The sequence below is a fragment of the Microbacterium allomyrinae genome, assembly GCF_020682705.1.
Classification (GTDB): Bacteria; Actinomycetota; Actinomycetes; order Actinomycetales; family Microbacteriaceae; genus Microbacterium; species Microbacterium allomyrinae.
The window spans coordinates 1-227,303 of the sequence record NZ_JAGTTN010000001.1; the positions used below are offsets into that span (position 1 = coordinate 1).

Consider the following 227,303-nt stretch of genomic DNA (forward strand, 5'->3'; position numbering starts at 1 on the left):
CCGAAGCTAGCCACGAGGTTTTTTGGCATTTGACAAGTGCACGCTGTTGAGTTCTCAAGGATCGGACGCACCCACCAACCCAGCCTCTCAGCCAGACCCGCAGGGCAACTTCACTATCTTATCCATCTCGCCCCGTCTGTCAAATCAGCGCGCCAGCACCCGAAGGCAACCCAGCAACGATCGACGACCGCGGTTCCGAGAGGAAGACTCCCAGTCTAGACCCGAAGGTCAGCCACCTCAATGAGGTGATAAGAAAAGGGAGGTTGTTCTCCGCTTGAGGGGGGTAAGGCTCTCAGCCTCTCCGACTCCCTGTGGGGCGAACAAGTAATAAGTTACGCGGGAACCACCATCCCGTCCAATCCACACCACACCCCGGGCGTGTCGCACCCACTCCAGACCACTCGCCACGCTCGAGAACCCCAGGTCACGGCAGATTCGCGTGTCGCGGCATCCGCTGATCCGGCGTCACCCGGGCCGAAGAGACACCACGCCCCGCGAGACGACGTCGCAGCGCTAGCGTTGACGGCATGACCGAAGAACGATGGGTGTGGGGCGTCGGCCTCGCGACACTGGCAGATGACGGAACCGTGCTGGACAGCTGGTTCCCCTCCCCCGCTCACGGGCGCATCCCGCTGGGGTTCGATCCCCAGGTGGCGGCCGATGAGCTCGACCACCTCGCTGTCGCCGACCCGCGTCGCGCCGTCACCGTCGAAATCGTCGCGACCGAGGTCGATCTCGACGCTCCGCCCGCGTCTACCCCGGACGCGTACCTGCGCCTGCACGCCCTTTCGCACCGCATCGTCGCACCCAACGAGCTGAACCTCGATGGGATCTTCGGCCACCTGCCGAATGTCGCGTGGACGAGCGCCGGCCCGATGCATCCGGATGCTGTCACCCGGCTGCGCCCGTTCCTCGCGCGTGAAGGCATCCAGGTGCAGGGGCTGGACAAGTTCCCCCGCCTGCTGGACTACGTCACGCCGCCGGGAGTTCGGATCGCGGATGCCTCGCGCGTGCGCCTCGGGGCGTACCTCTCCCCCGGAACGACCGTCATGCACGAGGGCTTCGTGAACTTCAACGCCGGAACTCTCGGGCAGAGCATGGTCGAGGGTCGCGTCTCACAGGGCGTCGTCGTCGGCGACGGCAGCGACATCGGCGGCGGCGCATCGATCATGGGCACCCTCTCCGGCGGGGGCACGCACAAGGTGTCGGTCGGAGCACGGACGCTTCTGGGCGCGAACGCCGGGATCGGCATCTCGCTCGGAGACGACTGCGTCGTCGAAGCGGGACTCTACGTCACCGCGGGCACGAAGATCGTCCTCGCCGACGAGGCTCCGCTCGCCGACGGGCGCCGCCCGGTCGTCAAGGGCGGCGAGCTGTCGGGCCGCGACGGACTCCTGTTGCGGCGCAACTCGCTGACGGGCGCCGTCGAGGCGGTCCGCCGCGCCGGCGTCGGCGTCACGCTCAACGACGCACTGCACGCCTGAGGAAAATGCGAACGGCCCGGATCGATGATCGATCCGGGCCGTTTCCACGTCCTTGGCCTAGGACGCCGATCGCCGGAGGCGTCGCGCGGCGAGGTCTGGGCTCGCGCGTCAAACGCCGGGATACTGGCGTTCGGGTGAGCCGACGTACAGCTGCTGGGGGCGGCCGATCTTGGTCTGCGGGTCGCTCCCCGCCTCGCGCCACTGCGCGAGCCAGCCGGGAAGGCGGCCGATCGCGAACAGCACCGTGAACATGCGCGTGGGGAAACCCATCGCTTTGTAGATCACGCCCGTGTAGAAGTCGACGTTCGGGTAGAGGCGACGGTCCTGGAAGTATGCGTCGTTAAGCGCGATCTCTTCGAGTTCCTTGGCGAGATCGAGCAGCGGATCGCTGACGCCGAGCGCGGTGAGCACCTCGTCGGCGGACTCTTTTACGAGCTTGGCGCGCGGGTCGTAGTTCTTGTAGACCCGATGCCCGAAGCCCATGAGCTTCACGCCGTCTTCTTTGTTCTTGACGCGCTCGACGAAGCGCTGAACGCTCTCGCCCGAGTCGCGGATGCGCGCCAGCATGTCGAGCACGGCCTCGTTGGCGCCCCCGTGCAGCGGTCCGTAGAGGGCGTTGATGCCCGCCGAGATCGACGAGAACTGGTTCGCCCCCGTCGATCCGACCAGCCGCACGGTCGACGTCGAGGCGTTCTGCTCATGATCCTCGTGCAGGATCAGCAGGCGCTCGAGCGCACGGGACATCACGGGGTTGACCTCGTAGACCTCGGACAGCACCCCGAAGTTGAGCTTCAGGAAGTTGTCGACGAAGCCGAGCGAGTTGTCGGGGTACAGGAACGCCTGACCGATGCTCTTCTTGTGCGCGTAGGCGGCGATCACGGGGAGCTTCGCGAGCATCCGGATCGTGTTCAGCTCGACGTGCTCGGGATTGTTCGGGTCTGACTGGTGCTCGTAATAGGTCGACAGCGCCGAGACGGCCGATGAGAGAACCGACATTGGGTGCGCCGTGTGAGGGAGCGCGGAGAAGAAGCGCTTGAGATCCTCGTGCAGCAGCGTGTGCCTGCGGATCTTGTCGTCGAACTCGGCGAGCTCATCGGCACTCGGCAGCTCGCCGTAGATGAGCAGCCACGCGACCTCGAGGTAGGTGCTGTTCGTCGCCAGCTGCTCGATCGGGTACCCGCGATAGCGCAGAATGCCCTGATCCCCATCGATGTAGGTGACCGCGGACTTGGTCGCGGCCGTATTGACGAAACCGTAGTCGAGCGCCGTGTGACCTGTCTGCCGCGTGAAACTCGAGATGTCCACGCTCGGCGATCCGTCGGTGCCCCGCAACAGCGGGAACTCGGCGGTCCTGTCACCGATCGTGAGGGTGGCCTTCTCCTGCTGGGTGCCCGCGTCGCTCACGGCGCCTCCTCGCGATTTCTGGTCGTGCCGGGGGTGTCGTCCCGCTCTGGCGATGCCGTGAAGGCGCCGATTCGAACGAGGAGCGGGGACGGATGATGCCGTACCGCCGCGTCCTACAGCCTAGTGTGCGGCCACGCCTACTGCTGACACGGCCAAAGGGATGCCGCATCCGATGGAGGAATCCTCACGAGGCGAGCGTGTTACTCGCGCGCAGTCGAGCCGCCGCCGCAGCGATGCGTTCATCCGTCGCCGTGAGCGACAGCCGCACGTGCTGCGGGAAGTGCGTGCCGTAGAAGTGGCCGGGGCCGGCGAGGATCCCGAGATCGGCGAGTCTGCCGATGCTCTCCCACGCGTCACGCCCCTCTGTCGCCCACAGGTAGAGCCCGGCCTCGCTCCTCTCGATGCGGAATCCGGCGGCCTCGACCGCAGGCTTCAGCACCTCGCGGCGCCGGTGGTAGAGCTCTCTCTGCCTGGCGACATGGGCGTCGTCGCCGAGAGCGGCGACCATCGCCGACTGCACAGGAAGCGGAAGCATGAGGCCCAGATGCTTGCGCGCGGTGAGAAGCCGGGCGACCAGTGCAGGATCGCCGGCGAGGAATGCCGCACGGTAGCCCGCGAGGTTCGACTGCTTGCTCAGCGAGTACACCGACAGGATGCCGCGCAGGTCACCCGCGGTGATGCGGGGATCCAGCGCCGAAGGCACGGGATCAGCGTCCCACGGGGCGTCCCATCCGAGCTCGGCGTAGCACTCGTCCGAGGCGAGAACCGCACCCAGCTGCCGCGCCCGCGCGAGCGCCGTGCCCAGCGCGTCGATGTCGAGGACTCGGCCATCGGGATTGCCCGGCGAGTTCACCCAGACGAGCTTCGTTCCTTCGGGCCAGTCGGCGGGGTCGTCGGCGGCGACAGGGGTGGCGCCGACCAGCCGCGCCCCCACCTCGTAGGTCGGGTACGCCGCGCGAGGATGGACGACGATGTCGCCGGGACCGAGTCCGAGCAGCAGGGGAAGAAGCGCGACCAGTTCTTTCGAACCGACGGTGGGCAGCACGTGGTCGGGGGTCAGTCCAGGGACGCCGCGACGACGGTCGTACCACTCGGCGATAGCCGCCCGCAGCGCCGGGGTTCCCACCGTCTGCGGGTAGGCATGCGCGTCTGTCGCTGCGCGCAGCGCATCGGCGACGACGGACGGGGTGGGATCGACCGGCGAGCCGATCGACAGATCTACCAGACCGTCTGCATGGGCTCGAGCTCTCGCGGCATAGGGCGCGACCGCGTCCCAGGGATAGTCGGCGAGGTCAGCGACCCCCACGTCAGTGTTCCTGGGGCGGGAGTTCGGCGATGATCGGGTGATCCTTGTGGATCACGCCGACCTTTGCGGCACCGCCGGGCGAGCCCACATCGTCGAAGAACTCGACGTTGGCCTTGTAGTAGTCCTGCCACTCGTCGGGCAGGTCGTCCTCGTAGTAGATCGCCTCGACCGGGCACACCGGCTCGCATGCCCCGCAGTCGACGCACTCGTCGGGGTGGATGTACAACGAGCGGTCGCCCTCGTAGATGCAGTCCACGGGGCACTCGTCGATGCAGGCGCGGTCCTTCACGTCCACACAGGGAAGGGCGATCACATACGTCACGAGCCCAGTCTAGTTGCGCGCCGGAACGGGCGTCGCCCGGAGGACGCTCAGGCGGCCGGACGCAGGCGCTCGGGCCAGGCGACCGCCACGGCGACCAGGATCGGCACCGCGAACGTCCAAACGACCGCGAGTCCGGTCTGGGGGACGATGACCGACCCGCCGGGTCCGCTGCCCGAGAAGACCAGTGTCGTCAGCATCAGGCCGAGACCGGTGGCGAGTGTCGCCCAGCGGTCGGAGGTGAGCAGCCGAACGGCCATCAGCAGCGCCGCGCACCCGACGACCGCGAGGACGAGGCCGAGCGGGAACCATCCGATCGAGTACGCGTGGGCGATGGTCGCCGCAAGACCATAGACCAGCCCCACGAGCAGCGCGATGAGCCAGGTGCCGATGCGGGCGGGAACGGAGGAGCGCACCCCTCGACTCTACTCGCGGCCACTCGCCGCTGCCCCGGCGCGGGGACCCGTGCCTCGCGTCCCTCGCGTGTCCGCTTGTCGAGCGTCAGTACGCCCAGCCCCACAACCGCAGCAGCGCCGCCACGAGAGCCGCGGCCACGACCACCACGAGGAAGGGCGCACGCAGCAGCAGCAGGCCCGCCGCGACGAGGACAGCCGGCACCCGCGCGTCGACGACGACCGCCTGCCCCGCGCCGAGCGTCTGAACGGCGACGAGGGCTGCCAGCAGCGCCACCGTCAGCAGGTCGGCGATCCGCATAGGCCGCGGGGCCTCGACCCACTTCGGCGGGATCAGATACCCCACCGTCTTCAGCGCCACGCAGATGATGGACGCCACGAGCACCGCCGTCCACATGGTCACGGCATCCCCTCCCGTTCCGGGACGTCGTCGGGCTCCCCCGGCTCGCCCACTCCCTGAGCGGGGCGGCCGGCGCCGAACCAGTTGAACCAACCCACGACCACGGCCACCACGGCGGCGATGATCACCGGGAGACCCGGCATGAGCACCGGAGTCAGGATGGTCGCCACGACCGCCGCGGCGACGCCCACGACGATCGGCTGGCGCGCACGCAGTCGCGGCCACAGCAGCGCGAGGAATGCGGCCGCCGCGGCGGCATCGAGACCGTACGCGCGCGGGTCGCCGAGCACGTCGCCCAGAAGGGCTCCCGCGAGTGTCGACAGATTCCAGCCCACATAGATGCCGATGCCCGTCACCCAGAATCCGAGAGTGCGCGCGTGGCGCGTCCGCTGGGCGAGCGATACCGCGGTCGATTCGTCGATCGTGAACTGGGCCGCGGCGGCCCTGCGCCAGAATCCCGCGCCGATCACGGGCGACATGCGCATGCCGTAGGCGACGTTGCGTACCCCGAGCAGCCCTGCCGAGGCGATCGCCGACCCCGCGGCCGCCAGCCCGCCTGCGCCCACGACCCCGACGAACGCGAACTGCGAGCCGCCGGTGAACATGAGGAGGCTCATCACGCAGGTCTGCCAGACGTCGAGACCGGATGCCACGGCGAGTGCCCCGAAAGAGATGCCGTAGGCGCTGGTCGCGAGCGCCACGCCCAGCCCCTCGCGCGTCGCCCTGCGACCCTCGCCCGCCGCATGCGCGTCATCGAAGTGCGGATCCAGGCTCACCTGCTCGATGCTACCGAGCGACTACGCTGCGGGCCGCCGTCCGATACGCCATGGGTGGCCCGATCCCTGCCATCTGGGCGTTGCGGGCGCGGGAACTCCTCCCGCCGTCGAGAGCGGGTGGGAGATGAAACACGGATGCCGCGACCCGCGCCAGGAAAGGCGCCGGGTCACGGCATCCGATCGTCTTCGTTACGCGTTGGCGTCCTGGCGCTTCAGCCGCGCGGTCGCGCGAGCGCGCTCGGTGGCGTCGAGGTTCACCTTGCGGATGCGAACGACCTCGGGAGTGACCTCGACGCATTCGTCGTCGCGGGCGAACTCGAGGCTCTCTTCGAGCGAGAGCTGACGCGGGGGCGTCATCGACTCGAAGGTGTCGGAGCTCGCCGCACGCATGTTGGTGAGCTTCTTCTCCTTGGTGATGTTCACGTCCATGTCGTCGGCGCGCGAGTTCTCGCCGATGACCATGCCCTCGTAGACCTCCTGAGTCGGCTGGACGAAGAACGACATGCGCTCCTGGAGGGCGATGATCGCGAAGGGGGTGACCACACCGGTGCGGTCGGCGACGATCGAGCCGTTCTGACGAGTCACGATGTGACCGGCCCAGGGCTCGTAGCCGTGGGAGATCGCATTCGCGATACCGGTGCCGCGGGTGGTGGTGAGGAACTCGGTGCGGAATCCGATGAGGCCGCGCGACGGAACGACGAACTCCATGCGCACCCAGCCGGTGCCGTGGTTGCTCATGTTGTCCATGCGTCCCTTGCGGGCGGCGAGCAGCTGCGTGATCGCGCCGAGGTATTCCTCGGGGGCATCGATCGTGAGGTGCTCGAACGGCTCGTACGTCTTGCCGTCGACCTTCTTCGTGACCACCTGCGGCTTGCCGACGGTGAGCTCGAAGCCCTCGCGACGCATGTTCTCGACGAGGATGGCCAGAGCAAGCTCGCCGCGGCCCTGCACCTCCCACGCGTCGGGACGCCCGATGTCGACCACGTTGAGCGAGACGTTGCCGATCAGCTCGCGGTCGAGGCGGTCCTTGACCATGCGCGCGGTGAGCTTGTGCCCCTTGACCTTGCCGACCAGCGGGCTCGTGTTGGTGCCGATGGTCATCGAGATCGCCGGGTCGTCGACCTTGATCGCCTTCAACGGGCGCACGTCGTTGGGGTCGGCGATGGTCTCGCCGATCGTGATGTCCTCGAAGCCCGCGATGGCGACGATGTCGCCGGGGCCGGCGCTCTCCGCGGGGTAGCGGTCGAGAGCGCGGGTCTTGAGCAGCTCGGTGACACGCGCGTTGCTGGTGGTGCCATCGGCACGCACCCACGCCACGGTCTGGCCCTTCTTGAGCGTGCCGTTGAAGATGCGCAGCAGCGCGAGACGGCCGAGGAACGGGCTGGAGTCGAGGTTCGTGACCCACGCCTGCAGCGGAGCCTCGTCGTCGTACGCCGGCGCGGGCACGTGCTTGAGGATCGCGTCGAACAGCGGCTCGAGATCGTCGTTGTCGGGCAGCGAACCGTTCTCGGGGCGGTTGGCGGACGCGGCGCCGGCGCGGCCGGACGCATAGACCACGGGCACATCGAGCAGCGCGTCGACGTCGAGATCGGGCACATCGTCGACGAGATCGGACGCGAGTCCGAGCAGAAGGTCGTGCGCTTCTTCTTCGACCTCAGCGATACGCGCGTCGGGGCGATCGGTCTTGTTGACCAGCAGGATGACCGGAAGCTTCGCCTCGAGCGCCTTGCGCAGCACGAAGCGGGTCTGCGGCAGCGGACCCTCGCTGGCATCGACGAGAAGCACGACACCGTCGACCATCGACAGGCCGCGCTCGACCTCGCCGCCGAAGTCGGCGTGGCCGGGGGTGTCGATGACGTTGATCGTCACGGGAACATCGCTGTGCACACCGCTGTAGGTGATCGCGGTGTTCTTGGCGAGGATCGTGATGCCCTTCTCGCGCTCGAGATCGTTCGAGTCCATGGCTCGTTCTTCCATGTGCTCGTGCGAGCCGAAAGAGCCGGTCTGACGGAGCATGGCATCCACGAGGGTGGTCTTGCCATGGTCGACGTGGGCGACGATCGCGACGTTGCGCAGGTCGGAGCGGAAGGCGTGCGCCATGGAAATGTCCTTGCGAAAGAGGGAGGGAGCCGGGATGCCGGCCGCCCCAGTCTACCGGGAGACCCTGAGCATCCTCCCTCATGCACGTGTGCCGCCCGGGAGAACCCGGACGGCACACGGTTGCGGAGGGTGCGGATCAGCTCTCGGCGCGGGCTCCGGTGCTCTGCAGCAGGGCCGCGCGGGCCTCGCGGCGGACCTTCTGCTCTTCCGGATTGGGCACCGGGACCGCGGCGATCAGGCGCTGCGTGTACGGGTCCTTCGCACCGCGCAGGATCTGGTCGCGGGTGCCGGTCTCCACGAGCTTTCCGTGGTGCATCACCGCGATGCGATGGGCGAGGATGTCGACCACCGCGAGGTCGTGGCTGATGAACAGGCACGCGAACTGCAGCTGCTGCTGAAGCTCCTGCAGCAGGTCGAGGAAGCGTGCCTGCACCGACACGTCGAGCGCGGACGTCGGCTCGTCGGCGACGAGGAGCTCGGGCGCGAGCGCGAGCGCTCGCGCGATTCCGACGCGCTGGCGCTGACCGCCCGACAGCTCGTGCGGGAAGCGGTTGCGGTACGACGACGGCAGCTCCACCTGGCGGAGCAGCTCCTCGACCCGCTTGTCGAGGTTCTTGCCCTTGGCGATCCCGGCGAGCAGGATCGGCTCGCCGATCGACTGGCCGATGGGCATGCGCGGGTTGAGCGACGACGCCGGATCCTGGAACACGATGCCGGTCCTGCGGCGAATCGCGAACAGCTCTTTCTGGGTGGCGTTGGAGATGTCGGTGCCGACAGCGGTCAGCTTGCCCTCGGCGATCGGAAGCAGGCCGATGGCCGAACGACCGAGGGTCGTCTTGCCCGATCCCGACTCGCCCACGAGACCGACGATCTCGCCGGGGTAGATGGCGAGATCGATATGCTCGGCCGCCCGGAACGCCGGGATCCGCCCGCGCTTGGGGTACTCGATCGAGACGTCCTCGAAGCTGAGAACCGGTGTGCGCGTCTCGATGATCTCGTCCGCCGCCTCGGTCGCGCGCTCGCGGATCGCAGACACCGCAGGAACGGTCGAGGTCTCGGTGACGACCTCGGCCGCGACGTCCTCCGCCGTCTCGAGCACGCCCAGACCGAGGTGCGGCACGGACGCGAGCAGCTGCTGCGTATACGGATGCTTCGGGTCGTGGAAGATCGTCTCCACCGACCCGGATTCGACCACGATGCCGTTCTTCATCACCATGATGCGATCGGCCAGGTCTGCGACCACGCCCATGTCGTGAGTGATGAGGATGATCGCCGAATCGAGGCGTTTGTGGAGGTTGCGCAGCAGATCGAGGACTTCGGCCTGCACCGTGACGTCGAGTGCCGTCGTGGGTTCGTCGGCGATGAGCAGCAACGGGTCGCACGAGATCGACTGGGCGATCATCGCGCGCTGACGCTGGCCGCCCGAGAGCTGGTGCGGGTACTTGAGGAAGGACTGCTCAGGGGTCGGCATCTCGACCATCGTGAGCAGCTCGATCGCACGCGCCTTGGCCTGGCTCGGCGAAAGCGATCGATCGTGCGAGCGCAGCGACTCCATGATCTGGAAGCCGATGGTGTACACCGGGTTGAGCGCCGTCATCGGTTCCTGGAAGATCACCGCGATCTCATTGCCTCGCAGCGAACGCAGCGTCGCGTCGTCGGCACCACGCAACTCGCGGCCGAGGAGCTTGATCGATCCGGTGACGCGCGCGTTCTCCGGCAGGAGCCCCAGCAGCGCCATCGAGCTCGTGCTCTTGCCCGAGCCCGACTCGCCCACGATCGCGAGGACCTCGCCGCGGCGGACCTCGTAATTCATGTCGATCGCCGCGGGGTAGAACTCCCCGTCGACCCAGAACTCGACTCCGAGGGTGTCGACCTCGAGGATCATCTCCGGAAGGGATTCATGCGCCGCCGAGATCTCGGCGGCGATGCCCGTCGTGTCAGTCATTTCGTGGTGTCCCATCTGCGAAGCTTGAAGTCATGTCGTTCCAGGAGGTCCTCTACCGGCCGGCCTTCGGCCGCACCCTCGCTGTCGTGACCGTCGTGGTGTGCGCGCTCGGCGTGGTCGCCCTCATCTGGTCGGACCCGCTCTCGGCGCTGCGCTACGTCTGGCCGATCCTGCTCGCCGCGGTGGTGGTGTGGGCACTCTTCTGGCGTCCGAGCCTGCGTGTGCAGGAACACGGCATCACCGTCGAGAACGTCCTGCGCACCCACTTCGTGCCCTGGCCGTCGATCGTCTCGATCGACACCCGCTACTCGCTCACGCTGCACACGGCGCAGGGCCGCGTGTCGGCGTGGGCGGCGCCGGCGCCCAGCAGGCACCGCATCCTGGGCCTCGCTCCCAAAGATTTCGACGGCATCGGCGAAACGGCCCGAGGCAGTTCCGGGGAGCTCCGCCCCGCCGATGCCATCAGCACTCCCACCGGCAATCTGGCCCAGCTCATCCGAGGCCGCTGGGAGCAGCTGCGCGATGCCGGAGCATTCGCGAGCGGAGTGGATCCAGAGGCGGCGACCGTGACGTGGCACTGGGCCACGATCGCTGCGATCGTGGTGCTCGCCGCGGCGACGGCGATCGGCCTGCTGGTCTAGCAGCACGATCATCGCTCCGGATCGAGAGGCTTGTGCTGCACGTCGCCGGGCTCTTCGGGACGCGGGTCGTTGAAGTTCACGACATCGCCCGTGTAGGCCGTCTGCATTCCCACCGTCACACTCGGTGCGTCGGTGGACGGCGTCGTGTCGATGACCGGAGCCATCGGCCCCTTCGCACGCCCGGCGCGAGCCATCGCCCGCTCGCTCGGCATCTTCTTCTGACGCGGGTCGAAAGCGTCGCGCAGTCCATCGCCGATGAAGTTCACGCACAGCGCGATCGCGATGATGAAGATGCCGGGCCACCAGAAGATCCACGGCCGCGTCGAGAAGGCGGCCTGGTTCTCCGAGATGATCTTCCCGAGCGACGTATCGGGTGACTGCACGCCGAATCCGAGGAAGCTCAGCGACGACTCCAGCAGGATCGCTCCGGCCATCAGCAGCGTCGCGTTCACGACGATGACGCCGACCGAGTTCGGAAGGATGTGCCGGAAGATGATGCGGCGATCACGCGCTCCCGAAACGCGAGCAGCATCGACGAACTCCCGCTCGCGGAGCGTGAGGAACTCGCCGCGCACGAGCCGCGCCATCGTCGTCCACGCGAAGAGGCCGATCACGACGCCCAGCACGGCTGCGCCGAGGCTGCCGAACGTATTGCCGAGAACCGAGCCGATCACGATGAGCGGGATCGTGATGATGATGTCGGTGAAGCGCATCAGCACCGAGTCGGTGACCTTGCCGTAGAAGCCCGCGACGGCGCCGATCACGACACCGAAGATCGTGGCCACCACGCCCGCGATCACCATGACCATGATCGACTGCTGCGCTCCGCGCATCACGACCGCGAAGATGTCGCGGCCGACCTCGTCCTGACCGAACGGGTGGTCGCCGAACTGCAGCGGCCACAGACTCATCGTCGGCACGCCGTTGTTGACCTTCGGGGGAATCTCGTCCCACGAGTACTGCCACCAGCCGGGGATCCGCAACCCCCACAGGTTCACACCCACCGAGGTGAACGCGAGGATGACGATGAAGGCCAGCACGATGATCGAGATGAGCGCGGCCCGGTGGCGGAAGAACCGGCGACGGACGATCTGGCCCTGGCTGAGCCCCTCGGTCTCTTTCTGCTCGATCGAGACCTCGGCCTTCGCCTCGGTCTCGCGGGCGTCGGATTCGTTGACAGTTGAGGCGTTCATGTCAGCCCACCTTGATTCTCGGGTCGAGGGCCGCGTAGACGAGGTCCGCGATGAGGTTGAACAGGACCGCCAGTGTTCCGGTCACGACGAAGAACGCCATCACCGGGTTGGGGTCGTGGGCGTCCAGCGCTGTGACGAACAGTCGCCCCATGCCTGTCCAGCCGAAGACGGTCTCGGTCACGACGGCGCCGCCGATGATGGCGCCCACGTCGAACGCGATGATCGTGGTGATCGGGATGAGTGCGTTTCGGAACGCGTGTCGCACGATGACCGTTCGCTGGGTGAGGCCCTTTGCACGAGCGGTGCGGATGTAGTCCTGGTTCATCACCTCGAGCAGGCTCGCACGCGAATAACGCGTGTAGCTGGCGAACGAGATCAGGATGATCGCGATGGTCGGCAGGAGCAGGTGCGTGTAGAGGTCGATGCCCTGGACCCAGAAGTTGCCGCCGAGGCCGGGTGTCGAGGCGCCCACCGTCGCGATGGGACGACCTCGGACGCGACTGGAGTTCGAGTAGACCTCCCAGTAGGACATGTACTTGTCCAGAGCGATGAGCGCCGCGACGAGGAAGCCGACGATGGCCGTCGTGCGCACGACGGGGCCACGATCCGGCGAGCCCATGAACCAGCCGATGGCGCCGCTCACCACCACGGCGATCGCCGCGAGCAGGAGGAAGAACCACAGCGTCATCCCGTTGAGGATGTTGTTGATCATCGGGAAGTACAGTGCGATGCCGATCACGGCGACGATGAGCGCCGCGTAGAGCGCCTTTCGGTTGCGGAGCCCCGTCGAGATGGCGGTGACCCCGACGGCGATGCCGAGCGCCAGGAACGAGTACACCACGATGCCGATACTCGGATCGGCGAACCACTGGGTGACGGACAGGTAGGTGAACACCGCGCCCGTGGCGACGGCCGAGACCGCGAAGACGGTGAGTCTGCGGCGCCACTTTCCGCCGAGCAGAGACATCCAGATCAGCCCCGTGACGACCGCTATCCCGAGGATGACGGGCACGGATATCGTCGGATTCGCCAGCCAGTTGTTCATCTGGATCGCGCCGTACTGCTTCAGCAGCACGGCGACCCAGAAGATCGGAAGCGAGAAGAAGAGGAACGACAGCAGCGTGACGCCGTAGTCGAAGCCGGTGTACTGACGCAGCGCCGAGATGATGCCGACGCTGATGCCGAGGACGATGGCGACGACCGTGGCGGTGGTGACCAGCGTCAGCGTCGACGCGATCGCGTTGCCCAGCAGAGCGTTGACCTGCTGATTCTGGATGCTGATGCCGAAGTCGCCGCGGAACAGAGCGCCGAGCCACAGGAAGTAGCGCAGCGGCGGGGGGACGTCGAGGTTGAGAAGCTTTGTGCGAGCTTCGATGAGCTCGGCTTTGTTCGGTGCATTGCTCTGCCGCAGGTCTTCGAGGGGGTCTCCCGAGAAGGACACGAGCAGATACATCAGGAACGTCGCGGCGAAGAGCACGAAGATCGACGCGATCAACCGCCGGATGATGAATGAAGCCATGTTGTGGCCGCCTGCCAATCGATGAATCAGCGCAGGAGCCGAGGCCGGCGACACGCCGGGCCCCGTGCTCCGCCGCTGAGAGGAGTCTAACGCGGTGGGGTGCAGGTCCCCTCGGGGACCTGCACCCCACCTCGGTCACTCACCGAGCGCGAGCTCGGCGCGAGCCGTTTCGGCGATTTACTCCTCCGAGTCGCCGGTGACCTCCCAGTCCCAGGCGTTCCAGAACACCGTGGGAGCGAGGATCGAGGACTCGACGTTCGTCACGCGGTCGCTGATCGCGGTGACCTCGGGGAACTGGAAGATGGTGACTCCGTAGAAGTCCGACCAGAGCGCCGTGTCCATCTCGACCTGGAGGTCGATCTTCGCCTGCTCGTCGAACTCGACGTTCAGCTGCGCGATGATGTCATCGACCTCTGCGTTCGAGTAGAAGTTCAGGTTGTTGATGCCACCGGTCTCGAACGTCGGGAGCGAGTTCGTCACCCCGAGGCTCGTGGACTGCCAGCCGAACAGCGATGCGTCGTACGCACCGGGCGTGCCGAGCAGGCCGCCCCACTCCTCCGAGCCGCAGTCCGTGACGTTGAAGCCGGCCTGGGCGGCCGAAGCCTGGATCAGGGCGAACTCGTTGACACGACGCGGGTTGTTGGACGCGTACAGGATGCAGACCGAGGTGTCGGTGATACCCGACTCGGCGAGCAGGGCCTTGGCGCCCTCGATGTCGACGTCGGCGTATGCGTCCGAGCCGTTCGCGGCGACGGACTCGTCATAGCCCTCGGCACCGGGCACGAAGATCTGCGAGTTACGCACGATGGCGCTGTCGCCGATGATCGGCTTGATGAGGGTGTCGACGATCTCCTGGCGCGGGATGACCTTCATGAACGCCTCACGAGCCTGCGCGTTCGAGAAGATGTTCTCCGGGTTCTTGCCCTGGTCGAACTGCAGGTCGACGTGCTCGTAGGTGCCACCGAGGCTGGTGTCGACCGTGATGCCCTCGATGCCCTCGAGCGCCGTGGTGATGTCGGCGGTCGCCTGCGGCTGGATGATGTCGACCTCCCCGTTCTCCAGCGCCTGAACCGCGGCGAGCGGGTCGGGGATGAAGCGGATCGTGATCTCTTCGATGTTCGCCGAGTTGTCCCCCGTGTACTCCGGGTTCGCGGTGAGCGTGACGTACTGGTCGGCGACGTAGTCGCTGATCATGTACGGCCCGCTGGCGACGACCAGGTCGGCGTCCTCGGGCATCTCGGTGAAGTTGAAGCCACCGTTCCAGAACGCCGAGATCGGCGCGAGGTCGGCCGCGTCGTTGCCCTCGATCGCGTCGAGGACGGCCTGCTTGGCCTCGTCGTTGTCTTCGATGCCGAGCGCCTTCTTGCCGACGATGTGCGCGGGGAGCATCTCGCCCATGGTGGCGAAGGTGAGCTCCCAGTCCACGAACGGCTGGTCGTACGTGATGGTGACCGAGCGGTTGTCGTCGCTGATCTCCGGCTGCTCGGTCACGAGACCGAGGCCCGAGGTCGGGGTGGCACCGGAGTCGAAGTAGACGACATCGGTGGGGAACGCTTCGGTGAACTCGCCCGTGTCGGGGTCGGTGAAGTCGGCCGGGTCGAAGTCCGGGGTGTCGAGCGCACGGGACTCTGCAGCCCAGTAGAGCAGGAGGTCGGCTGCGTCCACAGCGGTGCCGTCGGACCACTTCTTGTCTTCGGCGACGGTGTACTTGACGGTCAGCGGGTCTTCGCTGACGAGCTCGTACGAGCCGAACGAGGTGTTCTGGACGAGCTCGGGAGTGTTGTTGTAGTAGTTGAAGCCGTCGAGCACCAAGTAGTTGATGTTGTTGTTCGCGGTCGCGTTGCCGAACGACGTGTTGCCGTTCATCGAATAGAACGCCTGGTTCCACGCTGCGGTGATCGACGAGCCTTCGACGAGACCGGAGTCATCGCCGCTGTCATCGCCGCCACCGGCAGCGCAGCCTGAGATCGCCAGGGCGCCGACTGCGGTGAGTGCCACCGCGGCCGAGATGCGCTTCATTCTCACTGTTCCTCCTGTGCAGGGTTTATGCGCACACGTCAGCCATGGCCGAACGTGGCGCGGATGGGAAAACCCTAAGCATCGGTGGTGAGATGGTCAAAACGATCGGCCAAAACGTTACAGAGCCTTAACTCAATCGAAGCGAAGTGTGACAATCTGACAAGATGACCTCGCTCAACCGGCTCGAGGACCGGAGGGTTCCCACGACCCCCTCACCGCTCGGTCGCTACGAGCGCCAGCGCTTGACGTGGGAGATCTGCCTCGTCCTCGCGGTGTCGGTGGGGCAATCTGCGCTCTACTCGTCGCTCTCACTCGTGCGCCGACTCCTCGCGCCGATTCCGCTCGGCGCGCAGCAGACGCAGGTCAACCCCTCCCAAGACGCGCAGGCGCTCTGGGATATCGTTTACCAACTGCTGTCCGTCTTCTTCGCCCTGGCTGTCGTGGCGCTCGTGATCTATCTGCTGTGGGAGCCCGGGAACAGCGCCCTACGGCGGATCGGACTCGACTTCTCGCGCTTCGGCGGAGACCTGGGTCGCGGCATCCTGCTCGCGGCGATGATCGGGATTCCCGGGCTCGCGCTCTATGCCGCAGGTCGCGCGCTGGGCATCACGGTCGCCGTCGTCGCGTCGCCCCTGGACGCGGCATGGTGGACGATCCCGCTGCTCGTGCTGTCCGCCCTCCGCGCCGGCCTCACCGAGGAGGTCATCTTCATCGCCTACCTGTTCGATCGGCTTCGCCGGCTCGGCTGGAACTGGTGGGCGATCATCCTGTCGACGGCGGCCCTGCGCGGCGCCTATCACGCGTACCAGGGCATCGGCGCGATCGTCGGCAACTTCGCAATGGGCGTCGTGTTCGGCTGGTGCTATAAGCGGTGGGGGCGCGTGATGCCGCTCGTGATCGCGCACACTCTGCTCGACATCGTCGCGTTCGTCGGATACCCGGTCGCCGCGGCGCTGTGGCCGGGGGTCTTCGCCCCGCCCACGACCCCGACGCCGAGTCCGACGCCCACCCCCTGAGCCTGTCGGCGCACGCGAGCCCGGCGACTACTTCGCTGCTTCATCCGCCGGCATCAGCCTCCCCACCATTCGCGAGAATCACTCCAGCGCGCCAGAATCGCCGCCATCCTCGCGCGCTGCGGCGATTCTCGACGGGGAGAGGGGGTCCAGTGACGAGCGCGCTGCGGGGCTCCTCCCGAGGGGGAGCGTCGCGGTGCGATGTCCACAGAACGTGCGAACGCGCGGGAGACCGAGCGGGCGGGCGGCGACGATGTGCGGATGCCTCAACCTCTCGCCCTGCGCGGCTCGCCTCTCGAGTTGATCGTGACCGACGAGCGCGCGCCGATCGCGCGGCCGCGCGAGATTCCCGGACTCGTCCGCGTGCGCCACGGTGTCTACGCGGTGCGTTCCGCGTGGCACGACCTCAAGCCGTGGGATCGCTACCTCGCTCGCGTGCACGCTCTCGCGCTCCGACGACCGGGGACGACGTTCTGCCTGGAGTCGGCCGCAGCGCTTCACGGCGCTCCGATCTTCGGGGAGCCGCGCCATCTGCATGTCTTCGACACGAGATGGCCGACATCCCATCGTCAGAGTGACGTGGTGCTCCATACGAGCGTGGACCCGCGCGCGACGATCAGGATCGGCGACATCACGCTGACCGACGCGGTCTCGACCGCCGTGGATCTGGTGCGCGCGATTCCGCCCGCGTTCGCCCTCGCCGTCGCGGATGCCTTCATCTCGCCGAGGCAGCTCGGGCTCACAGAGGTGCCGGAGCTCCGCGCTCTCGCGCGCGGTCAGCGCAACCCTCGCAACAGACGCCGCCTGGAGTGGGCGTGGAAGAACGCGGACGCACGCTCGGAGTCGACAGGCGAGTCGGTAAGCCGCGCCGTGATCGACTGGCTGGGCTACGACCGCCCGGAGCTGCAAACAAGGTTCCGATGGGAGGGCGCGGACGATCGGGTCGACTTCTTCTGGCCCTCGTCCGAGATCGTCGGCGAATCCGACGGCTTCGGAAAGTACGGCGCTGCCGATCCCGAAGAGGTGGCGTGGCGCCTGCTCGCGGAGAAGCGGCGGGAAGACCGAATCCGCCGACATGTCCGTGGATTCGCCCGGTGGGAGTGGGCCGATGTGATGCGCGTGCACGCGCTGGACGAGAAGCTGCGTATGGCGGGAGTTCCGCGGGTCGCGGCCACGCAACCCGCCATGCTCGCGACTCTCCGGACCAATCCACGCGCTCTCCCATCCCGGTCGCCGAAGCCCGGGTACCGGAGTCCGATCGAGCCCCGGACGCTCATCGCTGAGTCCCCCTTCGAGAATCGCCAGAGCGCGCGAGGCTTGGGGTGATTCTGGCGCGCCGTTGCGATTCTCGGCAAAAGGGCGGTGCGCGCGCCGGACAGCGACGGGATGCCGGGGCACCGGCATCCCGTCGCTCACCGGACGATCAGGCGAAGGCCTCGGGCGGTGGGCAGGCGCAGACCAGGTTCCGATCGCCATAGGCCTGATCGATGCGGCGCACCGGGGGCCAGTACTTGGTCCGGATCTGCGCGTGCACGGGGTACACGGCCTTCTCGCGGGAGTAGGGGTGCGTCCACTCGCCCACGACCACCGACTCCGCGGTATGCGGGGCTCCCACGAGGGGGTTGTCGCCCGCAGGCCACTCCCCCGCTGCGACGCTTTCCGCTTCGGCCTTGATCGCGATCATCGCCTCGATGAAGCGTTCGATCTCGGTGAGGTCCTCGGACTCGGTCGGCTCGACCATGAGCGTCCCGGCGACCGGGAACGACATCGTCGGGGCGTGGAACCCATAGTCGATGAGCCGCTTCGCGACGTCGTCGACGGTCACGCCGGTCCTCTCGCGAAGCGGCCGGAGATCGAGGATGCACTCGTGGGCCACGAGGCCGTCGTCACCGGTGTAGAGCACCGGGTAGTGCTCCCGCAGGCGCACCGCGATGTAGTTCGCCGCGAGCACGGCCGCGGCCGTGGCATCGCGCAGTCCCTCGGCGCCCATCATCCGCACGTACGCCCACGAGATCGGAAGGATGCCCGCAGAGCCGTGCGGGGCGGCGGAGATCGGGCCGCCGTCGAAGACGCCGCCCGCGTGGTCCTTGCGCTGCGAGAACGGGTGGCTCGGAAGATGCGGTGCGAGATGCGCCTTGGCCGCGACCGGACCGACGCCCGGTCCGCCTCCGCCGTGCGGGATCGCGAAGGTCTTGTGGAGGTTCAGGTGCGACACATCGCCGCCGAGGTCGCCGAATCGCGCATAGCCGAGGAGCGCGTTGAGATTCGCGCCGTCGACGTAGACCTGACCGCCCGCGTCGTGGACCGCCTGCGTGATGTCGAGCACATCGTGCTCGTACACGCCGTGCGTCGAGGGGTAGGTGATCATCAGCGCCGACAGCACGCTGGCGTGATCTGCGATCTTGGCGCGGAGATCGTCCAGGTCGACGTTTCCGGCCTCGTCGCAGGCGACGACCACGACCTTCATCCCGGCCAGCACCGCCGATGCGGCGTTCGTGCCGTGCGCCGACGACGGGATGAGGCACACCGTGCGCTCCGACTCGCCGTTGGCGCGGTGATATCCGCGGATGGCCATGAGACCCGCGAGCTCGCCCTGCGAGCCGGCGTTGGGCTGAAGGGACACGGCGTCGTACCCGGTGACCTCCGCCAGCCACACCTCGAGCTGCTCGATCATCGCGAGGTATCCGTGCACGTCGGCCTCGGGCGCGAACGGGTGCACGCGCGAGAACTCCGGCCACGACACCGCGGCCATCTCGGTCGCCGCGTTGAGCTTCATCGTGCACGAGCCCAGCGGGATCATGCCGCGATCCAGCGCGTAGTCGCGATCCGACAGCTGCTTCAGGTAGCGCATCATCGCGGTCTCGGAGCGATGCGTGTTGAACACCGGGTGCGTGAGGTACTCCTCGACCCGGTGAAGGCTTGACGGCACAGCGGCGAGGGGCGCGGCATCCGCGAATGCAATCGTCCGCTCACCCTGATCGCCCGCGCCGAGGAACTCCCCCTCGGGAAGCCCGAAAGCCCACGCGACGGCGGCGAGGTCCTCGGCGGTCGTCGTCTCGTCGACCGAGATCCCCACGGTGGCGTCGTCGGCCCAGAACAGCTGGAATCCGCGCGTGCGGGCACGGTCGACCACGTGGCGCGAGGGCCCCGGGGTCACAACGCGGATCGTGTCGAAGAACGAGTCCGATACGAGCGACAGTCCGTACGAGCGCAGTCGGGCAGCGAGAGCCTCGGCCTTCCTGGCGACCTGCGTCGCGATGCCGCGGAGCCCATCGGGGCCGTGGTAGACCGCGTACATCGCCGCCATCACGGCCAGCAGCACCTGGGACGTGCAGATGTTCGACGTGGCCTTCTCGCGGCGGATGTGCTGCTCGCGGGTCTGCAGAGCGAGGCGGTAGGCGGGGTGGCCGACGGCATCCTGCGACACGCCCACCAGGCGGCCCGGAAGCTGACGCTCCAAGCCTGCGCGCACCGCCATATAGCCGGCGTGGGGGCCGCCGAAGCCGAGCGGAACGCCGAAGCGCTGCGTGGTGCCGACGGCGACATCGGCGCCGAGAGAGCCGGGCGAGCGCAGCAGCGTGAGCGCCAGCAGATCGGCGGCGACGACGACGAGCCCGCCCTGCGCGTGCACCGCCTCGACGACGGCGGACGGATCCCAGATGCGCCCGGATGCGCCGGGGTACTGCACGAAGGCGCCGAAAGCCTCGACGGGGCCGGTGACCGACGTCGATGACGGGACGGCGGATGCCGCGAAGTCGGTCTCGTGCACCTCGATGCCGAGCGCGGCCGCCCGGTGCGCGAGCAGCGCCCTGGTCTGCGGCAAGGCGTCGGCGTCGACGAGGAACACGTTCGACGCGGACTTCGACGCACGCCGCGCGACCAGCATGCCCTCGACGACGGCGGTGGCCTCGTCGAGCATCGAGGCGTTGGCCGTGGCGAGCCCGGTGAGGTCGGTCACCATCGTCTGGAAGTTGATCAGGGCCTCGAGGCGGCCCTGGGAGATCTCGGGCTGATACGGCGTGTACGCCGTGTACCACGACGGGTTCTCGAGCACGTTGCGTGCGATCACCGACGGCGTGAAGGTGTCGTAGTACCCGAGTCCGATCATCGGGCGCGCGGTGCGGTTCTGCGATGCCAGGGCGCGCAGTTCGGCGAGCGCCTCGGCCTCGGTGGCCGCGGGCGGGATGTCGCTCGTGGCGTGAGGCTTGACCTGGATGGAGGCCGGGACCGCTGCCCGGACGAGATCGTCCACCGAGTCATAGCCGAGCGCGTCGAGCATCGTGCGCTGGGCGGCGGCATCCGTTCCGATGTGCCGCGCCGCGAAACCGCCGGCAGATCCGGTGAGCGGGCCCGTCATTCCGCGCCTCCCGTAAGCGCCACGTAGCCATCGCGGTCGAGGAGCTCGGCCACCGCCGCGGCGTCCACCCTGAGCTTGATGAGCCAGCCCGCGCCGAACGGGTCGGAGTTGACCAGAGCGGGATCGTCGACCACGGCGTCGTTCGCCTCGACGACCTCACCCGTGAGCGGTGCGTAGAGCTCGCCGACCGATTTCGTCGACTCGATCTCGCCGACGACGGTGGCGGCGATGACCGCCGAGCCCGCGTCCGGCAGCTCGACGAAGACCACGTCGCCGAGCTTGTCGGCGGCGTAGTCGGTGATGCCGACCGTGGCGATGTCGCCCTCGAGGGCGACCCACTCGTGCTCGGCGGTGTACTTGAGTGCGTTGAGATCGGTCACGGGGTCTCCTCCGGGGTTCGGTCGTGGGTCACTGGGCGCGACGATAGAAGGGCAGGGTGGTCACGGTGGCGGGGATGCGGGTCCCCCGCACGTCCACGAAAAGCGGGGTGCCGGGCTCGCTGAGGGTGGGCGAGACGAACGCCATCGCGATCGGATGTCCCAGGGTGGGACTGAGCGCCCCGCTCGTGATCTCGCCGACCGGCAGCGCGGCGTCGGCCGAGTCGTACACCGCGTATCCGGCGCGGCCTGCGCGCCTGCCCTCGGAGGCGAGCCCGACGAGCACCGGCGCGTCGGCCGCCACCACGGCGGAGAGCCCCGCCTTGCCGACGAACTCGTCCTTGTCGGCGGCCACCACCCGTGCGAGACCGGCCTGCGCAGGCACGATGTCGAGCGACAGCTCGTGGCCGTAGAGCGGCATGCCCGCTTCCAGGCGCAGCGTGTCGCGGGCGGCGAGCCCGGCGGGCACCAGCCCGTGAGGCTCTCCGGCCGCCAGGAGCGCATCCCACAGCGCGGGGGCGACCGCGGTCGGCACGAGCAGCTCGAAGCCGTCCTCGCCCGTGTACCCCGTGCGTCCGACGAACAGTGGCACGCCGTCGAACTCGCCCGCCGCCCACGAGTAATAGCCGAGGTCGGCAAGCTCCGGGGTCACGCCGGAGATCCCCGGTGTCGCCTCGACGACGGCCCGGGCCCGCGGTCCCTGCACGGCGACGAGGGCGTAAGCGTCGGTCGCGTCCTCCACGAGGGCGCGCGGCGCACCCGCGACGAACGCGAAGTCGCCTGCGGGGATCTCGGTCGGCGATTGCGGGCTGCGGAACCCGTCCGAGCGCTGCGCGAAGGCTTCGGAGACGGCATCACGGTTTCCCGCGTTCGCGATCACGAGAAAGCGGGCGTCGGCGATCCGGTACACGATCACGTCGTCGACGATGCCGCCCGACTCGGCGAGAACGAGCGAGTACTTCGCCTTCCCTACGCGCATCGTGCTGATCCTGCCCGCAACTGCAAAGTCGAGGAACGCCGCGGCATCCGGCCCCGTGACGAGGAACTCGGCCATGTGCGAGATGTCGAACAGACCGGCGGCCGCGCGCACGGCATGGTGCTCGGCGAGATCCGAGCTGTAGCGCACCGGCATGAGCCAGCCGCCGAAATCGGTGAAGGATGCTCCGAGGGCCGAATGCCGATCGTGCAGCGTCGTCACTCTGAGGGGATCCGCCACACTCTCGTGCGGCGCGGTGGCTTCGGTCATGAGTTCTCCCGGGTCGCGGGCGGGCAGACGCCGGACGGCGCCTGTGAACTCCCCCTCTGTCAATGGGCCTGAGAGTTTCGCCGGATGCGGGGCACCCGGGTTTCACCGTCGGCGGATCGCGAGCATCCGGAAGCCCGGCAACGAGAGATGGAGACACGTAGCGGTCGGGTCACCCGGGAGGTTTCGATGCGGCGCTGGAGCGCCTTACTCAACCCGATTTCTTGCTGCGCTCGAAATCGCTTTCCAGAGTCGGCCTCACCCGAACGGTACGAGTACCTGAGAGATTGGCGGGGAGGCTTGCTCCTTCGGTGCCCGACGATCGTGCTGTCGAGGCTCTCCCGCCCGGGTCATTGGCCGGTATTGACTTGCGCTGCCAGCATAGCGGGCACCGGCTCAGCCGACGCAGCGTCCCGACGACACCGCGGTGCTGAGCGACGGCGCCTGGGCGGCCACCGGGGTGAGTTCGGCCATCGTCATCGCGTACCCCCGCTCCGGGTCGTTCTCGGCACGCGCGAAGACCACGCCGGCGACGGCGCCGTCCTCGGTGAGCAGCGGACCGCCCGAGTTGCCGGGACGCACCTCCGCCTGCAGCGAATAGATCTCGCGCGGGCTCCACGCTTCGTCGTAGATGTCGGGCACCGTCGCCGTGCCACTGGACAGCACGGCCGCGGAGACCATCGTGAACGGCCCGCCATGCGGATAGCCCTGGACGACGGCCGCGGTGCCGGCGGCGAGCGTCGCGGAGAACGCCAGCGGCTGCGCGCCCAGATCGTCGACCGCGATCACCGCGAGGTCGTCCACCGGATCGAAGTACACGATCCGGCCCTCGCGGGCGGCGACACCCGGCAGTTCCACCACCGGGGTCTCGACGCCGGCGACCACGTGCGCGTTGGTGACGACGCGGTCGGCCGCGATGACGAAGCCGCTTCCCGTCGACGACCGGCCGCACGCGTAGGCAGTGCCCGACACGCGGGCGACGGATGCCGCGGCCCGCGCGAGCTCCGGATCGTCGAGGGCGATCGGAGGTGCGGGATCGACCGTCGCGGGGCCGAGCAGTTCGCCGAGCTGCGGCAGGCCGTCGTCGAGCACCGCTCCGCGGAGCTCTGCCAGTGCGGCGTCGATGGGCGCGGGGGTGACCGCATCGATCACCCGCAAGACAGATGACGAGCCGACGGCCGCCGAAAGGATCGGGACACCGGCGACGGCGATCGCGGGCGACACGAGCGCCAGCGCGAAGACCGCGGCGGCGAGAGAGGCGACACCGCCGAGGAACCGTTCGATACCGCGCAGCTTCAGCTTGTCGGCACCCGAGCGCAGCACCGCTCCCGCCGCGGCGCCCAGCGCGCCACCGATGAACAGCAGACCGACCGCTGTGCCGACCACGGCGACGCCGCGCCATTCGGGGGTGGGCACCCAGGCGCTCACGTGCGGCATCAGCCAGTACGCGGCGAAGGCGCCGACGGCGAGTCCGACGAGCGTCCCGATGCTGGCGAAGAAGCCGCGACGGATGCCGGCGATCACCGCCGCGACCAGAAGGAGCACGATGAGCACGTCGACGACGATCATCCGCACTCCCTCCGGCTCGTCCGGCCAGGGTACGCACCCCGCCTGTGAGAGGCCCGCGATTCTCCGCCTGCCGCCGTGGTCGTCCAGGTGCGACATGGCGTGGCGGTCGCCCATGACGGCCGCGGTTTGGCTTCTGGTCACGATGACACTATGATCGAATCCGAGGTTAGGGTCACTATGACAAGAACAGCGGTCGACGACCACGTGAGCGCCGCCGTCGATGCGACGAACGCCACGCGTATCGCCGTGTCGACGGTGATCTTCACGCTACGCCGCCTTCCCGGCGGCGACACACCCGTCGTCGCCCTGCCTCTGGTTCGTCGCACGCGCGATCCCCACGAGGGCCAGTGGTCGCTTCCCGGGGGCTGGCTCGATGTGGCCGAAGGCCTGGATGCCGCGGCGTCCCGCACTCTCGCCGAGACGACCGGCCTCGCACCGAGCTACCTCGAACAGCTCTACGCGTTCGGAGCCGTCGACCGCTCCCCCACCCGCGTCGTGTCGATCGTGTACTGGGCGCTCATCCGCCCCGAGATCGCATCGAGCGGCGTCGGTCGGAGCGGGGCCGATGCGCTCGAGAACGTCCAGTGGTTCGATGCCGCCTCCCTCCCCCGCCTCGCGTTCGACCACAACGAGATCGTGGAGTACGCGCTCTGGCGCCTGCGCAACAAGGTCGGCTACAGCCGCATCGCGCACGGGCTCCTCGCCGACATGTTCACCCTCGCCGAGCTGCGCGAGGTGTACGAGTCGATCCTCGGGCGGCGCCTGGACCCCGCCAACTTCCGCCGTCAGGTCGAGAACTCCGGAAACCTGATCCCGACCGAACTCTTCCGCACCGGCAGCCACCGCCCCGCGCGGCTCTATCGGTACAACCAGGACGTCGAGCTGGCCGATCGCGGCCCCCTCGACGCTCGCGACTGACCACCCGAACGGAGCACCCGACATGCCTGCCGTGAACATCGCCCTCCAGCCCCGGCCCGACACCGATGCATCCGTCGACCACGCGATCCAGGCGATCGTCGCCGGCGCCGGGGCCGGCGAGACGTGCAACACCGATCTCGCGGCCGGTCCGTGGGACTTCGACACGCGCCCCGGCTACGGTCCCGGCTCGTCCATGGGCGACGTCATCCCGACCGGTTCGCCCCGACAGGGCGAGCTTCCCCAGGAGTACCGCGAGGCCTCCGAAGAGGACCTCGACCGGCGCATCCGCGCCGCGAAGGCGACCCTCGGCGAGCGCGTCGTGGTGCTGGGCCACTTCTACCAGCGCGAAGAGGTCGTGCTGCACGCGGACTATGTCGGCGACTCGTTCCAGCTGGCCAACGCCGCTCTAGAGCATCCGGATGCCGACGCCATCGTCTTCTGCGGTGTGCACTTCATGGCCGAGACCGCTGACCTCCTGTCACGCCCCGAGCAGGCGGTCATCCTCCCGAATCTCGCGGCGGGATGCTCGATGGCCGACATGGCCGACATCGATCAGGTCGAGGAATGCTGGGAGCAGCTCGCCGAGATCTACGGCGACATGGATCAGGCGGATGGCGACGGCCTGGTTCCGGTGATCCCCGTCACGTACATGAACTCGTCCGCGGCCATCAAGGGCTTCGTGGGGCGCCACGGCGGGATCGTCTGCACCTCCTCCAACGCGCGCACGGTGCTCGAGTGGGCGTTCGAGCGCGGGCGCCGCGTGCTGTTCTTCCCCGACCAGCACCTGGGCCGCAACACGGCCAAGGCGATGGGCGTGCCGCTCGAGCAGATGCCGATGTGGAATCCGCGCAAGGCGTACGGCGGGGCATCCGTCGATCAGCTCGCCGATGCGCGCGTGATCCTCTGGCACGGCTTCTGCTCGGTGCACCGCCGCTTCAGCGTCGACCAGATCGATCAGGCGCGCGCCGAACACCCCGGAGTGCGGGTCATCGTGCACCCGGAGTGTCCGATGGAGGTCGTCGACGCCGCCGACGAGGCGGGTTCGACCGACTACATCCGCAAGGCGATCGAGGCGGCGGACGAGCCGACCACGTTCGCGATCGGCACCGAGGTGAACCTCGTGCAGCGTCTGGCCGCGCAGCACCCGCAGCACGAGATCTTCTGCCTCGACCCGGTCGTCTGCCCATGCTCGACGATGTACCGCATCCACCCGGGCTACCTCGCCTGGGTTCTCGAGGGGCTCGTCGCGGGTGAGGTGCTCAACCGCATCACCGTTCCGCAGGATGTCGCCGACCCCGCGCGCCTCGCCCTCGAGCGCATGCTCGCGGCGAAGCCTCCCGGGGCCCCGGTCGTGGCCGGAAGCCCGTCATGACTCCCGGTGCGCCCGGTGCTGTCCGCCCCGTCACGCCCGTGTCCCGAAAGACACCATTCCCGGCCGCGGTGGCCCGCGAAATCGGGACATCAGCGCACGAAAGCGGGACGCGCATGAGTAAAGCGGGGACGCATGAGTGATGTGAGGGCGATCGTGGTCGGTTCGGGCATCGCCGGCCTGCTGACGGCGCTGCATGCGGTCGAGCACGGCTGCCGCGTCACGCTCGTCACGAAAGACGTGCTCGAGCACGCCAATACGCGCTACGCGCAGGGCGGCATCGCCGGTGTCATGTTCGACGACGATCGGGCCGAGGACCACCTCCGCGACACTCTCGTCGCAGGCGCCGGGCTGAGCGACCCGGCCGCGGTGCGCGTTCTGGTAGACGAGGGCCCCGACCGCATCCGCGAACTCGTCGCACTCGGGGTCGCATTCGACCGCGACGGTGCGGGCGCCTACGTCAAGGGTCTCGAGGCGGCGCACTCGTACCCGCGTATTCTTCACGCTGGCGGCGATGCCACCGGCACGGCGATCGAGAAGGCGCTCGTCGCTCGGCTGCGCGCGAGCGACGTCACCGTCATCGAGCACGCGTTCCTCGTCGATCTCGTGCTGACGGAGGGCCGCGTGACGGGCGTCGAGCTTCTGGTCGGCGAGCAGACTGGTCCGGGTCCTCTCGGCACGGCCACCGCTCCCATGATGCCGGGGCGCCACGACGTCATCTCGGCCGATGCCGTAGTGCTCGCGACCGGCGGCGCAGGCGAGCTGTACGCCCACTCCACCAACCCGCCCGTCGCGACCGGCGACGGGATCGCGGCCGCCATCCGGGCGGGCGCCGCCGTCGCCGACCTGGAGTTCTTCCAATTCCACCCCACTGTGCTCGAAGGCAAGGCGGGCGCAGCCGGTTCGGCGACGAGCGAATCGTTCCTGGTATCGGAGGCCGTGCGCGGAGAGGGTGCGACCCTCATCGACGAACACGGTCGCCGATTCGCGTTCGACGCTCACCCCGATGGCGAACTCGCCCCTCGCGACGTCGTCGCGCGGGCCATCGCGCGCCAGATGGAGCTCCAGGACGGTCGTCCGGTGCTCCTGGACGCCACGCACCTCCATTCCACGGATGCCGCCTCTCGAGCCGTCTTCCTCGCCCGGCGCTTCCCCACCATCGACCGCGCCGTGCGCGACCGCGGCCTCGACTGGGCCCGAGAGCCGATCCCGGTGACCCCCGCGGCGCATTACCTCATGGGCGGCATCACGACCGACCTCGAGGGACGCACCTCCCTGCCGGGGCTGTACGCCGTGGGAGAGGTGGCCCGCACAGGTGTCCACGGCGCGAACCGGCTGGCGTCGAACTCACTGCTCGAAGGCGCCGTGTTCGGCGCCCGCGCGGGAGACTCCCTCGCCGCGGACGCGGCATCCGGGAGTTGGCCCGCGAAGGACGGGGCAACCGCGCGGACGTCGAGTGTCGCGCCGCAGCCTCGGATCGACGCCGCAGCAGCCCGGTCGTTGCGCGAGCGAGGCGCGACCGAGGCGAAACGTCCCGCACCGCCATTCTCCCGCCCTGCGCTGCAGGAACTCCTCTGGGCGAACGCGGGACTCGTGCGCGATGACGAGGAGCTCGGGAACGCGGCGTCCATCATCGCCCGCTGGCGCGCCGTGGCTCGCGCGCCGCGCACCGAATACGAGTACGAGAACGAGAACCTGCTCCTCGTCGCCGAGCACCTCGTCACGGCCGCCCGTGCGCGGCGCGAGTCGGTCGGCGCACACTTCCGGTCCGACGCCCCCGCGGCCGCAGCTCCTCAAGATCCGAGCGTCCCGGCGATCGAGGCCGCTCCCCTTGCCGCGGTCGCCCCGAATCCGAGGAGTTCCGCCCACTCGACAGCCGCGTCCTCGACACCGCCCTTCTCCGACGCGCGAAGCTCCGTCCACCCCACAGCCCTGGAAGAGGTCGTCGCATGCTGACGCACGCCATCATCGACCGCGTCGTCGCGGCCGCCCTCGAAGAGGATGCACCATGGGGCGACGTGACGAGTGAGTACCTCATTCCCGAGAACGCATCGGCGCGCGCCGACCTCGTCGCACGCGAGCGCGGCGTGTTCAGCGGCGGCGAAGTCTTCGAGGCGGCGTTCCGCCTGACCGACCCGCGCATCGAGGTGCAGCTCGTCGTCGAGGACGGCGAATGGTTCGAGCCCGGCGCGGTGCTCGCGGTGGTGACCGGTCCCGCGCGCGGCGTGCTCACCGCCGAGCGCATCGGCCTCAACTTCGTCCAGCGGATGTCGGGAATCGCGACGCTCACGGGGACCTACGTCGCCGAGGTCGCCCACACGAAAGCCCGCATCGCGGACACCCGCAAGACGACTCCCGGACTTCGCGCCTTCGAGCGCAAGGCGGTGCGCGACGGTGGTGGCCGCAACCATCGTCATTCGCTCTCGGACGCCGTCATGGCCAAGGACAACCACCTCGCGGTCCTGGCGCAGAAAGGTGCGTCGATCACGGATGCACTCGTCGCCGCGAAGGACCGACTCCCCCACACGACGCATCTCGAGGTGGAGGTGGACCGGATCGATCAGATCGAGCCGGTGCTCGCCGCGGGCATCGGCACGATCATGCTCGACAACTTCACGCTCGAGCACCTGCGCGCCGGCGTCGCACAGGTGGCGGGACGCGCTGCCGTCGAGGCGTCCGGGGGCGTCTCGCTCGAGACCGTCCGCGCGATCGCAGAAGCGGGCGTGGATGTCATCTCGGTCGGCGCTCTCACCCACTCCGCGCGCGCACTCGACCTCGGGCTCGACGTGCGCATCGACGCACCCTGACGGCGCAAACCGCGAAGCGAACGCCATGAGCATGCTCTACCTCGACAACGCGGCCACGACACCCGTGCGCCCCGAAGTGCTCGACGCCATGATGCCGTTCCTCACGCGGTGGTTCGGCAACCCGTCGAGCCATCACACCGTGGGCGAGGCGGCCGCCGACGCCCTGGCCGATGCGCGGGCGCGCGTCGCGCGCATTCTCGGCCTGCGTTCGGGCGACATCGTGTTCACGTCCGGCGGCACGGAGGCGAACAACCTCGCGGTCAAAGGCATCGGGATCGCCGCTGCGACTGCGCGCGCCGCCGCGCATGTGGTGACGACCCCGATCGAGCACGAATCGGTCCTCGAATCGGTCGAGTACCTCGAGCGCATCCACGGCTTCGCCGCGACCTACGTCCCCGTGGATTCCTCCGCACGTGTGGCCGCCGATACGGTCGCAGGCGCCTTGCGACCCGACACCGCGCTCGTGAGCATCGGGTATGCGAACAACGAGGTCGGAACGATTCAAGATGCCGCAGCGATCGCCTCGGTCGCGCGCGAGCACGGCGTGCCCGTGCATCTGGACGGCGTCCAGGCGGCCGGGTGGCTCCCGCTCTCGGCGGTCGACCTGGGCTACGACGCCATCTCGCTGGCCGGCCACAAGCTGGGCGCGCCGAAGGGGACGGGCGTCTTGGGCGTGCGCGGACGCGTCCCACTCGAACCGCTGTTTCACGGTGGCGGTCAGGAGCGCGGCCGCCGCAGCGGCACCGAAGACGTCGCCGGCGCCGTCGGGTTCGCGACCGCGCTCGACCTCGCCGAAGCAGAGCGGGCAGCAACATCCGCCCGCGTCGCCGCACTGCGCGATCGGTTCATCGAACGCGTGCTCGCCGCGGTTCCCGCCGCCGCACTCACCGGCGATCCGGTGCACCGGCTGCCAGGGACGGCGAGCTTCACGTTCGCCGGCACGAGCGGTGAGGCAGTGCTTCTCGAACTCGAACGACGCGGGGTCGTATCATCGAGCGGATCGGCGTGCGCGGCGGGCAGCGACGAGCCCTCGCACGTCCTCGTCGCGATGGGCGTGCCGCCCGCCGTGGCGCAGACCGCGGTGCGGTTCACGTTCGCCCACACGCTCGCAGAGCCCTTGGATGCGGTTGCCGACGCCGTCGCGGCATCGGTCGCCGCCGTCGCCGATCCCGGTCGCTGATCTCGGCCCGAGCGGATCCGGGCCCGAGCGGATCCCGGCCCGAGCGGATCCGGGCCCGAGCGGATCCGTGCCCGAGCGGATCCCGGCCCGAGCGGATCCCGCCCGCCGCACGAGATCGCGCCCGCGAGGTCATCAGGGGGTCCTCCGCGAACCCTTCGACCGAGTGTCGATCATCCACCCGGCGAACCGAGCCGACGCAGGCGCGACCCGCGTGCCGAGAGCGCCCATAGGATCGTGATGTGCCTGCCATCGTGACCGTGATCGTGCCGGGATACGATGTCGCGGAGTACGCGCGCGAGGCCCTCGATTCGCTCCGATCGCAGACGCTCCGTGACTGGGTCGCGGTGCTGATCGATGATGCGTCGGGCGACGAGACCGGCGCGATCTTCGATGCGGCCGCCGTGGAAGACGCGCGTTTCCGTGTCGTGCATCATCCGGAGCGACGCGGATTGGGAGCGGCGCGCAACACCGGGCTGGACCTGGTGAGTACGCCCTTCGTCGCCTTCCTCGACGCGGACGACCGCATGACGCCGCGCGCGCTCGAACTGCTCGTCGACACGGTCGTCGCGAGCGGCAGCGATTTCGCTCTCGGCGCGTACGTACGACTGCGGCCCGACTCCGCCGGCGGGTACACCGCGGGCGAAGTGCAGCCGTGGGTCGCGGCGGCCACTGTCCCGGCGCGCTCCCGAGCGACGCTCGAGGATCACCCCGAGGCAACAGGCAACATCGTGGCGTGGTCGAAGGTCAGCCGTGCCGACCTCTGGCAGCGTGACGGACTACGCTTTCCGGTCGGCAAGGTCTACGAGGACCAGATCGTCGCACAGCAGATGTACACGCGCGCCCGCTCGTTCGACGTCATTCCGGATGTCGTCGTCGAGTGGCGCGAACGGGCGGACGGATCATCGATCACGCAGCACAAGAGCGAGCTGCCCGTGCTGCGCGATTACCTCGAAGCGCTCGCCGGCGGCATCGCGGTGCTCGATACCGCCGGCCACCTGCGGGCTGCGGCATCCCGGGTGCGTCTGATCCTGGCGATGGATCTCCCGCCACTCGTCGAGCTGGCGCGAGATCATCCCGACGATGCCTACCGACGCGCTGTCGGCGAATTCGCCCGTGAGCTGTGGGCACGCATCGACGCCTCGGCTTTCGAGGACGGTCTTCGCGACGAGCCAGGCGACGACGGACCCGACCATCGGGTGACCACCCTGACGGCCGCCCGGCTCTGGTAGCGAGGGACGCCCCGACGAACGACGCGGACTGCAGCCACCCGGACGACACCGCCGCGCTGCCGGCCACCGGTGCTGCCGAATCGACCGTCTAGATCTCGGGAGCGCCGCCGCGCACCCATGCCGGCGGGTCGGCGAGGGCGGAGTGGCGGTCGGCGGCGGTACGGACACGGTTCGCCGCGGCGCCGCTGTCCTCCGACGGAGGTCGATCGGCTCGTCGGTCCGGATGATCCGCCGGCAGGTCGGCCGTTTCGACCTCGAGGATGCGCGACGATGCGAGCTGCTCTGCAGCGAGCTCGGTGTAGAGGCCTCCGGCCGCGAGCAGCGAGGAATGCGTGCCCGATTCGACGATGCGGCCGGCCTCCACGACGTGGATGACGTCGGCGGCGATCACGGTCGACAGCCGATGCGCGATCGAGAGCGTCGTGCGCCCCCGGGCCGCGGCATCCAGAGCCTCCTGCACCACGCGTTCGGACACGGTGTCCAGAGCCGAGGTCGCTTCGTCGAGGAGCAGGACGGGCGGGTCCTTCAGCAGCACCCGCGCGATGGCGATGCGCTGCTTCTCGCCGCCCGAAAGCCGGTAGCCGCGCTCCCCGACGACGGTGTCGTACCCGTGCTCGAAACCCGCGATCACGTGATGGATGTTCGCCGCGCGACACGCCGCTTCGATCTCATCCTGGGTGGCACCGGGCTTGGCGTAACGCAGGTTGTCGCCGATCGTGGCGTGGAAGAGATAGGTCTCCTGCGACACGATCCCGACGTGGTCGATGATCGACTCCTGGGTGAGCCGGCGGACGTCCTCACCGGCGAACAGCACGGACCCCTCGGATGCCTCGTACAGGCGCGGCGTGAGGTACAGCACCGTGGTCTTCCCCGCGCCGGAGGGCCCGACGAACGCGACGTGCTGGCCGGGCTCAGCCGTGAACGAGACGGACTGGAGGGTCGGTCGAGCGTCGGGCGCGGCATCCGGATAGCGAAACACCACGTCGCGGAACTCGATCCGGCCGAGCGGGCCGGGCGCCTGCTCGACCGAGATCGCGTCGGGGGCCTCGCCTATCGCGGGCACCAGATCGAGGTACTCGAAGATGCGCGCGAAGAGCGCAGAGGACGTCTGAAGGTCGAGCGAGACGCGCATGAGGCCCATCAGCGGCATCAGCAGCCGCGCCTGGACGGTGGTGAACGCGACGACGGTGCCCGCGGTGATCGCGTCGGTGCCGCCGGTGATGAAGTAGCCCGACACCAGGTAGATGACGGCCGGGACGCTCGCCATGAGCACCTGCACGACCGCGAAGAAGCCCTGCCCGCTCATCGCCCGGCGCACCTGCAGCCGAACCTGATTGCGGTTCTCGTCGGCGTAGCGTGCCGACTCGGTTCGCTGCCGGTTGAAGGACTTCGACAGCAGGATCCCCGAGACGCTCAGCGTCTCCTGGGTGATGGTGGTGAGCTCCGAGAGCGACTCCTGCGTCTCTCCGGCGATGCGCGCCCGCACCTGACCCACCCGCCGCTGCACGATCACGAGGACCGGCATGATGACGACGGCGATGAGCGTGAGCCGCCAGTCGATGAGGATCATCGCGATGAGCGAGGCGACCACGGTCACGGTGTTGCCGAGGATGCTCGTGACCGTGTTGGTCAGCACCCCCGACACCCCTCCCACGTCGTTCTGCAGACGGGATTGGATGACGCCGGTCTTGGTGCGTGTGAAGAAGCCGAGCTCCATCGCCTGAAGGTGATCGAAGAGCTTGATGCGCAGATCGCCCGTGACCCGGTTGCCTACGGTGGATGTGAGCCAGGTCTGCACCACGCCGACCGCCGCCGACATCAGGAACAGCGCCACCATGATCGCCACAAGTCGCCACAGCAGCGGGATGTCGGGCGGGGACCCGTCGACCGGGAACAGCGCATCGTCGAAGATGCGCTGCACGATGAGCGGCGGGATCACCGCGATGGCAGCGCCCGCGACCACCAGGGCCCCGGTGACCACGATCGACCACCGGTAGGGGCGGAACAGCGCGATGACGCGCGTTCCGAGATCCGGAATCGTCGGAGCCGCGGCATTCTCCCGCCGCTGCGCGGCGGTATCGACGGGGCGGAAGCCGGGATGGCCGCCGCCGCCTCTGCCGCCTCCGCCACCACGCATGCTCACCCCGCCAGCCTAGCCAGCCCGGCCGACGCCGGGATGAGGCGTCTACTCGGACGCGCTCCTGTGAGACGCACGCCGCGGCGCTAGGCTGACGGCATGACCTCGACGCCCGACGCCCCTGAACACGACGGCAGCGATCTCGCAGCCCTGCGCGAAGAGATCGATGCCCTCCAGGCGATCCCTCACGAGGAGATCGTCAACCCGCTGCCGAAGGATATCGAGGACCGCGAGCCCGCACCGCACGCGACCGACGCCATCGGCTCGGAGAAGTGGGACCGTCCCGCCGACGAAGAGTCGCTCGAGGGCTGACCCCTCGCGTCCTCGCGCACCGCTGACTCACGTGCGCCGAGCCGGGATCAGCGACTCGCATCGCTGATCCCGGTTGTATTTTCTCGCGGGAACGGGAATTCGGTGTCGGAAGCCACCGTTATTGTGAAGGCTTGCCATCCCCGGGTGGCATTTCTGCTGTTCCGACCCGAGGAGACGACCCATGGCCGCCATCGACACCACCCCCGGCACCGGCAGCATCCCGTCTGCCGCTCCGAGCCTTCCGACGCTGCGCCCCGAAGAGAGCCGGGTCATCTGGCTGCTGCTCGGCGCCGCGTTCGTCGCGATCCTCAACGAGACGACGATGGGGGTGGCGATCCCGCACCTCATCACGGATCTCGGCATCACCGCACTCGCGGCCCAGTGGCTGACGACGGCGTTCATGCTCACCATGGCCGTGGTGATCCCGATCACCGGGTTCCTGCTGCGCCGCTTCACCACGCGCGCGATGTTCATCGCGGCGATGGGACTGTTCTCGATCGGCACCCTGCTCGCGTTCCTGTCCCCCGGCTTCCCGATGCTGCTTGTCGCCCGAGTCGTACAGGCGTCGGGAACCGCGATCATGATGCCGCTGCTCATGACCACGATCATGACCGTCGTACCGGCCGCCATCCGCGGGCGCATGATGGGGCGCGTCAGCATCGTGATCTCCCTCGCGCCGGCGATCGGCCCGACACTCGCGGGCGCGCTGCTCGACACGGTCGGCTGGCGCTGGATCTTCGGCATCGTGCTTCCGATCGCCCTCGTGGCGCTTGCCGTGGGCGCACGCTGGATCCACAACCTCGGCGAGACCACCCACGCCCCCATCGACGTCCTCTCCGTGATCCTGTCGGCCTTGGGCTTCGGCGGCCTGGTCTACGGACTCAGCCAGCTGGGTGGCGGCGGGCACGGGACCGGAGCGGATGCCGCCGCCGCCGACGCTCTGTCGACCGTCTCGCTGGTCGTCTCGCTCTCGGTAGGCGTGATCGCTCTCGGCCTGTTCGCGTGGCGTCAGATCCTGCTCCAGCGCAAGGATGACGCGCTCCTGGACCTGCGCGTGTTCCGTTCGGCGAACTTCTCCCTGTCGATCGGCCAGATGGCCATCATGTCCATGGCGTTCTTCGGCGCGATCACCGTGTTGCCGCTGTACCTGCAGCGCGTAGCGGGGCTCTCCCCTCTCGACACCGGACTGATCGTGCTGCCCGGCGCACTCGCGATGGGACTCGCCGGTCCCCTCATCGGCCGCATCTATGACCGCTGGGGAACCCAGGTGCTGCTGGTGCCCGGCGCGATCATCACGAGCGCGATGCTGTGGTTCTATACGACGTACACTCCGACGACGCCGGTGTGGATCATCGCCGTCGCCCACACGCTGCTGTCGATCGGCCTCGCGCTGTCGTTCACGCCGCTGTTCACCGCGTCGCTCGCGTCGCTCCAGCCGAAGTTCTACTCGTACGGCTCGGCCGTCGTCGGGACGGTGCAGCAGGTCGCCGGCGCCGCCGGCATCGCCGTGATGTTCGGCGTCATGTCGTCGGTCTCTGCCGCCGCCACAGAGTCGGGTGCCGACACGCTCGCAGCCGAGGCGGCGGGCACCCAGGCCGCCTTCCTCATCGCGGCGATCCTATCGCTGCCGCTGCTGATCGGCGCCTTCCTCATCCGTAAGCCGGTCGACCAGCCCGAGGGTGCGTTCGCCGGACACTGATCGGCGCACGAACGACGGATGCCTCACCCCGCGGGGTGAGGCATCCGTCGTTTGCATGATCGACCCGTTCGCGAACGAGCGCCTCCGCGAACGCGTTCAGTGGTGGATGAACGCCTTGAGCAGAATCAGGACACCGCCGAACGCCGCTGTGACGAGCGCGCTCAGCAGGCGCGGAATCCAGTGAGTGCTCCATCTCGCGACGGCGATCCAGCCGAGCACACCGAGCAGGACCGTATTGACGATCAGCGCCGCCCACATCGCGCTCGTGTCGTCGATGAGATTGGTGGTGCCGAGCAGCAGGATGAAGAGCGGAACGATCGAGACGGCGATCATTCCGAACGAATGGCGCGCCGACGCGACGAGGCTTGCCCGCAGACCCGCCTTGCCGTCTGTGGCGGCGAGGCGTCCCAGCGTGCCGGCATAGACGTGGGCGATGTAGAAGACGAACACGGTCACGCCGACGGTGACCAGGGCGCTGGCCGAAGTGCTGTCGAGCGAGCGACTGACGACGATCATGCCCGAGACGAGGATGAGGCCGTAGACCGCTTCCTCGGACACCAGGATGCGCGCGACGCGCGGGGTGATCTTGAGCTGCTCGTCGGTCATCGTGACCTCGGCATCCCGCTCACGAATTTGTGCGCTCAGTCGGTGCTGCAGCTGCCGCCACCGCAGCACGATCCGGCGGACTCGACCACGGTGAGGAGGTTCTTGTCGTCCGCGACGGGTGCGAGGGCGGTCGGGGTCTGGAGCTGCGAGGTCGTCATGGTGCCCATGCTACCTGCGCTGCGAGGTGCACGGCCGCCGGCCATCTGATCGTCGCGTCTTCACAGCACGGCGCCGTCCGTCTGGCAGGTCGGGCAGTACTGCGCCGAGGTGCTCGAGAATGTGAAATCGCGGATGGTGTCGCCGCACGTGACGCACGTCTCGCCGCCGCGCCTGTGCACGCGCATGGACGCGACCTTCGCGGCCTTCAGCCCGTCGATCGGGATGCCGCGGCGCGCCTCGATGGCGCCGCGCACCGTGGTGAGCGTGGCGTCGAAGAGCCGGTCGGTCTCGTCGCTGCGTAACGCGGCTGCATGGGCGACCGGTGAGACCTGCGCGAGGTGCAGGATCTCGTCGGAGTAGGCGTTGCCGATCCCGCCGATCGACTCCTGCTCCTGCAGGATCGCCTTGATCTGCTTGCGTCGGCCCCCGAGCGCTGTGTCGAACTGTGCGCGCGTGAAGGACGGGTCGGCGGGATCGGGACCGAGCTTCGCGATCGCGGGCACCTCGGCCGGATCGCCGACGACGAAGAGCCCGAGCGAGACCCAGGTTCCGGCATCGGTCACCTCCAGAGTGGTGTCGTCGCCGAGATCGAATGCGGCGAGCGCCGGTGGAGCGACGGACGTCTCGGCCGACGAGTGCTCGTGGCGCGGTTCGCCGCTGTGCCAACGCGCCCAGCCGTGGCGACCGAGCGAGACGACGAGGTTCGCGTCGCCGACCGCGAGTGCGACGTGTTTGCCGTAGCGGCGTGCACCAGAGATCGTTCGCCCCACGAGGGCCGCAGGCGGTGTGGCCCTGGTCTTGACGGTGCGGAACTCGAGCACGTCGACGGCGACGATCTCACGCCCGGATGCCTCGTCGTCGAGGAATCGCGTGAGGGCCTCGACCTCGGGGGACTCTGGCATGCGCCCATCCTGCCACCGGCGTCCGACACGCGCGCCGGTCGTCGATGAGGACGCGAGCGTGGCTCCGGAGCGGTGGTGACGGTGACTGTGGCAGTCGGCTCGCCGTCGGCGAGGTGGTGATCGCTGGCGTCACGCGGCAGCCGCCTCGTTCGTGCTGAGGGGAAAGAGGATGAGGACGACCATGAATCCGAGTGCCGCTCCCACGAACTGCGCCGCGACGAACGGGAGCACCGAACCCGGCGCGATGCCGGCGAACGTATCGGTGAACATGCGCCCGATCGTGACGGCCGGGTTGGCGAAGCTCGTCGACGAGGTGAAGAAGTACGCGGCGCCGATGTACGCCCCGACCACCGGGCCGGCCAGCTGAGAGCGGCCGGTCCGCACCAGGGCGAATATCACCACAATGAGACCCGCGGTCGCCACCACCTCGGCGAGCAGAAGCGGCCAGGCGGAGCGATCCGTCGCACTCCAGGCCACGGCCGGGACGGCGAACATGACGTTCGCGAGGATGGCTCCCGCGATGCAGCCGACCACCTGCGCCGGCAGGTAGATCGCTGCGGTGGACCAGTGGCGACGATGCAGGGCGATGTCGACGAGGGTGACGACCGGGTTGAAGTGCGCTCCCGACACCCCGGCGAGAACGAGGATGAGCACCGCCAGTCCGAGCGCCGTCGCGAACGCGTTCTCGAACAGCTGCAGTCCGACATCCGTCGGTGAAAGGCGCTGCGCGGCGATGCCGGAGCCGACCACGACCGCGGCGAGACCTGCGCTGCCGAGGAATTCACCCACGGCAGCGCGCACGGTGCGCCTCACGATGCGACGAGAAACCGCGAGACCCGGTCGAGCGCGCCGGGAACCAGCGTGTAATACGCCCACGTTCCGCGCTTGCTGCGGGTGAGGAAGCCCGCGGTCGTCAGGATCTTCAGGTGGTGCGAGACCGTTGGCTGGCTCAGGCCGACCGGTTCGATCAGATCGCAGACACAGGCCTCGGCCTGGTCGGAGGCCGCGACGATCGACAGCAGTCGAAGCCGTGTAGGGTCCGCCAGCGCCTTCATCGTCGTGGCGAGCTGCTCCGCTTCCGCAGCCGTCAGCGGTTCACGCACGAGGGGCGTGCAGCACACGCCAGCGGTGACATCCGTCACGTCGAGCATCGTCGTCATGCATCGACAGTAGTCGATATTGACGAGCGTCGATGCAATACTCCACAATCAAGTATCGACGTTCATCAATATCCGTGGAGGCCGCCGTGACCCTGCTCGACCTGACACCTCGTGTGCCGACGACCGATCGATTGTCGACGCCCCCCGTCGCGATCATCGGCGCAGGTCCGATCGGACTGGCCGCCGCCGCGAATCTGGCCGAACGAGGCATCGACTTCGTCATCCTCGAAGCCGGCGACGAGATCGCGGCGGACGTGCGGGCGTGGGGACACACGCGCCTCTTCTCGCCGTGGAAGCACGTCGTCGATCCTGCATCCCGGCGCCTGCTCGAAGCGCGCGGATGGGAAGCACCCGAACCGGAGCGCGCGCCGACCGGCCGCGAGCTCGTGGAGAAGTACCTCGCGCCCCTCGGAGAGATCGAGGAGCTCGCGCCGCGGATTCGGCTGAATGCACAGGTGATCGCCGTCGCGCGGCAGGGCATGGACCGAACCCGCACGTCGGCGCGCGCGGCGAGACCGTTCACGGTGCGGATCCGCACCTCCGACGGATCAGCGGAGGATGTTCCCGCACGCGCTGTGATCGACGCGTCCGGGACATACCGCTCCCCCAATCCGCTGTCGTCGAACGGGCTCGAGCTGCTCGGCATGGCAGAGATCGCCGACGCCGTCACCCCCGCGCTCCCCGACGTGCTCGGCCGCGATCGGGCGAGGTTCGCCGGTCGGAGAGCGACGGTGGTGGGGGGAGGCCACTCGGCCGCCAACACACTGATCGGGCTCGTGGAACTCGCTCGGCAAGAGCCGGGAACCTCCGTCACGTGGCTGATCCGCAACACGAGCGCCGAGCGCGCCTCCTCGTCGGAGGACGACGAGCTGGTCGACCGCGCCCGCCTCGGCAGTCGTGCCGGCCGGGCCGTCGCCGACGGCCGCATCACCGTTCTCGACGAATTCGAGATCGTTCGGGGCCGCCGCACTCGCGACGGCGTGGAACTCGTCGGACATCGCCACGGTGAGGTCGTCGCGCACACAACCGACGTCGTCGTGAACGCGACCGGTTTCCGCCCGAACCTCGAGATCCTTCGCGAGATCCGCCTCGATCTCGATGACGTCGTGGAGGCACCGAAACGCCTGGCCCCACTCATCGACCCGAACGTGCATTCGTGCGGCACAGTGGAGCCCCACGGCTTCCGCGAGCTCATGCATCCCGAGAGCGGGTTCTTCATCGTCGGGATGAAGTCCTACGGCCGCGCCCCTACCTTTCTCCTCGCCACCGGGTACGAGCAGGTGCGCTCCGTCACGGCTTGGCTTGCGGGCGACGCTGCATCGGCGTCGACGGTCTCGCTGACGCTGCCCACGACCGGCGTGTGCTCCGCCGCCGCGGGTGAGGGAGACGGCTGCTGCTCGTGACGCTTCCGTCCCGGCTCAGCAGATAGACTCCCGTCTATGAGTCAGGCGGCGGACAGCGAGGCCCTCGCCACGCTCGCCGATCCCACGCGAGCGCGGATCATGCGCCTGATCCGAGACTCCGATGACGGCCGCGCGCTCGTCGGCCGGCTCGCCGAAGCGCTCGAGCTGCGCCAGCCGACCGTCAGCCACCACATGAAGGCCCTTCACGACGACGGCCTCGTCACGCGGGAGCCGGAGGGTCGGCGCGTCTGGTATTCGATCGCCGCGGGGCACGTCGACCGCGTCGACGCACTTCTCGGCGACACTCAGCGCGTGTCGGGGAATCCCGACTTGGACCGGATCGCGAACGATCTCGCCGTCCGGTTTCGGGGCGTTTTCAGCCCCGAAACCGTCCGCGCCAGCGTCGTAGAAAGCTACGCCCTGCTGGCGAGCGGCTCGCAATCGCCGATGCTGGCGAGCCGGACCGCCGCGTTCGCCGCAGCCAGACTCGACGCACTGAGCCGTGCAGCCTCGCCCTTCGAGGGGGCGCCGACCGTGCTGTTCGTGTGCGTGCAGAATGCCGGACGGTCCCAGATCGCCGCCGGGATCCTCCGGCAGCTCGCCGGAGAGCGGGTCGTCGTTCGGACGGCCGGGTCGGAGCCGGCGACGGATGTCCGCCGAACGGTGATCACCGCTCTCGACGAGATCGGCGTCCCCCTGGGCGGCGAGTTCCCGAAGCCGCTCACCGACGAAGCCGTACGCGCGGCCGATGTCGTGATCACGATGGGCTGCGGCGATGCCTGCCCGATCTATCCCGGCCGTCGCTATCTCGACTGGGACCTCGAAGATCCCGCCGGAAAGCCTTTGGAGCACGTTCGCGCGATTCGCGACGACATCGAGGTGCGAGTGCGCGGGCTTCTCGACGACCTCCTGCCGCAGCATCCGCTCGCCTCCTCATATCCATAGACAGTGGTCTATTCTTTTCGAGAGAGAAAGCGAGACCTCATGACCTCCCAGCCCACCGTTCTCTTCGTCTGTGTTCACAATGCCGGCCGCTCGCAGATGGCCGCGGGATTCCTGCGCTCCCTCGGCGGTGACGACATCGAGGTGCTCTCGGCCGGTTCCGCCCCGAAAGACGCCATCAACCCGGTCGCCGTCGCGGCGATGGCCGAACTGGGCATCGACATCAGCGAGCACATCCCACAGATCCTGACGGTGGACGCAGTCCGCGAATCGGATGTCGTGATCACAATGGGCTGCGGCGATGCCTGCCCGATCTTCCCCGGCAAGCGTTATGAGGACTGGGAGCTCGATGATCCCGCCGGTCAGGGCATCGAGGCGGTCCGCCTGATCCGCGACGAGATCCGCGCCCGCATCGATGCACTCCTGGCCGACCTCCGCTCGACGACGACGAGTCTTCGTCAGGCCTGATCGGGGCGTTCCACCTCGGTCGCGAGCGCGCCTTGAGCCGCGGCCGAGCCGCTGCGCCCTCCCCCATACCCGCGGAGCACGAATGCGAGGCCGACTGCCAGCACCGCGCCGACGACGGGTCCGGCGACGTAGACCCAGTACTGGCTGAAGTCGAGCGAGATCAGGTCAGGCCCGAATGTGCGCGCCGGATTCATCGAGGTGCCCGAGATGGGGCTCGCCCAGAGGCCGGCGAGGGCGATGTAGCCGCCGACGCCGATGGCACCGATGATGCCGATGTTCTGGGCGCCGGATGCCGTGCCGAGGATCACGCTCACCAGCCCGAGCGTGAGCGCGACTTCCATCCAGAACGCTTGGAGGCCGGTGTACCCCGCGGCAGGGTAGTTCGAGCCGTACGACGCGGACACCCCGATGACCGCGTGCAGGAACCAGGCGGCGAGCGTCGCTCCGGCGAGTTGAACGATGATGTAGCCCGGCACGCGTCTCCACGGGAAGTCTCCCCGCAACGAGAAGGCGAGCGTCACCGCCGGATTGAGATGTGCGCCCGAGATCCTGCCCATGAAGAGGATGATCCCCATGACCATCAGCCCTGGCGCGACCACTGCCGCCTCGCGGGAGATCGTGTCGGGGAACGCCTGGCCCATCATGCCGCCGCCGGCGGCAACGAGGACCAGAAGAAATGTGCCGAAGAGCTCCGACACCAGGCGCCGCCACTCCTGCCGGGGGTTTCGGAAGTCGTTCATCGGATCGATGACCTCGAGCTCGAACCACCTCTCGAACCGACCTCGAGTCGAATCCTGAGACACCTGCGCCATGGTCACTCCCTGCTCGTGTGGAGTGCAGGCGCCACGCGGCGTCCGCTGGATCGCAGGCTAGTCCCGCGCCGTCCGCGCAAGGAAGGGTGAGATCGAGAAATCACCCTGCCCGCTGAGCGACTCGGCCCCCGGGCTGCGGCTCAGCGCAGGGCGCGCAGGTAGCGCCGTCGCGCGATCACCTGGGCGACGCGAAGCAGGGGGTACAGCGCCCGCCACGGCTGCTGCTCGGCAGGCGCGGTGAGCGAGCGCACCGTCACGAAGACGTCGTCGCCGCGCCGGTGCACGATGAACGCTTCCTCACCGGACACCGGATGCCCGGGAAGAGTCCGGTACGAGAAGCCCGCCCGTGCGGCGGTGACCACGACCGACGCCACCTCGACGGGTTCACGGACCGTGACCCCGAGCACTCGCGCCGTGATGGCGAGCCGCTGCCCTTTCGACACGGGTCGCGAGGCGTCGACCGTGAACCCGCTCCGGGTCTTCACCGCCCACCGCAGGACGTCGGCCGACGCCCGCTCCCAGACGGCCTCGCCGGTGCCGATGAGCGCCGATACCTGCGACCGGCGAAAGCCGGGGGCCTCCGCCGTCCACTCATCAAGCTCGGGGCTCGTCATGCGACGCCCGGCGGTGAGGGCCGCGCATCCACCGCGTCCATCGCCGCGCGTGCCGCGCGACGCCCCTCCTCGACCAGCCGTGGGACATCGGCCATCGACCACTGCGCGAGCCCCTCCATCTCGGGCTGGATGAGGATCACCGAGCGATCCTCTTCGAGCTCGGCCGCGCTGGCGGCGACCCGCATCATGCGGACGTTCTCCCACTTGGCATGCAGGCGCACCACGATCACTCTCGCCGCGCCCAGCCGGCGAGCGGCCTCGAGCGGCACGTTGTCGACCATGCCGCCGTCCATGAGCACCTGACGACCGCGACGGACGGGCGGCAGCAGTCCGGGCACGGCGATCGTGGCGCGCAGCGCGACGTTGAGCGGGCCGGCGTCGAGCACCACGGCCTGCCGGGTCCGCAGGTCGGTCGCCACTGCCGCGAATCGCCGCGGGAGCTGCTCGATGAGCGGGTCGTCACCGAGCACCCGATGAATGGCGTCGGTCAGCGCGCCGGAGTCCAGGAGCCCCAGCCGCGGGGTGAGCGACATCCGGGCGATCGAGCTCCAGCGGAACGCGAGCGCCGCGTGCTCGATCGCCTCCAGCGGAACGTCAGCCGCGTACGCCGCCGCCACCAGGGCTCCGGAGCTCGTGCCTGCCACGATGCCGGGACGGATGCCACGCTCGCGCAGTTCCTGCAGGACGCCGACGTGCGCGGCGCCGTAGGCGCCGCCTCCGCTGAGCGCGAGCCCCAGTGTGCTGTCGTCCGTGGACACCATCGACGTCTCGCCTCCGCTTGTCGAGTCAGTCGAACTCGACGGGATCGCCGGGAAGGCAGCGGCCGAAATCCGTGAGATCACCCAGCGCGGTCGTACCCATGTGACGACCCTAGGCCACGGACGCGGCCGGCGAGCGGCGGCCGTGCCGAGCGCGGCGCGGACTCTTGCGAACCCGCTCGCCTATTCTGAACACGGAGGCGCGGAGACTCGGCGACAGCCTCCCGCGACACTCGGGCTCTCGGTGCTGCACCTCACAGCGAATTCCGCGGACGACCCTACGAAAGGCCCCCGTGAACATCACGCTCCTTCAACGGTTCATCGCCGTTGTGGCCGCAGACCTGCACGTCCCGCGTGCCGCAGATGCACTCGGCATCCCGCTCGCCTCGCTGAATTCGTCGCTCGACAAGCTCGAGGCCGAGGTCGGGCATCCGCTCTTCGTCCGTGCCAGATCCGGGTGGACGCTGACCGAGGCGGGCGCACTCCTGCTCGACGAGGCGCAGCGACAGATCGCCGAGGCGCCCACCCCCACGGCGAAGCCCAAGACTCCGGCAGGAGGCAAGGCCAAAGCGTCCAAGGGCAAGGGTCGAGCCCCGGCGGTGAAGGGCCAGCCGAAGCCCTTCAAGAAGCGCCAGGGCCGGTAGGCGCTGCCGCCCCGCCCGCAGCGCGGCGGCACGCGTGGCGCGGCGGTTCACGCCGTCCCGGCCCATTGACGCGCATCACCGGTGCTGCTGTGATGAGCCCATGGAGACGATCGTCGACGTCGACTACCTGGTCGTCGGCGCGGGGGCGATGGGGATGGCGTTCGTCGACGCGGTCACGTCTGCCGCAGATGTATCGGTCGCCATCGTCGATCGCCGCCACGGCGCCGGAGGGCACTGGCTCGACGCCTACGGGTTCGTGCGTCTGCATCAGGCATCGGCGTTCTACGGCGTCGCCTCGACCCTCCTCGGCGCCGGACGCCGGCAGGTCGACGGACCCGAACGAGGGCTGCACGAGCGAGCGCGTGCCGCGGAGGTGTGCGAGTACTACGCCCGCGTGCTGGATCGGCTCACGGCGACGGGTCGCGTCGTCTTCCACGGCCGCAGCGAGTACCGGGGCGAGGCCCGATTCGAGTCGCTGCTGAGCGGCATCCGCTTCCACGCGCCGCGCGCACGGCTCGTCGATGCGCGATATCTGTCACCCGACATCCCCGCCCTCACTCCCCCGCCGTTCGCCATCGGCGACGGCGCGCACGTCATCGCCGTCAACGAGCTGGTGCACCTCTCGCGGGCACCCGAGCGCTACGTCATCGTGGGCGCCGGCAAGACGGCGACCGACACCTGCGTGTGGCTGCTGCGCAGCGGCGTCTCACCGAACGCGATCACCTGGGTGCGCCCGCGCGACCCCTGGCTGCTCAACCGCGCCGTCGTGCAGCCGGACCCGGCCGTCTTCCTCGGCATGGCCGCCGACACGATGGCCGCGGCTGCCGGATCGACCAGCGCCGAGGATGCTTTCCTGCGGATGGAGGATGCCGGAATCATGCTCCGCATCGACCCCGCCGTTACACCGACCATGGCCAAGACGCCCACACTCGCGACGTGGGAGCTGGATCTCGTCCGCACGATCGACGACGTGATCCGCCGAGGACACCTCCGCGGGGTCGCCTCGGGGCGCCTGATCTTCGCGGACGGCGATGTGCGCGTCCCCGCCGACACGCTCGTCGTGCACTGCGCCGCCGAAGGGCTGAAGTACCCGGGGCTGCGGCCCATCTGGACCTCGGAGGCGATCACCCCGCAACCGGTTCGCGTGGGCTTCCCGTGCTTCGGGGCGGCCCTCGTCGGCTATGTGGAGGCCACGCGCGACGACGACGCCGACAAGAACCGCGTCTGCCGACCGTCGCCCTACTCGAACACCCCGGCGGATTGGGCGGCCATGCAGACGATCGGCGGCGATGCGTCCCTCGCGATGGCGCAGGAGCCCGATCTGCGCGCATGGTCGAACACCACCACGCTCAATCCGGTGCGCATCCCCGCGGACCGCGTCGAGGATCCGGCGGTGCGTGCGGCCACCGCGCGACTCAAAGAGCACATCGGCCCGGGCCGTGCCCGGCTCGCCGAGTTCGCAGGCCACGTGTGACCGTGACCGCGACTCGGGCAGCGAGGCGCTCAGCTCGACGAGTCGTGGACGACCCGGTACCGCTCGTAGACCACGCGATCCGCGAAAGTCCTGGTTTCGAGGAGTTTCAGCTCGATGGGTCGGGCGATCGGCGGCAGGAAGGGCGTGCCGCCGCCGACGGCCACCGGATTGCGGAACATCCGCAGCTCATCGACCAGACCGAGCTCGATTGCCGTCGCGGCGAGACCCGCGCCGCCGATCTCGACATGCTTGTCGGTCGCGGCAACTGCGGCCGCCACTTCCTCGGGAACGGATGCATCGGCGAGGCGGGCATTCCCCTCGACGCGGTCGAGGGTGCGGCTGAAGACGACCTTCGGGATCGCACTCCACTGGTCGGCGAACGCGATCGCCGGCTCGCCGTCGCGCAAGGAGGCATCCGTCTCCCAGGGCAGCATGGTCTCGTACAGCTTTCGACCGCACAGGATTCCGCCGAGCTCACGGACCTCGGCGACGTGAAAGAGGAACTGCTCGTCGCTCGGGACACTCCAGTCGAATCCACCGTCGCGATCGGCGATGAATCCGTCGACCGAAACGCTCATCGAGTAGATCAGCATGCCCGCTTCGCGCTCTCCACACGATCACCCTGCCACGATCACGGCGCAACGGGAACCGGAGTGCGCGCTGCCCTGAGCGCGATGCCTACAACTCGGCAACCCGCCCGGCTTCGACCCGCCAGTGCCGGTCGGTCTGCACTGCGGACAGCATCCGCCGGTCGTGGGTGACGAGCAGCAGAGCACCGTCGTAGGACTCGAGGGCCTGTTCGAGCTGCTCGATCGCGGGCAGATCGAGGTGGTTGGTCGGTTCGTCGAGCACGAGCACGTTCACGCCACGCGCCTGCAAGAGCGCGAGACCTGCGCGCGTGCGCTCTCCTGGCGAAAGTTCATCGACGGGGCGACTCACATGATCGGCCTTCAGCCCGAACTTCGCGAGCAGCGTGCGCACCTCGGCAGAAGCCATCGACGGAACAAGATCCTCGAACGCCTCGGCGAGCGCCCGCGACCCTGCAAGCACCGCGCGCGCCTGGTCGATCTCGCCGATCTGAACGTTCGCCCCCACGCCGGCGGTTCCCTCGTCCGGCAGCTGTCTGCCCAGGAGCGCGCGAAGCAGCGTCGTCTTGCCCGCGCCGTTGGGCCCCGTGATGCCGATGCGCTCCCCCGCGTTCACCTGCAGCGACACCGGGCCCAGAGTGAACGACCCCTGGCGGTAGACCGCGCCGCTCAGCGTCGAGACCACCGAGCTGGAGCGCGGCGCCGACCCGATCGTGAACTCGAGCTTCCACTCCTTGCGGGGCTCCTCGACCTCATCGAGTCGAGCGATCCGGCTCTCCATCTGACGCACCTTCTGCGCCTGCTTCTCGCTCGACTCGGTCGCGGCCTTTCGCCTCATCTTGTCGTTGTCGGGCGACTTCTTCATCGCGTTGCGCACGCCCTGGCTCGTCCACTCCCGCTGCGTGCGTGCCCGCGCGACGAGGTCCGCCTTCTTGTCGGCGAAATCGTCGTACTTCTCCCGCGCGTGCCGGCGGACGGTCGCACGCTCCTCGAGGTACGAATCGTAACCACCGCCGAACACGCGGTTCGAGGCCTGCGCCAGATCGAGTTCGAGAACGCGGGTCACGCAGCGCGCGAGGAACTCGCGATCATGACTCACCAGCACAACTCCACCCCGGATGCCGCGCACGAAGGCCTCGAGCCGCTCGAGGCCGTCGAGATCGAGATCGTTGGTGGGTTCGTCGAGGAGGAGGATGTCGAACCGTGAGAGGAGCAGCGCAGCCAACCCCACGCGTGCCGCCTGACCGCCCGACAGGGAGGTCATCGTGGCCTGATCAGCAGGCGTCCCGCCGAGGTCCAGGCCCAGATCGGCGAGAACCACCGGCACGCGCTCGTCGAGGTCGGCGGCACCGCTCGCCAACCAGCGGTCGAGGGCAGTCGAGTAGGCGTCGGCCGGGTCGAGGCCGCTCCCGTCCTGCAGTGACGGATCGGCGAGCGCGGCGGCGGCGGCATCCAGGTCTCTCGTCGCCTCGGTGCAGCCGGTACGCCGGGCGATGTACTCGGCGATCGTCTCGCCCACGAGGCGCTCGTGCTCCTGCGGCAGCCAGCCCACGAACGCATCGGCCGGCGCGAGCGCGACGGTGCCGGCCTGCGGCTCGTCGATGCCCGCGAGCAGTCGGAGCAGTGTGGACTTTCCGGCTCCGTTGGCGCCCACGACTCCGACCACGTCGCCCGGGGCGACGGTCAGATCGAGTTCGTCGAAGAGGGTGCGATGGCCGTACCCGCCGGCGAGGCCCTGGGCCACGAGTGCTGCAGTCATGTTCGTCCTGTCGCCGCGCGATGGCACGGAGGTTCTGGGCGTCTCGTCTCTCGCGGAGACCCCTCGTTGAGCGAGCGCCGGCGGGTCGAAGCGTCGATCAACGACCGGACGGGGTCAGTCCCAGTCGAGGTACTCCTCGATGACGACGGCCGTCTCGACGGCGTGCGTCATGGGAAACAGGTGGCCTGCTCCGCCGATGGTCTTGATGCTCGCGCGATCGGGCGCGGTGGCCTGCAGGCGCTCACCGATCGCTGGCGGCGTGATGTCGTCATCGGTTCCCTGGACGATCAGCACCGGGATCGCCGGCGCGAGGGCGGTCTGGGCATCCTCGACCCCGAGCAGCAGCAGCCCGTTCGCCCGATCGGCGTGCGCTGCGACGACCGCGCGCGCCACGGTGCCGCCGGCGCCGTGGCCGCCGATCCACGCGTGGTCGAGCCCGAGCAGGTCCATCACGGCGACGACATCCTCCACCCGCTCGTCCATCGCCGCGGCTTCGGAGCCGCTCGGCGCTGACGTCGTGCGAGAACCGATCCGGACGATATGGAATCCGGCCTCCTCGGCGAGGTAGTGCGCGACGACTCCCAGCGCGTCGCCCTCCAGCCCGCGCTCGGGGATCAGCACGAGCGCGACGGGACCGTCACCCTCTTCGGCATAGGAAACGGCACGACCGGCCGGTTCGAAGACGCTGCTCTCGGTCACTTCCATCAGTCCTCTCGTGGGGATCGGCGTTTCGCCTCGCGGCGCTTGTCGTCTTGCACAGCTCGCTGGGCTATCAGGGTGAGTCAGACGTTGAACCGGAATTCGACGACGTCGCCGTCCTGCATGACATAGTCCTTGCCCTCGAGGCGAGCCCTGCCCTTCGAGCGGGCCTCGACGACCGACCCGGTCTCGACCATGTCGTCGAACGAGATGACCTCGGCCTTGATGAAGCCCTTCTCGAAGTCCGTGTGGATCACCCCGGCTGCCTGCGGAGCCTTCCAGCCCTTGCCGATCGTCCACGCGCGCGCTTCTTTGGGACCGGCCGTGAGGTAGGTCTGCAGCCCGAGCGTGTCGAAGCCGATGCGGGCGAGCTGGTCGAGACCCGACTCGTCCTGGCCGGTCGACGCGAGCAGCTCCGCGGCATCCTCCGGATCGAGGTCGATGAGCTCCGACTCGATCTTCGCGTCGAGGAACACCGCCTTGGCCGGAGCGACCAGTGCCTCCAGGGCGGCTTTGCGGGCGGGATCCGTCAGCACCGCCTCGTCGACGTTGAAGACGAAGATGAAGGGCTTCGCGGTCAGCAGGCCCAGCTCTCGGATCGGCTCCAGATCGATCTTGGATGCCGACAGCAGTTCACCGCGCTGCAGGGCATCGCGAGCCGCGATCGCCGTCTCGAGGACAGAGGGGTCGAGCTTCTTGCCCTTGACCTCCTTCTCGTACCGCGTGATCGCCTTCTCGAGCGTCTCGAGGTCGGCGAGCTGCAGTTCCGCGTTGATGGTCTCCATGTCGTTCTGCGGGTTCACCGCACCTTCGACGTGCACGACGTCGTCGTCGGCGAAGCCGCGCACGACCTGCGCGATCGCGTCGGCCTCGCGGATGTTCGCGAGGAACTTGTTGCCGAGCCCCTCGCCCTCGCTCGCACCGCGCACGATGCCCGCGATGTCGACGAACGACACCGCGGCGGGCAGAATGCGCTCCGAGTGGAAGATCTCGGCGAGCTTCTCGAGTCGCGGATCAGGCAGGTTCACCACGCCGATATTCGGCTCGATCGTCGCGAACGGGTAGTTCGCCGCGAGAACCTGGTTCTTGGTGAGTGCGTTGAAGAGGGTGGACTTGCCGACATTGGGCAGTCCGACGATGGCTATCGATAACTGTGACATGACGACATCGAGCCTACCGGGCGCCCCATCGGACGCCCGCGTCCATGGGCGCGGGGGCGGCGCGCTCCTGGGTACGATGATCTGATGCGCGCCCTCGCCGTCGCCGTCATACTGGTCATCGTCCTGGCCGCATGCACGACACCCTCCACAGCCGCGCCGCCAACCACCGTCGCCGAACCTCAGTCACGCCTCGACGCCGCGCTCGATCAGGGCTCCCCAATCACCCTCTATGCGCTCGGATCATCCGTGGGCGTCGGCGCAGCAACTCCCGACCCGGAACGCCAGTCACCGCCCGCACGTCTGGCGCAGCACCTCGAGGCGCTCGGCGCCGGAGCAGTGACGCTGCACAACCTCTCGGTGAACGGCAGCGTCGCGTGGGGTGGAGTAAGCATCTGGCGCGACGCGATCGAACCGGCAAACCCAACCGCTCTCCTGCTCACGTACGGCATGAACGACGGCGCCCCGGCCAGCTTCAACAGTGGCGAGACTCTCCCCGGCGCGATCGACTCAATGCGGACCATCGTTACCGAAGCACAGGCCCTCGGCGTCACAGTCTTCCTCGCGACCACCCCGAGCCCAAACACTGAACTGACCGACTTCTCGTTGCCGCCCGGCAACCCCGTCATCTACCCGGAGATCGGCGGTGCCCCTCTCCCGGCCGACCCCGTGACCAACGTAGGGGGCGCACCATTCAGCGCCAGACACGCAATCTTCAACGAAGAGACCCGCGCCCTCGGCGCCGCACTGCATGCCACCATCCTCGACGTCGAACCGTCGTGGACATTCTGGGTCGCCAATTTCGGCGAGGCGTCGGTCTACGACGGCGGCGAATACGTGCACCCGAACCTACTCGGCCATGAGGTTTCCTACGGCGCGGCGATCCGCGCACTCACGCGGCCCATCAACACAAAAGGCGCCCCGCCCCGCTGACCGAAGTCAACGAGGCGGGGCGGCATATCGCGCGGGCTCAGTAGCGGTATTCCCAGTCGAGGACACTGGTCGAGCCGGATGCGAACGTGGTCACGCTGACATCGAGCGATGCCCCGGTCGTGGTGAATCCGGTGATCAGTTGATTCTGGGCGGCGTTCGCTTTCGCGTTCGCCATGTCGGCCACGCCGACACTGTCGACGTCGCTCACCACCAGACAGCGACGCACCGACTGATACCCACCGCCAGCGGTGCCGTACACGGTGAGTTCCCCTCGGGTGCCCTCAGGGATGGAGATCACCCCGGAAGCGCCGGAAGCGAGCACCAGTTGACCGCGCAGCACGCCCGGCTCCCCCGACTGCAAGCGGGCATTGCGGAAGGCTCGCGCGAGGGAGCGGTAGCCGGCGCCGTACGATGCGTCGATCGCCGCGGTGTTCGGGTGCACGTACTCCGCCCCCGAGTACAAGGCGTCATACCCGGTCGGCGCGGTCGCCGCGGCGATGAGGAACAGCATCCCCGCATCGACACAGATCGCGCCCTTCTCGGCCGCGACGGCACGGATGCCGTCATTGCCCTGGTTGAACCGGGCCAGCGTCTGCACCGTCTGCCCCGTGGGGAGCGTGATCGTCGGTGTCTCCGTGGCCGGGTACCCCGGCCACTGGTAGACGTTCGTCGCCGGGTAGATGATGCCCGACACCCGATCCGCCACCGCCAGCCCGCCACTGTTCGGGATCCGTCCCGGGTGCGGGTGCGGGGTCGTCGCGGTCACGACGAGCGCGCGCAGACTGTTGCAGTAGTCGAACAGCCGGCGCGACTCTGCCAGGAATCCGTACACCGGAGGAGCCACGTCGTACGACTGGCCTTTGTGCCACGCGGCGCCCTGGAAGTCGTTCATCCCGGGAATGTGCAGAAGGACGTCGGGGGCGCCGTTCGTGCCCACGTGCGCTTTCAGTGGCGCAAGCCACTGGTTCGCGACGGACCCGTCGATGCAGAGGTTCGCCGACGTCCAGTCACACGTACCCATCGGGTCGAGTGCGGCCTTCATCGCCGCGATGAACAGCGGCAGCGGCGCCTCGGTCGCCGGGTTCGTCACGCCACCAGCGAGGCCGACCGATGACCCGATGGAATAGACCCTGATCGTGGGGCGTGAGTTCGGCTTCGCCTCCGCGATCTTCGACCGCACCTTCCGCAGCCCCGGCAGGCCCGCGATGCCGTCCGCGAAACCGTCACGGACTGCGGTCGCGACGGCCTGCGCGCGGGCGCCGGTCTGCGCGGCCGACCCTGATGTGCCGAGCCATCCGCCAACCGCAGCGTCCCCCGGTACTGCGTTCACGCCCGGCAGTCCGATCGGCCCCTGGATCCCCTGCTTGCCGCGCAGCTGCGCGATCACCTGATACTCGGTCATCCGGTCACTCTCCTCAGTTCGCCCGTCCCAGAAACGGCCTCGTTGTCAGGGTCACCAGGACCGGAATGCAGCCACCATCCGCGATACCCGACTGGCGGGTCGGCGATCGAGACGAGCACGGTGTACATCGTGAGATCCGTTGCGAGCAGTTGCGAGATCGGCCCACCGATCGGGCCGGGGAACAGCACCAACGATCGCCACTCCTCGAACGACCGCCCGTCCGGGTCGTCGGGATTGATAAGCCAATCCATGACCGGCGTATAGAAGACCCCCGGCGAGTTGTCCAGCCACACCGTGAATGCGCCTGTGCCGGCGTCGAGCGCAGCCTGCGCCCACGTGGATACCAGCAACGCGTCACCGAGGTTCGGCCCGTTTGGGCGGAACCACAGCCGCGGCGCCCGCCCGGACAGCGCAGTGTGCGTGTGGTCATAAACATTCCCGGTAACCGATACCAGAGACATCGAGACTTCCTTTCTTGATAATGTATATACGTTCGTATTACGCTCTCCATATGGGAAGAGAGCCGATGCCAGTCCGCGCGGTCCGATGCGGACCTATCTGGGACGAAGCGAAAACCGTCGCCGATGAGAACGGCGACATCCTCAGCGAGATCATCCGAGAAGAGCTCGAGCGCTACGTCGCCCGGAAAGGCAAGAAGAAATGAAGCGCGGAGCACTCATCGGCACGATCGCCGCAGCCGTCCTCGTCCTCGGTGGCGCCGGAGTCGGCGCAGCCATCGCCGCCACACAGGCACCCGACGCTGCACCGACACCGATCGTCACCACCGCAGAGACTCCCGCCTCAAGCGAGCCCGCGTCTCCTCCCGCGCCCACGGACACCACTGGGCCGCTCGTCGCCGAAGAGCCGAGCGAAGGACGCGACGAGGCCGCGTTCCTCGCATTCGTCCGTCTGCGCCAGGCGACCTATCCGACTCAGATCCCGAACGCGACCGACGAGGATCTGATCGCGACGGGGGACATTGCTTGCGCCCGCCTCTCCGATGGACTGGCGGAAGGCAAGACCGACGCGCAGATTGTAGACGGGCTGTCCGTAATCGAGGGTGAGGCGAAGTCTGATGCAGGTTACTTCTCAGACAGCGGCGTGATCATCGCGAGTGCGCAGATGAACCTGTGCCCGGAGACGATCGGCTAGACCACCCGGAAGACGTTGTTCGACGTGTCGGCCCACAGGCACCCGACCGGCGCGCCGTTCGAGGATGCGGAGGTTCGCGTCGGGATGCCGGAAAGCTGAATCCCCGTGCTGGTGACGCGTACCGATCGGGTGCCGAAGTTCAGGCGGGCTCCCGAGCTATCAATCTCGATCCACCCACCGGAACCGGTGGAGTAGAGGCCCAGCATCCCGGCCGTCGCGTACACCTCTGGTCCGCCTGCGAACTTCACGGAACCGCCGTTGCTCGACGGATCCAGCACCATCGTCCCGACGTAGACCTTCCCGTCCTCTATCCGCACGTCGCCGGCTTCGATGCGCCCGCCGTCGACCTTGATGTAGCCGCCCGACTTGACGAGCAGGTTCCCGAAGAGCTCGATGAGTCCGTGCACGGTGAGGATGCCGAGGCCCTCAAGGATGATCCGCCCCACGGTGCGCAACACCCCGGTGATGAACGCGGACCCCTGAACGATCAGCCCGTCCTCGGATGCCACCCGCAACGCCCCGCGGGTGATCGACGTATACCCCACGGGCGAGGTCGTCTCCAGATCGTGGATCCGTCGTTTCAGATCCCGGAGTGCCGCGTCGTAGTCGTCTAGATCAAGAACCTTTGCCATTACTGCATCCCTACTTTCAGCTTGCGTGTCATGTCCCCGGAAAGCCCGACGACCTTCGCGACCGTTGTCGCGTCCTCCATGAACTCGTCGCCCTGCACCAGCAGACGCAACGTCGACCCGACGCGCACATTCGGGAACGCTTCCTCGACGGGCAGCGTGTCGGCCTTCACCTGAGCGACGGGGGCCTTTGCTACCTGCAACTCCCCCATCGACAGGGTGTCGAGAGTGCCCTGATCATCGACCGACTTGAATGATCGGGTGGCTTCCAGTCGGACGGGGAAGACCCCGAGTCCGCCCGCGATCCCCAGCCGCATATCCTCGTCGGATCCCATGCCCAACCCGAATACTCCGGTCAGAGTGCCGAGCGCGTCCGTCTTCTGCTTGACCCCGCCGACCGGGGAATCTTCCGCCGTCACCACCCACTCCGATGACGGGCCGGTCAGCCGCGGCGTGCCGATCTCGAGCACCCATTCCAGCCGGCCAGCGGGCGACCAACGCGGACGGAAGTACACGTCTGGCCCGCCGTCCGAGTCCTGAATCTCGGTCAGCATCTTCTCGGCCGATGCGAGCGACGAGAAGTGCCATCGCCGCGTCTCGCCGCCCGCCTCGTCGGCCGGGAGCACGATGGGGAAGTGATACCCATCCCCCGGCGTCGAGAGCGTCGCACGCGCCACCACAGCCCGCACCAGCCCGCGGAGCGACTTACCCGAAACCTCGAAGAACCCGCCCGGTGTGTACGTCTCTTGCGCCGTCACGAGCCGCCGATCGAGCACCAGGCGGAACTCATCATGCGTGACGGTCAGCTTCCCGCTGTCACGATCCCACTCGTGGCCGGTCACCAGACCGGCGTACACCGGTTCCCCGTCCCAGCACACGACCAGAGCCCGCGACCACGGCGACACCAGACCCCGCCAAATGTCCCCCGCGGGCGCATCCGCCTCCCGCAAGCTGAACGTATGCGACCCCGAACCGATCGTGCCATTCACTCCGGTCGACCAGTTCCCCGCGGTCGGCTCGACCGTCAGAAGCTGACTGCCTGTCGAGGAGTTACAGAATACGAACGACCACATGGCGCCTCCTCTCAGATGAATGTGTCAACGACCTTCACCGCCAGCGAGCCCGTCCCGGAAACCGGGACGAGCGTGTGCGCAACCTGCAACCCGGGAGGGATCGCCCATGTCTCCGCGCGCCCCACTGCGCCCACCTGTAGAGCCCCGTCGAGGTACACCCGTCCGGTGCGCATCTCGACCCGGTGAACATGCCCCGCCGCCAGCGGCTGCGTCACATCGAAATGCCGCCCCGCGGGGCCGGTGATCGTGTACCCGTCCGGCATGTTCGTGAGTGCGACGACGTCGATCGTCGGGGATGCGCGGAACGTCCCGTAGTGAAACGCCGTCTGCCCCGGTCCGTACGTGTGGGACTCGCCATACCGGCGCGGATCCGGCGACCACAGCAGAAGCTGAAACGTCGCCAGCCGTCCGTACGCCTCGACCGTCGTATCGGGCTTGTCGTGTCGGCCGACGACCGCTTTCAGTGACGACGACGCCTCATCGACCACCGCCGTCGCGAAGGAACCGTCAGCGAGCACCCCGGCCAGCCGCCGTAGCTGTCGTTCCTGGTCGACCGGCCCATCGGATATCAGTTCACCGTCGACCGTGATCACCCGGCCCGACAGATACCCGGGCGCCGAGAACGCGCCGTGACCGGTCGCACGCGCTTCCTGCTCACGACGCATCCCCGGACTATCCGTCCAGCCCGTCAGATCCACCAGCCCGAACGGCGAAGATCCCCCGTCCCCCTCGATCAACAGCCCGCCAACGCGAACACGGATCACCGTTACCTCCTCAGTCCACGGCTCGACCGCGCCGCAGCGATATCGGCAAGCTCGAGCTCATCCATGCCCGGACTCGGGTGAATGTTCTGCACGAGCGTGATGTCCGAACCGCCCGAGCTATCGCGGGTAGCCGCGCCCGCCGAGTACGCGGTGCGCAGTTCGGCCTGATACGAGTCGTACGGCGCGATGACCTCACGACCGCCCGGGTTGTCGCCCACGATCGCGAGCATCGGCCCATTGGTCACGGTGCCCGTCGCCAGTCGTGGGATCGCGACGTTCGGTATCAGACCGATGTTGATCCCGACGACACCGCCGACATCGTTCACGGCGCCGATCATCGAGTTGATGAGATCGATGGCACCGTTCACGCCGCCCTCGATCCAGCCGAGCACGCCATTCCAGATGTCGCGGACGACGAGGCCCAGCCCGGTCCACGTGTTGGACCAGGTGTCGGAGATCAGTTGGAGCCCGACGACGATGATCGAGTTCAGCCAGTTGACGGCGTTCGTCACGGGCGTGACGATCCAGTTCGTCCAGGCTTCGGAGATCACCCGTCCGACCTCGCCCCAGAATCCGTTCCACCAGCCGAGGAACCCCGTCAGCACGCCATTCATCCAGCCCAAGAATCCGGACCACGCTGCGCCGATCCAGGCGATGACGGCATCCCAGTTCTGAGCGAGCCAGATCCCGGCGAGCACCAGCAGCCCGATCGCGACGATGATCGCGAGGATGATCCACGTAATGGGCGACGCGAGCCAGGCCGCGTTCTGCGCCCACTGCACGGCGGTCTGTATTGCCTGCGCCGCGGCGATCACCTTCATGGCGCCCGCGGCGAGAATGATCCCTGTCGCGATCACCCCGACGACACCCGCGAGGACCATGATCACGTCGGTGTTCTGCGACGCCCAATCAGCGAAACCACCGAGGCCACCCAGTAGCTCGGTGATCATCGGTAGCAGTGTGGTTCCGATGCTCGCCGCAGTGAGCTCGAACGAACGCTGGATCTCTACCCACGACGTCGCAGCGTTTCCGCCCGCCGTGTCGGCCATGGCCTGCGTCGCGCCCGACACATCGCCCAGCCCCCCGCTGATGTCGGCGAGCGAGTCGAGGAACCCCGGAATCTCGTTGGTGCCCAGATCCTCCAGAGGGGTGCCGAACAGGGCGATCGCGGCGTTCGCCTGAGCGACGGGATCCTGGATGCCGAGCAGACCGTCAACGATCTGTAGAAAGCCCTGCTTGCCCTGCTCGCCGCCCGCGAGGAGCTTGGCCGACATCTCCTCCGCAGACAGCCCCGCGGCCTCGTACGCGGCGACAGACGCCGTGCTCATGTCCGTGCCACGGATCGACAGCTCCTTGACCGCGTCACCGGTCTTATCGATCCCGTACATTCCCTTCTCGGATGCCGCGACGAGCGCGCTCATCGCGGCCTCGCCGTCCATCCCGATGCCGGCGAAGAATGGACCGTACTCGTCCACCGCGTCGAGGATGTCGCCACGCACCGCAGCGGGCACCTTCTGCAGCGTCGCGGTGAGAAGGTCGAGCCCTTCCTGCGCGGAGCCCGCCAGACCGGTCGAGATCATCTGACCGACGACCTGAGAGATACGGTCCGCCTCGAGTTCGAACCCGCCCGAGATCGTCAGCACGCCCTCGGTGATGCCCTGCAACTCGTCCACGGATGCGTCACGCATCCCCTGAATCGAGGTGATGACACCGGCCGTCGCGGACTGCACCTCCTCGAGCGAGCCGCCGAACGCGTTGCCGTACGCGTTCGCCGCGGACTCGCCGGCTACCGCCGCCTGCTCCTGCGTCAGACCGAGGCTCGCCGCGAGTTGATCGCTGGATGCCTCGAGCCCGACCGCAGCACCGCTGACCCCGACCGCTGCGGCGCCGAGCAGGGCGAGCGCGCCCGCCGACCCGGCTGCCGCAGCGTCGAGCCCGTCGCTCCACTTCTCAAACCGCGCCTTCGACCGGTCCACCTTGTCGAGCTCGCTGTCATCGACCAGCAGCCGTGTGATGAGATCCGTCCCAGATCCGGCCATGCGATCACCCCCGATTCCTGCTCATGCGCTTGATCTCTTCGACGTCGGCCGCACGCTGCGCGGCGATCGCATCGCACGCCACGGCGAGCCGCGCCCACATCGCGTAGGGCAACTCCCACAGCCGATCCGGTGTGAGGCTGGGCCAGTAGTCGTTCCGGCAGATCAGCAGCGCCCGCGCCGTCACTTGGTCTTCCAGCCACCGCTCGCGCTCGTTGAGCGCGTCGACATCCGGATCGGTCTTGTCCGCTACCCGGCGACGGCCGCGACGGGTGTTGCGGATCCCTGAGGGTCCGGCTCCTGCTCACCCTCGGATTCCTGCTCGGCCCGGGCGATGTCACCGGGCTGCGCGACGATGCGCTGGATCAGGTCGGTGCGTTCCATGATCGACAGGAACGGAACCGGGGAGCCCGCGCGACGCATCGACGCGAAGATCGAGAACGCTGTCTGCACGTTCGCCGACTTCATCATCTCGGCGTACTTCTTGCGGTCCCACCCCGTCTCACGTTCAACCTCAACCCCGTCCCACAGGGTCGGACTCACTACGGGAATCGTGCGCCCGTCCGCCAAAACCAGCTTTGCCATGTCGCTCTCCTATGTCTGATCGGCGGCGCGATTGAGGATCTCCTCAGTGCGTCGCAACAGGTCGTCGCGGCCGTCCATGATCGGCCGGCGATAGTACGGCTGGCCCTTCTGGTCAGCCCACTTCTCTTTGTTCCCGAACACCGGGTGGCGGAAGCGTCGTTTGTTCCAGACCTTCGCCTGGTTGAACCCGTCCACCTTCGGGCCGGTGGTCTTGATCTCGATCCCTTGCCGGGTCTTCCCGGTGACGACGCGCGTCCGCAGACCGGCTTTGATTCCGTCGCGCATCCCGGTGGATCGTCCACCGTCTCTCACCGCGGCGTCGCTGTAGGTATTCACCTTCACCAGGTAGAACTTCCCGGTCCCCTTGCCGCGTGATTTCTTCTCGACGCGCTTGTGCCGCCAGCCCGTTTTCGCGGTCCCGCTCGGTAACGGCCCCGAGAGGATCGCGCGCTGCTCGGCGATCACCTCGTCACCGACTGCGCGGAGTTCCCGCCGAACGCCCGTCCGGACCTTCGGCGGGAACTCACGCAGCGATTTCAGTCGGTCACGCAGGCTCTCCGGATCCGGAACCGCCCCCGTGACCTTGCTCACGGGAGCGTGTCCAGCGAGCGGTAGATGATCCAGATCGGCTGAGTCGCGGCGCCGTTATCGAACGCCTCCCAGTCGATCGACTGCGTGATCGCTTCCCCACCGTTCGACGTGGGCACTTCGCCCTTGAGCCGGATCGCGGGGAGCACGATCTGCAACGTCGGCTTGTGCACGCCCGACACGGCAACGTTGTGCACGAACGTCAGCACCAGCGGCAGAGCCGTCTGGGCGATGTACGCATCCCGCAGCGTGTTGTCGGTGTACTCCGCGGTGAGCTTGCCGCTGATCTCGGGCTTCCCGTACACCGGGGGCCGGGAGCGAAGCCCCGCACCGCCGAGGTTCCAGCCGTTCGAGTCCAGGTTTCGCTTCACCGTCAGATCGAAATCCGCGATGTTGGCCGCGGGCGAACCCGACAGCGAGGCGATCGTCGTCGTCGTCGGCTCGGTCAGCGTCCCCGCCAAACCGATCGCGCCGTGGATGAACGTGAACAGTGCATCATCGGCCGGGTACGACGCCGCGGAGGCTGCGAACGCGGTCTGGAGTTCACGGGCCGTCAGCGACAGCTTCGCCGTGATCGGCGCGCCCTCTTTCGCCGACAGATCGAGCGAGTCGAACACGCACCCGGTGAACGTGTGCGGGTGCGAATTGACCCCGCCCAGCGTCGGCAGGATCTCCTGCACCGTGTACGAACCCACCGGATCGGACGCCGGGGCGAGCACATGATTCTGCTGATAGACCGCAGGCGCCGACGCCGGCACGAGCGTATTGACGACCTGGCCGAGCACCGCATTCAGCAGGTAGCCGAACCCGCGCGTCGGGATCCCGTCGAGCTCGATGTCGCCGGATCCTTCGAACCGTGAGATCACGTTCCGATTGAGGCGGTTGACGTTCTTACCCGGACGCAGCCCCTTGCTCTGCACGGTCTTCACGTCGTACTTGAGCTTGGCTTCGGACTCCACGAATCGAGTCGGCGCGACCGGCGTACCGTAGACCGTCTCCTTCGTCATGCCGATCGAGAAATCAAGCTGCGTCGCCATCGGCGTCTCCCTCCGTGTCGGCGCCCTCAGCGGGCGCGGCGATCTTCGCGGCGATCTTCTTGGCCTTCGCGTCGACCGGCTCGTAGTTCGACGCCTGCGCGGCGATCGCCTCGGCGATGTCGTCGCGCACCTCGAACACCTCCTCGGGCTCCACGACCCGGCCCAGCGCCGGCACGTCGAGCGCGCCGAGCGGGCTCACGTTCTTGAACTTGGGCATGCTGCCTTCTCCTCTCTTAGGTCCGCACCCTGTGCGAACAGATGAATGTCGCGGCGATCTCCACCTGAAAGCCGCCGCTGTACGCGTCGCCGTCCGCATCGAACGACCCGGGCAAGCACCACAGGACGGCGTCGCCGAGCGTCGTGTTATCGCCGGTCCGGACGTACCGCTGAATCAGATCGAGCAGCGCGAAGGCGCGGTCCCACGCAGCGCGCGCTGTGTCGTCGTCGTTGCCGGCGACCCAGGCGCCGACGTTCACGGCGAGCGTTATCCGCTCGTCAAGCTGACGTCGTGAGGAGACGTTCGCCGGGTCTATGTCGGCGTTCGCTTCGCCGAGCGCTACCCAGTCGGTCGTCTCGGGTACGCCCAGGAACCCGGCGTAGATGTCGACCGCCTCGCCGTCGAGTGCGGCACGGATCGCCGCCTCGAGCCCGATGCGGGCGGCGAGGACGCCTGTCGACGGCGACACCCCGCTCATGCGCCGAATCCCGGTCGCGGCGGATACGGCTCGAGCAACGACACCACGGCATGCGGCCACGCGAACCCTTGCGGCGCGTCGTCCTCACCCGGAGTCGGCCGCGCGTTCTGCCCCTTGCGGTCTTGCTGCCACAGGTGTTTGGCCAGTTTCTTGCCCGCCAGGATGAATGCGAGCGGCACCCGCCCGTCGATCTCGTGCCGCTCCGGGTCGACGTGACGGCCCGTGCTCTTGTCGACCTCTTCGGACGCGACCGCCGCGTAGAACTCGAGATCCTCGGTGTCCTCCTGAGTCGGTCCGTACTGCAACGCGTTCCGCAAATCGACTGCGGTCAGCGGCCAGTTGCTCGCCATGTGCTCTCCCCTTCGGGTCTGGCATGGGGGCCGCGCAGTGGCGCGGCCCCCATGGGATCCGGACTACTCGGCGCGGACGTAGCCCGCGGCGATGTACGCCTCGGCCTCGGCGGCGGGAAGCGTGATGCTCTTCCCCACGCCCGGCCACTCCACCCCGTCACGCAGACCCGAGATCCCCACCGTCACGACCACGTCGACCGTGTCGACATCGGGCTCGGGCGTGGGCTCGGGCGTCGGCTCGGGCGTGGGCGTGGGCGTGGGCGTGGGCTCGGGCGTTGGCTCGGGCTCCGCGGCGAGCTCGTCGGGTGCGGATGCCTCGACGCGGGCCGCGGCACCCGTCTTGCGCGCCGCCACTAGGACGCCGCCCCGATGTAGTGCTTCACCGCGGACGCGTCCATGAGGCGGCCGTCCGCGCGCAGCACCGCGCGGAACGCGGTCTGGTCGGAGCCGAACAGCGCCTGGTCGGACCGCTCGATGCGGGTTTCGCCGACGACGCGCACCCAGTAGCGGGAGAAGTCGCCGTAGAACAGCGACTTTGCGCCGACGCCCTGCGCTGCGACGAACGGGTCCCGGAACAGCGGAGCGCCGAGCAGGGTCGACGCCTGGCCGGCCTGTCCGTTCGGCTCCCACAGGTACCGGCCCGAGGTGTCCTTCAGCTTGCGGATCCCGCCGACTGCGGAGTTCGACGCGACCCAGGCCGAGTTCGGCTGGTACGGCGCGAGCACCGATTCCTGCAGATCGATCAGGTTGTCCCACGACGGCGCACCGCCGACGCCGGTCGCGCCCGTGACGCCGAGCGTCGAGGCGGTCGCGATGCCCTGCGGTGCGGCCACGCCCGACCCCGTGATGAGATCCTGCCCGAGCGCGATGCCGATGTTCTCGCCCATGAGGCGGATGATCAGACCCTCGATGTCGAAGAGCGCATCCTGGATGAGCTCGTTCGACGCGCCGCGGTAGTCGCCGTACTTCTTGGTGCCGAACGTGACCTGGTTGAACGACGGATCGGTACCGCCGATCTGCACGGCTTCCGTCGCCGCCGCCGCGGCACCGAACGATGCCAGACGCGGGAGGGTGATCGACTCACCCTTCGACGTCGTGAGCACGTACGCGCCCGCGGCGTAGACGCCTGAGAACTGCCGCAGCGGTTCGATCAGTTGCGCGAGGAAGGTCTGTCCGACCGTGTTGCCACCGGCCGACGCGGTGCCGACCGACAGTGCACGCATGAGCACCGCGGCGCCCTCGCGGGTCGAGATCGCTCGCGACTCGTTGAGGTTCGACACGTAGTCGAGCGGGGTCCGCGAGTCCGACAGCGCCGCGCGGACCTGATCCGCGAACTTCCGCACATCGGCCGCGTGGCCGAACGCGCCCGGGTTGTCGAGCAGATCGGCCGCGAATGACACGGCGCGCGCCTCGAGATCGCGCTGCTGCACGAGCAGGGCGATCCGGTCATCGAACGAATCGAATGCGCGGGTGAGCGCCTCGAACTTGGTGTGCTCGTCGGCCGTCAGCGCGCGCTCGGCGGCGATGTCCGCCAGCGGCTTGCCTTCGACTTCCCACGCCTTGCGCTGCTCGTCGGCGAGGGACTTGATGCGTTCCTGAATGCTGGTCATCAGCACTCTCCTTTCTCAGATCCCGCGCTTGCGGGGTCGCGTCACGAGCGCGGGATGCGTCTCGCGTGTCATGAATGCGGCACGGCGTGCCACGTCGAGCTCTCGGTCGCCGGGGGCGGCGGGAGACGGGGTGAGGGATGCGCGCACGGTGTCGAGATCGAACGCGCGCTGCATTTCGGTTGTCGCGCCCCAGTAGGCGGGATCCGCGACGGGGGCGACGTCGTGCACGACGGCACGCATGATGCGGCGGATCAGTCGCCCGTCGCGGTCCTCGCGCCACTCGGCGTCCTCATAGGTGCGCAGGTTGAACGCGAACGAGGAGTGCCGGTAGTCGCCACGCTCGGCGAGCACGGCGACGTCACGGCCGGCGTTCGTGTCGGGTAGGTCGTCCTCGTATCGCAGGCCGACATCGTCCACGAAACAGCGCAGCGTGCCGGCATCCGTGGTGCCCAGCAGCAGCTTGTTGGAGTGCTCCGCACGGCACAGCACCCGCGTGTGCAGCGACAGGTCGAGATCGCCCACAGGGCCGAACGCGCCCGGGTCGATCTCCTCGAACCATCCGCCGAGATCGCGCGAGACGAAATCGAAAACGGCCCCGTATCCAGTGAGGATGCCGGGGCCGCTGCCGCCCTCCACGGCGGCTCGGAATTCGACGGGTCGATCGACCACCCGCCGCTCGATGACGTGTGTCATGGTGCCTCCTTCGTGATTGACGTCGCGATCGACTCGGCGAGCGATTCGGACTCGCTCTTGGTCGTCGCGTACCACTGCTGCCACTGCTCGAGTTCGGTCGTGTTGAGCCCGCGGCGCCCAAGCTCGCGGCGCGCCTCCGAGAGCGTCAGGGTTCCGTTGCGCAGTTGCTCGGTGATCGTGCGAGCGAACTCGAGGATCCCGGGCCGCTCGAGACGTGACAGGTCGTAGACCACCTGCAGGCCGTCCCGCAGCACGTCCGGGAATGCGGCCTCCGCTCGCCCGCTCACACCGCCCAGGGTCTTGATGCGGAACAGCGCCTGATCCATCTCGCGATTCGAGTAGGTGCGCGACGAGCCGGCCTTGCCGCCCACCTCTTCCGGTGGCACACCGTAGATGATCGCGATCTCGGTTGCCGAGGCCTCGATCGTCTGGAGGAACTGAGCCTCTTCGGGCGTGATCGTGATCTTGCGGTAGTCCCACTCACCCGGGAGCGCGACCGGCTTTCCCTCTTTCGCAGCCTCCACGAATTCGTCCCGCGCCTCGCGCAGCTTGTCGGCGTCCAGCCGACTCCCCTTCGCCTGCAGGATCGCGGGCGGCATTGACGAGTTCTTCAGATACCGGCGCCCGTACTGACGCGCGAGGTCGCTCCACTCGAACGAGGCCGCGAACTGCTGGATCGGCGACATGCCCTCGACGCCGCCCGCGTCGACCATCTCGCGAATGTGCAGCAGGTTCCCGCCGCGCTTCACGAGATCAATCGGCCGACCGAGCAACCGGTACACCGGCTTGAACGGATTCGTACTATCGACCGTGACGTAACCGTCCGGGAGCCACTGGCAGTAGCGGCGCGAGTCGTCCACGATCGAGTAGGCGTTGCCGCGGTTCTTGAGCTCCGTTGTCATGATCACCCGGGAATCCCAGACGGACAGGATCGGTGACGGGTCGGCAAGGATCGGTGGCGTTGCGACCGGCTCGCGCTGATCGCCGCGAAGCTCGGTCACGGTGATCGCGGACTGCGCCCACTGATCAGCGATGTACCGAACGGCCGCGTATGCCGCGGCCTGCCGCATCGCGCCACCGCGGCCGAGCGACTGCCACGACGGCCCGAAGGCGTCTTCGGCCGTCAGGTCGCGCGTCTCGGGCCGGGTGAACAGGCTCACTTGAACCACCCCGGAACCTTGATCGGGTGCGCGATGAACCACACCGCGACGCCTGCCACGATGAGCGCGAGCGCCACAGACCACAGTGCGACGCCCGACACCACGAGCACCGCCGCCGCAACCTCCAGCGCGTCCTCGACTCGGACGGGAGTCCACCATTTCGCGATGGCTTGCAGCCGTTCGCGCACCCTCAACTTCGTCATGCGTCCTCCGTTCAGTCCGAGCGATTCGCGCGCCTGAGCGCGTCGGCCGGGTCGTATGCGAGTTCGGGGAGCAGCGTCGCGAGCATCTGCCGCGCGTACGTCACGGCCACGAGCGCCGAGATCGGGCGCATCGACTTGCCGCGCATCCACTTCCACCCGCCCTCAGGTGTGGACTTCGTCGCCGCCGACTTCAGCGCCTCGGTCAGTTCCTCTTGCCCCAGGTGCACGACGTCGCGATTCAGCACCGCGTCGAGCAGGCCGGGGCCAGCAGCCGAGATGTGTGCCGACGTCATCAGTTCGACCTCGAGACTCACGTCGAGATCCGGGTCTGTCAGCTTCGGCAACAGGAACCCTGCCGCCTTGTGCTCGAGGTAGATCGGGCCGGGCACCTCGGCTACGAGATCGAGGATGCCCGGGAGTCCGTCGCGGTCTGGGTCGCCGTCGATGATCCAGTCCGTGCCCGGGCCGTCTGCCAGAACCTCGATGTGGATCTTGCCGTCTGAGCGGACACCCGCGACGGCGATCGATGCCCATGCGGATTCCGGGGCAACGTCGATGACGTATACGACCTCGGGACGGGTGGACTCTGACCCCGGGTCGGCGCCGGCTTCCCATCGATCCTTCGGGATCTTCCACTCGACCTCGAGGTCATCGCTCCACCAGTTCAGGAACGGACGCAGGAACGTGCTGCCCATCGACTCGCGAAACGCGGCGATCTTCGTCACGTTCGTCGTGAAGCCCAGCGCCGGCATGCACGACCACCAGGTGAGCGGGTCATCCGGGTCAGCCTTCTCGTGCGCCGAGTACTCGACGTAGAGCGTGCGCATCCGCTGCGCGTTGAGCAGCGACGGATCGGCGCGGAGCAGTTCGACACGGGCGCGCCCGGCCTCCGCTTTCTTCCACATGAACGGCGACTTGGTCTTCGACTCACCCGCCGTTGAGATCCACAGCGACTGAGAGTCATCGACGGCCGTCGTCGCCGGCATCAGCGCCGCCTCGAGGCGGTCATCCTTCTGCGCGAAGATCTCGTCACCGACCGTCAGGCCGAGCGTCCCGCCGTGCCCGGCGTTCTCGGTCGGCGCGTCGATCGACCACTTCGAGCCATTGAGGAACTTCATGTGCTCACCGCCGTTGGTGAGATTCAGCGTGTTCCCGGTGCGGTTGCGTTGCAGCAGATCCCGGAAAGCCGACGCCGCGATGCGGTGGTGCTGTTCCTCTTGCAGCTTCTCCAGCGCCTTCTCGCGGGTCTGTGCGATGTAGAGGAGGTACTGCCGCTCGGGCCACATGATCATCCGATGCACGCCCCACGGCAGTACCAGCGACGTCTTGCCCGACTGGCGCGGCACGATGATGACGATCTCCGAATACCAGAGCAGCCCCGTCGCCGGATCGATCTCGAACGCGACCTCGAGAATGTCGCGCTGCCACGGCATCGCAAGCCACCCGAGCAGCTTCATGATCTTGATGACCTCGTGCGCTATCGTGCGCCGGGCCGGGTTACGCGGAGTTGACCACCTCGGGATCGTCTCCACTCCGCTCGGGAGCCCGGATCTCGTCCACGAGGAGCTTGAAGACATGCGCCGCTCCCCCGTCCGCACCCTTGAGGTCGGCGAGCACGGCGCGCATTGCCTCGATCGTTGACTTGTAGTTACGTCCCGCGTCGGGGTCATCGAGCACCTGGGCACCGCGCAGCACCATCTCGTGCCGCATCGCAGCCGAGTCATCCACCGGCTCGCCGAGCGCCTTCACCGTCGCCCGCGTCACCGCACCCACGACCACCCGATACCCCGCCGCGCGAATCGCGTCGGCCGCGATCACGGATGCCGTGCCCTGGTCGCCCTTCGCATCCCACAGCGCGGACTCGATGATCTGTGCGAGCTCGTCATCCGACGACGGGCGACGCACGCTCGGCTGCTCCGAATCTGTAGGGCGCTCCGAGAATGTAGGGCGCGCCCTTTTCGGCGCCCTCTTCGACGGTTTCGACTCGCCGCTGCGCGCACGATACTTCGCCGTGTCATCGGCTTTCCACTTGCGACACTTCACGCACGGTCGACCGCCAACGCCGTCCTTGCATCCCGCTCGGTACATGGCGCGGGTGCCGTGCGCAGCACTCTTGCCAGCCATCGACACGACCTCCGCTCTGCGCCGATCTGAGCGCTCCGATTCCGACCACACACACCGACCCACACCCCGACCGAGTCAGGTCGCCCACGGTGCCCCTGCGCCCTACACCGCCCTACACGAACCAAAACGAATCGGGGAGAGGGAGTTTTGGGCGGGGGTGCGGAAGGGGGTGGGGGGTGGAAAAAATCGAACGTAGCTCCGGGTGGGGCCGGGCGGCGGGCGGGTCGGTGCGTGCTCGTGCTGCGTTCGCGTTCGTCAGCGTTCAGCGTTTACGTTGTCCTGCCTTCGCCCACCTGGATGACCGGGCGCCCCGGGGGACGGCGGGTGCCCGGTCCCTCCTGGCCGCGTTGCATCCCATGTGTGCGGGCCTCAGGTTCCACAGGTCCCATGTCCCACCCTTCGACGCAGGCACAACGTGATCGAGGGAAGGGCCGAGAGAGTGACGTGGTCGGAGGTCGAACCGGATAGGCCCACGCTCTCCACGGCATAGCCAGCATGTAGACCCAGGAGGGCACACGATGGCGAGGAGACGGGCATACTCCGTCGCGCTCAGCTTTGGAGCGTGATGAGGCATGCCCGCCTCCTCGGTCAATCACTGTTTCAATTGGTGGACTACGCGTCGAGCGGCACGTCCCACAGGGCCGACAGGTAGAGCATCATTGCGGTGATCTGCTCGGCGGTGTGCTTGCCCGAGTAGGCGTAGACAGCGCTGATCCGCGCGTCGTAGCCGGTGGTGCCGCCACCGAACTGGCCGAGCCCAATGCCGTCGAGTGTTGCCGTCGCGGTCGTTACTGCCACCGAGACGGGCGATCCGATGACGTTCTGGTGGATCGTGCCGAAGTTGCTGTCGAACGTCACCGCAGTGATCTGCCAGCCGGTGTCGCCGCCGTTGGGCTGACCCGCTGGGGTGGCGAGCGCCGACGTAGCGGTCAGGTACGCCCCGGTGGACGACTGGTGCCCATAGGCCACAGCCGTGCCCGTCGCGCCGCCACGGAAGACATCCTGACGGCCCGCGCCGAGCGACACCATGCGGTGCACCATGTAGAACGTCAGCGGCGTGCCGGCTGCGGTCGCGGTGGCCCAGTCGGGCGCGTCGAGCCGGTCCGCTTGGAACCGGATCGACGCGTGCCCGTGCGAGTCTGCCGCGACCTTCACCGGCTGCAGGCTGCCGGTGGCCTGCACCAGTGCCTCAACCCGTGACCCTCGGGGCGGGGTGAGCGACGTGACCGCTGCCCCATCCGCCAGCGCCGAGATCGCCGCGACGGTGATCTCCGCGAGCAGGTTCGTCAGGATGATGTCCGTCAGGAACTCGGCCAGGATCGTGACCGTGACCGCGGTCGACGTGCTCGGCTTGTACGAGTACGAGTCGGCCGGGACGAACCTCGCGGTCAGCGAGTGCGTGCCGAGAGCGAGCGCGTCGGTGGTGAACGTGGCTTCGCCGGCGACAGCGGTCGCCGTGCCGATGACCGCACCATTGGAACGGAACTGGACGGTGCCGGCGACCGCGGGGCTGAGCGTCGCCGTGAGCACGACATCCTCGCCCTGCTCCTGGTAGCCGGTAGGTGTCGCCTCGAGGGTGATTCCCACGGAATCCTGGCGGATGCTGGCAAGCGCCTGCCCGACCTCGTTCACGTCGATCTGTGCGTACATCGCGGCGGCGATCGCCTGGTGGCTGGCGAAGCTCGGGTGAATGCCGTCGGAGATCAGGCCCATGTTCGATCCTTGGATGTCCCGGTATGGTCTGCCGTTCGCAATCGCCGCGTCACGCACTGCCGCGGACACGGCCGAGAACGAGATCAGCGGCGACGAGAACGTGTAGACCAGCGGCACGTCCGCCAATACCGCGAGCCCTGGGAGCGCCGCGGTGTACACGTCATTCGCGTTGTCGTCGTTGCGGGAGGCCGGGATGCACATCATGTGCGGGTGCGCGGCCGCGGCGAACGGGAAGCGCTGCGTGAAGTTGTTCGCTTCGTCCGGATCCCAGCCGCTGCCTGCGATCGACACATTGATGAACCGATCGGCGCCGAGCAGATGCGCGACGAAGTTCGGTGCCGTCTCCAGTCTCGACGTGGTGTCGGCCGCGACGCCGGCACCGTCCCCGAAGGAGTCCCACACGAACGTGAGCGCAAACCGGATCGGCTGCTGCGGACGCGTGACTGCCTGACCGGCTGGCACGATGACGCCGCCGAACTTCCCGACCCCGAGGAGCTCGACCCGGATGAACCGGGCCTTTCCGGTCGGGAACGTGACGTGCACGTACTGTGTGGTCGCGCTCGTCACCGTGAACCGGTCGAGGTCGAGCGAGTGCCAGCGGCCGTCGATCACGAGGCGGATGCCGAGCGTGGTCGAGGACGACTCCACCTTGATCCAGAACTCGGTGTTGCCACGGTCGGTGACGAACTCCGGGTGCAGCAGATAGGAGGCGCCCGCCTCGGGTGCGGCGGGGCCGACCCAGTTCGCGTCGATCACGGTCACGCGCGGTCCGCCGTTGTACCGGTACGCGACATCCGCGTCACCGTCGCTCGGTGCAGTGAGCGTCCCGGTCGGCAACGAAGTCCCGACCGTGATGGTCGGAATGTCCCCCGCAGCAGGCGAAGCAAACGCCTGCTCCCACGTGCGGCGACCACCACCGGACGCCGCGATCGCTCCATCAATGGTGCCGCCGAGCTGGACGGCGAATGCTGACGCCGGGGTTGCTGCGGTCGCTGTCAGGATCGCGTCCGTAGGCGTCAAAGCGCCCTCGATAGCGCCTGCAACCGCCACAGCGGTCGCCGTGACCTCCACGGCCGTCGAGGCGGCACCCACCGCCACATCACGAGCGGACTCCGCACGATCAGCGATCACCGTCGAGACTGCGTCGCCATCCTCGCCCTTGTCGCCGCGGCCCATCGTTGCCACGATGACCAGTCGCTCGCGCTCCGGTGTCGACTTCGGCGCCGAGAACGTGACAGAACCCGTCGTGAACGTCGACACCGTGCCGTCAGGCGATGTCCCGCGAAGGATGAACCGATCGCCCGCGACGGCCGCGGCCGTGACCTCAGGCGACGCCGTCACCTGGATCTCGCCCCGCACGGCACCCGACGAATCGACGTCGAGCTCTGCATCGCCGAGCGTCGCGACGAGCACCCAGCCCGACAGGTCCTTCGGTGCACCGTTGCCCGACGCGACACGCACCAGGCGCGCCCACGAGTCCCCCGGGAACACGTGCGCCGGCCGGTCGACCGGATACTCGACCATGTCCTGAATAGTCATCGCGGACCCCTCTCAGTAGTGCGTGCGTGCAGGCCGGATCTCGCGCTCTGCACGCGACACAGCCCGCTCGGGCGGGTCAGCATGGAACGACACGAGCGCTTCGATCGACGGCGGCACGTGCGGCGTCTGCGCCACGACGCTGAACGTCGCCGTCTCCGTGAAGCCGCCGCCGAACATCAGCCGACGTACCGGAGACGGTCACCGAAATCGGCAACCGAGAAGATCAGCGCCGGATCGACCGCCTCGAGCAGCGCACGCGTGAACTGCGCCGTCGACAACACCACGTCGACCGAAACCCCGTTGAACTCCTCGAGGCTATGAATCCGCACGATCGAGAGGACTTGTGCGGGCGCGAGCAGTTCGCGAATGTCGCTATCCGTTGGTGCGGTGACGATCGACGTCGGCAGGATAGTCGGCGAGAACACGGCCACCCGAAGGCCCGAGAACGGCGCCGTCCACTCGGGGTCGCGTTCCTTCGCGAAAGTCGACGGATGCGCCTCAAAGGCCCGTGCAGCGCCAGCCTCCCGGGCGGCGCGATCCGAAGCGATCGCGGCCAGCACGTCATCCCGAGTCGAGGCGATCACACCGACCGGATCCAGCGTGTGCGCGTTCACGACCTGCACGAACGCCGTAAGGATCGACACGAGCACGGTCGCGACGGCCACGATCTGAGCGGCCGTCTCATCGCCCCACACGTTGAAGATGATCCCCACGGCACCGAGAGCCGCCGCAAGGCTGTAGATCGCGGCACGACCGGCTGTGTTGAACCACGTGTACCACTCCGACGAGCGGAGGAGCACGAGGCCAATCACACCCTGCGCGGCGATCAGCACCGATGCGGCGAGCGTCGCCAGCGCGGTCGACTGATCGGCCGAGACTTGACCGAGCACGACGAGCAGCGTCAGAGCGCTCGTGATGAGCGCCTGGATCGCGGCACGTCGACTGTCGGAGAACCAGCCCGCGGCGCGGGCGAGAAGAGCCTTCATGATGTCCCCTTTCGTCACGCAGCAAGTAGCTGCGGAACCTTCTGCCCACGGACCGGCACCCAGCCGGACTCGAGCAGCGAGTAGTAGTGATCGGCGAGCGACTGATCGAACGCCTCACGGTGGTCACGCGCCCAGGTCTGGGCGAGGTTGCATGCCCAGCAGACGCGGTAGCCATCGCGGAATTTCTTGGGCTGGACGTTGAACGGCGCGAGCCGATGCCCGTTGCCGCACGCGTCGCGCCGAGACATGTGGTGAGTTCCGTGCTTCACGCTGTCGAGCACATTCGAGCGCTGCGTGTCCCACCGGAGGTTCCTGACTTCGTTGTTGCCGGGGTCGCCGTCACGATGACACCCCACCAAGCCGATCGGGCGCGGCCCGACGAATGCCGCGAGAACGAGAAGGTGCACCTTCCGCGTCTTGGCGACGCCGTCGCGCCGAAGTGAGACGTGCCGATACCCCTCTTTGTGCGTCGCCGGGCGTAGCATCTGGCCGCGCCTCCGCCGCCCGCGACTGTCGAGTCGATTGAGCGAGCGCACGCGGCCGTGGTCGCTCACCTCGTAGACACCCTCGTAGCCGACGACCGCTCGCCACTCCTCAGCGGTCACGGGATGTACCCCGCGGGCGGCTCGGGCGGTGGTGGGGGCTTCCTCTGCCAGATGTGATCGGTGAGTGCGCCTACGTGGTTCCGCGAGGCTGCTTTGTCTGCCCAGAACCGATCGGCCTGAGCGTTGAACGCCTCCACGCTGACTTCCGCGCGCCTGTCGGCCGCGTCACGCTCCTCCTGGATCTGGTTGAACCAGGCCTGCCGGTCATCCCACGCACCCTTGCGCAGCAACGCCCACGCGGCGATGAACGCCGCCGCCGCTGACCCGGTCCCCGTGAGGAGGATCTGCATCCACTCCGGCATCGATGCCCCCTCTCGGGTCAGAGCGCCGCACCACCCGCGAACACGGCGAGCAGCACGGCAAACCCTCGAGCGACGTCGAGAGCGAATAGGACGGCCGCGGTCAGCCCCACCGCGAGTGCGGCGAGGCCGACCACCTGAACGGAACGGATCACAGGCCGAGGCGTGCGAGCGTCTTCGGTCCTGCGATGCCGTCGACCGTGAGGCCGGCGCGGCGCTGGAACTCACGCACCGCGGCATCCGTCTTCGAGCCGAATTCGCCGTCGACCACCAGGCGCGACGCGTACAGCGGATAGTCACGCTTCAGGCGTGCCTGCACTGCCGACACGAGCGCACCCTTGTCGCCCTTGCGGACGCTGCGGACCGCCGCGGGAGCAGGCGCGGGGGCGGGGGTCGGCGCGGGCTTCGGAGCGGGCGCGGTCAGTCGACCTGCGGCGACGCTGCGGATCTCGCCGAGCGGGTCGAGGAACCCGCCGCCGACACGCTGCTGCTCGATGTGCACGCACGAGCCCGACGTCGCACCCGAGTTGCCCTCGTGCAGGATGATCTTGCCCTGCGGAATCTCTTCGCCGATCGCCTGCTGCGAGGCCCAGGGACCGTGCGCGTAGCGGAAATCGAACTCCATGCCGTCGAGCACGGAACGGATCACGATCGAGTACCCGAAACCGTGCGTCGGGCCGGGAACCGTCTTCGAGATCACGCGGCCGGCGTGCAGCGCGGGAACGGCGACCGTGCCCGGCTTGGACGAGTGCGAGATGTCCTGCCCGCGATGACGACGCGTCGGCGTCCGGTACGCGCCGAACTGCCCGCCGTTGAGGTTGACCCCGGACCCGTAGAAGTCCGTCACCGCGCTCACGCGGTCACCTCCGGGTCATCGTTGCGCGTCGGCTCTTCGGCGTCGCCGAGCGAGTCATCGCCCTCGAGCTCCCACGCGGAATCGGCCGGATCGATCTCGGCCGGGGTTGTCTGGTCGACCATGATTGGTGCCCCTTTCAAACGACGAAAGCCCCCGGCGTGATCGCCGAGGGCCGAAGTTGTTGCACGGAACGGGCGCCACCCTCCCCCGAAGGTGGCGCCCGCTCCCCCGTTCATTCGCGCCGGGTCACGCGCCGCGCATTGTCACAGCATCCGCGGTTGCTGTCTCCCATCCCAAGGAGGTCAGAACGCCTCCCACGCGCGCGCGTGGGGGCGAAGAGTCGCGCGCCCGCCGAAACCATCGACCGCCCAGGATCCAGGTGTGTGGCGTGTGGTCAGCGGGGCGCGAGCATGAGGGCGGAAACGACGAATGCCCCGGCCGATCGGCCAGGGCATTCAGTCAGGAATCAACTTTCCCGCATGCGTAGCTTAACACGCGCGGCGGAAGGGTTGGAAACGTATGCGTCGCGTGTCGTATCAGGCGGCGAATACGTCCCATGCGCGCTGCACACCGCCCGACCCGGGGAATACGTCAGTGAACTCGTCCTGCGGTTCCGCGCCGAGAAGATCGAACACCCACCTGCAGAATTCAGCCGGCTTCGCGCCGACTACCCGCCCAGGCTCGGTCGTGCGAGCCCCTGGCCGGTAGGTCAGCACGTCAACGCGTCGCGCGGATCCGCGCGACGCGTCGTCAGCGGCCGTTCCCGACGCGTCCGCGGCCGCGTGGCGCGACGTGTCGCCAAGGTCCTCCGCGACGCGTCTACCTGGTGCGCGCGACGTGTCGCTCGATTCGCCCGCGACGTGTCGCTCCACGCCGGTGAGACGCGACACCTTCTCGCCCGCCGTGGTGGAACGCGACGCGTCCCGGCGACCGCCCCAATAGATGACCGGCTCCCACGCGTTCAGCGGCCCTGCGCTTCGGGTTGGTCGCTCACCACGCACCCATGCGGCAACCCGGGATCCGGGAGGGCAGAGCGCAAGCACGTCCTTCAGCGCACGCGCCGACGTTGACAATGCCCACCCGTCGTATCCGTCGAGCTGCTCCACGAGACGCCTATGGTCGACCTCGCCCGCATAGTCGGGATGGTCCCCGTAATACCGCTTCGACAGGCCCGGGTATGGCGGGTCCGCGTAGGCGAGACGCAAGACGTCGTGACCGCCGGCGGGCGCGACGCCTACGCCCGAGGCGAAGCGGTGCCGCGCCTGTCGACACCGCTTCGAGCAGCACACCGCGTCAGCACGCAAGGTCGCGGGGATCGGGCCGCGACACCACGCGCATAGCCGCTCGCCGCCACCCTCTGAGCGCCCGACCTTCGCCCGCATCCGCTTGTCGGCCACGATCAGATCCGACTCGCGGAATCGCTTCAGGGTGGGCTTGATCTCGTCGGCCGCGACCCAGTTCCGCAGCGTGCGCTCGGTCCGTCCGACGCGCTTCGCGGCATCCGAGAGGGTCAGCCACCGATCGGGGGTCGGCATCATCCCCTGTCCACCACCTTGTACCGGTAGCCGCGACGAACCATGCGCCGTGCGTGCCGCCGCGCTACCCACCGCCAGTTCGTCTTCCGGACGCATCGCCACCCGGTGTCCATCTTCTCCGCGACCCAGTAGCGGTACTGAGGCTCATACTCGGTCATGCCGCCGCCCTCATCTCGACGGCCGGCGCGGGGCGCGCGTCGATCATCCGCGCCCACTTCACGGCGACGGCCGCGACCTGGACCAACTCAGCCCGAAGCCGCCCCCGGTCAGACTCGGCGAACGCCTCGAACACTTCCTCGAGCAGAATGTGCGCCCACGTCAGACGACCCTCACGCGATGCCGTGTCGGTCGATCGCTTCGCAGTCTCGGCCAGATCCTCCGCTCCGACATGGGACAGCCAATCGCCCGTGACGTCGAGCAGCCCGAGCGGCCGGGACTGCGGCCCGGTCCCGTCCATCCGATCGCTCGGCGGTCCCCACTTCGCATCCTGACGGGCACGCTCCGCGACGACATCGCCGAGCACGGTCGCATCCGCGAGTTCGTCGCCATCCTCACCCGAGACGGCTGCATAGACAGTCCCGAGCAGATCGTGAGCGACGTTCGCCCACTGGTCGACGCTCGAGTGAGTCCAGCGTGCTTTCGCGTACGCGTCGAGCGCGGTCGCGATGTCACCGCGGACCGCCAGCACACGAGCGACCGCGTCGGCGCCCGCGAGCTCGTACCCGTGCCGCAGACCTTCCTCGAACCCCTCGGTATAGGCCCGCATCGGAACCGGGCACGTGATGTCCCCCACGACCGTCAACCGGTCATCGATTGGGAGGTCGAACGGCACCCGCTTGCAGCACGCCGTGAGGTTCGACCCGGGCTCGGGTGCGCGGTGCACGATCTCTGTCTCTGCCATGTCCTCTAGTCCTCTCGTCATGCCGCCGCGTCGACCGCGTCGGCCCCGTTCGTCTCGTGAGCGCGCATCACTCCGGGGAGCTCCCAGAGATTGACCGGCTCCCAGTAGTTGCCGCAGTCGCCCTCGCAGGCCGTGCACGCAGTGCCGTACTTCGTCGCCTCGCACAGCCGCTCGCCCTCCCAGGACTCAGGGTGCTCGCCTGCCCATTCCTCGAACAGCGGATGCTCGTCGTCCACGTGCGAGGCGTGCCCGAGCGCGACGCACCCGGGGGAACCCGCAAGCTCGGCGAAGTATCCGCGGTCGTCGTGGTCGCCATGTCTGCGCTCGTAGTTCGCTTCCGCGATCTCATCGAACGCGGCCGTCAGCCATTCCTCGAAGTCGTCAGCGAGCGGTAGATCCCGCTCGATCTGGGCGATAGTGGGCACGTCATCCCATGCGCTCATCGGTTCCCTCTCTCATGCCGCCGCGTCGACCGCGGCGCCCTCTGTGTCCATCGCTGCGAGCAGCCGGTCAACGCCGAGCGCACCAGCCCTCGCCTGCACGTCTTCACGCCAATACCGGCCTTCCGCGCTACGTCGCACCGAACCCTGATCAGCCCACCCGTGCACCCTCGATCCGGTGACCCCGGCGAGCTTCGCGGCATCGGCGAGCGTCATCCACCGCGGATCGTGCGCCGTCGTGCGATCCTTGTCGCCGAGCGGGATATCGCGTGCGTGCACCTCGTCGGCGAAAATCTCAGCCCACAACCCCGAGTCGTCCCGATCCGACCGCTCCCAGTCGCACGTCGTGCACCGGAACCGGGCCGGGGACTTGACGCCGCGCGGCGGCTTGATCCGCACCGTCTTGCAGTCGCACTCCGGGCACGGGGTCGCCGTCCACCGCTCGCGATCCTCGAGCGGCCACTTCGCCGCAGCCGCCGCGACGGTCCACTGCCCCGGCGCACCCTCGATCTCCATGTCACACAGGAACGCGACCAGATGCCCGATCACACGCGAGTCGTTCGCGAGCCGGTCGAACCCGTCAAGGATCACCAGCGCGCACCCGTTCGCATCCTCGTACGCATCCTCAGACGAGATCCCCGCCTCGAGCGGTTCAGCACGCCACGGATGCCCGACACCGAACTGCACCAGCAGAGCCCACGCACGCAGCCCGCGCACGAGATCATTCGGCGCGTCGATATAGTCCGAGGCGACCGGCGCCGGCATGTCCACCCGCGACGACGTCACCGACAGCCGATCGAAGTTCCACCCCGACTTCATCGGATCCGCCTTCGACCGAATCGACCCGACAAGATCGGCGACGTCCTCGAGGTGCCGCGTCGCGCCCCGGTAGCAGCGTTCGCAGATGTAGGCGCCTTCACGAGCACCCACCGGGACGCACCCTGAGCACTCGCCGGGACCGTCGTCGCCGAAGTCGTCACATACCGCGAAATGCATGTCGGGCACCCGACAGCGAACGCACCCCCGATCATCCATGACCGTCATCGCTTCCTTCCTCCCTGAGCAATGACGCTCATCCGCGCGAGGGCATGTGCCTGGAGTCGCGCTGCCTCTCGGTATTCGGCTTGGATCTCTCTCGCCTCGCTGATCGATCGCACTGGAAATCCGGCGTTCTGCATCGCGGTCAGCGCCTTGGCCTCGGCCTGGTCGAACCGCAGGATCGCACCGTCGAGCACTGCGAGACGATCACGGTCAGAGCGATTCATCCGGAGTCCCCCGGTTCTCCTGCTCCCAGACCTTGGCGGCGTTGCGAGCGGTCCCGCAGTGGCGACAGTCGTTGGTCGTTCCGTGCGGGTGATGGACCTTGCAGAACGGGGACGGCGGGAATCCAGCGAGCCGCGCGCCGGGGCTCTCGCCCTCGCTCGCCCACTCCCCCTCTCCCTCTCTCTCCCATGCCGAGCGGCCCGCCAGCGGGTCGCCAGCGGCCCGCTGGAAGAGGTCGGGCGGCGGGGCGGGATGCTTCGACCGGAGCGGATGCGACACGGAAGGCCACTCCCGAACTTGGTAGTACGTGCGCCCGCCCTCGGCGTAGATGCCGATGTACCCGGCCGCGTCGAGGATCAGCAGATGCTCGGTCAGGTCGTCCTCGGTCAGCGACGCTCCCGGCCAGATCGACGGGCGCAGCTTCCAATCCGTGCACGTCTCCCGACCGTGATCGTCCGCGTGCATCCTCAGCCCGAGCGCCGTCCACTTCACCTCGAGCGGGAGCGAGATCAGGTCCTCGTCGGTCCACAGGTCGGGCGGCGTCGGCCGCAGCTTGCCAATCGTCATGCCGATTCATTCCTCGCAGAACAGCCCGCAACGCGGGCAGTAGATCATCGGGTGCAACCCGGAAGCACTCAGTGAACCCGCGGCCACCGGGCAGGATCACGCGACCCTCGGACTCCGACGCGAACGCGCGCGGGTAATGCTCGGCGACGGCGTCGAGCACGAACCGCTCAGTCGTCGGCGCGTGATCCCGAGACAGGATGAACACCTCGCCACCGGTCCGGGTCAGGCCGATCATTCGGAGCACGGGCGACGTCGTGCGCCCGACCTTCAGCACGCCTGCCGCGCGCCAGTACACGGCGTAAATCGTGACCGGCTTCATCGGTTCGCCGCCTTCTCATCAGCGCGCGCCGCGGCCCGGTCGTCCTGGTGCGGCTGCGACACCTTCGAGCACAGCCCGAAACGGTCGAGCTTGATCACCCGCTGACCACACAACCCGCACACCGGATAGCCGGTATGGGTCCGATCAATGCGGGCCATCGCCTCCGCGTTCACCTTGCGGACATGCTCAGCCTGCGACGGGTCGAGCTTCCAGCCCTTCTCATCCGTCGACCAGCCGCCGTCGACCACCTTCGCGGGCGTCACGCGGCGATCCCGTCGAAAACCTGATCCCACAGAGACATCTCGGTCGAGAGCTCGACGGGCGCGAGCGTCGGCACGATAGCCGCCGCCGCAGGCCGCACCAATTCGCTGATGATCGCGTGAGCCAGCAACGGCGGCACCGCGTTGCCGATCTGCAGGAACTGCTTGCCTCGGCCACCCTGGAAAGGGAACGGCGCCGGGTAGGACTGCAACGCCGCGGCCTGCGCCTCAGTGAGCTTCATCGAGCCCGGGCGATTCTGCCGAGACACACCACCCTTGACGTACTCCGAACGGCCCGGCCCGCCAAGCCGAGGGTCTGCAACGACTGTTGTGGCCGGTCGCTCGAATGCCCACGCCGGGAACGTCTGAAGGATCGCCGCTTCCTCAACGGTGAAGTTGACGGCGTCGGGCTCGTAGCGATCGGATAGCGACACGTAGTCGTCGCGTTGCTCGCCCGGCTTGCGCGCCGACTCGAGCGAGTACGGCGGGCGAGGCAGGAACGTGCCCGCCTCGAGACCAGCGACGATCGCTTCCTTCTGCCCGGACGGGCCGCGCGTGAGTAGACCGTGACCGTGCACCGTCATGGCGGGCCGCTCCGTGAAGCCCCATCCGCGCGGGTAGGTCTGAATGGTCGCGGCCTCGCCGCTCGAGAGGCGCAATACACCGCCATCGTTGTCGGCGTCGCCGGACGACTCCCACCGCCCTGCCGCACGCTCGGCGTAGACCGTGCGTCGGGCGCCGGATCCGCCGAGCGCTGCCGGATCAGTGCCACCGTTCTCCGTGCCGGTCGCGATCGTTGGATATGGCCGGTCCGTCATGCCCCAACCCAGCGCCTCAGCCATCGTCACCCACCGCTTTACGCCGGGATCCAGCTTTCCGGGGGTCCGCGAGTAGTACCGCGAGTGAGTCGGGACGGGGGGGGCGAGCGGGGACGCCGTCAGCGCGGGCGATGAGGATCGCACGCTTCCTGGTCTGCGGCACTCCGTACTGCTCGGCCTGCATGTTCCCCACCCAGACTGAGTAGCCGAGCCCGCGCAGCACGTCGGCGATCGCTTCCCATACCGGGAGCACGGTCGGCACCTGCTCGAGCGCGATCAGTTCGGGGCGATGCGCCCAGATGTGCGCGAGCGGGGTCAGGACGAGCGCGGTCCGCTCGTCGCCGAGGTCGCCGCCAGCGGCGAGCAGCCGCGCGGGGTCCTTCCACGCGCCGGACGCGACAAGCGCGAGCACCTGTTCAAGCGCCTTCCGGCCCTCACCGCGACCAGCGACGCTGAACGTCTGACATGGCGGGGATGCGATGTAGAGGCGATGCAGCGGCACGAGCCACGGGTGAAACAGACCTGACCACACGTCGCGATAGATCGTCCGGAACCCAGCGCGCGTGCGCGTGCGGATCGCCTCGTGCATCTTCTCCACGCCGTACTCAAGGATGCCGAGCCAATGGCAGGCGACACCCCATCCGGTCCCCGCGAAGTGGTCGACGGCGACTATGCGCGGCGTCATGCGGCGATCGCTTCCTCTTCGGGCGCCTCGGCCGGCTCCCAATCGCCGTCATCCGTGAGGGTCACCCATCCGTGCAGCGCGTGACGGATCGGCATCTCGGCCGGGCGGCGGACGCCAGGCCGGACGGCGAACCCGAGATCGAACGCGCGACGTCGGTCCTTCGTCTCAGCGCGGCCGTGGCATCCCGTGACACCGGTCCCGCACATGACGGCACCGTTCGATGCGAGCACCAGCCACGGGCGCGCGTTCTTGCGCACCGCGCCCTTGCTCGTGCCGCCTGCTCCGCGTGCCTCACGGTGCTGTATCGACCAGCCGCCGAACGCCTCGCCGCGACGCTCACGAACCTGCGGCATCCCGCAGTCGACGCACGCCCCGCCGTCACGGATCCAGATCAGTTCCACGACGTCGGGTGAGAACTCCCCCGGCTTGGTCACGATGCGACCGCCGCAGGTAGGGGCATGACGGGCGCCGCGAGTTCGGCGCGCGCAGTGCTCAGCCGAGACACCCGCGCGTCATAGCTCTTCCGCGCCAGCACCGCTTCCTTGCGAGCAAAGACGTACGCCGCAGAGAAGAACCCGTCGCCGCGCTCCTCGTGCCGGGCGACCTCGGCGTCATACTCACGCATCGCCGTCTCCAAGCGCTCGCCCCCCCTCGCGACGAGCGCTTCAGCCTTCGCGACGGCGTCGGCCTTTCGCTTCCGGAACGCCTCTTCGGGCATGAGCTCGCTCATCGCGTCTCCCGGTCCACGGTCTTGCCGACGTTCATGAGTCCGTAGTGGCGACGGTTCACGGATGCCTGCGTGCGCTTCGCGTAGTCAACGATCACGTCGGCTTGCTCTGCCGCGCGGCGGTCCTCTCGCGTCTCGTACGTGGCGCGGTCGCGCGCACGCGCGAGGGTCAACCCCTTTTCCTGCGCCTCATCGATCAGTCGTGCTCGACGTGCGTCCGCATCCACGCGGAGGTCGGCGGCGCGCGTTGCGAGATCCGCGATCGTCTTGTTCATCTCCCGGCTGAGCATCGACAGGTGGTGCAGAACGCGCGCGATCGTCAACGGGTCCTCGGCGGACTGATCGACCAGCGATTCGGCACGGTCCCGCTGCTCGGCGAACCTCTCCTGTACATCGCTCACGAGGTCACCGTCCGGTGCTCGCGGACCTGGTCAATCGCGATGCGATCCGTCCACGAGTACGGCGTTGCCACCGTGACGGACTTCGCGTTGACCCGCACGACCTTGCGCCAGGTGGTCGACGTGCGCACGTGCGTCACGCCCTTCAGATCGGCGGCAGTGAACCGCACTCGCTCGTGCCCAGCGATGCGTCGCTCGAGCGAGCGGATCCGGTACTTCCACTTCTCGATCCGCTCGTCGGCATCCTTGTGAGCGGCATCCGCGCGACCGTACGCACCGCGCATCTGTCGCGCTGCGCGTTGGTTCCCGGATCCGCCGAACCCGGGGATCGCGCCGCCCATCTCGCGCGCCGACGCCGACAGCGTCTCGGCGTGCGCCTTCGCCTCGTTCGCAGCCTCGAGCCGCCTTCGGGAGTACGCGAGCTTTGCGCGCATCTCATCGACGGTCACGACCGGCCCCCGTGACGCTTGCCCGTGTCCCGCTGAGCGCGAGACTGACCCTTGCGGGTGACGGGCTTACCGGCATCGGTGAGCTTTGGGACATGCGGAGCGGGCGGGCGCGGCGTCGGTAGATTCGCGGCGCGCGAGATTCGGAGCGGCTGCGGATCTGCCGGCTCGATCACCAGCGCGTCCGCGATTCGATGCGCGGCGTGCGCCTTCCGGAATGCCGTCTCGAGAGTCGGCGTCATCGCGCCCGCCTTCTGTGCGGCGGTGAACAGTACGTCAACCTCGACGGCAGATTCAGTGCCCCGCAACTCCTTGGCGAAGTCGCGCGGCGCGGGTGCCTTCACGGGCGGCGCGACCTCGTCCGGCTCGCGGCGGTCGCCGATGACGTCACGGAAGGCGCGGCGGATCGCGTCTCGGCGCACGTACGCGCCGAACAGTGGCATCGGCCGCTGCTCCCACAGTGCCCGCCATGCGTCGTCGGCAGGGAGCGCGTCGCGCCAGAGGCGGACGACGGTCGTTGCCGCGCCGTCGCGGGTCACCACGGCGCGAGCGGCGACGGGTGGCGTCTCAGGCAACCAGGCCTGCGACCATATGCCGTCAGCCGCGGCGAACTCGGGCGCGCCGAACCCAACACGGGCGCCCGTTCCGATCGCCAGTCGTTCGTACTCGGCGAGCGCCTGCGCGACGTCGTCGGTTGTCGGATCGTTCGTCATGCTGCCTTCGGCTCCTTGTTCGCTGCGACCCGCACGGGTCCGTACTTGATTCGAGTGATCGGGAAACGCTCAACCGCCTCGGCTTCCAACTGCTCGGCACGCGCTCGCGCGTCCGATGCCTGTTGCAGCGCCTCGACGTACTCGGCGAAGTGCTCGGGGTCGCCGAGTTCCCACGCGGCGGCGTTGGCGTCGGTGAAGTCCTCGGCGGTTCGGGTGAGGGATGCACGGGTGCCGCCGACGCGCACGGTCGACTCTTTGCCGTGCTCGTCCAGGTAGGCGTCGATCGTCGGGCGGGCATCCTTCCGGCGTCGCTTCGCGGCCGACTCGATCGCCGCGGCGGCGGCATCCACTGCGAGCGCGTCGTCAAGTTCGTTCGGGATCTCGTCAAGGTCAGGCGCCCCGGCGTCGAGCCATGCGAGATACGCGTCGGCCTCGCGCACGAGACGCGCGATCCGCACGTCATCGCGTCGCACCCACAGGTGCTTCGGATCCTGGAGCGTCGGACGGCCGTCCTCGCCCATGACCTCCCACACGTACAGCCACCGGTCGAACCCGGTCACCCACATGCCGAACTGCATCTGATCCATGTGGTCGGCGGGGATCTCGTCGGTTGCCCAGTTCGCGTCGTGCGACTTCGCCTCCACTCCGAACGACTCGCCCGGGGTCGATCCGAACCCGAACCCGTCCGGGGTCGCCATGTGCCGAGGGTTGCCCGGGTGCGCGAACACCAGCGGCGACGGCGTGCACGGGGTGACGAACACGGACGCCCACTCGAGCAGGAACGGCTCACGCTCGTTACCGCGTGCCGTGTGTGCGTTCCCCCTGAAGGCGGGGCCGTCCTCGATCTCGGTCGCGATCCGCTTCCACGTGGCACGGCCACCGTGTGCGACCTCGTGCGCGCGGGATGCCGTGACGCCGGTCGCGCGGATCGCGTGCCATTCCTCGCGGGTCGTATCGGGTGTGGTCACGGCGCGGAGCAGATGCCGCGGCATGGTCGCCGCGTCGATCGCCTGCTTGACGGTGATGCTCATGCTTGCCCTTCGATCAGGTGCGCGAACGCGCGGAGTGTGGTGATGGATACCGACAGGCGCCGCGACCACTCGAGGGCACGATCGGCGGGAAGATCAGCGGTCGACAGGTCGACGGTTCGCGATACGACGCGCTCGACGTCGGAGATCGCCCGTTCGATGACGTCGGCCGGCTCGGCTCGCTGCGGGTCGATCACGGTTCGCGTCGTCGTGGTCGTGACGACGGGAACGTCGGAGAGTTCGCCCGACGCAGGATTGAGCACGGTCACCGTTGACCGGGTCGGGGTTGTGGTGCGCTCGCGCCCGTCCGCGCCCCGCGTCTTGTCCAACTGGTCAACCTGTCCAGTCGCCACGAGATCCGCGCGGACCGCCGCGACCGTGACGTGACTCGCGCCCGTGATGCGTGCGTGCTCCCGGTTCGAAGCGGACGGGTCCGCCTTCAGCGATGCCGCGATGATGTCGCGCTTCTGGTCGCGGGTGAGTTGACGGCGATCCAGGTTCAGCGAGATCGATAGGGCGACCTTCTCGGCCTCGGTCAGCCCGGCGCGGATCTGCGTAGGCACGTCGAGCCCGAGGCGTTCGGCGATCGCCTTGCGGTGATGCCCATCGATGAGCACGCCTTGCTCGTCCACGAGCACCGCGACCTGGATCCCGTGCGCAACGATCGACCGCTCGAGCGCTTCGAGCTCGTCATCGGCGAGCGGCGGCATCGTCTGGTAGCGGATCTCGGCCGCGACGACGGGCGCAGCGATCGCGTCCAGGTCGGGCGCAGACGCCTCGGGCATCGGCATGGCGACACGTGCGCGCATCAGCCGTTCCTCTCATCAGATGTGTAAGTGCAGCGGACGCAACCGAACCGGCGCGTCAGCGTGTCGTAGACCCGTTCCGGCCACCCGCACGACGGGCAGTCCGCGTCGACCGCGATCCGCACCCCGTCGCCCCCGAGAGTCGGGTCACCGACAATGGGGAGCAGTGCGAGGCTCACGCCGCGTCCTGGATCTGCTCGGCCTCGTCGTGGCACGAGCACCCGGCGCAGTCACCGGACGCCTTGCATGCGGCGTGCTGGCCGTCGCGGCAGTCGAGCGACAGCCGGGGCCGCGCGACCGGGCGGGGGAACGGGACGCGCATCAGTCCCGCCCCACAGGGCAGATGTCGGCGTGGTCGATCACGTCACGGTCGAACCCGTCGCGCTCCTCCGGGTTGTGACCCTCGAACAGATCCGAGCGGAGCCCGCACGGGCACGAGAACGACGCGACGACCCGCGGTGCCGAAGGCGGAATGACCGCCGACGCGTGCGACAGCAACGCACACGCGAGAGCGAGCGCCTCATGCGGGAGCAGAGGCATATCGCCCTCCTCCGGCGACTCGAGCGTGACCACGCGGTGGCCGTTGAACATGGACGTGCTGACCACATACGCACCGCCCGAGAAGCGAGCGTCGACAACCTCTTCGCCGCCGATGGAAGCCGGGGCCTGGTCAATGGAAACCGTCATGAGAGTCCTTCTATGGGATGGAGGGGGATGCTGCGTGGGGGGTCAGGCGGCGAGGGGAAGGGCCGCTGCTTGACTCGATTCGGACATCGCGGCCAGATCCTCGACGGCGTCGCGAAGGATGATCGCCGCAGCGACTAGGCGCTCTTGTGGAGTCATCTCGCTCACGCCGCGTCGCGCCGCGCGTCAAGCGCCTCGGCCCCCACGCGGTACAGCTCATCGAGATCGACGTCGAAAGCGTCAGCAATGGCGAAGAGATCGTCGGCATCGAGCGACCCCGGATCACCCAGCTTTCGATAGAGCGACGTCTTCGAGAGATTCGATCGCTCGGCGAGCCACTTCCGGTCGCGGCGCCCCTTGGAGTGGTCCGCAAGGAGGCAGTCGATACCAGCGGCCAAACGTTGCACGCCGATGTGAAGCTTGGTGTCAGGGGAAAGAATCTTGGTCACGGGAACAAGTTAGCAACGACTTGGTCCCCGGAGCGGCATATCTTGGTCCTGATGCAAAGATTGTGGAAACCTCTAACAAGACTGTTGCCTCTCGACAACGGCTCGTTATTTGGTAAATCCGGGCCTATAGTTGGCCCCATGACCAAGATTGACGATCCACGAGCACAGGCAATGGCGGATCAACTCCGCGCCGAGATCGCCGGCAGTCAGTGGCGCAACATTGCGCCATTCGTACGCGCGCTCAATGAAGCGGGCACCCCGACCGACTACACAACGTTCTACAACCGAGCGCGAGGAAAGGCAGAACTGCCTATGAGCGTGCTATTCCCCGCACTAGACCTACTCGGGATCACGTTCGATCAGTTCGCCCGCGATGCAATGAAGCGGGCAAGTTCGTGAGTCAGCTGATCTCGTCCAGGTACTCGACCGCGGTAGGGCAGATTCGCCCCTCCCGCGCGACCGGGCATACCGCCTCACATGCGCGCCCCGTACCGCACACTGTGCGCTCCGAACCAAGCTTCAACACCGACAACACATCCATGACTTCCCCAACCGGCCCGCGAGGCGTGGGGCCTCGAGATTCACCGGATGCTAGTTCACTCGAACTAGCAATCCAAACCAAGCCGACTTCGACACCCGGGGAACTACGGTCAGCGCGTGAGAACCCCGGCGACAATCAGTCAGGCTGTCGCCGAGATTCTTCGAGAGCACGCCGAGCAGACGTTCATGACGCAGACCGAATTGGCGCGCCGCACCGGCATCTCGCAGTCTCAGATATCCAAGTTCTTCCGCGCGGAACGACAGATGACGATCGCGCAACTTGTATCGCTCTGCGACGAGCTTCAACTCTCCGTCGTCGCCGTCATTGCCGAGGCGGCAGGACCGAGCGACTGAATCCTGCGGCGCGGTGCGACTCATGAAGCCAACCAGCCCCGCAGTCCGACTCGCAGCCGTGCCGGCCCGCCGCCGCGGCATAGGCGCGATCCGCGTTTCGAAAGAGCGCGACGGGATGACGTCTCCCGAAAACCAACGCTACGCAATCGAGCAGTTCGCCGAACGCGAGAACATCGAGATTGTGGAGTGGATCGAGGGCATAGACGAATCCGGATCACGCAACAAGTCCGCATGGTGGGCGCGCCTCAGCTATGGCTGCGACCGCATCGAGGCGAAAGCCGCCGACACTCTCGTCGTGTGGCGCATCGACCGGACCGCCCGCCACCGCCTCAAGTGGGCAATCACGCAGGATCGCATCGAGAGCGCAGGCGGGCTGATCCTGTCAGCCACCGAGCCCAACGACCAATCGCCCGCGGGCAGGTACGGCCGCGGAATGATGATCGAGCATGCGGTCTACGTCGCCGAATCGATCGGCGCGACCTGGAAGGAAACGCTTGAGCGGCGCGTCCGCCACGGCCTCACGCCGAACGGCCAGCGTCACTTCGGCTACGCCTACACACGAGAGCGCGGCTATGAGATCGACCCGATTGAGGGCCCGATCCTCGCCAGCATGTACCGCGACTACACGGCCGGCGACTCCGCGTTACAGATCGCCGAGCGCCTCAGCGGCCCGGTCGCCCGCCCCGCTGAGGGAGAGCAATACGCGCGCTATGCGCGATGGAACACGCCCGCAATCCTCCGACTGCTCGACTCGGGATTCGGTGCCGGGCTCATCCTCTTTCGCGGCGATCTCCACGATGGCGCGCACGAGCCAGTGATCGACGCTGATGAGTGGGCGCGATATCGCGCCGCACGCGATGCACGCCGACGCCGACCGCGCGCAGAGCGATCGCCGTACACCTATTCGGGGATACTCTTCTGCCACTGCGGTAGTCGAATGTCAGGCCGCACGGACCACGGTCGCCCTCGGTACGCGTGCATTGAGTCCGCGACATACCGAGTTCACGCCGATGCCTCGCTCGCCGCTCACGTCATCGATGCCGAAGTTCTGAAATGGCTCAACAAGATCCGTGATCGATTGAACAAGGCTGCGCAGGACGCGCCGCGCCGGCCCGTACTCGTCGCCAACCCCACAAGGGACATCTCGCAGAAGATCGCAGCCGAGCGGGAGCGACTCGACAACGCGACCGCCCGCTACTTCGACAACCCGGAGGTTGTGTCAGAAGATGCGTACCAGCGTTACCGTGCCGCCAGCGAGGCGAAGATTGCCGCCTGGGATGCCGAGCTCACGCGCGCCTCGGCACAGGCTACAGTGCGCCCTCTCGCGTTCGTCGGCGACCTAGTGGAACGATGGCCGGATCTACCTATCGAGCGCCGCCGCGAGGCGCTGAGGCTGCTTGTGGACCGGATCACGATCAACCCGCCCAATACGATTCCGCGTGTCGTAGTGGACTCGCCCCTTACGCGTACTTAGACGCAGGCATCGGACGATTCCGATGGTGAGAGCCACGGGCATCCAGTCTACGTGGGGGCGGGGGCCGCGCCTTCCGCCGGATCGGCCGGTCGGCGAGCAACCGGTGTCGGGCCCGCCTCGGCACGGGCGCGTTGCCGCGAATCGTCGCATCCCGGCGAAGAGACGACAAGAGGGGGCAATCGCGCGGGGGCAGGTCGGGCCCGCGCTCCGGGCGCGTGCTACGAGCGGATGCCGCGGTACGCCGTCGTGCGGTACGGCACGTCCACGACCTCGGCGCCCGTGTCATCCACCCGCCGGTTCTGGTCGAACAGCGCATCGACGGCGGAGAGGATCCGCGCGCGATCGACCTCGCTCGCCGTGATCACGTAACTGCGCGATGCGACCATGTCGAGCAAGGCCCGGCGTCCGAGCGTCCGCGACCACGACCAGGTGCGGTCCTCGAGCTGCCCGATCGGCGGCGCCACCCGGACGCCGTCGCCCGACAGCATCTGCTCGGCGTGACTGCCGTGCATCGCCTCGGTGAGCTGCGCGATCCATGGCACCGAGTCATCGCGGATGTTCCACACCAGACCGAGCACCCCGCCCGAGCGGACCGCGCGCCCGATCTCGAGGGAGCCTGCGACCGGATCGACCCAGTGCCACGCCTGACCGAGCAGCACCGCATCGACGGATGCATCGGGCAGCGGCATCCGCTCAGCGGTACCCACGAAGGTCGGAACGCCGTGGACATGCTCTCGAAGGGCGGCGAGCATGCCGGGATCGGGGTCGATCGCGACGACCTCCGCTCCGGTCTCGACGATGGTGCGGGTCAGCTTTCCCGTCCCGGCACCCACGTCGGCCACGCGCAGCGCCCGCCCGTCGTGCTGCACGGGCGCGAGCATCCAATCGACGGCTTCCCGCGGATAGTCGGGGCGACCCGACTCGTAGGCGCCGGCTGCGGCGCCGAACGACATGGACATCTCTTCGCGACTGGCCATGTCCCGAGCCTACGACTCGATGCCCGACCTCTCCGGCGCGCCTGCCGTCGTCCGCCGATGCGCCGGGTGATTCTGAGCACGTGCCCCTGGACTTCACCGCGATCGACTTCGAGACGGCGAACTCCAGCAATGCGTCGGCGTGCGCCGTCGGCCTCGTGCGTGTGCGAGGCGGCGAGATCGTCGACCAGACCGGCTGGCTGATCCGGCCCCCCGCAGGCCACGACGTGTTCTTCGAACTGAACACGCGTATCCACGGCATCCGTGCCGAAGACGTTCTCGACGCCGACACCTGGTCTCAGCAACTCGGCCGACTGAACGACTTCGCCGGCGGCGACGTGCTCGTCGCGCACAACGCCGGCTTCGACATGGCGGTCCTCAAGCGCGCGAGCGAGGCCACGGGCGACGAGTGCCCGGCGTATCGGTACGCGTGCAGCCTGCAGGTCGCGCGCAAGGTCTACTCGCTCGAGTCGTACCGGCTGCCGTTCGTCGCGGCCGAAGCCGGTTTCGCCGAGTTCGCACACCACAACGCCACCGCCGACGCCCTCGCCTGCGCGCACGTCATGATCGATGCCGCCCGCCGTCTCGGTGCCGGCGACATCGAGACGCTTGCGGCCTCGGCAGGTGTGCGCGTCTCGCAGATCACGGTCGCCGAGGCTCCGACGGTCTCCTTCGCCACCACCTGAGCGAGCGGATGCCGCGCCCGCGGTGCGGACGCGCGCGCCCGCCTCGGCAGCGATGTCGGCGGCTCCGGGCACGATGGCGACATGGATGCATTCGTGATCGCGGTCGTCGCGCTGGTGACCCTTCTGCTCGGCGCACTGGCCGGCTGGGCGGCGGGCCTCGCTCGAGGCGCCGCGCGCGCGGCGCACGAGCAGGCAGACCTCCGTGCGCGACTCGCGGGCGCGGATGCCGCACGGCAGGGCATTCAGGCCCAGCTCGACCACCAGCAGCTGCTGTACCGCGAGCTGTCATCGCAGGCGCGCCACGACCAGGCGTCGCGCGAGGAGCGCGAGCGACGCGAGCAGTCCGTGTTGCGCGCTCTCGCCCCCGTGCAAGAGACGCTGACCGCGATGCACGCCAAGGTCGATGAACTCGAGCGCGACCGACACACGCAGTTCGGCTCACTGGCCGAGCAGCTGCGGCGCGCTCAGGAGTCCGATGAGGCGCTGCGTGCGACCACCGAATCGCTGGCGAGCGCACTGCGCTCGGGCACGACCCGCGGAGTGTGGGGCGAGACTCAGCTGCGACGTGTCGTCGAGGCCGCCGGGCTCACACGGCATGTCGATTTCGATGTGCAGGCGTCGATCACTTCGGATGCCGGTGCCGGACGCCCCGACATGGTCATCCGCCTGCCCGGAGACAAGGCCATCGCGGTCGACGCCAAAGTGCCGCTCGACGCGTATCTCGAAGCGAGCGCGATCCCTCTCACGGCGCAGGGCGCTGAGGCGGCGCGGCGCAAGACTCTGCTCGACAAGCATGTGAAGGCCGTTCGCGCCCACGTCGACGCCCTCGCACGCAAGACGTACTGGGCGGGTCTCGCCTCCAGTCCCGAGTTCGTGATCTGCTTCGTGCCGAGCGAGTCGCTGCTCGCCGTCGCCCTGGAGGAGGATCCGACCCTGCTCGACTACGCGTTCGGCAAGCGCGTCGCGCTGGCTTCGCCCGTCAACCTCTGGGCGGTGCTGAAGACCGTCGCGTATACGTGGACGCAGCAGGACGTGTCGCAAGAGGCTCGTGCGCTGTTCGAGCTCGGCAACCAGCTGTACGAGCGACTCGGTTCGCTCGCCTCGCACGCGGACGATCTGCGCCGCGCGATCGAGCGCACGGTCGACAGTTACAACCGGTTCGCCGGCTCGCTCGAGACGCGAGTGCTGGTGAGCGCCCGCAAGTTCCCGGGCATCGATGCCACAAAGCTGGATGCCGTCGGCGAACCCGCGACGATCGAGAAGTCGCCTCGCCGTCTCACCGCACCCGAACTGCTCGACGGGACTCTCGAGCAGAATGCGGATGCCGGGATCGCACGGGCCGAACTCGGTGACGTGCGCTCGCGCATCACGGCCTCGAACGACTGAGGGGCGCCTCGCCCGGAAGGGCGCGGGAGTCCGATGAGGTCACGCACCGCCGGGAACGAAACTCAGCAGCACGATGACCGCTGCCGAGACGCCGACGAATGCGCCGATCATCCACCAGACACTCACCTCGTGTCCCTCTTCGCGTCGGACGCGCAAGAGAACGTCAGGCCTGCGCGCGGGGTCTGCCGCGTTCGCGATCACCGCGTTCGCGACCACTGCGTGGGCCCCTGTCTGGGGCGATGACGAATCACCGGTCTGCGCAGACATCGTCACACTCCTCGCGTTGGAAACACAGCCATGTCCCCATCGACACCACCCTGATTCTGCCAGAGTTCGCGTTCGAGACGGGTCACGAAACCGTCACAGCAGGATCATCTGTCACTTCAGTCACACGAATCACTTCATGCACATGAGGGTTTCGCGAGGTCAGAGCCACTTCGAGACGAGGTGCTCCGACGAGATGCGGCGCAGCGTCCCGGAGGCCCCGCGCAGCACGACGCTCTCCGTATAGAGGTATTCCCCCTCACGGCGTACGCCGTCGACGAGCTGACCGTCGGTGACGCCGGTCGCAACGAAGATGGTGTTGCTGCCCTTGACCAACTCGTCGGCCTCGTAGACGTAGCCGTCGAGCTTGAGGCCCGTGTCCAGGCCCTTCTGCTTCTCGTTGTCGTCGCGCGGCCAGAGGCGTCCCTGGATGTGACCGCCGAGCGCCTTGATCGCGCACGCGGTCACGATGCCCTCGGGGCTGCCGCCGATACCCACGCACATGTCGGTGCGAGCGTTGTGCCGCGCGGCATTGATGCCGCCGGCGACGTCTCCGTCGCTCATGAGTCGCGTGCCGGCTCCGGCTTCACGGATCTCTTCGATGAGCTGTTCGTGGCGCGGCCTGTGCAGTACCGACACGACGATCTCATCGACGGGCTTGCCGAGTGCTCTCGCCAGCAGCCGGATGTTCTCCCCGATGGGAAGACGGATGTCGACGATGCCGACGCCGGCAGGGCCGGTGACGAGCTTGTCCATGTAGAAGACGCTCGAAGCGTCGAGCATCGTGCCGTGATCCGACACCGCGATCACCGAGAGCGCGTTGTTGCGGCCGGCTGCCGTGAGCGAGGTGCCGTCGATCGGATCAACCGCGACATCGGCCTGCGGGCCCCGCCCGTTGCCGACGCGCTCGCCGTTGAAGAGCATGGGCGCTTCGTCCTTCTCGCCCTCGCCGATCACGATCGTGCCGTCGAAGTTCACGGTGGTGAAGAACGCTCGCATGGCGTCGACGGCCGCACCGTCGGCCGCCTCTTTGGCCCCGCGGCCGATGAACGGCACGGCGCGGATCGCGGCGGCCTCGGTCGCACGTACGAGCTCGAGTGCGAGATTTCGGTCGGGATGCAGTGGACTCATGTCCGCGGTCAGGCTCACCATGAGGTCAGCATAGCCAGCATGACGCGCATCTCCTCTGAATTTCACGCGTTCTCGAACGAAGGAACCGTGAATCTTTCATGCATGACAGATCCCCTCATTCCGCACATCATCGACCGAGAAGAGGCATCCGTTCCTCCACGCACAGCTTCGCTAGGCTTTGAACCGAACCCCGCGTCGATCGCGACTCCCAGCCTGCGCACCACGCGCGGCCTCGAGCCCTGACAGCAATCAAGGAGCACCCATGCCCGTCGCCACCCCGGAGCAGTACGCCGAAATGCTGGACCGCGCGAAGGCCGGCGGCTTCGCGTATCCGGCCATCAACGCCGCAAGCTCGCAGTCCGTCAACGCCGTTCTCCAGGGCCTCACCGAGGCCGGGTCCGACGGCATCCTGCAGGTCACCACGGGCGGCGCCGACTACTTCGCCGGACACACCGTCAAGGCCCGTGCCACCGGTGCGCTCGCCTTCGCCGCATACGTGCACGAGGTCGCCAAGAGCTACCCGATCACGGTCGCCCTGCACACCGACCACTGCCCTAAGCCCGCCCTCGAGGACTTCGTCCTGCCGCTCATCACGGCTTCCGAGAAGGTCGTCGCCGATGGCGGGAACCCCATCTTCCAGTCGCACATGTGGGACGGCTCGGCCGTGCCTCTGGGAGAGAACATCGACATCGCCAAAGAACTCCTCCCCCGGCTGAAGGCCATCAACGCGATCCTCGAGGTCGAGATCGGCGTCGTCGGCGGCGAAGAGGACGGCGTGCAGCACGAGGGCTCGAACGACGCTCTCTACACGACGACCGCCGACGTCTCGCAGGTCGTCGAAGCGCTCGGCCTCGGCGACCAGGGCCGCTGGATCGCCGCCCTCACGTTCGGCAACGTGCACGGCGTCTACAAGCCGGGCAACGTCAAGCTCCGCCCCGAGCTCCTCGGCGAGATCCAGGAGGGCATCGCCGCCCAGTTCGGCACCAGCGCCAAGCCCCTCGACCTCGTCTTCCACGGCGGCAGCGGTTCGACCGACGAGGAGATCGCCCTGGCGGTCGCCAACGGCGTGGTGAAGATGAACATCGACACCGATACCCAGTACGCCTTCACGCGCTCTGTCGCCGGGTTCATGTTCTCGAACTACGACGGCGTCCTGAAGGTCGACGGCGAGGTGGGCAACAAGAAGGCGTACGACCCGCGCGCCTGGGGCAAGGTCGCCGAGTCCGCGATGGCCGCTCGCGTGGTCGAGGCGACCAAGCAGCTCGGCTCGGCCGGCCAGTCGAAGAGCTGACCCGATTCACGAAACGGATGCCTCGACCGCAGGGTCGGGGCATCCGTCGTTTCTGGTGGTCTGAGCCGCGTCAGGGGGCTCGGTAGACATCGAGGATCGTCGGCGCCCCCTCGGGCCGGTGCACGACGACGATCTCATCGCCCGCTTGCACCCGGCCCGGCGTGACGACGCGCAGGTACGGGCCGAGGCGCCGCTCGTCCGAGAAGCGGCGGACCCAACCGCGCTCGTCGTCGCCGCCGACCCAGCGGGCGAACGTCTGGCACGGAGTGCGCGGCATCGTGACCTCGACCTCGACGCGATCGCCGATCCGCCACCGCTCGCCGATGAGAGCCGCGTTGACGTCGATGCCTTCGGTACGAAAGTTCTCGCCGAAGAAGCCCGGTGGTAGCGGCCGCCCCAGTTCCCGCTCCCAGAACGCGGCGTCCTCGGCGGCGTACGCGTAGAGCGCCTTGTCGAGCCCGCCGTGATGCTTGCGGTCCGCCTGCACGTCCGCGTAGACGCCGTAGGCACCGATCTTGACGGCCCCCGCGACGGCGCCCTTGTCGATGGCGGTGATTCCCACGGTGCCGGCGTCCGGCCGCAGGATGCGCACGGCGCACACGGCGAGCAGGCGAGGCATCCCGTCATCCTACGCACGAACCGGTGAGGTCAGCCTTCACCGGTCTGTCAGCTCGCCGCGCATCAGCACACGATCGTCGGCGACCGCACGGATCTCGATCGTGGCGATGTCGTCGGCGTCCAGCGCCGTCGCGGCGTCGAGCCGGGCCGTCGATCCCGGGAGCGCCCGCCACGTCGACAGTTCACTGGTGGTGCCGTCGACGGACGTCACGACGAGGACATAGGGCCAGCCGCCTCCCGGAGTGTCGCCGTCCGCCTCACCCGTATAACGGCAGATCATCTCGATCCGCGTGCCCCATGCAGCATCCGAGAGCTCGACGGTCGCCGTCCACGGCACATCTGCGACGGGTTCGAGTGCGACGACCTCGACCGACTTCAGGGCGGGGGCGATCACCGTCGTCACCGCGATCGTCACGGCGATCACGACCGCAGCGGCAGAGGCGAGTCCTGCCGCCCACCACCGAGTGCGCCTGATCCGGGCGGCGCGCTCGCCGATAGCGATGACCTGCGCGCGTCGCGCCGGATCGGGCCCGCCTTCCGCCGCAGGCGGCTCGAGCATCGAGCTCGCCCGTTCCGGCGCGACCCGCGCCAGAAGCCCGATCGCGGGTGCGAGTTCGGTGATGGCCGTGCGACACGCACGACACTCCTCCATGTGCGTTTCGAACCGGCGGCGGTCGGCGGGGCTCAGCGCGCCCAGCACGAACGCCGCGTCCCAGTCCGCGAAGTCGACGTGATCCGGTCTCATCGCGTCACTCCTCTCTCCTGCAGGGCGAGCCGCAGCGCGCGCAGTCCGTAGTGCAGCCGTGACTTCACGGTGCCTTCGGGAATGTCGAGATCCTCGGCCATCTCGGAGACCGTGAGCCCGCCGAAGTAGGCGCGCACGACGACGGCGCGGTGGTCGATCGACAGTGCGCCCAGCGCCTCCTCGATCAGGATCGCCTCGAACAGCGCGTCGGTCGCGTCGCCCTCGGCGGTCTCGGGCACCTCTGCGACACCGATCTCTCGGCGTCGGCGGGCGCTGCGGACGTCATCGATCACGAGGTGCCGGGCGACGGTGAACATCCACGAGCGTGTCGACGCCGGGTCCTGCTCCAGGATCCGGGGCGTGCGCCATGCCCGCAGCAGCGTCTCCTGCACCACATCGTCCGCTCCCGCACGATCACCGGTGAGATGAACGACATAACGCCAGACGGGTGCCGCGTGCGCGTCGTAGAGCGCGGCCAGGCGCTCGGCGTCGCGTCCTACGACACGGCCTCGTCCTCGCGCATCGCCCGATGGCATCCGTCACCTCCCGCAGGAGACACGAGGCCCGGACCGCACCGGTTCACCCGAATCGGATGCGCGCGGGCCCCTCTTCCCGAGTATGGACCGCCTGGTCGCCGACGGCACCCTCGAGGTCGCCGGGCTTCGCTTCCTCGCCTGATCGCGGAGGAAGAGGGGCTCGCTCGGTGTTCAGCAGGTGGCGCTCGGCGACTCCGAACGGTGCATGCGGGTCAGGGCAGGGTGCCGACGAGCGCTTCCCACGCGGCAGGGTCGTTCATGAGGGGCACGACCATGAGAGTTCCTGCCACGAGCGTGAACACGATGCCACCCACGAGCGGGATCCACCAGGAAAGGCGCCCGCGCCGGACGCTCCACCAGGAGAACGCCGCGGTCACGAGCCATCCGATCGCGAGCACCAGCGCCGCAGCGATGCCCCAGGGACGTCCGGCGGCGGGATCGGCGAGTTCGACGTCGACGCCGAGCAGCGCGAACATCGTGTCGGCATAGAGCGAGTAGTCCAGGAACGTCGGAAACGACGAGACGACGTTGACGAGTCCGTAGGCGAGGAGGGCGAACGTCACGATGCGGTCGACCATGCGCGGGCGAGGAGGGGCGGCGGCCGTGACCGATGTCTCGCGCGCAGGGTGCGAGGGTGCGGCATGCGCGAGGTGCGCATTCGCCTCGCCGAAGGCCGGAGCGGCGACCGGCTGCTCGGTCGCGGACGCGCCGGTGTCGAGTGCGCGAGTCACGTCGGGCTGGCGGATGCGCGCGCGCTGCTCTTCGGGGGTGGCGTACTCGCCGTACTGGGGCCGGCTCGGCCGGGCGGCATCGTCTGCGCGAGCAGCCTCGGCGTCAGTGCTCTCGGCGCGCGTGGTGTCGTCGCTCATGCCCGGCTCCGTCCGCCGAGGGCGCGCTCGTCCCGCATGCCCGCGGCATCCGTGCGCAGTTCCTTGGGCAGCGAGAACTGCAGATCCTCCTCGGCGGTGCGCACCTCTTCGACATCGAGGAATCCGGCGGCGGCGAGATCTCCCAGCACCTGCTGCACGAGCACGTCGGGCACCGAGGCGCCGCTGGTGACGCCGACGGTCTCGACCCCGTCGAGCCAGGCCTGCTCGACCTCGTCGGCATAGTCGACGCGATACGCGGCCTTCGCTCCGTACTCCAGCGCGACTTCGACCAGGCGCACGCTGTTCGAGGAGTTCGCCGAGCCGACGACGATCACCAGATCGGCATCCTTCGCGACCTTCTTGATCGCGACCTGACGGTTCTGGGTGGCGTAGCAGATGTCATCCGACGGCGGATCCTGCAGCTCGGGGAAGCGCAGGCGCAGCCGCCGCACGGTCTCCATCGTCTCGTCGACCGAGAGCGTCGTCTGCGACAGCCACACCACCTTCGAGGGGTCGCGCACCTCGATACGGTCGGCTTCGTCGGGAGAGTTCACGATCGTCACGTGGTCGGGCGCCTCGCCGGCCGTGCCCTCGACCTCTTCGTGCCCCTCGTGGCCGATGAGCAGGATCTCGAAGTCGTCGCGGGCGAAGCGCACCGCCTCGCGGTGCACCTTCGTGACCAGCGGGCACGTCGCATCGATGGCGAGCAGGCCCCGGTCGGATGCCGCGTTCACGACAGCGGGCGAAACCCCGTGCGCACTGAAGACGACGTGGGCGCCTTCGGGCACCTCGTCGACCTCTTCGACGAAGATCGCACCCTTCGCCTCGAGCTCGGTGACCACATGGATGTTGTGCACGATCTGCTTGCGCACGTAGACCGGGGCACCGAATCGCTCGAGCGCCTTCTCTACGGCGATGACGGCCCGATCGACTCCCGCGCAGTACCCGCGAGGGGACGCCAGAAGCACCTTCTTATGTCCTCGACCCGGGATATCCTGGAGCGGTTCGCGCCGCCGCGGGACTCGCGGAACGGGCATGCTCACAGGGCCCTTGCCCACGGTGCTGGTGCTCACTCCTCGATTCTACGGTCGGCCCCCTGGACATCGGCCCGGCGCGGGTACGACACAGGCCCGGGAGCAAGCCCGCACATGGCGGCGCAGCGCGCCGACGCCCGGTACGAGAGGACCGCATGACGACCTTCCAGCCGGCTGCCATCCCCGGTGAGGCGCCGCCTCCCGATTCGGTGCGGCCGCGCGATTCGACCTCGCAGGCTCCGACCTCGGTCGCCCGGCTCAACGACACGATCCGCGGATTCGTGGGCACGTGGGGCTCGGTGTGGGTCGAAGGCGAGGTCACGGGCTGGAATCTTCGCGGCGGCAACGTGTTCGGCCGGCTGAAGGACCTGGGCACCGACGCGACCGTCTCGTTCCGCATCTGGTCGTCGACCCGTGAGCGCCTGCCCGACGATCTCAGAGTCGGCGACCACGTCATCGCGTGTGTCAAAGCCGACTATTTCGTCAAGACGGGCGACTTCAGCTTCGGCGTGTCGGCCATGCGCCATGTCGGCCTCGGCGATCAGCTCGAGCGCCTGGAGCGCCTGCGCTCTCAGCTGCGCGGCGAGGGCCTGTTCGATCCGAGTCGCAAGCGCCCGCTTCCGTTCCTGCCTCAGGTCATCGGGCTCATCACCGGCGAGAAGTCGGATGCCGAGAAGGACGTGCACCGCAATGCCGAGCTGCGCTGGCCCCAAGTGCGGTTCCGCACGAAGTACGCCGCCGTCCAGGGCGACCGCTGCGTGCCCGAGACGATCGCGGCGCTCAAGGCCCTCGACGCCGACCCCGACGTCGACGTGATCGTGATCGCCCGCGGCGGCGGAGACCCGCAGACCCTGCTCGGATTCAGCGACGAGCGGCTGCTGCGTGCGGTGGCGGCGGCATCCACTCCCGTCGTGAGCGCCATCGGTCACGAGAACGACCGCCCCCTTCTCGACGACGTCGCAGATCTGCGTGCATCGACACCCACAGATGCCGCCAAGCGGGTCGTTCCGGATGTCGCGGAGCAGCGTGCGATCGTCGCACAGCTGCGGTCCCGCTCGACCTCGCGCCTGACGCAGCGGCTCAGCCATGACATCGCACAGCTCGAGCAGCTGCGCTCGCGGCCCGTGCTGCGTACGCCCGAATCCCTGCTGACGACACGCGCGCACGAGGTCGAACTGCTCGCCGCGCGGGGGCGCGATCGCGTCGAGCGCGCGCTGGCGACGCACACGCGCCGCTCGGCGGAGCTTCGCGCGACGCTTCGCGCGCTCTCACCCGCCTCGACCCTGGCGCGCGGCTATGCGATCGCACACCTCGCAGACGGCGTGATCGTGCGCGACGCGGCTCAGGCTCCCGCCGCAACGTCCGTCGTCGTCACGGTGGCGCGCGGATCGTTCGCGGCCCGGTCGGAGGGCGAGGTGCCGGAGACTCTCGAGCCCACGCAGCGTCCGGTCGAGTCCGAGGACGGCTTCGCACCGACCCCGGCGGAGCGCGACACCGACTCTGCACCGAATCGGACGGCGCGCGGGGCGGCGCCGACGGCGAACTAGAATCGAGTCATGACCGAGTCGAGCGGCGCCGTGACCGACGTGGCGTCATTGTCGTTCGAGCAGGCACGCGACGAGCTCGTGCGCGTCGTCGCCGAGCTCGAGCAGGGAGCGCCGACCCTCGAGCACTCTCTCGCCCTGTGGGAGCGCGGCGAAGCCCTCGCGGCACGCTGCGAGGACTGGCTGCTCGGCGCGAAGCGCCGCCTCGAAGCCGCCCGCGCCTCGACCGAACGTGGTGGCGACAACCGAAGCGGCGAAGGGGCATGATGGCGCAGAATCCGCGCATCGTGGCCGAACTCGGCCGCCCCGAGACACCGGACGAGACCGCCGCCCGCAAGGCGGAGTCCTCGCGCATCTATCGCTCGAGTCAGAACACGCGAAACCTCGTCGCAGCGCTGCTGGCGACCCTCGCCGTCGTCGTCGTGATCATCTTCGCGGTCCCGCGCGGCACCCCGCCCGAGCGGGAGCCGATCGACGTCGCCGCGGTCGCTGCGGGCATCGCCGGCGCGGAGGGTCGCACCGTGATCGCGCCCGAGATGCCGGAGAAGGACTGGCTCGTCAATCGGGCCGGCATCGAGGGCGACGGATCCGTTCGGGCATGGACGATCGTCTATGCGGCCGCGGATGAGGACGAGCGCAGCTTCCTGCGCGTGGCGCAAGGATTCGACGCCGATCCGGCGTGGGCCGCGCGCATGCTGTCGGGCGCCTCCGCCGAAGACACCGTGACCGTGGACGGCATCGTGTGGGACCGCTACGAGCTGGACGCGTCGCGCACCGCCAACATCACCGCCGCGCTCGTGACCACTGCGGGGCCCGACACGATCCTGATCTACGGCGCCGCCGATATCCCGACGCTGACGGAGACCGCATCGACGGTCACCGATCAGGTCATCGCGCTGCGGGAGGAATCCGAGTGACCGACGAGCCGACCACCACCGAACCGAGTCCCGGAAAGGTGTGGGAAGAGATGCGGCGGGGAAACGCGCGCTTCGTCGCGGGCGAGCCCGGCCACCCCCGTCAGGACGTCGATCGACGCCACGAGCTCGCGGCAGGACAGCGCCCTCGCGCCGCCCTGTTCGGCTGCTCCGACTCGCGCCTGGCGGCCGAGATCATCTTCGACAAGGGCCTCGGCGACCTCTTCGTCGTGCGAAACGCCGGTCAGGTCATCTCGGACTCCGTCGTGGGCAGTCTCGAGTACGCCGTCGCCGTGCTGGGCGTCCCGCTGATCGTCGTACTCGGCCATGACGAGTGCGGGGCCGTGCGCGCCGCGATCGACAGCACCAGTCCCGACGCCCCGCCCCTGCCGCCGCACATCTGGCGACTGATCTCCCCGATCGTCCCCGCCGTGCGTCGCGTGCAGCGCGCGGGTACCGCCGACGGCATCCCGCCGGCCGCCGTCGACGCCGAAGAGGTGGGCCGTGAGCACCTGCGAGACACCGTGGGCGAACTGCTGCACGCCTCCGAGCTCATCAGCGAGGCCGTGGCCGCGGGCCGCCTCGCGATCGTAGGTGCCAACTACCGACTTGCCGAAGGCACCGCTGTCCCCGACGTCGTCGTCGGGATCGCGGGCCACGACTGATCCGACCCCGTACAGAAGACGAAGGAACAAAGACGTGACCGACATCGAGTACCGCATCGAGCACGACACCATGGGCGAGGTGCGTGTCCCGAAGGATGCCCTCTACGCCGCGCAGACGCAGCGCGCGGTGGAGAACTTCCCCATCTCGGGCGACCCGCTCGAGCCCGCGCAGATCGTCGCGCTGGCTCGGATCAAGAGGGCCGCCGCGCTCGCCAACAAAGAGCTCGGCACCCTCGACGGGGCCATCGCAGATGCCATCGCCGGAGCCGCCGACCGCATCATCGCCGGCGAGTTCTCCGACCAGTTCCCGATCGACGTCTACCAGACCGGCAGCGGCACGTCCTCGAACATGAACATGAACGAGGTGCTGGCCACGCTCGCGACGCAGTCGCTGGGCGCGACCGTGCACCCCAACGATCACGTCAACGCCTCGCAGTCCTCGAACGACGTCTTCCCGACCTCGGTCCACATCGCTGTCACACAGGAACTCATCGACGACCTCATCCCCGCGCTGGACCACCTCGCCGTCGCCCTCGAGGCCAAGGCCGAGGAGTGGAAGAGCGTCGTGAAGTCCGGTCGTACGCACCTGATGGACGCCACGCCCGTGACCCTCGGCCAGGAGTTCGGCGGCTATGCCCGCCAGATGCGCCTCGGCATCGAGCGCGTTCAGGCGGTACTCCCCCGCGTCGCCGAAGTGCCGCTCGGCGGCACCGCCGTCGGCACCGGCATCAACACCCCGCCCGGGTTCCCGCAGCGTGTCATCGAGTTGATCGTCAGTGACACCGAGCTGCCGATCACCGAAGCGAAGGACCACTTCGAAGCGCAGGCGAACCGCGACGGCCTGGTCGAGGCGTCCGGGGCCCTGCGCACCATCGCCGTGTCGCTCACGAAGATCAACAACGACCTGCGGTGGATGGGCTCCGGTCCCAACACCGGGCTCGGCGAGATCCACATCCCCGACCTGCAGCCGGGTTCGTCGATCATGCCCGGCAAGGTCAACCCGGTCGTGCCCGAGGCGACGCTCATGGTGTGCGCCCGGGTGATCGGCAATGACGCCACCGTCGCCTGGGCCGGGGCGTCGGGATCGTTCGAGCTGAACGTCGCGATCCCGGTCATGGGCACCGCGGTGCTCGAGTCGATCAGCCTGCTCGCGAACGCCTCGCGCCTGCTCGCCGACAAGACCATCGACGGTCTCGAGGCCGATGTCGAGCGCGCCGCCGCCTACGCGGGCATGTCGCCATCGATCGTGACCCCGCTGAACAAGCTCATCGGCTACGAGGCAGCCGCGAAGATCGCCAAGCACTCGGTGGCCAAGGGGATCACCGTGCGCGAGGCCGTCATCGACCTCGGCTTCGTCGAGCGCGGTGAAGTCACCCTCGCACAACTGGACGAGAAGCTCGACCTGCTGTCGATGACCCACCCGGGCTGATCCGGCGTCGGTGCCGAAAGAAGCACGTCAGGCGGATAATCAAGGGGTGGCCCGCACACCCCGCCCCATTCCCGCGCGCGTCAGGATCCTCGCGGCGATCCTGGCCGTCGCGTGCGTGGGCCTGGCTATCGTGGGCAGCGTCACCTTCCTCGTTCAGCGCGAGCGCGTCCTGGCCGAGGTCGATGCCCGTCTGACCGCGCAGATCGAGCGCCTCGAGACGGTCGCGGGAACCACGGGCGACCCCGTCACGACAGATGACGGCGCCGAGACCGCGAGCGAGAATGTGGAGCTGACCGACTACAGCTCGGTCGACACGTATCTGTATGCGGCCGTCGCCCGGCTCGTGCCCGCGCGCAACGAGGCATCCGTCGCGATCATCGACGGAACGCCGCGCTACAAGCCGGCGACGCTGTCGGGGTTCGACATCTCGGATGACACCACCCTCATCGAACGCGTCGTCGAGGAGACGTCGGACGGGCTGACGAAGACCGGGACGGCGGTGACGGAGCAGGGCTCCCTCCGCTACATCGCGATCCCCGTCGTGATGCCCGACGATCCGCAGCAGGGGCTCTACGTGCGCGCGATCGACCTCGGCGCCGAGCTCGAATCGGTCACCGTCGCGATGACGACGTACGTCCTGGCCGCGCTCGCCGTGCTCGGCGCGATCGGTGTGGTGGGCTGGTTCGTCACCGGGCGGCTGCTGTCCCCCATCCGTCACCTGCGCGAGACGGCGGATGCCATCTCTTTCACCGACCTCTCGCGACGCCTGTCGCCGCAGGGGAACGACGACATCTCCGACCTCTCGCGCACCGTGAACTCGATGCTCGACCGGATCGAGGACTCGGTCGATGTGCAGCGCCAGCTGCTCGACGACGTGCGCCACGAGCTCAAGACCCCGATCACCATCGTGCGCGGACACCTCGAACTCATGGACCCGCGCGACGCGGCCGACGTCGCGTCGGCGCGCGACATCGGGATCGCCGAACTCGATCGCCTCGCGCGTCTCGTCGAGGACATCGACCAGCTCGCCACCGCCGAGGGAGACGCTTACGCGATGACCGACGTCGACCTGGATGCGCTGACATCCCGGGTCGGTGAACTCGTCGCCGTCATCCCCGACCACTCCTGGAGCGTCGAGGCACGAGCCGAAGGCACGACGACCGGCGATCAGGATCGCCTTCTGCAGGCCTGGCTGCAGCTCGCGGACAACGCGGCGAAGTACACGCCGGCCGGCTCGTCCATCGAGATCGGGAGTTCGAGCGACCGTGAAGGCACACGCCTGTGGGTGCGCGACCACGGGCCCGGCATCCCGCCCGCGGCGCGCGACCGGATCTTCCGGCGCTTCGACCGTGCCCACGTCAAACGCGCGGTGGGCGGATCGGGCCTGGGCCTTGCGATCGTCGATGCGATCACGAAGGTGCACGGCGGCCGCTGCGTCGTGACCGACACTCCGGGCGGCGGAGCGACCTTCACCATCCACCTGCCACCGACCGAGGACCAGCTGCCGCAGCCGGTCCGCGCCGGCGACGTCGTCCTGCAGCGAGAGGCATCAGTATGACCAGGATCCTCATCGTGGAGGACGAACCGCGCATCGCCTCGTTCGTGAGCCGGGGGCTCGAAGCGGCGGGATACGAAACCCTGGTCTTCGACGACGGTCCCGAAGCGCTGGCGGCCGTGCTCCGCGGCGACGGCGACCTCGTCCTGCTGGATGTCGGGCTCCCCACGATGGACGGGTTCGAAGTGCTCCGCGAGCTGCGCGCGCGCGGATCGAGCATCCCGGTGATCATGCTCACCGCGCGTTCGAGCACCCGCGACACCGTCGAAGGACTCGACGCGGGCGCCAACGACTACGTGCCCAAGCCCTTCGTCTTCGAGGAGCTGCTGGCGCGGGTGCGCTCGCGGCTGCGCGAGACCGTTCCGCAGACGGGCGTGTCGGTCTCGCACGGTGAGGTCCTGCTCGACATCCTCGCTCGCCGTGCTACCGTCGCCGGTCGCGAGGTCGATCTGTCGGCCCGCGAATTCGCTCTCGCCGAGCAGTTCCTGCGCAACCCCGGCCGCGTGCTCAGCCGTGAGATGCTGCTCAGCCGTGTGTGGGGCCTGGATTTCGACCCCGGATCGAACGTCGTCGACGTCTACGTCCGCTACCTTCGCGGCAAGCTCGGCCCCGACCACATCGTGACCGTCCGCGGGGCCGGCTACCGCTGGGAGTGAGAGAGCAAGTCGGGCTCGCGCGTCGGCCAACCGATCACGACGGCCGATCGGCTTCCTTCGCCGGTGCGAAGAAGCCCCCGGTGCTGGGGGACACCGGGGGCTGGGAAAGGTCGGACTTGGGGAAATCCGACCGATTATCGATCGCGACTGTCTGGGGAGTCGCGCGATCGATCCTTTTTCGCACCGGTGCCGGACGTGTTCGTCGACTTCTCGGCGTGCGAACCCGCTTGCGCGGGACGTGATGAGCCCGCGGGCGCGGGACGTGAGCGGGAGGTGTCGACGGGAGCCTGCGACGACGCGGGACTGTGCTGCGCGAGCGACCGATCGGCATCCGCCGTGGCCTTGTCGGCTTCGGCATTCGACTTCTCGAGAGCCTCGCGCCCGGAATCGTCGGATGCCCGATCGGCGTCGCGCAGTCGCGAGATCCATGAGTGGATGCGTTCGCTCGACCAGCCGCGCGCAGTCGCCCACTCGTGCACGCGGTCCCACGCGCCTGACGAGACGGCTGCGTCGATCGCCTCTTCGGCGCCGGAGGGCACGACGGGTGCGGCGGGAGCCACAGACGCAGCCGGTGCGGCCGGCCGCGGCGCTGCCGAGTGCTGCTCGACGACGACGGGTGCCGGCGCCTCGACGACCTCGGCTGCGTCGATCAGCGCAGATGCCGCGATCTCGGGAGCTGCCGCGGCGACGGGGGCCTTCGTAGGTGAGGGGGCCGCGGGAACGAGCACACGCCCGGAGGCGAAGGTCGTGCCCGGCGAATCCGCGAGGGCGACCGCGTTCGTGAGGGCGACGACGCAGATGACAGCGACGCTCGCGGCGACCGTGGAGAGTCCACCGATCACCAGCCCCGCGCGTCCGTCCACGACCATTCGTCCCTCCGTCCGGGCGCCGAATGGCGCCCTCATCAATGGTGACAGACGACGACGGCCCGGAGCTTTGCCTGCGATGAGACTCTTCTCATGCTCAAAGGCTGCATTCAGGGTCCGCCGAAGACGCACGAAGGGGCCGGGATGCCGCATCCCGGCCCCTTCGTGACAGCTCAGGCGAGCTCGCTCGCCTCCAGCAATTCGGTGACGAGAGCGGCGATCGCTGACCGCTCGGAGCGCATCAGGGTGACGTGGCCGAACAATCCGTGACCCTTGAGCGTCTCGATCACCGACGCAACGCCGTCGTGGCGGCCGACCCGCAGGTTGTCGCGCTGCCCGACGTCATGCGTCAGCACCACCCGCGAGTTCTGCCCGATGCGACTCAGCACCGTGAGCAGCACATTCCGCTCGAGCGACTGCGCCTCGTCGACGATCACGAACGCGTCGTGCAGCGAGCGTCCGCGGATGTGGGTCAACGGCAGGACCTCGAGCAGGCCGCGTTCGACGACCTCATCGAGGACGTTGCCCGACACGACCGACCCGAGGGTGTCGAAGACCGCCTGTCCCCACGGGTTCATCTTCTCCTGCGCGTCGCCGGGGAGGTAGCCGAGTTCCTGGCCTCCGACCGCGAAGAGCGGACGGAAGACGATGATCTTCCGCTGCTGCTGGCGCTCCAGCACCGCTTCGAGCGCGGCGCACAGGGCGAGAGCCGACTTCCCGGTTCCGGCACGGCCGCCGAGTGACACGATTCCGACCTCGGGGTCCAGAAGCAGGTCGATCGCGATGCGCTGCTCGGCCGAACGCCCGTGCAGGCCGAAGACGTCGCGGTCGCCGCGGACGAGACGGTACTCGCCGTCGCCGACCACGCGGCCGAGGGCGGAGCCCCGCTCGGAGTGGATGATCAGCCCGGTGTTGACCGGCAGCCCGCGCACGTCGTCGCTGGAGGCGACCTCGCTCTCATACAAGTCGCTGATGTCGTCGCCCGAGACATCGAGGTCGGCGATGCCGGTCCAGCCGGAATCCACCGCCTGCTCGGCGAGGTATTCCTCAGCGGAGACACCCAGCGATGCCGCTTTCACGCGCATCGGGAGGTCTTTCGACACGACGGTGACTTCCTGTCCCTCCTGGGAGAGGTGCATCGCGATGGCGAGGATGCGGCTGTCGTTGTCGCCGAGTCGCATGCCCGAGGGCAGAACGCCGGCGTCGGTGTTGTTGAGCTCGACGCGCAGGGTTCCCCCCGTTCCCACCGGAACCGGGAAGTCGAGGCGGCCGTGCTCGACGCGCAGCTCGTCCAGGTGTCGCAGCGCCTGCCGGGCGAAGTACCCGATCTCGGGGTCGTGGCGCTTGCCCTCGAGCTCGGTGATCACCACGACCGGGATCACGACGTTGTGCTCGGCGAATCGGAAGAACGCCCGCGGATCGCTCAGCAGCACTGACGTGTCGAGCACGTAGGTGCGGAGATCCTGATCGGTCGCGTCGACCTGCTCGACGACCTGACTGTGCTGCTCGTGTGGTGCTCGTGTGGTCACAACCCACTCCCGCCCCGGGTGAAGAACCCGGCAGTCACGAGTCGACCAGGGGTCACGAGTCGCGATCCGTCAGGCCGACTCGAACGGGTGCCTTACCCGTTGAGATGAAGGTACGACTCTGCTGTGTCGCAGGGTGACGTCGACACGCGGAACAGTGTTACGTGTTGGTGAATTCCGGATGCCGCAGCCTCGGCATCCGTGCACGTCACCAGACGCGAGTGGACGAGAATGCCGCCAGCGCGTCGCCGAACAGCCGCAGAGTGTCGGCTCCGGTACCCATGTGGGGAGCGACGCGGATGCGGCCCGAGCGCACCGTGACGGTGAGTCCGTGGTTGGAGAGCGACGCCGCGAGCGGTGCCGCGTCCTGCGGTGCCGGCGCGAGGGTCACGATGCCCGCCCGTCGCTCCGGCTCACGCGGCGTGAGCACCGGCACCTCGTAGCGATCGGCGAAGAAGATGACGTCGCCGGTGCGAGCGGCCAGTTCGCTCTCGATCGTCGCGACGCCGGCGGCGACGACCTCGCGCAGTGCGGTCGCGAGACGTGCGGCAGCCAGCGTGTCGGGACCGGCAACCGTGAACGCCTGGGCGGACGGAGCGGGGGCGGGAACGTCGTCGACGGGCAGATCGCCCTCCACGCCCCGGAATCCCGAGAGCACGGGGGCGATCCGCTCCAGTGCGCGGTCTCCGAACCATGCGAACCCGGTGCCGCGGCCGGCGCGAAGCCATTTATACCCGTGCGCGCAGACCACGTCGGCCGCGGCGTAGTCGGCGTCGATCATGCCGAAGGCCTGCGTCGCGTCGACGATCAGCAGGCGGTCGCCGATCACCTCGCGCAACGCCGTCAGGTCGGTGCGGTACCCCGTTCGGAAGTCGACGAGGCTGACGACGAGGGCCCGGGTGTCGTCGGAGATCTCGTCGCGCACGAGATCGGGCGTGATGTGGCCGTCGACGGGCTCCAGCCACTGGAGCTGGATCGATCCGAGAGCGTCCGACGCGCGCGTGGCCGCCACCGTGAGGCTCGGGAACTCGCCGCGACCGAGCATCAGGCCGCCGGCCAGACCGTAGATCGCGTGCATGAGCCCGTACGTGGTCGAGGGCTGCAGGACCACCTGCGCGGCATCCACCCGCATGAGCTGGGCGACGAGCTCGCGCGCTTCTCGTACATGGTCGGCGACGAGGTCGATGCTCGATCGGCGGCCGGTCCCGAGAAGCTCGGTATCGGCCTGAGCCTCAGCGCGCACGGCGGGAGAGAGCGGGCCGAACGCAGCCCAGTCGAGATACCCCGGCTCCCCATCGAACGACGCCAGATACGAATCCAGATCCGTCACCCCGTCATTCTGACAGAGAGGGCCCTGCGTCGCAGACCTCGTCCGTGCGCCCCTCAGCTGCCGTAACGGCGATCCCGCGACCCGAAGTCGCGGATCGCACGGAGGAAATCCACCTCACGCAGATCCGGGCCGAGCGCCTCGACGAAGGAGAACTCCCAGCGAGCACGAGGCGTGCGCCCCTCAGCTGCCGTAACGGCGATCCCGCGACCCGAAGTCGCGGATCGCACGGAGGAAATCCACCTCACGCAGATCCGGGCCGAGCGCCTCGACGAAATAGAACTCCGAGTGCGCGCTCTGCCACAGCAGGAAGTCACTCAGGCGCTGCTCACCAGAGGTGCGGATGACGAGGTCGGGATCGGGCTGACCGCCGGTGTAGAGGTGCTCGCCGATCTGCTCGGGGGTGAGACTTGCGGCGAGCTCTTCGAGCGACCCGCCCTCTCTGTCGTGCTGCGCGATGATGCTTCGCACGGCGTCGACGATCTCGCCGCGCCCGCCGTAGCCGACGGCGAGGTTGACATGCAGTCCCGGATGCTCCTTCGTGCGCTGCTCGACGTCGGTCAGCACACGCGCGAGGTCGGCGGGCAGAGCGTCGGCGCGCCCGACGTGCTTGACCTTCCAGTCGCGCTCGTGGGAGAGCTCATCAGCGAGTTCGGCGATGATCTCGATCAGATCGGCCAGCTCCCGCGAGTCGCGCTTTCGAAGATTGTCGTTGGACAGCAGGTACAGAGACACCACGCGGATGCCGACGTCGTCGCACCAGCGCAGGAACTCGCGCATCTTCGCGGCGCCGGCGCGATGCCCGTGCGCAGCCGAGTCGAATCCGAGCTGCTTCGCCCATCGCCGGTTGCCGTCGATCATCATCGCGACATGTCTCGGCACCGCGGCGGAGTCGAGTCGGCGGCGGAGTCGGTTTATGTAGAGGCGGTAGAGCGGTCCCCTACCCTCGTTCGACGAAGCGCGCGCCACATGCCTACGCTACCGCGCCCGCGACCCCACTCCCTAGCCGAGGGACCCGTGCCGTCATCCGTGGAACCGCCATGTTCCATCGGGGGAATGCGCGGAGCCCTACTCTGGGAGCATGAGCCGGCGCACACGACTTTCCAAGGCCCCCGAGGTCCCCGTGCTGCCCCTGATGGACGCGGCCGACGTCGACGCCGCCACTCCCGAGATCAAACCCTCCTGGCGCGGGTGGATCCACGCCGGGACGTTTCCCGTCGCGATCGCAGCCGGCATCGTGCTCATCGTGCTGGCTCAGGGCGCGCCCGCGAAGTGGGCGTGCGCGGTGTTCATGACCAGCTCGCTCCTGCTGTTCGGCAACTCCGCGCTGTACCACCGCTTCAACTGGAAGCCGAGGACGAAGTCGATCCTCAAGCGGATCGATCACGCGAACATCCTGCTTCTCATCGCCGGAACCTACACTCCGCTCGCGACGCTCGCACTCCCGCCGGAGCAGGGCGTGCTTCTGCTCGTACTGGTGTGGTCCGGCGCGCTGCTCGGCATCCTGTTCCGGGTCTTCTGGATCAACGCTCCGCGCTGGCTGTATGTCGCGCTCTACCTGGCGCTCGGCTGGGCGGCGGTCATGTACCTCGGCGACCTCTTCCGCGCCAATGCCGCGATGATGGTGCTGGTGATCGTGGGCGGGCTGCTCTACACCGGCGGCGCCATCGTCTACGCGATCAAGAAGCCCAATCCGTGGCCCGGCCACTTCGGGTTCCACGAGATCTTCCATGTGTGCACGGTGCTGGCCTTCCTCTGCCACTGGACAGCGTGCCTGCTCATCGCCCTGAACCCGCTGTCGCCGTCGCTCGGCCTCCCCGGCTGACCCGACTCGCCGGCCTCCGACGGCGAATGCGCGTACGGATTCAGCCCTTCGCCGGGGTGTCGTCCTCGTCGGTGACGTCCGCGGCGGGGTCGATGTTCTCGTCGTCGGTCTCTGTCGCCGCCGCGGCACGCGCGGCCTGCTCCTCGGCTTCGAGCTCGTCGTCGATGTCGGCCCGAACACGCCCGCGACGGATGCGGCGCATCATGTCCCAGATCAGGAGGATCACCGCGATCGCGATGAGGGCGATCACGATGAAGCCCACCGGACCCGGTGTCACCAGGTCGGGATCGACCTGCAGCGTCGGAGTCGGAGTCGGAGTCGCCGCGGCGCTGACCAGTGCGGCGAACACTTCGTGCATGGGAATCCTCGTTCTGCCCGCGGGAGGGGCGGTCCGGGTGTCGTCGGCGCCGCGCGGAAGCGCATAGCCTGGAGGTCCAGCCTAATCTTCCGACGGATGCGCCATGACGACACAGGACATGCTCGATGAGCGCTACGGTCGTCGCCGCACGCCCGCCCGGCGCTGGGCGATGGGCTCGGGCATCGCCGTCGCCGCGCTCGCGGTCGGCGCGTTCGGCTGGTTCACGATCCAGGGGGCAATGGACGACGTCGACGCCGACACGACCGCGTTCGAAGTCGTCGACGAGCACTCCGTGATGATCGGATTCCAGGTCACCGCCCCCCCGGGCCGCGCCGTCGCATGCGCCATCGAGGCGCAGGACGAGGAGCACGGCGTCGTGGGCTGGCGGGTCGTCGAGTACGAGGCATCCGATCTGCACGCACGGGCTTTCCGCGAAGCGATCCCCACGACGGCGCTCGCCACGACGGGTTTCGTGAACTCCTGCTGGGTCGTGTCTTCCCCGACGCTGTGACATCTCCCGTCCGGCGTGCGCGATCGGCCCGGTGAGGGCACGACCAGGTGGTCATAGACCACCAGCGACTTTGTCTCACGCCGCCCTGTGACGTAGTCTGGCCGCACTGCAGTCGACACGCCCTGGCCGGGAGCCGGGGCGTTTGACTTATCCACCGTCTCCCGCAGAACGAAGGAGTCAGCCGTGACCACCGACGCCCCCGCGACCTTCCTCACCCAGGACGCGTACGACCGCCTCGTCGCCGAACTCGAGCACCTCTCGACCACCGGCCGTGAAGAGATCGCAAAGCGCATCGAGTCCGCACGCGAAGAGGGCGACCTCAAGGAGAACGGCGGCTACCACGCCGCCAAGGACGAGCAGGGCAAGCAGGAGGCGCGGATCCGCACGCTCCAGCACCTCCTCAAGACCGCGACCGTGAGCGAAGCGCCCGAGAGCAACGGCGTCGTCGAGTCCGGCACCGTCGTCACCGCCATCGTCGCGGGCGGCGAAGAGGTCTTCCTCCTCGGCAACCGCGAGATCGCCGTCGGCTCCGAACTCGACGTCTACAGCGAGGCCTCACCGCTGGGCGTGGCGATCCTCGGTCGCAAAGAGGGCGAGAAGACCTCTTACATCGCTCCGAACGGTCGCGAGATCGCCGTCGAGATCGTGAAGGTCGATACCTACAACGGCCAGTGAGCGGGGCGGCCTGCGCCGGCCCCCGCTCGCGGTGATGCCGAGAGGAAGACTGCTCAGTCCGCGACGACGCTCGGGCCGTAGCCTGCCTGCTCGAGCACTGAGATGACGTGTGCACGGTGCTCTTCGCCGCGTGTCTCGACGCTGAGCTGAAGGATCACCTCGCTGATCTGCAGGCCTTGTCCGTGCCGGGTGTGCAGCACTTCGATGACGTTCGCGCCCGCGAGCGCGAGCAGCTCCGACACGCGGGCGAGCTGGCCGGGGCGATCGGGCAGGGGGATCCGCAGCGACATGTAGCGACCGGATGCCGCGAGCCCGTGAGCCACGACGCGCTGCAGCAGCAGCGGGTCGATGTTGCCGCCCGAGAGCACGGTGACCGTGGGACCGGTCGCGACGATCTTGCCGGCGAGGATCGCGGCGACGCCCACGGCACCTGCCGGCTCCACCACCTGCTTGGCGCGTTCGAGAAGCACCAGCAGCGCACGTGCGATGTCGTCTTCGCTCACGGTCACGACCTCGTCCACGAGATCGCGGATGATCTCGAAGGGAAGGTCACCGGGCCGCGACACCGCGATGCCGTCGGCGATCGTCGGCTTCGGCGTGATGTCGAGAGGATGCCCCGCCACCAGCGACGGCGGGTACGCCGCGGAATTCTCGGCCTGTACGCCGATCACCCGGATGGTGCGACCTTCGACAGCGGCCCGTGCCTTGATGGCGGCGGCGACACCGGCGACCAATCCGCCGCCGCCGATGCCGAGGACGACCGTGTCGAGGTCCGGCAGGTCGTCGAGGAGCTCCAGGCCGAGCGTGCCCTGACCGGCTATCACGTCCGGGTGGTCGAACGGGTGGATGAAGACGGCCCCCGTGCGCTCGGCGAACTCCGCGGCCAGTCGCAGCGGGGTCTCGACGGTCGCGCCTTCGAGCACGACGTCCGCCCCGTATCCGCGCGTCGCGAGGAGCTTGGGAACCGGCACGCCCAAGGGCATGAAGATCGTCGCCGGGATGCCGAGGGCCTTGGCAGCCCGGGCGACGCCCTGTGCGTGATTGCCCGCCGACGCGGCGACCACTCCGCGCGCACGCTCCTCGGCCGTGAGCCGCGAGAGCCGGTACGTCGCGCCGCGGATCTTGAAGGATCCGGTGCGCTGAAGGTTTTCGAGTTTGAGGTGCACGGGCACGCCCATGATGTCGGACAGATGCTGCGACTCGTCGAGGGGCGTGTGCGCGATCACTCCCTCGAGGACGGCGGCGGCATCCTCGAAGTCGGCGAGCGTGGGCATGGCGGCGCTGTGCGGCGTGGTCGTGGTCACTTGGGGCTTCTCCTCGTCCGGGGGACGGTGTTCCATATGAGATCTCCGGTCGGTCTCGCGCCGGTCTCCCACGCGCGTTCGCCGAGATAGACGGCGACCACGTTGACGAAGGCGGCGAGCGGCACCGCGAACAGGGCGCCGGGGATACCGGCGATCATGGCACCGCCCGCCACGACGAGGACGACGGCCAGCGGGTGGACCTTGACGGCGGACCCCATGAGCAGCGGCTGCAGCACGTGGCCCTCGAGCTGCTGGACTCCGAGAACCACGACGAGCATCCACAGCGCGATCCACGGGCCGTTGTAGACCAGCGCCAGGAACACGGCGACGGCCCCCGTCACGACGGCACCGACGATCGGCACGAACGCACCGAGGAAGACGAGGACCGCAACCGGGATCGCCAAGGGAACGCCGAGCAGAAAGGCGCCGAGACCGATGCCGACGGCGTCGATCGTGGCCACGAGCAGCTGCGTTCGCGCGTAGTTCACGACGGTCACCCAGCCCGCGCGCCCCGCACCGTCGGCGGCCGGGCGCGCCTTCTTCGGGAACAGCCGCAGCGTCCACCGCCAGATGCCCGCGCCGTCCGCGAGAAGGCAGAGAAGGATGAAGAGCGACAGCACCGCGCCGGTTGCGACGTGGCCGAGCGTCGTGCCGATCGCGAGCGCTCCCGACCACAGCAGGCCCGCCTGCTCCTGCAGGAAGCCCCAGCCCTGGGTGAGGAGGCCGTCGATCTGCTGCTCGCTGAGATGCAGCGGCCCCTCGATCAGATACTGCCGGAAGCGGTCGACGGCCTCGACCGTGCTCGCCTGGACCGAGGACCACTGCCGCGTGATCTGCCAGACGGCGAGCCAGAGCAGCCCTGTGACGATCGCGAGCGTGCCGACCACCGAGATCACGATCGCGAGCCAGCGGGGCACACGGCGACGGAGCATCCACGCGAACGCGGGCCAGAGCAGGGCCGTGATGAGGATCGCGATGAGCAGGGGGATGACCAGCAGCTTCAGCTGGATCACGAGCCAGACCGCCACGCCGACGGCTGCCGCCACGACCAGGAGTCGCCACGAGTACGCAGTCGCGACGCGGAGCCCGGGCGGGATCGAGCCCGAGAGGTCCGTGGAGACGATCCGGCTGCGATCGCGGATGGCGTCGAACAGCGAACCGCGAGGCTTTTCGTCGGAGCCGCTCATCCCGCCAGTCTAGGTGCGTCGCATGCCGCGGCGGCCATGTACCAGCGGCATCCCGGGACCGCCGTGCGATGTCCGCACCGCTGGCTAGGCTGGCGCGCGTGAAGTCGTCACTGAGTTCCGCCGAGGCGCGGCGCGTCGCTCTGACCGCTCAGGGTTTCGCGCGACCGCGCCCCGAAACGGCCGGCACGCGCCAGCTCAATGCCGCTCTGGGGCGCATGTCCACGCTGCAGATCGACTCGGTCAACGTGTTCGCGCGGTCGCACTACATGCCGTTGTTCTCGCGCGTCGGCTCGTACGACACCGCGGCGCTCGATCGTCTGCTCTTCGCGCGCCGTGCCCCGTACGTCGAGTACTGGGCCCACGTCGCCGCATTCATCCCCGCAGCGGACTGGGGGCTGTTCGGCTTCCGGATGGACGACATGCGCGCCAAGTACGGCTCGAAGCCCGGCGGCTGGTTCGACACGCACCGAGACATCGTCGACTGGGTGCGCGCAGAACTGCGCGATCGAGGACCACTGCGCCCCGCGCAGATCGAGCACGACGCGAAGAAGGTCGACCGCGGTCCCTGGTGGGATTGGGACGTCGTCAAGCACGCTCTGGAGTATCTGTGGCTGTTCGGCGAGGTCGCGATCGCCGGGCGCCGCGGGTTCGAGCGCCGATACGCCCTCGCCGAACAGGTGATCCCGGCCGCGGCGCTGGACGAGGAGATCTCGCGTCCCGACGCGATCCGCGAGCTGGTGCGCCGCGCGGCGCGTGCCTACGGAGTCTCGACCGCGGCAGATCTCGCCGACTACTGGCGCCTCGCCGACCGCGCAGCGGTGATGGCGGCAGTCGCCGATCTGACCGACGCGGGAGAACTGCACCCCGTCACCGTCGAGGGCTGGACGAACGCGGGCAAGCCGACCAAGGCGTGGCTGCACCGTGACGCCGCGCTCCCCCGGCGTGTCGAGACCGCCGCCCTTCTCACGCCGTTCGATCCCGTGGTGTGGTTCCGCGACCGGGCCGAGCGCCTGTTCGACTTCGAATACCGCATCGAGATCTACACGCCCTCCGCGAAGCGCCGCTTCGGGTACTACTCCCTGCCGGTGCTGATCGGCGACGACCTCGTCGGGCGCGTCGATCTCAAAGCCGACCGGGCCGCGTCGACACTGCTCGTGCAGTCCGCATGGTGGGAGCACGCAAGACCCGCGGATGCCGCGCCCCGGCTCGCCGAGCAGCTCCGGCTCGCGGCGGCCTGGCAGGGCCTCGAGCCCATATCGATCTCCGGCTGGGGCGATGCGGTCCGCGACCTCGCCGACGTCATGCCCGAGGCGCGGCGGCACGAGGCCGGACCGCCTGAGCCGATCGCGCTCGCCGCCGATGAGCTCGCGAGCTAGCGTAGAGAGGTGAAGCGCGCAGCCGTCGTCGGAGTCGTCGTCGGTTCCATCGTGGTGACGGCTGGTGCCGCCGCCGCGATCTGGTCTCTGACCCGACCGCCGTCGATCCACACCGCCGCCGAGACGTACCTCAACGCCCTTTCGACCGGTGATTTCGATGCCATCGAGCCGATGCTCCCCGAAGGGACCACCCAGGTCGGCACGCTCGAGGCGGCATTCGCTGGCGCGAGCGCGCGCATCGCCGATATCTCGTTCGAGACGCGCGCCGACGGCTCGGTGACAGCGGACGCCACCCTCGCCGGCGAGCACGCGACCATCGGTTTCGCGCTGACGCAGCACGACGGGCGCTGGGTGCTCGGCAGCGACGCGCTCGCGCATCTCGAAGTCTCCACGACCATGGGCGACTCGGTGCGGATCGGCGGCGCACTCGTGCCTGCCGGAATCGTTCGGCTGCTTCCGGCGGAGTACCCGGTCTCCGCCGCACCGGCCGGAATCGTCCGGGGCGAGGCGACGGCAGCGGTCACGGGCGAGAGTTCCGCGGCTGTCGCGCTCGAGGCATCCCTCTCCTCCGGTGCGACCGCACTCGCACAGGAGCAGATAGAGGCCTACGCCGGCGTCTGCGCAGAGCCGGCCACGACCGTGCCCGACCACTGCGGGATCGTCGTACCGTGGGCGGCCGACCTCTCGGCCCTCGACGCGGTCGCGTTCCGCATCGACCGACTGCCGTCCGTGATGATCGCCGCGGACGGAGCGACGTTCGACGCGACCGGAGGAGTGCTCATCGCCACCGCTCGCGGAACCGCCCTCGACGGCACTGCCGCCTCGTTCACCTACCGAGCCGAAGACTGGTCCCTGCGCGGGAGCATCCGATTCGACGGCGACGAGATGGTGCTCGCCGTCCGCTGACCGCCGTTCTTCTGCTCACGCGGCTGCCCCACCCTGCACGTCGAGCCCGAGCCAGGTCGCGAGCTCGCTGATCTCACGAGCCACCGCGTCGCCGGTCTGGGGTGTGAAGGGCTCGTCCTCGTGCACGGCGTGCACGCGAAGCACCCCCGCCCGACGGTCGGCCTTGGCGTCGAGCTTGCCGACGAACCGGTCTCCGTGAAGGATCGGCAGCGCGAAGTAGCCCCAGCGGCGCTTCGCGGCCGGTTTGTATATCTCGAGCAGATACTCGAATCCGAACAGTTCCGCCAGTCGACGCCGATCCGACACGAGCCGGTCGAACGGCGAAAGCAGCGCGGTGCGCGGCGTGAACGCGTCGAGACTATCCAGCGCCGCCGGATCGACGCGCCAGCGCCCGTCGACGCCTTCCACCACCGCCTCCTCCCCCATCTCGCCCACGTCGATCGGCTCGAACGGCTGGGCGATTCCCCGGGCGCGCGCGAGCCCGAATGCGCTCAGGCGCCGCTCGGCGCGCTCGCGTGCGGCATCTTCGGGCGACATCTCCGGCAGGTCGCGCGGGTAAACCCGCTCCGCATCGATCGTCTCGACGATGCCTGCCGGGCGTTCGGCCGTCAGCAACTGAGCGCGCACCGCGATGCGTCGCGCCTGCTCACGCGTCAGCCGATGGAGCATGCCCCGACGCTACCGCCGGGAGCGGACAGCGGTGGAGGGGTTCGACCCGCTCGTTCCTCGCTACACGTCCCCGACTCGCACCGCGTCAAACGCTCGTGCCTCGCATCGAACGGGAGACTCAGAACTGCACTCTCGGCGGCTCGGAGATCGCCGCACCGTCGATGACCTCGAAGAACTCCCGCTCGTGGAAGCCCAGGTTGCGGGCGAACATATTGTTCGGGAACACCTTGATCTTGGTGTTGAGCTCGCGCACTCCGCCGTTGTAGAAGCGGCGCGACGCCTGGATCTTGTCTTCGGTGTCGACGATCGATTGCTGGAGCTGCAGGAAGTTCTGGCTCGCCTGCAGCTGAGGGTAGGCCTCGGCGACGGCGAACAGCGACTTCAGCGCCTGCTGCAGATGCCCCTCGGCGATACCCGCCTCGGCTGGTCCGCCGGCGGACAGAGTCTCGGCACGGGCCCGGGTCACATTCTCGAACACGGCCTTCTCATGCGCCGCGTAGCCCTTCACGGCCTCGATGAGATTCGGCAGCAGATCGGCACGTCTCTTGAGCTGGACTGTGATGTCACTCCACGCCTCATCCACCCGCACGTTCAACTGCACGAGCGAGTTGTACGTCGCCCAGAGATAGATGCCCGCGATGACGACGAGCGCCACCACGATGATGACAGCGATCAGCCACTCCATAGCCGAGACTCCGTTCCAGGTGTGCCCTCATCCTAGCCACGAGCACACCGCACGCAGGAGCCGGAGCGGGCTACTCCCAGCCGTTACCCACCGAGGACGCGTTCGAGGTACGGGTTCTGGAACAGCCGCTCCGGATCGAGGGTGTCGCGAAGGGCGACGAAGTCGTCGAAACGCGGATACCGTTCGCGAAGCGTCTCGGCCCCGAGCGTGTGCAGCTTGCCCCAGTGCGGGCGTCCGCCGTAACTGAGCATGATCTCTTCCACGGCGCCGAAGTACTCGGTCGGATCGTCGCGCCAGTAGCGGTGAACGGCGATGTAGCCGGTCGCGCGCCCGTGCGCCGTGGAGAGCCAGAGATCGTCGGCGGCGGCGAAGCGCACTTCTACCGGGAACGAGATCCGCCAGCCGCGATCGGAAACAAGCGCGCGCAACTGTGCGAACGCGGCCCGCACGTTCTCGGCCGGCAGAGCGTATTCCATCTCACGAAAGCGCACCGACCTGGCCGTCGCGAACACGCGGGCCGAGGCATCCGTGAATTCGCGATCGCCCCAGAGCCGCACCGCGGTGCGGTTGATGGCCGGAATCGCAGCCGGGACCGCCTTCGCCACGCTGCACGCGATCTGATGCAGTCCGGTGCCGACGACCGCATCGTCGACCCACTTGCCGATGGGTGAGAGCGGATGCCGCGGCGCATCGTCGGGAAGCCGGGTGTTGGTCTTCGTCATCGCGCGATCGGTGTGGGGGAACCAGTACAACTCGAAGTGATCCGCCGCCGCCACGCGCTCATCCAGCGCCACGAGCACCTCTTCGAGGCCCTCGGGCTGTTCGACGGCATGCAGCACGAACGCCGGGACGCACTGCAGTGTCACCTCTACGAGGATGCCGAGGGCTCCCAGGCCCAGCGCAACCGCCGGCAGCATCTCGGTGTTCTCGTGCTCGTCGATACGCAGGAGATCGCCGGATGCCATCACCAGCGTCGCGCCCACGACCTGCGTCGAGATACCTCCGAAGCGCGCCCCGGTGCCGTGGGTGCCGGTGGAGATCGCGCCCGCCACGGACTGCTGATCGATGTCGCCCAGATTCTCCATCGCGAGACCGTGCGGCGCGAGGAGCGCCGGGATCTGGTGCAGCCGCGTGCCGGCGAGGAGCGTGACGCGCGCCCGGTCCGCATCGACCGAGACGATCCCGGTGAGATCGCGCAGTTCGAGAAGCACACCGGGTGCGACCGCGATGCCGGTGAAACTGTGCCCCGCGCCGACCGCCTTCACGGGCATCCGCCGCGCCGCGGCCGCGCTCACTGCGCGCTGGACGGCTTCGATCGTGCGGGGGAACTCGATCCGCTGCGGCCGCACCGACTCGGAACGCGCCCAGTTCTGCCAGCTTCCGCCGGGACGCGTCACAGGAACGCCTTCCCCTCGCCGCGGTAGGTGTCGATCGTGCCCGCGAGGACTGCACCCTCGACCACGTGGTAGTGATCGACCCGCTCGGCGAGCTCACCGCTCTTGGCGTGACGGAACCAGACACGGTCGCCGACGTGGAGGTCGCGTGCGGCGTCTCCGCGCAGAGGCGTCTGCACCTCTCCGGCGCCCTCACGCGGTGCGGTGCGAAGCCCTCCCGGCCACACCGGAGCCGGCTGGCGCGATTCGACGGCGGGGCCCGAGGCGATCCACCCTCCGCCGAGGACGGTCGCCACATCGGGGAGCGGCTTGCGCACCACGTCGAGCGCGAACGCGGCCGCGGGCGCGGGATCGAATGCCCGGTAGCCGTCGAACAGGCGCCCCGCGAGCAGGCCGCTGCCGGCGGTGAGCTCGGTGACCGCGAGATCGGATGCCGTCAGCTCGAGCGAGCCGGTTCCTCCGCCGTTGACGAACTCCAACGGAGCGATGTCACGCAGAGCCGCGACGATGGCCGCGCGCCGGTCGAGCAGCTCGGCGGCGGAGCGGCGCTGCATCCACCGCACGACCACGTCGCCGGACCCGGTGGCATCGCCCTGGCCAGCGATCTGAGCCTCGTACATCATGAGACCCACGAGGCGGAAGCCGACGCGCGCGGCGATCGAGCGGGCGAGCGCCGCGACCTCGGCAGGATCGTGCACCGGCGAGCGGAGTACGCCGATATGCCCGAGTCCCGGAGCGCGCCACGATGCGTCGGCGTCGATCGCGACCCGGATCTCGGCGCGCGTGCCCGGGGCCGCGACCGCGTCGATCAGATCGAGCTGCGCAAGGTCGTCGACCATCAGGGTGATGCGGCTCGCCGCGGCTTCGTCGGCGGCCAGCGCGGCGATCGCCGCGCGGTCGGCGGTCGGATAGCCCAGCACGATGTCGTCGTTCGACGGCGCCCCTCCGCGACTCTCGGCGAGCCACAGCGCCTCGGGGAGGGTGAACGCGAGGATGCCCTGATAGCCCGGCAGCGCGAGGACGGCATCCAGCACCTCCCGCACGCGAACGGATTTGCTCGCCACACGGATCGGCACTCCGGCGGAGCGCACCACGAGATCGAGCGCGTTGTACCGCAGCGCTTCGAGGTTGAGCGCCGCGACCGGCCCGCTCACCCCCGCGAGGGCATGGGTCATCGCGCCCCAGTAGGACGCGGGGTCCTCCCAGGGCTTCGTCGCCGGGGCGGTGGACAGGAGATCAAGGCTCATACGGCCCGCTTCGGGTGCGCGCGCATGCCGTACAGCATATGTCCCGCGTGAGGGCCCGCCGTACGCGCCCGGACCCCGCGGTCGGTGCACCTGAGGCTTCGCGGGCTGCACTCATTCCCGCGTCGGCATAGTGCGCGCAGGAACGCGCGTGGGAGTACCCCCGGTGGGACTCGAACCCACACTCTGGCGATTTTAAGTCGCCTGCCTCTGCCGATTGGGCTACGGGGGCGCGAACCCCACGATAGCCGCCGACGTCAGTTGATCGCCGTGGCGCCGCCCGTGCCGCACACAGAACGGCCGGGAGCGACGATGCCGCTCCCGGCCGTTCAGACTCGTGCGAACGCACGGCGAGGCATCAGCTCGACGCAGCGACCTTCTCGGGTGCCTTCTTGCGCGGTGCCGCCGGCGCCTTGACAGGCTCGGCCTCGACCGGCTGCGGCGGACGCGGACGCGCGGCGAACTCTTCGAACACGTAGCGGGGGCTCTGCACGGTCGAGAGGTTCACCAGGTCGCGGCGGAGCCAGAAGTTGTTCCACCAGCCCCACAGCACGCGGAACTTGCGCTCCCACGACGGCATCGCAAGACCGTGGTAGCCGCGGTGGGCGAACCACGCGATCAGGCCCTTCAGCGCGATGTTTCCGGACTGGAACACGCCGTTGTACAGGCCCAGGCCCGCGACCGCGCCCATGTTCTTGTGGAAGTACTCACGCGGAAGCTCACCACGCAGGACCGCGACGAGGTTCTTCGCGAGAAGCTTCGCCTGCCGCACGGCGTGCTGCGCGTTGGGCACGCAGTAGCCGCCGACGCCACCGCCGGACAGGTCGGGCACCGCCGAGACGTCGCCGGCCGCCCAGGCGCCTTCGACGACCTCGTCCTCGCTGCCGACGCGCAGGTCGGCGCGGGTCCGGATGCGACCGCGCTCTTCGACGGGAAGGTCGCCGCCGCGCACGACCGTCGGGTTCGCCATGACGCCGGCGGTCCAGATGATGAGGTCGGTGGGGATGCTCTCGCCCGTCGACAGTTCGACGATGCCGTCGATCGCGCCGGTGAGCTGCGTGTCGAGGTGCACGTTGGCACCGCGCTTGGCGAGGTCCTTGAGGACCCACTCGCTCGTCTTGAGCGACACCTCGGGCATGATGCGCCCCATCGCCTCGATGAGGTGGAAGTGCGTGTCGTCGAACGTGAGCTGCGGGTAGCTCTTGACGAGCGATGAGGCGAGCGACCGGAGTTCGGCGAACACCTCGATGCCGGCGAAGCCGCCACCGACGACGACCACCGTGAGGAGGCGATCACGATCGGGTCCCGGGGGGAGCACCGACGCCTTGTCGAAGTTCGACATGAGGCGATCGCGGATCGCGACGGCCTCTTCGATCGTCTTGAGGCCGATGGCGTTGTCGGCGATCCCCGGGATGGGGAACGTGCGCGACACGGCGCCTGCCGTCACGACGATCTGGTCGTAGGCGAACTCGTACGGCTCACCGGCGATGGGCGTGATCGTCGCCACCTTGTTCGCGTGGTTGATGCCGGTGACCTTGGCGGCCACGACATTCGTGCGCTTGAGGTGGCGGCGGAGCGCGACCACCGAGTGGCGGGCCTCGATCGAACCGGCAGCGACCTCGGGAAGGAACGGCTGGTACGTCATGTAAGGCAGCGGATCGACGATCGTCACCTCCGCCTCGTTCTTGCGCAGATGCTTCTCGAGCTTCCAGGCCGTGTAGAAGCCTGCGTATCCGCCACCGACGATGAGGATCTTGGGCACGGTGTTGGTCACGGTTTGGAGTACTCCTCCTGTGTCAGCGGCTCGGCGCGCGGGACGCCAATCGGATGCGTCGGACAGCTGCGGTGACGCCGAGCGCCACCAGTATAGCTGTCGCGGTGACCATCGTGAGCGGCAGGGTCCCGTAGAGCAGGGTGTTGCGATCCGGCAGGAGGGGGGATGCCGCGCGCTCCGGCATCTCGGCGGACGGCAGCGGCGGCACCTCGGCCACCTGCTCCGGTTCAGGTGGCAGCGGCACGCTCTGCGCGCGGCGGTAGAGGCGCACCCATTCCTCGAGGCTGCCCATCGGGTTGGCGCTCACCGACGGCACGGTGGCCGAGACGGCGGCCGCGGCATCCACCAGTCCGTAGCCGTACAGCGGATCGGGGCGTTCCGTCGCCGCCGCCGCAGGCCGTGCGGTCTTGACGATGCGGTTGATGACGTCGTCGGCGTCGAGATCGGGATGCGCGGAGCGCACGAGAGCGGCGATGCCCGCGACGATGGGCGCGGCTCCGCTCGTGCCGTCCCACTGCACGAGGCGACCATCGGCCGAGACGCCGATCAGATCCTCGCTCGGCGCGGCGACGCCGATGGTGATGCCCTGCGTCGACGCGTTGACGCTCGCCTTCCCCTGCGGATCGACCCCTGCCACCGTGAGGACTCCGGGGATCGTGGCCGGGGCGCCCACCCGTGTCGTGCCGCTGCCGCGGTTTCCGGCGGCGACGACCACGACCACATCGTGGTCGAAGGCGTAGAGGAACGCGTCATCCCAGCTCTCGGGCCAGTCGGGCAGGTTCGTGGTGAGCGACATGTTGATCACATCGGCGCCGTTGTCGACCGACCAGCGGATGGCGTCGGCGATCTGGTCGGCGAAGGAACGCGTCGCCGAGGAGCCGAAGCCGACGGAGACCGACAGCAGCTCGGCCTCGGGTGCGACGCCGATCATGCCGGTGCCGGGTCCGGTCCCCCGCCCTGCGGCGAGCGAGGCCACCCAGCTGCCGTGGTCGGCATCGACGGCGCCCACCGGCGTGCGCCCGTCCGACGCGCCGACCCCCGACACGTCGGTGCCCCCGGCGACCGCGCCGTCGAACTCCACCGGGCCTTTGCCGATCCCGGTGTCGATGATCGCGATCGTCGTCCCCGCGCCGCGCGTCGTCTCCCAGGCCTTCTCGATGCCGTAGTCCGCCAGCCAGTACTCCGCGGCGCGGATGGGGTCTTCGTCGGCCGTATCGGATGCGAGCGCCGAAGCAGGCGCGGCGGCGACCAGTGTCAGCGCGACGGCCGCAGCAGCGACCACCGCCGGCAGACGCCGCCCGATCCGTCTGCGCCGGGCCGTCATCCGTCGGTTCCGGCCTCGGCCGCGCCCGGCCGGGCTCCGCCCGTCCCCGGCTGAGTGCACACGCAGCGCGTGGGCGACCACGTCGACATCGCGATGGCGCGATCGCCGATGGGGTTGACGCCCGGACCCGCCGCCAGGGCATGACCCGCGAGCGCGTGCAGGCACTTCACGCGCGTGGGCATTCCCCCGGCCGAGATGCCCTCGATCTCGTCGACCTCGCCGTAGACGGCGCGGTCGCGCAGGAACGCCTCGTGCGCCCGGGCGTAGCCAGCGGCCAGCTCTTCGTCCTCGGCGAGCTCGTCGTTCATGCCCCGCATGACGTGATCCGCCTCGAGCACCGACATCGCGGCGGTCGCGGCCGGGTGGGTGAGGTAGTAGAACGTGGGGAACGGCGTGCCGTCGGGCAACCGCGGCGTGGTCGCGACGACGGTGGGGTTTCCGCACACGCAACGCGCGGCGATCCCGACGACGCCGCGGGCGGGGCGCCCGAGCTGCTCGCGCAGGACGGCCAGGTCGGCGTCGCTGACAGGGGGGAATGGCGGGGTCGTCACGGGATTCTCCTAGGTCGAGTGCCAGGGTACCGGCCACGCCTGGGACGCTGCTGGAGAGAGCCGGGCACGTGCGGGCCCCGCAGAACGGATGCTGCTCCCCGCCGCCGGCTCAAGGAGCCGGCGTGGCAGTGGGCTCAGGGTCGGGCACACCCACCGTCACGGGCGCGACGGTGCGGGCGAGCCCCGCCTCGGTGACCGAACGGACCAGCTGGGCCATCCAATCCGTGCGCGTCTGCTCGACGTCCTCGCTCACCGGCTCGCGCTCCTGCGGTGCGAGCTCGGGCGGCAGATCGTCGTCCACGAGGTAGACGACCTCGCCGGGCTTGACGTAATAGAGCCGTTCGCGCGCCTGCGTCGTGATGTAGGCCGGATCGCTCCAGCGGTCGCGCTGGGACTCCAGCTCGGCGACCTCGTCGCGGCTGACCTGCACTGCGGCCTCGATCGCCGCGATCTGCTGACGCTGATCGACGTACGTGCCGATCGTGGGAACGAGCACGAACGCCGCCAGCACCACGAGGCCGAGCATGATGACCATGAAGCCGGACAGACGGATGCCGCCCAGCCATTCACGCACGTCGATCGGGCGCCGCGGCGGACGGGAGGAACGAGGAGAGGGAGCCGTCTTCTTCGCCACGGCTCCCCCTCTCGTCTCTGCGTCGTGCGCGTCAGGCCTTGAAGCGCGGGAAGGCCGCACGGCCGATGAACGTCGCCGCGTCGCCCAGCTCTTCCTCGATGCGCAGAAGCTGATTGTATTTCGCCACGCGCTCGCTGCGAGCGGGCGCGCCGCTCTTGATCTGACCCGCTCCGGTCGCGACAGCGAGGTCGGCGATGGTGGTGTCTTCGGTCTCTCCCGAGCGGTGCGAGAGCATCGCCGTGTAGCCCGCTCGGTGCGCCATGTCGACCGCATCCAGCGTCTCGGACAGCGTGCCGATCTGGTTCACCTTGACCAGCAGCGAGTTCGCGACTCCGCGGGCGATGCCGTCCGCGAGGCGCGTCGGGTTCGTGACGAACAGGTCGTCGCCGACGAGCTGGATCTTCTTGCCGAGCTTCTCGGTGAGGTGCTTCCAGGCATCCCAGTCGTCCTCGGCGAGGGCGTCCTCGATCGTGACGATCGGGTAGGCGTCCACCAGATCGACGTAGTAGTCGGTGAGCTGCTCGGCCGTCCAGTTCTTGCCCTCGAAGACGTACGCGCCGTCTTTGAAGAACTCGGTGGCGGCGACATCCATGCCCAGTGCGATCTCGGTGCCCGGCGTGAAGCCGGCCTTCTCGATCGCCTTGATGAGGAAGTCGAGTCCCTCGCGGTTGCTCTTGAGGTCGGGGGCGAACCCGCCCTCGTCGCCGAGGCCCGTGGCGTAGCCTGCGCTCAGCAGCTCGCCCTTGAGGACGTGGTAGACCTCGGTGCCCCAGCGCAGCGACTCGGCGAACGTCTCGGCTCCGATGGGCGCGAGGAAGAACTCCTGCATGTCGATGCCGTTGTCGGCGTGCGAGCCGCCGTTGATGACGTTGAAGAGCGGGACGGGCAGCACGTGCGCGTTGGGTCCGCCCAGGTAGCGGAACAGCGGAAGGTCGGCAGAATCCGCCGCAGCCTTGGCGACGGCGAGCGAGACGCCGAGGATGGCGTTCGCGCCGACGCGCGACTTGTTGTCGGTGCCGTCGGTCTCGATGAGGATCTCGTCGATGATGCGCTGCTCGCTCGCCTCGACGCCCTCGATTGCCGGGCCGAGCTCGTCGATGACAGCGGCGACGGCCTTCAGGACGCCCTTTCCGCCGTAGCGGCTCTTGTCGCCGTCACGCAGCTCGTATGCCTCGAATGCGCCGGTCGACGCGCCGGAGGGGACGGCCGCGCGCTGGACGATTCCGTCGTCGAGCAGCACCTCCACCTCTACGGTCGGGTTTCCGCGCGAGTCGAGGATCTCGCGCGCGCCTACAGCCTCGATCAGTGCCACAGGGTGACTCCTTGCTTGTGGAGGGTGGTTCGTCGGAGCGTCGTCGGTCCGCCCCTACCCTATCGATGGGAGCGACCCTTTATCGACGCGATGGCCCGTCTGGACGAGGCGTCGCGGCATCCGTCGTCACACGACGATCGCGATCGCGATGCCGTCGTAGCCCTTCGCATCGAGGGTCTGCAGGGCTGTCGCATCGAATCGGGGATCCCGCCCGAGCATCTCGAGACCGCGCTGGACGCCGATGATCTGCGGGTTCTCGGTCGCCGGGTTGGCGACCTCGCCGCCGCGGACCGTGTTGTCGACGACCACCACCGTCCCCGGCCTGCCGAGCCTCGCCGCCCAGTCGAGGTAGATCGTGTTGGACTCCTTGTCGGCGTCGATGAAGACGAGGTCGAACGGTGCCGCACTGCCGTCGAGGATCGGACCGGCGAGCGTGGGCAGCACGTCGGCGCCGCGGCCCAGCATGATCTCCACCCGCCCTCCGACCCCGGCGCGCTCGAGGTTCGCCCGCGCGATGTCGGCGGTCCGCGGCTCCGCCTCGATCGTGACCACCCGGCCGTCGTCGGGCAGACCCCTCGCGAGCCAGATCGTCGAGTACGCGCCGAGGGTGCCGATCTCGAGCACGCGGCGGGCGCCGGAGATCCGCGCGAGGAGGTGCAGAAGTTTGCCGTTCACCGGCGCCACCTCGATGGCGGGAAGCCCCGCCGCGTTCTGGTCGACCACGGCGCGCTCGAGTCCGGGATCGTGACCGACGAGCGTCTCGGTGAGGTATGCGTCGACGCGCTCCCACGTCGCAGGAGTGGGCAGGGTATCGGGGATGGGCTCGGCCATGGCGTCCAGCCAATCGCCCGGCCCGCCGGGCGTCAAGGCCTCGAGGGATCGCGGGCGACGAGCGCCTCGAGCAGTGCCGCACCCGTCAGCGCGTCGTCCACGGTGACCACGAACCGCTTGCCGTCGATCCGGGTCACCTCCAGCGCCTCGCCCGTGCGCAGGATCACCCCGAAGCGGCGGCCCGTGCTCAGACGCAGCCCCCAGCCGCCGAACTCGCCCATCGGGTTCACGTCCACGCGCGCGGCCGAGGCGACATCGTCGAGCGGCACACGCAACCGCGGGATACCGAGGGCGGAGTCGACGTGCAGGCCCGAGTCGTCCACGCGCACGTGGAACGCGACGGTGGTCGCGGCGAAGCCCAGGAGCACGACGGCGACCCCGGTGAGCAGCCACGCGACGGCGGCATCCGCGCCCGTCACCCAGGCGACCACGGCTCCCGCCGCGACCGAGAGGACGGCGAGCGCGATCGCCAGAGCGGCACCGGGAGTCATCGTGGCGGTGCGGATCCACAGGGCACGCTCGCGCTCTCCGAGGGGGAGCGCCGCCGCCGCCGGCGCGGCAGCGCCCGACGGCGACTCCTCGCGCGGCTGGGCGAACCACGCGGCGACGCCGACGAGGATGCCCGCCGCGAACGACGCGATGAGGCTCCCCCACACGGTCGGCGCATCCACCGGGGTAGCGAGGCCCGCCTGCATCGCGAACGTCCAGGTGAACGCGACGGTGACGAGTGCCGACGTGCCGGCGGCGACCGCGCCCATGAGGCCGTAGGTGGGGCCCCGGTCGCCGCGGCGAAGGCCCGGCAGCGTCATCAGGGCGATGAGGGCCGGGATCCCGAGTCCGAATGCGATCGTCGCGAGCGGCTGCGTCCACGCCGGTGCGAACCCGTTCGCCTCACCGGCGGCGTTCCAGTGGACGGCGATCGTCGCCGGCACCTGGGGCATCAGAACGAGCTGGATCGCCACACCGACCGCGACGAACACGGCCGGCGCCCACAGGGCGACGAGGGTGAACCTTCGGCGGGCGAGGTCGGGGCGGGTGTTGTCAGTGGTCACGGGCGATCTCCTTGACGAGGGCGGCGAGCGCGTCGGGGTGCAGCCCCGTCGCGCGCGCTCGGGCGACGAGGTCCTGGATGTCGTGGTGCAGGGCGGCGAGCGCCGATGCCTGTTCGGTGACGACGGCTCCCCGGCCGCGACGCAGCTCGACGAGGCCCTCGTCGCGCAGGTCCTGGTAGGCGTGCAGCACGGTGTGGACGTTGATCCCGAGCGCTCCGGCGATATCGCGTGCGGCCGGCAGGCGGTCCCCCGCACGCACCCGGCCCGCGGCGGCGTCGGCGCGCACGGAGTCGGCGACCTGCGCGAACAGCGGTGCGTCGCTCTCCGGATCGATTCTCACGAGCATGCATTAATTCTATTACAGCTAGAACAACTAAAACAAGCGAGCGCGCCGCCGACGGCGCCGAGGTGCTCGAATGGTTCGAGACGACGATCCCGGATGCTTCGGACGACGTCGTCGCACGGGTGCGCCGCGAGGTCTACGTGCGAGAGAAGAACCGGGTGACGCTGGGCGCAGGCTGAACGGTGGCGCTCAGACGCCCGACCGGTACTCCGACGCGGTGAGCCCGAGCACCGTGCGGAAGTCGTTCGCGAGGTGCGCCTGATCGGCGTAGCCGAGCTCCGCGGCGATCGCGGCCAGCGAGGCATCCGGATCGTCCCGCACCCGCTGCGCGGCCTCCTGCAGCCGGCGCCGGCGGATCATGGCCGCGGGCGACAGCCCTACCGAGCGGTGCGCGAGGCGCTGCAGCGTACGCACCGAGACGCGCAGGCGCTCGGCAGCGTCCTCGACGCGCAGGATGCCGGCATCCGTCATCAGCAGGTCGGCCATCGCGTTCGCGAGCCGTCCCTCGTGCGTCGGCCCGCCGACCCGCTCCACGAGCCAGGCGGATGCCGCGGCCACCGCGGCATCTACATCGGGCATCGCCTCGCTGACCGCCGCGCGCAGAGTTTCCGCGGTCGACTCGCCCGACTCCGGCGCGCCCGTCTCCGGTCCGCCCAGCGTGACCCATCCGTCGACGAGATCGCCCGGCGAGTCCGCGAGACGCGCGAACGCGGCGGGCCGCAGCAGCGCTCCCACTGCCCACCCGCTCCCCCGCAGCACACGCTCCGACGCGCGAGTGGTCGCACCCCACAGCGTGACTCCGCTCGTCACGGTGGGCGTCTCGCCGTCGGCGGCGGCGAGATCGACCTCCACGGCCAGGTTCGCGGCCGGGTACCCGAGGATCGGCTGGCGCGACTCGACGCCGGTCGGCAGATCCCACTGCGGAATCCAGAACCACGAGACGAGCTCTGCGGCGGACTCCCGCGGCGGGAGCCGCGTGAAGGTGGGCAGGCGATCCGGGTAGAGCACGCCGCGCGTGGGGTCGGTCACGTGAGCCAGGCTAACCGGCGCCGACGACAGGCTCAGGGGTGTCGCGAATCTCCAATCCCGCGGCATCCGACTCGCGCCACGCTGGTCTCATGACCACGAACAAGACAGCGCCCGGTGCGACCGGTGCGCACACGACAGACGGACGCCCCCACACGGCGACCTCCCTCACGCCTTTCCTCGCGATTGTCGGGGCGCGGGCGGCGCTCGACTTCTATCGCGACGTCTTCGGCGCACGTGTCACCGACGTGACCGAGTTCGACGGGCTCGTCGTGCATGCGGGTCTGGACTTCGGTGCCGGACTGCTCCAGATCGGCGAGCCGAGCCCCGCCTACGGCCTCGTGCCTGCACCCGAAGGCGAGAGCGACTGCTACTCGCTCGGGATCTACGTCCCCGATGTGGATGCCGTGACCGCCCGTGCGGTCGCGGCCGGCGCGACCGTGCGCGAAGAGCCGTCGACCTTCGTCTCGGGCGACCGGTTCGCGAGCGTGCGAGACCCCTTCGGCGTCCGCTGGTCGATCATGACCCGCGTCGAGGATCTCTCGGAGGAGGAGAGCGCAGCGCGCGTCGCCGAGTGGGCGGCCTCGATCAGCGCGGGGTGACTCCGGAGGGCTCTGTCCCCTGGCCGGTGGCGAGCCTCTCGCCGGCAAGCGTCTCGAGCACGGCAGGCAGCAGCGCCTCGGCGGTTCGGCGATACCCGAGTGCGCTCGGGTGGAACCGGTCGAGACTGAACATCTCGTCGGGCTGGGTCACGAAGAACGGTCCCACCGCGCGGCGCAGCGACACCGCTCTCGCAACGAGGCGCATCGCCGCCTCGGCCTGCGCGTCGGCCAGCTGGCGGGACAGCCGCGAGCCGAGTGCGCGTAGGGGTTGAGGCACGGGCCGGAGCGCTCCGAGGTCAGGACACGTGCCGACGACCACTCCCGCTCCGCGCGCCTGCAGACGCTCGATCGCCTCCTCGAGGTGTCCGATCGACACCGCGACCGGCACGCGATGCGTGATGTCGTTGCCGCCGACGATCACCACCGCGACATCAGGCCGATACCCGTCGGGCAGGCCGTCGAGTTGTGCGGCGAGCATCGAGGACTCCGCCCCGACGATCGCGGCCGTCCGCAGCCGTACGGGGCGACCGGTCCGCTTCGCGAGACTCTTGGCGAGCCGAGCGCCCAGCGTGTCCTTGCGGCGCTCGGCGCCGAGCCCCGCCGCGATCGAGTCGCCCAGCATGACGAGTTCGATCGGCACTCCCTCGTGGCGGCGGCGCCAGAGCCGGTCGGCATCCAGAGCGTCCTCGCCCAGCGGCTTGCCGATGCGCCGCCGGGCGATGGCGGCCTGTCGGCGCAGCGTCGCTCGAGCGATGAGCACGGCCGCCCCGAGACCGACGGCTGAGCCGGCCGCACCGATCACGACCGAGCGGGGCAGGCGGTCGCGCTCACGGGGCATCGCACCATCCCACCCCTCCCGGATGAACGGATGCCGTCACTGCGGTGACGACTCGACGAACCGATGGCCCCGCACTCGCCCAGTGGTCCTCACGATGGGCGCCTGTTTCCTGCGAGAGCGCCACAGAACTGTGGCGCTCTCGCAGGAAAGTGGCGCCGTCGGCGTCGCAGTCGGCAGTTCCGGCGGCTCCGTCGCCGGTTCGGGTCAGTCGAGCGACGAGCGCAGGCCGTCCACAGTCGTGGCGATCCGTCGTATGCGCGTCTCGGGCCGCTTTGCTTCGACCACAGCCCTGGCGAGTTCCTTGCGCCGCGTGTACGTCAGCGCGTCGAACGCTGCACGAACGCGCGCATCCGCGTCGAGCGCCGACGCCAGGTCATCGGGCACCGTCACCTCGCGCTCCGCGGTATCGAGATCGATCGTCGCGTCGACCGCATCGCCGTACTCGACTCCGAGCTGCATCCGGGCGGCCTGGGACAGCCCGATGAGATTGCGTCCACCCATCACGGCGAGTCGCAGCCGCGCCGTGCGCTCTCCGATGCCGACCACGACGGCGGCGCGCCTGCCGCCTCCCAGTTCGTCGACCTGCGCGTCGGTCAACTCGATCGCCGTGGCTGGGCCCGACTGCGTGAGCACGGCATGGATGCGGAGGGTCATACGACGATCATCGCCGGGTTCCGCACGCGCGCGCGTCACCTCGCCGCGCTATCGTTCGCGCGTGACCACGCCTTCGCTCCCGCGCCGCCTGGGGCTCGCCGACGCGGTGTTCATCGGCCTCGGCTCGATGATCGGCGCCGGCGTCTTCGTGGTGTGGGCGCCCGCGGCGGAGGTCGCCGGAGCCGGTTTGCTCATCGGCCTCGCGCTCGCGGCCGTGGTCGCCTTCGGCAACGCGACGTCGTCCGCGCAACTGGCGGCGGCCCACCCGACGTCGGGCGGCACCTACGCGTACGGCCGAGCGGAACTCGGCGCATGGTGGGGCTTCGTCGCGGGCTGGGGATTCGTGATCGGCAAGACCGCGAGCTGCGCCGTCATGGCTCTCGCGTTCGCCGCATATGCCGCGCCCCCCGGGTGGGAGCGCCCCGTCGCGATTGCCGCGGTCATCGCCCTCACGGCCGTCAACGCGTTCGGTGTCACCCGCACGGCCATCGTGGCGCGGGTGATCGTCGTGGTGGCGCTTCTCGCGCTCACGGTCGCGGTTTCGGCCGCGTTCACCGGCGCCGATGCGCAGGGATGGGCAGAAGCCGATTCGCTGTGGAGCGCCGGTGGCTACGGCATCCTGCAATCCGCCGGGCTGCTGTTCTTCGCTTTCGCCGGGTACGCGCGCATCGCGACGATGGGCGAAGAGGTCCGCGACCCTGCACGCGTCATCCCGCGCGCGATCATCATCGCGTTCGCGATCGCCCTGACTGTCTACGCCGTGGTGGCGGTCGCCGTCCTCAGCGCGTTGGGCGCCGATGGCGTGGCCGCATCGAGCGACGCGGTGGCGGACGCCGCGGCCACGTCGGGCTGGGCCTGGGTGCAGCCGATCGTGCGGCTGGGTGCCGCCACGGGGTCACTCGGCGCCCTGCTCGCACTCATCGCGGGAGTGAGCCGGACGATGTTCGCGATGGCACGCGAGCAGGACCTGCCGCGCCGGCTTGCGGTGATCCAGCCCCGCTGGCAGGTGCCGCGCCGCGCGGAGTTCGTGGTGGGTGGGCTCGTCGTGGTCCTCGTGGCGGTGACCGATCTCCGCGGGGCGATCGGCTTCTCATCGTTCGGGGTGCTGCTGTACTACTTCATCGCCAACGTCGCCGCGCTCCGTCAGCGGACGCCGTCGCGCCGGTATCCGCGGGCGCTGCAGGTCGTCGGTGCAGTCGGATGCCTCGTGCTCGCGCTGGCTCTTCCCTGGCAGTCCGTCGTGGCCGGCGCGGCTGTGGTCGTGATCGGCGTGGTCTATCGCGCGCTGAGACTGCGCCTCGCGTCGAGGTGACGGCTGCGCGCCCGCGGGCGGCGAGCGGCGCACGCCAGCGCGTCAGCCCAGCGGCTTGACCTCGAGGGAATCGACCGCGGCCCCTGCGGCGAGCGTCGCAAACGCCGTGTAGCCGTCGGATGCCGACCGCTCGAGGAGCGCCTTGAGGTTCTTGGTGCGCTGCTCCAGCCGCACGCGCGATCCCTGAGCAATGAGCGCCGCCTTGACGGCGAGCAGCTCCGCCTCGGGCACATCGCGGTCGTGGACGAGCACGATCGCCGGGGAAGCGGCATCCGCTCGCTCGTCGATCAGGTCGACGATGCGCTCGAAGCCGATCGAGAAGCCCACCGCCGGGACATCCTGCCCGAGAAAGCGCCCGATCATGCCGTCGTAGCGGCCGCCGCCGCCGAGCGAGTAGTCGACGGACGGGTGTGCCAGCTCGAAGATGGTGCCGGTGTAGTACCCCATGCCCCGCACCAGGAAGGGGTCGAACACGAGGGGGATGTCTCGCTCGAGCCCTGCGACGGCCGAGTCGCCCTCCCCGCTCGCAGACTCCGCTCCCCCGGGCGCCGAGCCCGTCGAAGGGCGTGCCGCCGCGACCGCCGCGCCGATTCCGACGAGGTGCGCGACGATCTCGTCGGGTGCGCCGGCAGGCAGAAGCTTGCGGATCTGCCGCTCGCCGTACGGGTTGTACTCGAGCGTCATCGGGCGGTTCAGGAACGCCTCGAACCCGTCGACGGCCGTCGCCGTCGCGCCTCGCTCGCGGAGCTCTGCGACCACTCCGGCCGGCCCGATCTTGTCGAGCTTGTCGATCGTGATGAGAACGCCCGGGCGCTCGTCGGCTGCGAAACCGAAGCTCTCCAGCATCCAGTCAAGCACCCGCCGATCGTTGATCCGCACGCTGCCGCCCGCCAGACCCAGCGCATCGAGGGTGTCGAGGGTGTCGAGGGTCGCGACGATCAGCTCGGACTCGGCACGCGCCGACGCATCGCCGATGATGTCGATGTCGCACTGCACGAACTGGCGGTAACGGCCCTTCTGCGGGCGCTCCGCCCGCCACACGGGTGCGATCTGGATCGAACGGAACACCGCGGGCAGCTGCGCGCGATTCGTTGCGTAGAAGCGCGCGAGGGGAACGGTCAGGTCGTAGCGAAGACCGAGGTCGGTGAGCGCCGAGGGATCGTCGGCGGCGGCCCGGATGGCGTCCTCGTCGAGGCCGCGCTTGAGGACGTTGTAGGCCAGCTTCTCGTTGTCGCCGCCGATGCCGGCGTGCAGGCGACCGTGCTCCTCCATGACCGGGGTCTCGATCTCGTCGAAGCCGTGGACGCGGTAGCGCTCGCGGATGACGGCGAGCACGCGCTCGCGACGGGCCTTGTCGGCGGGGAGGAAATCGCGCATGCCGCGCGGCGGATTGACGGATGCCACGGAGCCATCTTTCCAGGTCGGCCGCCGCACACCGGAACTCACCGGCTCGGATCAGTCGCCCGGCGCCGTCTCTGCACCGCGGATCTCGGCCTGCAGTGCACGCAGCCGCTCGCGCAGCGCGCGCTCGGCGTCCCAGCCCTTCGCCCGCGCCGCCGCCACGAGCACCAGCAGCGCGTCTCCGAGCTCGGCCTCGGTCGCCGGCGCTCCCTCGCTCATCGGCCGGACATCTTGCCGAGACCGGGGATCCGCGTCGAGACCGGGGACCTCGCCCTCGGTCTCGGCGGGAATCCCCTGGCTCGACGATCGCGCAGGCACGATGACGCCGACCTGCGCCGCTTTCGACAGGAGCTTCTGGGCGAGGGCGAGCGACGGCATCCGCTCGCTCACCCCGTCGAGCACGCTGGTGCGCGAGCTCTTCTCGGCGGCCTTGGCCGCGTTCCAGTGGACGAGGACCTCTTCGGGCGTGGTCGCGACCGCATCACCGAAGACATGCGGATGCCGCCGCACCATCTTGTCGGTCAGTCCGCGTGCCACGTCGTCGATGTCGAAGGGATCGGCCTCGTCGCGCGAGGCGATCTCGGCATGGAACAGCACCTGCCAGAGCAGGTCGCCGAGCTCTTCGCGAAGTTCGTCCCGGTCGTCCTCCTCGACGGCGTCGATGAGTTCGGCGCTCTCCTCCACCAGATACGGCACCAGCGCGCGATGGTCGATCTGCTGGGTCCAGACGCATCGATCGCGCACCGCGCGCATGACCTCCGCCGCCTCACGGAGCGGGTCGGCCTGCGGATCGGGTCCGCTCACGCCGTTCGCGCCTCGGTCGTGGCGTCCCGGACCTTGCTTCTGTGGTGCCATGCCCGCCACGATACGAGTCCCCCGGCCAGGATGAGCGAGATGACGGATCCTGCGAGCACACCGAGCGTGGCCTGATCGCGCAGTGCGGGGGCATCCGCGAACGCGAGCTCCGACAGCAGCAGCGAGACGGTGAAGCCGATTCCGCCCAGCGCGCCCGCGGCGAGGAGGTCGCCGAAGGCCAGCTCCGGTGGGGCGCCGCGGCTTCCGAGCCGCAGCGACAGCCAGCCGAACACGGTGATGCCGACGATCTTGCCCACCGGCAGAGCGACCAGCACTCCCCAGAACGCGGGCGACAGCTCGGACGGCGCAACAGCCGGGATCACGACGAGCGCGGCCGAGAACGCGAAGACGGGCAGCACGATGCCGTTGACCCACGGCTCGAGAGCATGCCGTGTGCGCAGCGCCGGCTGCTGCGCCATCGCGAGTCCGAGCACGACCCCGGCGATCGTGGCGTGCACGCCCGACAGGAGCACCAGCACCCAGGTCGCGATGGCGAGCCCGATCAGAACGATCGAGATCGCGACGTGTCCGCGCCCGCCGAGCTGGCGGCTGAGCACTCCGAATGCCACCACCGCGACCGCGGCGCCGGCGAGCATCCAGACGTTGACGTCGGCGGTGAAGAGCACCGCGATGAAGACGATGCCGACGATGTCGTCGAGGATCGCGAGTGCCAGCAGGAACACGCGCAGCGCCGACGGCAGCCCCTTGCCGAACACGGCGAGCACGCCGAGGGCGAAGGCGATGTCGGTCGCGGTCGGGATCGGCCACCCGTTCGTGGCGTCCGAGCCCCACGCCACGGCGACATAGATCGCGATCGGCACCAGCACGCCGCCGGCGGCGGCGATCGCGGGCTGCAGCGCCTTGCGTGCCGAGTTGAGCTGGCCGTTGGTGAGCTCGAACTGCAGCTCGACCGCCACCACGAAGAAGAAGACCGCGAGAAGGCCGTCCTTGATCCAATGCGACAGGCTGAGCTCGAACACGCCCGGGATTCCGAGATACGCGTGCATCACGTCATCGACAGCGGGGCCGATCGCGGAGTTCGCCACGATGAGCCCGAGGCTCGCGGCGAGGAGCAGGACGATGGCGGGGAAGCGGGCGGAGCGAAGAAGAGACATGCGGCCTTCCGGGAGTCGGCGTGGGGCGGTGCGGGTCGACGAAGTCGCGCCGACCAGACTTCCCGGCTCTCCGCGCGCCAGTCTAGCGAGAGGCCTCCACGCCACCCGCGAGCGCAGCGCAGGCTGCGCGTCGCGTCGCGTCGCGTCGTCACACAACGTCGGGCGTGACATCGACGAAACACCACGCCGATACCCTGGAAAGATGCGCGAACTCACCCAGACCGAAGCGATCGACCTCGTGGGGCGATTCGAGGCGGAGCAGGAGATTCCCGAGCAGATGCGCGCCGACGTGCGCATGCTCGGCACGCTTCTGGGCCGTGTCCTCCGCGAAAGCGGCTCCCCGGGGCTCTTCGACGACGTCGAGCGGCTGCGCATCGCGACGATCCACGCGTACACCGACGAGACGCCCGAGGCGTTCGCGAGGGCGGCGGCGATCGCCGATTCCTTCACCGTCGAGCGCGCCGACGAAGTCGCGCGCGCGTTCACCGCGTACTTCCACCTCGTGAACCTCGCCGAAGAGCACCAGCGCGTGCGCATCCTCCGCGAACGCGACGGGCGCCCCGACAAGGAGCGGGCGACCGACTCGGTCGCGGCGGCGTTCGTCCGACTCTCGGCCGAGGTCGGCGATGAGACGGCGCTGGCGCACCTGCAGGCCATGCGTTTCCACCCGGTCTTCACGGCGCACCCCACCGAGGCGCGCCGTCGTGCGGTCTCGTCGAGCATCCGCCGGCTCGCGGGGCTGCTGGACGAGCACGAGGCGTCGCGTCGCAACGGCGCCGACGAGCGCCGGGCCGAGCGGCGCATGCTCGAAGAGGTCGACACGCTGTGGCGCACGGCGCCGCTGCGCCCCGAGAAGCCGTCGCCCACCGACGAGGTGCGCGCGGTCATGGCCGTGTTCGACGAGACCCTCTACACCGCCGTGCCTCACGTCTACCGTCGCGTGGACGACGCGTTGCAGGGGCCGGCCGCCGGCGGCCGCGCCCCGGTCGTGCGCCCCTTCGTGCGCGTCGGATCGTGGGTCGGCGGCGACCGCGACGGAAATCCGTTCGTGACGGCATCCGTCACCCGCAAAGCCGCGAAGATCGCCAGCGAGCACGTCCTGCTGGGCCTGGAGCGCACGACCAGCCGCGTCGGACGCAACCTCACCCTCGATGCCGCCACGACCCCTCCGAGCGACGCGCTGATCTCGCTCTGGCAGCGGCTGAAGGCCGCCGACGAGGACGCCGCGAACGACATCGCGAAGCGCTCTCCTGATGAGCCGCACCGCCGCATCCTGCTGCTGATCGCGCGTCGCATCGAGGCGACCCGCGAGCGCAACGCCGACCTCGCCTACCGTGACCCCGAGCATTTGCTGGCGGACCTGCGCGTGGTGCAGGACTCCCTCGTGCAGGCGGGCGCGGCACGCCAGGCCTACGGACACCTGCAGCAGCTGGTGTGGCAGGTCGAGACGTACGGCTTCCACCTCACCGAACTCGAGGTGCGCCAGCATTCGGCCGTCCATGCGAAGGTGCTCGCCGAGCTGGATGCCGCGGCTCCGGGTGCGGCACGCAGCGAGCTCGCCGAAGAGGTGCTGGACGTGATCCGCACCGTCGTCTTCCTGCAGGAGCGCTACGGCCCGCGCGCGGCCGGCCGCTACATCGTCTCGTTCACGCGTTCCGCCGAAGACCTCGCGAACGTGCACCGCCTCGCGCGTTACGCGGTCGGGCCGGACGGGACTCCCCCAGTGCTCGACGTCGTGCCGCTGTTCGAGACGTTCGCAGACCTGCAGGCGGCCCCGGGCATCCTCGCCGAGATCGTCGAGCACCCCGAGTTCGCCGCACGGCTGGACGCCACGGACCGTCGTCTCGAGGTCATGCTCGGCTACTCCGACTCGTCGAAGGACGTCGGCCCGGTTGCGGCGAACCTCGCCCTGTACGAGGCACAGGCCGAGATCGCCGCGTGGGCGCGCGCGAGCCGCATCGAGCTGACGCTGTTCCACGGCCGCGGCGGCGCGCTCGGTCGCGGAGGCGGACCCGCCAACTCGGCGATCCTCGCCCAGCCGCCGCACTCCGTCGACGGCCGTTTCAAGCTCACCGAGCAGGGCGAGGTCATCTTCGCCCGCTACGGCGATCCCGCCATCGCGATGCGTCACATCGACCAGGTCGCCGCGGCGATCCTGCTGGCATCCGCCCCGTCGAACGAGGAGCGCAACCTCGCCGCCGCCGAGCGCTACGCCGACGTCGCGGCCACGATGGATGCCGCATCCCGCGAGCGGTTCTTCTCGCTCGTGAAGGCCCCCGGCTTCGCGCCCTGGTTCGCCCGGGTGACGCCGATGGAGGAGATCGGCCGCCTCGCGCTCGGCTCGCGTCCCGCGCGGCGCGGGCTGTCGGTGGAATCGCTCGAAGACCTCCGGGCGATCCCGTGGGTGTTCGCGTGGACCCAGGCCCGCATCAACCTCGCCGGCTGGTTCGGTCTGGGCACGGCACTCGAGACGGTCGGCGACGAGGCGCTCCTGCAGCGCGCATACGGTGATTGGCCGCTGTTTCGCACCATGATCGACAACGTCGCGATGAGCCTCGCCAAGGCCGATGACCGCATCGCGCGCCACTATCTCGAACTCGGCGACCGGGAGGACCTCGCCGCGCTCGTCCGCGACGAGATGGCTCTCACGCGCTCCTGGGTGATCCGCGTCACCGGAGGCACGGAGCTCCTCGGCAACAAGCCGGTCCTCCAGCGCGCCGTCAAGATGCGCAGCCCCTACGTCGACGCGCTGTCGCTTCTGCAGCTGCGTGCGCTGCGCTCGCTGCGAGAAGCACCCGAAGGCGCCCCGGTCGACCCCGAGCAGCAGCGCCTGCTGCTGTTGTCGGTCTCGGGCGTCGCGGCGGGCCTGCAGAACACCGGATGAGCTGACACGCGAAGAGAAGCGGATGCCGCCGGCCGCGGCATCCGCTTCTCTTCTGCGTGTGCGCGCGTCAGTCGATGCGCGTGTCGTCGGCGTGACGGGCCAGACCTCGGCCGTACCGCTCGGTGAGCTGCACCATCAGATCGGGGGTTTCGCGGTCGAGGCCGAAGACATAGCCGGGAAAGTCGAGCTCGCGCTGGGCCGCCCAGATCTCCTCGTGCCGGTCCGGTGACAGGATCTGGACGGGATGGCCCACGGCGACCCAGCCGATCGGCACGACCGACTCGGGCGGGAGCGTCGTGCGCAGATGCACGACCCCGTTGATGCGCACCTCGCTCCGCGCACCGATGTGCGCGCCGTTGAACACGCGAGTGCCTGTCGCGAGGAAGACCTCCTCGTCGATCACGGCCCCCGAGATGCTCGCCATCGGCCCCACGAGAACGTGGTCCGCGATATGGACCGGATTCGTCGCGGTCGCGCGGATGAGCGCGTTCTCCATCACGATGACGTTGCCGCCGAGCGTGATCGGGCCGCCTTCGGCCGTGATCACCGCGCCGTGCAGCACCTGGCAGTCGGCGCCGATCTCGACGTCGCCGCTGATCACGGCGGTGTGGGCCACGACAGCGTCGGGATGGATGCGGGGCTGTGCCCCGAGGTGCTCGAACCGCATGCGTCCTCCTCGATCGGTGCCAGCGTAGCGGGGCGAAGGGCGGCGGCGTCATACGGATCAGCAGGGGCCTCGCGCGTGGCTAGGCTGAAACGGCGTCCGCCAGTCGTCGGACCGCTCCGCCCATCCGGAAAGCTCCACGATGCCCGCTGCCATCCTCACCTCCCCCGCGCCCGTACAGATCGTCCTCGACACGGTCCACGCCCGCAACCCGCACGAGCCCGAGTTCCTGCAGGCCGTTCACGAGGTCGTCGAGTCGATCGTCCCGGTCCTCGACGCCCACCCGCAGTTCGTCGATGGCGGAATCCTCGAACGTCTCGTCGAGCCGGAGCGGCAGATCGTGTTCCGGGTGCCGTGGGTCGACGACGGCGGCCGGCTGCAGGTGAACCGCGGGTTCCGCGTACAGTTCTCGTCGGTGCTCGGCCCTTACAAGGGCGGTCTGCGGTTCCACCCGAGCGTGAACCTGTCGATCGTGAAGTTCCTCGGGTTCGAGCAGATCTTCAAGAACGCGCTCACCGCGCAGGGCATCGGCGGCGCCAAGGGCGGCAGCGATTTCGACCCGCACGGGCGATCGGATGCCGAGATCATGCGCTTCTGCCAGTCATTCATGAATGAGCTCTACCGCCACCTCGGCGAGCACACCGACGTTCCCGCCGGCGACATCGGTGTCGGCGCCCGCGAAATCGGCTACCTCTTCGGCCAATACCGCAAAGTCACGAACCGCCACGAGTCCGGCATGTTCACCGGCAAGGGCGTCCAGTGGGGCGGCGCCGAGGTCCGCACCGAGGCGACCGGCTACGGCGCGGTGTTCTTCGTGGACGAGATGCTCGGCGTGCACGGCGACACGCTGGCAGGCAAGCGGGTCGGAGTCTCCGGTTCGGGAAACGTCGCGATCTACGCGATCGACAAGGCACGGCAGCTCGGCGCCACCGCGGTCACCGCATCGGATTCGTCGGGCTACGTCGTCGACGACGCCGGGATCGATCTGGGCCTGCTCCGTCAGGTGAAGGAGATCGAGCGGGCGCGCATTTCGGAGTACGCCGCTCGCCGCCCGGGCGCCCGGTTCGTCGAGGGGGCGCGCCCGTGGGAGGTGCCCGTCGACATCGCGATCCCGTCGGCGACGCAGAACGAGCTCGACGGCATCGACGCCGAGACGCTCATCGCGAACGGCGTGCGCGCCGTGGCAGAGGGCGCGAACATGCCCTCGACCCCCGAGGCGATCCATGCCTTCCAGCAGGCGGGCGTGCTGTTCGGGCCCGGCAAGGCGGCGAACGCCGGCGGCGTGGCGACGTCCGCTCTCGAGATGAGCCAGAACGCGGCGCGGCAGCGGTGGAGCTTCACCGACAGCGAGGCCAAGCTCCGCGCGATCATGGCCGGGGTGCACGACGCGGCTTTCGCGGCAGCCGAGCGCTACGGACGCCCGGGCGACTACGTCGTCGGCGCGAACTGCGCCGGATTCGAGCGCGTCGCCCACGCGATGCTCGCCCAGGGCGTCATCTGACGGCGGCGTCCTTCACATCGCGGGCGGCGCTCACATCGAGCCCTCAGCCGGTCGCGACCGCCGTGACAGCGGCATCCTTCTTCGGCGGCCACAGCTGCTCGATCAGCTGGCCGACCCACGCGATGAGCGCGGCATCGGTCACCCGCTCGCCCTCCACCGTCGGCAACGGCACCACGACCGCCTCGCCGCCCTGGAGGACCTTCGCCTTCGGATGCAGTCGCTGCAACCGCACCCGCATCGAGTCCGGCAGGTCGGCAGGTGCGAGGCGCAGATTCGGTCCCATCGCGACGACATCCGACAGGCCGGCCTGCCCGGCGCGGCGGCGCAGACGCGCGACCGCGAGGAGGCCTTCCACATCGGCGGGAGGCTCGCCATAGCGGTCGGTGAGCTCTTCGATCACGAGATCGATCGCGTCGGTGCCGTCGGTGGTCACGGCGGTGACGGATGCTGCGGCCGAGAGCTTCTGGTAGGCCTCGAGACGCAGCCGCTCGCTGTCGATGTACGACTCGGGAATGCGGGCCTGTACGGGCAGCTCGAGCCGCAGCTCGGTCGGCCCCTCGGTCTCTTCGCCGCGGAATGTAGCGACCGCCTCGCCGATCATGCGCAAGTAGAGGTCGAACCCGACCCCGGCGATGTGGCCCGCCTGCTCGGCGCCCAGCAGGTTGCCGGCACCTCGCAGCTCGAGGTCCTTCAGCGCGACCTGCATGCCGCTGCCGAGATCGTTGTTGACGGCGATGGTCTCGAGTCGGTCTGCGGCAGTCTCGCTGAGCGGCTTCATCTCGTCGTAGAGGAAGTATGCGTAGGCGCGTTCGCGCGCGCGCCCCACCCGGCCTCGCAGCTGGTGCAGCTGCGACAGCCCGTACTTGTCGGCGCGATCGATGATGATCGTGTTCGCGTTCGAGATGTCGAGCCCGGTCTCGACGATCGTGGTGCAGACGAGCACGTCGCTCCTGCGCTCCCAGAACGCGTCGACGACCTCTTCGAGCGCGTGCTCCCCCATCTGCCCGTGGGCGACGGCGATGCGCGCCTCGGGCACGAGTTCGGCGAGCTCTGCGGCCACGCGCTGGATCGACTGCACGCGATTGTGAACGAAGAACACCTGCCCCTCGCGCAGCAGCTCGCGACGGATGGCCGCTCCGATCTGCTTGTCGTTGCGGGGCCCGACATAGGACAGGATCGGATGCCGGTCCTCAGGAGGCGTCTGCAGTGTCGACATCTCGCGGATGCCGGTCACCGCCATTTCGAGGGTGCGCGGGATCGGGGTGGCGCTCATCGCCAGGATGTCGACGTTCGTCTTCAGCTTCTTGAGCGCGTCCTTGTGCTCGACACCGAAGCGCTGCTCCTCGTCGATGATCATGAGACCGAGGTCCTTGAAGAGGACCTTCTCGGTGAGGATGCGGTGCGTGCCGATCACCATGTCGACGGTGCCGTCGGTGATCCCCGCCAGGGTCTCACGCGCTTCTTTGTCGGTCTGGAAACGAGAGAGCGCCTTGACCTTGACAGGGAAGCCGGCGAAGCGCTCGGTGAACGTCTCGAGGTGCTGCTTGACGAGCAGCGTCGTCGGTACGAGCATCGCGACCTGCTTGCCGTCCTGGATCGCCTTGAAGGCGGCACGCACCGCGACCTCGGTCTTGCCGAAGCCGACATCCCCCGACAGCAGCCGATCCATCGGGATGGCCTTCTCCATGTCGGCCTTGATCTCGTCGATCGTCTGCAGCTGGTCGGGTGTCTCGGCGAACGGGAACGCTTCCTCGAGCTCGCGCTGCCATGGGGTGTCGGGGCCGAACGCGTGCCCCTTGGACGCCATGCGCGCGGAGTACAGCTTCACCAGCTCGACGGCGATGTCGCGCACGGCGCGGCGCGCCTTGCTCTTGGCCTGCGCCCAGTCGCTGCCACCCATCTTCGACAGGGTCGGTGCCTCGCCGCCGACGTACCGCGACAGCAGGTCGAGCTGGTCGGTGGGAACGAACAGCTTGTCGCCCGGGTAGCCCCGCTTGGACGGCGCGTACTCCAGCACCAGGTACTCGCGCACGCTTTTGACCGCGTTGCGGCCGCCGCTGGACACCTCGCGCTGGGTCAGCTCGACGAACTTGCCGATGCCGTGCGTCGCGTGAACGACATAGTCGCCCGTCTTCAGCTGCAGCGGATCGACGACCGCCTTTCGGCGCGAGGCGAGCTTCTTCACGACCCGCTGGTCGCCGCCGATGGTGCGGCCGTAGAACTCGCTCTCGGTGAGGATGGCGAGTTTCGCATCGGGCTGCTCGAAGCCGCGCTCCAGCACGCTCAGCACGACGTGCGCCACCCCCGGTTCGGGCGGTGCGAGCACATCGTCGACCTTGCGTGCGGCGATCCCGCGTTCGGCGAGCACGTCGCGCGCACGCTCCACGAGGCCCATTCCGGATGCCGAGACCACGACGCTCCAGCCGTCCGCGAGGAGTTCGCCGACGTGGACGGTCGCTCCCTCGACGTTGCCCTGGAATGACGGCACGGCAGTGCCGGGCACACGGATCATCGCGGCCGACTCGAGGGCGACATCGATGTCGATGAGTCCCTCGGCGACAGCATCTGCGGCTCCCGAGTCGAACGCGCTCAACGTCCACCAGACGCCGTGACGTGCTCTGGCCGCCTCGCGAAGCTCGGAAAGGGTCAGGAAATCGCCCGCGCCGAGATCGACCGGGGTCGAGGCACCGGCGGTCGCGGCGCTCCACGCCGCGTCGAGGAACTCGCGATTCGTCTCGCCGAGCGTGATCGCGCGGGTCACCGCGCGCTCGGGGTCGAGGAGGGCGACCGCGGATCCTTCGGGGAGATAGTCCACGAGCGTCACCAGCCCGTCGACCACGGCGGGCATGAGCGATTCCATGCCCTCGACCGGGATGCCTTCGGCCATCTTCTCGAGCATGCCCACGAGCCCGGGGAACTCGTCCTTCAGCTGGCGGGCACGGCCCCGGACGGCATCCGTCAGCAGCAGCTCGCGCGCGGCGACGAGCGATACGGCATCGACGGCTCCCGGCAGCGATCGCTGGTCGGCGACGGAGAACGCGCGGATCTGATCGACTTCGTCACCGAAGAACTCGACGCGGAACGGGTGGGGAGCCGTCGGCGGGAAGACGTCGAGGATTCCGCCGCGCACCGCGAATTCGCCGCGGCGCGCCACCATGTCGACGCGGTGGTACGCGAACTCCACCAAGCGCGCCGTGACGTCTCCGAGTTCGCGGCCGCGAGCGCCCGCGACGAGCGCGATCGGGGGCGCATCGGCCAGACCCGCCGCAAGCGGCTGGATCGCGCCGCGCACCGACGAGGTGATCACGAGCGGAGTCTCGGCATTCCACTGCGCGATGCGGGCGAGGATCTCCAGGCGCGTGCCCACTGTCTCGGTGCTCGGGCTCAGACGCTCGTGCGGCAGTGTCTCCCACGCGGGGAAGTGCAGAACCTCGGCGCCCGGCAGCAGCGCGCCCAATGCCGGCCCGAGCGATTCGGCCCGACGCCCCGTCGGCGCGACGAGCAGCAGAACGGGCGGTCTTCCCGCCTCGCGTCTGCGCTCGATCAGCGCGGCCAGCAGGGGCGCATCGAGGCCCTCGACGAGCGAGAAGTCGGCGTCGACGGATGCCGCAGCCACCGCATCTCGGAAGGGTTCAGCCCGTTCGAGGGCGCGCACGATCCCGGGAACTGTCACCGCACGAGTCTACGACGCGGCACCGACACCGAACTCCGCGGCGGGGGGATCAACGCGCTCACCCGCGGGGAGGATCGGCGAGCCCGGCCGCGGGGCGGTCCACGAACCCTCCTGCCCGGCCGTGATCGCCCGAACCGGCACTGCGCACCCTCCTAGGATGAGACTCGTGAGCGATCCCACCGAGCCCGCGGCGCCGTCCGAGCCCGCTCCGCCCGCCGTACCCGCGGCCCCTCACGGCGGCTGGACGGCTCCGGCCGCGCCACCCTTCGGCGCCCCTGCCGGGCCTGCGCCCGCCCCCGGTGCACCCGTGCCGCCGACGTACGGCCGGCCCGCCGGCGCCTACGCCCCGCCCGCGGGGTACGCCGTGCCGCCCGCGGCGATACCCCCTGCCTACGGTGCAGCACCGCATGCCGTTGCACCGTACGGTGCCGCTCCGTCCAGCGGCGGCGTGTCCGGCACCGGCCCGGAGCCCGGAGCACCGCGCAGGGCCACCCTCGGCTGGGTGGCATTCGCGCTCTCGCTCGTCGCCACCGTCGGCGCGAGCATCGTCGGGGCGATCTCGGCTTTCGCGATCGGCCAGGGCACCGGGCGCGAGATCGCCCTGCGCCCGCTCGAGGCCGACTTCGACTGGTCCATCCTCACGCCGGTGCGCGATTCGGTGCTGGTCGGCGAGATCTCGTTCTGGGCGGGCACCGCGATCGGTGTCTGGGCCCTCGTGCAGGGCATCATCGCGATCGTGACGGGGCGCGGACGCGGCCCGGGCATCGCCGCCGTGATCATCGCGGCGATCGGTCCGATCGCCTTCGCGGTCGGTGTTCAGATCTTCCTCGCGGCCGGCCTCGCCGCCGGAAGCGGCATCGGCGGCTGACGTCCCTCGCCCGAAGCACCTCGGGCGCGCTCGTTCCGAAGACAGGTCGCGCACAGGTGTCCCGCGCTGCGATCGGCGTCAGCCGGTCACTCCCCTGCGAGCAGCAGGACAGCGATCAGGCGCGAGGGGCGTGGTGCGTCTGCTGCGCGGCGAGCAGACCGTCCGCGACGAGCTGCTCGACGGCATCCGCCGCATCGCCGAGAAGGATCGGGAGGTTCTTGCGCTCGGCCGCACCGAACGGGTCGAGCACCCAGTCGGCAGGATCCTGGCGCCCATCGGGCCGACCGATGCCGACGCGCACACGCGCGAACTCGGCGGAGTCCAGTGCTTTCGCGACATCGCGAACGCCGTTGTGACCGCCGTGCCCGCCACCGGACTTGAGCTTTATGGTGTCGAACGGGATGTCGAGCTCGTCGTGCACGATGACGACGCGCTCAGGATCGACGCCGTAGAACTTCGCAAGACCGGCGACCGGACCCCCCGACACGTTCATGAACGTGTTCGGCTTGGCGAGGATGAGCTTCGGGCCGCCGGGGCGCAGCCACGTCTCGGCCACCCGCGCATTCGCCTTGTGCGCGCGCAGAGTCTCGCCGCGTCGCCGCGCCAGTTCGTCGATCACCATCTGGCCGACGTTGTGCCGGGTGAGCTCGTACCGGGGTCCCGGATTGCCGAGCCCGACGATCAGCCACGCCTCTGCCATGTCATCCATCCTGCCCGAAGCGGAAACCGCTCGGCGCGTCCACCGCGCGCCGAAAAGAAAAGCGAGGAGGCGCGGCATCCGCACCCCCTCGCTTCGCAGATGGCTTACTCGGCCGACTCGCCTGCGGCGGACTCGCCCGCCTCGGCGCCCTCGTCGTCGGCCGCGAGGGTCGACGACGGAACCGAGATGGCGACGACGAGCATGTCGGGCTCGGCGATGAGGGCCGCACCCTGGGGCAGCTTGAGGTCGGCGGCGGTGATGTGCGCGCCCTCTTCGAGGCCCTCGACGTCGACCTCGACCTGCTGGGGGATGTGGGTCGCCTCGACCTCGAGCGACACGCTGACGGCGTCGAGGTTCGCGATGGTGCCGGGAGCGGACTCGCCGACGAGGACGAGGGGGATGTCGACCTGGACCTTCTCGCCCTTCTTCACGACGAGCAGGTCGATGTGCTCGATGATCTGGTGCACGGGGTCCTTCTGGACGTCCTTGACCAGCGTGAGCTGCTGCTTGCCGTCGACGTCGAGCTCGAGCACGGCGTTGGCGCGGCGGATGAGCAGGCTCACCTGGTGGCCCGGAAGAGCGACGTGCATGGGCTCGGTGCCGTGGCCGTAGATGACGGCGGGGATCTTGCCGGCGGCGCGCAGGCGGCGGGCGAAGCCCTTGCCGAAGCTCTCGCGGACCTCTGCGTGGACCTTGTTGTCGGACTCAGTCGACATGATTTCTCCTTGCGGGCCGTGGCCCGTTCTGATTGCGGGCCGACGCGGTGGCGGGCCCAGGTATTTGGGGTGTGTTTCGACTCGAACGCGCGTGCGTGAGGAAAGCCAAGGGGCCTGCATCACCGCGTCGATCACGGATGCCGCACCCCGCCGTGACCGGTGGGCACGAGGCATCCCTCGCCGAAGTTCGACACGAGTCTACCAGCGCCGCCGGTACGATGAAGAACGCACTCGTTTCGCCGAACCGGCATCACACGGAGGATCCCATGGACTACGGCTTCTGGTCTCACGCGCTGCTGTGGCTGATCGGCGGGATGGCCGCGCTCGGCGCACTCGGTACCGTTCTCGCGTTCTGGGGTCTCGGACGCCAGGCCTACCGCAAGGACTGAGCCCGGTCCAGGGTCGCGCAGATCTCGTCGACGACCTCGGCGGGTGGACGATCGTTGAGCACGACGAAGCCCGACTCATCCGATTCGAGATGCTCGAGGGCCTCGAGCTGTGAAAGCAGCAGCGCAGGCGGCATGAAGTGCTCGCGGGCGTTCATGCGCCGTGCGAGCTCATCCGGCGACACCTGCAACTCGACGATCAGCGCATCGGGAGCCCCCGCTCGGATGCGATCGCGATAGCGACGCGCGAGCGCCGAGCAGGCGATGACCGCTCCCCCGCCGGCACCGCTCGTCGTGCCGGCACCCTGCAGCGACGCGGCGACGATGTCGAGCCACGGCATCCGGTCGTCGTCGTCCAGCGGGATGCCCGCGGTCATCTTCTCGACGTTCGCCTCGGGATGCAGGTCGTCCGCGTCGATGAACGGCAGATCCAGGCGAGCGGCGAGCACGGCGCCCACCACCGACTTGCCCGAGCCGCTGGGGCCCATCACGACGATCCGCGGAGCGGCTTGCGGATTCGACTCTGTCACGACGCCACGCTACCGGTGCCGTCGTTCTTCGCCGACGCGAGATCGGTCGCCGCGTCGTCGAATGCCAGCAGCACCTTCGACGACGCCGCGGCATCACCGGCGATCCTGAACGCCTCGAGGGCGCTCGTCGCTGGGACGATGTGGGTCACGATGCCGTCGACGACGAGTGAGCCGTCTGCCAGCGCAGCGATGACGTCATCGAATTCCGCACCGAAGCGGAAGGATCCGACCAGCGACAGCTCACGCGTGATCGCGGTCGCGAGCGGCACGGCGACTTCGCCGTGGCGCTGCAGTCCCAGGAGCACCACCGTCCCGCCGCGTGCGGCGGCGGAGATCGCCGCCGACAGGCCCGGCACCGTACCGCTGGATTCCACCACGACATCGGCGTGCAGGGCGGCGATCGCGTCAGCGTCGCGCGCGTCGACGGCGCGTGCGCCGAGCGAGGCGGCCAGATCCTTCGGGAGAGGTTCGAGATCGGTGGCGATCACTTCGGCGGCACCGTGGTGGCGGGCGACCGCCACGACGAGCAGCCCGATCGGACCGGAGCCGATCACGACGACGCGCTTGCCGCGTACATCGCCCGCCCGCTCCACGGCGTGCCAGGCGACCGCAGCCGGCTCGGCGAGCGCCGCACGCTCGAGGGTGAGGTCGTCGGGGATCGCGTGCAGCATGCGCGCCGGCAGCGCGACGCGGCGCGCGAAGGCGCCCTGCGTGTGCGGCAGCCGCAGCGCTGAGCCGAGATAGGTCGACCCGGGCGCGAGGTTGGGCCGGTCCACAGGCCACGGGATCTCGCCCTCGGCGTGCGGGGTGAGCGGGTGCACGGCGATGCGGGTGCCGGCGCCGGGCCCGCTGCCATCGGCGGCGGCGGTCAGGACGACGCCCGAGACCTCGTGCCCGAGCAGCATCGGCTCGCGCAGCACCGAGAGCCCGGCAGCGCCGTGGCGCCAGTAATGCAGGTCCGAACCGCACACCCCGCCGTAGGCGATCTCGACGACCGCCTCGTCGGGTGCGGCTGCAGGCTCACCCAGATCCGCGATGCGCAGATCCTGGGCGGCGTGGGCGACGACTCCGATATTCGACATGGGGTCCTTTCGTGCTCCGCCGCGCGCGTCGCGTCCGCGGTGCGCGGGCGGCTGTGATGGGTCGCGACTCAGCGGGTGGGCGTGACGAGCGTCACGCTCCCCACCTGCACCTCGACGACGGCGCCGGGCTCGATCGCGACGTTGGTGAACGGTGCGCCCGTCATGACGACGTCGCCCGGACCGAGCGGCGCCCACGAGGCGATGTAGGCGAGACTGTCGCGGATCGACACAGGCAGCGATGCGGCATCCGTCTCGGCGATCACCGTGCCGTCGATCCGCAGGGTCATCTCGACCGTGTCGATGTCGGCCTCGGTGTCGATCCACGGACCGAGCGGGGTGTACCCGGCACCGGCCTTGGATTCGAAGTTGCGCGGGTCGATCAGGGCGCGATCGGGGCTGGACAGGTCGTCGACCGCGGTCACGCCGAGCACGTACTCGTGCGCGGTGGCAGCGGTGAGGCCGGTCGTGTCGCGTCCGATGACGATGGCGATCTCGCCTTCGGCGACGGTGACTCCGGCATCCCTGCGAAGGGCCACCGTCACGCCGCTCGCAACGATCCCGCGCGGCGACTTGAGCCACGCCTGCACCGGCGACGGGTGCGAGGGTCCGTTCTGCGCGACTCCCACCACCAGGGTCGGCGCGCTGGGCGCAAGCAGCTGCCCGGTGTCGATCGGTTCGAGGTCCCGCGGAGCGCGCCCGGCGGCGAACGCCTCGTAGGGGTCCTCGATCGCGATCCAGCCGGTGCCGTGCTGTCGCACGTGGACCGGACCGCCGGGGGTCCTCGCTCGCCCGATGCGCATCAGACCACCGCCGTCATTCCGCCGTCGACGTAGATCGTCTGGCCGTTCACGAAGTCGCTCGCCGAGCTCGCGAGGAACACCAGTGCACCCACGAGATCCTTCGTGTCGCCCCAGCGCCCCGCCGGTGTGCGCCCGCGCACCCAGGCCGAGAACTGCTCGTCGTTCACGAGCGGCTGGGTCAGCTCGGTCGCGAAGTACCCGGGCGCGACGGCATTGGCCTGGATGCCGTGCGGTGCGAGATCGGCGCACAGTCCTTTCGTAAGCATCACGATCGCGCCCTTCGTCGCCGCGTACGGCGCGATGCCGGGGCGCGCCAGCTGTGACTGCACGCTTCCGATCTGCACGATCTTGCCGCTGCCGCGCGCCACCATCCCCCGCGAGACCCGGCGCGACAGGTAGAACGCGCTCGAGAGGTTCGTGCGTACGATGTCGTCCCAGTCCTCGTCCGAGAACTCGGTGATCGGCGCGCGGCGCTGGATGCCGGCGTTGTTCACCAGAATGTCGACGACGCCGTGCGAGGCCTCGATCGCCGTGACTCCCGCATCCACGGCAGCGGGATCGGTCACATCGAACACCGCGCTGAAGACAGGGCGAGCGGATACCGCGGCGATCTCCTCAGCGGTGCGCGCCGCCTTCGCGGCATCGCGGCCGTGCACGATCACCGTGGCGCCGGCGTGTGCGAGCCCTTCGGCGAGGGTGCGGCCGATGCCCTGGCTGGAGCCGGTCACGAGCGCCGTCCGACCGGTGAGGTCGAACGCCGCCGTGCCCGTCACCATCCGACGGTCCGGATCGTGACGGTCGTCGCGCTGACGTCGTCGCCGACCTCGTCGCGCGACACCTTCACGGCGTCGTCGAGGCGGGTGAGGTCGCGGCGCAGCGTCTCGGGCACGAGGAACGTCGATGCCGTGGTGATGAGGGCGAGCGTCGCCATGTAGATGGCAAGGAGCAGCCAGTTGCCGCCGCTCACCGCGATGATGTAGGCACCGAGGACACCGGCCAGACCACCGGCGAGGACGGCGGACAGCTCACGCGCCATCGCGACGCCGAGGTAGCGGTGACGATTGCCGAACAGCTCGGGGAGCATGGCGCACTGCGGTCCGAGCATCGAGTTGACGGCGATGCCGATGCCGATGCCGATGACGGCGATGGAGACGACGTAGTTGCCGAGCGAGAGCAGCCACCATGCGGGGAACGCGTAGACGAGCATGAAGACCGCACCGAAGCGGTACACGGTGCGACGTCCGAAGCGATCCGAGATCGCCCCTGTGATCGGCACCGAGAAGATGCCGATGAGCGAGCCGAGCGTGACGCCCCACGTGAGCAGGCTGCGGTCGGCCTCCTGCCCGACCACCGAGACGAAGAACGCCAGGGCGAGGGTGTTGAACATGTACGAGCCGCCGTTCTCGGCCATGCGCAGGCCGATTCCGACGACGACGCCCGGAAGGCCGCGCGTGAAGATCTCGCGGATCGGGTGCTCGGCGATCTGGTCGTGCTTCTCGAGTTCGATGAAGGTCGGGGTCTCGCGCAGCCGCACCCGGATGAACAGCGCGACCAGGATCAGGAAGAACGAGGCGAGGAACGGCACGCGCCAGCCCCACGACAGCAGCGCCTCTTCGGGCAGCAGCGTGATCAGGCTGAACACGATCGCGGCCAGGAGCGTGCCGGCCTGGATGCCGATGAAGGGCAGCGCCGAGAAGAATCCGCGGCGACGCACGGGAGCGTACTCGGCCATCAGCACCGTCGCGCCCGCCTGCTCGGCACCGGCGCCGAAGCCCTGCAGCAGCCGCATCGTGACCAGCAGGACCGGAGCCCAGATGCCGATCGCCTCGTAGGTGGGGAGCAGGCCGATCGCCGTGGACGCGCCACCCATCAGCAGGATCGTGATGACGAGCACCCACTTGCGGCCGAGCCGGTCGCCCAGCACACCGAAGAAGAGCCCGCCGAACGGACGAGCGAGGAAGCCGACGCCGTAGGTGGCGAACGCGGCGACGGTCGCCATCGCCGGGTCCTCCTGCGAGAAGAACAGCACGTTGAAGATCAGGGCCGTCGACAGGCCGTACAGGGCGAAGTCGAAGTACTCGAGCGCGCTGCCGACACTGGACGCGAGAGTGGCGCGACGCAGATTCGCGGCGTACTCCGGGTCGGCGGTCGGGTCCGCGGCCTGCTCTGTGGTCGGGGTGCTCATGCCATCTCCTTCGATCGGCTTACCGTGTGGCGACCCCCAGAGTACCAACCCGTTGTACTGAGTTCAACCTGTTGAACACATTTCTTTCGCGCAAGGTTCCCGTGCGATGCGCGATCACCGGCTCATCTGGTTCGGGGACCGCGCTTAGCGGCGTCGCTGAACGGATTCGTGAGCTGCGCCGCGGCCTCCTTCAAGGCCGTCGCCACTCGCTCGATGCGCGCGGTCTCGGTGCCCGCCGCGGCCATGCCGACCCCCAGTGCGAGCTGCGGGTCACCAGGGGCCCACGGCTCGAGCGGAACCGCGACGCCGACGATGCCCGGATAGGACTCCTCGGAGTCCAGAGCCCATCCGCGCTCGCGCGCGTCCGCGAGACGTTCCAGCAGCGACGACAGGTCGGTCGGCGAGTTGTCGGTGAGCTTCGGGAACGGCACCCGATCGGCCAGCAGCTCGCCCACTCGCGCGTCGTCGTAGGCCATCAGGAGCGCACGGCCCGTGGCTGACAGCGCCGCCGGCAGCCGGGAGCCGAGCGGCGTGCCCAGGCGCACGCGCGCGTTGCCCTCGTGGCGGGCGAGATACAACGCATCGGCGCCGTCGAGCATCGCGACCTGCACGAGCTCGTGACGCAGCACCGGAGATGCGTCGCAGACCGCGTAGAACTCACGCACCTGCTGGAACTGCGCCGCGTATGCGCCGCCCAGCTCGGCCGTGCGGCGTCCCAGCCGGTACCCCTGCGCGACGCGCTCGACCATGTCGGCCGCCTCGAGCGCGAGGCACAGGTTCGCCGTCGAGGACTTCGCCAGACTCAGCCCCCCGGCGAGCTCGGTGAGCGTCATCGTCCCGCGCTGGGCCAGAAGATCGAGCAGACGGATGCTCCGCGTCACGGCCGGCGCGGGATCTCGCCCGGTGCGGTCGTCCTGGTCCTCGGTCATCGGCATCCCTTCCTCGGGAGGCGCGCCTCCCCGTCAGTAGAACTCGACCGTATCGACCACGGAGTGCAGCGCGCGACCGTCAAGGAACCGTGTCGCGTCGGCGGCGAACCGTCGGGCGATGCGCTCCTCCTCCTTCTCGCTGAGCGCAGCCGTGTGCGGACTGACCAGCACACGCGGATGCGCCCACAGCGGCGAGGACGCCGGCAACGGCTCGACCTCGAACACGTCGAGGGCGGCGAACGACACACGGCCATCGTCGAGGGCCCCGAGGAGCGCGGCCTCGTCGACCACGGTGCCGCGCCCGACGCTCGCGATGATCGCGCCCGGTCTGATCGCGGCGAAGACCTTCTCGCCTACCAGGTGGTGGGTCTGCGCCGTGCCCGGCAGCGTGACGACGATCGCGTCCACCTCGGCGACGACTCTCTCGAGCTCGTCGAGCGGGACGAGCCGCTCCACGCCCTCGACCGGCTCACCCGATCGCGACGTGCCCCAGACCCGCGCGCCGAGGGCGGCGAAGCGGCGCGCGCACGCCGAGCCGATGCCGCCGAGCCCCACCACCAATACGGTCATCTCGTCGATCTGGCGCATCTCCCAGCGCTCCGGCCAGACGCCTTCGCGCTGGTCCGCCTGCAGGCGCGGCAGATCCTTGGCGCCCGCGAGGACGCCGAAGACCGCGAACTCGGCGAGAGTGCCGCCGTGTACGCCCGCGCTCGTCGTGAAGAGGATGCGGTCGAGATCCGGGCGCTCCAGACCCGCGGCCTTGACCTGGCTTCCGCCGCCGGCGGCGGTCGTCATCACCCAGCGCAGCCCCGGGTTGGCGGCCACCGTTCGCGCGAGGGCGCCCGCGTCGACGTCGGGGATGCCGAAGAGCGCATCCGCCGAGTCGACGAGGGCGTCGAACGACGCCTGCTCGGCGGGCGTGCGCACGTGCTCCGGGTCGCCCGACCAGTCGGCGGGTCCGCGCATCGGGTGCACGAGGGTATGGTCGCGTACGAGATCGATACGCGGTTCCAGGTCTTCGATCAGTCGGCACAGCTCTTCGGCGAGCGGTACGGCCACGACGACGCGGAGCGCGGCATCCGAATCGGTCGTCCTCTGTAGGTCGGTCATCCGGGGTCCCTTCCTCGGGTCGGCGGCACCGGCGACGGCGCCATCACCGAGTCTAGCGCGAGTTCAACCTGTTGAACATAGTTCGACTGGTTGAATCTGCGGTAACCTCCTGGCATGAGCATCATCGACGATGACGACACGACCATCGATCCCGCCCGTTCGCTCGGCTGCATCGGACTCGGCGCCATGGGCGAGCCCATGGCGAAGAGGCTCCTCGCCGCGCACGGCAGCCTCGTGATCACCGGCCGCCGGCGCCGGCCCGCGCTCGAAGCCGCCGGCGCGACCTGGGTCGCGAACCCGCGCGAGCTCGCCGCGCACGCCGATGCGGTGCTCGTGATGCTTCCCGACCTTCCCGAGCTCGAAGAGCTGCTGCATGGACCGGACGGGCTGCTGGCCGGAGGAGGCGACCTGCTCGTCATGATCGGCTCGACCTCGTCCGCCACGGCGGTGCGCGAGCTGGCCGACCGCCTGCACACCGAGACCGCGGGACGGGTACGCGTCGTCGATTGCCCGGTGTCGGGCGGAGTCGACGGCGCGATGGCGGGCACGCTGTCGATCATGCTCGGCGGAGACCCCGACGACACCGCGCGGGCGGCAGCGATTCTCGAGCCCTGCGGCACGCCGGTGCAGCTGGGGCCGCTGGGCGCGGGTGAGGTCGCGAAGGCGTGCAACCAGCTCGTCGTCGCCGCGACCATCCTGGCGCTCGGCGAAGCCACCGTGCTGGCCGAGCGATCCGGGATCGACCCGCGCGCGCTCTGGGATCTGCTCGGCGGTGGCTACGCGGGCTCGAACCTGCTGGCCAGCCGCAAGGAGAAGCTCGTCACCGGAGACGACGCCCCCAGCGGCATCGCCCGCTACATGCTCAAGGACCTGCGCTTCGCCGCCGACGTGGCGGCGGCGACCGGCACGCATCCGGCTCTGCTTCCCGCGCTGCGCGAGGCCTTCGACGAGATCGTCGACGCCGGGCTCGGCGACCGCGACATCGCGGTGACCCGACGGTTCATCGCCGAGCGCGCCGCGTCCGACCCGCAGGCCGCGACGTGACCGTTGCCCGACTAGGCTCGTTGCGTCAGCCTCGAGCCGCGACGCGCCCTCTCCCCATTGACCGCGCCCCGCGCGGACGTCTCCTCACACCGGCGCACCGCGCACCGTGAGCACACGGCCACGCTGTGTAACACGCGCAGGCCAGACTCTAGGCTGAAGAACGAACGACGACAGGAGCTCGAGTGACCGAGGCAGTAGCGAACATCGGCGTGGTCGGTCTTGCGGTGATGGGGTCCAACCTCGCCCGCAACCTGGCCAGCCGCGAAGGAAACACGGTGGCGATCTACAATCGCAGCCGCTCCAAGACCGACGAATTGGTCGAGAACCACCCCGAGGCGGGATTCGTGCCCGCGTTCGCGTACGAAGAATTCGCGGCGTCGCTGGCGAAGCCGCGCACCGCGATCATCATGGTCAAGGCCGGCGCGGGAACGGACGCCGTCATCGACGCGCTCGTCGAGGTCTTCGAGCCCGGTGACATCATCGTCGACGGCGGCAATGCCCTGTTCACCGACACCATCCGCCGCGAGAAGGCCGTCCGCGAGACCGGCATCAACTTCGTCGGCGCCGGTATCTCCGGCGGCGAAGAGGGCGCACTGCTCGGACCCTCGATCATGCCCGGCGGATCCGACGAGTCGTGGGTCACGCTCGGCCCGATCCTCAAGTCCATCGCCGCAGTCGCCGAGGGCGAGCCGTGCGTCACGCACGTCGGCCACGACGGCGCCGGCCACTTCGTCAAGATGGTGCACAACGGCATCGAGTACGCCGACATGCAGCTCATCGCCGAGGCATACGACCTCATCCGCCGCGGCACCGGCAAGACCCCCGCCGAGATCGCCGACGTGTTCGCCGAGTGGAACACCGGCGAGCTCGAGTCGTACCTGATCGAAATCACCGCCGAGGTGCTGCGCCAGGTCGACGCCTCCACCGGCAAGCCCCTCGTCGACGTGATCCTCGACCAGGCCGGCGCCAAGGGCACCGGCGCCTGGACCGTGCAGACCGCGCTCTCGCTCGGCGTGCCGGTGTCGGGCATCGCCGAGGCCACGTTCGCCCGTTCGCTGTCGAGCCACCCCGAGCAGCGCGCCGTGTCGGGCGACCTGCCCGGTCCCGAGGAGGGCCTCGAGGTCGAGGACGTCGATGCCTTCATCGAGGACGTCCGCCTCGCGCTGTACGCGTCGAAGATCGTCGCCTACAGCCAGGGCTTCGACGAGATCCGCGCGGGTGCAGCCGAGTACGACTGGAACATCGACCTCGGCGCCGTGTCGAAGATCTGGCGTGCCGGCTGCATCATCCGCGCGCAGTTCCTGAACCGCATCGCCGACGCGTACGCCGAGGCCCCCGAGCTTCCCGTGCTGCTCGCCGCCCCGTACTTCGTCGAGGCGCTCGGCCGCGCGCAGGGCTCGTGGCGCCGCATCGTCTCGACGGCCTCGGCCGCCGGCATCCCGGCCCCGGCGTTCTCGTCGTCACTGTCGTACTACGACGGACTGCGCGCCGAGCGCCTGCCCGCGGCCCTCGTCCAGGGTCAGCGCGACTTCTTCGGCGCGCACACGTACAAGCGCATCGACAAGCCGGGCACGTTCCACACGCTGTGGTCGGGCGACCGCACCGAGATCGAGGCCGAAGACACCCACTGACGCCTTCGGCGCCGCTCTGACAGAAGCGGGGACTCCTCACGGGGTCCCCGCTTCTGTCGCGTCAGGCCATCCGCGTCACGCGGGAGTCACGTTGTGGTTGCGGCAGAAGACGTTGCCCGGGTCCCACTCGCGCTTGACGGCCGCCAGCCGGGTCAGCGTCGCCGGCGGGTACATGCGCGCCACCCAGCCGCTGTCGGTCGACATGGTGAAGTTCCCGTAGACGCCGCCACCGCGCGACTCGATGGCGTCCCACGCGGCAACCACCTCTGCACGCCGGGCGTCGTCGAGCATGCCCGGGATGTCGAATGCGCCGGCCATCGCGAACCATGTCGCATCGCGCGCCGGAAACGCGGTCGCCTCCTGCGCGACGTCGCCGTACGCGCCGCCGAGCGACCGCAGGAACGCGACCGACGCCGGGTTCTGTTCGCGGAACGTCACGATGCGTTCGATCGACTCGTCGTCGAGCTCGCGCAGCAGCGTGTTGCCGCCCACGAACCCCGGCATCGGGTTGTCGGGATCGAACTCGGGCGTCTCCAGGAGGATGTCGGGGTATGCCCGCACCCCGAACTCGCGCTCGGTCACGCCGGGCGCCGCGAGCAGCGGAGCGAGGGCCGCACGAGCGGCAGCCTCGTCGGTGCCCAGCCACACCGCGGTGATCGACGCACCGGCCGGTGCGCTCGGATCCATCGCGGGGACGTCCATATACGTGACGGTGAGCTCGCGCGGTGCGTCGACCAGGACGTCTCGCAGCACCGTGAGCACGGGCCGCGCGTCGCCCTCGATTCCGAGGATCGCCGCCACGACGCCGTCGAGCGGGTGTGCGCGGAAGTCGAACCGCGTCACGACGCCGAAATTGCCGCCGCCTCCGCGCAGCGCCCACAGCAGCTCGGGATGCGCCGCCGCGGTCACCTCGACCACGTCGCCGCGCGCGGTCACGAGCTGCGCCCCGACCAGCTGATCGGAGGCAAGGCCCCACGCTCGCACCATCCAGCCGATGCCGCCGCCGAGGGTGAGCCCGCCGACTCCGACCGACGCCGTGTCGCCGGAGCTGATGCCGAGACGATGATCGGCGAGTGCGCGGGCGACGTCGCCCCAGCGCGCACCACCCCCGATGCTCACCAGCGTCCCGTCGACCGAGAGGTCGTCGAGGGCGGAGATGTCGATCGTGATTCCCCCCGGCACCTGCCCCCACGCGCTGTGCCCGCCGCCGCGGACCATGACATCGAGGCGTTCGGCGACCGCATAGCGCAGTGCGCCGCGCACGTCGTCGACCGAGGAGGCACGGATCACGGCGGCGGGCTCGCCGATGCCCGAGTGGAAGCGGCGGGCGTCGTCCCATTGCGGGTCGCCCGGACGGATGACGGTGCCGGCGATGCCGGCGTTGAGCTCGTCGAGAGTCATGCGCGACACGATAGACCTCCGTACCGACACCACAACAGCGCGCGTAGGCTCGAAGCCGTGGCGAGCATCCTCTACATCGGTGGCACCGGCACCATCAGCGCGGCGTGCGTGCGACGCTCCGTCGCTCTCGGGCACTACGTGACCGTACTCAATCGCGGCACCGCCCGCCGAACGCTGCCCGAAGAGGTGCGCGTGGTGCAGGCCGATGTCCGTGACAGCAGCGCGGTGAGAGACGCCGTGAACGGCCGGGAGTTCGACGTCGTCGCGGACTTCCTCGCCTTCACGCCGGATCATGTCGAGTCGGATCTCGAGCTCTTCGAGGGGCGCATCGGCCACTACGTGTTCATCAGCTCGGCATCGGCGTACGAGAAGCCGCCCCGCCGCCTTCCGGTGACCGAATCGACGCCGTTGCGCAATCCGTTCTGGCAGTACTCGCGCGACAAGATCGCGTGCGAGGACGTCCTGGTGGCCGCCCACCGCGAGCGCGGGCTGCCCGCCACGATCGTGCGACCCTCCCATACGTACGACGAGCGTCTGCTGCCCACTCTCGGCGGCTGGACCGATATCGCGCGCATGCGCGCCGGCATGCCGGTCATCGTGCACGGCGACGGCACGAGCCAGTGGACCATCACGCACAGCGACGATTTCGCGGTCGCGTTCACGGGACTGCTCGCCAATCCCGCGGCGATCGGCGAGGCGTTCACGATCACCGGATCGCACGCGCCGACCTGGAATCAGATCTACGGCTGGCTGGCACAGGCCGCCGGCGTCGGCGAGCCCGACCTCGTGCACGTCGCATCCGACACGATCGCGGCGTTCGCGCCCGACCTCGGACCGACGCTCATCGGCGACAAGGCGCACTCCATGGTGTTCGACACCTCGAAGGTGACGGCGCTCGTACCGGACTTCCGCACGACCATCACGTTCGACGAGGGCGCTCGCAGGATCATCGCGTACTACGACGCGCATCCCGGCGAGCAGCGCATCGACGAGGGCCGCGACGCGGTGTTCGATCGCATCGCCGCCCATGCCCGCTCGGCGGGCTGATCGTCAGCGGGTGATGGTTCTGCCCCGAGAACACGAAGCCGATCTCCTGCGCCGGAGTGCGGACTGCTACACCGTCACTCGCGACGAGACCAGCGGCCCGAGTCTCATCGCGGGCTTTTCGACGAGTCGCCACGAAGCCCACGCGATCGGGACGGTCAACACGAACGCGAGAAGGGCCGTGCCCCACGGGCCGAGCCACGAAAGGCCTGCGACGATGATCAGCTGCTGCACGGGGAACGCCCAGATGTAGACGCCATAGGAGATGTCGTTGCGGACGCCGATGCGGACGGGGAGGATCGCTCCGATCCAGATGATGAGGAACGCGAACGGGAGCTGACCGAACAACTCCGCCTGACCAATGAAGACGAGCACGAGGAAGACGGCGAGCGCCGCCGGGACCAGCCACGTGCGCAGCGCGATTCGATCGCGTACGAAATAGAGGAACATGCCCGCCACGAAGAACGCGCCGAGACGGGCCCCGCTCAGATAGATCCCCGTCGTCACCTCCAGGGGGCCGTAGGCGAGCGGTTGAAACACCACGATGAGCACGAAGAGAACCGCCGAGCTCAGCGCGCCGTGTCTGCGCAGGAGCGGAACGGACAGAATCACGCCGGCGAACACATACGCACCGAACTCGAAGAAGAGCGTCCACAGCGGCGAATTCCACACGCCCGCGAGCGGCACATCGAGCAGAGTGTCATCGATGCCCCATTGATTGATGCTCAAGGCTGCATTGCGCACGACATAGCCGACGCCGCTCTCGAGGCGATACGTCTCGCCGATCACCGCCGCCGTGACGGGCGCGATCACTGCCGCCGTCACGATGAGGCACACCCAGAACGCGGGCAGGATGCGAAGCGCCCGACGCCAGAGATACGGCAGGAACGCGTTTCGCATCCTCGACCCGGCGATGAGGTAACCCGAGAGGACGAAGAAGCCGTCGACCGCCCAGCCTCCGAGCCCGACGACCGGAGAATCGCCGAAGCCGCCGACGGGCCATGCGTGACTGACGATGACGGTGGCCGCGAGCGCGAGGCGAACGAAGTTCAACGCGTTGTCGCGCGACGACAGACGGTCCCCGATGGTCACTCGGTCAGAGTAGCGGTATGACGGATGCCGCTCCGCACGGCTCATACCAGAGACCGACTGGGCTCATTCCGGTCATAGCCCGCGATCGCGGCGGACTCGACGGTGAGCGCGACGAGCTTCTCCCCCACCGGGCGCGGTACGACGGCGATGAGCCGGTCGACGAACGAGGCGACTCGCTGCACTCTCGCTTCGTCCGCCCGCCACGCGAGCGCCCGCACCGCACCGCCCCACACCCCGCCCGGTCGGTTCAGCGGCCCTGCCGCATCGACGCCGTGAAGACGTTCGAACGTCCGGCGGGCCGAGCCCGACAGGTAGGCGCGCCTGCTCCGGATCGCGGCGGACACGGACGGCGAGTGATGGATGGACTCGGCGCTGGGGAGCATGCGCACGGGAACCGACGCCGCGTGGAGCCGATATCCCCAATCGACGTCCTCCCAGCCGTACGAGCGGTAGGCGCTGCTGTACGGACCGATCAGAGCGAACGTCTCCCGCGTCACCGACGCGTTGCCCGCCCAATACCGCCACGTGCGCTCCGCGGGCGTCGCGTACGCCTCCTCGGCGAACAGCAGGTCGGCCTTGCGCCCGTAGGCACGCGCATATGGGCTGTCCGGATAGACATTGCGATAGAGCCCGATCACACCCACCGACTCGCCGGCATGTGCAGCGACATGTGCAGCGACCCACTCCGGCGCGGGCTCCAGGTCGTCATCGCATCGAATCAGCACATCGCCCGTCGCTGCGGCGAAGCCCGCGTTCAGAGCGGCCGACCGCCCCTTGTTCTCGGTGAAGACGACCCGCCGAACGGTGATCGGCGATCGCTCGAGGACGGTCTCAGACCCGTCGATGTCGCCGTCGACCACGACGATGATCTCCACGTCGGGATGCGTCTGCGCGCCGAGGGCGGCCAGCAATCGAGGAAGCCGCTGGGCCCCGCCGCGGCTCGGCACGATCACGCTGGCTCGGGTCACGCGACAACTCTAGCGATCTGCCCCACTCGGGCAGACGCGCCCGGCGGATCGCATCGGCCGGCTCGCTCGCGATCCCCGCATCGCCCGAGCCGCACGCCCGCTATGCTCGGGCGGTGCCCGAATTGCGCGTGCTCGGTCTCTTCGACCACCACGGCGTCAGACGCCATCAGCATCGTCTTCCGGCAGACCAGCAGGTCTCTGGTCCGTACTGCGTGCACCTGCTCATGGACGAGGGCATCGATCTGATGCCCGTGCGTCCCGCGGAGGGGCGCGTGCACCGCAAGGTGCGAGACGTCATCGAGCACCGATCCGGCGTACGCGTCGATCTCGCCGTCCGAGGCGCCACCAGCGCATCGCGCTCGGATGTCGTGCTCGCGCTGCTCGAGGGGATGGCAGTGCTTCCCTCGATGCTGAAGCAGAGGGGCCTGCCGCCCTATGCGAATCGCCCGCTCGCGGCCGTCTCGTGCTGGTGGGCCGAAGAGATCGTCAGCGGCACCGATGCGGATCGCCTTCGGATCGCTCACGCGCTGGCCGGCATCGACCGCGTCTTCGTCTTCTCCCGCAACCAAGTGGAGATATTCGCGAGCATCGGCGCGGGAGACAAGATCGTACCGGTGCTGTTCGGCGTCGACCCTGACTGGTACTGCCCCGATCCTGCAGTGTCGCGCCGATTCCAGGTGCTGAGCGTCGGCATCGATCGCGGACGCGACTTCGACACGCTCCTCGATGCGGCCCGTCTCCTTCCCGACGCGCTGTTCCACATCGTCACGAGCAGCGGTCGTATCGATCCCGCTGACATCCCGGCGAACGTCACCGTCGCGGGGATGGTGTCGATGGCCGAGCACCGGGACAACCTCCGCGCCGCCGACCTGGTGGTCGTGCCGACCCACGATCTCGCGTACCCGACGGGGCAGAGCGTGCTCCTCGAAGCGATGGCGTGCGGCCGGTGCGTCGCGGTGACGGCGACGGAGGCCATGCGGGACTACATCGACGATGGGGTGACGAATCTCGCCATCCCGCTGCACGATGCGCGCGGTACCGCCCAGGTGATCGGCGCCATCCTGGCCGACGACCCCAGGCGTGAACGCATCGCCGCCGCCGCGCGAACGGCGGCCGTCGAGCGATTCTCTTTCCAGCGCACGTGGCATGAGATCGCGCTCGCGCTCGATGCGATGGCACGAAGGGCGCCACGGAGCGGCACGTACACCACCTACTAGTCTGGATGGCGTTCGGCCGCGGATCCATCGACGTGGAAGCAGCGTGACGGCGATCACGGGAGATGGACGGGAAGACGATGACCAGTAGCGGTACCTTTCAGCACCGCGCGAAGGTTGCGTTGCGCGGGAGTCTCCTCACACCGATAGGCAAGGTCCTCGGAGCGCCCACCGTCCACATCAGTTCTCCGATCACGCGCGGCGGCAACTACCTCTATTACTGGATGTGGGCGTACACCCGCGACACCGAACGCCGACCGGTGCGCGTTCTTCATCACGAGGTCATCGACGACTGGCTCGACGAGTTTCCTCTCGTGAACCATCTCTCCATCCGCCGCGGCGAAGCATCCACCCTTTTCAGCGAGTGGATCGGCGAACACCGGCACTACTTCGGTCAGTCGTTCAGCCGCTCCGAGCTGGAGGGATTCTGCACGGCTCTCGTGGAGTCATCGCCGTCGTTTCGCGCACGGCTCGACGCTGCCCGCGCCTGGATCGGGCCGGACACCTGCGTGCTGAATGTTCGACGCGGCGATTACTACGTCTACCCCGAGTTGACGGCCATGTACGGACTCGACATCGAACAGCACGTGACCCGTTCCATAGACATCCTGCGTCGCCACGGGCGTGCTGTCGACGATGTCGTGATCGTGTCGGACGACGTCGCGTGGTGCCTCGAGCACATCGCACCGCTTCTGCCCGGGCGGATGCGGGTCGTGCAGGATCGCACGTCGATGTTCGATGACCTGGCCGTCCTCGCGTCGGCGCGCACCATGATCCTGGCGAACTCGACCTTCTCGTTCTGGGGCGGCTATCTGGCTTCCGTGATTCAGACCGACCATCTGGCCGTCGCGCCCGAGTACCACTTCATAGACGAGAGCGGGCAGCGGCATCGCGATCCCTACGATCCTCGCTGGGTGATCGCCGAGGCCTGAGCCCGCCGTCATCGTCTATCGCGAGGCCAGTATCCCCAGAAGATGCTCGATTCGGCGATCGAACTCAGCGTCGAAGTGGTGCTCCTGCATGAATCGTCCGCCTCGCTCGCCGCGACGGGCGATCTCGCCGGGATCGGCCACGACGCTCTGCACGATGTCAGCCAACGAATCCACGTCGCGCAACGGCCCCACCCATCCGAGGTCGAATCTCGACACCAGATTGCGCAGCGCCGTGTTGTCGAATCCGAGTACGGGCACCCCCAGACCGCTCGCCTCCAGGTACGTTCCCGAGGGGTCGCCCTGAATGTGCGGAAGAACCATCACATCCACACTCTCGCGCACCCACCGAACCCATTCGGTATCGAAATCCATCGGCGCCAGGAACTGTACGTCGTCGCCCGCCTTGGCACGCAGTGCCGGTTCCAGCACGCCGTCGCCGACCAGCGTGAGGGTGTGCGCGATCCCGCGATCCCGCAGCGCTTCGTGGAGCCGCACAGCGTACATCGGCCCCTTGCCGGTGACGTATCGACCAGAGAATGCCAGGCGGATCTGCCCGTCCGGGAGGAGCGTTCTGTCGTCGCGGCTCGCCGCATCGACCTGCTCACGCGTCAGCCGCGTGTCGTAGAAGAGCAGGGGGTCCGGCGAGAACCGGGAGTATGCCTCCCATGCGCTCCAGCCGTTGCACTGCAGTCCGGCCGCGCGCTTCGCCATGCCGCGCAGCTGCCACTCGTACCGAACCGCTCCGGCCACGATCCTCGCCCGCACCGATGCCGCGGGCCCCTCTTCGAGCGGCGGGATCGCGGCGTCCCGGGCCGGGATCTCACTCGTCAGAGCCGCGGGCATCGACATGTCGAGCACCGCACGGAAGTTCGGATGATGCGGCGCCAGGATGATGTCTGCGCGAGCCGCGGCCAGCGCCTCGGCAAGATCGGTCGCGACGTGCACCCGGAAGGGCAGATCGTCCGAGGGCAGCCACTCAGCGCCGAGACCCACGTTGCCGTCTTCGCCCCCATCGATGCCCACCATGACGACCTCGCCCGGCCAGCGCTCCTGATAGGCGGCCATCCCGGTCAAGGTCTTGCGGGCGATCTTGACGCGGCCGCCACTCGTTCTCGGCTGTCTCCCGGGGATGACAACCGCGAGTCGGGGGGTCCGTGTCATACGTCATGTCTACACGCCAACTCGCCCCGCCCCAGCGGCACGACGCGGTTTCGACGCGTTCCCCGGTCGGCGGGCCTCCACGGCGGCTACTACTCTGTGATGGTGGCTCCGAGAACCCGCACCGCGAGATGGGCGATGCCTGACCGCGCGCATCGCGCGAGGGGCGCATAGATGCCGCAAGCTGGACACGCCGAGCTCGGACGCAGTCGCCTGCGCATCGCACTGGTGACGCCGTGGCGGCTCGATGACCCCCACGCGTGGTCGGGGATGATCCCTCGCATCGTCTCTGCGCTCGGCCGCGTCGCCGAGGTCGTTCCGATCTCGACCGCCGAGCAGCGGACCTCGCTGCCTGACCGCGGCGCCGCGCGGCTGCTCGGTGCGGTGAGCAGGCGCGGCTACCTGTGGGACTTCGGCGTTGCGACAGCGATCACGCGTGGTCGCGCGGCCCGTCGCCGCATCCGCGCCGTCGCACCCGATGTGGTCATCGGCGTCGTCGCGTCGACGGATCTCGCGTTCCTCGGCGATGTCGGGGCGCCGCTCGTGCAGGTGTCGGATGCGACTTTCGAGGCGATCCGGGAGTTCTACCCGATATTCAGCAATCTGCATCCCGTTTCGTCCGCGCAAGCCGAGCTCATCGCCGAGCGCTCGACACGGGCGACAGATGTCTTCGTCGTCTCGTCGCAGTGGGCGATCGACTCGCTGGTGCGCGACTACGCCGTCGGAACGCACCAGTGCATACTCGCCCCGACGGGTCCGGGCATCGAACCGACCGTCGTCCCGACGGGGCGAGAATCTTCGTCGCAGACGCTTCACGCACTGCTGGTCTCGAGCGACTGGCACCGCAAGGGCGGCGACGTGGCGGTCGAGGCCGTGCGACGGGCGCGCGCACGCGGAACGGAGGTCGTGCTGACCGTCGTCGGAGATGCCCCGTCCGGGCTGCCGGAATGGGCCCGGTCGAGGGGACGGCTCGACGCGGCCGCGCTCAGCACCGAGTACGCCCGTGCCGACGTGCTGCTCGAGCTCGCGAGCGCGAATGCCGCGGGCGTGACGCTCACCGATGCCGCCGCCCATGGACTGCCGGTCATCGCAGCGAACGTGGGCGGCGTCGCGAGCATCGTCCGCGACGGCGAGACGGGAGTGCTGGTCACCGCCGACCAGCCGCTCTCCGTCGACGATCTCGCCGAGGGGGCTGCCGATGCGCTCACCCGGTTCGGCGATCCCGCTTTTCGGTCGCGTCTGGGCGAAGCGGCACGAGCCCGCTGGGCGAGCGACCTGAACTGGGACGAGTGGGCGCGCCGCACATTATCCGCGTGCGTCCAGGCATGGCAAGAGCGAGAGGCGATGCGGCGATGAGACTATCGAAGCTCTTGGAGAACTTGCGGGTCGCAATGTCTCTCCTCCCCGGGCGTCACCGCGGCTGGCTCGTGGGCGCAGTCCTCGGCTCGGTCCTGCTCGCAGCCCTCGACATGCTCGGCGTCGCGTTGATGCTGCCCTTGCTCGATCTGCTGACCAACGGCACGTCCGCGACCTACGGAGGATGGCTCGCGGACTTCTTCGGCACCGAGGATCTGCAGACGCTGATCATCTGGTGCGGATCGCTCATCGCCATCGCGTTCATCCTCAAGAGCGTCGTATCGATCGGCTTTCGCTGGTGGCTGCTCGGGCGAATCAATCAACTCGCCGCAGACACGGCGAGCGAACTGCTGCGCGCCTACCTGCTCTCCCCGTATTCGACACACCGCATGCGTTCCCTGCCGGACATCTACCGCAATCTCGGCATGTCCATCGACGAGACCTTCGGTCGCGTGCTGACCGGTCTGGTCACGCTGGTTTCCAGCCTCATCACCGTGCTCGGCATCACCGCGGTGCTCCTCATCGTCTCACCGCTCGCGACGGTCGTCGCGATCACCGTGTTCGCCTCGGCGACCATCGGCATCCAGGCGCTGCTCAAGTCGCGACAACTGGCGATCGGGGAGCGCGTCGCTGCCGCAGATGTCGCGGCGTGGCGTGTGGTGACCCCCAGCCTGGAGGGTTTCCGCGACACCCGCGTCGCCGCTCTCGCGGGTCCTTACGTCGAGCGATACCGGGCGGCGAGGATCGCCCGCGCACACGCGGCCCGCAGCTTCACGCTCATGAGCGAGATGCCCCGCTACGCGCTCGAGATCGTCTTCATCCTGACGATCATCCTGCTCACGGTGCTTCTGTTCGCGACATCGTCGAGTGCGACCGCATTGTCGGTGCTCGGTCTGTTCGCGGTCGCCTCCGTGCGCCTGCTCCCGACGATGAACCAGGTCTCGGGCATGATGACGAGTATTCGAGCGGGCGAGACGGGCATGAAGCTTCTCGTCGCCGAGATCGAGGAGTTCGCCCTCCACACGCCGCACCTCGAGGAGCGGATGTCGATCGAGCCGCATCGCGGCGACATCGTCATCGACGATGTCGTATTCAACTACCCCGACTCCGACGAGCCGATCCTGCGCGGCGTGTCGACGATCGTCCGCTCGGGCGAGATGACGGCGTTCGTCGGATCGAGCGGCGCAGGCAAGAGCACGCTTCTCGATCTCGTGCTCGGGCTGCTCACTCCCTCGTCCGGGCAGATCCTCAGTGGCGGCCGTTCCATCTACGACGACCCGCAGGCGTGGTTCGACTCCTTGGGGATGGTGTCGCAAGATGTCTTCCTCTTCGACGGGACGCTCCGACAGAACATCGCCTTCGGCGTGCCGGACGACGAGATCGACGAAGAGGCCATCCAGCAGGCCCTGGCATCGGCACAGCTCACGTCCTTCATCACCTCGCTCGAGCACGGCCTCGACACCAGGGTCGGCGAGCGCGGCGCGCGCCTGTCGGGTGGCCAGCGGCAGCGCATCGGCATCGCCCGAGCGCTGTACCGGAAGCCTGCCGTGCTCGTGCTCGACGAGGCGACCTCCGCCCTCGACAACGCCACCGAGGCGCAGATCGCGGAGACGATCGATGCACTCAAGGGCCATATGACGATCCTCGTCGTGGCTCACCGGCTCTCCACCGTCAAGAACGCGGATCGAATCGTCTTCATGTCGGCGGGGCGCATCGCCGCAGAAGGCGACATGGCGAGCCTCAGCGAGCGCAACGCGGAGTTCCGTCATCTCGTGGAGCTGGGACGACTGACGTGAGAATCGTCTTCGTCTCACCGATGCTGCCGAATCCCAAGCCCGACAATGCCGGTGAACGATACCTGCTGCAGTTGTACAGCGCGTTGGACACTGCCGAGACCCTGGTCATCGCCCCGGAGACCCCCCGCAGCGTCGCGGCTGTACAGCCCGGAGCGGCTGCCCATCTCCTGATCCCCTTCGATGACCGCTCGCGACGCTTCATGCCTCGCCGACTCCACAACGCCTGGCGGCATGCGTTCTCGGTCAGTCCGCACGCCGGCTTCGCACGTGCGCTGCGACAGCATCCGGCGGCGCGTCGGGCGCTCGCGCGCGCAGACATCGTCGATGTGCAGTGGGAGAGTTCGCAGCTTCTGCTCCCGCTGCTGCGGCGCCTCGCTCCGAAGGCGCGCATCGTGCTCACTTTTCACGATGTGGCGAGCCAGCAGAAGACGAGAGAACTCGCGGCAGCGCGCAGTCTGGGCGCCCGCATCAAGGCCGCGGTCGGCCTCGCGCAGGCGCGGTGGCTGGAGCGACGAGCACATGAGTGGGCCGATGAGCTCGTGGTACTGAGCGAGAAGGACCGCTCGATCCTGCCTCGCCCAGATCGCGCCACCGTCGTCTACCCGCCGATCGCCGCGGACGTCGTCGCGCACGAGCCGAGCGGTGCCGGTGCGAACGGCGGCGACCCTCGCGTCCTGTTCATCGGTCCCCTGTGGCGCGAACCCAACCGCGAAGCGGTGCAGTGGCTCGTCGATGCGGTGTGGCCGATCGTCAGACGTGCCGTGCCGAATGCGCAGCTCCACGTCGCCGGCTCGCTGCCCGAGAGCATCGCCCCGCTCGTCCCCCGAGCTCCGGGCGTCACCTACGCCGGATTCGTCGACGACCTCGACGGTCTCTACGCGAGCTCGGCAGTGCTGGCCGCTCCGCTCCAGCAGGGCGCCGGAGTCAAGTTCAAGGTCCTCGAGGCGATCGCGCGGGGGGTTCCCACGGCGCTGACCTCCATCGCGGCAGAGGGCATCGGCGACGCGGTGTTCACGCCGCACAGCGACGACTCGGCCGAAGGCTTCGCCGCACAGCTGATCGATGCGCTCCGCAATCCCGACACCGCCCGGATCCGTGCGATGAGGGGTTCCGAGTGGGCGAGCCGTCGCTACGGCTGGGCTCAGTTCGTGCGGCGCGTCGAGGCGGTCTACGGGCCCGCCGCCGGCAACCACGACCCGGTGAGCACCGATGACCGCCGACCTGCTCCTGCGATCACCGTCGTGATCCCCTCGCGCAACGGTGCGGCGACGCTGCCCGATCAACTCGATGCCGCCGCGGCGGAACCGGAGGCCGGCGATCTGGAGATCGTCGTGTCGGACAACGGCTCGCAGGATCGCACGGTCGCCGTCGCGCGTGCCTATGCCGGGGCGTTCGGCTCGCTCCGCGTCGTCGACTCGAGCGCCGCACAGGGCGTTTCGCATGCTCGTAACGTCGGTGCGCGCGCGGCCCGTGCGGACCGCGTCGTCTTCATCGACGCCGACGACGAGATCCGTCCCGGCTTCGTCGCCGCGATTCGCCAGGCCCTCGACGACGCCGACGCCGCCGGCGGCCTCCCCGTGACAGGCAGGCTCGGTCCCCCCGACCCAGCAGGAGCAGAAGCCGCGACGGCGCTGCGACGCGCCCCGTTCGGAACCATGGACTACGGTGTGGGCTGCGCGCTCGGTGTACGCACCGATGTTCTGCTCGGTCTCGGCGGCTTCGACGAGTCTTTCCGCGAAGGGCACGAAGAGGTCGAGTTCTGCTGGCGTCTTCAGCTCGCCGGGGGCACTCTGGTCGGCGTGCCGGGGGCCGTCGTCGACTACCGGCAGCGTCCGACGCCGCGCTCGTCATTCCGGCAACTGCGCCGGTACTCGCGTTCGGCCGAACAGCTGCGAAGCCGATATGTGCTCAGCCTCGGCCTCCCACCCGCATCCGTGGAGCGCGCGGCGAAGGCTCTCACGCGAGCGGTGCTGTTCGCCGCGCGCGATCTGCGACGGCAGGGCGCGATCGAGGTCGCACGGCGGCTCGGCTGGACCCTGGGCGGGCTCGAAGGGACGATCAAGTACCGCCGGCCGGCCCGCCCGGCGCAAGAGCACAGCACGGATGCCGCGAAGCCGTCACCGGCGCCGTGAACGTCCGTCACGCCGTGACGTCGCCACCTCATCGATGAGCGCCGCCCATCGGCGCGCCATATGGACGTGCGTGAACTCTCGGTCGAAGGCCTCTGCATTGCGCTGACCCCATGACGCGGAAGCGCGCTTCAACGAGATCGCCATCCGCACCGCCTCGGCCACCGTGCCCGGCGTGCTCCCCACCGAATCCGGCAGGTGCTGGAGCTGATCGATGTTGCCGCCGACGTGCGTGAGCACGAGCCCGCGGCCCAACGCGGCCGCTTCGAGAGGCAGCAGGTCGAAGTACGCGATCCTGTTCGGCACCACGACGATGTCGGCCTGCGCGATCATCGCGTGCGGCGCATCGTGCCATCCCAGGTCGGTCACCTCGTCCGAGTGCCGCTTCAAGGGCCCGTCGCCGAGTGTCCAGAATGACGCATCCACACCGTCGCGGGCGAGCTGTTCGGCGGCCTCCAGGAACAAGTCGTACCCCTTGTGCGGCACATAGCGCCCCACGAAGAGAACGCTGGTCGTTCCTCCCGAGAAGACCTCATTTCGGCTCGCCGCGTCGCTGTCGGGCGCTTCAGGCGGCTCGACTCCGGAGAGGACGTATGCGATGTGGCGCGATGCGAGTGCGTTCCCGAATGCCCGTTCGTACGGGTCGGCGGCGTGCTCGGTGGGAAACACCACCACCTCAGCCGCGGCGAAGAGCTCACGCTCGTTGGCGTGCATCTCCCGGTATTCGCGATCGCCGAGTGGTGTCGCCGCGCCGGGCAGTGCCCGCATCATGCGCGCCTCGTCGGCGAAGGTCGAGGGCGTGTGCGGCATATAGACCACGGTCTTCCCGCAGCGCCGCGCCCAGCGCGCCTCCCCCGCCGGCTGATACCCCTGGAACACGACGATGTCGGCGCCGGCGATGGTCCGCCATCGCTTGACGATCTTTCGAGTCCGGCGCAGCGCCGCCCGCGCGTTCAGCATGCGCAGGGCGACCCGTGCGCGCGCGGCGATGCGCCCGACGCCGGACAGGGTCGAGGCCTGGTGCGAGCTCACCGGCGCCGTACCGGTCGCACGATTCCTGTTGTCCAGGTCGATACCGAGGAAGCGAATACCACGCACCGTCGAGCCGAGCAGCGGATCATCGGCGAGTTCCGCGAGACCAGCCCGCAGATTGTAGGTGTAGCCGGGCGGCCCGCCTCCGGGACAGATCGTCGGGCAGATGACCAGCGTTCGCACCGCAGCCGGGTTCAGCCCGGAGCCGGCACCTCGTTCGTCTCTCACTCGGAGAACCCCTTCGTCGTCACGCCTGATAGGCGGCGCTCGTGCGCTCGACCATGACCGCGATGCTGTCGACCTCGTTCGGTTCGGCGAGTTCGGTCGAGCGGACGGCGGTCAGCAACCCGGCTACGACGGCAGGATCGCCCGGATCGCTCACCAGCGCGCTCGCCGGGACGATCTCTGCGTTACCCCCGACATCCGATGCCACGACACGGATTCCTCGCGCCACGGCGTCGAGCAGGGTGTACGAGCAGTTCTCCCACACCGAGAGCTGCGCCACGACGTCGGCCGCGGCCATCGCCTCTTCGGGGTCGACGTATCCGGGAAAGCCCACCGCGTCAGACAGCCCCCAGCGTGCAGCCTGTGCACGCAGCGGCTCCTCGAGCGGCCCCGTGCCCGCGATCGTGAGGGTCGCATCGGGGTTCTCGGCATGAACGAGCGCGAAGGCGTCGATCAGCACATCGATGCGCTTCTCGGGAGCAAGACGCGAGAGCGAGAGCACGCGCAACGCGTTCGACTGCTCTCGACCATCGGCCCCGAGGACAGGCGTACGCGGCACGATGCCGTCCGGCAGATCGACGCCGTTGCGGATGACCGTGACACGCTGTCGTGGCCGCCACTTCGCGATCATCGCACGTCGCGTTGCGGCCGATACGGCGATCACCCCATCGAAGCGGCGAAGCCTGACGCGGTGCACCGCCCCCATGATCCGGGACGTGAGCGCGGACCCGTGGTAAACGGCATCGTCACCCGCGATTCCGTGCTCGGTCGTGAACCGGCGCGTGCGGCGCGGCAACGGCGTCGCTGCGACCACGATGTCGGCGTAGGCGAGATGGGAGTGCACGACGGCGGGGCGAAGTGCACGAGCGACCTTTCGCAGCGTCTGCACCGAGGCGAGCAGTCCGGCCTCGGGTCCGAGTGCACCGGTCGTCACGGCGGCCCCCCGCGCCCGGAGCGCTTCGGCGAGCGGCCCCTCGGGGCAGAGCACCACCAACCGCCAGCCGGGCAATCCGGCCCTCGCGCTGTCGAGAACGTGGCGTGCGACACCACCCAGATCAGACACGGGCACTACCCACAATGCGATCGGATCGATCGTCACAGCCATTGCTCGAGCCGATCGAGCGCGGTCCAGAAGCCGGCACCGCTATCGACGTGGCCCTGCCAGATCTCGGGAATGAAGGAAACTCCGGGAGCGAGTTCGTCCAGCGCCGCGGCGAGCTGCGGCCAGTCGACCTCTCCCTCGCCCACCTGCACGCCCTCGCCGTCGATCCCGGTGGCATCGACGAGATGCAGGTGCGTCGTCAGCGGAGCGAGCGCTGCGACAACCTCGGAGAACGCGATACCGAGGAAGTTCGCCGCGAGCTTGGAGTGCGAGACGTCGAAGCAGAGCCCGGTTCCCGTCGTCAATGCGAACTCGGCCGTATCACGCGGGTCCACGAACAGATTGTGGAACGCCTGCCCGCCCATCAGCCACGGGTGAGGCGGCAGCGTCTGTGCGGCGATGCGCACACCGGTCGTGTCCAGGCGGGCGAGCGCGTCGGCGACGCGCGCGTACATCGCGGGCCGCTCGGCGGGGTCGAGGTGGCGGTCCTTCGTGAAGCCACCCATCGTGACGACCATGATCGGCTCTGTCTCGCGCGGGAACCACTGCTTGAGCGAGCGCGTGACATCGATGGTGCGCTGCACCTCAGCGATCGAGCGTTCCCAGACCTCGTCGTCCCGCGAGGCGAGGTCGACGAGAAAATCGCCAGGGAACAGATCGGGCAGATGCGTCGTGAAGCCCATATCCAACGGCCGGTCGAAGACGGTGGCCGGGTCGAGCTCGAGATCTTTGTACGAGAAGTGGAACTCGAGAAAGTCCGGCGTGCAATCCGCGATCAGTGCGGCGAAGTCGTGGTACCGCACCGGCAGTCCCCACGGGCGGCGGAATTCGAACTGTCGGCCTACCGATACCGTATCGGTCAGGTCTCCGGCGAAGAAGAAGTCCCCCGCCGCCAGATCGCGGCGGAGCGTTCGTCCGAGCAGCTGCGACAGCGCATTGGGCTGCAGGCCGCGGCCAGGACTCTTCACCGCGACGTCGGCCTCATGGATCACCTCGCCCACCGCGAGAGGACGAGCGGCTACCAGCGATTTGGCGAGGTTGACCCGGTTCATCTGCTCGCCCGTCGACACGACCCGTGGGCTCGCGTCTCCCATGGCCGATTCCACTTCGCGGATCTGCTGGACCATCGTGGCGAACTCGCCGGGCAGCAACGAGACCGTGTGGTCGTTGCCCTCCATCGTCCGATCGACCGTGAAGTGCTTCTCGATGATCCGTGCGCCACGTGCCACAGCCGCGACGGGCACGTGCCAGCCGCGCTCGTGACCCGAGTAGCCGACGATGCAGTCGCCGATCTCGGCGAGGCGCTCGAGGTAGGCGAGGTTGACGTCCTTGAACGGCGCCGGGTAGGTCGACTGACAGTGCAGCAGCGCAAATCCCGTACCGAGCGTCCGCAGCAGCGCGGTCGTCTCGAGGATCTCCTCCTCGCGCGACATGCCGGTACTCAGCACCAACGGCACCTGCCGCGACCCCGCGTCGCGGAGAAGCTCGTGATTCGTCAGATCGGCCGAGGCGATCTTGAGCGCCGGAATACCGTAGTCGACGAGAGCCTGCACGCTCGGCGCATCCCACGGGGTGCACATCACGGCGATGCCCCGCTCGCGTGCATGATCGAACACACGGAACAGGCTCTCTGCGGGCAGCGAGTACTTCGCGAGCAGGTCGAGCGTGTATTGCACGCCCAGGTCTTCTCCCCCGCTCGCTCCTCCGCCCTGCCGATAGAGCGCTTCGAGGTCGCGCAGTTGGAACTTCACGGCGTCGGCGCCGGCCTCGACAGCGAGATCGACGAGGTGCTTCGCGAGATCGATCGAGCCGTTGTGGTTGTTGCCGACCTCCGCGATCACGAAGGCGGGATGCCCCTCCCCGATCTCACGGTCGCTGATGCGCAGCACATCGTCGCGATCGATCGCGATTCCGACGAGGTGTCCTCGATCGTCGACGAGCGGGATGTGGGAGATTCCCCCGCGCCCGAAGAGTGGAGCCAACTCTGCCGGGTTCGTGCTCGCCGCGGCCGAGCGCACGGTGGCGTTGGCCACCTCTCCGGATGAGATCTCGAGCGAGGAGGTGGGGTTGGCGATGATCCAGCGACGGAAGTCGCCGTCCGAGAGCGACCCGCGCAGGATTCCGTGCTCGTCCACACAGAACACGATGCGCTCACGATTGGCGCTGATCTTCTGCAGGCCCACGAGCACCGGGTCCTGCGCGAACACGATGTAGGGGGCGAGATTGCGTTCGATGATCACTGTGCGGTCTCCTCTGATGCGGACGCTGTCGTCGGGTCGTCGTCCACTGTCGAAATCCGCTGCAGCTCGTGCGCCGCGAGGCTCAGGTCGAGTTCGGTGTCGATGTCGATTCCCTCGATCTCGTCCATCACGAACAGTCCCACATCGCCGCCGAGGCGATTGTGCCGATCCTCGTAGATCTCGGTGCGGGTGAGATAGAGCGAGCCGGTCTCGCGGTAGAACAGCCCGCCGGCGTCGAGCTCTTGTCGTCGCGGTCGCGCATCGATGTCGTAGTGGGCGAACGCCGGTTCACCCAGACGCCACAGGAAGGGCGTCTGCGGCACCACCCCCACCAGAGAGTCGACGCCCGTCTCGCAGAACTGCGCGACGGCCCGATCGATGGTGCCCGGCAGCCGCAGCGGAGATGTCGCCTGCAGCAGCATGACCGCATCGGGGCGTCGGCCTTCGGAGGTGCGGTGCGCGATCGCGTGCAGAATCACGGGTTCGGTGGCCGTCTCGTCGCGCGCGAGCTCGTCAGGACGCAGGAACGGCACGTCGGCCCCCGCTTCACGCGCGATACGGGCGAGCTGTGGGTCGTCCGTCGAGACGAGCACGTCGAGAGCCGGTCTCGCCGCGCGTGCCTGCTCGATCGTCCACACGACGAGCGGCTTTCCTGCCACGAGGCGCCGGTTCTTGCCCGGGACGCCCTTCGATCCGCCGCGCACCGGGATGACGCACAAGATTGTCGGGTTCTCTGCGCTCATCGACCTTCTCCTGCCATCAGCCGACCCAGACCGGCCGCGACGGCCCTCGCCGGCTCCAGGTCGGGAACGTTCGGGGAAGGAGTCGGGGCACCGCCCCATTCCGACATGTCGTATCGCTCCCAGCAGTCGACGACCCACGCAGGCGGCCGCACGGCACTCACCCAGGCAGGGATGCCGGCAGCCGCGGCCTCGAGCACGCCCGTCGAGAAGATGGAGGCGACCGGACGGCGGTTCTCGCTCAGCGCTATGCCCGACGTGTCGAACTCGATGCCCTGCCTGCGCCACTGCGCGTGCTGCAGGCGCGACAGACGGTCGGTCTCTGAGGGGTGGGGGCGATAGGTCGCCCCGGTGGATTCGCAGAAATGTCGTGCGGAGCGCGCCGAAGCCTGCCGGGGCAGTTCTGCTCCGTGCAGCTGCCCGAGGAAGATCGGCCGGGCCGCCGAATCCGGTGTGAGTTCTCGCTGTCGTGCCCGCCAGAACAGCTGCGATCCGACGACCTCGTGGGTGAGGTCGGTGCGGCCGGACGCCCAGTAGCGCGCATCGGCGTCGGAGAACGCCAGCAGATGCGCCTCCGCAGGCAGCGGTGGTGCCCACGTCGTCAGCAATCCGTGCTGCGCCACGACGAAACGCGCCCCGAGCGTGCGCGCCCACGCGTGAGCGGTGACGCCCGCCGGCAGGAAGTGCCCGGCGGCGAACACCGTCCTCACCGCGCCGAGCTCATGAGGAAGCTCGAGGCCGTCCAGAGCGCGAGCGGTCCACTCCCCCGGCAGGTGTGCGCTGACGTCGGCGAGGGCCAGCACCGCGACAGGAGCGTCGGCCAGATGGCGCAGCGGTTCGGTGAACGCGGCAACGGAGCTCGGTGTCGTCGAGTCCACGACGACGAGCAGCGCAGGCTCCGGCCCGTTGCTTGCCAGCCAGAGCGTCGGCGGGGCGGGCCGGCGCACGAGGTCGCGCGCGCGCCGCAGCCTGTTGCGGCTGTTCTGCCAACGGCGCCACGCGTCGAGATCGGACGGGAATGTCAACGCCACCGTGCCACCACCGTGCCCATGCGATGCACGAGCGTGTGCTCGGCGAGGGTCCGCGCCTTGCCCGCTTCACGAATGGCGTTCGCCCACCGTGGTTCTTTTCGCGCCCGGGCGACGTGGTCGACGAGTTCCTCGGGAGACGTGAACACCAGCGTCTCGGTGCCCACGTCGTAGTAGCGATCGACGTCCGCACGGTCGACGAGATGGAGACCGCCGACTCCGGGAGCCTCGAAGGTGCGCATCGTGAACCCGTCGTGGTCGTCGCCATGAATGTTCAGTGCTGCGAGCGACCCTGCCATGACGCCGTAGTAGTCGCTGCGAGGTAGGTCCGGACCGGTCGGGATGCCGGGGTTCGTGAACTGTCGCGTACGGGCGATGTCCCACGGGTGTCGCGACCACTCCCGGCCAAACGCCTTCACCGGTATTCCGGCATCGGCGAGCTTTCGCATGAGGCGCTCCCGCACCGGGTAGCGCGCTCCGACGAAGGTGGCGGCCGGAGTCGGTCGAGGCACGAAACCGGCGAGCGAGTCGAACCCGTCGGGCAGATAGGTCGCGTCGATCCCTTCCGCCTGCAGTCGTGCGACGTCGCGCGGGCTGTAGCTCACGATCGAGTCGATCTCGCGCAGCGTCTCCAGCGAGTAGTCGATACGCGCCAACTCGTCGTAGAGCCAGAGCACGGTGGGAACGCGCGCATCTGCCACCGCCTGCCACCAGCGTTCACCCAGCAGATCGGCCTTCACGACCAGAAGCGCATCGGGGCGAGAGTCCCGCAAGGCGGCAAGGGCACGGTCGCAGATCTCGCGCTGCGCCGACCGCGCCGGCGCAGTGCCGGGAATCTCGTGCACCACCTTGTTCTGCACGCGCTGACGCAGGTTCGCAGATGCGTCGTAGCAGTGGACGACGACCGTATGGCCGCGCGCTTGGAGAGCATCCCGGATAGCGCGCCAGTAGCCGTGAAAGACGGGCGTGACGAGAAGGATGCGCCGTGTGCGTTCGGGAGGCCTCACCCGGCACCTCGCAACAAGCCCAACTCGTCGCGGAGAATCTGCCGTGCCTCGATCGGGCGGCGAGCCAGCTGCCGGATGCCGTTGACGACGAAGTTCACGAGCGAGGCGCCGGTGAGCATCAGTCGCTGGCGACGCGGGTGGGCGCCCCACTTGCGGGCATACCGCAACCGCGATTGCACCAGCCAGCGGCGCCGCCTCGCCGGATCGGTGGAGCCGCCGCCTTCGTGCACGGCCGTGACCGTTCCGGCGAACACCGACGGCACACCGCGCATCCGCAGTCGACGCTGCAGATCGACCTCTTCACAGTTCATGTGAAAACCCTCATCGAACCCTCCCACAGCGCGAAACTCGGCGAGCGGGAGCATCATCGCTGCACCGACGACCCAGTCCACCGGCACGACCGCTCCCGAGAGGCAACGGGTATCGTGCCCGACCGCCTCGTGCAGCTCGCGTCGATGACGAAAACGCGCGAGCGGAGTCAGCCACTCCACCACGTAATGACGCGTACGGGGGAAGTGGCGGCCGACCCACTCCGATTCTCCCGAGGGCCGCACGATCTGCGGACTCACGACCGCGGGCTGCCACGGGATCGCGGCTTCGAGCAGGTCGTGCACGAATGTCGCGCCGATTCCGAGATCGCTGTTGAGGACCGCCAATAGATCGCCTGTCGCGATCTGGGCGCCGGCATTCACCGCGGCACCGAAGCCGCCATTGCGTTCTCGACGGATGACGTTCACCCCGGGGCGATCCGGAAACGGGATCGGCGAGGCGTCATCGACGACGATGATCTCCAGCGCACGCGGCTCGGATTGGGCCTGCAGCGCACGCACGAGCACGGACGTCGTCTCTGGATCGCCGTAGTGCGGAATGATGACCGAAACGCCGGGCACGCCCTCGAACCCGCGCAGGTCGGTCCCTGGCATCAGAGAAGTGCTCCCGGTGGCGCGCCGTGCAGCATCCGTTCGCCTCTGGATCCTGCAGCGCTCGGTGTCGCACCGACTGCGGCGAGGATGACTTCGAGCAGTTCCGTGATCTCGGCCACCGCGCTCTCGGCGGCGGCCGGGCCGTGTCCGTACGGATCGGCGAAGTCGTCCGCGTCGACGTACGGGGCGTCGTCGACAGCGAGGAAGCTCAGCGGCTCCGCTCGCCGCGGGAGCCCCTGAAGCGCGCGCGCCGCGCGACGGATCGTGAACGTCGAACGAACCGACGCCGGCGACTCCTTGAGGACCCATGCCCGCTGCCGGGCCTCGAAGGCGAGTACGAGGTCGGCGCTCGAGAGCAGAGCGAGGTCTACCTGGCGCGCGGTGTGTGCCGAGGCGTCGATGCCGCGTCGGTGCAGGGCGCCCGCGAGCTCGGAGTCGACGCCGTGACCCACGAGCGCGCTGACACCCGCACTGGCGACCTGCCATGCCCCGCCGGTGCCGAGGAGGTGGCGTGCGATCAGCTCAGCGGAAGCCGATCGGGCGATGTTCGCCTGACAGACAAACAGCAAGGATGGCATTCAGGCTCCTCGACGCGCGCTGCGGCGCGACCCCGCCGCCTCCGCGCTCGATTCACCGGTCGGCTCCCACGTCACCGGTGTCGGAAGCGTCGCCCCGTCGCTCGAGCGCTCGGCTGCTGCGGAGGGCATGTAGTACTTCGAGTTCCGCTTGTACTCGTGGCCCTCGCCGGCATCGCGCCCCGAGACCTTGTTGAGCACGGTTCCGAGGAGCCGGGAGTGCACCTGATCCAACATCTGTCGGGCCAGTACGACATCCTCCTTGCGCGTCTTTCCGACCGTTGCCAGCAGGATGGTGCCGTCGGCGACCATGCTGAGCAGCACGGCATCCGTAACGGGGAGGACGGGCGGCGCGTCGATCACGACGAAGTGGCGATCTGACAAGGTCGCCACGAGGGACCTCATCGCCTGCGAACCGAGCATCTCGGACGGGTTCGGGGGAACGTGGCCGGCAGGCAGCACCAGAAGCCCCGGGGTGTCTGTCGTGCGCAGCACGTCTTCGAAGCGGACCTGCCCGCTCAGCACCTCGCTCAGGCCGATGCTTCCGTCCACGCCGGCCAGGCCCGCGACGGACGGTCGGCGAAGGTCGGCGTCGATCAGCACGGTCGGTTGGCCGGAACGCGCCAGAACCCTCGCCAGCATGACCGATACCGTCGACTTGCCTTCGCCGACGTTGGCGCTGGTCACGACGACGCTGTGAACCTCGCCGTCGACGCTCGAGAAGCGAAGGTTCGTTCGCAGCCGCCGGAAGGCTTCGGCGGCATGCGCATCGACATCTGCGACAGCGCGATTCTTTCCGGCGAGCTGTTCCGACTTGGGGATCCGGCCGAGCGTGCCGGCGCCGCCGGCCGCCGTCGACAGGTCGGCGGCTGTGCGCACGCGAACATCAGCGGCCTTCCGCAGGAAGACGAAGAGATATGCCGCAACGAGACCGATGACCCCGCCCAGGAGCAGATTGACGCGCAGATCCGGGCTCACCGGCTGGGTCGGCACGACCGCGTTCTCGAGCGGAACGACGAGGATGGACGAACTCTCTGCGCCCACCTCGCTTTCGATGTGCTCGACCACGGCTGCAACCGCTTCCAGTGCGCCATCGGCGAGCGCGGCCGCCGCTTCCGGAGAGGATGCCGTCGCAGACACCTCGAGAAGCGTGCTTCCTTCGGCCACCGAGGCTGATAGCCGCCCGCTGAGCGACTCCCCGCCGAGATCGAGTGTCGGGTCGGAGGCGATCTGGTCGAACACCGCACCGCTCGTGATCAGCGGGATGAAGGAGCGTGCCTTGGTCGCGGCGGCTTCCGTGCCGCTCATCGCGTCCATGAACCCGGCGCTGCCGCCCGCAACCACATATCCGGCCGAGCTTGCCGTATATACCCGCGGCTGCAACAGCGTGTAACCGAACATCACGAGCACTCCGGCGATGACGCCAACGAGGAGAACGACCCAGTTCTTGCGCGTCAGACGAAGGAAGTCGAGTACCGTCATGGCGCGGTCGGGACCTCTCTGGAACAGGACGCTCGCGGGAGCGCGCACTAGGGGTGATTCAAGCTGAATTGCACCTTACCAGCACCGGTGGAGCACCCCCTTGCCCGCCTGGACCCACGCCCCCTCACACGCCGGAGGAGACTCTCCCAGTAGACTCGCCACCGTTGCCGCTCGTCCGTTCCGCCTCGGGAGGTGTCTCGACATGCCACATGCATCATCGGCCTCCGAGACCGCAGCTCGCGGCGGCGGCGCCTCCGTCTCCGATCACCAGCCGTTCCGCCTGCTGGAGGCCCTGCTCGCCGGGCTGTTCGTGTTCAGAATCGAGATTCCGGGGCCCGCGCAGCTGCCGCTGTCGGACCTCGCCGCGCTGGCGCTGATCGCCCTCGCCGCGTTCCGCAGGCCCCGGCGCTCGCTCCGCCCGGTCAACTGGTACGTCTACATCGTCGTCTTCCTGCTCGCGTACCTCGCCGTCGTCGCCCTCGTGAACGACGTCGACCCGGTCAGACGGCTGGTCAGATTCGCGATCCTCATGGTGCTGGCCGGCTTCATCGCCAGCGCACGGATCGATATCCGATCCGTGATGATCGGAGTCGGAGCCGGCCTCATCGCCAACACCGCGCTGTTCTACGCGGGCCTTGCTCCTGACAACTACGGCGGGCTGCTCACGGGCTTCTTGGAGGACAAGAACAGGGCGGGCTTGTATTTCGCCGTCCTGCCTCTGCTGATGATCGCCTTCGTCCGGCCGACATGGGCCAAGATCGTGATCCTCGTCGCCGGCGCCGCGGGACTCGTCCTGACCGACTCTCGCACCTCGATGGCCGCGTTCGCCGCGGCAGTCGTATGGATCCTCCTGAGCACCCGGATCGGAGCCGCGCTGCGCGTCGTGCTCGCGCTCGCGATCTTTCTCGCCTTCAGCTGGGTGGAGGACAACCTCGCGGAAGTCGGGCAATACGCCGCGCGCGCCGGCTCCGATGCGCTGCGATCGCGTATCGACAGCGCCGCGCTGATCAAGGTGTCTCACGCGCCGTGGTACGGGCTCGGCGTGGGCGAAGGCGAGGTCACCGTCGCGGGCGGTCAATGGTTCTTCCACAACTCGTATCTGGTGCTGCTCGTCGAAGGCGGCTGGATCATGCTGCTCTGCGTCGTCGCTCTTTTCGTCATCGTGGGGTTTCGCGTCGGTGCGCGGTCGCCCCGGGGTGCCGATGACGTCGCGGTCGAGGCGGCGACCGTGGCGATCCTTCTCTGCGCCACGCGCCTGGGCGAGGTCTTCTTCACGCTCCCGGCGTTTCTGCTGCTCGGAGTCGGACTGGCCATACGAGTACGTGATGCGCCGTCGAACAGCAACAGCTTCCCGGGAACGCCGTTCACGGCATCCGGCTAGCGCACCGCCGCCTGCGTCCTGCCCATTCCTGTCAGGAGTTGCCGGGTGCGGTTCACACCGGCCTCCGGCGAGTACTCCTTCTCCCACCGATCCCATCCCGAGCGCACGGATGCGGAGGTGTCGATGACGCCATCGGCACGGTCCAGGATCGCGGCTGCCAAGGCATCCACATCACCGGCGGGGACGATGACGGACTCGTCTCGGCCGACGACCTCGGGCAGCGCGCCCGCGTCGCTCACGAGCAACGGGGTGCGCGTCGCCATCGCCTCGGCGGCGACCAGTCCGAACGGCTCCGGCCACACCGACGGGCAGACGATCAGATCGACGCGGGCGAAGAACTCCCCCGGAGCGATCCAGCCGGTGCGTTCGACGAGCCCCTCGACGGACACAAGCGCGTCTTCGACCGCACGCTGGTCGCGCTCAGGCACGAAGCGGGGGTCGCCTGCCAGCAGCAGCCGGAATCGGCCGGGGTGCGACTGCTCCAGTCGCCCCAGTGCGGCCGCCAGAATCGGCACGCCCTTGTCGACCGAGACACGGCCGAGAAACCCCAGCACGAAGGTTCCATCGCCGCGGCGCTCGCGTTCGCGACGCTCGATGGGCAGCACCCAGTTGGGAAAGACATCTGCTCCGCGCACATCTCGACGCATGGATGCCGAGGGCACGAGTGTCGCAAGCGCACCGCGGCGCGCGATCGACAGCATGGCTCGCCGCGCAGGGGGCACGGTCGAATGAACGTGCACGATCCGGCCCGGGTGCCCCGCCGTCGCCAACGACGGCACGAGGCCGTTGCACCAGAGCAGACCCCCGCGCTGCGTGCGGTCCCATCGGCGCAGCGACCGCATCCACTCCTTGCGGCCATTCGCCTCGAGCACCACCGTGCGATGCCCGGCGTCGCGCGCCGCATCGACCAGATCCGAAGGATGCGACGGGCCGACCACGGCGGTATCGACTCCGAGCTCTTCACAGGCGCGGGCGATGTTCAGCAGCATCACCTCGCCACCCGCGATGTCACCGTTGTTAGCGGCGATCGTGACGGGCTCAGAGCCGCTCGTGGGCAGTGTCATGCTTCGTCCTCGGTGTGCGGGACACGATGTCGGTCATCGCCGGCGCCGCCGTGCCGGACCCACCCTACTGGCCCTGTGAAGGCAGGGGCGAAGCTCGACGGCCGGAGCGGCGAGGATAGATTGGTCGGGTTGCAACGTGAGGGGATTCGGATGCCTGAGGGCCCTGTGCCTGCGGTCGAGCACCTCCGGCTCGACGACGCGGTCGCGCTGGCGACCGCTCTTTCGCAGCACGTCGCGCACGGGGCGGGCATCCGAACCCTCGTACTCAAGGGATCGTTCGCCTCGCTCCAGGGGCTGCGCGAGCCGAGGCCGTCGCACGATGTCGACCTGCTCGTGGAGCCCGACCGGTTCGACGACCTTCTCGCTGCATTCGCGCGGTACGGATGGACAGCCCGGCCTGCGCCGGATTTTCCCCTCCTCCTGGATCTGCACTCTCGCACCCTCGTGCACTCCGGCTGGAACTGCGATATCGACGTACACCACTATTGGCCGGGATTCATCGGCGATGCGGCCGAGACGTTCGACCACCTGTGGCAGCGGCGGCAGTCCTGTGCTGCTGCCGGCGTGCAGGTGGACACGACGGGAGAGGCGGATACAGCGCTCGTGCTCGCCCTGCACTCCTTGCGAGAGGCCGGGCACGTGTCGGCGGAGAGCCGCAAGATGCGGGAGTACCGGTATCTTCTGCACCGCGTCAGCAGCGACGAAAGGCTCGCGAATGCCGTGCTCGCCTCCGCGCACGACGCCGGCGCGCTGCAGACGGCGCGACCGTTCCTGCGCGCGCTCGGCTTCGATATTCCCGAGGAGCAGAACCCCTCGGAGCAGCTGCGCCGCTGGCAGCTGAACGTGCATGCGCGACACCGCATGACCGCCTGGCTGCTCGAGCTCCGCCAGGCGTCCTTCACGCGCAAGCTGCACGTGATCCGGCGAGCGGTCTTCCCCTCGGCCGACGAGCTGCGAGCCATCGATCCCTACGTCGGCGCAGGTGCGCGTGCGGTGGCCAAAGGCTGGTGGCGGCGCTTCGCCCGCGGAATACGCTCAGCTCTTCAGGCGACCCAGGACATCAGGGCGCATTACCGGTCACGGTGAGCCGAACTGCTCGCGCTCGATCAGCCCGGTGCGCCGCATCGTGTCGAGGCAGGCGAGCACGTCACGCCGCACGGTGCCGAAATCGGCATCGAAGCGCTCCACGAGGGCCTCGATGATGGCATCGGCGCTGCGTTCCCCATCGATCTCGCGCCACAGCGCGATGGCGGTGCCTCGCAGCACGTGAGGCTCGCATCGTTCGTCGTCGAGGCGGAGCACCACCAGGCGATCGTCGGAGTCGACGATCGCGAGCGCGGCCGCGCGACGGACCGGGACGGCGGGCTCGCCGTGGTGAACAGGAAGGACCTCGGCGGTCATGGTCATCCCGAAACACGTGGCGCGCGGAAGCCGCTCCACGCGGAGGTGATGATCTCGCGGAGGCCGAACTTCGCCGACCAGCCGAGTTCCGCGTGGATCAGCGAGGAGTCGGCCACGAGCGCTGCAGGATCGCCGATACGGCGCGGCTCGATCGCCGGTGTCGTCGCGTGACCCGTCACGTCGCGAATCATCTCCAGCACCTCGAGGACCGAGCGACCCACCCCGGTGCCGACGTTCAGTTCGGCGGGCATCGCTCGGCCGGCGGAGAGCGCATCGAGAACCGCAACGTGCGCATCGGCAAGATCGACGACGTGCACGTAGTCGCGGACACACGTGCCATCGGGGGTCGGATAGTCATCACCGAAGACCCTCGGCGCCTCCCCTGCGATCAGCCGCTCGAACACGATCGGGACGAGATTTGTCGCGAACCGATCCGCACTCAGATCGTTTCCGGCGCCGGCGACATTGAAGTAGCGCAAGGAGACCGCGCGAAGCCACCCGGCACGCACGGCGTCGCGCACCATCCATTCGCCGGCGAGCTTCGTCCTGCCATACGGATTGATCGGGTCTGCGGCGTCGCTCTCGCGCGCCGGCACACCCGTGCCGTTCCCGTACACCGCCGCCGACGACGAGAACACCAGGTTCGAGACCCGAGCGGACTCCATCGCCAAGAGCAGATTGGCGAGTCCACCGACATTCTCCCGGTAGTACCACGCGGGTCGCTGTGCGGATTCTCCGACCTGCTTCTTCGCCGCGAGGTGCACGACGGCACGAACGTCATGCTCTCGCAGGATCGCCTCGACCTGTGCGGGTGCGTCATCGGACGCGAGGTCGCACACACTGAACACGAGCCCTGCGACGCGCTCGGGCACCCCGGTGCTGAGGTCGTCGATCACGACGACCGATTCGCCGCGCGACGTCAGGCCGGCCACGACATGGCCGCCGATGTACCCGGCACCACCGGTCACGAGAACGCTCACGCGTCTCACGATAGTCGGCCGATCATCTCACCCCGCCCGTCCGCTCAGCGTTCGGGCGTCGCGTTTGCTTCGAGAGGACTCATGTGGAAGCGTTTGCACAAACGGGTGGTAGAGTCTGCTTCAGATCACCCGTGGACCCGAAATTCGCGGGCGTATCGTCAACGATGAGTCGGCCCGCTCGGCAGATTGACGATGTGGATGTCATCACAGTCTCTGGGGGGGATCGTGGCAACGACGGTGCTTGAGCGCGTGCAACTATGTGAGCATTTCGGCGAGCGATCGGCGGTTGCCGGCTCAACACCCGCGGGGAAAGACAGCAGCTCGCTCTCGCTATGACCTCTTCGGCCGCACCGCAGACTGTCGTAGCGCACGATTACTTCACCCAGCGTGGCGGTGCAGAGCGGGTAGCGCTCGAGATCGCGCGTCAGATGGGCGCGAAGGAGATCATCACTTCCGTCTACGACCCCGATCGCACATTTCCTGAGTTCGCGGACTTCACGATCACGCAGAGCGCTTCGCGTGCGGTCCGCTCGATGCGCCACGACATGCGACGAGCTCTGCCGCTGCTGGCAACCGCCTGGTCGCGGATGCCACCCGTCGATGCCGAACTGCTGGTGTGCAGTTCTTCCGGATGGTCGCACGGGCTGCGGGCGACCGACCGGACGATGAAGGTGGTGTACTGCCACAACCCCGCGCGCTGGCTGTATCAGCGGGCGGATTACGTCCGGGATCAGCCACTTCCCGTCCGTGCCGCACTCAGCGCCCTCTCGCCGCGACTGCGATCATGGGATCAGCGCGCCGCCCACACGGCCCAGTTGTACATCGCGAACTCGGAGTCTGTGGCAGTGCGCATCCGGCACGTCTACGGCATCCGCGCCGAAGTCCTCCACCCGCCGCTGTCGATCGATGTGACTGGCCCGCAGGTGGCGGTTCCCGACGTTCCGGCCGAATATTTCCTCGCCGTCTCACGCACACGGGGCTACAAGGGAACGTCGCTGCTCATCGACGCGTTCGCGCGAATGCCCAACCGAACGCTCGTGATCGTCGGCTTGCCCGACTCGACGACCCTCCCGCGCAACGTCATCGCCCTCGGCCATGTGTCTGAAGCGCAACTGCGGTGGCTCTACGCGAATACCCGCGCCCTCATGTCGATGTCGCACGAGGACTTCGGGCTGACCCCGGTCGAGGCGAACGCGTTCGGGCGGCCGGCTCTGGTCCTGCGAGCCGGCGGCTTTCTCGATTCGACCCTCGAAGGCGTGTCGGGGATGTTCATCGACGACGAGAGTGTGGAGGGTGTGATCCGCGGCGTGCGCGGCTTTCCCTCCGAGTGGGATAGCGATCCCATCCGTGCGAGCGCGGAGCGCTTCTCGCCCGCCTCTTTCGCGCAGAACCTCCGCGATGTGATCGCAGGGTCGCGCACCCTGACATCGTCGCCGGCGAGATGACTCTTCCGCGAGAGTCGGAGTCGACTCCCGACCGGGCCGCCGCCGCGGTCCGGTAGCCTCGACACGTGACCGCCGCGACCGACCAGCCGGCCCGTTGGCGGCGGATCACGCGCTCCGTCTGGTTCCATCTCGCACTGGCATTCACCGTCGTGGCGCTGGTTCTGAGCTTCATCGCTAAGCCCTATGTCGTGCCCTCGGGTTCGATGGAGCAGTCCCTGCAGGTCGGAGATCGCGTTCTGGTCAACCGGCTCGCCTACCTCGCCTCACAGCCCACGACAGGCGATGTGGTCGTCTTCGACGCAGGTGAAGCCTGGGATGGCGGCGCAGCGACGGGCGAAGATCCGATCCGTTCGGCGTTGCGCTGGGTGGGTGAAATGACCGGTTTCGGCCCGTCAGGGCGGCACACGCTGGTCAAGCGGGTGATCGCCGGGCCGGGCCAGGTCGCCGCGTGCTGCACGGATGGCGGCGCGGTCACCGTCGACGGCGTGCCGCTCGTCGAGCCGTACGTGTTCGAGGATCTCCCCTTCGAGCCGGGCGCTCTGGACTGCACGTCGAACCCACGGTCGTTGCGCTGCTTCGACAGCGTCACCGTTCCTGCGGAGTCTTACCTGATGCTGGGAGACCACCGTTCGGCGTCATCCGACTCGGCCGCTCTGTGCCGCGTCGCGGACGCTGATCAGGGCTGCTGGCGGTGGGCGAGCCGCGACGGAATCGTCGGGAGAGCGGTCGTCATCCTCTGGCCGATCACGCGGTGGAATCTGCTCTGACGCGACATGCGACGCCGCACGGCCGGAGGCGGGGGCTGGGCTTTGAGAACGTCGTCGCCCCGGGCCGGGCTTCCGCACCCGCGTGAGAACACGCAAATGAGGGGACACACCGCATCGCGGCGTGTCCCCTCATTTGCTGTCGAACTCGCCTCAGCGACTCGCGATGAGCCGAGGCGTGTCAAGCGGTCCCGTAGGCAGGGTAGATTCCGCCGCCGCCATCGTAGGCAAACGGGCCGCCGCCGTTGAAGTACCAGATGCCATCCGTCCAGCCGCCCACCGGGGTCACGTACGTGCCCAGATTGACGTTGCTCGACGTGGTGGCCGTGATCGAGACCGGCGATCGCCAGTAGATCCGCCAGCTGTTGGGAAAATACACCGGAGGGGGACCGGCGCTCCCGATCCAGCTGAACGGAATCGCCGCGTTGAGGGCGAACCGAACGGTACCACCGGGAGGAAGGACCACGTTGGTGAGCGTGAAGTACGCCGGATCCATCCGAAGCCATACAGCTGTCCAGGCGTTGGTGCCCGTGTTCTGCGTGTACGCGGCCGCGGTGGTGACCGTCCAGGAGCTCTTGCCCCCGATCGACCCGCCATTCGACCCGCCCAGATCGACGGTGCTGTAGTTCTGGAACGCGTCGGTGTTGGAACCTGTCCCCTGGTTCCACATCCGGGGGAAGGTGAAGTCGATCCGCAGCGTGCCCGAGAAGGTGCCTTCACCCACGTTCGTCACCGAGAACGCCCGACGGAAGTCCGTGTTCGGAGAAACAACGCCGTTGGTGAAGTTAGATCCTGTCGTATACCGCCCCTCGGCGCCGCCGAGAGCGGCCACTTGAAGGTCGCTCGTCGGGTCGAACGGTCCACTCGCAACCGCGGCCGGTGTCGCCGCGGCCATCGCGATGACCGGCACCGCCCAGGCGGCAGCGGTCAGAGTACCCCGTCTGCTGACCTCGGCTTTCCAGAGCGTCTCGTCCCGCCGAGTGAGTTCGGAATTCGGAATGGCTGATGATTCGGGATCTCGGTCGTTCACGTTTCTCCATCCATCGTGCGTATCGTGATTACCCCAGGCATCACGCGCTCGGCCACGCTGCAAGCGTTTCCAGTCTGGCGCCAGACTATTGGGCTCATAGTACTTCGCGCAACGCGACGCGATGCGCCGCTCGACTTCATTCTTCCCTATCGCCGTTTCGCGCGGCTACGCCGCCGCTCCGTCGACACGATCAGTCCTGTCCCCGCACCACCACGCCGTGCGCGCTGAGCTCGGCGATCGCCGCCGCGACGGCGGACGCGGCATCCGATTCCGCCGGCTCGCCGTGCGCCCGCACGACGACCGATACCAGCTCCTCGTCCGAACGACCCGTGGCTTCGCTCCACAACGCCGGCCCGATGCCGCTGATCACCCGCAGGATCGCCCCCTCGTCGGTGTCCGGCTGCAGCAATGCCACCCGACGGGGGTGGTCCAGGACGAGGGCATCGAGATACGCCCCCCGATAGAGACCCGTTGTCGCTGTGCGCGTCGACGTTCGTTCCCCGCCCGCGCGCTGCGGCTCACCGACCTCGCTCACGTCGCGGACCATCGCCCCGGGATCGCGAAAGAGCGGGGCGAACCCGTCGACGAGGCCATCCGCCTCACGGTAGACGACGCGGCGAATCCCTCCCACGGCCGCCACGAGCGCCGAAATCGTCTGGAGCGGGTTGGGCAGATCTGCGAGGTAGCTGGTCTGCTCCACGAGCTCGCCGAGCACGTCGCCCAGCTCGCACTCCTCGAGCATCGGCACGTCGGGCCCGTCGGGGCGTCGATCCAGCAGGACGAGCGCAGCCACTCGCAGCTGCGGCGCCGGCAGAGCGCCCAGGCCGAGCTCGCCCGGCGGACGCTGCGATTTGACGGCCACCGCGCCTTCGATGATCGACAGCGGCTTGCGGTACGGCTGCACGCGTCCGGATCCATCGATGGCTATCGTCTCGTCGGTGACGTAGCCGTAGCGTTGCGCCAGCGCCCGCACCGCCGTCGTCTTTCCGCGACCCGATGGCCCGATGACGACGACGACATGTCCTCGCTCGTCGGCGATGCCCGCTGCGTGCAGCATCCACGCCTCGCCGCGCCTGGCCTCGATCGCGGCGAGCGTGACGCGCTTGGAGAGCGAGGACAGCAGGCGTTCGATCGGCACTCCTGCGGGCGCCACCACGGTGACGTCGACGGGGATCGACCCGTCGGACGAGGATGGCGCGGCGTCGGCCCACACCCGCGCGACCTCAGCGGCCCCGGCCGCATCGAGCGCCGACACATCGATGCGGATGACCGCGCCGAGGGCGCTGATCAACGGGTCATGTGGCACACCGGCTACTGTACTGAACCGCCCACCGATACCCCGTCCGCGTGCGACATCGACCCCCTCGCCCGACCGGACGTCGTCGACGGCGAGAAGCAGGGCGCGCCGCGGTCGGCGATGCGCCCTGCTCCCCGGTTGAAGGTGGTCGTGGCGATAGGGAGAGTCCTCGGAGTTCTCCTTCGTCAGCGCGTGATGTCTCGCACGGTTCCCTTGTCGAGCCGGAGCCGGCGGTGCGCGCGGCGTGCGACGGCCGAATCATGCGTCACGACGATGAGGGTGAGCCCCTCGGCGCACAGCCCCTCGAGCACGGCGAGGATCTCGTCGCGCATGCTCTCGTCGAGGTTTCCGGTCGGCTCGTCGGCCAGGAGCACCCGCGGACGCTTCACGATCGCGCGGGCGATCGCGACACGCTGCTGCTGACCGCCCGACAGCTCGGTGGGCTTGTGGTCGGTGCGGTCGGCCAGTCCGACGTGCGCGAGCGCCTCGGCGACTCGCGTCGCACGCTCCGCCTTCGGTAGGCCGAGCGGCTCGAGGGCCATGTCGACGTTCTCGGCCGCGGTCAGCGTCGGGATCAGGTTGAATCCCTGGAACACGAATCCGATCTCACGCGCGCGGACGCGCCCGAGCTCGGCATCCGAGGCCTTCGCAAGATCCGTACCGGCGAGCACCACCGAGCCAGAGGAGGGTCGATCGAGGGCGCCGAGCAGCTGCAGCAGCGTGGACTTGCCGCCACCGGTCGGCCCCTGGATCGTGACGAACTCGCCGGCGCCGATCTCGAGCCCGACACCGGTCAGCGCCTTGATCACGCGCTGCTTCTGCCGATAGGTGCGTGTCACATCGGTCAGTCGGTAGAGCGCCGCGGTCGGGGCATCCCCCACTGCTGCCGGGTCGGTGTCGATCATCGTCATGTCTTCGTCTCCTGTCGTGGTGGGGCTCGTGAGCGGCTTCTTGGTGAGAGCGGGCGGGGCGATCTCGGTCATCGCCGCGTCACCCGACCGATCGCAGCGCTTCGGCGGGGCTGAGGCGGGCCGCGCGCCATCCGCCGAACGCACCGGCGACGAGTCCGCCGAGCACCGCGATGCCCACGGCTGCCACGATCACCCACAGGGTGACGGGTGCCTGCAGGACGATGTCGGTGGAACCCTGCTGAATGACCGCGTTGCCGAATGCGCCGCCGCCGGGACCGCCGCCCGTGCCGCCGGGGCCGCCCTGGGCCGCCGTGTCGGCCGCGGCCGCCGTCGAGATGGTCGGCGAGATGAGGTTGATCGCCACGATGCCGGCGAAGCCGAGCACCAGACCCACGACGCCGCCGAGGAGTCCCTGCACCGCGGATTCGCCCGCGACCTGTCCGACGACACGTCCGTTGGACCAGCCGATCGCCTTGAGCGTGCCGAACTCGCGAGTGCGGCGCGAGACGCCCGAGATGGTGAACAGCACGGCCAGCACGAGCGCGACGGCGAGCACGATCACCGACAACCAGGTGCCGAGGTTCGTGATGAGCGAGGAGGCGCTGGAGAGCGAGCCGGAGACGGTCGAGGCGAGGTCGGCCTGCGAGCTCACCGTGGTGTCGGGCAGTGCCTCTTCGAGATCGGCCTGCACGGCCGCGATCGCGTCGGACGATTCGGCCTGCACGTACACGGTCGAAACGACCGCGCCCACGCCCGAGAGCGTCTGAGCGACATCCAGCGGGATGTACACGTTGGACGCCGTGTCTGCCTCATCCGAGGTCGATGCCACGAGTCCGACGACCTCGAAGTCCTCGCCGCCGATGTCGATGGTGTCGCCCACGACGACCTCGGCCGTCGAGGCATAGGTCGCGTCCAGCACGGCGACGTTCCCGCCCTCGTCGCTGCTCTCGAGCGCGCGGCCGTCGCTGATCTCGACAGCCGACAGGGGCCCGACAGCGGTCGAGGTGGGGTCGATGCCGAGCACCGTGAACGAGTCGACGCCGAACGAGCCGCCTCCGAAGCCGCCGCCTCCGCCGCCGCCTCCCTCACCCTGCGGCGGCGTTCCCTGCGTGCCGCCTTCGGTCGTCGTGGTGTCGTCGGGGGCCGCAGGCAGCTCACCCGAGAATGTCATGTTGGTGAGGCTGAGTGTGGCGGATGCCGCCGACACGCCATCGACGGCGATCACGGTGTCGAGAGTGCTCGCGTCGAGCGTGGCGCGCATCGGCTCCGAGACGAGCTGCGACTGGCTGAGCTCGGTCGTGCCGTCCTCGCCCGTCGCACCGCCGTCCTCGCCGAAGTCGAACCGCTGGCCGCCGCCCTCCCCGGGCTCGGCCATGGCACCGGTCACCGTCAGGTCGGTGCCGACGCCGTAGACCGACTCGAGAGCCTGCGCCTGCGCGTCGCGCACGCCTGCCGCGAGCGAGTTCACGATCATCACGAGTGCGATGGCGATCGCGAGGCCGGCGGCCACGATGATCGTCTGCTTCTTGCGGCCGACGAGTTCTCGCCGCAGATACGTTCCGTACATGGGTCTCCTCCCGGCGCGCCTTCTGCGGCCGTCGGGGTGAACCTACGGAGCGCTCCGATGGGGATTTCCAGTGCGAGCTATGAACTGGTTATGCGCGCGCCTCGCCTGCCCCGCGAGAATCGGCGGGACGCGTGGGAATCGCCAGGAGTCTCGCGCGCTGCGGCGATTCTCGCGTGCCCGTGCAGCGCCGGAACTCCCAGCCGACGCATAGCCCCTCCCATAGGAAGCCCATAGGAAGGCGGTCACAATGGAGCCATGACCAGCCCCTCCCCCGCACTCCAACGCCCCGACGGATCGGCCCTGCGCGTCCTCGTGGTCGACGACGAGCAGATGCTCACCGACCTGCTGTCGATGGCGCTGCGGATGGAAGGGTGGGAGGTGCGCACAGCCGCCTCGGGCTACGAGGCGCTGCAGGCGGCCCGGGACTTCGGTCCCGACGCCATGGTGCTCGACATCATGATGCCGGATCTCGACGGCATGGCCGTGCTGCAGCGGCTGCGCCAGTCCGGTGACGAGGTGCCGGTGCTGTTCCTGACCGCGAAGGACGCCGTGAGCGACCGGGTCGCCGGCCTCACCGCGGGCGGCGACGACTACGTCACGAAGCCCTTCAGCCTCGAAGAGGTCGTCGCGCGCCTTCGCGGCCTCATGCGCCGCGCCGGCACGGCCCACGCCTCGACCGCGGAGCCGATCCTGCGTGTAGGCGATCTCACCCTCAACGAGGACAGCCACGAGGTGGACCGCTCGGGAGACGAGATCGAGCTTACCGCGACCGAGTTCGAGCTGCTGCGCTACCTCATGCGCAACCAGCGCCGTGTCGTGTCGAAGGCGCAGATCCTCGACCGCGTGTGGAACTACGACTTCGGCGGGCGCTCGAGCGTGGTCGAGCTGTACATCTCGTACCTCCGCAAGAAGATCGACCAGGGCCGCGAGCCGCTCATCCACACCGTCCGCGGCGTCGGGTACATGATCAAGGCCCCGCAGTGACGAGCGAATTTCCCGGTGAGGCGCCCCAGGGCGCCGCGAACGACACGACGGATGCCGCGGCACCCACAGGTGCGGAGGCATCCGTCGCCGCGGTGAAGCCGCCTCGCGACAAGGCCGTCCGCAAGCGCGCCCCGTGGTCGCTGCAGCGGAAGCTGATCGTGACGGTCGTGGGGATCACGTCGTTCATCATGGTGCTCGTCGGCGTGGCCACGAGCGCGATCCTCGGGAACGTGCTCGAGGCTGGCCTCAGTGAGCAGCTGAAGTCGCAGGTCGACCGTACTGCGAGCATGACACGGCAGTTCATCGCCCAGGGAATGTCGGCGGAGCAGATCCTCGAGCAGATGCCGATGCAGGCCGGCACGCTGTTCGCGGTCCAGACTCTGCCCAACATGCCGACGGCGGCCGTGACATTGGACGACGGGACCGTACTCGCGCTCACCGATGAGCAGATCGGACAACTGACCGAAGACATCCCCGAGCAAGGACCGATCGTTGTCTCGATCGACGACATCGGGACCTACCGCATCGAAGGGCAGCCCGTAAGCGGGCAGTCGATCGTGGTCGTCGGGCTGTCCCGCGACGATGTCGCCACCACGATCACCAGGATGCTCACCACGATCGCGCTCCTCACCGCGGGCGGGCTCATCCTGCTCGCGGCTGCGACCGCGTGGACCATCCGGGCCGGACTCGCGCCGCTGCGCGCCGTGGCCGACACCGCCGAGCGCGTGTCTCGCATGCCCCTCGACCAGGGGGAGGTGTCGATCTCCGAGCGGGTGCCCGCGCGCCAGGCCGATCCGCGCACCGAGGTCGGCCGCGTGGGAGAAGCGCTCAACACCCTCCTCGACCACGTCGGCGTCTCGCTCGCCGCCCGCCAGCGCAACGAGGAGCGCATGCGCGCGTTCGTGGCCGACGCGAGTCACGAGCTGAGAACCCCGCTGGCGTCGATCCGCGGATACTCCGAGCTGTCGCTGAAGGCCCTCGACCGGGACCACGGACCGTCGACGATGCAGACGACCGAAGCATCGCTCGAGCGCATCCAGGCGCAGTCGCTGCGCATGACCTCGCTCGTCGAGGACCTGCTGCTGCTCGCGCGCCTGGACGAGGGGCAGGAGCTGGTTTACGGCACGGTGGATCTCACGCGCCTCGCGATCGATGCTGTGGCCGATGCCCGGCCGACCGGCCCGGATCACACCTGGGTGATCGACGTCGACGATGAGCCGGTGCTGATCGCCGGTGACGCCGGGCGGCTGTACCAGATCGCGGCGAACCTCCTCGCGAACGCACGCACCCACACCCCCGCCGGCACCACCGTGACGATCGGCGTGACCCGCGATGACGGCAACGCCGTGCTGCGGGTGCACGACGACGGCCCCGGCATCGATCCGGCGATCAAGGACGAGCTGTTCGAGCGCTTCTCTCGGGCCGATCGCTCACGCGCCCGGCAGACCGGCGGGACAGGCCTCGGGCTGTCGATCGTCCGCGCGATCGTCGATGCTCACGGCGGCGCGATCACGGTCGACAGCGCCCCGGGCGACACGACGTTCGAAGTGCGGTTGCCCGCCCGGCCCGCGGACCCGGCTGCCTGAACCGCTCCACTCCCTCACGCGCTCGCTCACCGCGGCGGCCGTTCCACGTACCGAACCACCGCTCGCCACCCGTCCACGCCGGCGTCCCCACCCTCCGAAACACCGCTCGCGCGCCTGTCAATACCGGCCACCCGACCGCGGCACCCGACCGCCGAAACGCGACCGCGAGAGCACAGCTGCTCAGAATGCGCGGGTCCGGCCCGCTCTCAGTAGCCGCTGAAGGCGTCGGTCGTGATCGAGCGGGCACGCTCGAGGGCGGGAGCAAGTTCCGCGATGAGTCCGGCCGGACCCGAGATGTAGGCATGGCGCGAAGAGATGTCGGGCACGACCTGCACCAGTCCGTCCGCGTCGAGGCGAACGCCGCGCGCCCATTGCCAGTGGGCGGGCAGGTCGGCTGGCCGGTCGCGCGTGAACACGACGACACGGGCACCGGAAGCCTCGATGTCGTCGCGGTACGCCAGTTCCGCGGCATCCGACGCCACGTAGACGAGCACGATGTCGCGCTCGTCGCCGGACCGGCGCAACTGGGCGAGCTGCGAGACGAACGGCGTCACGCCGATGCCCGCGGCCACCATCAGGATCGGCGCGGCAGCACGCTTGGGCAGCAGGAAGTCGCCCCACACACCCGTGATCGCCAGCTCTCCCCCGACCCCGACCTCGGCGAGCGCCTTCTTGTACGAGCTCTGCGGCTTCGTGCTCGATCCCTCTTTGAACGCCACCTTCAGCAAGGGCAGATCGGCCGGTGCCGACGCGATGCTGAACTCGCGTCGCGTGCCGCGGGCATCGGGATGGCGATGCGGCACTTCGAGTTCGAGGTACTGCCCCGGAACGAACGAGAGGCGGTCGTGCACGCGGAAGGTCAGCTCGCGCACCGACGGCGTGGGGTCGCCGCGCGAGATGAGCGTGAGGCGCACCGCCGTGCGCACCGCGAAGGCGAAGGCGACGAGGTTGCCGATGAGCAGCGCGCGCTCCTGACCGAGGGTGATCTCGCCGATCGGGATCGGCCATCCGGCGAGCACGCCCACGACTGCGGCCACCAGGAACTGCTGCCAGCGGCGGGGCGGGAGAGTGAGCGGCTCCGACAGCATGAAGGCGCCGAGGAAGAGGAACGGCGAGGACCACAGCACCTGCCAGAACACCTCGAGGCCGTCGATCTCCACCCCCGCCGCCTGGTACTGCGCGGCCACTCGGATCACCGCGACGGCCACCGCCACCACGAGGAACACCGCGACGACCCGCACCTTCTCGGTGCGCAGCAGCACCGCGAGCCCGAACAGGATCACGGGGGCTGCGAGCGCTGGAGTGCCCACCCACCACGACGACGCGCCGAGCGCCGGCCACACCAGGCTCAGCAGCGTCAGCACTGTGGCGCCGACGGCCGCCGGATTGAAGATATGGCGTCCGCGCCACGCCAGGGCGTACTTGGACAGCGACGCGACGGCCGCGGCGAGCGCGATCCCGGCCAGACCCACGAGGTCGATCGTCGGACGCAGCACGAACAGCAGGATGTGCGCCGTGATCAGCGATGATTCCAGACGCCAGGGCAGGTTCAGCACGCGCTGGGCCGCGGCATCCACCCCCACGCACACGGCCGACAGCACCGCGAGCGTCGCCACCAACGGGAACGGATCGGGACCGACGAGGTCGAAGAACGACAGCAGAAGCGCGACGACGGCGAGCGCCGCCAGCGCCAGGTAGACGAGGCGATACATCGACACGCGGCCGAGCACCGCGAAGACACGGTTCCAGAGTGCGGTGAGGGAGCCGATCACGTCACACCGCCTCGCGCGTCGGGAGGCTGAAGCGGTGCGCGTCGCCGCGATCGACGGCGACGACCTGTCCGGAGGGAGGCGAGTCGGTCACCGTTCCACGCTATCCCGTCCGGTGAGGCGCTCGGCGCTCACCGCAGCAGTTGCGCGGGGCATCCCGGCGACCATTCCACGCGGCCGTCGGTGGTCATCCGCACCCAGTCCACGCCACGCTCGAATGCGAATCGGGGGCCGCCCTCGAAGAACAGCGCCGTCGACACGGCATCCGCTGTCATCGCGTCGGGCGCCACCGCCCACGTCGCGGCGATCGTGCGGATCGGCACGCCCGTGCGCGCATCCAGCACGTGGTGAAGGCCCTCGCCGCCCGCCGACTGCCAGGCACGCCGGTTGGTCGCGGACGCGCAGAGTGCGGCGTCCGTCACTTCCCACACCCCGATTGCGCGGCGCGGATCGAACGGATGCTCCAGCCCGATGCGCTGAGCGGCGCCGCGCAGGGCGATATCGCCGCCCGCATCCACCACCGCGTCACCCGGCAGCGCACCGGTGACGATGTCGAGCACGAGATCGACGAGGCGCCCTTTGCCCAGGGCTCCGACATCGATCGTGGCCGGCGTACGAAGATCGAGCACGCCCCCACTCCACGTGAGAACGTCCTGCCACGACTCGGGCGCGGCCACCGGATCACCGCCGCGAAGCGAATAGTCGGCGTCGTACCCGAGGCTCTCGAGCGACGCGCCGACGAGCGGATTGATCGCGCCCGCGGTCGCGGAGGACAGCGCCGCGTACATGTCCAGCATCGGCTCGGCATCGGCCGGGGCGGGAACCGGCCGCGGATGCGCCGCGAGCCAGCGCACGGTCGAGTCCGCGCGGAAGCGCGACCAGGTGCGGTCGAAGGCGTCGATCGCCGAGGTCACGTCCGCGCGCACAGTGGCGGGCAGCGCCGTCGCGGTGACGATCTCCCACGCCGTCCCGATCGCGTCGAAGCGCCACGTGCGGGCGTCCGCGGTGTCTGCGGCAGAGCCGGTGCGAACCGCCGCGGCAGTCATGGCCTACGCCGCCGCCTCGGCCTTGATGGCATCGATCGCGTCGTTGAACCCGCCGCTCGTGAGCGAGGATCCCGCGACCCGGCTGACCTGGATGTCGTCGATGTCTTCTCCGACGACGACATCGGCGATCCCGCCGATGAACTCGCCCTGGTACTGCTCGGACTCCCGCGCCTGCGGATCGCCGGTCACCTCGACGGCCGTGATGACGTCCCCCTCGAGGGTGACGGTGACGCTGATCGTCTCGACCGTCTCGGGCGTCGAGTACGACCCTTCCGCCGTGTAGGTGCCGTCGACGTAGGTGCCGGAACCGCCCGACGTCGTCGAGTCGGTCGCGTCGGTCGAATCGGTCGAAGTCGACGAGGAATCGGTGGCCGTGTCTTCGGCGTCGGCTGTTCCGGGCGTGCAGCCCGCGAGGAGGGCGATTCCGGCGACGGCGGCGAATGCGGCGCCGGCGCGGGCTCGGGGGGCGAGTGCGGTGCGGATCATGACGGTCCTCCTGGCTCGTGGTGGCTGACGCCGTCCGGCGCCCTGTGCTGAAGCGATCCTCGCAACCGCCCCTATGAGGTTGCTTTGAGCGCCCCGGCAGGAGCCGATGAGGATGCCCGCGCGCGCATGACGGCCTTGAGCGCCTCGACGGCCAGGAAGATCCCGATCGAGAGCACGATCGGCAGCGCCCAGGCCGTTGCAGACAGCGGGCGCGACTCGAAGAGCACGTTCATGAACGGCACGTATGTGTAGATCACCTGCAGCACGATCAGCGCGAGCGCCGACCACCACACGACGCGGTTTCCTCGCAGGACGTCGAAGGTCAGGCTCGAGCGCGACATGAACCGGCAGTTGAACAGGTACGCGAGCTGTCCGAGCGCCAGCATCAGGACCGCCTCGGTGCGGGCGATCTCGACATCGACGCCGGTCGCGACGACGCCGTAGAACACGCCCATCGTGGCGCCTCCGATCAGCAGCGAGACGATCACGACGAAGCCGAGTTCGCGCCGATCGATGATCGGGCCTCCGCTCCCCCTCGGCGGGCGCTTCATGATCCCCCGTTCGGCGGGCTCGTACGCCAGCGCGAGCGACAGCGTCACGGCGGTAACCATGTTGACCCACAGCACCTGCACCGATGTGATCGGCAGCGTGAGCCCGAACACGACGGCGATCAGGATGACGAGCGACTGCGCGCCGTTGGTGGGCAGCAGGAAGACGATCGATTTGCGGAGATTGTCGTAGATGCGACGACCCTCGGCGATGGCGCTGCGGATCGTGGCGAAGTTGTCGTCGGCGAGAACGAACTCCGCCGCCTCCTTGGTCGCCTCGGTCCCCTTGATGCCCATCGCGATCCCGACGTCTGCGCGGGTGAGCGCGGGCGCGTCGTTGACGCCGTCACCGGTCATCGCGACGACTTCACCGTGGGACTGCAGCGCACGCACGATGCGGATCTTGTGCTCGGGACTCGTGCGGGCATAGACGTCGACGTCGCGTACGACGTCCTTGAGCTGCTCCTGGCTGAGCGCCTCCAGCTCGGCGCCGGTCAGCACCTCGGCATCGGCACCGGCGAGACCCATCTCGTGCGCGATCGCCAGCGCGGTTCCGGCGTGGTCTCCGGTGATCATCTTCACGCGGATGCCGGCGGTATGGCAGTCCGCGATGGCGTCGATCGCCTCGGGCCGGGGCGGGTCGACGATGCCCCACAGCCCCAGGAACTCGAGGTCGGCGAGGTCGTCCAGCGTGATCGTGCCGGTGCCCGCGCGGACGGGGCGGCGTGCTGCGGCGAGGACCCGCAGACCCTGCGAGCTGAGCTCGGCGATCGCGGCATCCCACTTCGCCACGTCGAGCGGCTCGGCGCCGTCGGCTCCTCGCTGGGTGAGCGAGCGCTCGAGCAGCCGGTCGGGCGCCCCCTTGACGAGGATCGCGCGGGATCCTTCGGTCGCCTCGTTGAGGGTCGCCATGAGCTTGTTCGCGGAGTCGAACGGGAGCACGCCGACCCGCCGGCTTCCGCTGCCGCCGATGCTGCCCTTCATCGCCGCGACCTTCAAGGCGCCTTCGGTGGGCTCGCCGACGAGGCTCCATGCCCCGTCGTCGCCGCGGACGACATGCGCGTCGTTGCAGAGCGTCGCGACGGCGAGCACGACGGCGAGGTCGCCGCCGACCGGGCCGCCGCGTTCCCCGCTCCTCGGCTCACCGCCATGGCCGCGCAGCGGAATGATCTCGCCGTCCGGCGTGTATCCGAGCCCTGTCACCTCGTACTCGGCCACGGGCGTCACGATGCGCCGCACGGTCATCTCGTTCTTAGTCAGCGTGCCGGTCTTGTCGGAGCACACCGTCGTCACCGACCCGAGCGCCTCGACCGCGGGAAGCTTGCGGGTGATGGCGTTGTGCTTGGCCATCTGCTGCACGCCGATCGCGAGCGTGATGGTCACCAGCGCCGGCAGCCCCTCGGGGATGGCCGCCACCGCGAATCCGATGGCCGCCGAGATCAACTCGTCGAACGGCATCCCGTGCAGGAACCTGCCGATCATCAGCATGACCGCCGCCATCCCGAGGATGACGACCGTGAGCACGCGGCCGAAGCCGTCGAGCTGGCGGGTGAGAGGGGTCGCCAGCGCGCCGGCCTCGTCGGAGAGGCTCTGGATGCGTCCGATCTCGGTCAGCGTGCCGGTGCCGGTCACGACGCCACGGCCCTGCCCGGCGCTCACGATCGTGCCCGAGAAGGCCATCGAGCCGCGATCGCCCACCCCCGCGTCCGCGTCGGCGGGATCGGTCGTCTTCGATGACGGCACCGACTCGCCGGTCAGGGCCGCCTCGTCGATGCGGAGCTGGAACGCCTGCAGCAGCCGCAGATCTGCCGGAACCTTGTCGCCCGGCATGAGGCGCACCACATCGCCGGGCACCAGGTCGGCGGCCGCCACGGTGACCCAGCCGCCGTCCCGCCGCGCACTGGCGTCGGCCGACAGCATCCCCCGGATCCCCGCCAGCGCCTTCTCAGCGCGCCCCTCCTGGATATAGCCGATGACGGCGTTGATGATGGCGACCGCCATGATCACCCAGAAGTCGAGCCAGTCCCCCATGAGCGCCTTGATGACCGCGGCGCCCAGCAGGATGTAGATCAGGGTGTCGTTGAAATGCGAGAGGAACCGCACGATCGCGGGCTTGCGCACCGGCTCGGGAAGGCGGTTCGGTCCGACCAGACCCAGCCGCTTCTCGGCGTCGCCGGTGCTCAGTCCGGTCGCCTGCGTCTCGAGGTGTGCGAGCACCTCATCGGCGGAAAGCGCCCAAGGGCGCGCGACAGTGAGTCGGGCTTCGGTCAGCGGCTGCATCATGGATGTTCTCCGTACCTTCCTCGCGGAAGCCCTGTCTCTGTCGTATGCGTCAGGCGGCCCCGTCGAACATGCTCGTGACCGAGCCGTCCTCGAACACTTCGTGGATCGCTCGCGCGAGCAACGGGGCGATCGGCAGGATCGTGAGCGTCGGGAAATGCTTCTCGTCGGGGATCGGGACCGTGTCGGTCACCACGACCTCGTCGATCGCCTCGCTGCGCAGTCGCTGCACCGCGGGATCGCTGAAGATCGCGTGCGTGGCCGCGACGATGACCTTGATCGCGCCATTCGCCTTGAGTGCCTCGGCCGCCTTCACGATCGTCCCACCGGTGTCGATCATGTCGTCCACGAGCAGGCACACGCGCCCGTGGACGTCGCCGACGATCTCGTTGACGGTCACCTGGTTCGCGACGTTCGGATCGCGACGCTTGTGGATGATCGCGAGCGGCGCTCCGAGGCTGTCGGACCACTGGTCGGCGACACGCACCCGACCGGTGTCGGGCGACACGACGGTGAGCCTTGCACGGTCTTCGGTGCTGAGCGTGTTCTGGAAGTACTCCAGCAGCACGGGCTTGGCGAAGAGATGATCGACCGGGCCGTCGAAGAAGCCCTGGATCTGGGCCGCGTGCAGATCGACGCTCATCACCCGATCCGCTCCGGCCGTCTTCATCAGGTCGGCGACGAGGCGGGCGCTGATGGGTTCGCGACCGCGACCCTTCTTGTCCTGCCGGGAGTACGGGTAGTACGGCGCGACGACGGTGATCCGCTTCGCCGACGCGCGCTTGGCCGCGTCGAGCATGATGAGCGTCTCCATGAGCCACTCGTTCACGGGCGGGCCGAAGCTCTGGATCAGGAAGAAGTCGCAGCCGCGGATCGAGACCTCGAACCGGGTCAGGATCTCGCCCGACGCGAACGTCCGGTACTCGGTGGGCACCAGCTCCGTGCCGAGGTCGGCCGCGACGTCGATCGCCAGCTGCGGGTGGGAACTCCCCCGCGCGATGACGAGTCGCTTCTTGGTCTTTGCGACGAGGCCGGGTGCGATGTCGTTCTCGCGGTCGAGCTCAACGGTCTTCTTCTTGCGCCCCATCGTCCGCTTTCTGTGCGGACCGAGCCTTGGCCGCGACATCCGCGGCACCGGTTCCCGGTCTGTTCTTCTCGACCCACCCCTCGACATTGCGCTGAGGGGCGACACTGAGAGCGAGGGCACCGGCGGGAACATCCTTGCGGATGACCGCCCCGGCCCCGGTCTTCGCGCCGTCTCCGATCCTAACGGGCGCCACGAAGACGTTGTGCGACCCGGCGTGCACCTCGTCGCCGATCTCGGTGCGGTGCTTCGTCACATCGTCGTAGTTCGCGGTGATCGCACCGGCGCCGAGGTTGACTCCGGTGCCGATCGTGGTGTCGCCGATGTACGAGAGATGCGGCACTTTGCTGCGCTCGCCGATCGTGGAATTCTTCGTCTCGACGAAAGTGCCGATCTTGCCCTTGTCGCCCAGGTAGGTGCCCGGTCGCAGGTAGGCGAACGGCCCGACCGTGGCGCCGGCGCCGATGACGGCGAGCGTCGCATCTGTGCGCGTGACGACGGCATCCTCGCCCACCTCGCAGTCGACGAGACTCGTGTCGGGGCCGACGGTCGCGCGGGTGGCGATCGCCGTCGCACGCAGGATGTGCGTGTTGGGCAGCACGGTTACATCCGCGGCGAGGCTCGCCGTCACGTCGATCCACGTCGTGGCAGGGTCCAGGATCGAGACCCCCTCGAGCTGCCAGCGCCGCACCGTGCGGGCATTGAGCACCCGCGCGGCCTCGGACAGCTGCACCCGGTCGTTCACGCCCAGGGCCGTCGCGGCATCCGGAGCGGCGGACGCCGCCACCACGAGCCGAGAGGCGCGCAGCAGCGCCACCACGTCGGTGAGGTACTTCTCGCCCTGCGCGTTCGCGGTGCCCACGAGCGCGAGATGCGTGCGCAGCGCGGGGACCTGGAAGACATAGACCCCCGCGTTGATCTCGGACACGGATGCCTCGTCCGCCGTCGCGTCCTTCTGCTCGACGATGCGAGACACGGCGCCGTCGGCGTCTCGGATGACACGGCCGTAGCCCGTCGCGTCGTCGACGACCGCGCTCAGCACGGTCGCCGCGGCGGCACCGGCGCGGTGCGCGCTCACCAGGGCCGCCAGCGTGTCGATCTCGAGGAGGGGCACATCGCCGCTGAGCACCAGCACATCGCCGGCGAAGTCATCGAGGGCGTCCAGGGCCACCTCGACGGCGCGCCCGGTGCCGGGGATCTCGTCCTGATCGACCACCACGACGCCCGGGGCGGCGCCCCGCACGGCGTCGGCGACCAGGTCGCGCTCGTGCCGCACGACCACCACGACGCGCTCGGGCTCCAGGCCCAGGGCGGTGTCGAGCACGTGCCCGACCAGCGGGCGACCGCCGATGCGATGCAGCACCTTGGGAGTCGAGGACTTCATGCGCGTGCCTTGGCCCGCGGCCAGGACGATGACGGCGAGACCGGTATCGGCGAACGTATCTGTCATGCTCCGCCGCCAGGACTCGAACCTGGACCTAACAGCTCCAAAGGCTGTCGTGCTGCCATTACACTACGGCGGACCGCGGCCGATCCGGGGTGCCGGCAGCCGCCCGACAAGTCTGCCATGCGCCCGCGCCGGGGCGAGTCTGCCGGCGCCCGCGCCGCCCCCCACCCACACCCACGCCACCCACCCCCACACCCCAGCGCGCGAGACCGGGGATCTGCGTCGAGACCGGGGGCGAGGTCCTAGGTCTCGGCGAGGACGCCCGGTCTCGGCGGAAGAAGTCGGGATCGAGGCGGCACGGGGGCATCGCACGCTGCGACGCGGCATCCGCTCGCGATAATGGGGGAATGTCCCACCAGACCGACGAGGTCGATCGCATCGTCGAGGCATGGATCGCGCAGCGCCCTGACCTCGACTTCTCTCCGCTCGGCGTGCTGTCCCGCGTGGACCGGCTCTCGCGCCACCTCGATCGCGCACGCCGCGACGCGTTCCGCCGCAGCGACCTGGAGCCCTGGGAGTGGGACGTGCTGTCGGCGCTTCGCCGCGCGGGCGAGCCGTTCCAGCTCAGTCCCAAGCAGCTGCTGCAGCAGACCCTCGTCTCGAGCGGGACGATGACCAACCGCATCGACCGTCTCGTCGGGCGCCGCCTCGTGCGTCGCGAAGCCGATCCCGGTGATGGGCGCGGCATCCTGGTCACGATGACCGACGAGGGCAAGACCCGGGTGGATGCCGCGATCACGCGTCTCGTGGACGCCGAGGCGCTGCTGCTGGGAACGCTGTCACGCTCCGACCGCGACCGTCTCGCCGCGCTCCTGCGAAAGCTCAGCCTCGGCTTCGACGTCGGAACCTGACCCGAGCCCGGAAACACCCGAACCCCCGGAAACACCCGACCCCCGCGATGCGCCCGGATGCCGAGAACGCCCCCACGAGGATCTCGCGGCGTCAGCCGAGCTGCTCGGTGAGCTCGAACCAGCGCGCCTCCACGTCGTCGCGCTCCTTCTCGAGGTCGCCGATGCGCGCCATCTCGGCGCCGAGGCCCACGTAGTCGGACTGGTCGTGGTCCGCCAGCGAGGTGCGCGCGGTGCCGATCTGCGCTTCGAGCTTCTCGAGCCGCCGCTCGAGCGCTGCGACCTCCTTCTGCGCGGATCGCAGCTCGGCCCCGGCCAGAGCCGGGGTCGCTGACGCCGTGGACGACGCGGATGCGGCGGCCGCGGCCTCCGACGCCTTCGACGTGGTCGCGGCGGCTGTGCGCTCGCGCTCGCGCAGCCTCAGATACTCGTCGACGCCGCCCGGGAGATGACGCAGGTGCCCGCTGAGGATCGCGTACTGCTGATCCGTGACTCGCTCGATGAAATAGCGATCGTGCGAGACCACCAGGAGCGTCCCCGGCCAGGAGTCGAGCAGGTCCTCGATCGCGGACAGGATGTCGGTGTCGAGATCGTTCGTCGGCTCGTCGAGGATCAGCACGTTCGGCTGCTCGAGCAGGATCAGCAGCAGCTGCAGGCGCCGCTTCTGCCCGCCTGAGAGATCCTTCACCGGTGTCGAGAGCTGGGCGCTGGCGAATCCCATGCGCTCCAGGAGCTGGCCGGGAGTGAGTTCCTGCGCCTTCGACCCGGCGCCGAACGTGTAAGTCGTGCGAAGACGCTCGATCACGACGCGCACCGGGCTCTCGAGGTGGTCCTCCAGCTCGTCGAGGCGCTGCGTGAGGGTCGCCACGTTGACGGTCTTACCGCGCTTGACCCGTCCCGCGGTGGGTTCGACGTCACCCGACACGAGCCCGAGCAGCGTGGACTTGCCCGCGCCGTTCACGCCGAGGATGCCGGTGCGCTCGCCGGGCGCGATGCGCCACTCGACGGGGTGCAGCACCTCGCGCGGCTCGCCCGTCGCGGGATCGGGGTACGACACGGCGGCGTCGAGCAGGTCGACCACATCTTTGCCGAGCCGTGAGACCGCGAGGGACTGCAGCTCGGTCTTGTCACGGATCTCGGGCACATCGGCGATGAGCTCGTTGGCCGCGTCGATGCGGAACTTGGGCTTGGACGTACGCGCCGGCGCACCGCGGCGCAGCCACGCGAGCTCTTTGCGTGCGAGATTCTGGCGGCGCGCCTCGATCGCCGCCGATTGACGGTCGCGCTCGACGCGCTGCAGGATGTAGGCCGCATAGCCGCCCTCGAAGGGCTCGACGATCTGGTCGTGCACCTCCCACGTGGCCGTGCAGACCTCGTCGAGGAACCATCGGTCGTGCGTGACGACCAACAGCCCGCCCTGGCCTGCCGGCCAGCGACGCTTGATGTGCCCGGCGAGCCAGGCGATCGCCTCGACGTCGAGGTGGTTGGTCGGCTCGTCGAGGAAGATCACGTCGTCGTCACGCGTTAACAGGGCCGCCAGGGCGACCCGGCGGCGCTGACCGCCGGAGAGCCCCACGACGGGGCCGTCCCACGGGATGCCGCCGAGCAGTCCGGCGATGACATCGCGGGCTCGGGGGTCACCGGCCCACTCGTGCTCGGGGCGGTCGCCGACGACGGCCTCGGCGACGGTGTGCGCATCGTCGAGGGTGTCGGCCTGATCGAGCACGCCGACGCGAACACCGCCGCGTACGGTGACGCGCCCCGAATCGGGCTCGAGCCGTCCGGCGAGCATCGCAAGGAGGCTCGACTTGCCGTCGCCGTTGCGGCCGACGACGCCGATGCGGTCGCCCTCGTCGATTCCCAGCGAGATGCCGTCGAAGACGACCTTGGTCGGGAATTCCAGGTGCAGGGCCTCGGCCCCGAGAAGATGTGCCATGTCCCCTCCAGGCTAGGCGAGCGGGGCGCCCGCCCGGTCCACCCTCGGGAGGGCGCTCGTGTCAGTACCAGATGCTGAGGCTCGGCGCGGTGTGCCAGCCGAACACGCGGGCGGCGGCGGCGCTGTCGGTCGTCTCCACCCGTCCCGCGCGAGCGAGCGTCGCGAGCGAAACCCCGCCGAGGTAGGCGGCCGACAGCTCGGCGATGCCGAGGGCGACCTCGACAGCTCCGGCCGGTGCCTCGTCGGACACCCATGCCGAGACGCGGCCGCGGCCCTCGGCATCGACCTCGAGCAGGAACCGGCCGCCGGTGATCGCCAGGGGATCCGACACGTCCAGTGCGATCAGCCCCGACGCTCCGAACGCGCGCGCCTCGAGTGCACGCGGCACATCCAGGATGCGCACGTACTGGTGATCGCGCACCGTCACGGTCGCCGCGCGCTGATCGGCGATCATCCAGAGAAGCGGCTCGTCCACCGAGAGCTCACTCGCGTGCACCTCGGCCACGAGGTCCAGCTCGAGCAGGAACCGCCACAGGGCGGCATATGCGTCGTCGGTCTCGGCGAGCAGGTAGTGCAGGGTCACGGTCGCCTTGGTGAAGTCGTCGTGGTTCTCGCGGACGGCGTAGACCGCGAGCCCTCGCACCTCGCCCGCCGCGTCGGTGTACTGGACCGCGCGCTTGCTCGTGGCGTGCTCATCGCCCGGCCAGGTGCCCGCGAGCCTGTCCCAGAATCCCCCTTCGACGGCGATCTCACCCACGATATGCCGCCGCAGACGCTCATGCAGAGGTGCCATCAGCTCGCGCACGCGGGAGCGGGAGATGAAGTCCACCCTCCCCTCGGGACGCGGCCCGATCCACACCGCACGCCTGGCCTCGATGCGCCACGACGCGCTCGCCGCGGCCGGTGCGAAGCCGTACCGGCCGTACAGCGGCGACTCGCTGACGGTGAGCATCGCCATCGGAGCCCCCGCGCCGTGCGCGGCACGCAGTTCGCCCTCGAGCATCGCGCGCGCGATGCCGCGACGGCGGTGTGTGGGCGACACCGTTACGGCGGAGATCGCCGCTGACGGCAGGTCGGCGCCACCGGGTACCGTCAGATCCGCGATCCACGAGGCGATCGTCGCGACGGGCGAATCGGCCATCGGCGCGGACGGATCGTAGACGCCGGTGTTGCGGCGATAGCGGCTGCGCTCCCGTGTCGCCTCGATCTGCGCGTCCGTGCGCTCGGCATCCTGGAATCCGCGCGTCACCACCTGCAGCCAGGCCGGGAACGCGGCGTCGTCGGCAGGTACCAGCCGGTACCGCAGCCCGGACTCGCCGAGCCGCTCGTCGGACGCCGGATCCACTGGCGCCGCGCGGAACTCGGATCGGAAGCCGGCACGCGGATCGGCCGCCTCCGGATTCACCGCATCGGCATCGCCCGCGGCATTTTCGGGGGCATCCGTCGGAACGTTCATCGTCGGGTCTCCTTCTTCCGTCTTTCGGGGCACATGTCGTGCGGGATCGTCATCGCCTCAGCGGGATTTCACGCGCCCACCACCCGCGCACCGGCGACGGGCCCGTGCACGTGGAGCGCCTCGAACCCGGCGGCCGAGAGCGTTATCTGCAGTTCGAGCGCCGACTCGGGGTCTGCGGTCAGGAAGGCCAGCGTAGGGCCGGACCCCGACACGAGGCCCGCGAGTGCGCCGGACCCCTCTCCCAGCTCCAGCGCGTCGCGCAGCTCGGGCCGAAGCGACAGCGCCGCGATCTGGAGATCATTGCTGGTGTGCTCGGCGAGCGCGACCGGGTCGCCCGCTCGCAAGGCGTGCAGCACGGCGGGAGCGACCTCGGGCACGCTCGGCGCCGCCACGATGTCGGGACGACCGCGCAACTCGTCGAGGTGCGCGTAGACCTCCGGCGTCGACAGGCCGTCGTCGGAGGGCAGCACCACCCAGTCGAAGCGCCCCTTGGCGAGGGCAGGGTTCAGCTGATCCCCGCGGCCCGTCCCGATCGCGGTGCCGCCCATGAGTGCGAAGGGCACGTCGGCCCCGAGCCGCGCGGCGAGCTTGTGCAGCTCGGCACCGCCCAGATCCGCGCCCCACAGCGCATCGCACGCGACCAGCGCGGCCGCGGCATCCGCTGATCCCCCGCCCATCCCGCCGGCGACGGGAACGTGCTTGACGATGTCGAGGTGCACGCCGCCGCTGTAGCCGATGCGCTGTGCGAGCAGCCGCGCCGCGCGCACCGCGAGGTTGCGGTCGTCGGCGGGCACGCCCGACACCTCGACCGTGCCCGAGATCGACACCGAGAACTCGTCGGAGTGCGTCGCCCACACATCCTCGAACAGCGACACCGCCTGATAGGCCGAGGCGACGTCGTGATAGCCGTCCTCCTGCACGCCGCCCACCTCGAAGAACAGGTTGAGCTTCCCGGGCGCCCGCACGTGGACGCCGCCGGGCGCGAGGGCCTGACTCACCGGTTCGCCGATTCCGCCCAGAGGTCGACGTCGATGCCATCCGACAGGGCGTCGATGCGCTCGATCTCCTCGGTGCTGAACGCCGGGCCCTCGAGCGCCCGCAGGTTCTCATCGATCTGAGCCGGACGCGAGGCGCCGATGAGCGCCGAGGCGACCACCGGATCCCGCAGGACCCACTGGATCGCCATCTGCGCGAGCGACTGCCCGCGCTCCTTGGCGATCACGTCGAGACTGCGCAGCTTCGCCAGGCCCGTCTCCGACAGCGAGCGATCCGGGACCGACGAGCGCTTCTGCGCACGCTCGGCGGGACCCCCGCCGAGGTACTTGTCGGTGAGCAGCCCCTGCGCGAGCGGGGTGAACGCGATCGCACCCATGCCCTCCTGCTTCAGGACGCCGGTCAGGCCGTCCTCCACCCAGCGGTTCAGGATCGAGTAGGCCGGCTGGTGGATGACGAGCGGCGTGCCGAGCGAGCGGGCGACGGATGCCGCCACCGCCGTGCGCTCGGCGCTGTACGACGAGATGCCGACGTAGAGCGCCTTGCCCTGACGCACGAGCGTGTCGAGCGCGCCTACCGTCTCTTCGACGGGGACATCGGCGTCGACGCGGTGCGAATAGAAGATGTCGACATAGTCGACGCTCATGCGCGTGAGCGACTGCTCGGCGCTCGCCAGGATGTACTTGCGCGATCCGCCGTCGCCGTAGGGGCCGTCCCACATGTCGTAGCCGGCCTTGGAGGAGAGGATGAGCTCGTCGCGGTACGGCGCGAAGTCCTCGCGCATCATGCGGCCGAAATTCGTCTCGGCCGAGCCGTACGGCGGGCCGTAGTTGTTTGCCAGATCGAAGTGCGTGATCCCCCGGTCGAACGCGTGGCGCAGCAGCGCGCGCTGGTTGTCGAAGGGGATGTTGTCGCCGAAGTTCCACCACAGCCCGAGTGAGACGGGGGGAAGGGTCAGTCCCGACGTGCCGACACGACGGTACTGCGTGATGTCGTAGCGGTCGTCGGCGGCGGTGTAGGGACGGTGGAGGTCTCCACCGCGGGAGCGGTAGCGCTGGTCATCGGTCACCGCTCCAGGCTATCGGCGTCGCGCCCGGCTCGCAGGGTGGCCGTGCATGCGCGCATTCCAGAAGTCAAGGGTCTCCCCTCGGGCGTGCGCCGTGCGGAAACCTCGTTGTAATGGACGCCACCTAGGGTGGGCAACAGGCCCTGAACGCGCGATCCGCGTCGGGGCTGAACAGAAGGAGGACACCGTGACCCGATTGTCTGCTCTCCCCCGAGCCGCCGACCCCTGGACGAATCTGCTCGAACGCGCCGATGTCGTCGTGGATCGCGGCATCCTGCATGTCGTCCACGATGAGGTCGCGCCGCACGCCGCACGCGAGGCCGACCTGCTGCTGGTCGCCGACGCGCTGGCCGATGCGGGGATCCAGACGACGCTCATCCGCCACGATCGCATGGTGCCCGCGCTGGTCGTCGATGTCGCGGAACGCCAGGCGGCGCTGAACGCCCTCGCCGCGGTCTGCACCGGCGAACCGCTGTACCTCAAGGCGAAGGGCCGCGCTCCGGTGCTGGCCTGCGACGCCGAGCCGATCGCCGCGTCGCCGTCGACCGTGCGGCTCTACCGTCCTCGCGTCACCACTTCGGGAACGCTCCGCTACGGTCCCGCCCTCGGCGTCCACCTCGAGTTCTGGCGGTTCGACCCCGAGACGATCGAGGCGCCTCGGGACAACGCGCTCACCCGGCGCAGCACCCCGGCGTCCGACATCTCCTTCACCGATGTGGACCGCTACGGACGGCGCTGGCGCACGATCGCCGGCATGTTCGACCCGCACCCGCTCGAGGTCACGGACGACATCGACATCGTCTTCTCGTGGGTGGACGGATCCTCCAGCGAGTTCCAGCGGCAGCGCGCCGCGCAGCTCGCCGAGTACGTCGTCGGCGGCGACGACGGCGGCGCGGTGCGCTACCGTCACGTCGATGAACTGCGCTACGCCCTGCGCAGCGTGCACATGTACGCGCCGTGGGTGCGACGCATCTTCATCGCCACGGACTCCCCCGCCCCGGAATGGCTGCTCGAGCACCCGAAGGTGACGATCGTGCGCAGCGAGGAGTTCTTCGCCGATCCCTCTGTGCTGCCCACCCACAACTCGCACGCAGTCGAGGCGCAGCTGCACCGCATCCCGGGCCTCGCCGAGCATTTCCTCTACTCGAACGACGACATGTTCTTCGGCCGCCTGGTCGAGCCGGAGCTGTTCTTCACGCCCGGCGGCGTCACCAAGTTCGTCGAATGCGAGGTGCGCATCGGTGCGGGCGAGCCCGCCCTGCATCGCAGCGGCCACGACAACGGGCTGCGGGTCAACCGGTCGCTGCTGCACGAGCGGTTCGGCCGCACGATCGTGCGCGACCTGGACCACTGCGCGACGCCGCTGCGCCGCAGCGTCATGGCAGAGCTCGAAGAGTCGTTTCCCGACGACTTCGCGCGGACCGCGGCATCCCGCTTCCGCTCCGCGACCGACATCTCGGTGACCAACAGCCTGTACCACTACTACGCGCTGCTCACCGGCCGGGCCGTCACCACACGCGTGCCGCGGGTCCGCTACGCGCAGACGACGATGGTCGCGGGTCTGCGCCAGATGGAGCGGCTCGCAGAGAATCGCGACGCCGATATGTTCTGCCTCAACGACGGCGGCAATGCAGAAGTGCCCGAGGACGTGCGCGTGCGCGCGCTGCGCGGCGCCCTGGAGCGAATGTTCCCGGTGCGTGCGCCCTGGGAGCGGGACGAGCTCAGCGCAGCACGGGAATCGGCTCGGTCGGCGCATCCCTCGGCGGGGCGCTGAGCGGAGCAACGCCGGCTGCGCGAAGGCGACGCTGAGCCTCGTCGGGGTCGATGTACTCGAGCGCGCGCGGTGCGTCGATCGGGACGACCGAGTGCACCACGGTGTCGTCGTAGACGTGCACGAGATTGAACGACTGTGCACCGTCCTGCGGCCGGGTGCCACCGACCGGAACGGTGAGGTCCTGCGCGTAGCAGGTGGACGACGCGACCGACACCGGGATGCCGGCGAACGTCGCGAACGTCGAGTAGTGCAGATGCCCGGCGATGATGGTGCGCACGTCGCTGCCGCGCAGGACGGCCGCCAGCCGGGATTGGTCGCGCAGCTCGACGCTGGCCGCCAGTGGCAGGACGGCCGGGACCGGCGGATGGTGCAGCGCCAGGATCGTGCCCAGCGGTGCGGGCGTGGAGAGCACCTCGGTCAGCCACTCCAGCTGCGCGTCGCTCAGCTCGCCGTGGTGGTGGCCCGGAACCGACGTGTCGAGCGTGACGACGCGCAGGCCGTCCAACTCGTCGACGCGGTCGACAGGACGCAGATCGGCTGCCTCGTCCAGGAGCCCTACGCGGAACGCGCGACGGTCGTCGTGGTTGCCCATCACCCACAGCACCTGCGCGCCGAGGCGCTGCGCGAACGGCTCGACGAGAGCACGAAGGTCGGCGTAGGCGCCCGCCTCGCCGAGGTCTGTGAGGTCACCGGTGAACACCACCGCGTCGGGCCGGACGCCGCTCGCCTCGATGACGCCGAGCGTGCGCGACAGCAGCGCGGCACCGTCTACGGCATCGAACAGCCGAGGCGTGGCCGCCGCACGCAGGTGCGTGTCGCTGATGTGCAGGAGAATGCGTTCGGGGGCCGGATATTCGGCGGGGCGCATGTCGGATCGCATGGCGAGTCACTCCGGTCCGCCGCGAGGCGAGCTGCCCGTGGAACGGGACGGCGGACCATCGAATGTTACCGGCATGTTTCGTACTTTCCGGCCGCCACACGGTGAACGGTCACGAAACGTCATCCGTCGATCGAGGATCGGGCCGTCGTCACGCCGGGTGTCAGAGCGTGCGGGCGATCCGGACGAAGTCGTCGATCGAGAGCTCTTCACCGCGCGCGGTCGGTGCGACGCCTGCCCGCTCCAGCACGGCGGATGCCTCGGCCGCCGTTCCCCCGAGAACCGCCGCCAGCGCCTGCCGGAGCATCTTTCGGCGCTGCTGGAAGGCGGCATCCACGATCCGGAATGTGCGCCGGCGCTCGTCCTCGTCGCCCCGCGACTCGGCGTCCCGGCGGAAGCCGACCAGCACGCTGTCGACGTTCGGAACCGGCCAGAAGACCTGCCGCGACACCGTCCCGGCCAGGCGCCACCTCCCGTACCACGCGGCCTTGACGCTCGGTGCCCCGTAGATCTTCGATCCGGGGGCGGCCGCGAGACGCTCGCCCACCTCGGCCTGAACCATCACCACGCCGCTCTCGAGGAGCGGGAACGTCTCGAGGAAGTGCAGCAGGACCGGCACCGACACGTTGTACGGCAGGTTGGCGACGAGGATCGTGGGATCGCCGGGCAGTTCGGTGATCCGCAGCGCGTCGGCGTCTACGACGGTGAGCGCGTCCGGCGTGACGCCGTGCGCGGCGGCGGTCGCGGGCAGCCGCTCGGCGAGGCGGTGGTCGATCTCGACCGCGGTGACGGATGCCCCGGCCTCGAGGATCGCGAGGGTCAGTGAGCCGAGTCCCGGCCCGACCTCGACGACGCGATCGCCGGGAGCGACACCCGCGACGTGCACGATCTTTCGGACGCTGTTCGCGTCGACGACGAAGTTCTGCCCCAGCTTCTTGGTGGGAGTGACGTCGAGTTCGGCGGCGAGCGCGCGGATCTCGGACGCGCCGAGGAGAGTCACGGGCATGCGTTCACTGTACCCACTGCGCTCCTGCGCCCCGTCCGCGAGTGCTCTCGCTCCCGTGCCGATCGACCGATAGCGTGACCAGCATGAATACGACCGGATCGATCCCCTCCGACGCATTCTCGCCGCGTAGCCCCTTCGGGCGTCGCGCGATCGGCCTCTCGGTCGCCGCCGCAGTCGGTGGGTTCCTCTTCGGTTTCGACTCGTCGGTGATCAACGGCGCCGTCGACTCCATCTCGCAGGACTTCGCGCTCAACGACGTCATCACCGGCTTCGTGGTCGCCATCGCGCTCCTGGGCTGTGCGGTCGGCGCGATCATCGCCGGCAACCTGTCGGACCGGTGGGGGCGCCTGCGGGTCATGTTCCTGGGCGCGATCATGTTCTTCGCCAGCTCGATCGGTGCCGCACTCGCGTTCTCGGCGTGGGATCTGGCGCTCTGGCGCGTCGTGGGCGGTCTCGGGATCGGCATCGCGTCGGTCATCGCTCCCGCGTACATCGCCGAGATCGCACCGCGGCAGATCCGCGGCGGCCTCGCATCCCTGCAGCAGCTCGCCATCACCCTCGGCATCTTCGCCGCGCTCCTGTCCGATGCCCTGCTCGCCAACACCGCCGGCGGCGCCGACAACGTCCTGTGGCTCGGACTCGAGGCCTGGCGGTGGATGTTCCTGATCGGCGTCATCCCGTCCGCCGTGTACGGCATCCTCTCGTTCACCCTCCCCGAGTCGCCCCGGTATCTCATCTCCAAGGGCCGCTACGACGAGGCGCGCACGATCTTCGCGCGCCTCGTGCCGCCGGCAGACCTCGACCACACCATCCGGGACCTGCAGACGGCGATCGAGACCGATCGCAAGAACGAGGGCGTGTCGCTGCGGGGGCCGGTGCTGGGCCTCCAGCGGATCGTCTGGGTCGGCATCATCCTGTCGGTGTTCCAGCAGTTCGTCGGCATCAACGTGATCTTCTACTACTCGACGAGTCTGTGGCAGTCCGTCGGCTTCGATGAGAGCGACTCGTTCACGATCAGCGTCGCCACCTCCATCACCAACGTGCTGGTCACCCTCATCGCGATCTTCCTCGTCGACAGGGTGGGGCGAAAGCCGATCCTGCTCACCGGCTCGGTCATGATGGCACTCTCGCTCGGGCTGATGGCGATCTCGTTCGTGTTCTCCCAGACCGACGCCGAGGGCGCGGTCACGCTGCCGGCCCCCTGGGGACCGATCGCACTGGTCGCCGCGAACGTGTTCGTCGTCGGGTTCGGGGCGTCGTGGGGACCCCTGGTGTGGGTGCTTCTGGGCGAGATCTTCCCGAGTCGCATCCGTGGCAAGGCGCTCGGCGTCGCCGCCGGCGCCCAGTGGATCGCCAACTTCCTCATCACGATCTCGTTCCCGGCGATGTCGTCGTGGTCGCTTCCGCTCACGTACGGCATGTACGCCGCGTTCGCCGCACTGTCGTTCTTCTACGTCCTGTTCCGCATCCCCGAGACCAAGGGCATGGACATCGAGCAGACCGAGACCCTGTTCGTCCACAAGGACACCAAGACCGCCGGCTGACGCGCCTCGCGGGGTGTCGGCTCCGCCTCCTAGGATTGACGGATGCCCTCCCTCGGCGATCTGATCGCTCCCCGCCGACTGGGAACCGACTTCCGGTGGCTGCTCGCGTCGTCGTGGACGAGCAACCTCGGCGACGGCATCGCACTTGCCGCCGCGCCCCTGCTGATCGCGTCGCTGACCTCTTCGCCGTTGCTCGTCGCCGCCGGCGCGATGATGCAGTTCCTGCCGTGGCTGCTGTTCGGCCTGCTCGCCGGTGCCGTCGCCGACCATCACGACCGCCGCCGGCTCGTCATGCTCGCCAACGGCCTGCGAGCGGTGATCGTGCTCGCACTGGTCGTCTTCCTCGTCAGCGGCCAGGCGACGGTGTGGCTGGTTCTCGCGACGGCGTTCCTCTACGGCACGGCAGAGGTGTTCGCCGACTCCGCGGGCAGCACGCTGCTGCCGATGCTGGTGAAGCCCGCCGACCTCGGGATCGGCAATGCGCGCATGCAGGCCGGCTACCTCGTGGCCAACCAGCTCGCCGGTCCGCCGCTGGGCGCCTTCCTGTTCGCCGTCGGATCGTTCTGGCCCTTCGTGCTGCAGGCGGTCTGCGTGTCGCTCGCCGTGCTGCTCATCTCTCGGATCGCCCGCACCCCGGTACCGGAGCATCCGGGCGCCGTCCCGGGCACGAAGGCGCACGCGATCCGGGAGGGTCTGCAGTGGCTGCGCCACAACGCGCCGGTGCGCACCCTCGTGATCATCATCCTGGTGTTCAACATCACGTGGGCGGCCCCGTGGGGCGTCCTCGTGCTCTACGCGACCGAGCACCTCGGGATGGGCGCCGTCGGCTATGGCGCGCTCACCGCGGCGTCCGCGCTCGGCGGCCTCGTGGGGATCGGGAGCTTCGGCTGGCTCGAGAAGCACGTGTCGTTTGCGACGCTCATGCGCGTGTGTCTCTCGCTCGAGGTGCTCATGCACCTGGGCTTCGCGCTCACCACCGCCCCGGCGGTCGCGTTCGTCATCATGTTCGGCTTCGGCGTGTACGCGTTCGTGTGGGGCACGATCTCGACCACCGTTCGCCAGCGGCTGGTGCCGATGGAGCTCCAGGGCCGCATCGCCTCGGTCAACATGGTGGGCGTGTTCGGCGGGCTCGTGATCGGACAGTTCATCGGGGGCGTGCTGGCCCAGCTGTTCGGGCTCACCGCGCCGTGGTGGTTCGCCTTCGCGGGGTCGGCGATCACGCTGCTCCTGGTGTGGCGCTCGATCTCGCATATCGCCGCCGCGAAGCCTGTCATCGGGAACGACGCGGGCGAGGCGGGCGATCGGCCCAGCGAGCCCGGCGAGGGCGGCACGCCGCTGTTCGACTGACGGCCTCGCCTGACGCTCGGGCTGCGAGGCATCGCTCGTCCTCGAGCGCTTGTCAGTCCTCGAACGCCCCGTAGACCTCGAGCGTGTTGGCGGCGAGCTGCGCGCACAGCTCGTCGACGTCGACGCCGAGCTGGGCGGCCATGTATCGCACGGTCACCGGGATCAGATACGGCGCGTTGGGTCGCCCGCGGTGCGGCGCCGGAGTGAGGAACGGAGCATCCGTCTCCACGAGGATGCGCTCGCGCGGGATCACCGCGAGCGCGTCGCGGAGGTTCTGAGCGTTGTTGAAGGTGACGTTTCCGGCGAAAGAAAGCCAGTATCCCCGCTCGCCCGCGATACGCGCCATGTCGGCGTCGCCCGAGAAGCAGTGGAACACGGTGCGTTCGGGCGCTCCCACCCGCTCGAGCGTGTCGAGCACGGCGTCGTGCGCGTCGCGGTCGTGGATCTGCATCGCGATGCCGTGCTTCTTCGCGAGGGCGATGTGCGCTTCGAAGCTCTCGAACTGGGCAGGTCGGCCCTCCTCGCCCGTGCGGAAGAAGTCGAGCCCGGTCTCGCCAATCGCGCGCACCCTGGGCTGGGCGGCGAGCTCGTCGATGGCCGCGATGGCCTCGTCGAGCCGGCCGGCCTCCGCATAGGCGGGCGCCTCGTTCGGGTGGATGGCGACGGCTGCGAGCACACGGGGGTGGGATGCCGCCGCCCATGCCGACCACCGGCTCGAGTCGATGTCGCCGCCCGCCTGCACGACACCCACCACGCCGACGTCGCCCGCGCGGTCGAGCTGCTCGTCGAGCGAGAGGCCGATGCCGTCCTCGATCTCGAGGTGCGCATGGTTGTCGTACACCGGCACCGCAAGCGGTTCGGGCGCTACGGGGTACGTGACGTCACGCGATCCCTTCTCGCGGGTGCGCACGTACTGCGACGGGTCGGTTCCCTCGGACGCGTACGGGACGGCGGGGTCAGTCATTCTCGTTCCCCTTCTGCTCGGCGCGGCCCGGAGGTGTCCCTATTTCGGTCGCGAGGCGGCACTCCCGCGGATGTTCCGGGGACATGAAGGCGAGAAATCGGGACACGGTACGCACGGTCGAGGGCAGGGCGATCGGCGAGGCGGGTCAGACCGTCTGCTCTACGCGCGGGAACAGCGGCGCGAGCCCGTTCACCGACGAGCCGGGCTTCAGCACGCCCCAGGCTCCCGCTTCGCGGATCGGCTGGTCCACGAGGCGCCCGATCGACTCGGCGGCGCCGAGCGCGATCCAGAGCTTCTCGGTCGCGACTGGCATCACCGGCGACAGCAGCACCGCGAGCGCCCGCAAGCCCTCCGCGGCGGTGTAGAGCACGGTGCCGAGACGCTCGCGCTGGGTGTCGTCCTTGGCGAGCGCCCACGGCTCGTTCTCGGTGATGTACAGGTTGAGCGCGTCGACGATCGTCCAGATCGAGCTGATCGCCTCGTCGATGCGGAACCGCTCGATCGCCTCGTCCGCTGCGGTCGCGGCATTTGCCACCGTCTGTTGGATGGCGAGGTCCCCCGGAAGGTAGTCGCCGGCAGGCGGAACGATCCCCTCGAAGTAGCGCTCGAGCATGGCCGTCGTGCGCGAGGCCAGGTTGCCGAAGCCGTTGGCGAGCTCGGCCTGGTAGCGGGCCGAGAGGTCTTCCCACGAGAACGAGCCGTCCTGGCCGAAGGCGATCGCCGACAGGAAGTAGAACCGGTAGGCGTCCGAGCCGAACACGTCGGTGATCTCGGTCGGCGCGATGCCGGTGAGCTTGGACTTCGACATCTTCTCGCCGCCGACGAGCAGCCAGCCGTGCGCGAAGACCCCCTTGGGCACCTCGACCCCGGCAGCCATGAGCATGGCGGGCCAGATGACGGCGTGGAAGCGCAGGATGTCTTTTCCGACCACGTGATATGCGGGCCAGCGGCGCGCGAACTCCCCCTGCCCGGAGTTCGACGAAGGGCTGGCACCGTCGACGAGTTCAGCGCCATAGCCGACGGCCGTGGCGTAGTTGAGCAGCGCGTCGACCCAGACGTAGATGACGTGCGACTCGTCCCACGGCAGCGGGATGCCCCAGTCGAACGTCGAGCGCGAGATCGACAGGTCCTTGAGTCCGTTCTTGACGAACGAGACGACCTCGTTGCGCGCGGACTCGGGGCGGACGAAGTCGGGCACGCTCGAGTACAGCTCGAGCAGCTTGTCCTGGAACTCGCTGAGCTTGAAGAAGTAGTTCTTCTCCTGCAGCAGCTCGAGCGGCTTCGAGTGGATCGCACAGACCTTGAGACCCTCGAACGGCCCTTCGCCGTCGACGATCTCGGACTCGGTCTTGAACTCCTCGCAGCCCACGCAGTACAGCGCCTCGAACTCGCCGGCGTAGATGTAGCCGCGGTCGTAGATGGCCTGCACGAACGCCTGCACGCGCTTTTCGTGGCGAGGCTGCGTGGTGCGGATGAAGTCGTCGTTGGCGACGTCGAGCGTCTTCAGCAGCGGGAACCACGACTCGCCGACGAGCCGGTCCACCCACTCCTGCGGGGTCGCCCCGTTCGCCGACGCAGCGCGCATCATCTTCTGGCCGTGCTCGTCGGTGCCCGTGAGCATCCACGTGTCGTCGCCCGCCTGGCGGTGCCAGCGCGCGAGAGTGTCGACGGCCACGGTCGTGTAGCCGTGGCCGATGTGGGGAACGTCGCTCGGATAGTAGATCGGCGTCGTGATGTAGAAGGACGAGGGGCCGGAAGTCACTCGACGAGTCTAGCCAGCGCGGATGCCGCGGCCGCCGCTATGACGGATCGCCCGGTCCCGGCGGCCCGATCGGGCCCCGCCGTAATACGCGGGCGGCCTCCTCGCGCCTCGATCCGTCGCCGGCGGTCGCTCGCTCGCCGGCCGGGCATCGCCGGGCGATCCGAGCCGGTCGGAGCGCGTCAGGCGCTCGCGCGCACCACGAGCGTCGTCGGCAGGGTGATCGGCTTCGGGTCGGCTCCCGCGATCACCTCGAGCAGGAGAGCCACCATCTCGTCGCTCAGGCGGTCCCAGGGCTGGCGCATCGTGGTGAGGGGCGGCTCGTGCGTCGCGGCGAGGCCGGAGTCGTCGAAGCCTGCCACGGCGATGTCGTCGGGAACGCGCAGTCCCGCCTTGCGGATCGCGGCGATCGCGCCGGCCGCCATGAGGTCGCTGGCGGCGAAGACGGCGTCGATACGGCCGGAGCGCTCCAGCAGTCGTGTCATTGCCGCAGCTCCCGACTCCTGGCTGTAGTCGCCCTCCTCGACGAGCGCCTGGTCGAAGTGCTCGCCCATCTCGTCGCGGAAGCCGACCAGGCGGTACCGCCCGCCGGGAGTGTCGTGAGGGCCGGCGATCATCGCGATGCGCCGGTGGCCGCGCCCGAGCAGATAACGGGTCATCTCCCGCGCGGAGCCCTCTTCGTCGACGGACACCGTCGGCACCTGGGCGTCGTGACCGAGCGGGATGCCGCAGCACACGGTGGGCACGCCCGCTTCGAGCAGCGCTTCGACCAGCGGATCGGCTTCGTGCGACGAGATCAGCAGCACGCCGTCGACGTGTCCGGCGCTGACGAAGTGCGCGACGTTGGCGCGCTCGGCCGGTGTGCCGGCGACGAGCAGGACGAGGGTCATCGATCGCTGTGCCAGGGCACCGGCTGCTCCGCGCAGCAGGAGCGCGAAGGTCGGATCGTCGAACAGGAGATGCTGAGGCTCGGTCAGGAGGAAGGCGAGCGAGCCTGCGCGCCCGGTGGCCAGGCTCCTCGCGGCGTGGTTGGCCGTGTACCCCGTGCGCCGGATCGCGTCGTCCACCGCCGCGCGCGCGTCGGGCGACACCCAATGCCCGCCGTTGATGACGCGCGAAACGGTGCCGCGCGACACTCCGGCCGCTGCGGCCACGTCACGGATGGTCGGCTTGCGCCGCACAGACGTCGTCTCCTCCACAACGGGCGACTCTACCCCTCGCCAGGGACGACTGCGCGGCGACACGACCAAAGACTGTGACCGGTCACAGTTGAGTAACGGTTCGACAACAGCCCCTGCGCCGAGGCATCCGCTCGGGTAGAACTGTGACCGGTCCCAGTCTTCGTCGGCGCGGGGCCGAGAACTGATTCCGACCCGATGGAGCGTCCCATGACTTCGCCGAACCCCTGGCCCGCGATGCGGGGTATCGCCTATGGCGGCGACTACACCCCCGAGCAGTGGCCGCGGGAGGTGTGGCGCGAGGACGTCGCCCTCATGCGCGAAGCCGGCGTCAACCTGGTGAGCGTCGGCATCTTCTCGTGGGCGCTGCTGGAGACGAGCGAGGGCGTCTTCGACTTCGCCTGGCTCGACGAACTGCTCGATCTGCTGCACGAGAACGGCGTCTCGGTCGACCTCGGCACGCCCACCGCCTCTCCCCCGGCGTGGTTCTTCGCCGACCACCCCGACGCGCACATCACGACCCGCGAGGGCACCGTGATGGGCTTCGGGGCACGCGGCATGGCCTCGCACTCCTCCCTCGCCTACCGCGAAGCCATCGTCCGCATCGCCTCGGCCCTCGCCGAGCGCTACGGCGCGCACCCCGCGGTCGTGCTGTGGCACGTGCACAACGAGTACGGCGTGCCCGTGGGCGAGGACTACTCCCCCCAGTCGGTGCGCGCCTTCCGCGAGTGGCTGCGGACGAAGTACGGCACGCTCGACGCGCTCAACGCCGCGTGGGGCACGACGTTCTGGGGTCAGCGCTACGGCGAGTGGGATCACGTCGGCGCGCCGGCTGCGGCGCCCTCGGTGGTCAATCCCGCGCAGCGCCTGGACTTCGCGCGCTTCACCGATCACCAACTGCGCGCCTGCTTCATCGCCGAGCGCGACGCCATCCGCGCGCACGCCTCGCAGCCGATCACCACGAACTTCATGGCGAATCAGAGCTGGACGACCGACATGTGGGCATGGGCACGCGAGGTCGACATCGTCTCGGACGACCACTACCTGTGGGCCGCCGACCCCGAGGGCGAGATCGGACTCGCGATCGCGGCCGATCTGTCGCGCTCGGTGGGCGGCGGTGCGCCGTGGATCCTCATGGAGCACTCGACCTCGGCGGTCAACTGGCAGCCCCGCAACATCGCCAAGCGACCCGGCGAGATGGCACGCAACTCGCTCACCCACCTCGCCCGCGGCGCCGATGCCATCCTCTTCTTCCAGTGGCGCGCCTCGCGGTCGGGGGCGGAGAAGTTCCACTCCGCGATGATCCCCCACGCCGGCACGACGTCGCGGGTGTGGCGCGAGGTCGTCGAACTCGGCGGAACACTCGGCCGCCTCGACGAGATCCGCGGGTCGCGCGTGCAGGCAGAGGTCGCGATCCTGTGGGACTTCGAGTCGTTCTGGGCACAGGACCTCGAATGGCGCCCGTCGGTCGACGTCTCGCACACCGAGCAGATCCGCGCGTACTACGAGCGGCTGTGGCGCGACGGCGTCACCGTCGATTTCGCTCTGCCCGGCCAGGACCTCTCGGCCTACAAGCTGGTGATCGCTCCCGCCCAGTACCTGCTGAGCGCCGCGGACGCCGCGAACCTGACCCGGTACGTCCAGGCGGGCGGCACGCTCGTGGTGTCGTTCTTCTCGGCCGTCGTCGACGAGAACGACGCCGTGCACCCCGGCGGCTTCCTGGCGCCCCTGCGCGATGCGCTCGGACTCGTCGTCGAGGAGTTCCTACCTGTCCGCGAAGGCGTCGAGACGACCATCGACTGGCAGGGCGGATCGCCCGCACGCCTGGTGGCCACGGCCTGGCACGAGGACCTCGTGCTTGAGGGCGCCGACGCCGTGGCGGCCTACGTCGACGGACCCGGCGCCGGAAAGCCCGCGATCACGCGACACGGTCACGACGGCGGCGGCGTGGGATGGTACGTCAGTACCAAGCTGGATGCCGCGGGCCTGTCGCACCTGATGGCGGCCGTCTACCTCGATGCCGGCGTCGTCCCGCCGGGACACCCGGAGGGGCTGGAGGTCGTCGTCCGCGACGGCGACGACGCCCGATACGTGATCGCCGTGAACCACCGCGACACTCCCGCGCAACTCGCAGGCTCCGGCATCGAGCTGGTCAGCGGCGTGGCCGTGAGCCGATCGATGACGGTGGAACCCGGCGGCGTCGCCGTCCTTCGCACATCGCTTCCGCTCCCCCCGGGAGGTGATCGCGCCTAGAGCGGCAACCACTGGTCTCGCCCTCGGCCCCGGGGTACCGTCTGAGCGAGATCGTCGACAGCACAGCATCACGATTCCCGGGCACCAACACCAACCGGTCGCGACGGCGCGACCTGCGAGAGCAGCGCCGCCTCGACCACTTCCTGGAAGGAATATCATGCGCAAGCACATCGGCACCGGAATCGCCGTCCTGGCGACCGCGGCACTCCTGGCGGGTTGCAGCTCGGGCAGCGGCGACACCGACACCACCGAGCCTGCGATCGACGGCGAAGGGCAGACGCTCACCGTCTGGGTCGACGAGAACCGTCAGCCGGCCGTCGAGGCGGCGGCCGCGGCATTCGAGGAGGAGACCGGCGCGACCGTCGAGCTCGTCCAGAAGAACTTCGACGACATCCGCAACGACTTCATCGCCCAGGTCCCCACCGGGGATGGCCCCGACATCACGGTGGGCGCACACGACTGGCTGGGCGCGCTGGTCGCGGCCGGAGTCGTCAACACCATCGATCTCGGCGACAAGTCGAGCGAGTTCGAGCAGGTCGCCCTCGACGCCATGACCTACGACGGCCAGCTCTACGCCCTGCCGTACTCGCTCGAGACGATCGCTCTGATCCAGAACATCGGCATGGTCGGCGAGGAAGCCCCCGCCACCTGGGACGACATGATCCAGGCCGGGCTCGACTCGGGCGCCGAGCGCCCGTTCGTGATCAACACGGCCGGCCAGACCGGCGACGCGTACACGATGTACGGCTTCCAGACCTCGTTCGGCGCTCCGGTCTTCGTGCAGGACTCGTCCGGCTCGTACACCACCGAGGTCGGCATGGGCGGCGAGGCCGGTGACGCGTTCGCGGCATGGCTCGGTGCGAATGGCGAGGCCGGGACCGGATACATCTCGACCACGATCGACTACGCGATCAACAACGAGCTCTTCGCCTCCGGCGCAGCGCCGTTCACCGTCCAGGGGCCCTGGGCGATCGCAGATCTCACCGCGCAGGGCGTCGAGGTCGCGGTGAACCCGATTCCGTCGGCCGGTGGCGAGCCCGCGGCACCGTTCGTCGGCGTCCAGGGCTTCTACCTGAGCTCGCAGAGCGCGAACACTCTTCTGGCCAACGAGTTCCTCGTGAACTACATCGGCACCGAAGACGCTCAGCGCGCACTGTACGAGGCCGATCCGCGCATCCCGGCATGGTCGACCCTCGCCGACGAGGTCGCCGAAGACCCGATCATCGCTGGTTTCCTCGCGTCGTCGCAGTCCGGCGTGCCGATGCCGTCGATCCCTGAGATGGGCTCGGTCTGGGACTACTGGAACGCCGCTCAGGTGCAGATCATCACCGGTCAGGACCCGGCGACGACCTGGAACACGATGATCACCGAGTTGACGACCGCCCTCGAGGGCTGACGCTCACCGCGGTCCCGGGGCGCCTCGGCGCCCCGGGACCGCACCCCCACCTCGTGGTCGAACAGGAGAACACATGTCTGTGAAGCAAGCGGACGGCCGGGTCTCGCCCCCGAGCGACGACGACGCCCCGCGACGATCGAGCGAGTCGCACGCCCGGGGCTGGCGGGGAGTGGGATGGGGCTTCATCGTCAAGCTCATCCTGGTCGCGCTGATCAACGCGTTCGGCGTGATGGTCGTGATATCGGCGTTCCGCGTCGAGTCGTGGATCATCCTCGGAGCGATGGTCGTGCTCGTCGCCGCGGTCGACGTGGTCTACTTCTCGCGGCGCGCACTGCCGTTGAAGTATCTGCTGCCCGGTCTCATCTTCCTGTTCACCTTCCAGGTGTTCATCTTCGGCTACACGGCGTACATCGCCTTCACGAACTACGGCACCGGGCACGCCGGCACACAGGAGCAGGCCGTCCAGGCCGCCCTGATCCAGGGTGAGCGACGGGTCGAGGGCAGCCCCACGTACCCCCTCACGGTCGTCGAGCGCGGACTCGGGGAACTCGGCTTCGCGATCAACGACGACGGCACGGTGCTCGTCGGGTCGGAACTGGAGCCCCTCGCCGAGGTGGGCGAGATGGGCGCCGGCGCCCCCACCGACGTCCCCGGCTGGACGATCGTCGAACGAAGCCGGCTGCTGTCGGATCAGGCGCTGCAGCAGACGGTCATCGATCTGCGCGTGCCCGTCTCGGAGGATCCGAACGACGGCTCGATCCGCTCGCGCGACGGCTCCAGCGGCGCCGTGTACGAATCCACACTCGTATGGGACGAACAGGCCCAGACGATCACCGACACCACCACCGGCACCGTCTACCACGCGTCCGATCGCGGCAGCTTCGTCGCCGATGACGGTTCGAGCCTGCCCGCCGGCTGGTTCGTCGGAGTCGGCTTCGACAACTTCGTGAAGATCTTCACCGACCCGCGCCTCGCCGAGCCTCTCCTGCTGGTGACCGCGTGGACCTTCGCGTTCGCGATCCTGTCGGTCCTCGTGCCGTTCGCTCTGGGACTCCTGTTCGCCCTCGTCTTCAACGACCCGCGCGTGCGGGGTCGCAAGGTACTGCGGACGCTGTTCATCCTCCCGTATGCATTCCCGGTGTTCCTGTCGGCTCTGGTCTTCCGGGGCATGTTCAACGCGGAGTTCGGCGTCATCAACGACCTCTTCTTCTTCGGCGCGAACATCAATTGGCTGGGCGATCCGTGGCTCGCCCGATTCGCCGTGCTGTTCGTGAACGTCTGGCTGAGCTTCCCCTACTGGTTCCTGGTGTGCACCGGCGCCCTGCAGGCGATCCCCACCGACGCGCTCGAGGCTGCCGAGATCGATGGCGCGAGCCGGCCGCGGCGCTTCTGGTCGATCATCCTGCCGCTGCTGCTCGTGTCGACCGCCCCGCTGGCGATCGCATCCTTCGCCGTCGGCTTCAACAACTTCACGGTGATCTACCTCTTCAACAACGGCGGTCCCTCGATCCCCGGCGCGCCATACGCGCTCGGCTACACCGACATCCTCATCTCGGCGATCTACGACATCTCGGGAGTCTCGGGCGGCGCTGCCGACTTCGGCCTCGCCAGCGCGCTCGCGATCGTCGTGTTCATCGTCGTCGGCGCCATCGCCGCCATCTCGTTCCGTCAGACCCGTCGCCTGGAGGAGTTCCAATGATGTCCAGCCAGACCGCGACCACCTCGGCGCCGACGCGCACCGACGGCTCTCCCGACCGCACCCGCGCACGGGCACGGCGGCGGCGCTGGTTCGTCGAGGTGGGATGGAAGTACCTCTTCGCCGCGCTCATCATCGTCTACGCGGCATTCCCGCTCGTGTACACGCTGTCGGCCGCCCTCAACCCGCGCGGCACGCTCTCTGCGGCATCCGGGCTGTTCAGCAGCTTCAGCCTCGAGAACTTCACCGCGCTCGCCGACACGCGGTATTGGACCTGGATGAGCAACTCGCTGATCATCGCGAGCGTGACCGCTGTCGGGTCGGTGCTGATGGGAGCCGCGGGCGCCTACGCATTCTCACGGTTCCGCTTCTCGGGGCGGCGCGCGAGCCTGTCCGGCCTGCTCATCATCCAGATGTTCCCGCAGGCGCTGGCGTTCATCGCGATCTTCCTCATGCTGCTGGCGCTGGGCGAGGTCGTGCCGGCACTCGGGTTCAACTCGAAGATCGCGATCATCTGCATCTACTTCGGCGGCGTCCTGGGCGCCAACACGTTCCTTCTGTACGGGTTCTTCAACACCGTGCCCATCGAGATCGACGAATCGGCGAAGATCGACGGCGCGACCCATGCGCAGATCTTCTGGCGCCTGATCTTCCCCCTGGTCACGCCGATCCTCGCCGTGGTCGCCCTGCTGTCGTTCATCGCCACGTACTCCGAGTTCCTGATCTCGCGAATCGTGCTGACGACCGAGGACAACTGGACGCTCGCGGTCGGGATGTACGGCTGGGTGTCGGACCAGCTCACCGCGAACTGGGGTCTGTTCACCGCCGGTGCGGTGCTGGGCGCGATCCCGATCCTCGTCCTCACGCTTCTGCTGCAGCGCTACATCGTCGGCGGCCTCACCTCGGGTGCCGTCAAGGGCTGACGCCGCCCCTCCCTCCCTCCCTCCCTCAACGACGAACGGAGATACAGATGGTTCGAACTTCCGCAAGACTGGGACCGGTCACAGTCCTGACCACGGCCCTCGTCGCGACGGCACTGGTCGCAGCACCCCCGGCCTCGGCCGCCGAAGGTCCGGTCGAGGCCGGCATCGTCGTGGAAAAGGTGGAGAACCTGCCGGCCGACTTCATCAGCGGCGTCGACGTGTCGTCGGCGATCGCGCTGGAGCAGTCGGGCGTCGTCTTCCGCGACGCCGCCGGCCAGCCCGCAGACCTGTTCGACGTGCTCGCCGACGCCGGCATCACCGACGTACGCGTGCGCGTGTGGAACGACCCGTTCGACGCCGCCGGCAACGGGTACGGCGGCGGCGACAACGACGTGGCGCACGCCGTCGAGATCGGGCAGCGCGCGACGGATGCCGGACTCGGCGTGCTCGTCGACTTCCACTACTCCGATTTCTGGGCCGACCCCGCCAAGCAGCAGGCGCCGAAGGCCTGGGCCTCGCTCACGGTCGCTGAGAAGGCGGTGGCGGTCGAGGACTTCACCGCGGATGCCCTCGCGCAGTTCGCCGCAGCGGACGTCGACGTGCAGATGGTGCAGGTCGGCAACGAGACCAACAACGCCGTCGCGGGCGTGAGCGGCTGGGACGGCATGGCCCAGATCTTCGCCGCCGGCTCCGCGGCGGTGCGCGCGGCGTTCCCCGACGCACTCGTGGCCGTGCACTTCACGAACCCCGAGACCAGCGGCCGCTACGCCGGGTATGCACAGAACCTCGCAGCGCGCGGCGTCGACTACGACGTGTTCGCATCGAGCTACTACCCGTTCTGGCACGGGACGCTGACCAACCTCACCTCGGTGCTCTCTAACGTCGCGAGCACATACGGCAAGAAGGTGATGGTCGCAGAGACATCGTGGGCCTACACGCTGGAGGACGGCGACGGGCACGGCAACGTGATCGATCTGGCGTCCGAGGCGACGCAGTATCCGGTCAGCGTTCAGGGCCAGGCGACCGCGATCCGCGACGTGATCCAGGCGGTGGCGAACGTCGGCGCGGCGGGGATCGGCGTCTTCTACTGGGAGCCGGCGTGGCTCCCAGTCGGTCCGCCCTCCGCCCTCGATGCCAACAAGCTGCTGTGGGAGCGCGACGGCTCGGGCTGGGCGTCGAGCTTCGCCGGCGAATACGATCCCGACGACGCCGGCGTGTGGTTCGGCGGCTCCGCCTGGGACAACCAGGCGCTCTTCGGCCACGACGGCACGCCGCTGGAATCGCTCAACGTCTTCTCCTACGCCCGCACGGGCGCCATCGCGCCACGCGAGGTGACCGCGGTCGAGTCGGTCGCCCTCTCGGTGACCGAGGGCTCGCCCGTCGTCCTCCCGGACACCGTCACCGTGTCCTACAACGACGGCTCGACCCAGGCCGAGTCGGTGACCTGGTCGGCGGCCGCCGAATGGATCGCCGGGCCCGGCACCTACGCGATCAGCGGGGTGACGGCATCCGGACACGACGCTTCGGCGACCGTCACCGTGAGCCAGGTGAATCTCCTGCGCAGCCCCGGCTTCGAATCCGACACGGCCGCCTGGACCACCACCGGCACGGCGCTCACAGTGGGCGCCGCCGACGATCCTCGCACCGGCGCACGCTCGACGCACTTCTACTCGGGCGCGGCATACGCGTTCACCCTGTCGCAACGGGTCGATGACGTGCCCGGCGGCAGCTACGTCGCGAGGGCCGCGCTGCAGGGCGATGGGGAGGATGCCGACTCCGACGTGCATCTGAATCTCGAGAGCGGGTCGGGCTCGGCATCCGTCCCCTTCGTGATCGCGGGCTGGCGCAACTGGTCGGTGCCCGCGACAGGTGCGGTGACCGTGGCCGATGGCGCAAGTGCGACCGTCACGATCTCGGCGACGCTTCCGGCGGGAGCATGGGGCACCATCGACGATGTCGAAGTGGTGCGCGAACTGCCCGCGGG

General features: G+C 68.9%; 220 protein-coding genes, 2 tRNA genes and 1 riboswitch (1 of these 223 running past the window's edge). Of the genes, 67 read left to right on the forward strand and 155 right to left on the reverse strand.

Annotated elements, in window-relative coordinates:
- Positions 1-527: 527 nt before the first annotated feature.
- The gene (dapD, locus tag KEC57_RS00005; RefSeq protein WP_229382474.1) at positions 528-1,484 is read left to right on the forward strand and encodes a 2,3,4,5-tetrahydropyridine-2,6-dicarboxylate N-succinyltransferase; all 957 of its coding nucleotides are present in this window, start codon (positions 528-530) and stop codon (positions 1,482-1,484) included.
- A 108-nt stretch (positions 1,485-1,592) separates the two neighbouring features.
- Here dapD and KEC57_RS00010 read toward each other — a convergent pair whose 3' ends face one another.
- The 8 genes from KEC57_RS00010 to KEC57_RS00045 form a co-directional block, all read right to left on the reverse strand.
- Positions 1,593-2,888, reverse strand: a complete 1,296-nt coding sequence (locus tag KEC57_RS00010) for a citrate synthase (protein WP_229382475.1) — start codon at positions 2,886-2,888, stop codon at positions 1,593-1,595.
- Positions 2,889-3,072: 184 nt separating this feature from the next.
- The gene (gene dapC, locus KEC57_RS00015; RefSeq protein WP_229382476.1) at positions 3,073-4,194 is read right to left on the reverse strand and encodes a succinyldiaminopimelate transaminase; all 1,122 of its coding nucleotides are present in this window, start codon (positions 4,192-4,194) and stop codon (positions 3,073-3,075) included.
- Between the two features lies 1 nt (position 4,195).
- Positions 4,196-4,516 carry a ferredoxin gene (fdxA, locus tag KEC57_RS00020; RefSeq protein WP_229382477.1) on the reverse strand — a complete coding sequence of 107 codons (321 nt, stop codon included), beginning with the start codon at positions 4,514-4,516 and terminating at the stop codon, positions 4,196-4,198.
- A gap of 47 nt (positions 4,517-4,563) precedes the next feature.
- Positions 4,564-4,929, reverse strand: a complete 366-nt coding sequence (locus KEC57_RS00025; protein WP_229382478.1) for a DUF6113 family protein — start codon at positions 4,927-4,929, stop codon at positions 4,564-4,566.
- An 85-nt stretch (positions 4,930-5,014) separates the two neighbouring features.
- A complete protein-coding gene (locus KEC57_RS00030) occupies positions 5,015-5,329 on the reverse strand; it encodes an AzlD domain-containing protein (protein ID WP_229382479.1) in 315 nt (104 codons plus the stop codon).
- Positions 5,326-6,102 (reverse strand): AzlC family ABC transporter permease, encoded by a 777-nt coding sequence (locus KEC57_RS00035; RefSeq protein ID WP_229382480.1) that lies wholly within the window; start codon positions 6,100-6,102, stop codon positions 5,326-5,328. The genes KEC57_RS00030 and KEC57_RS00035 overlap by 4 nt, the downstream gene beginning before the upstream one ends.
- Before the next feature lie 189 nt (positions 6,103-6,291).
- Positions 6,292-8,202, reverse strand: coding sequence for a translational GTPase TypA (gene typA, locus KEC57_RS00040; RefSeq protein ID WP_229382481.1), 1,911 nt, complete (start codon positions 8,200-8,202; stop codon positions 6,292-6,294).
- A 136-nt stretch (positions 8,203-8,338) separates the two neighbouring features.
- Positions 8,339-10,147 (reverse strand): dipeptide ABC transporter ATP-binding protein, encoded by a 1,809-nt coding sequence (locus KEC57_RS00045; RefSeq protein ID WP_229382482.1) that lies wholly within the window; start codon positions 10,145-10,147, stop codon positions 8,339-8,341.
- A gap of 32 nt (positions 10,148-10,179) precedes the next feature.
- On the opposite strand from KEC57_RS00045, the gene KEC57_RS00050 reads away from it, so the two are divergent.
- Entirely contained in the window at positions 10,180-10,788 is a 609-nt protein-coding gene (locus KEC57_RS00050) for a PH domain-containing protein (RefSeq protein ID WP_229382483.1), read from the forward strand.
- An 8-nt stretch (positions 10,789-10,796) separates the two neighbouring features.
- On the opposite strand, the gene KEC57_RS00055 is transcribed toward KEC57_RS00050, so the two are convergent.
- The 3 genes from KEC57_RS00055 to KEC57_RS00065 form a co-directional block, all read right to left on the reverse strand.
- Positions 10,797-11,981, reverse strand: a complete 1,185-nt coding sequence (locus tag KEC57_RS00055) for an ABC transporter permease (protein ID WP_229382484.1) — start codon at positions 11,979-11,981, stop codon at positions 10,797-10,799.
- 1 nt (position 11,982) lies between these two features.
- Positions 11,983-13,500 (reverse strand): ABC transporter permease, encoded by a 1,518-nt coding sequence (locus KEC57_RS00060; protein WP_229382485.1) that lies wholly within the window; start codon positions 13,498-13,500, stop codon positions 11,983-11,985.
- 177 nt (positions 13,501-13,677) lie between these two features.
- Positions 13,678-15,519, reverse strand: a complete 1,842-nt coding sequence (locus KEC57_RS00065; RefSeq protein WP_229382486.1) for an ABC transporter family substrate-binding protein — start codon at positions 15,517-15,519, stop codon at positions 13,678-13,680.
- Positions 15,520-15,683: 164 nt separating this feature from the next.
- Here KEC57_RS00065 and KEC57_RS00070 point away from each other — a divergent pair, with 164 nt between their 5' ends.
- Both KEC57_RS00070 and KEC57_RS00075 read left to right on the forward strand, forming a co-directional pair.
- Entirely contained in the window at positions 15,684-16,535 is an 852-nt protein-coding gene (locus tag KEC57_RS00070; RefSeq protein ID WP_229382487.1) for a CPBP family intramembrane glutamic endopeptidase, read from the forward strand.
- 258 nt (positions 16,536-16,793) lie between these two features.
- Positions 16,794-17,858 (forward strand): hypothetical protein, encoded by a 1,065-nt coding sequence (locus KEC57_RS00075; protein WP_229382488.1) that lies wholly within the window; start codon positions 16,794-16,796, stop codon positions 17,856-17,858.
- A gap of 97 nt (positions 17,859-17,955) precedes the next feature.
- On the opposite strand, the gene gcvP is transcribed toward KEC57_RS00075, so the two are convergent.
- The 4 genes from gcvP to KEC57_RS00095 form a co-directional block, all read right to left on the reverse strand.
- Positions 17,956-20,889, reverse strand: a complete 2,934-nt coding sequence (gcvP, locus tag KEC57_RS00080) for an aminomethyl-transferring glycine dehydrogenase (protein WP_229382489.1) — start codon at positions 20,887-20,889, stop codon at positions 17,956-17,958.
- Positions 20,886-21,269 (reverse strand): glycine cleavage system protein GcvH, encoded by a 384-nt coding sequence (gcvH, locus tag KEC57_RS00085; RefSeq protein ID WP_229382490.1) that lies wholly within the window; start codon positions 21,267-21,269, stop codon positions 20,886-20,888. Before gcvH ends, gcvP begins: the two co-directional genes overlap by 4 nt.
- Before the next feature lie 28 nt (positions 21,270-21,297).
- Positions 21,298-22,512 carry an aminomethyl transferase family protein gene (locus KEC57_RS00090; RefSeq protein WP_229382491.1) on the reverse strand — a complete coding sequence of 405 codons (1,215 nt, stop codon included), beginning with the start codon at positions 22,510-22,512 and terminating at the stop codon, positions 21,298-21,300.
- A gap of 254 nt (positions 22,513-22,766) precedes the next feature.
- A riboswitch (glycine riboswitch) is annotated at positions 22,767-22,863 on the reverse strand.
- Between the two features lie 42 nt (positions 22,864-22,905).
- Positions 22,906-24,078 carry a MarP family serine protease gene (locus KEC57_RS00095; protein ID WP_229383641.1) on the reverse strand — a complete coding sequence of 391 codons (1,173 nt, stop codon included), beginning with the start codon at positions 24,076-24,078 and terminating at the stop codon, positions 22,906-22,908.
- Between the two features lie 177 nt (positions 24,079-24,255).
- Between KEC57_RS00095 and KEC57_RS00100 the strand changes: the two genes are divergently transcribed.
- From KEC57_RS00100 to KEC57_RS00125, 6 genes are all read left to right on the forward strand, one after another.
- On the forward strand, positions 24,256-24,996 hold the full coding sequence (locus KEC57_RS00100; RefSeq protein ID WP_229382492.1) for an NUDIX hydrolase: 741 nt from the start codon (positions 24,256-24,258) through the stop codon (positions 24,994-24,996).
- A gap of 22 nt (positions 24,997-25,018) precedes the next feature.
- Positions 25,019-26,368 carry a quinolinate synthase NadA gene (gene nadA, locus KEC57_RS00105; RefSeq protein WP_229382493.1) on the forward strand — a complete coding sequence of 450 codons (1,350 nt, stop codon included), beginning with the start codon at positions 25,019-25,021 and terminating at the stop codon, positions 26,366-26,368.
- 132 nt (positions 26,369-26,500) lie between these two features.
- Entirely contained in the window at positions 26,501-28,321 is a 1,821-nt protein-coding gene (gene nadB, locus KEC57_RS00110; protein WP_229382494.1) for an L-aspartate oxidase, read from the forward strand.
- Complete coding sequence (gene nadC / locus KEC57_RS00115) at positions 28,315-29,172, forward strand: carboxylating nicotinate-nucleotide diphosphorylase (protein WP_229382495.1); 858 nt, start codon at positions 28,315-28,317, stop codon at positions 29,170-29,172. Before nadB ends, nadC begins: the two co-directional genes overlap by 7 nt.
- 31 nt (positions 29,173-29,203) lie before the next feature.
- Positions 29,204-30,352 (forward strand): cysteine desulfurase family protein, encoded by a 1,149-nt coding sequence (locus tag KEC57_RS00120; protein ID WP_229383642.1) that lies wholly within the window; start codon positions 29,204-29,206, stop codon positions 30,350-30,352.
- 248 nt (positions 30,353-30,600) lie between these two features.
- On the forward strand, positions 30,601-31,581 hold the full coding sequence (locus KEC57_RS00125; RefSeq protein ID WP_229383643.1) for a glycosyltransferase family 2 protein: 981 nt from the start codon (positions 30,601-30,603) through the stop codon (positions 31,579-31,581).
- An 88-nt stretch (positions 31,582-31,669) separates the two neighbouring features.
- Here KEC57_RS00125 and KEC57_RS00130 read toward each other — a convergent pair whose 3' ends face one another.
- Complete coding sequence (locus KEC57_RS00130; protein ID WP_229383644.1) at positions 31,670-33,718, reverse strand: ABC transporter ATP-binding protein; 2,049 nt, start codon at positions 33,716-33,718, stop codon at positions 31,670-31,672.
- A 99-nt stretch (positions 33,719-33,817) separates the two neighbouring features.
- On the opposite strand from KEC57_RS00130, the gene KEC57_RS00135 reads away from it, so the two are divergent.
- Positions 33,818-34,030 carry a hypothetical protein gene (locus tag KEC57_RS00135; RefSeq protein ID WP_229382496.1) on the forward strand — a complete coding sequence of 71 codons (213 nt, stop codon included), beginning with the start codon at positions 33,818-33,820 and terminating at the stop codon, positions 34,028-34,030.
- Positions 34,031-34,211: 181 nt separating this feature from the next.
- Positions 34,212-35,729: a DHA2 family efflux MFS transporter permease subunit gene (locus KEC57_RS00140; protein ID WP_229382497.1), complete on the forward strand. Its 1,518-nt coding sequence runs from the start codon at positions 34,212-34,214 to the stop codon at positions 35,727-35,729.
- A gap of 96 nt (positions 35,730-35,825) precedes the next feature.
- Here the strand turns inward: KEC57_RS00140 and KEC57_RS00145 are convergent, their stop codons facing one another.
- From KEC57_RS00145 to KEC57_RS00160, 5 genes are all read right to left on the reverse strand, one after another.
- A complete protein-coding gene (locus KEC57_RS00145) occupies positions 35,826-36,335 on the reverse strand; it encodes a hypothetical protein (RefSeq protein ID WP_229382498.1) in 510 nt (169 codons plus the stop codon).
- Between the two features lie 35 nt (positions 36,336-36,370).
- Complete coding sequence (locus tag KEC57_RS18805; RefSeq protein ID WP_267492015.1) at positions 36,371-36,493, reverse strand: hypothetical protein; 123 nt, start codon at positions 36,491-36,493, stop codon at positions 36,371-36,373.
- Positions 36,494-36,553: 60 nt separating this feature from the next.
- Positions 36,554-37,396 (reverse strand): DNA-formamidopyrimidine glycosylase family protein, encoded by an 843-nt coding sequence (locus KEC57_RS00150; protein WP_229382499.1) that lies wholly within the window; start codon positions 37,394-37,396, stop codon positions 36,554-36,556.
- A gap of 129 nt (positions 37,397-37,525) precedes the next feature.
- Positions 37,526-38,209 carry an aquaporin gene (locus KEC57_RS00155; RefSeq protein ID WP_229382500.1) on the reverse strand — a complete coding sequence of 228 codons (684 nt, stop codon included), beginning with the start codon at positions 38,207-38,209 and terminating at the stop codon, positions 37,526-37,528.
- Positions 38,206-38,556 (reverse strand): ArsR/SmtB family transcription factor, encoded by a 351-nt coding sequence (locus tag KEC57_RS00160; protein WP_229382501.1) that lies wholly within the window; start codon positions 38,554-38,556, stop codon positions 38,206-38,208. The genes KEC57_RS00155 and KEC57_RS00160 overlap by 4 nt, the downstream gene beginning before the upstream one ends.
- An 86-nt stretch (positions 38,557-38,642) precedes the next feature.
- Here KEC57_RS00160 and KEC57_RS00165 point away from each other — a divergent pair, with 86 nt between their 5' ends.
- The 3 genes from KEC57_RS00165 to KEC57_RS00175 are packed head-to-tail and all read left to right on the forward strand — an operon-like array spanning position 38,643 to position 41,369.
- On the forward strand, positions 38,643-39,959 hold the full coding sequence (locus KEC57_RS00165; protein WP_229382502.1) for an FAD-dependent oxidoreductase: 1,317 nt from the start codon (positions 38,643-38,645) through the stop codon (positions 39,957-39,959).
- A gap of 36 nt (positions 39,960-39,995) precedes the next feature.
- Positions 39,996-40,904: a metalloregulator ArsR/SmtB family transcription factor gene (locus KEC57_RS00170; RefSeq protein WP_229382503.1), complete on the forward strand. Its 909-nt coding sequence runs from the start codon at positions 39,996-39,998 to the stop codon at positions 40,902-40,904.
- 39 nt (positions 40,905-40,943) lie between these two features.
- The gene (locus KEC57_RS00175; RefSeq protein WP_229382504.1) at positions 40,944-41,369 is read left to right on the forward strand and encodes an arsenate reductase ArsC; all 426 of its coding nucleotides are present in this window, start codon (positions 40,944-40,946) and stop codon (positions 41,367-41,369) included.
- On the opposite strand, the gene KEC57_RS00180 is transcribed toward KEC57_RS00175, so the two are convergent.
- The 3 genes from KEC57_RS00180 to KEC57_RS00190 form a co-directional block, all read right to left on the reverse strand.
- Positions 41,360-42,181 (reverse strand): MIP/aquaporin family protein, encoded by an 822-nt coding sequence (locus KEC57_RS00180; RefSeq protein ID WP_229382505.1) that lies wholly within the window; start codon positions 42,179-42,181, stop codon positions 41,360-41,362. The genes KEC57_RS00175 and KEC57_RS00180 overlap by 10 nt on opposite strands.
- A gap of 140 nt (positions 42,182-42,321) precedes the next feature.
- Positions 42,322-42,795: a DUF1990 family protein gene (locus tag KEC57_RS00185; protein WP_229382506.1), complete on the reverse strand. Its 474-nt coding sequence runs from the start codon at positions 42,793-42,795 to the stop codon at positions 42,322-42,324.
- A complete protein-coding gene (locus KEC57_RS00190) occupies positions 42,792-43,556 on the reverse strand; it encodes a patatin-like phospholipase family protein (protein WP_229382507.1) in 765 nt (254 codons plus the stop codon). Before KEC57_RS00190 ends, KEC57_RS00185 begins: the two co-directional genes overlap by 4 nt.
- A gap of 290 nt (positions 43,557-43,846) precedes the next feature.
- On the opposite strand from KEC57_RS00190, the gene KEC57_RS00195 reads away from it, so the two are divergent.
- Together KEC57_RS00195 and KEC57_RS00200 are read left to right on the forward strand one after the other, a co-directional pair.
- The gene (locus tag KEC57_RS00195; RefSeq protein WP_229382508.1) at positions 43,847-44,197 is read left to right on the forward strand and encodes a LysR family transcriptional regulator; all 351 of its coding nucleotides are present in this window, start codon (positions 43,847-43,849) and stop codon (positions 44,195-44,197) included.
- Between the two features lie 100 nt (positions 44,198-44,297).
- Positions 44,298-45,671 carry a pyridine nucleotide-disulfide oxidoreductase gene (locus KEC57_RS00200; protein WP_229382509.1) on the forward strand — a complete coding sequence of 458 codons (1,374 nt, stop codon included), beginning with the start codon at positions 44,298-44,300 and terminating at the stop codon, positions 45,669-45,671.
- A gap of 29 nt (positions 45,672-45,700) precedes the next feature.
- Here KEC57_RS00200 and KEC57_RS00205 read toward each other — a convergent pair whose 3' ends face one another.
- The 4 genes from KEC57_RS00205 to ychF form a co-directional block, all read right to left on the reverse strand.
- Positions 45,701-46,264 (reverse strand): dihydrofolate reductase family protein, encoded by a 564-nt coding sequence (locus KEC57_RS00205; protein ID WP_229382510.1) that lies wholly within the window; start codon positions 46,262-46,264, stop codon positions 45,701-45,703.
- An 85-nt stretch (positions 46,265-46,349) separates the two neighbouring features.
- Positions 46,350-48,017 (reverse strand): ABC-F family ATP-binding cassette domain-containing protein, encoded by a 1,668-nt coding sequence (locus tag KEC57_RS00210; protein WP_229382511.1) that lies wholly within the window; start codon positions 48,015-48,017, stop codon positions 46,350-46,352.
- A 114-nt stretch (positions 48,018-48,131) separates the two neighbouring features.
- Positions 48,132-48,716 (reverse strand): alpha/beta fold hydrolase, encoded by a 585-nt coding sequence (locus KEC57_RS00215; RefSeq protein ID WP_229382512.1) that lies wholly within the window; start codon positions 48,714-48,716, stop codon positions 48,132-48,134.
- 83 nt (positions 48,717-48,799) lie between these two features.
- A complete protein-coding gene (gene ychF, locus KEC57_RS00220) occupies positions 48,800-49,876 on the reverse strand; it encodes a redox-regulated ATPase YchF (protein ID WP_229382513.1) in 1,077 nt (358 codons plus the stop codon).
- 84 nt (positions 49,877-49,960) lie between these two features.
- Between ychF and KEC57_RS00225 the strand changes: the two genes are divergently transcribed.
- The gene (locus KEC57_RS00225; RefSeq protein ID WP_229382514.1) at positions 49,961-50,806 is read left to right on the forward strand and encodes an SGNH/GDSL hydrolase family protein; all 846 of its coding nucleotides are present in this window, start codon (positions 49,961-49,963) and stop codon (positions 50,804-50,806) included.
- Positions 50,807-50,843: 37 nt separating this feature from the next.
- Here KEC57_RS00225 and KEC57_RS00230 read toward each other — a convergent pair whose 3' ends face one another.
- Positions 50,844-52,208: a hypothetical protein gene (locus tag KEC57_RS00230; RefSeq protein ID WP_229382515.1), complete on the reverse strand. Its 1,365-nt coding sequence runs from the start codon at positions 52,206-52,208 to the stop codon at positions 50,844-50,846.
- Positions 52,205-52,669: a hypothetical protein gene (locus KEC57_RS00235; protein WP_229382516.1), complete on the reverse strand. Its 465-nt coding sequence runs from the start codon at positions 52,667-52,669 to the stop codon at positions 52,205-52,207. The genes KEC57_RS00230 and KEC57_RS00235 overlap by 4 nt, the downstream gene beginning before the upstream one ends.
- Before the next feature lie 199 nt (positions 52,670-52,868).
- On the opposite strand from KEC57_RS00235, the gene KEC57_RS00240 reads away from it, so the two are divergent.
- Positions 52,869-53,360 (forward strand): hypothetical protein, encoded by a 492-nt coding sequence (locus KEC57_RS00240; protein WP_229382517.1) that lies wholly within the window; start codon positions 52,869-52,871, stop codon positions 53,358-53,360.
- Here the strand turns inward: KEC57_RS00240 and KEC57_RS00245 are convergent.
- The 44 genes from KEC57_RS00245 to KEC57_RS00450 form a co-directional block, all read right to left on the reverse strand.
- On the reverse strand, positions 53,357-53,992 hold the full coding sequence (locus tag KEC57_RS00245) for a hypothetical protein (protein ID WP_229382518.1): 636 nt from the start codon (positions 53,990-53,992) through the stop codon (positions 53,357-53,359). The genes KEC57_RS00240 and KEC57_RS00245 overlap by 4 nt on opposite strands.
- Positions 53,992-55,062 (reverse strand): hypothetical protein, encoded by a 1,071-nt coding sequence (locus tag KEC57_RS00250; RefSeq protein ID WP_229382519.1) that lies wholly within the window; start codon positions 55,060-55,062, stop codon positions 53,992-53,994. The genes KEC57_RS00245 and KEC57_RS00250 overlap by 1 nt, the downstream gene beginning before the upstream one ends.
- Positions 55,063-55,073: 11 nt before the next feature.
- Entirely contained in the window at positions 55,074-55,826 is a 753-nt protein-coding gene (locus KEC57_RS00255; RefSeq protein ID WP_229382520.1) for a hypothetical protein, read from the reverse strand.
- Between the two features lie 2 nt (positions 55,827-55,828).
- Entirely contained in the window at positions 55,829-57,865 is a 2,037-nt protein-coding gene (locus KEC57_RS00260; protein WP_229382521.1) for a phage tail tape measure protein, read from the reverse strand.
- Between the two features lie 4 nt (positions 57,866-57,869).
- A complete protein-coding gene (locus tag KEC57_RS00265; protein ID WP_229382522.1) occupies positions 57,870-58,049 on the reverse strand; it encodes a hypothetical protein in 180 nt (59 codons plus the stop codon).
- Positions 58,050-58,111: 62 nt separating this feature from the next.
- On the reverse strand, positions 58,112-58,447 hold the full coding sequence (locus KEC57_RS00270; RefSeq protein ID WP_229382523.1) for a hypothetical protein: 336 nt from the start codon (positions 58,445-58,447) through the stop codon (positions 58,112-58,114).
- Between the two features lie 9 nt (positions 58,448-58,456).
- Complete coding sequence (locus KEC57_RS00275; protein ID WP_229382524.1) at positions 58,457-59,038, reverse strand: hypothetical protein; 582 nt, start codon at positions 59,036-59,038, stop codon at positions 58,457-58,459.
- Positions 59,035-60,072, reverse strand: a complete 1,038-nt coding sequence (locus KEC57_RS00280; RefSeq protein ID WP_229382525.1) for a phage tail tube protein — start codon at positions 60,070-60,072, stop codon at positions 59,035-59,037. The genes KEC57_RS00275 and KEC57_RS00280 overlap by 4 nt, the downstream gene beginning before the upstream one ends.
- The gene (locus KEC57_RS00285; protein ID WP_229382526.1) at positions 60,056-60,289 is read right to left on the reverse strand and encodes a hypothetical protein; all 234 of its coding nucleotides are present in this window, start codon (positions 60,287-60,289) and stop codon (positions 60,056-60,058) included. The genes KEC57_RS00280 and KEC57_RS00285 overlap by 17 nt, the downstream gene beginning before the upstream one ends.
- Before the next feature lie 16 nt (positions 60,290-60,305).
- Positions 60,306-60,767: a hypothetical protein gene (locus tag KEC57_RS00290; protein ID WP_229382527.1), complete on the reverse strand. Its 462-nt coding sequence runs from the start codon at positions 60,765-60,767 to the stop codon at positions 60,306-60,308.
- Positions 60,764-61,117, reverse strand: a complete 354-nt coding sequence (locus KEC57_RS00295; RefSeq protein WP_229382528.1) for a hypothetical protein — start codon at positions 61,115-61,117, stop codon at positions 60,764-60,766. The genes KEC57_RS00290 and KEC57_RS00295 overlap by 4 nt, the downstream gene beginning before the upstream one ends.
- A 63-nt stretch (positions 61,118-61,180) precedes the next feature.
- Positions 61,181-61,471 carry a hypothetical protein gene (locus KEC57_RS00300; RefSeq protein WP_229382529.1) on the reverse strand — a complete coding sequence of 97 codons (291 nt, stop codon included), beginning with the start codon at positions 61,469-61,471 and terminating at the stop codon, positions 61,181-61,183.
- Positions 61,471-62,727 carry a phage major capsid protein gene (locus KEC57_RS00305; RefSeq protein ID WP_229382530.1) on the reverse strand — a complete coding sequence of 419 codons (1,257 nt, stop codon included), beginning with the start codon at positions 62,725-62,727 and terminating at the stop codon, positions 61,471-61,473. The genes KEC57_RS00300 and KEC57_RS00305 overlap by 1 nt, the downstream gene beginning before the upstream one ends.
- Positions 62,728-62,742: 15 nt before the next feature.
- Entirely contained in the window at positions 62,743-63,420 is a 678-nt protein-coding gene (locus KEC57_RS00310; RefSeq protein ID WP_229382531.1) for an HK97 family phage prohead protease, read from the reverse strand.
- A complete protein-coding gene (locus tag KEC57_RS00315; RefSeq protein WP_229382532.1) occupies positions 63,417-64,589 on the reverse strand; it encodes a phage portal protein in 1,173 nt (390 codons plus the stop codon). Before KEC57_RS00315 ends, KEC57_RS00310 begins: the two co-directional genes overlap by 4 nt.
- The gene (locus KEC57_RS00320; protein ID WP_229382533.1) at positions 64,577-64,783 is read right to left on the reverse strand and encodes a hypothetical protein; all 207 of its coding nucleotides are present in this window, start codon (positions 64,781-64,783) and stop codon (positions 64,577-64,579) included. The genes KEC57_RS00315 and KEC57_RS00320 overlap by 13 nt, the downstream gene beginning before the upstream one ends.
- An 11-nt stretch (positions 64,784-64,794) precedes the next feature.
- Positions 64,795-66,240: a terminase large subunit domain-containing protein gene (locus KEC57_RS00325; protein WP_229382534.1), complete on the reverse strand. Its 1,446-nt coding sequence runs from the start codon at positions 66,238-66,240 to the stop codon at positions 64,795-64,797.
- Positions 66,241-66,280: 40 nt separating this feature from the next.
- The gene (locus tag KEC57_RS00330) at positions 66,281-66,688 is read right to left on the reverse strand and encodes a hypothetical protein (RefSeq protein ID WP_229382535.1); all 408 of its coding nucleotides are present in this window, start codon (positions 66,686-66,688) and stop codon (positions 66,281-66,283) included.
- An 831-nt stretch (positions 66,689-67,519) separates the two neighbouring features.
- The gene (locus KEC57_RS00335) at positions 67,520-70,159 is read right to left on the reverse strand and encodes an Ig-like domain-containing protein (RefSeq protein WP_229382536.1); all 2,640 of its coding nucleotides are present in this window, start codon (positions 70,157-70,159) and stop codon (positions 67,520-67,522) included.
- 12 nt (positions 70,160-70,171) lie between these two features.
- Complete coding sequence (locus KEC57_RS00340) at positions 70,172-70,336, reverse strand: hypothetical protein (RefSeq protein ID WP_229382537.1); 165 nt, start codon at positions 70,334-70,336, stop codon at positions 70,172-70,174.
- The gene (locus KEC57_RS00345; RefSeq protein WP_229382538.1) at positions 70,336-71,145 is read right to left on the reverse strand and encodes a hypothetical protein; all 810 of its coding nucleotides are present in this window, start codon (positions 71,143-71,145) and stop codon (positions 70,336-70,338) included. The genes KEC57_RS00340 and KEC57_RS00345 overlap by 1 nt, the downstream gene beginning before the upstream one ends.
- Positions 71,146-71,159: 14 nt before the next feature.
- Positions 71,160-71,750, reverse strand: a complete 591-nt coding sequence (locus KEC57_RS00350; RefSeq protein ID WP_229382539.1) for an NUMOD4 motif-containing HNH endonuclease — start codon at positions 71,748-71,750, stop codon at positions 71,160-71,162.
- Positions 71,747-72,052 carry a hypothetical protein gene (locus tag KEC57_RS00355; RefSeq protein ID WP_229382540.1) on the reverse strand — a complete coding sequence of 102 codons (306 nt, stop codon included), beginning with the start codon at positions 72,050-72,052 and terminating at the stop codon, positions 71,747-71,749. Before KEC57_RS00355 ends, KEC57_RS00350 begins: the two co-directional genes overlap by 4 nt.
- 17 nt (positions 72,053-72,069) lie before the next feature.
- Complete coding sequence (locus KEC57_RS18810; RefSeq protein ID WP_267492018.1) at positions 72,070-72,204, reverse strand: hypothetical protein; 135 nt, start codon at positions 72,202-72,204, stop codon at positions 72,070-72,072.
- Positions 72,201-72,905, reverse strand: a complete 705-nt coding sequence (locus KEC57_RS00360) for a peptidoglycan-binding protein (protein WP_229382541.1) — start codon at positions 72,903-72,905, stop codon at positions 72,201-72,203. The genes KEC57_RS18810 and KEC57_RS00360 overlap by 4 nt, the downstream gene beginning before the upstream one ends.
- The gene (locus KEC57_RS18815; protein WP_267492019.1) at positions 72,902-73,027 is read right to left on the reverse strand and encodes a hypothetical protein; all 126 of its coding nucleotides are present in this window, start codon (positions 73,025-73,027) and stop codon (positions 72,902-72,904) included. Before KEC57_RS18815 ends, KEC57_RS00360 begins: the two co-directional genes overlap by 4 nt.
- 414 nt (positions 73,028-73,441) lie before the next feature.
- Entirely contained in the window at positions 73,442-74,443 is a 1,002-nt protein-coding gene (locus tag KEC57_RS00365) for a helix-turn-helix transcriptional regulator (protein WP_229382542.1), read from the reverse strand.
- Between the two features lie 151 nt (positions 74,444-74,594).
- Positions 74,595-75,341, reverse strand: coding sequence for a hypothetical protein (locus KEC57_RS00370; RefSeq protein WP_229382543.1), 747 nt, complete (start codon positions 75,339-75,341; stop codon positions 74,595-74,597).
- A 17-nt stretch (positions 75,342-75,358) separates the two neighbouring features.
- Positions 75,359-75,784: a hypothetical protein gene (locus tag KEC57_RS00375; protein WP_229382544.1), complete on the reverse strand. Its 426-nt coding sequence runs from the start codon at positions 75,782-75,784 to the stop codon at positions 75,359-75,361.
- Between the two features lie 12 nt (positions 75,785-75,796).
- On the reverse strand, positions 75,797-76,600 hold the full coding sequence (locus KEC57_RS00380; RefSeq protein WP_229382545.1) for a hypothetical protein: 804 nt from the start codon (positions 76,598-76,600) through the stop codon (positions 75,797-75,799).
- Between the two features lie 221 nt (positions 76,601-76,821).
- A complete protein-coding gene (locus KEC57_RS00385) occupies positions 76,822-77,016 on the reverse strand; it encodes a hypothetical protein (RefSeq protein WP_229382546.1) in 195 nt (64 codons plus the stop codon).
- A 16-nt stretch (positions 77,017-77,032) separates the two neighbouring features.
- The gene (locus KEC57_RS00390) at positions 77,033-77,611 is read right to left on the reverse strand and encodes a hypothetical protein (protein ID WP_229382547.1); all 579 of its coding nucleotides are present in this window, start codon (positions 77,609-77,611) and stop codon (positions 77,033-77,035) included.
- Positions 77,612-77,926: 315 nt separating this feature from the next.
- Positions 77,927-78,193: a hypothetical protein gene (locus KEC57_RS00395; RefSeq protein ID WP_229382548.1), complete on the reverse strand. Its 267-nt coding sequence runs from the start codon at positions 78,191-78,193 to the stop codon at positions 77,927-77,929.
- Entirely contained in the window at positions 78,190-79,008 is an 819-nt protein-coding gene (locus KEC57_RS00400; protein WP_229382549.1) for a DNA cytosine methyltransferase, read from the reverse strand. Before KEC57_RS00400 ends, KEC57_RS00395 begins: the two co-directional genes overlap by 4 nt.
- Before the next feature lie 16 nt (positions 79,009-79,024).
- A complete protein-coding gene (locus tag KEC57_RS00405) occupies positions 79,025-79,693 on the reverse strand; it encodes a DNA cytosine methyltransferase (RefSeq protein ID WP_229382550.1) in 669 nt (222 codons plus the stop codon).
- Entirely contained in the window at positions 79,690-80,127 is a 438-nt protein-coding gene (locus KEC57_RS00410; protein ID WP_229382551.1) for a hypothetical protein, read from the reverse strand. The genes KEC57_RS00405 and KEC57_RS00410 overlap by 4 nt, the downstream gene beginning before the upstream one ends.
- A complete protein-coding gene (locus KEC57_RS00415; RefSeq protein WP_229382552.1) occupies positions 80,124-80,411 on the reverse strand; it encodes a hypothetical protein in 288 nt (95 codons plus the stop codon). Before KEC57_RS00415 ends, KEC57_RS00410 begins: the two co-directional genes overlap by 4 nt.
- A gap of 8 nt (positions 80,412-80,419) precedes the next feature.
- A complete protein-coding gene (locus tag KEC57_RS00420; RefSeq protein ID WP_229382553.1) occupies positions 80,420-80,821 on the reverse strand; it encodes a hypothetical protein in 402 nt (133 codons plus the stop codon).
- Positions 80,818-81,267: a hypothetical protein gene (locus KEC57_RS00425; protein ID WP_229382554.1), complete on the reverse strand. Its 450-nt coding sequence runs from the start codon at positions 81,265-81,267 to the stop codon at positions 80,818-80,820. The genes KEC57_RS00420 and KEC57_RS00425 overlap by 4 nt, the downstream gene beginning before the upstream one ends.
- Positions 81,264-81,977, reverse strand: a complete 714-nt coding sequence (locus KEC57_RS00430) for a hypothetical protein (protein ID WP_229382555.1) — start codon at positions 81,975-81,977, stop codon at positions 81,264-81,266. Before KEC57_RS00430 ends, KEC57_RS00425 begins: the two co-directional genes overlap by 4 nt.
- Positions 81,974-83,008: a YqaJ viral recombinase family protein gene (locus KEC57_RS00435; RefSeq protein ID WP_229382556.1), complete on the reverse strand. Its 1,035-nt coding sequence runs from the start codon at positions 83,006-83,008 to the stop codon at positions 81,974-81,976. The genes KEC57_RS00430 and KEC57_RS00435 overlap by 4 nt, the downstream gene beginning before the upstream one ends.
- A complete protein-coding gene (locus KEC57_RS00440) occupies positions 83,005-83,814 on the reverse strand; it encodes a ParB N-terminal domain-containing protein (protein WP_229382557.1) in 810 nt (269 codons plus the stop codon). The genes KEC57_RS00435 and KEC57_RS00440 overlap by 4 nt, the downstream gene beginning before the upstream one ends.
- Positions 83,815-84,132: 318 nt before the next feature.
- Positions 84,133-84,498 (reverse strand): hypothetical protein, encoded by a 366-nt coding sequence (locus tag KEC57_RS00445; RefSeq protein WP_229382558.1) that lies wholly within the window; start codon positions 84,496-84,498, stop codon positions 84,133-84,135.
- 161 nt (positions 84,499-84,659) lie between these two features.
- Positions 84,660-84,944, reverse strand: a complete 285-nt coding sequence (locus KEC57_RS00450) for a helix-turn-helix domain-containing protein (protein WP_229382559.1) — start codon at positions 84,942-84,944, stop codon at positions 84,660-84,662.
- A 138-nt stretch (positions 84,945-85,082) separates the two neighbouring features.
- Between KEC57_RS00450 and KEC57_RS00455 the strand changes: the two genes are divergently transcribed.
- The 3 genes from KEC57_RS00455 to KEC57_RS00465 all read left to right on the forward strand — a co-directional run bounded on the left by KEC57_RS00455 (position 85,083) and on the right by KEC57_RS00465 (position 87,312).
- The gene (locus KEC57_RS00455; RefSeq protein ID WP_229382560.1) at positions 85,083-85,343 is read left to right on the forward strand and encodes a hypothetical protein; all 261 of its coding nucleotides are present in this window, start codon (positions 85,083-85,085) and stop codon (positions 85,341-85,343) included.
- 258 nt (positions 85,344-85,601) lie between these two features.
- On the forward strand, positions 85,602-85,838 hold the full coding sequence (locus tag KEC57_RS00460) for a helix-turn-helix domain-containing protein (protein ID WP_229382561.1): 237 nt from the start codon (positions 85,602-85,604) through the stop codon (positions 85,836-85,838).
- A gap of 58 nt (positions 85,839-85,896) precedes the next feature.
- A complete protein-coding gene (locus KEC57_RS00465) occupies positions 85,897-87,312 on the forward strand; it encodes a recombinase family protein (RefSeq protein ID WP_229382562.1) in 1,416 nt (471 codons plus the stop codon).
- A 218-nt stretch (positions 87,313-87,530) separates the two neighbouring features.
- Here KEC57_RS00465 and KEC57_RS00470 read toward each other — a convergent pair whose 3' ends face one another.
- On the reverse strand, positions 87,531-88,289 hold the full coding sequence (locus KEC57_RS00470) for a class I SAM-dependent methyltransferase (protein ID WP_229382563.1): 759 nt from the start codon (positions 88,287-88,289) through the stop codon (positions 87,531-87,533).
- An 80-nt stretch (positions 88,290-88,369) separates the two neighbouring features.
- On the opposite strand from KEC57_RS00470, the gene KEC57_RS00475 reads away from it, so the two are divergent.
- Positions 88,370-88,972, forward strand: coding sequence for a 3'-5' exonuclease (locus tag KEC57_RS00475; RefSeq protein WP_229382564.1), 603 nt, complete (start codon positions 88,370-88,372; stop codon positions 88,970-88,972).
- 81 nt (positions 88,973-89,053) lie between these two features.
- Positions 89,054-90,358, forward strand: coding sequence for a DNA recombination protein RmuC (locus KEC57_RS00480; protein ID WP_229382565.1), 1,305 nt, complete (start codon positions 89,054-89,056; stop codon positions 90,356-90,358).
- A gap of 39 nt (positions 90,359-90,397) precedes the next feature.
- Here KEC57_RS00480 and KEC57_RS00485 read toward each other — a convergent pair whose 3' ends face one another.
- Both KEC57_RS00485 and glpX read right to left on the reverse strand, forming a co-directional pair.
- A complete protein-coding gene (locus KEC57_RS00485) occupies positions 90,398-90,625 on the reverse strand; it encodes a UDP-N-acetylmuramyl pentapeptide phosphotransferase (protein WP_229382566.1) in 228 nt (75 codons plus the stop codon).
- Positions 90,626-90,784: 159 nt separating this feature from the next.
- Positions 90,785-91,774, reverse strand: coding sequence for a class II fructose-bisphosphatase (gene glpX, locus KEC57_RS00490; RefSeq protein WP_229382567.1), 990 nt, complete (start codon positions 91,772-91,774; stop codon positions 90,785-90,787).
- Positions 91,775-91,792: 18 nt separating this feature from the next.
- Here glpX and KEC57_RS00495 point away from each other — a divergent pair, with 18 nt between their 5' ends.
- Together KEC57_RS00495 and fbaA are read left to right on the forward strand one after the other, a co-directional pair.
- Entirely contained in the window at positions 91,793-91,996 is a 204-nt protein-coding gene (locus KEC57_RS00495) for a hypothetical protein (protein WP_229382568.1), read from the forward strand.
- Positions 91,997-92,015: 19 nt separating this feature from the next.
- Positions 92,016-93,044 carry a class II fructose-bisphosphate aldolase gene (gene fbaA, locus KEC57_RS00500; RefSeq protein WP_229382569.1) on the forward strand — a complete coding sequence of 343 codons (1,029 nt, stop codon included), beginning with the start codon at positions 92,016-92,018 and terminating at the stop codon, positions 93,042-93,044.
- A gap of 70 nt (positions 93,045-93,114) precedes the next feature.
- On the opposite strand, the gene KEC57_RS00505 is transcribed toward fbaA, so the two are convergent.
- The 5 genes from KEC57_RS00505 to KEC57_RS00525 form a co-directional block, all read right to left on the reverse strand.
- Positions 93,115-93,663 (reverse strand): MOSC domain-containing protein, encoded by a 549-nt coding sequence (locus tag KEC57_RS00505; RefSeq protein WP_229382570.1) that lies wholly within the window; start codon positions 93,661-93,663, stop codon positions 93,115-93,117.
- A gap of 36 nt (positions 93,664-93,699) precedes the next feature.
- Entirely contained in the window at positions 93,700-94,407 is a 708-nt protein-coding gene (locus tag KEC57_RS00510; RefSeq protein ID WP_229382571.1) for a zf-HC2 domain-containing protein, read from the reverse strand.
- Positions 94,404-94,943: a sigma-70 family RNA polymerase sigma factor gene (locus tag KEC57_RS00515; protein ID WP_229382572.1), complete on the reverse strand. Its 540-nt coding sequence runs from the start codon at positions 94,941-94,943 to the stop codon at positions 94,404-94,406. Before KEC57_RS00515 ends, KEC57_RS00510 begins: the two co-directional genes overlap by 4 nt.
- Positions 94,944-95,155: 212 nt before the next feature.
- Positions 95,156-95,812 (reverse strand): DUF6264 family protein, encoded by a 657-nt coding sequence (locus KEC57_RS00520; protein WP_229382573.1) that lies wholly within the window; start codon positions 95,810-95,812, stop codon positions 95,156-95,158.
- The gene (locus KEC57_RS00525) at positions 95,809-96,849 is read right to left on the reverse strand and encodes a 4-hydroxy-3-methylbut-2-enyl diphosphate reductase (RefSeq protein WP_229383645.1); all 1,041 of its coding nucleotides are present in this window, start codon (positions 96,847-96,849) and stop codon (positions 95,809-95,811) included. The genes KEC57_RS00520 and KEC57_RS00525 overlap by 4 nt, the downstream gene beginning before the upstream one ends.
- 152 nt (positions 96,850-97,001) lie before the next feature.
- Between KEC57_RS00525 and xseA the strand changes: the two genes are divergently transcribed.
- From xseA to KEC57_RS00560, 7 genes are read left to right on the forward strand one after another with little or no spacing between them, the layout of a single operon-like run.
- Positions 97,002-98,393, forward strand: a complete 1,392-nt coding sequence (gene xseA, locus KEC57_RS00530; protein ID WP_229382574.1) for an exodeoxyribonuclease VII large subunit — start codon at positions 97,002-97,004, stop codon at positions 98,391-98,393.
- 9 nt (positions 98,394-98,402) lie between these two features.
- Entirely contained in the window at positions 98,403-98,657 is a 255-nt protein-coding gene (locus KEC57_RS00535) for an exodeoxyribonuclease VII small subunit (protein WP_229382575.1), read from the forward strand.
- Positions 98,657-99,307 (forward strand): DUF4245 family protein, encoded by a 651-nt coding sequence (locus KEC57_RS00540; protein WP_229382576.1) that lies wholly within the window; start codon positions 98,657-98,659, stop codon positions 99,305-99,307. Before KEC57_RS00535 ends, KEC57_RS00540 begins: the two co-directional genes overlap by 1 nt.
- A 50-nt stretch (positions 99,308-99,357) precedes the next feature.
- Positions 99,358-99,969 carry a carbonic anhydrase gene (locus tag KEC57_RS00545; protein WP_229383646.1) on the forward strand — a complete coding sequence of 204 codons (612 nt, stop codon included), beginning with the start codon at positions 99,358-99,360 and terminating at the stop codon, positions 99,967-99,969.
- A gap of 34 nt (positions 99,970-100,003) precedes the next feature.
- Positions 100,004-101,398, forward strand: a complete 1,395-nt coding sequence (locus KEC57_RS00550; protein WP_229382577.1) for a class II fumarate hydratase — start codon at positions 100,004-100,006, stop codon at positions 101,396-101,398.
- 46 nt (positions 101,399-101,444) lie between these two features.
- Positions 101,445-102,956: a sensor histidine kinase gene (locus KEC57_RS00555; protein WP_229382578.1), complete on the forward strand. Its 1,512-nt coding sequence runs from the start codon at positions 101,445-101,447 to the stop codon at positions 102,954-102,956.
- Positions 102,953-103,609, forward strand: a complete 657-nt coding sequence (locus tag KEC57_RS00560) for a response regulator transcription factor (protein WP_229382579.1) — start codon at positions 102,953-102,955, stop codon at positions 103,607-103,609. The genes KEC57_RS00555 and KEC57_RS00560 overlap by 4 nt, the downstream gene beginning before the upstream one ends.
- 134 nt (positions 103,610-103,743) lie before the next feature.
- Here KEC57_RS00560 and KEC57_RS00565 read toward each other — a convergent pair whose 3' ends face one another.
- The 4 genes from KEC57_RS00565 to KEC57_RS00585 all read right to left on the reverse strand — a co-directional run bounded on the left by KEC57_RS00565 (position 103,744) and on the right by KEC57_RS00585 (position 108,297).
- On the reverse strand, positions 103,744-104,478 hold the full coding sequence (locus tag KEC57_RS00565) for a hypothetical protein (RefSeq protein WP_229382580.1): 735 nt from the start codon (positions 104,476-104,478) through the stop codon (positions 103,744-103,746).
- Positions 104,479-104,648: 170 nt separating this feature from the next.
- Positions 104,649-106,004: an RNA 5'-3' helicase PhoH2 gene (phoH2, locus tag KEC57_RS00570; protein WP_229382581.1), complete on the reverse strand. Its 1,356-nt coding sequence runs from the start codon at positions 106,002-106,004 to the stop codon at positions 104,649-104,651.
- A gap of 205 nt (positions 106,005-106,209) precedes the next feature.
- Entirely contained in the window at positions 106,210-107,331 is a 1,122-nt protein-coding gene (locus tag KEC57_RS00575) for an aminotransferase class V-fold PLP-dependent enzyme (RefSeq protein ID WP_229382582.1), read from the reverse strand.
- Between the two features lie 180 nt (positions 107,332-107,511).
- Entirely contained in the window at positions 107,512-108,297 is a 786-nt protein-coding gene (locus KEC57_RS00585; RefSeq protein ID WP_229382583.1) for an isoprenyl transferase, read from the reverse strand.
- A 112-nt stretch (positions 108,298-108,409) separates the two neighbouring features.
- Here KEC57_RS00585 and trhA point away from each other — a divergent pair, with 112 nt between their 5' ends.
- On the forward strand, positions 108,410-109,153 hold the full coding sequence (gene trhA, locus KEC57_RS00590) for a PAQR family membrane homeostasis protein TrhA (protein ID WP_229382584.1): 744 nt from the start codon (positions 108,410-108,412) through the stop codon (positions 109,151-109,153).
- A 40-nt stretch (positions 109,154-109,193) separates the two neighbouring features.
- Here the strand turns inward: trhA and KEC57_RS00595 are convergent, their stop codons facing one another.
- Entirely contained in the window at positions 109,194-109,511 is a 318-nt protein-coding gene (locus KEC57_RS00595; protein WP_229382585.1) for a hypothetical protein, read from the reverse strand.
- A 103-nt stretch (positions 109,512-109,614) separates the two neighbouring features.
- Here KEC57_RS00595 and KEC57_RS00600 point away from each other — a divergent pair, with 103 nt between their 5' ends.
- Both KEC57_RS00600 and greA read left to right on the forward strand, forming a co-directional pair.
- Positions 109,615-110,022: a DUF4307 domain-containing protein gene (locus KEC57_RS00600; RefSeq protein ID WP_229382586.1), complete on the forward strand. Its 408-nt coding sequence runs from the start codon at positions 109,615-109,617 to the stop codon at positions 110,020-110,022.
- Positions 110,023-110,205: 183 nt separating this feature from the next.
- Positions 110,206-110,697, forward strand: a complete 492-nt coding sequence (greA, locus tag KEC57_RS00605; RefSeq protein WP_229382587.1) for a transcription elongation factor GreA — start codon at positions 110,206-110,208, stop codon at positions 110,695-110,697.
- Between the two features lie 53 nt (positions 110,698-110,750).
- On the opposite strand, the gene ilvA is transcribed toward greA, so the two are convergent.
- Both ilvA and KEC57_RS00615 read right to left on the reverse strand, forming a co-directional pair.
- Positions 110,751-111,971 carry a threonine ammonia-lyase gene (gene ilvA / locus KEC57_RS00610; RefSeq protein ID WP_229383647.1) on the reverse strand — a complete coding sequence of 407 codons (1,221 nt, stop codon included), beginning with the start codon at positions 111,969-111,971 and terminating at the stop codon, positions 110,751-110,753.
- A gap of 26 nt (positions 111,972-111,997) precedes the next feature.
- Entirely contained in the window at positions 111,998-113,188 is a 1,191-nt protein-coding gene (locus KEC57_RS00615; RefSeq protein ID WP_229382588.1) for an AI-2E family transporter, read from the reverse strand.
- Positions 113,189-113,286: 98 nt separating this feature from the next.
- Here KEC57_RS00615 and KEC57_RS00620 point away from each other — a divergent pair, with 98 nt between their 5' ends.
- Together KEC57_RS00620 and KEC57_RS00625 are read left to right on the forward strand one after the other, a co-directional pair.
- Entirely contained in the window at positions 113,287-114,564 is a 1,278-nt protein-coding gene (locus KEC57_RS00620; RefSeq protein WP_229382589.1) for a winged helix-turn-helix domain-containing protein, read from the forward strand.
- 9 nt (positions 114,565-114,573) lie between these two features.
- Positions 114,574-115,470, forward strand: coding sequence for a hypothetical protein (locus tag KEC57_RS00625; protein ID WP_229382590.1), 897 nt, complete (start codon positions 114,574-114,576; stop codon positions 115,468-115,470).
- Between the two features lie 15 nt (positions 115,471-115,485).
- Here the strand turns inward: KEC57_RS00625 and KEC57_RS00630 are convergent, their stop codons facing one another.
- The 14 genes from KEC57_RS00630 to KEC57_RS00695 form a co-directional block, all read right to left on the reverse strand.
- On the reverse strand, positions 115,486-116,139 hold the full coding sequence (locus KEC57_RS00630) for a DNA glycosylase AlkZ-like family protein (protein WP_267492021.1): 654 nt from the start codon (positions 116,137-116,139) through the stop codon (positions 115,486-115,488).
- Between the two features lie 118 nt (positions 116,140-116,257).
- The gene (locus tag KEC57_RS00635; RefSeq protein WP_229382591.1) at positions 116,258-116,824 is read right to left on the reverse strand and encodes a LemA family protein; all 567 of its coding nucleotides are present in this window, start codon (positions 116,822-116,824) and stop codon (positions 116,258-116,260) included.
- A gap of 83 nt (positions 116,825-116,907) precedes the next feature.
- Positions 116,908-118,221: a D-arabinono-1,4-lactone oxidase gene (locus tag KEC57_RS00640; protein WP_229382592.1), complete on the reverse strand. Its 1,314-nt coding sequence runs from the start codon at positions 118,219-118,221 to the stop codon at positions 116,908-116,910.
- Complete coding sequence (locus tag KEC57_RS00645) at positions 118,218-119,465, reverse strand: alanine racemase (protein ID WP_229382593.1); 1,248 nt, start codon at positions 119,463-119,465, stop codon at positions 118,218-118,220. Before KEC57_RS00645 ends, KEC57_RS00640 begins: the two co-directional genes overlap by 4 nt.
- 155 nt (positions 119,466-119,620) lie before the next feature.
- Positions 119,621-119,694, reverse strand: a tRNA-Leu gene (locus tag KEC57_RS00650).
- 126 nt (positions 119,695-119,820) lie between these two features.
- On the reverse strand, positions 119,821-121,224 hold the full coding sequence (locus KEC57_RS00655; protein WP_229383648.1) for an NAD(P)/FAD-dependent oxidoreductase: 1,404 nt from the start codon (positions 121,222-121,224) through the stop codon (positions 119,821-119,823).
- A gap of 34 nt (positions 121,225-121,258) precedes the next feature.
- Complete coding sequence (locus KEC57_RS00660) at positions 121,259-122,560, reverse strand: S8 family serine peptidase (protein WP_229382594.1); 1,302 nt, start codon at positions 122,558-122,560, stop codon at positions 121,259-121,261.
- Positions 122,557-123,111: a DUF501 domain-containing protein gene (locus KEC57_RS00665; RefSeq protein ID WP_229382595.1), complete on the reverse strand. Its 555-nt coding sequence runs from the start codon at positions 123,109-123,111 to the stop codon at positions 122,557-122,559. Before KEC57_RS00665 ends, KEC57_RS00660 begins: the two co-directional genes overlap by 4 nt.
- A gap of 109 nt (positions 123,112-123,220) precedes the next feature.
- A complete protein-coding gene (locus KEC57_RS00670; RefSeq protein WP_229382596.1) occupies positions 123,221-123,745 on the reverse strand; it encodes an FtsB family cell division protein in 525 nt (174 codons plus the stop codon).
- A 31-nt stretch (positions 123,746-123,776) separates the two neighbouring features.
- Positions 123,777-125,057: a phosphopyruvate hydratase gene (eno, locus tag KEC57_RS00675; protein WP_229382597.1), complete on the reverse strand. Its 1,281-nt coding sequence runs from the start codon at positions 125,055-125,057 to the stop codon at positions 123,777-123,779.
- Between the two features lie 126 nt (positions 125,058-125,183).
- Entirely contained in the window at positions 125,184-125,888 is a 705-nt protein-coding gene (locus KEC57_RS00680) for an O-methyltransferase (protein ID WP_229382598.1), read from the reverse strand.
- Between the two features lie 32 nt (positions 125,889-125,920).
- Positions 125,921-126,940: a DUF1648 domain-containing protein gene (locus KEC57_RS00685; protein WP_229382599.1), complete on the reverse strand. Its 1,020-nt coding sequence runs from the start codon at positions 126,938-126,940 to the stop codon at positions 125,921-125,923.
- Entirely contained in the window at positions 126,930-127,286 is a 357-nt protein-coding gene (locus tag KEC57_RS00690; protein ID WP_229382600.1) for a GntR family transcriptional regulator, read from the reverse strand. Before KEC57_RS00690 ends, KEC57_RS00685 begins: the two co-directional genes overlap by 11 nt.
- A gap of 186 nt (positions 127,287-127,472) precedes the next feature.
- Positions 127,473-128,312, reverse strand: coding sequence for a helix-turn-helix domain-containing protein (locus KEC57_RS00695; RefSeq protein ID WP_229382601.1), 840 nt, complete (start codon positions 128,310-128,312; stop codon positions 127,473-127,475).
- Positions 128,313-128,401: 89 nt separating this feature from the next.
- Here KEC57_RS00695 and KEC57_RS00700 point away from each other — a divergent pair, with 89 nt between their 5' ends.
- Positions 128,402-128,911, forward strand: a complete 510-nt coding sequence (locus KEC57_RS00700) for a VOC family protein (protein WP_229382602.1) — start codon at positions 128,402-128,404, stop codon at positions 128,909-128,911.
- On the opposite strand, the gene KEC57_RS00705 is transcribed toward KEC57_RS00700, so the two are convergent.
- Positions 128,898-129,749: an SGNH/GDSL hydrolase family protein gene (locus tag KEC57_RS00705; protein WP_229382603.1), complete on the reverse strand. Its 852-nt coding sequence runs from the start codon at positions 129,747-129,749 to the stop codon at positions 128,898-128,900. The genes KEC57_RS00700 and KEC57_RS00705 overlap by 14 nt on opposite strands.
- Positions 129,750-129,953: 204 nt before the next feature.
- Complete coding sequence (locus tag KEC57_RS00710; protein WP_229382604.1) at positions 129,954-130,403, reverse strand: YdeI/OmpD-associated family protein; 450 nt, start codon at positions 130,401-130,403, stop codon at positions 129,954-129,956.
- A gap of 61 nt (positions 130,404-130,464) precedes the next feature.
- On the opposite strand from KEC57_RS00710, the gene KEC57_RS00715 reads away from it, so the two are divergent.
- Positions 130,465-131,715, forward strand: coding sequence for an APC family permease (locus KEC57_RS00715; protein ID WP_229382605.1), 1,251 nt, complete (start codon positions 130,465-130,467; stop codon positions 131,713-131,715).
- Between the two features lie 42 nt (positions 131,716-131,757).
- Here the strand turns inward: KEC57_RS00715 and KEC57_RS00720 are convergent, their stop codons facing one another.
- The 3 genes from KEC57_RS00720 to nhaA all read right to left on the reverse strand — a co-directional run bounded on the left by KEC57_RS00720 (position 131,758) and on the right by nhaA (position 135,086).
- The gene (locus KEC57_RS00720) at positions 131,758-133,092 is read right to left on the reverse strand and encodes a histidine--tRNA ligase (protein ID WP_229383649.1); all 1,335 of its coding nucleotides are present in this window, start codon (positions 133,090-133,092) and stop codon (positions 131,758-131,760) included.
- 78 nt (positions 133,093-133,170) lie between these two features.
- Positions 133,171-133,869, reverse strand: a complete 699-nt coding sequence (locus KEC57_RS00725; protein WP_229383650.1) for a nucleoside triphosphate pyrophosphohydrolase — start codon at positions 133,867-133,869, stop codon at positions 133,171-133,173.
- Between the two features lie 47 nt (positions 133,870-133,916).
- On the reverse strand, positions 133,917-135,086 hold the full coding sequence (gene nhaA, locus KEC57_RS00730) for a Na+/H+ antiporter NhaA (protein WP_229382606.1): 1,170 nt from the start codon (positions 135,084-135,086) through the stop codon (positions 133,917-133,919).
- Positions 135,087-135,288: 202 nt separating this feature from the next.
- Between nhaA and KEC57_RS00735 the strand changes: the two genes are divergently transcribed.
- Positions 135,289-137,970, forward strand: coding sequence for a phosphoenolpyruvate carboxylase (locus KEC57_RS00735; RefSeq protein WP_229382607.1), 2,682 nt, complete (start codon positions 135,289-135,291; stop codon positions 137,968-137,970).
- 67 nt (positions 137,971-138,037) lie between these two features.
- Here the strand turns inward: KEC57_RS00735 and KEC57_RS00740 are convergent, their stop codons facing one another.
- Positions 138,038-138,637 carry a gamma carbonic anhydrase family protein gene (locus KEC57_RS00740; protein ID WP_229382608.1) on the reverse strand — a complete coding sequence of 200 codons (600 nt, stop codon included), beginning with the start codon at positions 138,635-138,637 and terminating at the stop codon, positions 138,038-138,040.
- Positions 138,638-138,776: 139 nt separating this feature from the next.
- On the opposite strand from KEC57_RS00740, the gene gdhA reads away from it, so the two are divergent.
- A complete protein-coding gene (gene gdhA / locus KEC57_RS00745) occupies positions 138,777-140,135 on the forward strand; it encodes an NADP-specific glutamate dehydrogenase (protein WP_229382609.1) in 1,359 nt (452 codons plus the stop codon).
- Positions 140,136-140,178: 43 nt separating this feature from the next.
- On the opposite strand, the gene mfd is transcribed toward gdhA, so the two are convergent.
- The gene (gene mfd, locus KEC57_RS00750) at positions 140,179-143,808 is read right to left on the reverse strand and encodes a transcription-repair coupling factor (RefSeq protein WP_229382610.1); all 3,630 of its coding nucleotides are present in this window, start codon (positions 143,806-143,808) and stop codon (positions 140,179-140,181) included.
- A 166-nt stretch (positions 143,809-143,974) separates the two neighbouring features.
- Between mfd and KEC57_RS00755 the strand changes: the two genes are divergently transcribed.
- Entirely contained in the window at positions 143,975-144,676 is a 702-nt protein-coding gene (locus KEC57_RS00755; protein WP_229382611.1) for a hypothetical protein, read from the forward strand.
- Between the two features lie 115 nt (positions 144,677-144,791).
- Here the strand turns inward: KEC57_RS00755 and pth are convergent, their stop codons facing one another.
- Positions 144,792-145,376: an aminoacyl-tRNA hydrolase gene (pth, locus tag KEC57_RS00760; RefSeq protein WP_229382612.1), complete on the reverse strand. Its 585-nt coding sequence runs from the start codon at positions 145,374-145,376 to the stop codon at positions 144,792-144,794.
- Positions 145,377-145,480: 104 nt separating this feature from the next.
- Positions 145,481-146,092, reverse strand: a complete 612-nt coding sequence (locus KEC57_RS00765; protein WP_229382613.1) for a 50S ribosomal protein L25/general stress protein Ctc — start codon at positions 146,090-146,092, stop codon at positions 145,481-145,483.
- Between the two features lie 266 nt (positions 146,093-146,358).
- Here KEC57_RS00765 and KEC57_RS18820 point away from each other — a divergent pair, with 266 nt between their 5' ends.
- A complete protein-coding gene (locus KEC57_RS18820) occupies positions 146,359-146,481 on the forward strand; it encodes a hypothetical protein (protein ID WP_267492023.1) in 123 nt (40 codons plus the stop codon).
- Here KEC57_RS18820 and KEC57_RS00770 read toward each other — a convergent pair.
- The 7 genes from KEC57_RS00770 to KEC57_RS00800 form a co-directional block, all read right to left on the reverse strand.
- Positions 146,466-146,966 (reverse strand): gluconokinase, encoded by a 501-nt coding sequence (locus KEC57_RS00770; protein WP_229383651.1) that lies wholly within the window; start codon positions 146,964-146,966, stop codon positions 146,466-146,468. The two genes, KEC57_RS18820 and KEC57_RS00770, sit on opposite strands and share 16 nt — an antisense overlap.
- A 38-nt stretch (positions 146,967-147,004) precedes the next feature.
- Positions 147,005-148,090: a zinc-binding dehydrogenase gene (locus tag KEC57_RS00775; RefSeq protein WP_229382614.1), complete on the reverse strand. Its 1,086-nt coding sequence runs from the start codon at positions 148,088-148,090 to the stop codon at positions 147,005-147,007.
- 68 nt (positions 148,091-148,158) lie between these two features.
- Positions 148,159-148,890, reverse strand: a complete 732-nt coding sequence (locus tag KEC57_RS00780) for a fumarylacetoacetate hydrolase family protein (RefSeq protein WP_229382615.1) — start codon at positions 148,888-148,890, stop codon at positions 148,159-148,161.
- Positions 148,890-149,663 (reverse strand): SDR family oxidoreductase, encoded by a 774-nt coding sequence (locus tag KEC57_RS00785; RefSeq protein WP_229382616.1) that lies wholly within the window; start codon positions 149,661-149,663, stop codon positions 148,890-148,892. Before KEC57_RS00785 ends, KEC57_RS00780 begins: the two co-directional genes overlap by 1 nt.
- A complete protein-coding gene (locus KEC57_RS00790) occupies positions 149,660-151,075 on the reverse strand; it encodes an MFS transporter (RefSeq protein WP_229382617.1) in 1,416 nt (471 codons plus the stop codon). Before KEC57_RS00790 ends, KEC57_RS00785 begins: the two co-directional genes overlap by 4 nt.
- Positions 151,076-151,197: 122 nt before the next feature.
- Positions 151,198-152,004, reverse strand: coding sequence for an IclR family transcriptional regulator (locus tag KEC57_RS00795; RefSeq protein WP_229382618.1), 807 nt, complete (start codon positions 152,002-152,004; stop codon positions 151,198-151,200).
- Positions 152,005-152,037: 33 nt separating this feature from the next.
- Positions 152,038-153,114 carry a D-2-hydroxyacid dehydrogenase gene (locus KEC57_RS00800; protein WP_229382619.1) on the reverse strand — a complete coding sequence of 359 codons (1,077 nt, stop codon included), beginning with the start codon at positions 153,112-153,114 and terminating at the stop codon, positions 152,038-152,040.
- Positions 153,115-153,228: 114 nt separating this feature from the next.
- Between KEC57_RS00800 and KEC57_RS00805 the strand changes: the two genes are divergently transcribed.
- Both KEC57_RS00805 and gnd read left to right on the forward strand, forming a co-directional pair.
- Entirely contained in the window at positions 153,229-154,158 is a 930-nt protein-coding gene (locus tag KEC57_RS00805) for an NAD(P)-dependent oxidoreductase (protein ID WP_229382620.1), read from the forward strand.
- A 182-nt stretch (positions 154,159-154,340) separates the two neighbouring features.
- Positions 154,341-155,789: an NADP-dependent phosphogluconate dehydrogenase gene (gene gnd / locus KEC57_RS00810; RefSeq protein WP_308187545.1), complete on the forward strand. Its 1,449-nt coding sequence runs from the start codon at positions 154,341-154,343 to the stop codon at positions 155,787-155,789.
- Positions 155,790-155,864: 75 nt separating this feature from the next.
- Here gnd and KEC57_RS00815 read toward each other — a convergent pair whose 3' ends face one another.
- Positions 155,865-157,190, reverse strand: coding sequence for an FAD-binding oxidoreductase (locus tag KEC57_RS00815; protein WP_229382621.1), 1,326 nt, complete (start codon positions 157,188-157,190; stop codon positions 155,865-155,867).
- A gap of 57 nt (positions 157,191-157,247) precedes the next feature.
- Between KEC57_RS00815 and KEC57_RS00820 the strand changes: the two genes are divergently transcribed.
- The gene (locus tag KEC57_RS00820) at positions 157,248-158,237 is read left to right on the forward strand and encodes an SDR family oxidoreductase (RefSeq protein WP_229382622.1); all 990 of its coding nucleotides are present in this window, start codon (positions 157,248-157,250) and stop codon (positions 158,235-158,237) included.
- Between the two features lie 66 nt (positions 158,238-158,303).
- Here the strand turns inward: KEC57_RS00820 and KEC57_RS00825 are convergent, their stop codons facing one another.
- Together KEC57_RS00825 and KEC57_RS00830 are read right to left on the reverse strand one after the other, a co-directional pair.
- Positions 158,304-159,326, reverse strand: coding sequence for an acyltransferase family protein (locus KEC57_RS00825; protein ID WP_229382623.1), 1,023 nt, complete (start codon positions 159,324-159,326; stop codon positions 158,304-158,306).
- Positions 159,327-159,367: 41 nt separating this feature from the next.
- Positions 159,368-160,294, reverse strand: coding sequence for a glycosyltransferase family 2 protein (locus KEC57_RS00830; RefSeq protein ID WP_229382624.1), 927 nt, complete (start codon positions 160,292-160,294; stop codon positions 159,368-159,370).
- 113 nt (positions 160,295-160,407) lie between these two features.
- Here KEC57_RS00830 and KEC57_RS00835 point away from each other — a divergent pair, with 113 nt between their 5' ends.
- Positions 160,408-161,511: a glycosyltransferase family 4 protein gene (locus KEC57_RS00835; RefSeq protein ID WP_229382625.1), complete on the forward strand. Its 1,104-nt coding sequence runs from the start codon at positions 160,408-160,410 to the stop codon at positions 161,509-161,511.
- Positions 161,512-161,588: 77 nt separating this feature from the next.
- A complete protein-coding gene (locus KEC57_RS00840) occupies positions 161,589-162,440 on the forward strand; it encodes an alpha-1,2-fucosyltransferase (protein ID WP_229382626.1) in 852 nt (283 codons plus the stop codon).
- Positions 162,441-162,455: 15 nt separating this feature from the next.
- Here KEC57_RS00840 and KEC57_RS00845 read toward each other — a convergent pair whose 3' ends face one another.
- Positions 162,456-163,505: a glycosyltransferase gene (locus KEC57_RS00845; RefSeq protein ID WP_229382627.1), complete on the reverse strand. Its 1,050-nt coding sequence runs from the start codon at positions 163,503-163,505 to the stop codon at positions 162,456-162,458.
- 267 nt (positions 163,506-163,772) lie between these two features.
- Here KEC57_RS00845 and KEC57_RS00850 point away from each other — a divergent pair, with 267 nt between their 5' ends.
- The 3 genes from KEC57_RS00850 to KEC57_RS00860 are packed head-to-tail and all read left to right on the forward strand — an operon-like array spanning position 163,773 to position 168,882.
- Positions 163,773-164,954 carry a glycosyltransferase family 4 protein gene (locus KEC57_RS00850; RefSeq protein WP_229382628.1) on the forward strand — a complete coding sequence of 394 codons (1,182 nt, stop codon included), beginning with the start codon at positions 163,773-163,775 and terminating at the stop codon, positions 164,952-164,954.
- Positions 164,955-164,989: 35 nt separating this feature from the next.
- Positions 164,990-166,750, forward strand: coding sequence for an ABC transporter ATP-binding protein (locus KEC57_RS00855; RefSeq protein ID WP_229382629.1), 1,761 nt, complete (start codon positions 164,990-164,992; stop codon positions 166,748-166,750).
- A complete protein-coding gene (locus tag KEC57_RS00860) occupies positions 166,747-168,882 on the forward strand; it encodes a glycosyltransferase (protein ID WP_229382630.1) in 2,136 nt (711 codons plus the stop codon). Before KEC57_RS00855 ends, KEC57_RS00860 begins: the two co-directional genes overlap by 4 nt.
- Here the strand turns inward: KEC57_RS00860 and KEC57_RS00865 are convergent.
- Genes KEC57_RS00865 through KEC57_RS00905 form a run of 9 tightly spaced genes read right to left on the reverse strand, consistent with a single transcriptional unit; the run spans position 168,868 to position 179,233 of the window.
- Positions 168,868-170,139, reverse strand: coding sequence for a glycosyltransferase family 4 protein (locus KEC57_RS00865; protein ID WP_229382631.1), 1,272 nt, complete (start codon positions 170,137-170,139; stop codon positions 168,868-168,870). The genes KEC57_RS00860 and KEC57_RS00865 overlap by 15 nt on opposite strands.
- A 19-nt stretch (positions 170,140-170,158) precedes the next feature.
- Positions 170,159-171,241 (reverse strand): glycosyltransferase, encoded by a 1,083-nt coding sequence (locus KEC57_RS00870; protein WP_229382632.1) that lies wholly within the window; start codon positions 171,239-171,241, stop codon positions 170,159-170,161.
- Positions 171,232-173,478, reverse strand: coding sequence for an N-acetylneuraminate synthase family protein (locus tag KEC57_RS00875; RefSeq protein ID WP_229382633.1), 2,247 nt, complete (start codon positions 173,476-173,478; stop codon positions 171,232-171,234). Before KEC57_RS00875 ends, KEC57_RS00870 begins: the two co-directional genes overlap by 10 nt.
- Positions 173,475-174,221 (reverse strand): acylneuraminate cytidylyltransferase family protein, encoded by a 747-nt coding sequence (locus KEC57_RS00880; RefSeq protein WP_229382634.1) that lies wholly within the window; start codon positions 174,219-174,221, stop codon positions 173,475-173,477. The genes KEC57_RS00875 and KEC57_RS00880 overlap by 4 nt, the downstream gene beginning before the upstream one ends.
- Complete coding sequence (locus KEC57_RS00885) at positions 174,218-175,249, reverse strand: RNA-binding protein (protein ID WP_229382635.1); 1,032 nt, start codon at positions 175,247-175,249, stop codon at positions 174,218-174,220. Before KEC57_RS00885 ends, KEC57_RS00880 begins: the two co-directional genes overlap by 4 nt.
- Positions 175,240-176,253 (reverse strand): CgeB family protein, encoded by a 1,014-nt coding sequence (locus tag KEC57_RS19040; protein WP_229382636.1) that lies wholly within the window; start codon positions 176,251-176,253, stop codon positions 175,240-175,242. Before KEC57_RS19040 ends, KEC57_RS00885 begins: the two co-directional genes overlap by 10 nt.
- Complete coding sequence (locus KEC57_RS00895) at positions 176,250-177,176, reverse strand: glycosyltransferase family 2 protein (protein ID WP_229382637.1); 927 nt, start codon at positions 177,174-177,176, stop codon at positions 176,250-176,252. Before KEC57_RS00895 ends, KEC57_RS19040 begins: the two co-directional genes overlap by 4 nt.
- The gene (locus KEC57_RS00900; RefSeq protein ID WP_229382638.1) at positions 177,176-177,754 is read right to left on the reverse strand and encodes an arsenate reductase/protein-tyrosine-phosphatase family protein; all 579 of its coding nucleotides are present in this window, start codon (positions 177,752-177,754) and stop codon (positions 177,176-177,178) included. The genes KEC57_RS00895 and KEC57_RS00900 overlap by 1 nt, the downstream gene beginning before the upstream one ends.
- Entirely contained in the window at positions 177,755-179,233 is a 1,479-nt protein-coding gene (locus tag KEC57_RS00905; RefSeq protein ID WP_229382639.1) for a tyrosine-protein kinase domain-containing protein, read from the reverse strand. It lies immediately after the preceding gene.
- Positions 179,234-179,435: 202 nt separating this feature from the next.
- On the opposite strand from KEC57_RS00905, the gene KEC57_RS00910 reads away from it, so the two are divergent.
- Positions 179,436-180,614, forward strand: coding sequence for an O-antigen ligase family protein (locus KEC57_RS00910; protein ID WP_229382640.1), 1,179 nt, complete (start codon positions 179,436-179,438; stop codon positions 180,612-180,614).
- Here the strand turns inward: KEC57_RS00910 and KEC57_RS00915 are convergent.
- Positions 180,611-181,678 (reverse strand): glycosyltransferase family 4 protein, encoded by a 1,068-nt coding sequence (locus KEC57_RS00915; protein ID WP_229382641.1) that lies wholly within the window; start codon positions 181,676-181,678, stop codon positions 180,611-180,613. The two genes, KEC57_RS00910 and KEC57_RS00915, sit on opposite strands and share 4 nt — an antisense overlap.
- Positions 181,679-181,828: 150 nt before the next feature.
- Between KEC57_RS00915 and KEC57_RS00920 the strand changes: the two genes are divergently transcribed.
- Positions 181,829-182,764: a nucleotidyltransferase family protein gene (locus KEC57_RS00920; protein ID WP_229382642.1), complete on the forward strand. Its 936-nt coding sequence runs from the start codon at positions 181,829-181,831 to the stop codon at positions 182,762-182,764.
- On the opposite strand, the gene KEC57_RS00925 is transcribed toward KEC57_RS00920, so the two are convergent.
- The gene (locus KEC57_RS00925; RefSeq protein ID WP_229382643.1) at positions 182,756-183,079 is read right to left on the reverse strand and encodes a PqqD family protein; all 324 of its coding nucleotides are present in this window, start codon (positions 183,077-183,079) and stop codon (positions 182,756-182,758) included. The genes KEC57_RS00920 and KEC57_RS00925 overlap by 9 nt on opposite strands.
- 2 nt (positions 183,080-183,081) lie before the next feature.
- A complete protein-coding gene (gene galE / locus KEC57_RS00930; RefSeq protein ID WP_229382644.1) occupies positions 183,082-184,059 on the reverse strand; it encodes a UDP-glucose 4-epimerase GalE in 978 nt (325 codons plus the stop codon).
- 332 nt (positions 184,060-184,391) lie between these two features.
- Here galE and KEC57_RS00935 point away from each other — a divergent pair, with 332 nt between their 5' ends.
- Complete coding sequence (locus KEC57_RS00935; RefSeq protein WP_229382645.1) at positions 184,392-185,504, forward strand: glycosyltransferase; 1,113 nt, start codon at positions 184,392-184,394, stop codon at positions 185,502-185,504.
- A 65-nt stretch (positions 185,505-185,569) separates the two neighbouring features.
- Positions 185,570-186,271, forward strand: a complete 702-nt coding sequence (lepB, locus tag KEC57_RS00940; RefSeq protein ID WP_229382646.1) for a signal peptidase I — start codon at positions 185,570-185,572, stop codon at positions 186,269-186,271.
- A 178-nt stretch (positions 186,272-186,449) separates the two neighbouring features.
- On the opposite strand, the gene KEC57_RS00945 is transcribed toward lepB, so the two are convergent.
- From KEC57_RS00945 to KEC57_RS00960, 4 genes are all read right to left on the reverse strand, one after another.
- Positions 186,450-187,298 carry a hypothetical protein gene (locus KEC57_RS00945; protein WP_229382647.1) on the reverse strand — a complete coding sequence of 283 codons (849 nt, stop codon included), beginning with the start codon at positions 187,296-187,298 and terminating at the stop codon, positions 186,450-186,452.
- A 190-nt stretch (positions 187,299-187,488) separates the two neighbouring features.
- Positions 187,489-188,604, reverse strand: coding sequence for a P-loop NTPase family protein (locus tag KEC57_RS00950; protein ID WP_229382648.1), 1,116 nt, complete (start codon positions 188,602-188,604; stop codon positions 187,489-187,491).
- A gap of 176 nt (positions 188,605-188,780) precedes the next feature.
- A complete protein-coding gene (locus KEC57_RS00955) occupies positions 188,781-189,506 on the reverse strand; it encodes an ABC transporter ATP-binding protein (RefSeq protein ID WP_229383653.1) in 726 nt (241 codons plus the stop codon).
- Between the two features lie 79 nt (positions 189,507-189,585).
- Positions 189,586-191,073 (reverse strand): ABC transporter permease, encoded by a 1,488-nt coding sequence (locus tag KEC57_RS00960; RefSeq protein ID WP_229382649.1) that lies wholly within the window; start codon positions 191,071-191,073, stop codon positions 189,586-189,588.
- Positions 191,074-191,328: 255 nt separating this feature from the next.
- On the opposite strand from KEC57_RS00960, the gene KEC57_RS00965 reads away from it, so the two are divergent.
- Positions 191,329-192,057 (forward strand): response regulator transcription factor, encoded by a 729-nt coding sequence (locus KEC57_RS00965; protein WP_229382650.1) that lies wholly within the window; start codon positions 191,329-191,331, stop codon positions 192,055-192,057.
- On the forward strand, positions 192,054-193,643 hold the full coding sequence (locus KEC57_RS00970) for a sensor histidine kinase (protein ID WP_308187547.1): 1,590 nt from the start codon (positions 192,054-192,056) through the stop codon (positions 193,641-193,643). The genes KEC57_RS00965 and KEC57_RS00970 overlap by 4 nt, the downstream gene beginning before the upstream one ends.
- Before the next feature lie 206 nt (positions 193,644-193,849).
- On the opposite strand, the gene KEC57_RS00975 is transcribed toward KEC57_RS00970, so the two are convergent.
- The 7 genes from KEC57_RS00975 to KEC57_RS01005 all read right to left on the reverse strand — a co-directional run bounded on the left by KEC57_RS00975 (position 193,850) and on the right by KEC57_RS01005 (position 202,379).
- A complete protein-coding gene (locus KEC57_RS00975; protein WP_229382651.1) occupies positions 193,850-195,415 on the reverse strand; it encodes an FAD-dependent oxidoreductase in 1,566 nt (521 codons plus the stop codon).
- Positions 195,416-195,543: 128 nt separating this feature from the next.
- On the reverse strand, positions 195,544-196,458 hold the full coding sequence (locus tag KEC57_RS00980; RefSeq protein WP_229382652.1) for an FAD:protein FMN transferase: 915 nt from the start codon (positions 196,456-196,458) through the stop codon (positions 195,544-195,546).
- 3 nt (positions 196,459-196,461) lie between these two features.
- Positions 196,462-196,944, reverse strand: a complete 483-nt coding sequence (locus KEC57_RS00985) for an FMN-binding protein (RefSeq protein WP_229382653.1) — start codon at positions 196,942-196,944, stop codon at positions 196,462-196,464.
- A 71-nt stretch (positions 196,945-197,015) separates the two neighbouring features.
- The gene (locus KEC57_RS00990; RefSeq protein WP_229382654.1) at positions 197,016-199,775 is read right to left on the reverse strand and encodes a cation-translocating P-type ATPase; all 2,760 of its coding nucleotides are present in this window, start codon (positions 199,773-199,775) and stop codon (positions 197,016-197,018) included.
- A 49-nt stretch (positions 199,776-199,824) separates the two neighbouring features.
- Positions 199,825-200,859, reverse strand: a complete 1,035-nt coding sequence (locus KEC57_RS00995) for a ribose-phosphate diphosphokinase (RefSeq protein ID WP_229382655.1) — start codon at positions 200,857-200,859, stop codon at positions 199,825-199,827.
- Entirely contained in the window at positions 200,834-202,306 is a 1,473-nt protein-coding gene (gene glmU, locus KEC57_RS01000; protein ID WP_229382656.1) for a bifunctional UDP-N-acetylglucosamine diphosphorylase/glucosamine-1-phosphate N-acetyltransferase GlmU, read from the reverse strand. Before glmU ends, KEC57_RS00995 begins: the two co-directional genes overlap by 26 nt.
- Before the next feature lies 1 nt (position 202,307).
- A tRNA-Gln gene (locus tag KEC57_RS01005) sits at positions 202,308-202,379 on the reverse strand.
- Positions 202,380-202,650: 271 nt separating this feature from the next.
- On the opposite strand from KEC57_RS01005, the gene KEC57_RS01010 reads away from it, so the two are divergent.
- Positions 202,651-203,154, forward strand: a complete 504-nt coding sequence (locus tag KEC57_RS01010; RefSeq protein WP_229382657.1) for a MarR family winged helix-turn-helix transcriptional regulator — start codon at positions 202,651-202,653, stop codon at positions 203,152-203,154.
- 91 nt (positions 203,155-203,245) lie between these two features.
- Here the strand turns inward: KEC57_RS01010 and KEC57_RS01015 are convergent, their stop codons facing one another.
- From KEC57_RS01015 to mgrA, 4 genes are all read right to left on the reverse strand, one after another.
- Complete coding sequence (locus tag KEC57_RS01015) at positions 203,246-205,087, reverse strand: ABC-F family ATP-binding cassette domain-containing protein (protein ID WP_229382658.1); 1,842 nt, start codon at positions 205,085-205,087, stop codon at positions 203,246-203,248.
- Between the two features lie 61 nt (positions 205,088-205,148).
- Positions 205,149-206,543 (reverse strand): GNAT family N-acetyltransferase, encoded by a 1,395-nt coding sequence (locus KEC57_RS01020; protein WP_229382659.1) that lies wholly within the window; start codon positions 206,541-206,543, stop codon positions 205,149-205,151.
- A 68-nt stretch (positions 206,544-206,611) separates the two neighbouring features.
- Positions 206,612-207,541, reverse strand: a complete 930-nt coding sequence (locus KEC57_RS01025) for a 4-(cytidine 5'-diphospho)-2-C-methyl-D-erythritol kinase (RefSeq protein ID WP_229382660.1) — start codon at positions 207,539-207,541, stop codon at positions 206,612-206,614.
- Complete coding sequence (gene mgrA, locus KEC57_RS01030) at positions 207,538-208,605, reverse strand: L-glyceraldehyde 3-phosphate reductase (protein WP_308187548.1); 1,068 nt, start codon at positions 208,603-208,605, stop codon at positions 207,538-207,540. The genes KEC57_RS01025 and mgrA overlap by 4 nt, the downstream gene beginning before the upstream one ends.
- Before the next feature lie 184 nt (positions 208,606-208,789).
- Here mgrA and KEC57_RS01035 point away from each other — a divergent pair, with 184 nt between their 5' ends.
- Positions 208,790-210,376: a stealth family protein gene (locus tag KEC57_RS01035; protein WP_229382661.1), complete on the forward strand. Its 1,587-nt coding sequence runs from the start codon at positions 208,790-208,792 to the stop codon at positions 210,374-210,376.
- On the opposite strand, the gene KEC57_RS01040 is transcribed toward KEC57_RS01035, so the two are convergent.
- Complete coding sequence (locus tag KEC57_RS01040) at positions 210,324-211,244, reverse strand: phosphodiesterase (RefSeq protein WP_229382662.1); 921 nt, start codon at positions 211,242-211,244, stop codon at positions 210,324-210,326. The two genes, KEC57_RS01035 and KEC57_RS01040, sit on opposite strands and share 53 nt — an antisense overlap.
- A 172-nt stretch (positions 211,245-211,416) precedes the next feature.
- Entirely contained in the window at positions 211,417-212,259 is an 843-nt protein-coding gene (rsmA, locus tag KEC57_RS01045) for a 16S rRNA (adenine(1518)-N(6)/adenine(1519)-N(6))-dimethyltransferase RsmA (protein WP_229382663.1), read from the reverse strand.
- A gap of 83 nt (positions 212,260-212,342) precedes the next feature.
- On the opposite strand from rsmA, the gene KEC57_RS01050 reads away from it, so the two are divergent.
- The gene (locus KEC57_RS01050; protein WP_229382664.1) at positions 212,343-213,803 is read left to right on the forward strand and encodes a sugar porter family MFS transporter; all 1,461 of its coding nucleotides are present in this window, start codon (positions 212,343-212,345) and stop codon (positions 213,801-213,803) included.
- Positions 213,804-213,845: 42 nt separating this feature from the next.
- Positions 213,846-215,150: an MFS transporter gene (locus tag KEC57_RS01055; RefSeq protein WP_229382665.1), complete on the forward strand. Its 1,305-nt coding sequence runs from the start codon at positions 213,846-213,848 to the stop codon at positions 215,148-215,150.
- A gap of 52 nt (positions 215,151-215,202) precedes the next feature.
- Here the strand turns inward: KEC57_RS01055 and KEC57_RS01060 are convergent, their stop codons facing one another.
- From KEC57_RS01060 to KEC57_RS01070, 3 genes are all read right to left on the reverse strand, one after another.
- A complete protein-coding gene (locus tag KEC57_RS01060) occupies positions 215,203-216,114 on the reverse strand; it encodes a TatD family hydrolase (RefSeq protein ID WP_229382666.1) in 912 nt (303 codons plus the stop codon).
- 145 nt (positions 216,115-216,259) lie between these two features.
- A complete protein-coding gene (gene metG / locus KEC57_RS01065) occupies positions 216,260-217,876 on the reverse strand; it encodes a methionine--tRNA ligase (protein ID WP_229382667.1) in 1,617 nt (538 codons plus the stop codon).
- A gap of 179 nt (positions 217,877-218,055) precedes the next feature.
- Positions 218,056-219,072, reverse strand: coding sequence for a LacI family DNA-binding transcriptional regulator (locus tag KEC57_RS01070; RefSeq protein WP_229382668.1), 1,017 nt, complete (start codon positions 219,070-219,072; stop codon positions 218,056-218,058).
- 189 nt (positions 219,073-219,261) lie between these two features.
- On the opposite strand from KEC57_RS01070, the gene KEC57_RS01075 reads away from it, so the two are divergent.
- The 5 genes from KEC57_RS01075 to KEC57_RS01095 all read left to right on the forward strand — a co-directional run.
- Complete coding sequence (locus tag KEC57_RS01075; protein ID WP_229382669.1) at positions 219,262-221,304, forward strand: beta-galactosidase; 2,043 nt, start codon at positions 219,262-219,264, stop codon at positions 221,302-221,304.
- Between the two features lie 157 nt (positions 221,305-221,461).
- Entirely contained in the window at positions 221,462-222,700 is a 1,239-nt protein-coding gene (locus KEC57_RS01080) for a sugar ABC transporter substrate-binding protein (protein WP_229382670.1), read from the forward strand.
- A gap of 73 nt (positions 222,701-222,773) precedes the next feature.
- Complete coding sequence (locus KEC57_RS01085) at positions 222,774-224,399, forward strand: ABC transporter permease subunit (protein ID WP_229382671.1); 1,626 nt, start codon at positions 222,774-222,776, stop codon at positions 224,397-224,399.
- Positions 224,396-225,319 carry a sugar ABC transporter permease gene (locus KEC57_RS01090; RefSeq protein WP_372456928.1) on the forward strand — a complete coding sequence of 308 codons (924 nt, stop codon included), beginning with the start codon at positions 224,396-224,398 and terminating at the stop codon, positions 225,317-225,319. Before KEC57_RS01085 ends, KEC57_RS01090 begins: the two co-directional genes overlap by 4 nt.
- Positions 225,320-225,366: 47 nt before the next feature.
- Positions 225,367-227,303, forward strand: the 5' portion of a protein-coding gene (locus KEC57_RS01095) for a glycosyl hydrolase 53 family protein (RefSeq protein ID WP_229382672.1). 1,660 nt of this gene lie beyond the right edge of the window; the window shows 1,937 of its 3,597 coding nt (coding positions 1-1,937); the start codon lies at positions 225,367-225,369; its stop codon lies beyond the right edge, outside the window.

Excerpts from the sequence above, each read along its gene's own strand:
- rsmA (WP_229382663.1), bottom strand. The coding sequence starts at position 212,259 with ATGCCCGTGACTCTCCTCGGCGCGTCCGAGATCCGCGCGCTCGCCGCC.
- KEC57_RS00445 (WP_229382558.1), bottom strand. The coding sequence starts at position 84,498 with ATGACGGTTTCCATTGACCAGGCCCCGGCTTCCATCGGCGGCGAAGAG.
- KEC57_RS00800 (WP_229382619.1), bottom strand. The coding sequence starts at position 153,114 with ATGACCGACCTACAGAGGACGACCGATTCGGATGCCGCGCTCCGCGTC.
- KEC57_RS00285 (WP_229382526.1), bottom strand. The coding sequence starts at position 60,289 with ATGCCCAAGTTCAAGAACGTGAGCCCGCTCGGCGCGCTCGACGTGCCG.
- KEC57_RS00955 (WP_229383653.1), bottom strand. The coding sequence starts at position 189,506 with ATGACGATGATCGACACCGACCCGGCAGCAGTGGGGGATGCCCCGACC.
- typA (WP_229382481.1), bottom strand. The coding sequence starts at position 8,202 with ATGGCGCACGCCTTCCGCTCCGACCTGCGCAACGTCGCGATCGTCGCC.
- KEC57_RS00250 (WP_229382519.1), bottom strand. The coding sequence starts at position 55,062 with ATGTGGTCGTTCGTATTCTGTAACTCCTCGACAGGCAGTCAGCTTCTG.
- KEC57_RS00895 (WP_229382637.1), bottom strand. The coding sequence starts at position 177,176 with ATGCCAGGGACCGACCTGCGCGGGTTCGAGGGCGTGCCCGGCGTTTCG.
- KEC57_RS01060 (WP_229382666.1), bottom strand. The coding sequence starts at position 216,114 with ATGACTGACCCCGCCGTCCCGTACGCGTCCGAGGGAACCGACCCGTCG.
- KEC57_RS00345 (WP_229382538.1), bottom strand. The coding sequence starts at position 71,145 with ATGAAGGCTCTTCTCGCCCGCGCCGCGGGCTGGTTCTCCGACAGTCGA.
- KEC57_RS00525 (WP_229383645.1), bottom strand. The coding sequence starts at position 96,849 with ATGCCCGTTCCGCGAGTCCCGCGGCGGCGCGAACCGCTCCAGGATATC.
- KEC57_RS00090 (WP_229382491.1), bottom strand. The coding sequence starts at position 22,512 with ATGACCGAAGCCACCGCGCCGCACGAGAGTGTGGCGGATCCCCTCAGA.
- KEC57_RS01080 (WP_229382670.1), top strand. The coding sequence starts at position 221,462 with ATGCGCAAGCACATCGGCACCGGAATCGCCGTCCTGGCGACCGCGGCA.
- KEC57_RS00120 (WP_229383642.1), top strand. The coding sequence starts at position 29,204 with ATGCTCTACCTCGACAACGCGGCCACGACACCCGTGCGCCCCGAAGTG.
- KEC57_RS00145 (WP_229382498.1), bottom strand. The coding sequence starts at position 36,335 with ATGACCGACGAGCAGCTCAAGATCACCCCGCGCGTCGCGCGCATCCTG.
- KEC57_RS00205 (WP_229382510.1), bottom strand. The coding sequence starts at position 46,264 with ATGCTGATCTACTCGATGAGCGTTTCGGTCGACGGATTCATCGCCGAT.
- gdhA (WP_229382609.1), top strand. The coding sequence starts at position 138,777 with ATGCCCGCTGCCATCCTCACCTCCCCCGCGCCCGTACAGATCGTCCTC.
- KEC57_RS00770 (WP_229383651.1), bottom strand. The coding sequence starts at position 146,966 with ATGGGCCCCAGCGGCTCGGGCAAGTCGGTGGTGGGCGCCGTGCTCGCC.
- KEC57_RS00180 (WP_229382505.1), bottom strand. The coding sequence starts at position 42,181 with ATGGCGCAGGTGTCTCAGGATTCGACTCGAGGTCGGTTCGAGAGGTGG.
- KEC57_RS00245 (WP_229382518.1), bottom strand. The coding sequence starts at position 53,992 with ATGGCAAAGGTTCTTGATCTAGACGACTACGACGCGGCACTCCGGGAT.
- KEC57_RS00710 (WP_229382604.1), bottom strand. The coding sequence starts at position 130,403 with ATGACCCTCCGCATCCATGCCGTGCTCACGCAGTCGGGCCCAGCCACG.
- KEC57_RS00740 (WP_229382608.1), bottom strand. The coding sequence starts at position 138,637 with ATGCGGTTCGAGCACCTCGGGGCACAGCCCCGCATCCATCCCGACGCT.
- dapD (WP_229382474.1), top strand. The coding sequence starts at position 528 with ATGACCGAAGAACGATGGGTGTGGGGCGTCGGCCTCGCGACACTGGCA.
- KEC57_RS00320 (WP_229382533.1), bottom strand. The coding sequence starts at position 64,783 with ATGACGAAGTTGAGGGTGCGCGAACGGCTGCAAGCCATCGCGAAATGG.
- KEC57_RS00660 (WP_229382594.1), bottom strand. The coding sequence starts at position 122,560 with ATGACGGCCCGGCGCAGACGGATCGGGCGGCGTCTGCCGGCGGTGGTC.
- KEC57_RS00065 (WP_229382486.1), bottom strand. The coding sequence starts at position 15,519 with ATGAAGCGCATCTCGGCCGCGGTGGCACTCACCGCAGTCGGCGCCCTG.
- KEC57_RS00935 (WP_229382645.1), top strand. The coding sequence starts at position 184,392 with ATGACCTCTTCGGCCGCACCGCAGACTGTCGTAGCGCACGATTACTTC.
- KEC57_RS00185 (WP_229382506.1), bottom strand. The coding sequence starts at position 42,795 with ATGACGAGCCCCGAGCTTGATGAGTGGACGGCGGAGGCCCCCGGCTTT.
- KEC57_RS01090 (WP_372456928.1), top strand. The coding sequence starts at position 224,396 with ATGATGTCCAGCCAGACCGCGACCACCTCGGCGCCGACGCGCACCGAC.
- KEC57_RS00055 (WP_229382484.1), bottom strand. The coding sequence starts at position 11,981 with ATGAACGCCTCAACTGTCAACGAATCCGACGCCCGCGAGACCGAGGCG.
- KEC57_RS00700 (WP_229382602.1), top strand. The coding sequence starts at position 128,402 with ATGACCACGAACAAGACAGCGCCCGGTGCGACCGGTGCGCACACGACA.
- KEC57_RS00225 (WP_229382514.1), top strand. The coding sequence starts at position 49,961 with ATGCGCGCCCTCGCCGTCGCCGTCATACTGGTCATCGTCCTGGCCGCA.
- KEC57_RS00565 (WP_229382580.1), bottom strand. The coding sequence starts at position 104,478 with ATGGTCGTGGACGGACGCGCGGGGCTGGTGATCGGTGGACTCTCCACG.
- trhA (WP_229382584.1), top strand. The coding sequence starts at position 108,410 with ATGAGCCGGCGCACACGACTTTCCAAGGCCCCCGAGGTCCCCGTGCTG.
- KEC57_RS18820 (WP_267492023.1), top strand. The coding sequence starts at position 146,359 with ATGGACTACGGCTTCTGGTCTCACGCGCTGCTGTGGCTGATCGGCGGG.
- KEC57_RS00160 (WP_229382501.1), bottom strand. The coding sequence starts at position 38,556 with ATGACGACGATGCTCGACGTGACGGATGTCACCGCTGGCGTGTGCTGC.
- KEC57_RS00100 (WP_229382492.1), top strand. The coding sequence starts at position 24,256 with ATGACAAGAACAGCGGTCGACGACCACGTGAGCGCCGCCGTCGATGCG.
- KEC57_RS00540 (WP_229382576.1), top strand. The coding sequence starts at position 98,657 with ATGGCGCAGAATCCGCGCATCGTGGCCGAACTCGGCCGCCCCGAGACA.
- nadA (WP_229382493.1), top strand. The coding sequence starts at position 25,019 with ATGCCTGCCGTGAACATCGCCCTCCAGCCCCGGCCCGACACCGATGCA.
- KEC57_RS00405 (WP_229382550.1), bottom strand. The coding sequence starts at position 79,693 with ATGACGCCGCGCATAGTCGCCGTCGACCACTTCGCGGGGACCGGATGG.
- KEC57_RS00365 (WP_229382542.1), bottom strand. The coding sequence starts at position 74,443 with ATGATGCCGACCCCCGATCGGTGGCTGACCCTCTCGGATGCCGCGAAG.
- KEC57_RS00485 (WP_229382566.1), bottom strand. The coding sequence starts at position 90,625 with ATGTCTGCGCAGACCGGTGATTCGTCATCGCCCCAGACAGGGGCCCAC.
- KEC57_RS00795 (WP_229382618.1), bottom strand. The coding sequence starts at position 152,004 with ATGACCGAGGACCAGGACGACCGCACCGGGCGAGATCCCGCGCCGGCC.
- KEC57_RS00915 (WP_229382641.1), bottom strand. The coding sequence starts at position 181,678 with ATGACACTGCCCACGAGCGGCTCTGAGCCCGTCACGATCGCCGCTAAC.
- KEC57_RS00210 (WP_229382511.1), bottom strand. The coding sequence starts at position 48,017 with ATGACTGCAGCACTCGTGGCCCAGGGCCTCGCCGGCGGGTACGGCCAT.
- KEC57_RS00855 (WP_229382629.1), top strand. The coding sequence starts at position 164,990 with ATGTCTCTCCTCCCCGGGCGTCACCGCGGCTGGCTCGTGGGCGCAGTC.
- KEC57_RS00060 (WP_229382485.1), bottom strand. The coding sequence starts at position 13,500 with ATGGCTTCATTCATCATCCGGCGGTTGATCGCGTCGATCTTCGTGCTC.
- xseA (WP_229382574.1), top strand. The coding sequence starts at position 97,002 with ATGACGACCTTCCAGCCGGCTGCCATCCCCGGTGAGGCGCCGCCTCCC.
- KEC57_RS01055 (WP_229382665.1), top strand. The coding sequence starts at position 213,846 with ATGCCCTCCCTCGGCGATCTGATCGCTCCCCGCCGACTGGGAACCGAC.
- KEC57_RS00720 (WP_229383649.1), bottom strand. The coding sequence starts at position 133,092 with ATGCGCGATTTCCTCCCCGCCGACAAGGCCCGTCGCGAGCGCGTGCTC.
- pth (WP_229382612.1), bottom strand. The coding sequence starts at position 145,376 with ATGGCAGAGGCGTGGCTGATCGTCGGGCTCGGCAATCCGGGACCCCGG.
- nadC (WP_229382495.1), top strand. The coding sequence starts at position 28,315 with ATGCTGACGCACGCCATCATCGACCGCGTCGTCGCGGCCGCCCTCGAA.
- KEC57_RS18815 (WP_267492019.1), bottom strand. The coding sequence starts at position 73,027 with ATGGTCGACCAGACAACCCCGGCCGAGATCGATCCGGCCGATTCCGCG.
- KEC57_RS00415 (WP_229382552.1), bottom strand. The coding sequence starts at position 80,411 with ATGCCCGAAGAGGCGTTCCGGAAGCGAAAGGCCGACGCCGTCGCGAAG.
- glmU (WP_229382656.1), bottom strand. The coding sequence starts at position 202,306 with ATGACAGATACGTTCGCCGATACCGGTCTCGCCGTCATCGTCCTGGCC.
- KEC57_RS00840 (WP_229382626.1), top strand. The coding sequence starts at position 161,589 with ATGACCAGTAGCGGTACCTTTCAGCACCGCGCGAAGGTTGCGTTGCGC.
- KEC57_RS00595 (WP_229382585.1), bottom strand. The coding sequence starts at position 109,511 with ATGCACGAAGTGTTCGCCGCACTGGTCAGCGCCGCGGCGACTCCGACT.
- KEC57_RS01015 (WP_229382658.1), bottom strand. The coding sequence starts at position 205,087 with ATGGCACATCTTCTCGGGGCCGAGGCCCTGCACCTGGAATTCCCGACC.
- KEC57_RS01050 (WP_229382664.1), top strand. The coding sequence starts at position 212,343 with ATGAATACGACCGGATCGATCCCCTCCGACGCATTCTCGCCGCGTAGC.
- KEC57_RS00725 (WP_229383650.1), bottom strand. The coding sequence starts at position 133,869 with ATGCGCGCGGTGCGCGATCGATGCGTCTGGACCCAGCAGATCGACCAT.
- KEC57_RS00150 (WP_229382499.1), bottom strand. The coding sequence starts at position 37,396 with ATGCCAGAGTCCCCCGAGGTCGAGGCCCTCACGCGATTCCTCGACGAC.
- KEC57_RS00790 (WP_229382617.1), bottom strand. The coding sequence starts at position 151,075 with ATGAGCACCCCGACCACAGAGCAGGCCGCGGACCCGACCGCCGACCCG.
- KEC57_RS00780 (WP_229382615.1), bottom strand. The coding sequence starts at position 148,890 with ATGCGCATCGGGCGAGCGAGGACCCCCGGCGGTCCGGTCCACGTGCGA.
- KEC57_RS00690 (WP_229382600.1), bottom strand. The coding sequence starts at position 127,286 with ATGCTCGTGAGAATCGATCCGGAGAGCGACGCACCGCTGTTCGCGCAG.
- KEC57_RS00260 (WP_229382521.1), bottom strand. The coding sequence starts at position 57,865 with ATGGCCGGATCTGGGACGGATCTCATCACACGGCTGCTGGTCGATGAC.
- KEC57_RS00600 (WP_229382586.1), top strand. The coding sequence starts at position 109,615 with ATGACGACACAGGACATGCTCGATGAGCGCTACGGTCGTCGCCGCACG.
- nadB (WP_229382494.1), top strand. The coding sequence starts at position 26,501 with ATGAGTGATGTGAGGGCGATCGTGGTCGGTTCGGGCATCGCCGGCCTG.
- KEC57_RS00995 (WP_229382655.1), bottom strand. The coding sequence starts at position 200,859 with ATGGGGCGCAAGAAGAAGACCGTTGAGCTCGACCGCGAGAACGACATC.
- KEC57_RS00370 (WP_229382543.1), bottom strand. The coding sequence starts at position 75,341 with ATGGCAGAGACAGAGATCGTGCACCGCGCACCCGAGCCCGGGTCGAAC.
- fbaA (WP_229382569.1), top strand. The coding sequence starts at position 92,016 with ATGCCCGTCGCCACCCCGGAGCAGTACGCCGAAATGCTGGACCGCGCG.
- KEC57_RS01075 (WP_229382669.1), top strand. The coding sequence starts at position 219,262 with ATGACTTCGCCGAACCCCTGGCCCGCGATGCGGGGTATCGCCTATGGC.
- KEC57_RS00440 (WP_229382557.1), bottom strand. The coding sequence starts at position 83,814 with ATGCGCGCACGTGTCGCCATGCCGATGCCCGAGGCGTCTGCGCCCGAC.
- KEC57_RS00920 (WP_229382642.1), top strand. The coding sequence starts at position 181,829 with ATGCCTGAGGGCCCTGTGCCTGCGGTCGAGCACCTCCGGCTCGACGAC.
- KEC57_RS00515 (WP_229382572.1), bottom strand. The coding sequence starts at position 94,943 with ATGCCATCGGGCGATGCGCGAGGACGAGGCCGTGTCGTAGGACGCGAC.
- KEC57_RS00340 (WP_229382537.1), bottom strand. The coding sequence starts at position 70,336 with ATGTTCGGCGGCGGCTTCACGGAGACGGCGACGTTCAGCGTCGTGGCG.
- KEC57_RS00290 (WP_229382527.1), bottom strand. The coding sequence starts at position 60,767 with ATGAGCGGGGTGTCGCCGTCGACAGGCGTCCTCGCCGCCCGCATCGGG.
- glpX (WP_229382567.1), bottom strand. The coding sequence starts at position 91,774 with ATGGTGAGCCTGACCGCGGACATGAGTCCACTGCATCCCGACCGAAAT.
- KEC57_RS00375 (WP_229382544.1), bottom strand. The coding sequence starts at position 75,784 with ATGAGCGCATGGGATGACGTGCCCACTATCGCCCAGATCGAGCGGGAT.
- KEC57_RS00845 (WP_229382627.1), bottom strand. The coding sequence starts at position 163,505 with ATGGCCGCCTATCAGGAGCGCTGGCCGGGCGAGGTCGTCATGGTGGGC.
- KEC57_RS00135 (WP_229382496.1), top strand. The coding sequence starts at position 33,818 with ATGACCTCGACGCCCGACGCCCCTGAACACGACGGCAGCGATCTCGCA.
- KEC57_RS18805 (WP_267492015.1), bottom strand. The coding sequence starts at position 36,493 with ATGACGACCTCGCAGCTCCAGACCCCGACCGCCCTCGCACCCGTCGCG.
- KEC57_RS00270 (WP_229382523.1), bottom strand. The coding sequence starts at position 58,447 with ATGGCAAAGCTGGTTTTGGCGGACGGGCGCACGATTCCCGTAGTGAGT.
- KEC57_RS00430 (WP_229382555.1), bottom strand. The coding sequence starts at position 81,977 with ATGACGAACGATCCGACAACCGACGACGTCGCGCAGGCGCTCGCCGAG.
- KEC57_RS00765 (WP_229382613.1), bottom strand. The coding sequence starts at position 146,092 with ATGTCGACTGAGTCCGACAACAAGGTCCACGCAGAGGTCCGCGAGAGC.
- KEC57_RS00305 (WP_229382530.1), bottom strand. The coding sequence starts at position 62,727 with ATGACCAGCATTCAGGAACGCATCAAGTCCCTCGCCGACGAGCAGCGC.
- KEC57_RS00805 (WP_229382620.1), top strand. The coding sequence starts at position 153,229 with ATGAGCATCATCGACGATGACGACACGACCATCGATCCCGCCCGTTCG.
- KEC57_RS00310 (WP_229382531.1), bottom strand. The coding sequence starts at position 63,420 with ATGACACACGTCATCGAGCGGCGGGTGGTCGATCGACCCGTCGAATTC.
- KEC57_RS00140 (WP_229382497.1), top strand. The coding sequence starts at position 34,212 with ATGGCCGCCATCGACACCACCCCCGGCACCGGCAGCATCCCGTCTGCC.
- KEC57_RS01020 (WP_229382659.1), bottom strand. The coding sequence starts at position 206,543 with ATGAACGTTCCGACGGATGCCCCCGAAAATGCCGCGGGCGATGCCGAT.
- KEC57_RS00230 (WP_229382515.1), bottom strand. The coding sequence starts at position 52,208 with ATGACCGAGTATCAGGTGATCGCGCAGCTGCGCGGCAAGCAGGGGATC.
- KEC57_RS00470 (WP_229382563.1), bottom strand. The coding sequence starts at position 88,289 with ATGGCCAGTCGCGAAGAGATGTCCATGTCGTTCGGCGCCGCAGCCGGC.
- KEC57_RS00680 (WP_229382598.1), bottom strand. The coding sequence starts at position 125,888 with ATGGCCGAGCCCATCCCCGATACCCTGCCCACTCCTGCGACGTGGGAG.
- KEC57_RS00175 (WP_229382504.1), top strand. The coding sequence starts at position 40,944 with ATGACCTCCCAGCCCACCGTTCTCTTCGTCTGTGTTCACAATGCCGGC.
- KEC57_RS01040 (WP_229382662.1), bottom strand. The coding sequence starts at position 211,244 with ATGCGCCCCGCCGAATATCCGGCCCCCGAACGCATTCTCCTGCACATC.
- KEC57_RS00075 (WP_229382488.1), top strand. The coding sequence starts at position 16,794 with ATGCCTCAACCTCTCGCCCTGCGCGGCTCGCCTCTCGAGTTGATCGTG.
- KEC57_RS00925 (WP_229382643.1), bottom strand. The coding sequence starts at position 183,079 with ATGACCGCCGAGGTCCTTCCTGTTCACCACGGCGAGCCCGCCGTCCCG.
- KEC57_RS00735 (WP_229382607.1), top strand. The coding sequence starts at position 135,289 with ATGCGCGAACTCACCCAGACCGAAGCGATCGACCTCGTGGGGCGATTC.
- KEC57_RS00850 (WP_229382628.1), top strand. The coding sequence starts at position 163,773 with ATGCCGCAAGCTGGACACGCCGAGCTCGGACGCAGTCGCCTGCGCATC.
- ilvA (WP_229383647.1), bottom strand. The coding sequence starts at position 111,971 with ATGCCCACGCTCGCCGACTTCGAGGATGCCGCCGCCGTCCTCGAGGGA.
- KEC57_RS00905 (WP_229382639.1), bottom strand. The coding sequence starts at position 179,233 with ATGACGGTACTCGACTTCCTTCGTCTGACGCGCAAGAACTGGGTCGTT.
- ychF (WP_229382513.1), bottom strand. The coding sequence starts at position 49,876 with ATGTCACAGTTATCGATAGCCATCGTCGGACTGCCCAATGTCGGCAAG.
- gcvP (WP_229382489.1), bottom strand. The coding sequence starts at position 20,889 with ATGACGGGCCCGCTCACCGGATCTGCCGGCGGTTTCGCGGCGCGGCAC.
- KEC57_RS00380 (WP_229382545.1), bottom strand. The coding sequence starts at position 76,600 with ATGAAGTCGGGGTGGAACTTCGATCGGCTGTCGGTGACGTCGTCGCGG.
- KEC57_RS00495 (WP_229382568.1), top strand. The coding sequence starts at position 91,793 with ATGACGCGCATCTCCTCTGAATTTCACGCGTTCTCGAACGAAGGAACC.
- KEC57_RS00535 (WP_229382575.1), top strand. The coding sequence starts at position 98,403 with ATGACCGAGTCGAGCGGCGCCGTGACCGACGTGGCGTCATTGTCGTTC.
- KEC57_RS00045 (WP_229382482.1), bottom strand. The coding sequence starts at position 10,147 with ATGACTGACACGACGGGCATCGCCGCCGAGATCTCGGCGGCGCATGAA.
- KEC57_RS00335 (WP_229382536.1), bottom strand. The coding sequence starts at position 70,159 with ATGACTATTCAGGACATGGTCGAGTATCCGGTCGACCGGCCGGCGCAC.
- KEC57_RS00510 (WP_229382571.1), bottom strand. The coding sequence starts at position 94,407 with ATGAGACCGGATCACGTCGACTTCGCGGACTGGGACGCGGCGTTCGTG.
- KEC57_RS00630 (WP_267492021.1), bottom strand. The coding sequence starts at position 116,139 with ATGCTCCATCGGCTGACGCGTGAGCAGGCGCGACGCATCGCGGTGCGC.
- KEC57_RS00170 (WP_229382503.1), top strand. The coding sequence starts at position 39,996 with ATGAGTCAGGCGGCGGACAGCGAGGCCCTCGCCACGCTCGCCGATCCC.
- KEC57_RS00815 (WP_229382621.1), bottom strand. The coding sequence starts at position 157,190 with ATGACTCTCGACGAGCTCAACGCCGGCATCGCCGGCACCGTCATCCGT.
- nhaA (WP_229382606.1), bottom strand. The coding sequence starts at position 135,086 with ATGTCTCTTCTTCGCTCCGCCCGCTTCCCCGCCATCGTCCTGCTCCTC.
- KEC57_RS00190 (WP_229382507.1), bottom strand. The coding sequence starts at position 43,556 with ATGGTGTCCACGGACGACAGCACACTGGGGCTCGCGCTCAGCGGAGGC.
- KEC57_RS00775 (WP_229382614.1), bottom strand. The coding sequence starts at position 148,090 with ATGTCGAATATCGGAGTCGTCGCCCACGCCGCCCAGGATCTGCGCATC.
- KEC57_RS00355 (WP_229382540.1), bottom strand. The coding sequence starts at position 72,052 with ATGCCGGAGTGGATGCAGATCCTCCTCACGGGGACCGGGTCAGCGGCG.
- KEC57_RS00880 (WP_229382634.1), bottom strand. The coding sequence starts at position 174,221 with ATGAGCGCAGAGAACCCGACAATCTTGTGCGTCATCCCGGTGCGCGGC.
- KEC57_RS00870 (WP_229382632.1), bottom strand. The coding sequence starts at position 171,241 with ATGGCTGTGACGATCGATCCGATCGCATTGTGGGTAGTGCCCGTGTCT.
- KEC57_RS00240 (WP_229382517.1), top strand. The coding sequence starts at position 52,869 with ATGAAGCGCGGAGCACTCATCGGCACGATCGCCGCAGCCGTCCTCGTC.
- KEC57_RS01085 (WP_229382671.1), top strand. The coding sequence starts at position 222,774 with ATGTCTGTGAAGCAAGCGGACGGCCGGGTCTCGCCCCCGAGCGACGAC.
- KEC57_RS00545 (WP_229383646.1), top strand. The coding sequence starts at position 99,358 with ATGCGGCGGGGAAACGCGCGCTTCGTCGCGGGCGAGCCCGGCCACCCC.
- KEC57_RS00400 (WP_229382549.1), bottom strand. The coding sequence starts at position 79,008 with ATGACGGACCGGCCATATCCAACGATCGCGACCGGCACGGAGAACGGT.
- KEC57_RS00480 (WP_229382565.1), top strand. The coding sequence starts at position 89,054 with ATGGATGCATTCGTGATCGCGGTCGTCGCGCTGGTGACCCTTCTGCTC.
- KEC57_RS00520 (WP_229382573.1), bottom strand. The coding sequence starts at position 95,812 with ATGAGCGACGACACCACGCGCGCCGAGAGCACTGACGCCGAGGCTGCT.
- KEC57_RS00645 (WP_229382593.1), bottom strand. The coding sequence starts at position 119,465 with ATGAGCCTTGATCTCCTGTCCACCGCCCCGGCGACGAAGCCCTGGGAG.
- KEC57_RS00095 (WP_229383641.1), bottom strand. The coding sequence starts at position 24,078 with ATGATCGTCGTCGACGTGCTCATCGTGCTCCTTCTGGTCGCGGCGGTG.
- KEC57_RS00980 (WP_229382652.1), bottom strand. The coding sequence starts at position 196,458 with ATGACTGCCGCGGCGGTTCGCACCGGCTCTGCCGCAGACACCGCGGAC.
- KEC57_RS00070 (WP_229382487.1), top strand. The coding sequence starts at position 15,684 with ATGACCTCGCTCAACCGGCTCGAGGACCGGAGGGTTCCCACGACCCCC.
- KEC57_RS00235 (WP_229382516.1), bottom strand. The coding sequence starts at position 52,669 with ATGTCTCTGGTATCGGTTACCGGGAATGTTTATGACCACACGCACACT.
- KEC57_RS00990 (WP_229382654.1), bottom strand. The coding sequence starts at position 199,775 with ATGATGCAGCCGCTGACCGAAGCCCGACTCACTGTCGCGCGCCCTTGG.
- KEC57_RS00505 (WP_229382570.1), bottom strand. The coding sequence starts at position 93,663 with ATGCCTCGCCTGCTCGCCGTGTGCGCCGTGCGCATCCTGCGGCCGGAC.
- KEC57_RS00705 (WP_229382603.1), bottom strand. The coding sequence starts at position 129,749 with ATGCCCCGTGAGCGCGACCGCCTGCCCCGCTCGGTCGTGATCGGTGCG.
- KEC57_RS00960 (WP_229382649.1), bottom strand. The coding sequence starts at position 191,073 with ATGTACGGAACGTATCTGCGGCGAGAACTCGTCGGCCGCAAGAAGCAG.
- KEC57_RS00910 (WP_229382640.1), top strand. The coding sequence starts at position 179,436 with ATGCCACATGCATCATCGGCCTCCGAGACCGCAGCTCGCGGCGGCGGC.
- KEC57_RS00435 (WP_229382556.1), bottom strand. The coding sequence starts at position 83,008 with ATGAGCATCACCGTCAAGCAGGCGATCGACGCGGCGACCATGCCGCGG.
- KEC57_RS00280 (WP_229382525.1), bottom strand. The coding sequence starts at position 60,072 with ATGGCGACGCAGCTTGATTTCTCGATCGGCATGACGAAGGAGACGGTC.
- KEC57_RS00560 (WP_229382579.1), top strand. The coding sequence starts at position 102,953 with ATGACCAGGATCCTCATCGTGGAGGACGAACCGCGCATCGCCTCGTTC.
- KEC57_RS00295 (WP_229382528.1), bottom strand. The coding sequence starts at position 61,117 with ATGGCGAGCAACTGGCCGCTGACCGCAGTCGATTTGCGGAACGCGTTG.
- KEC57_RS00325 (WP_229382534.1), bottom strand. The coding sequence starts at position 66,240 with ATGAAGCTGCTCGGGTGGCTTGCGATGCCGTGGCAGCGCGACATTCTC.
- KEC57_RS01010 (WP_229382657.1), top strand. The coding sequence starts at position 202,651 with ATGTCCCACCAGACCGACGAGGTCGATCGCATCGTCGAGGCATGGATC.
- KEC57_RS00985 (WP_229382653.1), bottom strand. The coding sequence starts at position 196,944 with ATGATCCGCACCGCACTCGCCCCCCGAGCCCGCGCCGGCGCCGCATTC.
- KEC57_RS00130 (WP_229383644.1), bottom strand. The coding sequence starts at position 33,718 with ATGCGTGGTGGCGGAGGCGGCAGAGGCGGCGGCGGCCATCCCGGCTTC.
- KEC57_RS00200 (WP_229382509.1), top strand. The coding sequence starts at position 44,298 with ATGGAGACGATCGTCGACGTCGACTACCTGGTCGTCGGCGCGGGGGCG.
- KEC57_RS00900 (WP_229382638.1), bottom strand. The coding sequence starts at position 177,754 with ATGCCATCCTTGCTGTTTGTCTGTCAGGCGAACATCGCCCGATCGGCT.
- KEC57_RS00965 (WP_229382650.1), top strand. The coding sequence starts at position 191,329 with ATGACCAGCCCCTCCCCCGCACTCCAACGCCCCGACGGATCGGCCCTG.
- KEC57_RS00455 (WP_229382560.1), top strand. The coding sequence starts at position 85,083 with ATGACCAAGATTGACGATCCACGAGCACAGGCAATGGCGGATCAACTC.
- KEC57_RS00635 (WP_229382591.1), bottom strand. The coding sequence starts at position 116,824 with ATGGAGTGGCTGATCGCTGTCATCATCGTGGTGGCGCTCGTCGTCATC.
- KEC57_RS00615 (WP_229382588.1), bottom strand. The coding sequence starts at position 113,188 with ATGAGCGGCTCCGACGAAAAGCCTCGCGGTTCGCTGTTCGACGCCATC.
- KEC57_RS00050 (WP_229382483.1), top strand. The coding sequence starts at position 10,180 with ATGTCGTTCCAGGAGGTCCTCTACCGGCCGGCCTTCGGCCGCACCCTC.
- KEC57_RS00390 (WP_229382547.1), bottom strand. The coding sequence starts at position 77,611 with ATGACGATTGGCAAGCTGCGGCCGACGCCGCCCGACCTGTGGACCGAC.